The organism is Paenibacillus sp. FSL P2-0089, assembly GCF_038595095.1.
Classification (GTDB): domain Bacteria; phylum Bacillota; class Bacilli; order Paenibacillales; family Paenibacillaceae; genus Paenibacillus_AQ; species Paenibacillus_AQ silagei.
In genome coordinates, this window is record NZ_CP152006.1 from 4,208,095 (window position 1) to 4,438,780 (window position 230,686).

228 protein-coding genes, 1 tRNA gene and 2 pseudogenes (2 of these 231 running past the window's edge) are annotated in these 230,686 nt (G+C 51.0%); 46 read left to right on the top strand and 185 right to left on the bottom strand.

Annotated elements, in window-relative coordinates; genetic code table 11:
* From NST69_RS17470 to NST69_RS17670, 41 genes are all read right to left on the bottom strand, one after another.
* On the bottom strand, nt 1-79 hold the beginning of the coding sequence (locus NST69_RS17470; protein WP_036724703.1) for a FliA/WhiG family RNA polymerase sigma factor. It extends 710 nt beyond the left edge of the window; 79 of the gene's 789 nt are visible here — the first part of the coding sequence; the start codon lies at nt 77-79; the stop codon falls past the left edge of the window.
* 78 nt (nt 80-157) lie between these two features.
* A complete protein-coding gene (locus NST69_RS17475; protein ID WP_209879044.1) occupies nt 158-568 on the bottom strand; it encodes a hypothetical protein in 411 nt (136 codons plus the stop codon).
* A gap of 2 nt (nt 569-570) precedes the next feature.
* Entirely contained in the window at nt 571-1,068 is a 498-nt protein-coding gene (locus NST69_RS17480) for a chemotaxis protein CheD (protein ID WP_036724701.1), read from the bottom strand.
* Nucleotides 1,061-1,687, bottom strand: coding sequence for a chemotaxis protein CheC (locus tag NST69_RS17485; RefSeq protein ID WP_036724698.1), 627 nt, complete (start codon nt 1,685-1,687; stop codon nt 1,061-1,063). Before NST69_RS17485 ends, NST69_RS17480 begins: the two co-directional genes overlap by 8 nt.
* 3 nt (nt 1,688-1,690) lie before the next feature.
* Complete coding sequence (locus tag NST69_RS17490) at nt 1,691-2,152, bottom strand: chemotaxis protein CheW (protein ID WP_036692546.1); 462 nt, start codon at nt 2,150-2,152, stop codon at nt 1,691-1,693.
* Nucleotides 2,153-2,179: 27 nt separating this feature from the next.
* On the bottom strand, nt 2,180-4,270 hold the full coding sequence (locus NST69_RS17495; RefSeq protein ID WP_076078627.1) for a chemotaxis protein CheA: 2,091 nt from the start codon (nt 4,268-4,270) through the stop codon (nt 2,180-2,182).
* A 34-nt stretch (nt 4,271-4,304) separates the two neighbouring features.
* Nucleotides 4,305-5,696, bottom strand: a complete 1,392-nt coding sequence (locus NST69_RS17500) for a chemotaxis response regulator protein-glutamate methylesterase (protein ID WP_342546548.1) — start codon at nt 5,694-5,696, stop codon at nt 4,305-4,307.
* Nucleotides 5,697-5,731: 35 nt separating this feature from the next.
* Nucleotides 5,732-6,613 carry a MinD/ParA family protein gene (locus NST69_RS17505; RefSeq protein ID WP_036724690.1) on the bottom strand — a complete coding sequence of 294 codons (882 nt, stop codon included), beginning with the start codon at nt 6,611-6,613 and terminating at the stop codon, nt 5,732-5,734.
* The gene (flhF, locus tag NST69_RS17510) at nt 6,610-8,028 is read right to left on the bottom strand and encodes a flagellar biosynthesis protein FlhF (RefSeq protein WP_342546550.1); all 1,419 of its coding nucleotides are present in this window, start codon (nt 8,026-8,028) and stop codon (nt 6,610-6,612) included. The genes NST69_RS17505 and flhF overlap by 4 nt, the downstream gene beginning before the upstream one ends.
* Nucleotides 8,025-10,058 carry a flagellar biosynthesis protein FlhA gene (gene flhA / locus NST69_RS17515; RefSeq protein ID WP_036724686.1) on the bottom strand — a complete coding sequence of 678 codons (2,034 nt, stop codon included), beginning with the start codon at nt 10,056-10,058 and terminating at the stop codon, nt 8,025-8,027. Before flhA ends, flhF begins: the two co-directional genes overlap by 4 nt.
* Nucleotides 10,059-10,078: 20 nt before the next feature.
* On the bottom strand, nt 10,079-11,173 hold the full coding sequence (gene flhB / locus NST69_RS17520) for a flagellar biosynthesis protein FlhB (RefSeq protein ID WP_083684915.1): 1,095 nt from the start codon (nt 11,171-11,173) through the stop codon (nt 10,079-10,081).
* Between the two features lie 22 nt (nt 11,174-11,195).
* On the bottom strand, nt 11,196-11,987 hold the full coding sequence (gene fliR, locus NST69_RS17525; RefSeq protein WP_036724682.1) for a flagellar biosynthetic protein FliR: 792 nt from the start codon (nt 11,985-11,987) through the stop codon (nt 11,196-11,198).
* Between the two features lie 4 nt (nt 11,988-11,991).
* Nucleotides 11,992-12,261 (bottom strand): flagellar biosynthesis protein FliQ, encoded by a 270-nt coding sequence (gene fliQ / locus NST69_RS17530; RefSeq protein WP_036692523.1) that lies wholly within the window; start codon nt 12,259-12,261, stop codon nt 11,992-11,994.
* A 22-nt stretch (nt 12,262-12,283) separates the two neighbouring features.
* Nucleotides 12,284-13,048, bottom strand: a complete 765-nt coding sequence (gene fliP / locus NST69_RS17535; RefSeq protein ID WP_076078620.1) for a flagellar type III secretion system pore protein FliP — start codon at nt 13,046-13,048, stop codon at nt 12,284-12,286.
* Nucleotides 13,045-13,575: a flagellar biosynthetic protein FliO gene (locus NST69_RS17540; RefSeq protein WP_036724678.1), complete on the bottom strand. Its 531-nt coding sequence runs from the start codon at nt 13,573-13,575 to the stop codon at nt 13,045-13,047. Before NST69_RS17540 ends, fliP begins: the two co-directional genes overlap by 4 nt.
* 9 nt (nt 13,576-13,584) lie before the next feature.
* Nucleotides 13,585-13,950, bottom strand: coding sequence for a response regulator (locus NST69_RS17545; protein ID WP_036692515.1), 366 nt, complete (start codon nt 13,948-13,950; stop codon nt 13,585-13,587).
* Between the two features lie 26 nt (nt 13,951-13,976).
* On the bottom strand, nt 13,977-15,311 hold the full coding sequence (fliY, locus tag NST69_RS17550; RefSeq protein WP_036724675.1) for a flagellar motor switch phosphatase FliY: 1,335 nt from the start codon (nt 15,309-15,311) through the stop codon (nt 13,977-13,979).
* A complete protein-coding gene (fliM, locus tag NST69_RS17555) occupies nt 15,301-16,299 on the bottom strand; it encodes a flagellar motor switch protein FliM (RefSeq protein ID WP_036692509.1) in 999 nt (332 codons plus the stop codon). Before fliM ends, fliY begins: the two co-directional genes overlap by 11 nt.
* 39 nt (nt 16,300-16,338) lie before the next feature.
* A complete protein-coding gene (locus tag NST69_RS17560) occupies nt 16,339-16,806 on the bottom strand; it encodes a flagellar basal body-associated FliL family protein (RefSeq protein WP_076078616.1) in 468 nt (155 codons plus the stop codon).
* A complete protein-coding gene (locus NST69_RS17565) occupies nt 16,803-17,027 on the bottom strand; it encodes a flagellar FlbD family protein (protein ID WP_036724671.1) in 225 nt (74 codons plus the stop codon). The genes NST69_RS17560 and NST69_RS17565 overlap by 4 nt, the downstream gene beginning before the upstream one ends.
* A 112-nt stretch (nt 17,028-17,139) precedes the next feature.
* Complete coding sequence (gene flgG, locus NST69_RS17570; protein ID WP_036724668.1) at nt 17,140-17,958, bottom strand: flagellar basal body rod protein FlgG; 819 nt, start codon at nt 17,956-17,958, stop codon at nt 17,140-17,142.
* 123 nt (nt 17,959-18,081) lie between these two features.
* Complete coding sequence (locus NST69_RS17575; RefSeq protein ID WP_076158282.1) at nt 18,082-18,465, bottom strand: TIGR02530 family flagellar biosynthesis protein; 384 nt, start codon at nt 18,463-18,465, stop codon at nt 18,082-18,084.
* Complete coding sequence (gene flgD, locus NST69_RS17580) at nt 18,462-18,998, bottom strand: flagellar hook assembly protein FlgD (protein ID WP_340979560.1); 537 nt, start codon at nt 18,996-18,998, stop codon at nt 18,462-18,464. The genes NST69_RS17575 and flgD overlap by 4 nt, the downstream gene beginning before the upstream one ends.
* Nucleotides 18,999-19,025: 27 nt before the next feature.
* Nucleotides 19,026-20,498, bottom strand: coding sequence for a flagellar hook-length control protein FliK (locus NST69_RS17585; RefSeq protein ID WP_342546558.1), 1,473 nt, complete (start codon nt 20,496-20,498; stop codon nt 19,026-19,028).
* Between the two features lie 22 nt (nt 20,499-20,520).
* Nucleotides 20,521-21,468: a kinesin gene (locus NST69_RS17590; protein WP_235191853.1), complete on the bottom strand. Its 948-nt coding sequence runs from the start codon at nt 21,466-21,468 to the stop codon at nt 20,521-20,523.
* Nucleotides 21,469-21,486: 18 nt separating this feature from the next.
* The gene (fliJ, locus tag NST69_RS17595; RefSeq protein ID WP_036724661.1) at nt 21,487-21,930 is read right to left on the bottom strand and encodes a flagellar export protein FliJ; all 444 of its coding nucleotides are present in this window, start codon (nt 21,928-21,930) and stop codon (nt 21,487-21,489) included.
* A 6-nt stretch (nt 21,931-21,936) separates the two neighbouring features.
* Nucleotides 21,937-23,262: a flagellar protein export ATPase FliI gene (gene fliI / locus NST69_RS17600; protein WP_342546561.1), complete on the bottom strand. Its 1,326-nt coding sequence runs from the start codon at nt 23,260-23,262 to the stop codon at nt 21,937-21,939.
* The gene (locus NST69_RS17605) at nt 23,243-24,091 is read right to left on the bottom strand and encodes a FliH/SctL family protein (protein WP_076078608.1); all 849 of its coding nucleotides are present in this window, start codon (nt 24,089-24,091) and stop codon (nt 23,243-23,245) included. Before NST69_RS17605 ends, fliI begins: the two co-directional genes overlap by 20 nt.
* Nucleotides 24,084-25,100, bottom strand: a complete 1,017-nt coding sequence (fliG, locus tag NST69_RS17610; protein ID WP_036692485.1) for a flagellar motor switch protein FliG — start codon at nt 25,098-25,100, stop codon at nt 24,084-24,086. The genes NST69_RS17605 and fliG overlap by 8 nt, the downstream gene beginning before the upstream one ends.
* Nucleotides 25,101-25,104: 4 nt before the next feature.
* On the bottom strand, nt 25,105-26,694 hold the full coding sequence (gene fliF, locus NST69_RS17615) for a flagellar basal-body MS-ring/collar protein FliF (RefSeq protein WP_342546563.1): 1,590 nt from the start codon (nt 26,692-26,694) through the stop codon (nt 25,105-25,107).
* Between the two features lie 34 nt (nt 26,695-26,728).
* The gene (gene fliE, locus NST69_RS17620; protein WP_036724654.1) at nt 26,729-27,037 is read right to left on the bottom strand and encodes a flagellar hook-basal body complex protein FliE; all 309 of its coding nucleotides are present in this window, start codon (nt 27,035-27,037) and stop codon (nt 26,729-26,731) included.
* A gap of 29 nt (nt 27,038-27,066) precedes the next feature.
* Nucleotides 27,067-27,513, bottom strand: coding sequence for a flagellar basal body rod protein FlgC (gene flgC / locus NST69_RS17625; protein ID WP_036692480.1), 447 nt, complete (start codon nt 27,511-27,513; stop codon nt 27,067-27,069).
* A gap of 6 nt (nt 27,514-27,519) precedes the next feature.
* Nucleotides 27,520-27,927: a flagellar basal body rod protein FlgB gene (flgB, locus tag NST69_RS17630; RefSeq protein ID WP_036724652.1), complete on the bottom strand. Its 408-nt coding sequence runs from the start codon at nt 27,925-27,927 to the stop codon at nt 27,520-27,522.
* Between the two features lie 376 nt (nt 27,928-28,303).
* Nucleotides 28,304-29,704 (bottom strand): ATP-dependent protease ATPase subunit HslU, encoded by a 1,401-nt coding sequence (gene hslU, locus NST69_RS17635; protein WP_342546565.1) that lies wholly within the window; start codon nt 29,702-29,704, stop codon nt 28,304-28,306.
* 33 nt (nt 29,705-29,737) lie between these two features.
* A complete protein-coding gene (gene hslV / locus NST69_RS17640; RefSeq protein WP_036724650.1) occupies nt 29,738-30,280 on the bottom strand; it encodes an ATP-dependent protease subunit HslV in 543 nt (180 codons plus the stop codon).
* Between the two features lie 40 nt (nt 30,281-30,320).
* The gene (gene trmFO, locus NST69_RS17645; protein ID WP_342546568.1) at nt 30,321-31,709 is read right to left on the bottom strand and encodes an FADH(2)-oxidizing methylenetetrahydrofolate--tRNA-(uracil(54)-C(5))-methyltransferase TrmFO; all 1,389 of its coding nucleotides are present in this window, start codon (nt 31,707-31,709) and stop codon (nt 30,321-30,323) included.
* 23 nt (nt 31,710-31,732) lie between these two features.
* A complete protein-coding gene (gene topA / locus NST69_RS17650) occupies nt 31,733-33,829 on the bottom strand; it encodes a type I DNA topoisomerase (RefSeq protein WP_340952133.1) in 2,097 nt (698 codons plus the stop codon).
* A gap of 99 nt (nt 33,830-33,928) precedes the next feature.
* Nucleotides 33,929-35,047, bottom strand: a complete 1,119-nt coding sequence (gene dprA / locus NST69_RS17655; protein ID WP_342546569.1) for a DNA-processing protein DprA — start codon at nt 35,045-35,047, stop codon at nt 33,929-33,931.
* A 251-nt stretch (nt 35,048-35,298) separates the two neighbouring features.
* Nucleotides 35,299-36,228: a succinate--CoA ligase subunit alpha gene (gene sucD / locus NST69_RS17660; RefSeq protein WP_036692470.1), complete on the bottom strand. Its 930-nt coding sequence runs from the start codon at nt 36,226-36,228 to the stop codon at nt 35,299-35,301.
* Nucleotides 36,229-36,263: 35 nt separating this feature from the next.
* Nucleotides 36,264-37,421 (bottom strand): ADP-forming succinate--CoA ligase subunit beta, encoded by a 1,158-nt coding sequence (sucC, locus tag NST69_RS17665; RefSeq protein WP_036724647.1) that lies wholly within the window; start codon nt 37,419-37,421, stop codon nt 36,264-36,266.
* A gap of 414 nt (nt 37,422-37,835) precedes the next feature.
* On the bottom strand, nt 37,836-38,306 hold the full coding sequence (locus NST69_RS17670) for a MarR family transcriptional regulator (RefSeq protein WP_209879061.1): 471 nt from the start codon (nt 38,304-38,306) through the stop codon (nt 37,836-37,838).
* 148 nt (nt 38,307-38,454) lie between these two features.
* Here NST69_RS17670 and NST69_RS17675 point away from each other — a divergent pair, with 148 nt between their 5' ends.
* Nucleotides 38,455-38,883, top strand: a complete 429-nt coding sequence (locus NST69_RS17675) for an organic hydroperoxide resistance protein (RefSeq protein ID WP_209879063.1) — start codon at nt 38,455-38,457, stop codon at nt 38,881-38,883.
* A 104-nt stretch (nt 38,884-38,987) separates the two neighbouring features.
* Here NST69_RS17675 and NST69_RS17680 read toward each other — a convergent pair whose 3' ends face one another.
* The 11 genes from NST69_RS17680 to NST69_RS17730 all read right to left on the bottom strand — a co-directional run bounded on the left by NST69_RS17680 (nt 38,988) and on the right by NST69_RS17730 (nt 48,771).
* A complete protein-coding gene (locus tag NST69_RS17680; protein WP_342546572.1) occupies nt 38,988-40,679 on the bottom strand; it encodes a YifB family Mg chelatase-like AAA ATPase in 1,692 nt (563 codons plus the stop codon).
* 210 nt (nt 40,680-40,889) lie between these two features.
* Nucleotides 40,890-41,399, bottom strand: coding sequence for a phosphoesterase (locus tag NST69_RS17685; RefSeq protein WP_342546575.1), 510 nt, complete (start codon nt 41,397-41,399; stop codon nt 40,890-40,892).
* A gap of 34 nt (nt 41,400-41,433) precedes the next feature.
* Nucleotides 41,434-41,715, bottom strand: coding sequence for a hypothetical protein (locus NST69_RS17690; protein WP_083677976.1), 282 nt, complete (start codon nt 41,713-41,715; stop codon nt 41,434-41,436).
* Between the two features lie 268 nt (nt 41,716-41,983).
* The gene (locus NST69_RS17695) at nt 41,984-42,370 is read right to left on the bottom strand and encodes a YraN family protein (RefSeq protein ID WP_342546579.1); all 387 of its coding nucleotides are present in this window, start codon (nt 42,368-42,370) and stop codon (nt 41,984-41,986) included.
* On the bottom strand, nt 42,367-42,669 hold the full coding sequence (locus NST69_RS17700) for an EscU/YscU/HrcU family type III secretion system export apparatus switch protein (RefSeq protein ID WP_036724639.1): 303 nt from the start codon (nt 42,667-42,669) through the stop codon (nt 42,367-42,369). Before NST69_RS17700 ends, NST69_RS17695 begins: the two co-directional genes overlap by 4 nt.
* Nucleotides 42,666-44,966, bottom strand: coding sequence for a hypothetical protein (locus tag NST69_RS17705; RefSeq protein ID WP_342546580.1), 2,301 nt, complete (start codon nt 44,964-44,966; stop codon nt 42,666-42,668). Before NST69_RS17705 ends, NST69_RS17700 begins: the two co-directional genes overlap by 4 nt.
* 167 nt (nt 44,967-45,133) lie before the next feature.
* Nucleotides 45,134-45,751, bottom strand: coding sequence for a ribonuclease HII (locus NST69_RS17710; RefSeq protein WP_342550192.1), 618 nt, complete (start codon nt 45,749-45,751; stop codon nt 45,134-45,136).
* A gap of 366 nt (nt 45,752-46,117) precedes the next feature.
* Nucleotides 46,118-46,981: a ribosome biogenesis GTPase YlqF gene (ylqF, locus tag NST69_RS17715; protein ID WP_036733575.1), complete on the bottom strand. Its 864-nt coding sequence runs from the start codon at nt 46,979-46,981 to the stop codon at nt 46,118-46,120.
* A 38-nt stretch (nt 46,982-47,019) separates the two neighbouring features.
* Nucleotides 47,020-47,640 (bottom strand): signal peptidase I, encoded by a 621-nt coding sequence (lepB, locus tag NST69_RS17720; protein WP_036733573.1) that lies wholly within the window; start codon nt 47,638-47,640, stop codon nt 47,020-47,022.
* Between the two features lie 256 nt (nt 47,641-47,896).
* Nucleotides 47,897-48,241, bottom strand: coding sequence for a 50S ribosomal protein L19 (gene rplS / locus NST69_RS17725; RefSeq protein WP_036701215.1), 345 nt, complete (start codon nt 48,239-48,241; stop codon nt 47,897-47,899).
* A gap of 146 nt (nt 48,242-48,387) precedes the next feature.
* Nucleotides 48,388-48,771 (bottom strand): hypothetical protein, encoded by a 384-nt coding sequence (locus tag NST69_RS17730; RefSeq protein WP_155991706.1) that lies wholly within the window; start codon nt 48,769-48,771, stop codon nt 48,388-48,390.
* A 189-nt stretch (nt 48,772-48,960) separates the two neighbouring features.
* Between NST69_RS17730 and NST69_RS17735 the strand changes: the two genes are divergently transcribed.
* Complete coding sequence (locus tag NST69_RS17735) at nt 48,961-49,908, top strand: hypothetical protein (protein WP_051478765.1); 948 nt, start codon at nt 48,961-48,963, stop codon at nt 49,906-49,908.
* Nucleotides 49,909-49,983: 75 nt separating this feature from the next.
* Here NST69_RS17735 and NST69_RS17740 read toward each other — a convergent pair whose 3' ends face one another.
* On the bottom strand, nt 49,984-50,241 hold the full coding sequence (locus NST69_RS17740) for a hypothetical protein (protein WP_036733567.1): 258 nt from the start codon (nt 50,239-50,241) through the stop codon (nt 49,984-49,986).
* Nucleotides 50,242-50,469: 228 nt separating this feature from the next.
* On the opposite strand from NST69_RS17740, the gene NST69_RS17745 reads away from it, so the two are divergent.
* Entirely contained in the window at nt 50,470-50,664 is a 195-nt protein-coding gene (locus NST69_RS17745; protein ID WP_036733564.1) for a hypothetical protein, read from the top strand.
* 100 nt (nt 50,665-50,764) lie between these two features.
* On the opposite strand, the gene NST69_RS17750 is transcribed toward NST69_RS17745, so the two are convergent.
* The 9 genes from NST69_RS17750 to NST69_RS17790 all read right to left on the bottom strand — a co-directional run bounded on the left by NST69_RS17750 (nt 50,765) and on the right by NST69_RS17790 (nt 58,343).
* A tRNA-Pro gene (locus NST69_RS17750) sits at nt 50,765-50,838 on the bottom strand.
* Nucleotides 50,839-51,766: 928 nt separating this feature from the next.
* Nucleotides 51,767-52,555, bottom strand: a complete 789-nt coding sequence (gene trmD / locus NST69_RS17755) for a tRNA (guanosine(37)-N1)-methyltransferase TrmD (protein WP_339257520.1) — start codon at nt 52,553-52,555, stop codon at nt 51,767-51,769.
* Nucleotides 52,555-53,079, bottom strand: a complete 525-nt coding sequence (gene rimM / locus NST69_RS17760; RefSeq protein ID WP_036733560.1) for a ribosome maturation factor RimM — start codon at nt 53,077-53,079, stop codon at nt 52,555-52,557. Before rimM ends, trmD begins: the two co-directional genes overlap by 1 nt.
* Nucleotides 53,080-53,183: 104 nt before the next feature.
* Nucleotides 53,184-53,414, bottom strand: coding sequence for a KH domain-containing protein (locus NST69_RS17765; RefSeq protein WP_020432321.1), 231 nt, complete (start codon nt 53,412-53,414; stop codon nt 53,184-53,186).
* 22 nt (nt 53,415-53,436) lie between these two features.
* The gene (gene rpsP / locus NST69_RS17770; protein ID WP_036701203.1) at nt 53,437-53,709 is read right to left on the bottom strand and encodes a 30S ribosomal protein S16; all 273 of its coding nucleotides are present in this window, start codon (nt 53,707-53,709) and stop codon (nt 53,437-53,439) included.
* 386 nt (nt 53,710-54,095) lie between these two features.
* Nucleotides 54,096-55,487 (bottom strand): signal recognition particle protein, encoded by a 1,392-nt coding sequence (gene ffh, locus NST69_RS17775; protein WP_036701200.1) that lies wholly within the window; start codon nt 55,485-55,487, stop codon nt 54,096-54,098.
* Between the two features lie 21 nt (nt 55,488-55,508).
* A complete protein-coding gene (locus NST69_RS17780; protein ID WP_036733556.1) occupies nt 55,509-55,865 on the bottom strand; it encodes a putative DNA-binding protein in 357 nt (118 codons plus the stop codon).
* 170 nt (nt 55,866-56,035) lie between these two features.
* Nucleotides 56,036-56,683, bottom strand: coding sequence for a hemolysin III family protein (locus tag NST69_RS17785; protein WP_036733553.1), 648 nt, complete (start codon nt 56,681-56,683; stop codon nt 56,036-56,038).
* Between the two features lie 142 nt (nt 56,684-56,825).
* Nucleotides 56,826-58,343, bottom strand: coding sequence for a carboxypeptidase M32 (locus tag NST69_RS17790; RefSeq protein ID WP_342546613.1), 1,518 nt, complete (start codon nt 58,341-58,343; stop codon nt 56,826-56,828).
* Nucleotides 58,344-58,574: 231 nt separating this feature from the next.
* Between NST69_RS17790 and NST69_RS17795 the strand changes: the two genes are divergently transcribed.
* The 3 genes from NST69_RS17795 to NST69_RS17805 all read left to right on the top strand — a co-directional run bounded on the left by NST69_RS17795 (nt 58,575) and on the right by NST69_RS17805 (nt 60,073).
* On the top strand, nt 58,575-59,138 hold the full coding sequence (locus NST69_RS17795) for a carbonic anhydrase (RefSeq protein WP_036733547.1): 564 nt from the start codon (nt 58,575-58,577) through the stop codon (nt 59,136-59,138).
* Nucleotides 59,139-59,351: 213 nt separating this feature from the next.
* Nucleotides 59,352-59,786 carry a hypothetical protein gene (locus NST69_RS17800; protein WP_200869617.1) on the top strand — a complete coding sequence of 145 codons (435 nt, stop codon included), beginning with the start codon at nt 59,352-59,354 and terminating at the stop codon, nt 59,784-59,786.
* Nucleotides 59,786-60,073, top strand: coding sequence for a YxcD family protein (locus NST69_RS17805; RefSeq protein WP_036701193.1), 288 nt, complete (start codon nt 59,786-59,788; stop codon nt 60,071-60,073). The genes NST69_RS17800 and NST69_RS17805 overlap by 1 nt, the downstream gene beginning before the upstream one ends.
* Nucleotides 60,074-60,203: 130 nt before the next feature.
* Here the strand turns inward: NST69_RS17805 and NST69_RS17810 are convergent, their stop codons facing one another.
* The 3 genes from NST69_RS17810 to NST69_RS17820 are packed head-to-tail and all read right to left on the bottom strand — an operon-like array spanning nt 60,204 to nt 63,718.
* Nucleotides 60,204-61,160 (bottom strand): pectinesterase family protein, encoded by a 957-nt coding sequence (locus NST69_RS17810; RefSeq protein WP_342546617.1) that lies wholly within the window; start codon nt 61,158-61,160, stop codon nt 60,204-60,206.
* Between the two features lie 55 nt (nt 61,161-61,215).
* Nucleotides 61,216-62,718 (bottom strand): extracellular solute-binding protein, encoded by a 1,503-nt coding sequence (locus NST69_RS17815; protein ID WP_036733540.1) that lies wholly within the window; start codon nt 62,716-62,718, stop codon nt 61,216-61,218.
* A 40-nt stretch (nt 62,719-62,758) separates the two neighbouring features.
* Nucleotides 62,759-63,718 carry a sugar ABC transporter permease gene (locus NST69_RS17820; RefSeq protein ID WP_342546620.1) on the bottom strand — a complete coding sequence of 320 codons (960 nt, stop codon included), beginning with the start codon at nt 63,716-63,718 and terminating at the stop codon, nt 62,759-62,761.
* Nucleotides 63,719-63,996: 278 nt separating this feature from the next.
* On the opposite strand from NST69_RS17820, the gene NST69_RS17825 reads away from it, so the two are divergent.
* Entirely contained in the window at nt 63,997-64,881 is an 885-nt protein-coding gene (locus NST69_RS17825; protein ID WP_339249071.1) for a carbohydrate ABC transporter permease, read from the top strand.
* A gap of 141 nt (nt 64,882-65,022) precedes the next feature.
* Here NST69_RS17825 and NST69_RS17830 read toward each other — a convergent pair whose 3' ends face one another.
* The 3 genes from NST69_RS17830 to NST69_RS17840 form a co-directional block, all read right to left on the bottom strand.
* Complete coding sequence (locus NST69_RS17830) at nt 65,023-67,278, bottom strand: helix-turn-helix domain-containing protein (protein WP_342546624.1); 2,256 nt, start codon at nt 67,276-67,278, stop codon at nt 65,023-65,025.
* 200 nt (nt 67,279-67,478) lie between these two features.
* Nucleotides 67,479-67,847 (bottom strand): hypothetical protein, encoded by a 369-nt coding sequence (locus tag NST69_RS17835; RefSeq protein WP_036733528.1) that lies wholly within the window; start codon nt 67,845-67,847, stop codon nt 67,479-67,481.
* Nucleotides 67,848-68,024: 177 nt separating this feature from the next.
* The gene (locus NST69_RS17840) at nt 68,025-68,864 is read right to left on the bottom strand and encodes a DegV family protein (RefSeq protein ID WP_339310183.1); all 840 of its coding nucleotides are present in this window, start codon (nt 68,862-68,864) and stop codon (nt 68,025-68,027) included.
* Nucleotides 68,865-69,015: 151 nt separating this feature from the next.
* Between NST69_RS17840 and NST69_RS17845 the strand changes: the two genes are divergently transcribed.
* On the top strand, nt 69,016-69,243 hold the full coding sequence (locus tag NST69_RS17845) for a hypothetical protein (RefSeq protein ID WP_209869398.1): 228 nt from the start codon (nt 69,016-69,018) through the stop codon (nt 69,241-69,243).
* A 200-nt stretch (nt 69,244-69,443) separates the two neighbouring features.
* Here NST69_RS17845 and NST69_RS17850 read toward each other — a convergent pair whose 3' ends face one another.
* Entirely contained in the window at nt 69,444-70,313 is an 870-nt protein-coding gene (locus tag NST69_RS17850) for an aminoglycoside phosphotransferase family protein (protein ID WP_342546632.1), read from the bottom strand.
* 143 nt (nt 70,314-70,456) lie between these two features.
* Here NST69_RS17850 and NST69_RS17855 point away from each other — a divergent pair, with 143 nt between their 5' ends.
* Nucleotides 70,457-71,266 carry an alpha/beta hydrolase gene (locus NST69_RS17855; protein ID WP_342546635.1) on the top strand — a complete coding sequence of 270 codons (810 nt, stop codon included), beginning with the start codon at nt 70,457-70,459 and terminating at the stop codon, nt 71,264-71,266.
* Between the two features lie 101 nt (nt 71,267-71,367).
* Here NST69_RS17855 and NST69_RS17860 read toward each other — a convergent pair whose 3' ends face one another.
* Nucleotides 71,368-72,057 (bottom strand): metal-dependent hydrolase, encoded by a 690-nt coding sequence (locus NST69_RS17860; RefSeq protein ID WP_342546638.1) that lies wholly within the window; start codon nt 72,055-72,057, stop codon nt 71,368-71,370.
* A gap of 196 nt (nt 72,058-72,253) precedes the next feature.
* Here NST69_RS17860 and NST69_RS17865 point away from each other — a divergent pair, with 196 nt between their 5' ends.
* Nucleotides 72,254-73,051, top strand: a complete 798-nt coding sequence (locus NST69_RS17865) for a PaaX family transcriptional regulator C-terminal domain-containing protein (protein WP_342546641.1) — start codon at nt 72,254-72,256, stop codon at nt 73,049-73,051.
* A 48-nt stretch (nt 73,052-73,099) separates the two neighbouring features.
* Here the strand turns inward: NST69_RS17865 and NST69_RS17870 are convergent, their stop codons facing one another.
* The 9 genes and pseudogenes from NST69_RS17870 to NST69_RS17910 all read right to left on the bottom strand — a co-directional run bounded on the left by NST69_RS17870 (nt 73,100) and on the right by NST69_RS17910 (nt 81,670).
* Nucleotides 73,100-75,202 carry a thioredoxin domain-containing protein gene (locus tag NST69_RS17870; RefSeq protein WP_342546643.1) on the bottom strand — a complete coding sequence of 701 codons (2,103 nt, stop codon included), beginning with the start codon at nt 75,200-75,202 and terminating at the stop codon, nt 73,100-73,102.
* A 92-nt stretch (nt 75,203-75,294) separates the two neighbouring features.
* Nucleotides 75,295-75,582, bottom strand: a complete 288-nt coding sequence (locus tag NST69_RS17875) for a hypothetical protein (protein WP_342546646.1) — start codon at nt 75,580-75,582, stop codon at nt 75,295-75,297.
* Between the two features lie 99 nt (nt 75,583-75,681).
* The gene (locus tag NST69_RS17880) at nt 75,682-77,406 is read right to left on the bottom strand and encodes a hypothetical protein (RefSeq protein ID WP_342546647.1); all 1,725 of its coding nucleotides are present in this window, start codon (nt 77,404-77,406) and stop codon (nt 75,682-75,684) included.
* Nucleotides 77,407-77,635: 229 nt separating this feature from the next.
* Nucleotides 77,636-77,815 (bottom strand): annotated as a pseudogene (locus tag NST69_RS17885) (DUF255 domain-containing protein); the annotation flags it as partial.
* An 89-nt stretch (nt 77,816-77,904) separates the two neighbouring features.
* Nucleotides 77,905-78,507, bottom strand: a complete 603-nt coding sequence (locus NST69_RS17890) for a hypothetical protein (RefSeq protein WP_342546649.1) — start codon at nt 78,505-78,507, stop codon at nt 77,905-77,907.
* Between the two features lie 60 nt (nt 78,508-78,567).
* Complete coding sequence (locus NST69_RS17895; protein WP_342546652.1) at nt 78,568-79,458, bottom strand: hypothetical protein; 891 nt, start codon at nt 79,456-79,458, stop codon at nt 78,568-78,570.
* Between the two features lie 198 nt (nt 79,459-79,656).
* The gene (locus tag NST69_RS17900; RefSeq protein ID WP_342546655.1) at nt 79,657-79,827 is read right to left on the bottom strand and encodes a DUF4062 domain-containing protein; all 171 of its coding nucleotides are present in this window, start codon (nt 79,825-79,827) and stop codon (nt 79,657-79,659) included.
* Nucleotides 79,828-79,850: 23 nt separating this feature from the next.
* Nucleotides 79,851-80,462 (bottom strand): hypothetical protein, encoded by a 612-nt coding sequence (locus tag NST69_RS17905; protein ID WP_342546657.1) that lies wholly within the window; start codon nt 80,460-80,462, stop codon nt 79,851-79,853.
* Between the two features lie 875 nt (nt 80,463-81,337).
* Nucleotides 81,338-81,670: a DUF6809 family protein gene (locus tag NST69_RS17910; RefSeq protein ID WP_342546660.1), complete on the bottom strand. Its 333-nt coding sequence runs from the start codon at nt 81,668-81,670 to the stop codon at nt 81,338-81,340.
* A 105-nt stretch (nt 81,671-81,775) separates the two neighbouring features.
* On the opposite strand from NST69_RS17910, the gene NST69_RS17915 reads away from it, so the two are divergent.
* The gene (locus tag NST69_RS17915) at nt 81,776-81,994 is read left to right on the top strand and encodes a helix-turn-helix transcriptional regulator (protein ID WP_076160374.1); all 219 of its coding nucleotides are present in this window, start codon (nt 81,776-81,778) and stop codon (nt 81,992-81,994) included.
* 68 nt (nt 81,995-82,062) lie between these two features.
* Nucleotides 82,063-82,380, top strand: coding sequence for a hypothetical protein (locus NST69_RS17920; RefSeq protein ID WP_342546663.1), 318 nt, complete (start codon nt 82,063-82,065; stop codon nt 82,378-82,380).
* Nucleotides 82,381-82,403: 23 nt separating this feature from the next.
* Here the strand turns inward: NST69_RS17920 and NST69_RS17925 are convergent, their stop codons facing one another.
* The 7 genes from NST69_RS17925 to NST69_RS17955 all read right to left on the bottom strand — a co-directional run bounded on the left by NST69_RS17925 (nt 82,404) and on the right by NST69_RS17955 (nt 87,693).
* The gene (locus tag NST69_RS17925; protein WP_342546665.1) at nt 82,404-83,003 is read right to left on the bottom strand and encodes a DUF4304 domain-containing protein; all 600 of its coding nucleotides are present in this window, start codon (nt 83,001-83,003) and stop codon (nt 82,404-82,406) included.
* A gap of 19 nt (nt 83,004-83,022) precedes the next feature.
* Nucleotides 83,023-84,417 (bottom strand): ADP-ribosylglycohydrolase family protein, encoded by a 1,395-nt coding sequence (locus NST69_RS17930; protein ID WP_342546667.1) that lies wholly within the window; start codon nt 84,415-84,417, stop codon nt 83,023-83,025.
* Nucleotides 84,402-84,998 (bottom strand): hypothetical protein, encoded by a 597-nt coding sequence (locus NST69_RS17935; protein ID WP_342546669.1) that lies wholly within the window; start codon nt 84,996-84,998, stop codon nt 84,402-84,404. Before NST69_RS17935 ends, NST69_RS17930 begins: the two co-directional genes overlap by 16 nt.
* Nucleotides 84,999-85,015: 17 nt before the next feature.
* Nucleotides 85,016-85,567: a hypothetical protein gene (locus NST69_RS17940; protein ID WP_342546671.1), complete on the bottom strand. Its 552-nt coding sequence runs from the start codon at nt 85,565-85,567 to the stop codon at nt 85,016-85,018.
* Between the two features lie 3 nt (nt 85,568-85,570).
* Nucleotides 85,571-85,984 (bottom strand): hypothetical protein, encoded by a 414-nt coding sequence (locus tag NST69_RS17945; protein WP_342546674.1) that lies wholly within the window; start codon nt 85,982-85,984, stop codon nt 85,571-85,573.
* Between the two features lie 47 nt (nt 85,985-86,031).
* Nucleotides 86,032-86,697 (bottom strand): hypothetical protein, encoded by a 666-nt coding sequence (locus NST69_RS17950; protein WP_342546676.1) that lies wholly within the window; start codon nt 86,695-86,697, stop codon nt 86,032-86,034.
* A 75-nt stretch (nt 86,698-86,772) separates the two neighbouring features.
* Nucleotides 86,773-87,693: a YafY family protein gene (locus NST69_RS17955; RefSeq protein WP_342546678.1), complete on the bottom strand. Its 921-nt coding sequence runs from the start codon at nt 87,691-87,693 to the stop codon at nt 86,773-86,775.
* A 105-nt stretch (nt 87,694-87,798) separates the two neighbouring features.
* Here NST69_RS17955 and NST69_RS17960 point away from each other — a divergent pair, with 105 nt between their 5' ends.
* Nucleotides 87,799-88,281 (top strand): effector binding domain-containing protein, encoded by a 483-nt coding sequence (locus tag NST69_RS17960; RefSeq protein ID WP_342546679.1) that lies wholly within the window; start codon nt 87,799-87,801, stop codon nt 88,279-88,281.
* Nucleotides 88,282-88,417: 136 nt separating this feature from the next.
* Here the strand turns inward: NST69_RS17960 and NST69_RS17965 are convergent, their stop codons facing one another.
* The 7 genes from NST69_RS17965 to NST69_RS17995 all read right to left on the bottom strand — a co-directional run bounded on the left by NST69_RS17965 (nt 88,418) and on the right by NST69_RS17995 (nt 94,143).
* Complete coding sequence (locus tag NST69_RS17965) at nt 88,418-89,272, bottom strand: DUF1648 domain-containing protein (RefSeq protein WP_342546680.1); 855 nt, start codon at nt 89,270-89,272, stop codon at nt 88,418-88,420.
* A 188-nt stretch (nt 89,273-89,460) separates the two neighbouring features.
* Nucleotides 89,461-90,009 carry a putative immunity protein gene (locus NST69_RS17970; RefSeq protein WP_342546681.1) on the bottom strand — a complete coding sequence of 183 codons (549 nt, stop codon included), beginning with the start codon at nt 90,007-90,009 and terminating at the stop codon, nt 89,461-89,463.
* 96 nt (nt 90,010-90,105) lie between these two features.
* Nucleotides 90,106-91,032, bottom strand: a complete 927-nt coding sequence (locus NST69_RS17975; protein WP_340952063.1) for a hypothetical protein — start codon at nt 91,030-91,032, stop codon at nt 90,106-90,108.
* 172 nt (nt 91,033-91,204) lie between these two features.
* On the bottom strand, nt 91,205-91,897 hold the full coding sequence (locus NST69_RS17980; protein WP_342546684.1) for an SAM-dependent methyltransferase: 693 nt from the start codon (nt 91,895-91,897) through the stop codon (nt 91,205-91,207).
* A 17-nt stretch (nt 91,898-91,914) separates the two neighbouring features.
* On the bottom strand, nt 91,915-92,196 hold the full coding sequence (locus NST69_RS17985) for a hypothetical protein (RefSeq protein WP_342546685.1): 282 nt from the start codon (nt 92,194-92,196) through the stop codon (nt 91,915-91,917).
* A 9-nt stretch (nt 92,197-92,205) separates the two neighbouring features.
* Entirely contained in the window at nt 92,206-92,610 is a 405-nt protein-coding gene (locus tag NST69_RS17990) for a metallophosphoesterase family protein (protein WP_342546686.1), read from the bottom strand.
* Between the two features lie 54 nt (nt 92,611-92,664).
* Nucleotides 92,665-94,143, bottom strand: a complete 1,479-nt coding sequence (locus tag NST69_RS17995; protein WP_342546687.1) for a serine hydrolase domain-containing protein — start codon at nt 94,141-94,143, stop codon at nt 92,665-92,667.
* Nucleotides 94,144-94,343: 200 nt separating this feature from the next.
* Here NST69_RS17995 and NST69_RS18000 point away from each other — a divergent pair, with 200 nt between their 5' ends.
* The 3 genes from NST69_RS18000 (at nt 94,344) to NST69_RS18010 (ending at nt 97,004) form a co-directional block, all read left to right on the top strand.
* Nucleotides 94,344-96,194, top strand: coding sequence for a M28 family peptidase (locus tag NST69_RS18000; RefSeq protein WP_342546691.1), 1,851 nt, complete (start codon nt 94,344-94,346; stop codon nt 96,192-96,194).
* A gap of 106 nt (nt 96,195-96,300) precedes the next feature.
* Entirely contained in the window at nt 96,301-96,621 is a 321-nt protein-coding gene (locus tag NST69_RS18005) for a MazG-like family protein (RefSeq protein ID WP_036733455.1), read from the top strand.
* 32 nt (nt 96,622-96,653) lie between these two features.
* On the top strand, nt 96,654-97,004 hold the full coding sequence (locus NST69_RS18010) for a VOC family protein (protein ID WP_051478756.1): 351 nt from the start codon (nt 96,654-96,656) through the stop codon (nt 97,002-97,004).
* Here the strand turns inward: NST69_RS18010 and NST69_RS18015 are convergent.
* The 4 genes from NST69_RS18015 to NST69_RS18030 all read right to left on the bottom strand — a co-directional run bounded on the left by NST69_RS18015 (nt 96,979) and on the right by NST69_RS18030 (nt 99,633).
* The gene (locus tag NST69_RS18015; RefSeq protein ID WP_036733452.1) at nt 96,979-97,386 is read right to left on the bottom strand and encodes a VOC family protein; all 408 of its coding nucleotides are present in this window, start codon (nt 97,384-97,386) and stop codon (nt 96,979-96,981) included. The genes NST69_RS18010 and NST69_RS18015 overlap by 26 nt on opposite strands.
* A gap of 19 nt (nt 97,387-97,405) precedes the next feature.
* On the bottom strand, nt 97,406-97,582 hold the full coding sequence (locus NST69_RS18020) for a hypothetical protein (protein WP_155991703.1): 177 nt from the start codon (nt 97,580-97,582) through the stop codon (nt 97,406-97,408).
* Nucleotides 97,583-97,800: 218 nt separating this feature from the next.
* Nucleotides 97,801-98,070, bottom strand: coding sequence for a DUF6809 family protein (locus tag NST69_RS18025; RefSeq protein WP_036733449.1), 270 nt, complete (start codon nt 98,068-98,070; stop codon nt 97,801-97,803).
* Between the two features lie 276 nt (nt 98,071-98,346).
* Nucleotides 98,347-99,633 (bottom strand): amidohydrolase, encoded by a 1,287-nt coding sequence (locus NST69_RS18030; RefSeq protein WP_036733446.1) that lies wholly within the window; start codon nt 99,631-99,633, stop codon nt 98,347-98,349.
* 78 nt (nt 99,634-99,711) lie between these two features.
* On the opposite strand from NST69_RS18030, the gene NST69_RS18035 reads away from it, so the two are divergent.
* Complete coding sequence (locus NST69_RS18035) at nt 99,712-100,707, top strand: MerR family transcriptional regulator (protein ID WP_036733443.1); 996 nt, start codon at nt 99,712-99,714, stop codon at nt 100,705-100,707.
* A gap of 28 nt (nt 100,708-100,735) precedes the next feature.
* On the opposite strand, the gene NST69_RS18040 is transcribed toward NST69_RS18035, so the two are convergent.
* Together NST69_RS18040 and NST69_RS18045 are read right to left on the bottom strand one after the other, a co-directional pair.
* Complete coding sequence (locus tag NST69_RS18040) at nt 100,736-101,464, bottom strand: SDR family oxidoreductase (RefSeq protein ID WP_342546697.1); 729 nt, start codon at nt 101,462-101,464, stop codon at nt 100,736-100,738.
* Nucleotides 101,465-101,595: 131 nt separating this feature from the next.
* Entirely contained in the window at nt 101,596-102,498 is a 903-nt protein-coding gene (locus NST69_RS18045; RefSeq protein WP_036733438.1) for an AraC family transcriptional regulator, read from the bottom strand.
* A 269-nt stretch (nt 102,499-102,767) separates the two neighbouring features.
* Here NST69_RS18045 and NST69_RS18050 point away from each other — a divergent pair, with 269 nt between their 5' ends.
* Entirely contained in the window at nt 102,768-103,121 is a 354-nt protein-coding gene (locus tag NST69_RS18050; protein ID WP_036733435.1) for a hypothetical protein, read from the top strand.
* A 303-nt stretch (nt 103,122-103,424) separates the two neighbouring features.
* On the opposite strand, the gene NST69_RS18055 is transcribed toward NST69_RS18050, so the two are convergent.
* Nucleotides 103,425-103,919, bottom strand: a complete 495-nt coding sequence (locus NST69_RS18055) for an ATP-binding protein (RefSeq protein WP_340952027.1) — start codon at nt 103,917-103,919, stop codon at nt 103,425-103,427.
* 392 nt (nt 103,920-104,311) lie between these two features.
* Here NST69_RS18055 and NST69_RS18060 point away from each other — a divergent pair, with 392 nt between their 5' ends.
* Nucleotides 104,312-105,322, top strand: a complete 1,011-nt coding sequence (locus NST69_RS18060; RefSeq protein ID WP_155991607.1) for a matrixin family metalloprotease — start codon at nt 104,312-104,314, stop codon at nt 105,320-105,322.
* A gap of 102 nt (nt 105,323-105,424) precedes the next feature.
* Nucleotides 105,425-105,793 (top strand): hypothetical protein, encoded by a 369-nt coding sequence (locus tag NST69_RS18065; RefSeq protein ID WP_036728370.1) that lies wholly within the window; start codon nt 105,425-105,427, stop codon nt 105,791-105,793.
* A 112-nt stretch (nt 105,794-105,905) separates the two neighbouring features.
* Here the strand turns inward: NST69_RS18065 and NST69_RS18070 are convergent, their stop codons facing one another.
* Together NST69_RS18070 and NST69_RS18075 are read right to left on the bottom strand one after the other, a co-directional pair.
* Nucleotides 105,906-107,231 carry a HAMP domain-containing sensor histidine kinase gene (locus tag NST69_RS18070; protein WP_342546703.1) on the bottom strand — a complete coding sequence of 442 codons (1,326 nt, stop codon included), beginning with the start codon at nt 107,229-107,231 and terminating at the stop codon, nt 105,906-105,908.
* 2 nt (nt 107,232-107,233) lie between these two features.
* Nucleotides 107,234-107,947: pseudogene (locus NST69_RS18075) on the bottom strand (response regulator transcription factor).
* Between the two features lie 196 nt (nt 107,948-108,143).
* Here NST69_RS18075 and NST69_RS18080 point away from each other — a divergent pair.
* Nucleotides 108,144-109,049: a serine protease gene (locus NST69_RS18080; protein WP_036733430.1), complete on the top strand. Its 906-nt coding sequence runs from the start codon at nt 108,144-108,146 to the stop codon at nt 109,047-109,049.
* Nucleotides 109,050-109,136: 87 nt separating this feature from the next.
* Here NST69_RS18080 and NST69_RS18085 read toward each other — a convergent pair whose 3' ends face one another.
* Nucleotides 109,137-109,613: a hypothetical protein gene (locus NST69_RS18085; RefSeq protein WP_036733428.1), complete on the bottom strand. Its 477-nt coding sequence runs from the start codon at nt 109,611-109,613 to the stop codon at nt 109,137-109,139.
* Between the two features lie 111 nt (nt 109,614-109,724).
* The gene (locus tag NST69_RS18090) at nt 109,725-110,303 is read right to left on the bottom strand and encodes a TetR/AcrR family transcriptional regulator (protein WP_036733426.1); all 579 of its coding nucleotides are present in this window, start codon (nt 110,301-110,303) and stop codon (nt 109,725-109,727) included.
* Nucleotides 110,304-110,473: 170 nt separating this feature from the next.
* On the opposite strand from NST69_RS18090, the gene NST69_RS18095 reads away from it, so the two are divergent.
* On the top strand, nt 110,474-111,460 hold the full coding sequence (locus NST69_RS18095) for an NADP-dependent oxidoreductase (RefSeq protein WP_036733423.1): 987 nt from the start codon (nt 110,474-110,476) through the stop codon (nt 111,458-111,460).
* Between the two features lie 625 nt (nt 111,461-112,085).
* On the opposite strand, the gene NST69_RS18100 is transcribed toward NST69_RS18095, so the two are convergent.
* Together NST69_RS18100 and NST69_RS18105 are read right to left on the bottom strand one after the other, a co-directional pair.
* The gene (locus tag NST69_RS18100) at nt 112,086-112,562 is read right to left on the bottom strand and encodes a GyrI-like domain-containing protein (protein WP_342546707.1); all 477 of its coding nucleotides are present in this window, start codon (nt 112,560-112,562) and stop codon (nt 112,086-112,088) included.
* Between the two features lie 3 nt (nt 112,563-112,565).
* Nucleotides 112,566-113,183: a CPBP family intramembrane glutamic endopeptidase gene (locus NST69_RS18105; RefSeq protein ID WP_342546710.1), complete on the bottom strand. Its 618-nt coding sequence runs from the start codon at nt 113,181-113,183 to the stop codon at nt 112,566-112,568.
* A gap of 315 nt (nt 113,184-113,498) precedes the next feature.
* Between NST69_RS18105 and NST69_RS18110 the strand changes: the two genes are divergently transcribed.
* Together NST69_RS18110 and NST69_RS18115 are read left to right on the top strand one after the other, a co-directional pair.
* On the top strand, nt 113,499-113,927 hold the full coding sequence (locus NST69_RS18110) for a MarR family transcriptional regulator (protein WP_036733420.1): 429 nt from the start codon (nt 113,499-113,501) through the stop codon (nt 113,925-113,927).
* A gap of 22 nt (nt 113,928-113,949) precedes the next feature.
* Nucleotides 113,950-114,588 (top strand): nitroreductase family protein, encoded by a 639-nt coding sequence (locus NST69_RS18115; protein WP_340952002.1) that lies wholly within the window; start codon nt 113,950-113,952, stop codon nt 114,586-114,588.
* Between the two features lie 83 nt (nt 114,589-114,671).
* Here NST69_RS18115 and NST69_RS18120 read toward each other — a convergent pair whose 3' ends face one another.
* The 5 genes from NST69_RS18120 to NST69_RS18140 all read right to left on the bottom strand — a co-directional run bounded on the left by NST69_RS18120 (nt 114,672) and on the right by NST69_RS18140 (nt 121,589).
* Nucleotides 114,672-115,898, bottom strand: coding sequence for a glycoside hydrolase family 5 protein (locus NST69_RS18120; RefSeq protein ID WP_342546712.1), 1,227 nt, complete (start codon nt 115,896-115,898; stop codon nt 114,672-114,674).
* A gap of 54 nt (nt 115,899-115,952) precedes the next feature.
* Nucleotides 115,953-116,441 (bottom strand): hypothetical protein, encoded by a 489-nt coding sequence (locus NST69_RS18125; protein WP_340951996.1) that lies wholly within the window; start codon nt 116,439-116,441, stop codon nt 115,953-115,955.
* A gap of 89 nt (nt 116,442-116,530) precedes the next feature.
* Entirely contained in the window at nt 116,531-119,113 is a 2,583-nt protein-coding gene (locus NST69_RS18130) for a glycosyl hydrolase (protein WP_342546713.1), read from the bottom strand.
* Between the two features lie 476 nt (nt 119,114-119,589).
* Nucleotides 119,590-120,237, bottom strand: coding sequence for a hypothetical protein (locus NST69_RS18135; RefSeq protein ID WP_342546715.1), 648 nt, complete (start codon nt 120,235-120,237; stop codon nt 119,590-119,592).
* Nucleotides 120,238-120,413: 176 nt separating this feature from the next.
* The gene (locus tag NST69_RS18140; RefSeq protein ID WP_342546716.1) at nt 120,414-121,589 is read right to left on the bottom strand and encodes an MFS transporter; all 1,176 of its coding nucleotides are present in this window, start codon (nt 121,587-121,589) and stop codon (nt 120,414-120,416) included.
* A 130-nt stretch (nt 121,590-121,719) separates the two neighbouring features.
* On the opposite strand from NST69_RS18140, the gene NST69_RS18145 reads away from it, so the two are divergent.
* The gene (locus NST69_RS18145; RefSeq protein WP_339249157.1) at nt 121,720-122,616 is read left to right on the top strand and encodes a LysR family transcriptional regulator; all 897 of its coding nucleotides are present in this window, start codon (nt 121,720-121,722) and stop codon (nt 122,614-122,616) included.
* Between the two features lie 194 nt (nt 122,617-122,810).
* On the opposite strand, the gene NST69_RS18150 is transcribed toward NST69_RS18145, so the two are convergent.
* From NST69_RS18150 to NST69_RS18170, 5 genes are all read right to left on the bottom strand, one after another.
* Nucleotides 122,811-123,662, bottom strand: a complete 852-nt coding sequence (locus NST69_RS18150) for a MurR/RpiR family transcriptional regulator (RefSeq protein ID WP_342546720.1) — start codon at nt 123,660-123,662, stop codon at nt 122,811-122,813.
* Nucleotides 123,663-123,723: 61 nt separating this feature from the next.
* The gene (locus NST69_RS18155; RefSeq protein ID WP_342546721.1) at nt 123,724-124,785 is read right to left on the bottom strand and encodes a MupG family TIM beta-alpha barrel fold protein; all 1,062 of its coding nucleotides are present in this window, start codon (nt 124,783-124,785) and stop codon (nt 123,724-123,726) included.
* Nucleotides 124,786-124,804: 19 nt separating this feature from the next.
* Nucleotides 124,805-126,223, bottom strand: a complete 1,419-nt coding sequence (locus NST69_RS18160) for a PTS transporter subunit EIIC (RefSeq protein WP_339249161.1) — start codon at nt 126,221-126,223, stop codon at nt 124,805-124,807.
* 26 nt (nt 126,224-126,249) lie between these two features.
* On the bottom strand, nt 126,250-127,137 hold the full coding sequence (gene murQ, locus NST69_RS18165; protein WP_036733394.1) for an N-acetylmuramic acid 6-phosphate etherase: 888 nt from the start codon (nt 127,135-127,137) through the stop codon (nt 126,250-126,252).
* Between the two features lie 231 nt (nt 127,138-127,368).
* Nucleotides 127,369-127,854, bottom strand: coding sequence for a copper amine oxidase N-terminal domain-containing protein (locus tag NST69_RS18170; RefSeq protein WP_342546723.1), 486 nt, complete (start codon nt 127,852-127,854; stop codon nt 127,369-127,371).
* A 145-nt stretch (nt 127,855-127,999) separates the two neighbouring features.
* On the opposite strand from NST69_RS18170, the gene NST69_RS18175 reads away from it, so the two are divergent.
* Nucleotides 128,000-128,971: a YafY family protein gene (locus NST69_RS18175; protein ID WP_036733387.1), complete on the top strand. Its 972-nt coding sequence runs from the start codon at nt 128,000-128,002 to the stop codon at nt 128,969-128,971.
* Nucleotides 128,972-129,092: 121 nt separating this feature from the next.
* Here NST69_RS18175 and NST69_RS18180 read toward each other — a convergent pair whose 3' ends face one another.
* The 25 genes from NST69_RS18180 to NST69_RS18300 all read right to left on the bottom strand — a co-directional run bounded on the left by NST69_RS18180 (nt 129,093) and on the right by NST69_RS18300 (nt 168,444).
* Entirely contained in the window at nt 129,093-135,077 is a 5,985-nt protein-coding gene (locus NST69_RS18180) for a tail fiber domain-containing protein (RefSeq protein WP_342546724.1), read from the bottom strand.
* A gap of 38 nt (nt 135,078-135,115) precedes the next feature.
* Nucleotides 135,116-135,298: a hypothetical protein gene (locus NST69_RS18185; protein ID WP_036733381.1), complete on the bottom strand. Its 183-nt coding sequence runs from the start codon at nt 135,296-135,298 to the stop codon at nt 135,116-135,118.
* 19 nt (nt 135,299-135,317) lie between these two features.
* Entirely contained in the window at nt 135,318-138,158 is a 2,841-nt protein-coding gene (locus NST69_RS18190) for a tail fiber domain-containing protein (RefSeq protein WP_340951957.1), read from the bottom strand.
* A gap of 28 nt (nt 138,159-138,186) precedes the next feature.
* Nucleotides 138,187-138,936 (bottom strand): phage tail protein, encoded by a 750-nt coding sequence (locus tag NST69_RS18195; protein WP_342546728.1) that lies wholly within the window; start codon nt 138,934-138,936, stop codon nt 138,187-138,189.
* Entirely contained in the window at nt 138,933-139,805 is an 873-nt protein-coding gene (locus NST69_RS18200) for a hypothetical protein (protein WP_340951953.1), read from the bottom strand. Before NST69_RS18200 ends, NST69_RS18195 begins: the two co-directional genes overlap by 4 nt.
* A 22-nt stretch (nt 139,806-139,827) precedes the next feature.
* On the bottom strand, nt 139,828-143,481 hold the full coding sequence (locus NST69_RS18205) for a putative baseplate assembly protein (protein WP_342546729.1): 3,654 nt from the start codon (nt 143,479-143,481) through the stop codon (nt 139,828-139,830).
* Nucleotides 143,481-143,876 carry a GPW/gp25 family protein gene (locus tag NST69_RS18210; protein ID WP_036733369.1) on the bottom strand — a complete coding sequence of 132 codons (396 nt, stop codon included), beginning with the start codon at nt 143,874-143,876 and terminating at the stop codon, nt 143,481-143,483. The genes NST69_RS18205 and NST69_RS18210 overlap by 1 nt, the downstream gene beginning before the upstream one ends.
* A gap of 3 nt (nt 143,877-143,879) precedes the next feature.
* Complete coding sequence (locus tag NST69_RS18215) at nt 143,880-144,275, bottom strand: PAAR domain-containing protein (RefSeq protein ID WP_036733366.1); 396 nt, start codon at nt 144,273-144,275, stop codon at nt 143,880-143,882.
* A 16-nt stretch (nt 144,276-144,291) separates the two neighbouring features.
* Nucleotides 144,292-145,011 (bottom strand): phage baseplate assembly protein V, encoded by a 720-nt coding sequence (locus tag NST69_RS18220; protein WP_209992563.1) that lies wholly within the window; start codon nt 145,009-145,011, stop codon nt 144,292-144,294.
* Nucleotides 145,008-146,051 carry a hypothetical protein gene (locus tag NST69_RS18225; protein WP_342546735.1) on the bottom strand — a complete coding sequence of 348 codons (1,044 nt, stop codon included), beginning with the start codon at nt 146,049-146,051 and terminating at the stop codon, nt 145,008-145,010. Before NST69_RS18225 ends, NST69_RS18220 begins: the two co-directional genes overlap by 4 nt.
* Before the next feature lie 12 nt (nt 146,052-146,063).
* Nucleotides 146,064-146,675 (bottom strand): LysM peptidoglycan-binding domain-containing protein, encoded by a 612-nt coding sequence (locus NST69_RS18230; RefSeq protein WP_036733360.1) that lies wholly within the window; start codon nt 146,673-146,675, stop codon nt 146,064-146,066.
* Nucleotides 146,675-148,228 (bottom strand): hypothetical protein, encoded by a 1,554-nt coding sequence (locus tag NST69_RS18235; RefSeq protein ID WP_342546737.1) that lies wholly within the window; start codon nt 148,226-148,228, stop codon nt 146,675-146,677. Before NST69_RS18235 ends, NST69_RS18230 begins: the two co-directional genes overlap by 1 nt.
* Nucleotides 148,228-148,704, bottom strand: a complete 477-nt coding sequence (locus NST69_RS18240; RefSeq protein WP_036733355.1) for a phage tail protein — start codon at nt 148,702-148,704, stop codon at nt 148,228-148,230. Before NST69_RS18240 ends, NST69_RS18235 begins: the two co-directional genes overlap by 1 nt.
* A gap of 11 nt (nt 148,705-148,715) precedes the next feature.
* On the bottom strand, nt 148,716-148,901 hold the full coding sequence (locus NST69_RS18245) for a DUF6760 family protein (RefSeq protein ID WP_076083189.1): 186 nt from the start codon (nt 148,899-148,901) through the stop codon (nt 148,716-148,718).
* On the bottom strand, nt 148,898-149,266 hold the full coding sequence (locus NST69_RS18250; protein ID WP_036701224.1) for a hypothetical protein: 369 nt from the start codon (nt 149,264-149,266) through the stop codon (nt 148,898-148,900). The genes NST69_RS18245 and NST69_RS18250 overlap by 4 nt, the downstream gene beginning before the upstream one ends.
* Nucleotides 149,267-149,411: 145 nt before the next feature.
* Nucleotides 149,412-149,855, bottom strand: a complete 444-nt coding sequence (locus NST69_RS18255; protein ID WP_019910188.1) for a phage tail protein — start codon at nt 149,853-149,855, stop codon at nt 149,412-149,414.
* A 23-nt stretch (nt 149,856-149,878) separates the two neighbouring features.
* Nucleotides 149,879-151,417 (bottom strand): phage tail sheath C-terminal domain-containing protein, encoded by a 1,539-nt coding sequence (locus NST69_RS18260; protein WP_342546742.1) that lies wholly within the window; start codon nt 151,415-151,417, stop codon nt 149,879-149,881.
* A 217-nt stretch (nt 151,418-151,634) separates the two neighbouring features.
* Complete coding sequence (locus tag NST69_RS18265; protein ID WP_036733350.1) at nt 151,635-152,207, bottom strand: DUF4255 domain-containing protein; 573 nt, start codon at nt 152,205-152,207, stop codon at nt 151,635-151,637.
* Between the two features lie 2 nt (nt 152,208-152,209).
* Nucleotides 152,210-154,570 carry an ATP-binding protein gene (locus NST69_RS18270; RefSeq protein ID WP_342546743.1) on the bottom strand — a complete coding sequence of 787 codons (2,361 nt, stop codon included), beginning with the start codon at nt 154,568-154,570 and terminating at the stop codon, nt 152,210-152,212.
* A gap of 324 nt (nt 154,571-154,894) precedes the next feature.
* The gene (locus tag NST69_RS18275; RefSeq protein ID WP_342546744.1) at nt 154,895-155,191 is read right to left on the bottom strand and encodes a hypothetical protein; all 297 of its coding nucleotides are present in this window, start codon (nt 155,189-155,191) and stop codon (nt 154,895-154,897) included.
* 80 nt (nt 155,192-155,271) lie between these two features.
* Nucleotides 155,272-159,330: an HNH endonuclease gene (locus tag NST69_RS18280; protein ID WP_342546746.1), complete on the bottom strand. Its 4,059-nt coding sequence runs from the start codon at nt 159,328-159,330 to the stop codon at nt 155,272-155,274.
* Nucleotides 159,331-159,489: 159 nt separating this feature from the next.
* Nucleotides 159,490-160,287 (bottom strand): DUF1906 domain-containing protein, encoded by a 798-nt coding sequence (locus NST69_RS18285; RefSeq protein ID WP_340753060.1) that lies wholly within the window; start codon nt 160,285-160,287, stop codon nt 159,490-159,492.
* A gap of 25 nt (nt 160,288-160,312) precedes the next feature.
* Nucleotides 160,313-160,579, bottom strand: coding sequence for a hypothetical protein (locus NST69_RS18290; protein WP_036700963.1), 267 nt, complete (start codon nt 160,577-160,579; stop codon nt 160,313-160,315).
* A gap of 109 nt (nt 160,580-160,688) precedes the next feature.
* Entirely contained in the window at nt 160,689-167,948 is a 7,260-nt protein-coding gene (locus tag NST69_RS18295) for an HYR domain-containing protein (RefSeq protein WP_342546752.1), read from the bottom strand.
* 91 nt (nt 167,949-168,039) lie between these two features.
* Nucleotides 168,040-168,444: a hypothetical protein gene (locus NST69_RS18300; RefSeq protein ID WP_340951925.1), complete on the bottom strand. Its 405-nt coding sequence runs from the start codon at nt 168,442-168,444 to the stop codon at nt 168,040-168,042.
* A 258-nt stretch (nt 168,445-168,702) separates the two neighbouring features.
* Here NST69_RS18300 and NST69_RS18305 point away from each other — a divergent pair, with 258 nt between their 5' ends.
* The 4 genes from NST69_RS18305 (at nt 168,703) to cysC (ending at nt 170,731) form a co-directional block, all read left to right on the top strand.
* Nucleotides 168,703-169,062, top strand: a complete 360-nt coding sequence (locus NST69_RS18305) for a sigma-70 family RNA polymerase sigma factor (protein ID WP_340951923.1) — start codon at nt 168,703-168,705, stop codon at nt 169,060-169,062.
* A gap of 29 nt (nt 169,063-169,091) precedes the next feature.
* Complete coding sequence (locus NST69_RS18310) at nt 169,092-169,220, top strand: hypothetical protein (RefSeq protein WP_235192101.1); 129 nt, start codon at nt 169,092-169,094, stop codon at nt 169,218-169,220.
* A 184-nt stretch (nt 169,221-169,404) separates the two neighbouring features.
* Nucleotides 169,405-170,169, top strand: a complete 765-nt coding sequence (locus tag NST69_RS18315; protein WP_340951918.1) for a sulfotransferase domain-containing protein — start codon at nt 169,405-169,407, stop codon at nt 170,167-170,169.
* A 34-nt stretch (nt 170,170-170,203) separates the two neighbouring features.
* Complete coding sequence (cysC, locus tag NST69_RS18320; RefSeq protein WP_340951915.1) at nt 170,204-170,731, top strand: adenylyl-sulfate kinase; 528 nt, start codon at nt 170,204-170,206, stop codon at nt 170,729-170,731.
* Nucleotides 170,732-170,802: 71 nt separating this feature from the next.
* Here the strand turns inward: cysC and NST69_RS18325 are convergent, their stop codons facing one another.
* Both NST69_RS18325 and NST69_RS18330 read right to left on the bottom strand, forming a co-directional pair.
* A complete protein-coding gene (locus tag NST69_RS18325; protein WP_155991701.1) occupies nt 170,803-171,162 on the bottom strand; it encodes a hypothetical protein in 360 nt (119 codons plus the stop codon).
* A 217-nt stretch (nt 171,163-171,379) separates the two neighbouring features.
* Nucleotides 171,380-172,294, bottom strand: a complete 915-nt coding sequence (locus tag NST69_RS18330) for a hypothetical protein (RefSeq protein WP_342546757.1) — start codon at nt 172,292-172,294, stop codon at nt 171,380-171,382.
* Between the two features lie 139 nt (nt 172,295-172,433).
* On the opposite strand from NST69_RS18330, the gene NST69_RS18335 reads away from it, so the two are divergent.
* Complete coding sequence (locus tag NST69_RS18335; protein ID WP_342546759.1) at nt 172,434-172,964, top strand: GNAT family N-acetyltransferase; 531 nt, start codon at nt 172,434-172,436, stop codon at nt 172,962-172,964.
* A 4-nt stretch (nt 172,965-172,968) separates the two neighbouring features.
* Here NST69_RS18335 and NST69_RS18340 read toward each other — a convergent pair whose 3' ends face one another.
* Entirely contained in the window at nt 172,969-174,558 is a 1,590-nt protein-coding gene (locus NST69_RS18340) for a helix-turn-helix domain-containing protein (protein ID WP_342546760.1), read from the bottom strand.
* A 132-nt stretch (nt 174,559-174,690) separates the two neighbouring features.
* On the opposite strand from NST69_RS18340, the gene NST69_RS18345 reads away from it, so the two are divergent.
* Nucleotides 174,691-175,476 (top strand): acetoacetate decarboxylase family protein, encoded by a 786-nt coding sequence (locus tag NST69_RS18345; protein WP_342546762.1) that lies wholly within the window; start codon nt 174,691-174,693, stop codon nt 175,474-175,476.
* Nucleotides 175,477-175,489: 13 nt separating this feature from the next.
* On the top strand, nt 175,490-176,254 hold the full coding sequence (locus tag NST69_RS18350) for a glucose 1-dehydrogenase (RefSeq protein WP_342546763.1): 765 nt from the start codon (nt 175,490-175,492) through the stop codon (nt 176,252-176,254).
* Nucleotides 176,255-176,400: 146 nt separating this feature from the next.
* Here the strand turns inward: NST69_RS18350 and NST69_RS18355 are convergent, their stop codons facing one another.
* The 5 genes from NST69_RS18355 to NST69_RS18375 all read right to left on the bottom strand — a co-directional run bounded on the left by NST69_RS18355 (nt 176,401) and on the right by NST69_RS18375 (nt 179,245).
* On the bottom strand, nt 176,401-177,018 hold the full coding sequence (locus tag NST69_RS18355) for an HAD family hydrolase (RefSeq protein ID WP_342546764.1): 618 nt from the start codon (nt 177,016-177,018) through the stop codon (nt 176,401-176,403).
* A gap of 98 nt (nt 177,019-177,116) precedes the next feature.
* Complete coding sequence (locus NST69_RS18360) at nt 177,117-177,656, bottom strand: class I SAM-dependent methyltransferase (RefSeq protein ID WP_342546766.1); 540 nt, start codon at nt 177,654-177,656, stop codon at nt 177,117-177,119.
* Nucleotides 177,657-177,677: 21 nt separating this feature from the next.
* A complete protein-coding gene (locus NST69_RS18365; protein ID WP_036733234.1) occupies nt 177,678-178,310 on the bottom strand; it encodes a pyridoxamine 5'-phosphate oxidase family protein in 633 nt (210 codons plus the stop codon).
* A gap of 42 nt (nt 178,311-178,352) precedes the next feature.
* Nucleotides 178,353-178,745 (bottom strand): VOC family protein, encoded by a 393-nt coding sequence (locus tag NST69_RS18370; protein WP_342546768.1) that lies wholly within the window; start codon nt 178,743-178,745, stop codon nt 178,353-178,355.
* A 35-nt stretch (nt 178,746-178,780) separates the two neighbouring features.
* Nucleotides 178,781-179,245 (bottom strand): hypothetical protein, encoded by a 465-nt coding sequence (locus NST69_RS18375; protein ID WP_342546771.1) that lies wholly within the window; start codon nt 179,243-179,245, stop codon nt 178,781-178,783.
* Between the two features lie 214 nt (nt 179,246-179,459).
* Between NST69_RS18375 and NST69_RS18380 the strand changes: the two genes are divergently transcribed.
* Nucleotides 179,460-179,831, top strand: coding sequence for an iron chaperone (locus NST69_RS18380; RefSeq protein ID WP_209869636.1), 372 nt, complete (start codon nt 179,460-179,462; stop codon nt 179,829-179,831).
* A 67-nt stretch (nt 179,832-179,898) separates the two neighbouring features.
* Here the strand turns inward: NST69_RS18380 and NST69_RS18385 are convergent, their stop codons facing one another.
* The 5 genes from NST69_RS18385 to NST69_RS18405 all read right to left on the bottom strand — a co-directional run bounded on the left by NST69_RS18385 (nt 179,899) and on the right by NST69_RS18405 (nt 184,767).
* Nucleotides 179,899-180,396, bottom strand: coding sequence for a YcxB family protein (locus NST69_RS18385; RefSeq protein WP_173132894.1), 498 nt, complete (start codon nt 180,394-180,396; stop codon nt 179,899-179,901).
* Between the two features lie 74 nt (nt 180,397-180,470).
* Nucleotides 180,471-181,394: a hypothetical protein gene (locus NST69_RS18390; RefSeq protein WP_342546776.1), complete on the bottom strand. Its 924-nt coding sequence runs from the start codon at nt 181,392-181,394 to the stop codon at nt 180,471-180,473.
* Nucleotides 181,395-181,410: 16 nt separating this feature from the next.
* A complete protein-coding gene (locus NST69_RS18395) occupies nt 181,411-182,535 on the bottom strand; it encodes a PTS transporter subunit EIIC (protein WP_342546778.1) in 1,125 nt (374 codons plus the stop codon).
* 112 nt (nt 182,536-182,647) lie between these two features.
* Nucleotides 182,648-184,204, bottom strand: coding sequence for an ABC-F family ATP-binding cassette domain-containing protein (locus tag NST69_RS18400; protein ID WP_036733209.1), 1,557 nt, complete (start codon nt 184,202-184,204; stop codon nt 182,648-182,650).
* A 23-nt stretch (nt 184,205-184,227) separates the two neighbouring features.
* Nucleotides 184,228-184,767: a DUF3888 domain-containing protein gene (locus NST69_RS18405; protein WP_342546779.1), complete on the bottom strand. Its 540-nt coding sequence runs from the start codon at nt 184,765-184,767 to the stop codon at nt 184,228-184,230.
* 166 nt (nt 184,768-184,933) lie between these two features.
* On the opposite strand from NST69_RS18405, the gene NST69_RS18410 reads away from it, so the two are divergent.
* A complete protein-coding gene (locus tag NST69_RS18410) occupies nt 184,934-185,452 on the top strand; it encodes a hypothetical protein (protein ID WP_342546781.1) in 519 nt (172 codons plus the stop codon).
* Nucleotides 185,453-185,538: 86 nt separating this feature from the next.
* Nucleotides 185,539-186,063: a GNAT family protein gene (locus NST69_RS18415; protein WP_342550193.1), complete on the top strand. Its 525-nt coding sequence runs from the start codon at nt 185,539-185,541 to the stop codon at nt 186,061-186,063.
* A 92-nt stretch (nt 186,064-186,155) separates the two neighbouring features.
* Here the strand turns inward: NST69_RS18415 and NST69_RS18420 are convergent, their stop codons facing one another.
* From NST69_RS18420 to NST69_RS18445, 6 genes are all read right to left on the bottom strand, one after another.
* A complete protein-coding gene (locus NST69_RS18420; RefSeq protein WP_036733200.1) occupies nt 186,156-186,968 on the bottom strand; it encodes an ABC transporter permease in 813 nt (270 codons plus the stop codon).
* Complete coding sequence (locus tag NST69_RS18425; protein WP_051478741.1) at nt 186,965-187,987, bottom strand: ATP-binding cassette domain-containing protein; 1,023 nt, start codon at nt 187,985-187,987, stop codon at nt 186,965-186,967. The genes NST69_RS18420 and NST69_RS18425 overlap by 4 nt, the downstream gene beginning before the upstream one ends.
* Nucleotides 187,988-188,168: 181 nt before the next feature.
* Nucleotides 188,169-188,600 (bottom strand): hypothetical protein, encoded by a 432-nt coding sequence (locus tag NST69_RS18430; protein WP_342546784.1) that lies wholly within the window; start codon nt 188,598-188,600, stop codon nt 188,169-188,171.
* 153 nt (nt 188,601-188,753) lie between these two features.
* Complete coding sequence (locus NST69_RS18435) at nt 188,754-189,596, bottom strand: GNAT family N-acetyltransferase (RefSeq protein WP_342546785.1); 843 nt, start codon at nt 189,594-189,596, stop codon at nt 188,754-188,756.
* 115 nt (nt 189,597-189,711) lie between these two features.
* On the bottom strand, nt 189,712-190,332 hold the full coding sequence (locus tag NST69_RS18440; RefSeq protein WP_339249183.1) for a DUF2185 domain-containing protein: 621 nt from the start codon (nt 190,330-190,332) through the stop codon (nt 189,712-189,714).
* A 107-nt stretch (nt 190,333-190,439) separates the two neighbouring features.
* Nucleotides 190,440-191,321, bottom strand: a complete 882-nt coding sequence (locus NST69_RS18445; protein WP_342546786.1) for an AraC family transcriptional regulator — start codon at nt 191,319-191,321, stop codon at nt 190,440-190,442.
* A gap of 191 nt (nt 191,322-191,512) precedes the next feature.
* On the opposite strand from NST69_RS18445, the gene NST69_RS18450 reads away from it, so the two are divergent.
* The gene (locus NST69_RS18450; protein WP_342546787.1) at nt 191,513-192,046 is read left to right on the top strand and encodes a CDP-alcohol phosphatidyltransferase family protein; all 534 of its coding nucleotides are present in this window, start codon (nt 191,513-191,515) and stop codon (nt 192,044-192,046) included.
* Here the strand turns inward: NST69_RS18450 and NST69_RS18455 are convergent, their stop codons facing one another.
* The 7 genes from NST69_RS18455 to NST69_RS18485 all read right to left on the bottom strand — a co-directional run bounded on the left by NST69_RS18455 (nt 192,047) and on the right by NST69_RS18485 (nt 196,164).
* Nucleotides 192,047-192,559, bottom strand: a complete 513-nt coding sequence (locus NST69_RS18455) for a DNA topology modulation protein (RefSeq protein ID WP_036733314.1) — start codon at nt 192,557-192,559, stop codon at nt 192,047-192,049. It abuts the gene before it with no gap.
* A gap of 38 nt (nt 192,560-192,597) precedes the next feature.
* Nucleotides 192,598-193,341 (bottom strand): N-acetylmuramoyl-L-alanine amidase, encoded by a 744-nt coding sequence (locus NST69_RS18460; RefSeq protein ID WP_036733192.1) that lies wholly within the window; start codon nt 193,339-193,341, stop codon nt 192,598-192,600.
* Between the two features lie 78 nt (nt 193,342-193,419).
* On the bottom strand, nt 193,420-193,776 hold the full coding sequence (locus NST69_RS18465; protein ID WP_036733189.1) for a multidrug efflux SMR transporter: 357 nt from the start codon (nt 193,774-193,776) through the stop codon (nt 193,420-193,422).
* A 2-nt stretch (nt 193,777-193,778) separates the two neighbouring features.
* On the bottom strand, nt 193,779-194,102 hold the full coding sequence (locus NST69_RS18470) for a multidrug efflux SMR transporter (protein ID WP_036733186.1): 324 nt from the start codon (nt 194,100-194,102) through the stop codon (nt 193,779-193,781).
* A 13-nt stretch (nt 194,103-194,115) separates the two neighbouring features.
* Nucleotides 194,116-194,649, bottom strand: a complete 534-nt coding sequence (locus tag NST69_RS18475) for a TetR/AcrR family transcriptional regulator (RefSeq protein WP_342546790.1) — start codon at nt 194,647-194,649, stop codon at nt 194,116-194,118.
* Between the two features lie 127 nt (nt 194,650-194,776).
* Nucleotides 194,777-195,913 carry an SGNH/GDSL hydrolase family protein gene (locus tag NST69_RS18480; protein ID WP_342546791.1) on the bottom strand — a complete coding sequence of 379 codons (1,137 nt, stop codon included), beginning with the start codon at nt 195,911-195,913 and terminating at the stop codon, nt 194,777-194,779.
* Nucleotides 195,910-196,164, bottom strand: coding sequence for a hypothetical protein (locus NST69_RS18485; RefSeq protein WP_036733179.1), 255 nt, complete (start codon nt 196,162-196,164; stop codon nt 195,910-195,912). The genes NST69_RS18480 and NST69_RS18485 overlap by 4 nt, the downstream gene beginning before the upstream one ends.
* Before the next feature lie 181 nt (nt 196,165-196,345).
* Here NST69_RS18485 and NST69_RS18490 point away from each other — a divergent pair, with 181 nt between their 5' ends.
* Nucleotides 196,346-198,226, top strand: a complete 1,881-nt coding sequence (locus NST69_RS18490; protein ID WP_342546794.1) for an LTA synthase family protein — start codon at nt 196,346-196,348, stop codon at nt 198,224-198,226.
* 88 nt (nt 198,227-198,314) lie between these two features.
* Here NST69_RS18490 and NST69_RS18495 read toward each other — a convergent pair whose 3' ends face one another.
* Entirely contained in the window at nt 198,315-199,190 is an 876-nt protein-coding gene (locus NST69_RS18495) for an alpha/beta hydrolase (protein WP_342546795.1), read from the bottom strand.
* 100 nt (nt 199,191-199,290) lie between these two features.
* Nucleotides 199,291-199,665 (bottom strand): MerR family transcriptional regulator, encoded by a 375-nt coding sequence (locus NST69_RS18500; protein WP_340951852.1) that lies wholly within the window; start codon nt 199,663-199,665, stop codon nt 199,291-199,293.
* Between the two features lie 137 nt (nt 199,666-199,802).
* On the opposite strand from NST69_RS18500, the gene NST69_RS18505 reads away from it, so the two are divergent.
* Together NST69_RS18505 and NST69_RS18510 are read left to right on the top strand one after the other, a co-directional pair.
* A complete protein-coding gene (locus NST69_RS18505) occupies nt 199,803-200,744 on the top strand; it encodes an SDR family oxidoreductase (protein WP_342546798.1) in 942 nt (313 codons plus the stop codon).
* Between the two features lie 88 nt (nt 200,745-200,832).
* Nucleotides 200,833-201,630, top strand: coding sequence for a lipase family protein (locus NST69_RS18510; protein WP_342546800.1), 798 nt, complete (start codon nt 200,833-200,835; stop codon nt 201,628-201,630).
* Here the strand turns inward: NST69_RS18510 and NST69_RS18515 are convergent.
* The 15 genes from NST69_RS18515 to NST69_RS18585 form a co-directional block, all read right to left on the bottom strand.
* Nucleotides 201,627-202,889: an extracellular solute-binding protein gene (locus NST69_RS18515; protein WP_342546802.1), complete on the bottom strand. Its 1,263-nt coding sequence runs from the start codon at nt 202,887-202,889 to the stop codon at nt 201,627-201,629. The two genes, NST69_RS18510 and NST69_RS18515, sit on opposite strands and share 4 nt — an antisense overlap.
* Nucleotides 202,890-203,139: 250 nt before the next feature.
* Complete coding sequence (locus tag NST69_RS18520; RefSeq protein ID WP_342546803.1) at nt 203,140-204,801, bottom strand: response regulator; 1,662 nt, start codon at nt 204,799-204,801, stop codon at nt 203,140-203,142.
* A 1-nt stretch (nt 204,802) separates the two neighbouring features.
* Nucleotides 204,803-206,602 (bottom strand): sensor histidine kinase, encoded by a 1,800-nt coding sequence (locus NST69_RS18525; protein ID WP_342546804.1) that lies wholly within the window; start codon nt 206,600-206,602, stop codon nt 204,803-204,805.
* 103 nt (nt 206,603-206,705) lie between these two features.
* On the bottom strand, nt 206,706-207,518 hold the full coding sequence (locus tag NST69_RS18530) for a carbohydrate ABC transporter permease (protein WP_342546806.1): 813 nt from the start codon (nt 207,516-207,518) through the stop codon (nt 206,706-206,708).
* Between the two features lie 15 nt (nt 207,519-207,533).
* The gene (locus NST69_RS18535; RefSeq protein ID WP_342546808.1) at nt 207,534-208,460 is read right to left on the bottom strand and encodes a sugar ABC transporter permease; all 927 of its coding nucleotides are present in this window, start codon (nt 208,458-208,460) and stop codon (nt 207,534-207,536) included.
* Between the two features lie 90 nt (nt 208,461-208,550).
* A complete protein-coding gene (locus NST69_RS18540) occupies nt 208,551-209,861 on the bottom strand; it encodes an ABC transporter substrate-binding protein (RefSeq protein ID WP_342546810.1) in 1,311 nt (436 codons plus the stop codon).
* A gap of 265 nt (nt 209,862-210,126) precedes the next feature.
* Entirely contained in the window at nt 210,127-211,770 is a 1,644-nt protein-coding gene (locus tag NST69_RS18545; RefSeq protein ID WP_342546811.1) for a family 16 glycoside hydrolase, read from the bottom strand.
* Between the two features lie 139 nt (nt 211,771-211,909).
* Nucleotides 211,910-213,679, bottom strand: a complete 1,770-nt coding sequence (locus tag NST69_RS18550) for a sugar-binding domain-containing protein (RefSeq protein ID WP_342546812.1) — start codon at nt 213,677-213,679, stop codon at nt 211,910-211,912.
* Between the two features lie 168 nt (nt 213,680-213,847).
* Nucleotides 213,848-214,786 carry a helix-turn-helix domain-containing protein gene (locus NST69_RS18555; protein ID WP_209869708.1) on the bottom strand — a complete coding sequence of 313 codons (939 nt, stop codon included), beginning with the start codon at nt 214,784-214,786 and terminating at the stop codon, nt 213,848-213,850.
* A 20-nt stretch (nt 214,787-214,806) separates the two neighbouring features.
* On the bottom strand, nt 214,807-215,532 hold the full coding sequence (locus NST69_RS18560; RefSeq protein WP_342546814.1) for an MOSC domain-containing protein: 726 nt from the start codon (nt 215,530-215,532) through the stop codon (nt 214,807-214,809).
* Nucleotides 215,533-215,700: 168 nt separating this feature from the next.
* The gene (locus NST69_RS18565; protein WP_342546815.1) at nt 215,701-217,644 is read right to left on the bottom strand and encodes an ABC transporter permease; all 1,944 of its coding nucleotides are present in this window, start codon (nt 217,642-217,644) and stop codon (nt 215,701-215,703) included.
* Entirely contained in the window at nt 217,641-218,396 is a 756-nt protein-coding gene (locus NST69_RS18570) for an ABC transporter ATP-binding protein (RefSeq protein ID WP_036733135.1), read from the bottom strand. The genes NST69_RS18565 and NST69_RS18570 overlap by 4 nt, the downstream gene beginning before the upstream one ends.
* 98 nt (nt 218,397-218,494) lie before the next feature.
* On the bottom strand, nt 218,495-219,499 hold the full coding sequence (locus NST69_RS18575; protein ID WP_342546816.1) for a sensor histidine kinase: 1,005 nt from the start codon (nt 219,497-219,499) through the stop codon (nt 218,495-218,497).
* Nucleotides 219,496-220,185 (bottom strand): response regulator, encoded by a 690-nt coding sequence (locus tag NST69_RS18580; protein ID WP_342546817.1) that lies wholly within the window; start codon nt 220,183-220,185, stop codon nt 219,496-219,498. Before NST69_RS18580 ends, NST69_RS18575 begins: the two co-directional genes overlap by 4 nt.
* A gap of 174 nt (nt 220,186-220,359) precedes the next feature.
* Complete coding sequence (locus NST69_RS18585) at nt 220,360-221,454, bottom strand: isochorismatase family protein (protein WP_342546818.1); 1,095 nt, start codon at nt 221,452-221,454, stop codon at nt 220,360-220,362.
* A 135-nt stretch (nt 221,455-221,589) separates the two neighbouring features.
* Between NST69_RS18585 and NST69_RS18590 the strand changes: the two genes are divergently transcribed.
* From NST69_RS18590 to NST69_RS18615, 6 genes are all read left to right on the top strand, one after another.
* Nucleotides 221,590-221,826: a DUF6199 family natural product biosynthesis protein gene (locus tag NST69_RS18590; protein WP_342546819.1), complete on the top strand. Its 237-nt coding sequence runs from the start codon at nt 221,590-221,592 to the stop codon at nt 221,824-221,826.
* A 78-nt stretch (nt 221,827-221,904) separates the two neighbouring features.
* Nucleotides 221,905-222,417 (top strand): AraC family transcriptional regulator, encoded by a 513-nt coding sequence (locus tag NST69_RS18595; RefSeq protein ID WP_341167844.1) that lies wholly within the window; start codon nt 221,905-221,907, stop codon nt 222,415-222,417.
* Nucleotides 222,418-222,694: 277 nt separating this feature from the next.
* The gene (locus tag NST69_RS18600; protein ID WP_341167843.1) at nt 222,695-223,801 is read left to right on the top strand and encodes an ArsR family transcriptional regulator; all 1,107 of its coding nucleotides are present in this window, start codon (nt 222,695-222,697) and stop codon (nt 223,799-223,801) included.
* Nucleotides 223,802-223,830: 29 nt separating this feature from the next.
* Nucleotides 223,831-225,672: an ABC transporter ATP-binding protein gene (locus tag NST69_RS18605; RefSeq protein WP_342546823.1), complete on the top strand. Its 1,842-nt coding sequence runs from the start codon at nt 223,831-223,833 to the stop codon at nt 225,670-225,672.
* A complete protein-coding gene (locus NST69_RS18610; protein WP_342546824.1) occupies nt 225,669-227,510 on the top strand; it encodes an ABC transporter ATP-binding protein in 1,842 nt (613 codons plus the stop codon). Before NST69_RS18605 ends, NST69_RS18610 begins: the two co-directional genes overlap by 4 nt.
* Nucleotides 227,511-227,592: 82 nt before the next feature.
* Nucleotides 227,593-227,928, top strand: coding sequence for a hypothetical protein (locus NST69_RS18615; RefSeq protein WP_342546827.1), 336 nt, complete (start codon nt 227,593-227,595; stop codon nt 227,926-227,928).
* A 58-nt stretch (nt 227,929-227,986) separates the two neighbouring features.
* On the opposite strand, the gene NST69_RS18620 is transcribed toward NST69_RS18615, so the two are convergent.
* Nucleotides 227,987-230,686: the 3' portion of an S-layer homology domain-containing protein gene (locus NST69_RS18620; protein WP_342546828.1), read on the bottom strand. Its footprint extends 3,147 nt past the window's final position; the window shows 2,700 of its 5,847 coding nt (coding positions 3,148-5,847); its start codon lies beyond the right edge, outside the window; its stop codon occupies nt 227,987-227,989.

Below are 230,686 nucleotides of genomic sequence, written 5' to 3' on the forward strand. Positions count from 1 at the left end.
TAGCTTCAGGATCGCCGTGCTCTTTCCACTGCTCCCAAAGCAGGTCTGTTTCCGACTGAGCTGCTTTACGCTCGTTCAACGGCTTTCACCCTTCCCAAAGTTTAGTCAGCGGGCAAACATGCGGCGCAAGATGACGGACTTTCGCCGCAGTACTCGCTTATTCTTCTTTCAGGTGACGAACGGCCTTGGCCAATTCTTCAGGATCTTTCATAGAGACTAGCTTCGGAGGCTGCAAAGGCGTGAACCCCCCGGGCTCTTCACTGACCGCCTCCCGTTTTGGGGTTAACAAGTCTTTGAGCTCCTGATCCTCTTCAGGTGTACTAATATCAAGCTTCCCGCCAAGAGACTCTCCGTTATCGAACAAACCGGCTTCCGGGTCTGAGGCTTCTTTTCCGATAATAAAACCCAATACCCATCTCAGGAAGAAAGCAAGCACAAACCAGATAATAAATCCGTACATGCCCCGGATCAGGCTGGTACCCAGCAGGTTCTGTCCGTTGTTCGCAAGGAAGGTTAGTACAAATCCGATCAGTCCGGCCACAATATTCAGCAATAGTTTCCTGCTCATGGCTAAATTTCCTTCGGGCCTTTTTGAACGCTGCGGATAAAAATCACTCCGGTATTGCAGGAGATTTCTATCGTGCGCCCATAATTGCCGCCCGTGTCCTCCGCGATAAGCGGAATATGAAGGCTCTCAAGAGCAAGCTTGCAGGATTCCACATTCCGAGGCCCGATCCTCATGGTGTCACTCCCTCCGGCAAAAGCAAACATCTGCGAGCCTCCGGCCATCTTGGCCACAATCCGGCTTCTAACCGCCCCCAGCCCCAGAAGGCGGGCCAATAGCTCAGGCACAGCAGTATCTGCGAACTTGGCGATATTCAGCTGTCCCTCCCTGGCAATCTCTGAAGAGGGCAGCATGACATGAGCCATCCCCGCCAGCTTTTTACCGGGATCAAACAGAGTCAGACCTACGCAGGAGCCAAGACCGGTCGTACGAATAAGGCTGTCCTGGCTGCCTACGTTCAGATCCGCCATACCTACTTTAATGATGCTCTGCTCTTCAATCATTGTCGAACGGTACTCCTAAAGCCTTGAAGATTTTGGGGAACGATTCCGGATCGGGAATAAGGAAGAATTGTCCTTCAATTTCATTTTGGCCTTCTAAAAAAGTCGTATCGATCAGCAGCGCATCATCGCCCATCTGACCGAACTGCAGCAGCCCGTAGCCAAGAATGGCTCCGGCCATATCCATTGCAAGCGCCGGCACTGTCGGATACATGGTCAGGGAGGTGAAGTCCGCCAGGGAAGAGAGATAAGAGCCGGCCAGAATATTGCCGATCTCGCTTAGTGCGGATAACTCCATCTCACTCAGCTCATCGCCGCCGGAGACTTCAATACCGGCAATCCGGCTGAGCAGGTTGCTTGCCGCCTCCGGGGTAAGAATGAAGAACAGGTTGCCCGGGGCTTCACCTTCCACACGCAGGAATACCGCATATACCAGTTCCTCCGCTCCGCCCACCTTATCAGTGATCTCCTCGAAGCTAAGCAGCTGTACCTTCGGAACCGCCATATCAATCGGCTTATTAAGCAATTGAGATAAGGCGGTGGCAGCATTGCCGGCCCCGATATTTCCGACTTCCTTAAGCACATCCATTTTGAAGTCTTTGAAGTTCTTGAATAGCTCCATAGGCTAGCCCTCCAGGCTTTCCAGCTGCACGATTTCACTCTTGTTCAGCACTTCAGACAGGTTAAGCATAATCAGCAGGCGGTCATCACCAATTTTGGCCACCCCGTCCAGATACTTCGCCTTGATTCCGCCCACGACATCCGGCGGTACATCAATAATGTCACGGTTCAGATCAATGACATCGTTGGCTGAATCAACAATGAAGCCCACTTCCATCTCATTCACATTGACGATGATGATCCGGGTCTGGTCGGTGTGCTCCGCTTCCTCGATGCCGAACCGTCCGCGCAGATCGATAACCGGAATCACGACACCGCGCAGATTGATCACACCTTTGATAAAGGAATAGGTCTTCGGTACGCGGGTAATCGGCATCATACGTTCAATCGTCTGGACCTTCTCTACTTCAATGCCGTATTCTTCAGTGCCAAGCTTGAATACAATTACTTTGATATCTTCAGCCATGGAATGACCCTCCCTGTTCTAACCTGATTATTTGATAAAAGCATTCGGATCGATAATAAGCGCTACCTGTCCGTCTCCAAGAATCGTGGCTCCGGAAATTCCCTGCACCTCTGGGAGATACTTGCCTAGGTTCTTGATTACAATTTCGTTCTGGCCAATGAAATCCTGCACAGCCAAGGCAACCAGCCGTTCTCCCTTGCGGACAACCACGATCTCCGTCTCCTCTTCCGTGCTTTCATCATAGTCCGGAATGGAGAAGATCTTGCTCAGGGAGACCAGCGGAATATGGCTGCCCCGGAACTCCAGCATCCGGTTGCCGTGAATGGTGCGGATCTGGGATTGCTTCACAATTCCAGTCTCCACGATGGAAGAGAGCGGAATGGCATATTTCTCTGAGCCAAGCCGAACCAGCATCGCTGCAATGATCGACAGGGTCAGCGGAAGCTGAACGGAGAAATTCGTGCCCTTGCCTGGTGTAGAGTAGATGGTAACGTTACCGCCCAGGGAAGAGATTTTGGATTTGACCACATCGAGACCCACGCCCCGGCCCGATACGTCAGAGATGACCTCAGCTGTACTGAATCCAGGCGCGAAGAGCAGCTGGTACGCTTCGTCATCTGTCATCGTGCCCGCCTGCTCTTGGGTAATCACACCCTTTTTGACAGCAGAGGCTAAGACATTCTTCGGATAGATGCCCTTGCCATCCTCTTCAATCTCGATGAACACATGATTGCCGCTATGGAAGGCCCGGAGCTGGACGGTCCCGGTCTCCGGCTTTCCAGCCGCAATCCGGTCTGCAATAGATTCAATCCCGTGGTCAACCGCATTGCGCAGCAGATGGACCAGCGGATCGCCAATCTCATCAATCACGGTACGGTCAAGCTCTGTATCTGCTCCAGTGATGATTAAATCCACCTTCTTGTCCAGCGATTTCGCCAGATCGCGAATCATCCGCGGGAACCGGTTAAATACGGTGTCTACCGGAACCATGCGGAGCTTCATGACGATATTCTGCAAATCTCCGCTCACCCGGCCCATATGCTCAACCGTTTCGGTAAGATCCCCGTTCTGGACCTCGGAGGCCAGCTGCTCCAGCCGGACACGGTCAATCAGCAGCTCGCTGAACAGATTCATCAGCACATCCAGCCGCTCAATATCCACACGGATGGTCCGGGAAGGCGACGGCGACCCTCCTGCCCGGGCCGGGGCTGCTTTGCCGTTCTCTTCCTTGGGATGCAGAGAAGCCGCAGGGGAAGCATTACCGGCAGCAACGGGAGCAGCTTCCTGCACCGGAGCCGGAGCGGGCGCTTCGGCTGTAGCTGCTGCAGTGTCTTGCCCCATTTGGCGAAGTGACTCCTGATCAAGCGCCACAGCGGTAACCGCTTCGATCTCTGACAGATTCAGAATCATCTTCTGAATCTCGCTGGCATCCTTTTGGGTTATGTAGTAGAGGGAGAATCCGTAATCGAATTTCTCCTGCTCTATGTCCTGAACCGAAGGGAAGGATTTCACGACTTCTCCTGAACGCTCCAGAAGGTCGAAGACCATGTAGGCACGTACAGCCTTGAGCTGACAGTCCTTGCGGATCGCCACATCCACATACAACACCTGATGGCCTTCCTGAAGGGATTGCTCCAGCACTGAGTACTGGAACTCATCCAGGAACACCTGGGCCGCGCTGGCATTGCCGGACGCAGCAGCAGTGACTTCAGCAGAAGCATTGCCGGCAGAAGGAACCTCTCCGCGTACGATGGCCTGCAGGGAAGAGACAATCTCTGTTACATCAGCCTTGCCCGCTCCCCCGCCGGTGATATCCTCCACCATAGATTCCAGAGCGTCAATACTTTTGAACAGGGTATCAAAAATGAAGTCCTGCATCCGCAGTTTGTTATTGCGCACCAGATCGAGCACATTCTCCATTTGGTGCGTAAGCGAAGCCAAATCTTCAAACCCCATTGTAGCCGCCATACCTTTCAAGGTATGGGCGGAGCGGAAAATCACCTGAACAATACTCAGATCCTCCGGATTCGCTTCCAGCCCCATCATGCTCTCGTTCAAAGACTGCAGATGATCATTTGACTCATCAATAAACATGGATAAGTATTGGTTCATGTCCATGAGCGGGTACCTCCCCTTCGAGTTCGCTATTCCATTATTTAACGGCTTGTACCAGCCTTGGAGCAATTTCTTGCAAAGGCAGGATGTGTCTTACACACTTCAACTCTACTGCAGACCTCGGCATTCCGTATACCACACAGGTTTCTTCACTCTCTGCAAAGGTTGATGTCACCCCCGAATCATAGAGTGCTTTCATCATACGGGCCCCGTCGCTGCCCATCCCCGTCATAATGACGGCATGACGTTCCAGCGAGGTAAGCTGCAATACCGATTCAAACAGTGTATCTACAGAAGGACGATGTCCATTACGGACCTCTTCCTTAGTAAGCTCTATCATGTATTGGCCGCCAGGCACAGGAACCACTGTCAGGTGATAACCCCCGGGGGCAATATACGCCGCACCCTGCCGGAGAATCATACCGTGCTCCGCTTCCGCGACCTCCAGCGCGCTGAAGGTATTCAGACGCTGGGCCAGCGATTTGGTGAAGTTAGGCGGCATATGCTGGACAATGACAATCGGTGCCGGGAAGTCACCGGGGATGTTCTCCAGGAATGCCTTCAGCGCTCTCGGACCTCCGGTTGAGCAGCCTACAGCAACCAGCTTACGCACGCTCCGGCTTCCGCTTGCCTGGCCTCCTGTTGCTGCGGGAGGTTCAACGAACGAGCTTGCAGCAATTTCAGCAGCCGCACGTTGTACAGCCCTTCCGGAGCCCAGCGCCTCCTGGGAGCGGCCTTTCAACCTGTCGGGAGCCGGTTTAGGCACTGCCGGCGCAGGCTTGGCTACCCGCTTCGCAGCCGCCGGCTCAGTGCCGGTCTCCGGCTTCCGTTTGTCAGCGGGAGGTTCAAGCGGCGCCCTGACCCTTGGCTTCTCCGTGCCCTGAAGCGGCGCTTTATCCGCTTCTTTCTTGGACGGCTCCAGCTTCCTTCTTACCGGTTCCACAACAGCCCGCGGAGCAGGCGGTTCAGCAGCGGGAGGAGGAGGCTCAGGCGATTTGACGGCGGAAGCGCGGGCTTCACGGCGCTCGCGCGCCAGCATCGCTTCCTTCATTTGCTCCCGGAGGGACTCTCCGACAGCGATGATATCCTGGGAGTTTGAAATGGACGGCTTTCGGATGAAATCGAAAGCCCCCCACTCCAAGGCCAGAATCGTCTCCTTCATACCCTCTTCATTAATACCGGACAGCATAATCACCGGGAGCGGACGCTGGGCCATGATACTTTTGAGCGCCTCCAGGCCATTCATCTCAGGCATCTCCACATCCATGGTTACGAGATCCGGACGAAGCTCGTTAACCTTCTCAATCGCCTCGCGTCCGTTGGCAGCTGTCGCTGTGACTTGAAAGTCGGCATCATTCTCTATTAAATCGGAAATAATCTTGCGCATGAATGCTGAATCATCAACAACCAGAACTTTATATGGCCTCATAGCTTTTCCACCTCTGTCCCTCAAATTCAGAACAATTATCTGTTTCGTTTCAACCACTTGCTGATGAATCCCTTGATGCCTTGAACTTTAGCGGTTTCTACTGAATCCACAGCCAGATAGCTCTGCGCAAGCCTCTGCACATCCCTGGCTGCAATACTGTTCGGAAAAGCCACTGAGAATGGAATTTGTTTCTTAACGGCCTGTACTACATGCGGATCACTGCTGATGTAACCGAGAAAGGGAAGCTCAAGCTGCAGGAACCGGCTGGCCGCCATCCGGATTTTGTCACTGGTGGCCCGTGCCTCCCGTTCATCCCCTGCCTGATTGACAATCAGCCTGAACGAAACCTCAGGATGCGAATTATGAACAACCTTCATCAGCGCATATGCATCTGTAATTGCGGTAGGCTCAGGCGTGGTCACCACCAGGCAGTCATCAGCAGAAGTGATGAATTTCATCGTTTCCTTGGACAGCCCCGCCCCTGTGTCGAACAGGATGAAATCCATGGTATCGGCAATGCTGGCAATCTGTGTGGTAAAGTAATTCAGATCCGCCTCCGAGAGTGTGAACAGCTCGTCCATCCCGGAGCCCCCTGCAATGAAGGGCAGCGCCTCCGGTCCGAGCTGAATGATCTGTCCGATATCCGCTTCCCGCTTGAGCAGATGGTACAGATTGTATCTGGAGGAGACACCCATAAGGACATCAATATTGGCCATGCCGATATCGGCATCGAACAGAAGAACTCTCCGTCCCATGGCCTTCAGTGCAAGCGCGAAGTTAAGGGTGAAATTCGACTTTCCGACTCCCCCCTTACCGCTGCATACCGTGATGATCCGGGCGGAGGCACCGCTTCCGGGAGCCTGCCTTGTATCCTGGCTGGAGACCAGCCGTCTTAATGCCTGCGCCTGGTCCATCACCCGCCCCCTGTTCCCAGCAGCATGCCGCCAATCTGCTCCCCTGTGGCCATAAGAAGATCATCAGGAACATTCTGTCCGTTGGTAATATAAGAGAGCTTCAGCGGATAATCATTCAGGACATTGAACAGCGGGCCGTAGCTCCCCGTTTCATCCAGCTTCGTGAATACAACCTTATCCAACTGGTATCTGCCGAAGTGCTCCGCGATTTTTTTCATATCACGGCTCTTCGAGGTGAGGCTCAGCACCAGCAGGGTCTCGCTCTTAAGCTCCTTGGCCAGCAGGCTCTGCAGTTCAGCCACCAGCATTTCATTGCGGTAATTCCGTCCGGCGGTATCCATTAGCACCAGATCACAGCTCTCCAGCCGGAACATCGCCCGCTGCAGGTCTCCCGGCGACTGGACCACCTCCAGCGGCATGTTGAGAATGGAAGCGTAGGTTCTGAGCTGTTCAACGGCAGATATCCGGTAAGTATCCGAGGTAATCAGCCCAACCTTACGGCCCTGCTTGAACAGCTGCTCCGCTGCCAGCTTGGCAATCGTTGTCGTCTTGCCGACCCCAGTCGGCCCGGCAATATATACAATCCGGGTATCCGGGGCAATACCGCCGGCAATGCGTCCTGACAGAAATTCATCAATCTGCTCTCTGAGCACAGCCTCGAATTGTTCCGGCCCCCAGCTGCTTCCTTCCTCACGGTAACGCTCCAGAACATGTCCGATCCATTCCTCTACGAGAACAGCGTCAGTCTCCTGGTCAATCAGGCGGCTGCGTAAGGATTCCAGCGCATCAGGCAGCTCGGCTGCCCCTGAGGAATAACGTGCGATACGTTCCATCCATTGCTTCATATCCCGGATCTCCCGCAGGACATCACTCTCAGTTGCAGCGGCAGTATCAGGTTCAGGCTGTTCTGCAGCAAGCGATTCATAGATGGCAGCAAGTTTCTTTCGGCTCTCCTCCGGCTGCGGTACAGCCGGCTGGCCTGCTGCAATATCCTCAGTGCGGATATCCGGCGGCTCCGTCTTGACTAAAGGCGGCATCACAGCGACACCCCCACCCTGCTCCAGCGGATCAGCCAGCGCTGCGGCAATCTCGGCAAACGACTTGGCTGCTGCCGCATCTCTTACCGTCACAGGCGGCGGGAGAGGAGGAGCAGCGGCTGAGGCAGCCTTTTGATAGGCCTCGGGCACTACATTTCGTGGTACATTCATTGGCGGTGCAGGAATCTTCTCCTGCGCGGCTGCCTTTGCACCGTTCTCCACAGCAGCCACAACCTCAATCTTCTTTTTAGAGAACATGCCCATGAATCCGCCAACCTTTATTTCTTTGGTGCTTAAAATAACGGCATCGCTTCCAAGCTCGCTGCGGATCGAATGCATGGCGTCAGGCATCGTATCGACCACATAACGCTTCACTCTCATAAGTTCACCACCCCGACGCTTTGAATTTCAATGTTTGGCTCCAGCTCGCTGTAGGAGAGCACCGGGATATCCTGCATGGTTCGCTCAATCACCTGGCGCAAATACATGCGAATCGTTGGAGAGGTTAGTACAATCGGCTGCTGGCCGGATTGCAGGAGACGGTTGATCTGCTCCGTAAGCCGCTGATAGACGGTTTGGGTAGACACCGGATCAAGCGCCAAGTAGCTGCCCTGCTCCGTCTGCTGCACGCTCTCGGAAATTTTCTTCTCAAGTCCGGGGCCTACGGTAATGACACGCAGGGTCTCCCCCGTCTGAGAGAACTGTTGGGTAATCTGTCTGGATAGGGATTGCCGCACATATTCAGTCAGAATGTCAGGGTCCTTGGTATACGTGCCGTAATCGGCAAGCGTTTCGAAGATGGTGACCAGATCGCGGATGGATATTTTCTCCCGCAGCAGCTTGCCAAGCACCTTCTGAATATCCCCAACTGCAAGAATGGAAGGGATCAGCTCGTCCACCAGCACAGGATAATTCTCCCTGAGGTTGTCGACCAGTTGCTTCGTCTCCTGACGGCCCAGCAATTCGTGTCCATACCGTTTGATCAGCTCGGTCAGATGTGTCGCTACAACGGAAGGCGGGTCAACCACGGTATAACCGGATAATTCAGCCCGCTCCTTCACCGACTCATCAATCCATAGGGCAGGCAGCCCAAAGGATGGTTCAATAGTCTCAATCCCGCTAATCGACTCATCATCATAACCGGGGCTCATGGCGAGATAGTGATTAAGTAATAATTCACCGCCGCCAACGTTATTTCCTTTAATTTTGATGACATATTCATTCGGTTTTAGTTGAATATTGTCGCGTATGCGAATAACCGGCACGACAAGACCCATCTCCAGCGCACATTGCCGTCGAATCATGATGATGCGGTCGAGCAGATCGCCGCCCTGTCCCGTATCCGCCAAAGGAATCAGACCATAACCAAATTCGAATTCGATCGGATCCACCGTAAGCAGATTGATGACACTTTCGGGACTTCGCACCTCTTCGATCTGCTTCTCCTCGACCAGTTGTTCATCAGCAATCTGCTGCCTGCTGGCCTTTTGCCCCATACTGTAAGCCGCGTAAGCCATCAGCCCTGCCAAAGGAAGCGTGGACATAATCGTAATCGGGGTGAAGAAACCCAGAAACGCAATAGTCGCAGCCACTATGTATAAAAGCTTCGGATAAGACAGCAATTGTCCGGTCAGATCCTCGGCCAGATTGCCTTCCGAAGCCGCCCGGGTAACGATCAGACCGGAAGCCGTGGAGATCAGCAGGGCCGGAATCTGGCTGACCAGACCGTCACCGATGGTCAGTACAGAGTAGGTGGAGAGTGCTGTCTGGAACGACATACCGTGAACGGTCATACCGATAATGAAGCCGCCGATCAGGTTGATAATGAGGATGATGATACTGGCAATGGCGTCACCTTTGACGAACTTACTCGCACCATCCATGGCTCCGAAGAAATCCGCCTCGCGTTCGACATTACGGCGGCGTTCCCGTGCCTGCTGCTCATTGATCATCCCCGCATTCAGATCCGCATCAATACTCATCTGCTTACCGGGCATCGCATCCAGGGTGAAGCGGGCGCCTACCTCGGCCACGCGCTCAGAACCCTTGGTGATAACAATGAACTGAACCACCACCAGGATCAGGAAGACAATGAACCCGATCGCGATCTGTCCCCTGGCAATCCAGCTTCCGAAGGTCGCTACGACCTCCCCGGCATGGCCATCAGCCAGAATCAGCTTAGTTGTTGACAGGTTCAGCGCTAAGCGGAACAGCGTTGTGATCAGGAGCAGTGAAGGAAATATTGAGAACTGCAGCGGATCTCTGGTATTCATAGCGACCAATATAATGGTCAGGGCTATCGAGATATTGACAATTAACAGTACATCCAAAAGCCAGACAGGGATGGGCAGAATCATCATCAGCACGATACCGATAATGCCCAGTAGAACTGTTAGATCTTTAGCTTTCAATGTCCTTAACCTCCCCCGGCTTATCTCCTCTTGCCTTTAAGCTTGTATACATAGGCCAGCACTTCGGCAACTGCCTGGAACAGATCGGCCGGCACTACATCACCGATCTCCGCTCTCTGGAACAATGCCCGTGCCAGCGGCTTATTCTCCATCGTTACAACACCATGCTCCTTGGCCAGTTCCCTGATGCGGAGTGCCACATAATCCTGACCCTTGGCTATAATCTGAGGAGCCTCCATTGTGGAACCGTCATACTTCAGGGCGACTGCAAAATGGGTCGGGTTCGTGATGATAACATCGGCCTTGGGGACCTCCTGCATCATCCGCTGCATCGCCATTCTGCGCTGACGTTCCCTGATCTTGCCTTTGATGATGGGGTCGCCCTCCATCTTTTTGTACTCATCCTTAATGTCCTGCTTGGACATCTTGAGACTCTTCTCATGCTCGTATTTCTGATAGATATAGTCCAGTACAGCCATTATAAAAAGAGCCGCTGCAATCTTGATGCCCAGGCTCATGGTCAGCTTCGCAACGAAGCTGTATGTCCCTTCCGCATCGACATGCGAGAGGCGTGCAAAGCTCTCCTTCTGTCCCCAAAGCGTACTGTAGACCAGATAGGCAATCAGGATGAGCTTGAAGACAGATTTGAGGAACTCTACTACGGAACGCATGGAAAAAATATTTTTGAAGCCTTTGATGGGGTTGATCTTGCTGAACTTAGGCGTAATTCCTTCGCCTGAAGCCATAAAGCCTACCTGTGCGAAGTTGGCCACAAGCGCCAGCAAGAAGGTGATGCCCAGCAGCGGAGCGAGCAGAATGAGGATCTGCAGCCCGTACTGGTTGAACAGCGCCGAGATATTCTCTGGTGTTACCTCAAGCATCATCCGGTTCTGGAACACATCTGTATACAGCTTGATAAACCGTTCTTTCATGAAGCCGCCGAAGACGCTCAGTGACAGCAGCGCCGAGAAGAGGACCACTGCACCTGACATTTCAGCACTTTTGGCAACCTGCCCCTTCTTGCGGGCATCCTGCCGTTTCTTCGGAGTGGCCTTCTCTGTCTTATCTCCCCCGAACAGCTGAAGGTTCAGTTTGTATCTTGCCTGTTTTGCCAAGACAATCTCTCCTTACCGTAGCCTAAGGACTCTTCCCAATGAGGCCAAGCAGATTGTGCATGGACTCGAACATAATCTCGAAGAGATTCTGGAACAGCGCAGCCAGCCCCGGCATCAGTATAAGAAGCAGCGCCAGACCGATAATGATTTTGAGCGGAACACCGATGACAAACACATTATATTGCGGAGCCGTTCTCGCCAGGAAGGCCAGGCCTACATCCGTCAGGAACAGTGCAGCGACCAGCGGAGCCGACATTTGGAAGGCCAGCATAAAGGACTGTGCAAAGGTGCGGATCAGAAACTCAGACAAGCTTCCGCCGATCATTTTGAGGAACAGATCATTATCTATCGGCACCCATTTATAGCTGTATACGATAGCATCCAGCAGGTAGTGGTGGCCATTCATGCTCAGGAACAGCAGCAGTGCAATCATATACTTGAAGTTACCGATAATCGGCGCCGAGGCCCCGGTCATCGGGTCAATGACGTTCGCAATCCCGAACCCGATCTGAATATCGATAAAAGAGCCCGCAGTCTGAATCGTCATAAACATCAGGTAGGCGATAAACCCAAGCAACAGCCCGATTAATGCCTCCCTGATAATCAGGAGGATAAACCCCAGATCCTGCGGAACGGTAATATTCATACTGCCTGAGCTGAAGATGACCATGGACACAAAAAAAGACAAACCAATTTTGAACGTTGTCGGCACGCTTTGCGACGAAAAGACAGGAACGACAACAAAAAAGGCGGTAATTCGACAAAAAATCAACAGAAAGACAGGAAAACTTTGCAGCAGGGTCTCTATATTCATAGTCTCAACCGATATACATATAGAGACTGCCCAGAATTTGGCTGGTGAAATCCACCAGCTTCGTTATAATCCACGGACCGAACAGCAGTAAAGCAAGCAGTACGGCAACGATTTTGGGAACAAACGCCAGGGTCTGCTCCTGAATCTGGGTTGTGGCTTGAAAAATACTGACGATCAGTCCTACCACCAGACCAAGAATCAGCATGGGGGCGCTGGTCTCCAGCACTAAATATACGGCTTGGCCGGCCAGACCGATAATAAACTCCGCATTCATCCCATGTGCCTCCTCTTACAAGTCAGGTGTTAAAACTCAGCAGCAGTGATTTGACTACTAGGTACCAGCCGTCCACCAGCACAAAGAGCATAATTTTGAAAGGCAAAGATATCATTACCGGCGGCAGCATCATCATCCCCATGGCCATCAGGGTGCTGGACACCACAATATCAATAATAAGAAAAGGAATAAAAATCATAAAGCCCATGGTAAAAGCCTTCTTCATCTCGCCGATTGCAAAAGCAGGTACCATTACTGTTAAAGGAATATCATTATAGCTGGCTGGCTTTACTGTAGCGTTATTGCCTGTATAGTTCATGAACAGCAGCAGGTCCTTCGTGTTCGTCTGCTTGAACATAAACTCCTTAATCGGCTCCTGCGCTTTGTTCAGTGCTTCACTCTGGGTCAGAGTCCCCTTCATATAGGGCTGTAAGGCCGTCTCGTTCACGGTTGCCAGCGTCGGCGACATAATGAACAGGGTTAAGAATAGAGCCAGTCCTACAAGCACCTGATTCGGAGGCATCTGCTGTGTACCCAGTGAGGTTCTTACGAACCCAAGTACGATCACGATCCGCGTGAAGCTGGTCATCAGCACCAGGAATGAAGGAGCAATGCTAAGCACCGTTACCAGCAGCAGGATGGAGATGGAGCTTGTCCCCCCGCTTGAAGCATCGTTGTCCCCCACCGAGATATTGATATTAGGAATCGGATCGGCATGAACCGGATGCAGGAGCAGCACACTGAAAATACCAAGCAGCATAAAAGAAAGAATCAGCTTTTTTTTCATAAATCCTCCGACTCTTTCCTGAGATCCTCATCCCTGCGCAGTTCCTCCAGCTTCTCTTTGCGCTCTGGCGCCAGGGCAAGCTTGGATTGCAGCGTCTCATAGAAAGACGAAGTCTCATGAATCTCAATTTCCTGGGACGGCACCTCACCGCGCAGCTTGGACTTGATTTTGGCGATAAGCGGTGCAATGAAGTTGTCCGTTCCTGGGGCCTGGTCTTCAAAAGCGGATATAATCAGCGCCACCTCTGCCGGATCGGTGATCTTATCCATCATAGTGATGTCCTCGCCCACTCCGATCAGATAGAGGCTGCCGCCCAGCTCAATGACCTGAATCGACTTATTCGGACCCAGCCCCAGCGCACCCAGCGTACGGATGGAACGGCCGCTCATCAGAGTCTGATTGCGGCGTCCCAGAAAACGGATCAGCAGCACGATAAGAATAACAATGACTGCCAGAAAAAAGACAACCTTCAATAAATTCAGCAGGGCATTACTACTGTCTCCGAGCGTGCCGGAAGCAAATAACATACCTCGTTCCTATATACCCAGCGTTTTATTGATGGCTTCAATGACACGGTCTGCCTGGAAAGGCTTCACAATAAAGTCCTTGGCACCGGCCTGTATTGCATCAATAACCATAGCCTGCTGACCCATGGCTGAACACATAATGACTTTGGCATTGGCATCTACTTTTTTGATCTCCTTAAGGGCGGCGATCCCGTCCATTTCAGGCATGGTGATATCCATCGTGATCAGATCCGGGCGCAGTTCCTTAAATTTCTCTATAGCCTGTGAACCGTCCTGGGCTTCACCCACTACCTCAAATCCGTTCTTCGACAAAATGTCCCGGATCATCATTCTCATAAATGCTGCATCGTCCACGATTAGAATTCGGTTAGCCATTTTTACAAAATCCTCCCTAAGTATGCTTATTGTAATTTTTGTATACGGTCCCACTGGCTGACGATATCCGTAACGCGGACACCGAAGTTCTCGTCGATAACTACGACTTCCCCCTTGGCAATGAGCTTGTTGTTAACCAGAATGTCAACAGGCTCACCTGCCAGCTTGTCCAGTTCAATAATTGAACCTTGCGACATTTCCAGAATATCTTTGATCTGCTTCTGGGTCCTTCCTAATTCTACGGTTACCTTCAGTGGTATGTCCATTAATAAATTTAAATTATTTTCGTCAATATTGCCAAAAGCCCCTGCACTCAGATTCGCAAATTGCACAGGCTGTACATTCACATTACGGCCCTGTGCCGGATTCTGCGGCTGAGCCTGCGGATAGGGCGTGCCCTGAGGCGGCATTCCGTAAGGCGGCATGCCCTGCATCCCATACGCCGGCATCCCTGCCGGAGGATAATAATATCCCCCTTCCGGCATTCCCGGATAAGGCGGCATGCCCTGACCCTGCGGCGGATATTGCGGCGGGTAACCTCCCGCCTCCGGCGCAGGCATCTGCTGCTGAGCTGTAGGCGGCGCCTGCGCTGGTTCCGGTGCTGGCGCTGGTGCGGCTGCAGCAGCCGGAGGCGGTGTGGCTTCTGCCGAGGAGACTGCCGCTTCCTGGTCAGCCTGGCTGACATCGCCTAGCAGCATGGTCACCATATCCTTGGCGAATTGTACAGGTAGCAGCTGCATGATGGTGGAATCAATCAGATCGCCGATCTTGAGGCGGAAGGAAATCTGGATCAGAGTCTCATCATCCGGCAGGCTACCTACACCTTCTCCGCTGGACATGTTAAGAATATCAATGCCAGGCGGAGAAATGTTGACGAATCTGTTGAAGATCGTTGACATTGAGGTAGCGGACGAGCCCATCATCTGGTTCATCGCTTCCTGCACGGCACTGATATGAATCTCGTTCAGTTCCTCGTCTTTGGGATCTCCTTCCCCGCCGAGCATCAAGTCGGCAATAACCTGTGCATCCCTGATCTTGATCACCAGAGAATTGATTCCCTGGAAACCGTCGACATACTGTACGTGAACAGCTACATGAGGTTTGGGAAAGGCTTCCTCGAACTCTCCGCGTGTAATAATGGATACCTTAGGGGTAGTAATGTCTACCTTCTTACCCAGCAAGGTGGAGAGTGCGGTTGCCGCACTTCCGAAGGTGATATTGCCGATCTCTCCCAATGCATCCTGTTCAAAAGGTGTTAAGTAATCATCCACGGTCTTCGGTGAAGGAGCCAAATTGCCTTCCGCAGACTGTCTAAGAAGAGCATCTATCTCTTCCTGGGACAAATAATCTTTACTCGTCAAACTCTTCAACCCCTTCGCTGACAATCTCGTCTATTTGCACAGCCACACGTTCTTTGATCATCCCCGGACTTCCAATGAATTTCAGCTTGTCCCCCACCTTAATCGACAGACCGGAATCCACCGTCTTGTTAAGAGAAATCACGTCGCCGATGCTGAGCCCGAGAAATTCAGCAATGGATAAATTCGATTCGCCCAGCTCAGCCACGATGGGAAGCTGCGCCCGGTGCACTCTTGCCCGGATGGCTTCGAGCTCTACCTCATCCCGCACCTTTTTCTCAGAGACAAACCACTGGTGCACCGAGAGTCTTGACATAATCGGCTCCAGCACAACGTGTGGGATACAGAGATTGATCATCCCCGTTGTGTCTCCTATTTTGGTACTGAGGGAGATCAGGGCAATCGTTTCATTAGGCGATACAATTTGCATAAACTGCGGATTCGTTTCCAGCGCCTCCATCCGGGGATGGATATCAAGCACCGTCTTCCAGGCTTCCTGCAGACTTTCAAAGCATCTGCTGAAAATCCTCTCCATAATGGTCGTTTCGATTTCAGTCAACGCGTTGATTTTGGAGGGTGCCGTTCCGAAGCCGCCAAGCAGACGGTCCAGCATGGCAAAAGCAATATTCGGATGCACCTCCATCACCATCCGGCCCTCCAGCGGCTCGGCCTCAAAAATATTCAATATCGTCATTTTGGGAATGGAGCGGATAAACTCGTCATAAGGGAGCTGCTCTACTTGAACGACATTGATCTGCACGAAGGTGCGCAATTGAGCCGAAAAGTACGTTGTAAGGTAGCGGGCAAAGTTATCATGAATCCGGGTTAAGCTGCGGATATGATCTTTGGAGAAGCGTACGGCCCGTTTGAAATCATAAGAGCGGATCTTTTTAGTAGTTTCCTCTTTTTTAAGTTCGTCGGCATCCATTTCACCGGATGAAAGTGCAGCAAGCAGAGCATCAATTTCGTTTTGTGATAGTACATCAACCAATTCAATCACCCCCCCATCAAAGAATTGACCCGCCTGCAGCTACATTGGTGCCATTATGAATTTGGTGAATTCAATCTGGGTAATCGAACCTTCTGTCAGGTTTTTGTTGATAATGTTCACCAGTTTGCTGCTGAACTGATCTTTGCCGCTGGCCCCATTCAGCTCCTCGGGTTTGGCATCGGCAATCGCTTTGATAATCAGCGGTGTTATTTTAATCGATTTTATCTTTTCGAATTCTTCCTTGGACGCCGCTGAATCTAATTGAAGCGCGATGTCAACTGAAAGGATGTAATCGGGATCGGCGAGATTAGTTTTGATATCCTGGATTTCGGCCGTCATCTTAACAATTTCATCAGCAGTCATCTTCTTCGTCTCCACGTTCTGGACAGCCTTGTTCACTTCATTCCCGTCACCCGGGAAAAATCTGTCCATCAGCAAGAATGCAGCGACTACGATAAGGGTAACGGCCAGCAATATCGTGATGAGCCATGGCAGCATCTTTTTCATGAAAGCTCCTCCATTGACTGGACTTTAATGGTGGCAGCGTGTGTGCCTATGTCCCTGTTATATTCCTTGATCTTGCTAATGACTTCATCGGCCTTCTCAAGCACGATCAGCCTTTTGCCGGTTACCAGCGTAATATACGTGTCCGGTGATTCTTCAACCATTTCAACCAGCAGGGCATTCAGCCACATCCCCGCCCCGTTCAATCTTGTTACCGAAATCATGACAGGCCTCCTAACCTAAATAGGGGGAGGAGATCCTCCCCCACGACTGCAATAACATTTCCGCTGCAGGCAAAACGTTATTATTCAGCAAGTTACATATTACGGTTCAGGCTTAACGCTTCAGATTAACTACTTCCTGCAATACTTCATCGGAAGTGGTGATAATCCGTGAATTCGCCTGGAATCCACGCTGGGTAACAATCATTTCTGTAAACTCGCCGGTCAGATCCACATTGGACATTTCCAGCTGGCCGGTAACGATGGTACCTGTCCCGGCTTCTGGATCATTGGCAGTTGTCGGCTCCAGTGCACCTCCATCGTTTGCATTTAAGGTCACCCGGTACAGATTTCCGCCGATTTTCTCAAGCCCCTGCGGATTGCTGACTTTAGCCATGCCAATCTGTACACCAGCCTCAGTAGTGCCGTCTGCCATTGTCTGCACAATCGTTCCGTCACTGGAGATGGAGAATGCCGTAACATCGTCAGCGATCTGAATGGGTCCGCCTCCGGAGTCAACGACATGCAGGCCATCCGATGTAATCAGATTGCGGCCCGCATCCACATGAAAATCTCCGGCACGGGTCAGGAATGGAACCTCCTGATCACCCGAAAGCTTCACCAGAAAGAATCCGTCTCCATCGATTCGCAGATCTGTAGGGTTATTCGTTGTCATCGCACTACCAGCTGTGTGCAAAGTGTCAATGGAACCAATGGATACCCCAAGACCGATTTGCTTGGCATTGACACCGCCTTGTCCCTCTTCTCCGGGTGCTGTAACCCCAGAGACGGTCTGGCTCATGATATCCTTGAACATCACGCGCCCTGACTTGAAGCCGATGGTATTGACATTCGCAATATTGTTACCAATGACATCGAGCTTAGTCTGGAATCCGCGCATACCTGAAACCCCTGAGTACATAGATCTTAACATTATTAATCGTCCTCCCGGTTATAGAGTCTTCTGACTCTTAAGAATTGAAAGATGAAGCTGGAGCGGTGGCCGCGTCAGTCGGTCGGCAGCCACTTTCGGCTCTCCAGTAAGGACCAGCCGAGGTCAAGATATAATTACTGCACTGTCAATCTGCGTGAATACATTGTCTTTCATTGAATTGCCGTCCATCGCTGTAACCACTGTCCGGTTCTTTACACTTACAATCAATGCCATGTCCTTCATAAGAATCAGGGATTCTTTGCTTCCCTTAGCGGCTGCTTTGTCTACCGCAGAGGAGATCTGATCCAGCTGGCGGCTGCCAAGCTCGATTCCCCGCTGCTCCAGACGCTTTGCTGCATGATTGCTGAACTTCAGCATATTCTTCTGCAGCACACTCTCGAACGACGCTTCAGGACTTGATGAGCCCTTAACAGATTGCTGACGCTGCAAGGCGGAAGGATGTACAGCTGCCGGATATAATTGTCCGATAGTTATTCTGTCACTCATGATGTCTCCCCGCTCTCCCCGCCACTTGTTTCAGTCTCGCTGGCTGCCGGAGTCTCACTGGCCGCTGGTGTCTCGCTACCCGCTGGAGTCTCGCTGCCCGCTGCAGGTGTAGTGCCGGCATTCTGAATTTGCGTAATATCCGTCAGAGCAATCCGCTCCTTGCCTACCACTGCGTATTGCACACCGCTGCTGACCACAATTGATTCGACATTGCCTGATTTCGGCAATTTCGTCTCGGCATCCGTCCAGGTGATATCCTTCCCGATCAATCCGGACACAGAGCCAAGGGACTGATTCAGTGCTGTAAGCTGGGTGGATATATTCATAAGCTGCTCTACAGATGAGAACTGAGCCATTTGAGCGATGAATTCCTTATCCTCCATTGGCTGCATCGGGTCCTGGTTCTGCAGCTGGGTAATCAGTATTTTCAAGAACTGATCCTTGCCCAGTGTAGAGTTGCCTGTGGTCTTGGGTGTCTTATCATTCGCTACATAATTCCACTCGTTGCTGTTAGACACGGGATTCGTTGCCATATCATTTCACCTCGCTTATCCTGTAGATCAAATCTTGGTTGAGAATCCGCCGCTCTGGTTACTGTCCTGCTGAGCTGCTGATACCCAGTCCTTCCATTCTCCATTAAGCTCTGCGGCAAGCACGGCATCTGCCGATTCTTCCTGGCGTTCCCGTGAACGTCTGCCTTGCTGCTGTCCGCCCGCGCCTGTCTGCTGACCCTGACCTCCGGTCCACTGTGACTGAGGGGAGCTGTTGTTCTGCGTAACTTCCAAGCGCTCTACTTGAAGTCCCTGGGACTGCAAGGCCAATCGAAGCTGACTCATCTGCTGCTCAAGCATATCCTTGGTTCCGGCATGCTGGGTCATGAACTGTGCCACCAGATTACCGTTTTGCATGGAAATCTTCACATCCACTTGTCCCAGATTCTCCGGGAATAAGGTAATCGTGGCTTCAGCCACTCCACCCTTCTTGACAATCTCAAGCTTGCCGCTGATGAAGGTGTTCATCTCCTGGGCGAATTGCTGAACCGGCACTGGCGCGGCTTCCGCCTTGAGCGGTGCAGTAATTCCGTGCCGCAGGGATAATTGGCCGGCCGTTACAACCTCCGGCTCCGCGGTCACTGCTTCGCCAGCGGGCAAAGCCTCCTCGGCTGATACGGTCTTCTTCATCGAAGCTGCCATTCCTGCAAGAACAGGAGTGGAGCCCTCATCTGCAATTACAGCTTCGGCGGTACCGGCTGCTGCTGCATCCAACATGGAACGAGTGCTGGCTGAAGCCCCCAATAACCTACGGACATCCGTTGCCAAATCTGCTTTGCTATACATTTCCACCTTGGGCTCGCTTCCTGTTGCCTGCTTAAGCGACACCGCTGGAGCATCCACAACTGCTGGAGCCTTGTTAGCCATGGACTTGTGATTAACAGGCGCACTCTCCGCCATAATAGCCGAGAATTGATTCAGAAGCGCCGCTCCTTTGGCAGCAGTCTCCTGATCCCCGCTGACAGCTGCCGTCTGAACCTGTTGAAGCAGGCTGTTCAGTTCATCTTGAACGGCAAAGCGCAGGGTTTCAGGGTTCTTGGCAAGCGGCGACAAGCTGATGGATGTATCAGCAGCAGTAGCCAAGGCATCCTGTGAACCTGTAGAGGGATTGCCGGACACAAGAGCAGATACTTGAAGCAGCCAGCCTTGAAGCGCTGCAATCAGCGCCGGATCAGCCGCAAGGCTGGTGTCCAGCTTCTCTATATCCTGCACAAGACCTTCCAGCAGTTTCGTTTGCTTGACATCTGCGCTACCTGCCTCTTCTCCCTTAGCCTGAACAGCACTCAGGAGTCCCTGCAATAATGAAGCCAAATTACCGGCTGCAGGAGTCTCAGTGCCTTTGACAGCGGTAACTCCCACCATGCTCTGCACAAGCGTCTGGGCAAATGGCGTCGCCGGATTAACCGTTCCGGTTGTTCCCTGCGTTGTTCCGCCGGAAGCAGCCAGATTGCCTGCGGTTAAGGTTTGTAGAATAATACTCATCTTTTTCACCTCCCTTCAAAAGTTATTTCCCGCCCATCAGACGGTTGACAATTTTGGCTGTCTGTTTGCTGTCTTTCTTGGTCATCTCCCCCAGAATCGAGGAGCGGACCGAGTCACTGACCGTATTCAGCACCGTGATGACCTTATCCGGACTAAGGCTGTACATGGAGCCAAGCAGCACTGCCGCATCCGCAGCGGGCATGCTGGTGAAAGTCTGGCCTAGCTTCTCCTGATCCAGATTAGCTGAAGGCTTGGGAGTAGTGGTACCCGCCTCCTGCTTCAGCCGGGATTGCAGGGCTGCAATAGCCATATCGGTTGAATTTGTGGTTTCTTTTAGCTTTATGGAGACATCTGCCGCTTTTTTGGCATCCATTTTTTCCAGGATGGCCGATTTTGCCGCATTGCTCATCACACTGAAGATTTGAACCATCTCATCGGTAGTCAAATTCTCCATGATCGGTGCCGCTTTGGAGGCCTTCATGCCGGCGTAGAGTTTGGCCAGATCCGTCACTTTCTTCAGATAAGGATCTTCCTCTTCCTCGGTGGCTGCGGCCGTTTCAGCGGCAGTCTTTAACTCTTCAACCTGCTTTTGAAGCGCTTCGGCCTTGGTGGTCTCCGCCGCCTTGTCTTCCTCAGCCTTCTTCAGCTTCTCCTCCTGAGCGGTAAGCTGTGCTTTGAGTTCTTTGATCGTGCTCGCGGAGCTGGCGGCTTGCTCCTTGCTCTCAGCCGGCGGATTCTCTGCGGCTTCACCTGGCGCTGCCGGGTCCGGCGGGGGATCAGGCACCCATTTCTCTATAACAGGAATTTTGTTGGCAATCGCCAGCACGTTGTTACGGATATCCATATTAAATAGGGTGAGCAGTACCCCAAGCAGTACAAGCGTGAAAATGATTGGAATCATCAAGAACAAAAAACGCTCTAATTTGCCTGCCGACCCTTCATCTTCAAGTTCCATCTGATTATTTGCCACTAGCGGAAACCTCCCGGGTTAGAGGGATTTCATCGCGAAGCGGACGGTAGCCATCTCATCCAGTTCGTTTTGTTCCCGTAAACTCATATTCTGCAGAAATGCGGTTTGTGCTTTGTCTTTGGCCTTAAGCCATACCTTCTCATCCAGAACCTTAGTACTCAGGTGATCCTGCTTATTCTGAACCTCAACATGTGCAAGGCTGATATCGGAATGCTTGCGGGCAATGCATTTGTCGAGATAATCTACGTAATCCTGCATTTCGCGAAGCTTAGCCATCGGTGTCTTCTGCTGTGCTGCACTTTGCAGGGACAACATCAGCGTACTGCGCTGGCCGATTAATTCATCAAGGCTTTTTTCCTGTGCCTGCAGTTCTCCGAGCGCGCTTGAGAGCATCCACTCTGCCTGTGTTTTTTCGTTACCCTTCAAGTCCACCACTTTTTGAAAAGTATAATGGAATCTCATGATCAATCAACTCCTCGAGAACTGTGAAATTAAAGTCAGCTGCACTTCGCTAAGGGTTACCTTCTCGTTCACTTTTTGCTTGGTGAAATCCCAGATGCTGTCGATGTAATGCATCGACTCATCGATTTGCGCGTTAGAGCCCCTCTGGTAGGCTCCGATGTTAATCAGATCCTCGGAATCCTTATACACCGCCATCAGGCGCTTCACATTCTCGGCTGCTGCAATCTGCTCCTCCGGGGCGATATCCTTCATCACCCGGCTGATGCTTGCGAGAACATCGATCGCCGGAAAATGTCCTTTGTTGGCTATATTCCGGTTCAGAACAATATGCCCGTCCAAAATACCGCGTACAGCGTCTGCTATCGGCTCGTTCATATCGTCACCGTCAACCAGCACCGTGTAGAACGCAGTGATTGAGCCTGTAGGACCCGTTCCGGCCCGTTCCAGCAGCTTAGGCAGACTGGCGAATACAGAAGGTGTATACCCTCTCATCGCCGGAGGCTCGCCGACTGCCAGCCCTACCTCACGCTGCGCCATCGCATAACGTGTTACCGAGTCCATCATCAGCATGACATTCAGACCACGGTCGCGGAAGTACTCGGCAATCGTAGTAGCGATCAGTGCCCCCTTAATCCGGATCAGCGCAGGCTGATCGGAAGTGGCCACAATGACTACCGAACGCTGAAGGCCTTCCGGCCCCAGATCACGCTCAATAAAATCAAGCACCTCTCTGCCACGTTCACCGATCAGCGCAATCACATTGACATCTGCCGAGGTGTTGCGGGCAATCATCCCCATCAGGGTACTCTTCCCCACACCCGAGCCGGCAAAAATCCCTACGCGCTGCCCCTTGCCGATCGTCAAAAGTCCATCGATAGCCCGGACTCCAATGCTGATCGGCTCGGCGACCCGCGGGCGGTTAAGCGGATTGGACGGAATGTTGAAGGTAGAGCTATGCGGCATTCTGGCCGGTATCAGTGAACCATCCAGCGGCTGTCCCAGACCGTCGAGAACCTTCCCGAGCAGCTCCGAGCCGACTTGAACGCTCAGCGGCTTGCCGGTGCCCACCACATCACAGCCAGGCCCGATGGCCTGCAGTTCGCCAAGCGGCATTAACAGCACCTTGTTATCACGAAACCCGACAACCTCTGCCTGAAGCGGCTTACTTCCTTTGGCAGGATAGATATAGCACACATCACCGATGCTGGCGTCAGGCCCTTCCGACTCCACCATCAGCCCGATAACCTGCGTAACCTTGCCATTAATCCTTACCGGATCGAAGTTACGCAGCTGATCTTTGTATCTTCTGCTGTCAAGCATCGTCGTCCCCATTTCTGTGTTCATCCGAGTCCAGAGCGATTCTTAGCAGTTCTTTTTTAATTTCGGCAAGCTGGGTATCGACACGGGCATCGATGCTGCCGAAGGAAGACCGGATTACACACCCCAGATCTCTGACCGTTGAATCCGGCAGAATCTGCAGCTCAGCCTGTGAGTCCACAGCAAGCGAGAGCTCTTCCCGGGCCGCATTGACAAAAGCAAACTGTGCAGGAGACACACAGAGTGAGATCAGCCCCTGCTCGCGTTTTCGGGCCAGGTTTTTACGGATCAGATCCATCGCAAATTTCGGTTCAACGGTCAGCTGCTTGTCCACGATTTTCTCAGCAATATCGCAGCTTAGCTCTACAAGAAACGGTTCCGCCTCCTGTATAATTACATCTCTTGCCCGGTATGCTTCCTGAAGCACGGTCCGCGCTTCTTCCATCATCTCGGCAAGACGCAGGGACATCTCCTGCTCTGCTTGAGCCAGACCTTCCTGATACCCCTGCTGGTACCCCTCGGATTTGACGGCTTCGATCAGCAGCTCATCCTGTTCCCTCCGCTCGCGCCACCATTCTTCAGCTTCAGTCCGTGCTGATTCCACAATATTCTCCGCTTCCTCGGAGGCGCTGCGGACCTGACTCTCCGCGAACTCCTGAGCATCCTTCAGCATTTGCTTGCGGGACTGCTCCGCTGCCTCCCTGGCGGGGTCCTGGTAGTGGACTTCACCCGGAGGCTCTTCTGGAGCCGGCTCTTCAGTCAGGCCTGCATGATGTCTGGCCTGTTCAAGACGCTTCAGCACATCTACCGGAATATATTGAGAATGCTTGATCAGCTTAGACAATAATGTCATCTCCTCCGCCACGGGCGATGATAATTTCACCAGACTCTTCGAGTCTGCGGATCGTGCCTACGATGCGGGTCTGTGCTTCTTCCACATCACGCAGCCGCACAGGTCCCATGTACTCCATTTCCTCGCGGAAGGTCTCGGCCATACGCTTGGACATATTGCGGAAGATCACATCCCGCACTTCCTCGCTGGCCACCTTGAGCGCAAGCTGCAAGTCCGCGTTGTCGATATCCTTGATAATCCGCTGAATCGAGCGGTTGTCGACATTGACGATATCCTCGAAGACGAACATCCGCTTCTTGATTTCCTCGGCCAGCTCCGGGTCCTGAATTTCCAGGGAATCCAGAATGGTCCGTTCTGTACCGCGGTCTACGCCGTTCAGAATCTGTACAATCGATTCGATACCGCCTGCATTCGTATAATCCTGTGTTACTGTAGCAGACAGCTTCTGTTCCAGGACACGTTCGATTTGGGTGACCACCTCTGGAGAGGTGCTGTCCATAATCGCTATTCTTCTGGCTACCTCCGCCTGCTTCTCCTGAGGCAGGGAAGACAGAATGGAGGCCGCCTGTTCAAATTGCAGATAAGAGAGTACAAGTGCAATGGTCTGTACATTCTCGTTCTGGATGAAGTTGAGAATCTGGTTCGGATCTGCCTTGCGGGCAAAATCGAAAGGTCTTACCTGCAGCGTTGCTGTCAGGCGGTTGATGACTTCGAGCGCCTTGGCTGAGCCGAGAGCTTTCTCAAGAATCTCCTTGGCGTAATTGATACCGCCCTGCGAGATATATTCCTGTGCGAGACAGATCTGATGGAATTCGGACATGATCGACTCTTTTTCCCCGCTGTCCACTTTGCGTACATTCGCAATTTCCAGCGTCAGCTGTTCGATTTCCTCATCCCGCAGATGCTTAAATATTTGTGCCGATACTTCAGGCCCTAGTGTGATAAGCAGGATCGCCGCCTTTTGACGGCCGCTGAGTCCCTGCTGGCTAGCTTTTGCCATCTCTTCACCTCTGTTCTTCAGCAAGCCAGGTGCGGAGCAGATTTACGAATTCATCCGGCTTCTTCTTTGCCAGACTTTCCAGCTGCTTGCGGACCTGACTTTCATTCGTCACGCTATCCATATTAATTGAAGGGAACTCGGTAGGAACCTGCAGCGGAATATCTTCTTCGACCTCTTCCTCCTGCTTGTTCTTGCGGCTGCGGTAGATCAGATAACCTCCGCCTGCACCGACCAGCAGAGCAGCCGCACCGATGGCCCAGATCATCCAGGTTGCCATTCCGCCGGATGCGTTCTCGGCAGTAGCACCTCCAAATTGTTGCGAGAATACCGAAACTTTTTTGGTCAGGTCTGCGTCTGTATAAGTGATACCTGAATCTGCCAGGGACGCACGGACAATGTTGACCAGAATGTTCTGTATCGCTCCTGAAGTAGCCTCGTCCAAAGTTGTTTGTCCTGCAGGTGGTTCAACCGCGACATTTATGGTTAAATCTTTTACAGTATATGGACTTGCGATGATATCTTTAGTGATTCTAGTAACTTCATAGTTCCTTGTCTCCGATGATTCCTCAGAAGAAGAAGCACCTGTGTCAGCCCCCGCAGGATAACCTGCAACATCTTCAGATCCTGTACCTGCGACTCCTCCGGAAGTGTTCCCTTGGCCCGAGAATGTTTTGCTGATAATCTGCGAGCTGATCTCAATCCCCTTCATATTCTCAGCATCCACCGGTACTACAACATCTTCCTTTCTGTTCTCCTTATCGAAATTAAGCTTGGAGAACACCAGGACATCAACCTTATCGGGACCTGTGAGGGTAGTCAGGAATTGCTTGACATCTTTCTTGACATCGTCTTCGAATTTCTTCTTGAGTGCGAAGTTCTCTTCAACCTGGCTGGAGATTCCCGCCTGGCCGCCCTTGGCCGTCGGTTTCAGCTCCACCTCGTTGTTGGTGATTGTAATGTTGTCGATGGGAAGATTCGGGACAGCGGTCTTCACGAGATTGAAGTAGCCGTCAATATTTTCCTGGGAAGGTCTGAATCCCGGATTGAAGCTCATCACCACGGAAGCCTGCGCTTTCTCCTGATCCTCCTGTGAGGCGAATACCGTCTCCTTCGGCAGGGTAATGAGAACCTTGGCGTCTTTAATCCCCTGCATCCTTCTCATCAGCTGTTCAACTTCACCATTAAGCGCATTGTTGTATTTAACATTGAATTCACTGTCTGTAGTACCGATCATGGACGAGGATTCATTGAATACCTTGTACCCGATCGAGCCTTGCTGAACGATTCCCTGAGAACCAACAGCTATCTTGATACGTGCAGCGTCCGTACTGGGAACGGAGATACTTTTACCATCCGGGCTTAAACGGTAAGACACCCCTGATGTATCCAAATAACTCATAACTCCCGCTGAATCGGTACTGTCCAGGTCCTGAAAAGCAACCTCGTATTCCACCTTCGATAACTGCATGGTCGTAACTACGATTATTATAATGATAATAAACAGAGTGGAGAAAAACATTATCTTCTGTTTACCGCTGAATCTGTTCCAATACTGGGTTATCTTCTCCCGGTACTGGGCCAATCTTTCATTCACAGTGTCACCCCATCCGAAACGTAGCTAGGATTATTTAGATTTGAGTTCTCATAATTTCCTGATAGGCTTCAATCACTTTGTTCCGGACTTGTGTAGTCAGCTGCAAACTCAGCAATGCCTGTTGGGACGAAATCATAGCCTCATCAATGTTGACCTCTCCCAGTACAAATTTGTTACTCATGTCCTTCGCCTGCTGTTCCTGATCTGCTACCTGGTTAAGCGCATTCTCCAGGTATGAACCGAAGCTCTGTCCCGGCTCTTGCACGGCTGAGGATTCTGCAGCTACGGACTTCATAGCCAGCGGCTGAACCGCCTGGTTCCCGATCAATAAATTCTGTATCAATTCTTCTCCTCCTAGACAGTCAATTCATTCTACCGGCCGATTTCAAGCGCCTTGGTCACCATGGATTTGGATGCGTTCAGCATCGTTACATTCGCTTCGTAAGAACGCGAGGCAGACAGCATGTCCACCATTTCCTTGGTCACATCCACATTCGGCATATATACATAACCGTCAGCGTCCGCATCAGGATGGCTCGGATTATACACCGGCTTGAGCGGAGAAGAATCCTCGATAATCGATTTCACCTTGACGCCATCATTGCCGCCGCTCATCTTGGAGCCTAGTATATTCGCGAAGCTGTCAGCCTGGGTAGTTTCCAGAACTGTGAGCTTACGGCGGTAAGGTACGGCTTTGCCGTCCACCACGGAGGCTCTTGTGGTCTCGGCGTTGGCGATATTGGAGGAGATCACATCCATCCGCAGACGCTGGGCGGTTAAAGCTGATGCGCTAATACCAAAGCTGCTGCCAAAGTTCATTATTGATTACCCTCCCTGTACAACAGTACGCATCATTGTGATCTGACTGTTCAGCTGTTCAACATAAGAGTTGTATCTCAGCTGGTTCTCGGCGCTCAGCGCCTGTTCTCGATCCATATCCACATTATTGCCGTTGTTATTCATAGATGTAGTCTCATCGGTACTGACCACAGCGGCCGGCATGCCGGTCACTGTCCCGAAGCGGAAATGACGGGAGTCTGATACTTTCGCACCCAGTGTGGCTTTAAGTCCGCTCTCCTGATCTCTCAGGAAGCTCTCAAAGCTAACATCTGAACGTTTAAAATTTGGTGTATCATTATTTGCTACATTATTAGCCAGAACACTTTGTCGTTTGGTGGCGGCATCTAGGCCTCCTTGTAATCTTTGAAAACTGACACTGTTCAGCAAACCCATAGTAATCCCCCTTCCAAACCTATCATAATGAAAAGAATTCCACAACTTTGTTCAAATCCCTGCTTATTTTCGACAAATAAAGTCATTTTTTTCACAACATATTCGTCTTAAAGTCGAACCATGTCGATGAATGATTCTTATGTCAATCTCACATACATTGATTCTCTTAGAATTTGTATATTATTACAATAAGAAATAAGCCCTATCTTTTCAGAAAAGAGAGGGCTTAAAGCATGTTTTTACAATTATTTTCCTTTTATATTACATTTTCTGCTTTATTATAGAATTTTTTAACTTTTTATGCATGAATTTAGAATCAAATTTGTATAACCATAATTCGAATTACCTATATTGATGATTTTATAGCTCTGCCTTCTCACAGAATATATTGGCTTAAGTCGCGGTCCTGCGCGATTCCTGCCAGTTTTTCGCGAACATACTCCGGAGTGATGACCATAGTGTCGAGCGTCAGCTCAGGTGCCTCGAACGATAGATCCTCCAGCAGCTTTTCCAGGATCGTATGCAGACGCCGTGCCCCGATGTTCTCCATATTCTGATTCACGGAGGCCGCGATCTTGGCAATTTCCTGAATGGCTTCCTTCTGGAACTGGATTTCAATGTTCTCCGTCTGCAGCAAATGCACATATTGTTTCGTAAGTGCGTTCTCAGGCTCCGTAAGAATAGATACAAAGTCCTCAAGTGTGAGACTGCTCAGCTCTACACGGATCGGGAAGCGCCCCTGAAGCTCAGGGATCAGATCTGAAGGCTTGGCAATATGAAAAGCGCCTGCGGCGATGAACAGCACGTAGTCTGTCTTCACAGGCCCGTATTTGGTCATGACTGTCGATCCCTCGACGATAGGCAGAATGTCACGCTGCACGCCTTCGCGGGATACATCGGGACCGGAGCCCTTGCCCTGGCTGGCCACCTTGTCGATCTCATCGATGAAAATAATCCCCGATTGCTCTGCACGGGCTACCGACTCCTGAATCATGTCGTCTGTGTCAATCAGCTTGGCCGCTTCATCCTGAATCAGCACCTTGCGGGCTTCACGGATCGGCAGCTTGCGCTTCTTCGTACGCTTCGGCAGCAGGTTCCCGAACATCTCCTGCATGTTCATGCCCATCTGGTCATTGCCCTGCCCAGCGAACATATCCATCATCGAAGGCGTCGTGTCCTCGACATCAATCTCAATGACGTCATCCTCTAACTGGCCTGCAAGCAGCTTGAACTTGATCCCTCTGCGGCGTTCGCTCAGACTTCCATCCTCCGGCTCTTCCTTGGATTCCTCCGCCCCGCCGGTGTTTCCGCCAAAAATCATCTCAAACGGATTGCGCTGCGATTTCCCCTTCGAGGAGGAAGGGACCAGAATTGCCACAATCCGGTCATTCGCCAGCTCTTCTGCGCGGTCCTTCACCTTTTCGGTGCACTCCAGCTTCACCATACGGATAGAGGTCTCTACCAGATCCCGGACCATCGACTCCACATCACGCCCCACGTAGCCGACTTCCGTAAATTTGGTCGCTTCGACTTTGATAAACGGGGCATTAACAAGCTTAGCCAGACGCCGGGCGATCTCTGTTTTACCTACACCGGTAGGGCCGATCATCAGGATATTCTTCGGCACAACCTCATCCCGCAGCTCCTCGGACAACAGACTGCGCCGATACCGGTTGCGGAGGGCAACGGCCACTGATTTCTTGGCCTGCTTTTGACCTACGATATATTTGTCAAGCTCTGTTACGATCTGGCGTGGCGTAAGCGATTGATTCACCATTGTGACTTCCTCCCTTTATATATGGCACCTTGCCTATAACTCTTCGACAATAATATTGGAATTGGTATACACACAGATCTCGGAGGCAATTTGCAGCGCTTCTCTGGCAATGTCACCGGCACCCAGATGGGAGGCATGGCGCTTGAGCGCCCGCCCGGAAGCCAGCGCAAAGTTACCGCCGGAGCCGATCGCCAGTACATCATCATCCGGCTCGATAATTTCACCATTGCCGGAGATCAGCAGCATGCCTTCCTTATCCATTACGATCATGAGCGCTTCCAGCTTGCGCAGAATGCGGTCCTGGCGCCAATCCTTGGCCAGCTCCACCGCTGCCCGCTGCAGATTGCCGTGGTGCTCCTCAAGCTTCCCCTCGAACTTCTCGAACAGCGTAATCGCATCAGCTACAGAGCCTGCAAACCCGGCAATGACCTGACCTCTGTACAGGCGGCGGACCTTCTTGGCCGTCGTCTTCATAATGACACTCTCTCCGAAAGTAACCTGGCCGTCACCGGCAATCGCCGCATGGCCGTTATGTCTTACCGCACAAATCGTAGTTGCATGAAAGCTGGGTAACATGATGAGCACCCTCCTCAGATTAGGTAATACAGGTCTGAACCTATTGTGCCGGTTGTGCAGGACTATCCGCTTCTGCCCGATCAGCATCCATCGGCTCCGGCTCAGCATACTTCAATTCATGGGCTGCAGCATAAGCAGCAAGGCTGTCAAGCGCCCGGTAAGCCAGACGTTCGTTCTTTTCTTTTTTGCTGCGGAACCGTGTCTCAAGCTTCGGCAACAGGCCAAAGTTGGCATTCATCGGCTGGAAGTGTTCAGGATCTGCCGAAGTAATATAGGCGGGCATGCTGCCCAGCACCGTGTCCTCGGGGAAGATCAGGCTCTCTTCGCCAAGCGCTGCTCTCGCTGCATTCATACCGGCGATCATACCGGAAGCCGCAGATTCTACATACCCTTCCACCCCGGTCATCTGGCCGGCAAAATACAATCTCTCCCGGCCCTTCATCTGGTAAGTGGGCTGCAGCAGCTTAGGGGAATTAATAAAGGTATTGCGATGCATGACCCCATAACGAACATATTCCGCCTGCTCCAGGCCAGGAATGAGTGAGAATACCCGTTTTTGCTCGCCCCACTTCAGATGGGTCTGGAAGCCGACCAGATTATACAGCGTACCGGCAGCATTGTCCTGGCGCAGTTGCACAACCGCGTAAGGGAGCTTGCCCGTGTGAGGATTGAGCAGTCCTACAGGCTTCATAGGGCCGAACAATGCCGTCTGCTTGCCGCGTCTCATCATAATTTCAATCGGCATACAGCCTTCAAAGTAAATCTCTTTCTCAAAATCTTTGAGTGCAGCCGTCTCAGCCGAGATCAGCGCATCATAAAAAATATCGAATTCCTCTTCCGTCATCGGACAGTTCAGATAGGCGGCTTCGCCTTTATCATAGCGGGAGGCCAAATAGACCTTGCTCATATCGATGCTGTCTTTCTCTACGATCGGAGCCGCTGCATCATAGAAATAAAAATACTCTTCGCCAAGCAGTCCCTTGATCTCCGAGGACAAGGAGGGTGAAGTCAGCGGCCCGGTGGCAATAACAACAATCCCTTCCTCCGGTATATGCGTAAGTTCTTCGTTTATGACTTCCACCAAAGGGTGGTTATGCAGCATGGACGTGATTTCACCGGAGAATCCGTCCCGGTCAACAGCAAGAGCGCCTCCCGCCGGAACGGCATGCCTGTCGGCTGCACCCAGTACCAGAGAGCCCAGACGCCGCATTTCTTCCTTAAGTACACCCACTGCATTTCCGAGGCCATTCGCCCGCAGTGAGTTGCTGCAGACCAGCTCGGCGAACTGATCTGTATGATGCGCCGGTGTCTTTACGACCGGACGCATCTCATACAATCTGACCGGAACTCCGCGCGAAGCGATCTGCCAGGCGGCTTCACTTCCGGCCAGACCTGCTCCGATAACGGTTACTTGTGCTTTTTCTGTCAATTTCCGTTCCTCCTGTAACCCTATTATTCTGCTAACTCATCGCTTTCGATTACAGCCTCTGTATGGTCGCATGAGGTGCACTGCAGCTTGGTTCCCTGCTTGTTGCGCTTCTCGATCATCCAGGAGCCGCAAGCCGGACATGGCTTCACTGACGGCTTATCCCAGGAAACAAAGTCACAGCCCGGATATTGGTCGCAGCCGTAGAAGACACGCCCCTTCTTGCTGCGCCGCTCCACTACCTTGCCTTCATGGCATTTCGGACAGCTTACACCGATATCCTTAATGATCGGCTTGGTGTTGCGGCATTCCGGAAATCCGGAGCAGGCCAGGAATTTGCCGAACCGGCCCAGCTTATAGACCATCGGCTTACCGCATTTCTCACACAGCTCATCAGAGACCTCATCTTCAATCTCGATTTCCTTCATTTCTTCTTCCGCATATAGGAGTCTTTTCTCAAAGGATTCATAGAACTCGGCCAGCACCTTCACCCAATCCTCTGCACCTTCCTCCACATGGTCAAGGTCCCCTTCCATATGGGCGGTGAATTCCACATTGAGAATTTCCGGGAAGAACTCTTCCATTTGCTCTATGATTAGTTCTCCAAGCTCAGTCGGCATGAACTTCTTCTCTTCAATCGCCACATACCCGCGCTTCTGGATCGTCTCCAGGGTCGGCGCATACGTACTTGGACGGCCTATGCCCAGTTCCTCAAGCGTCTTGACGAGACGGGCTTCTGTATATCTTGGCGGCGGCTGGGTGAAATGCTGCTTCGGCTCAATCTCGCGCTTCTCCAGCTCATCGCCCGCCTTCAGCTGCGGCAGGAACTTCTCTTCGTCTGTTGTGCCGTCGTCATTGCCTTCCACATACACCTTCATGAAGCCCGGGAACGAGACCTTGGACCCTACCGCTCTGAATATCGCTGTACCGGCTGTAATATCTACCGACAACGTATCCAGCAACGCGGAAGACATCTGACTGGACACAAAACGCTCCCATACGAGCTTATACAGCCGGAATTGATCACGGCTCATGAATTCCTTGACCGTATCCGGCTCACGCAGCGCAGAGGTCGGACGGATCGCTTCATGCGCGTCCTGGGCGCCCGCAGCCTTCTTGGAATATTGACGCGGCGTCTCGGGAATGAACTTCTCACCGTATTTGGATTGGATCAGCTCCTTGGCTTCATCCTGGGCCGTAGTGGATATACGCGTGGAATCTGTACGCATATAAGTGATTAACCCGACAGTGCCTTCCTTGCCCAGCTCCACTCCCTCATAGAGCTGCTGTGCAACAGACATCGTCTTGGACGCGCGGAAGCCCAGCTTACGGGCAGCCTCCTGCTGCAGTGAGCTTGTCGTGAACGGAGCGGATGGATGCCGCTGTCTCTCCTTCTCTTTCACTTCTTTGACCTGGAAGGCCGCGTTCTTAATCGCTTCCAGCACTTCCTGCACATCGCTCTCTTGACCCAGTTCCTTCTTCTCGCCGTTCAGGCGGTGGAACTTGGCTTCGAATTCAGAATCCCGAATCGCTAGCCGAGCAGTAATGCTCCAGTATTCTGTAGGAATGAATTCAGAAATTTCATTCTCCCGGTCCATAACAATCTTAACCGCTACCGATTGTACCCGTCCGGCGGAGAGGCCTTTTTTGACTTTCTTCCATAATAGAGGGCTAATCTTGTAACCGACAAGCCGGTCCAGAATCCGCCGCGCCTGCTGGGCGTTCACCAGATCCATATTAATCTTGCGCGGTGTCTTGAAGGCATCCTTCACCGCCTGCTTGGTAATTTCATTGAAGACCACGCGGCATTCCTGTGTGTTGTCCAAATTCAGCGCATTTGCCAAATGCCAGGCAATAGCTTCCCCTTCGCGGTCCGGGTCAGCTGCGAGATAGACTTTTTTCACTTTTTTGCTGGCATCCTTAAGTTCCTTCAAGATAGAGCCCTTGCCGCGGATCGTTATATATTTGGGATTGAACTGATTCTCCACATCCACACCGATCTGGCTTTTTGGCAAATCTATGATATGCCCCATTGATGCCTTAACAATATATTTGCTGCCCAGATATTTACCAATCGTTTTCGCTTTTGATGGTGATTCTACAATAACCAACGCATCTGCCATAGGTTTTCCTCCCAAAAGTTCGTAAGCAGATCACCTCCTGAACCAGTCATCGGACCCGGCTGTACCAGGAAGTCTATGCTTACCACAGTTACTTCTATATTAAATTACCTTATAAATTGCACCCGGTAATTGTGTTACCGCTTTTTTTATGATTAAAGATAACAGAACTGAATGCAAATGTCCAAAATCCCACCTCGTTGACGCGAGCAGCTCATCGAGTGTAAACGGGCCTTGATGCAGTATATGGTAAAGGTGCAGCTCCTCACTTGTCAATTTCTTTTCCATCAGATCGGCTGGACTCTCCCGCTCTACAGCGCCTGCTGAAGCTGATGCAGCCCCCTTGGAAGGCAGGCTGGAGACGTATTCTTCCACAATATCTGAGGCACAGGTTACCAGCTTCGCACCTTGCTTAATCAGCTCCAGTGCCCCTCTGCTCTTGGGAGAGGTCAACGGCCCCGGCACGGCAAACACATCCCGGCCTGCTTCAAGCGCAGCATCGGCGGTGATCAGGGACCCGCTGCGGCTGTCTGCCTCCACCACCAGTGTTCCCAGCGACAAGCCAGCGATAATCCGGTTGCGCTGCGGGAATAATCCGGGATGACTCGGAGTTCCGATAGGATATTCGCTAAGAACCAGCCCTTCCCGAGAAATCTGCCGCTCCAGCTCACGGTTATCCGGAGGATAGACCTTGTCCAAGCCGGTTGCCACCACCGCAATGGTCCCTCCTGCTCCGCCTAACGCCGCTTCATGACAGACACTGTCAATCCCCCTCGCCAGGCCGCTTACAACCGTGAGACCGGCTGCACTTAGCTGTCCCGCCAGCATCTCCCCCACCCTGCGCCCATAAGCGGTAGGCACCCGGGTCCCCACCATAGCAACAGAGGGACGGGAAGCCAAATCCAGACGGCCACGATAGTACAATACCCAAGGCGGCTGAGGGGTTTCCCTCAGTTGTACTGGGTAGTGATCATCCAGAATAGTGACCATCGCTACACCGCTTTCTTCCATTAAAAAGCGGCGCTTCAGCACCCATGCTTCATTGAAGTCTGCCGCCAGCCGGGCGGATATTACACCGCTGATTCCAGCCCGTTCCCACTCCTCGGCAGAACAGGAGAAGACAGCATTCGTCAAAAGACCTGCCCGGCGGATCTTGTCGATACTTTTCCAGCCAATCCCTTCCATCTCATGCAGACCGAACAACAGCTCCCGAATTTCCAAATGTATTCTCTCCCCGTGCGGAAGGGCCAGCCTTCCTTATTGTCTTAAACCAAATTGACTTAAACCAAAAAAAGCAACCTTTCATCCGCGTAATCCGGGACAAAAGGTTGCTTACCTTCAACATTCATTATACCTGCTTCGGCAGGAAAAGCTGTGACAAAACAACCCCACAAAGTGGAGATTTAGCTTCGATGATAACTCAGGTACTTTGCGGGGACCCCAAAACATTTCGAACTAGCGTAAGAAGCGCCCTAGTGGGTGGTGAAGGCATTCAGGATGCCGCGTTCCTCAAGCACACTGACGAGGGTAGAGCCCATTTCAGCAGGCGTTGGCGCTACCTTAATGCCGCAGGACTCCAGCACAGCGATCTTCTCGCTCGCCGTTCCTTTACCGCCTGAAATAATTGCCCCGGCGTGACCCATCCGTTTGCCCGGAGGTGCCGTAACCCCGCCGATGAAGCCCACTACAGGCTTGGTCATGTTCTCTTTGATCCACAGTGCAGCTTCTTCCTCTGCCGTCCCGCCGATCTCACCGATCATAATGACAGCCTTGGTACCCGGATCTTCATTGAAAAGCTTCAGGATGTCGATGAACTCCGAGCCCTTCACCGGGTCGCCCCCGATGCCTACCGCTGAGGATTGGCCGATTCCGCGCTCCGTCAGCTGATGCACAGCTTCGTAGGTCAAGGTCCCGCTCCGGGAGACTACACCGACATATCCCGGCTTATGAATATAACCCGGCATAATGCCGATTTTGCATTCTCCAGGCGTGATGACACCCGGACAGTTGGGACCGATCAGCACTGTGGAGCGGCCCTCCATGTATCTGGACACTTTGACCATATCCAGCACCGGAATGCCTTCTGTGATACAAATGACCAGGTCCATCTCCGCATCCACCGCTTCCATAATCGAATCTGCGGCAAAAGCAGGCGGAACGTAAATGACACTTGCAGTTGCACCAGTGGCTGCTTTGGCGGCAACAACCGTGTCGAAGACAGGCAGACTCTTCTCGGTACCGTTGTCCAGGGTAATCTGAACCGTAGTGCCCCCCTTGCCCGGTGTTACACCGCCAACCATCTGAGTACCGTAGTCCAGCGCGCCTTTTGTATGAAATAAACCCGTAGCACCGGTAATTCCCTGGGTAATGACTTTCGTATTTTTATCTACAAGAATGCTCATGCGATAGGTCACATCCTCACTTTTATTGTCGAATATTACACAAGAGCAACGATTTTGCGGGCACCGTCCGCCATGGAATCAGCAGCAACGATATTCAGTCCGGAGCCGGCGAGAATCTCCTTGCCCAGTGCCACATTCGTGCCCTCAAGACGTACGACCAGCGGCTTGGTTAAGCCAAGCTGTCTTGCCGCTTCGACTACACCGGTAGCGATGACATCACAACGCATAATGCCGCCAAAAATATTAACAAAGATACCGTTCACCTTGTCGTCGGACAGGATGATTTTGAAAGCTTCTGTTACCTTCTCAGTCGTCGCACCGCCCCCTACATCGAGGAAGTTGGCCGGTTCGCCGCCATAATATTTAATGATATCCATAGTCGCCATCGCCAGACCCGCACCGTTCACCATACAGCCGATGTTGCCGTCAAGTGCGATGTAGCTGAGGTCGAACTTGGACGCTTCGATTTCTTTGGCATCCTCTTCGTCCAGATCACGCAGCTCCAGGATATCCTTGTGGCGGAACAAACTGTTGGAATCGAAGTTAAGCTTGGCATCAAGCGCCATCACATTACCGTCTGCTGTAACGACCAGCGGATTGATCTCTGCAATTGAGCAATCTTTATCCACAAAAGCCAGATATAGCGCTTGCATGAACTTGACCGCTTTGTTCACCAATTCGGGAGGAATAGCAATGCTGTAAGCCAGTTTACGCGCCTGGAAGGTCTGAAGCCCAACCGCCGGATCAACGATTTCCTTGAAGATCTTCTCGGGATGTGTAGCTGCCACCTCTTCAATCTCCGTACCGCCCTCCTCGGATGCCATCATGACGACCCGTCCGGAAGCGCGGTCCACAACCAGACCGATATAATATTCTTTGACAATCTGACAACCCTCTTCAATCAGCAGCCGCTTCACTACCTTGCCTTCGGGTCCCGTCTGATGGGTCACCAGTGTCTTGCCGAGGATCTCGGACGCATACGCGCGAACCTCATCACTGTTCTTCGCCACCTTGACGCCGCCGGCTTTGCCGCGTCCGCCAGCATGAATCTGCGCTTTGACTACAACCACAGGTGTACCCAGCGCTGCGGCAGCTTCTACGGCTTCGTCCACTGTATAAGCAACTTTTCCGTTCGGTACGGCTACGCCATACTTCTTAAGTACTTCTTTTCCCTGATACTCGTGGATATTCATTCCGGAAGCCTCCTAAAGTGTTGCGGTGACCTGTGCAGGCAGCCTGCGGTCATTCCGCATTCCGTTTTGATTGTCCAAAGCCGGGGCCAGACCGGTTGTTAACCGGCAATATCCCGGTACAAGCAGAGAACCTGCGCCTGATCTATATAGCTGCAAACGATACAGTTCTCTGCAAGTAGCATATAGAACCTATCACAATAGTGATATCTATAATTACCTATATGCCAGAATGTGAAACCCAGAATATTGTAACATGTTTTATAAGCGCTTTCCTTAAAAACTTTCACTATTTATACATACATTTTCGCTCGGTTTCATGCCGGAATGCGAACGATTGCATTGACATCCATGCTGGAACGGCTTTACCGCCCTTATTCAGGACGGTGAAACCTATACTCTTATATGGGAGCGAGACTACGATTTCGAATTGCTAACGTTAGCTTCATGCACCCGGTTCAGGAGATTTTTGAACTGTCCCAGCAAATCTATGAACTCTACCGGAGAGAGCATCGTGCCTTCTGCCATTTTGCCGGGAATGCCCATAGCATCATGCCGCAGCGCCAAGCCTTGGGGTGTTAATGAAATCAGCACCTTCCGCTCATCCTGCAAAGAACGTTCACGCAAAATTAGTCCTGCAGCCTGCAGCCGCTTTAGCAGCGGAGTCAGCGTGCCTGAATCGAGGAACAAAGCTTCACCCAGCTCCTTGACTGTACATTGCTGTCTCTCCCAAAGGACGAGCATAACCAGATACTGCGAATACGTTAATCCGATCTTATCCAGATGAGGCTGGTATAGCTTCGTAAATTCACGCGAACAGGCATAAATCGTAAAGCAGAGCTGGTTCTCCAGCATAAGCTCAGGGGTTGTAGTGGATTCTTTTTGCATTTCTTCTTCACCTGCCTTTGTGACATTAGTTTATCACAATTCATCCACAATATCATGTTAATAGCGGAAAATAGATTGACTTTTATTTTAATTGTGTTAAATTAAGTTGTGTACAATACAATTTGAAAACGAACGGGAGCGATTTAATATGATGACCATCCAACAGAAAATGTACGAAACAACAGTAAAAGCCGTAGGCGGCAGACAGGGTTCTATCGAATCCGACAGCCCTAAATTGAATCTTGCGATCAGCACACCACGCGAAATGGGCGGCGCCGGCGGTGAAGGCACGAACCCTGAGCAGCTGTTCGCAGCCGGATATTCCGCTTGCTTCGACAGCGCTCTAAATATGGTTGCACGTATGGGCAAGGTAAAGATCGAAGGCTCTGAAGTAACGGCTACTGTCAGCTTCGGCAAAGTGGAAGACGGCGGCTTCGGCATTGCCGTGAAGATGGATGTTCTGGTCAAGGGTGTTGACCGTGAGACCGCTGAACGGCTGGTAGAAGAAGCTCATGGCGCATGTCCTTACTCCCGCGCTACCCGTGGTAACATCGAAGTAGAATTGAACGTGCTGTAAGAATAGCTTCACAAGTGGAAACGGCATTGCCGTCCTTTTAAAGGACGATACCGTTTCAGCATGCCCTCCCCTGCCCGGCGGCCCCGGACGGGGGTTTTGGCGTGTCAGGCTTCTTCCTCCACCATGACCTGCCTGTCCAGATTGCGGTATTGGACCGCTTCGGCCAGATGCGCAGCGCCAATCTCCTCCGCCGCTTCCAGATCGGCAATCGTGCGGGCCAGCTTAATAATCCGGTCATGCGCCCGCATGCTGAGCCCGAGACTCTCGAGAATACTGTCCAGCAGCATTTCCTCTTCCGGCCGCAGCGCAGCATAACGGCGAAGCGCCGCCCCGGACAGCTCGCTGTTCCAGGAGATCGGCAGGATTCTATACCGCTCCGCCTGAATCGCCTGAGCCCGCAGAACCTGAGAGCGCATCTGTGCCGTTGAGACCGGAGGTACACTCCTGTCGCCTTCTCTTGGATGCGGCACATCAACCTGCATATCCATCCGGTCCAGCAGCGGGCCCGAGATTTTGCGCCGGTACTGGGCGATTTTGGCCGGACTGCAGCTGCACCGCTGATGCGTGTTGCCACTACCAAGAAATCCGCACATGCATGGATTCATGGAGCAAGCGAGCAGGAACTGGGCAGGGAAGGTGAAGGATGCCCGAGCCCGGCTGATGGTGACAACCCCATCCTCCAGCGGCTGGCGGAGCACTTCAAGCACAGTCCGGGAGAACTCGGGCAGCTCGTCCAGGAAGAGAATACCGCGGTGTGCGAGACTAACCTCACCCGGCTTCGGAATCCCGCCCCCGCCGATCAATCCGGCTGCCGAGATGGTATGATGCGGTGAACGAAACGGGCGGTCACGCAGCAACCCGCTCCCTCCGTCCCTAAGCTTCCCGGCAGCACTGAATATCTTCATCACCTCAAGCGATTCTTGATCGTTAAGATCGGGAAGAATTCCGGGTAACCGCTTAATCAGCATAGTCTTCCCCGTACCTGGAGGGCCGATCAGAATAATATTGTGCATTCCCGCTGCCGCAATCGTAAGGGCACGCTTCACATGATTCTGGCCGATAACATCGCTGTAATCTTCATTCATTGGCTGCTTCACCGCAAGCAGGGAGGGAATATTCTCCGCTGGCTCAGAATGGTATCTCAAATGGTCCAGGGACAGCGCCAGAACGGGCGGACGCTTCCTGGAGGTGGCATCAGCGCTTACAGATACCGATACCGGAAACGGTAAATCAGCCTGCGGCAGTTCAGGCTCGGCCACTTCGGATTGTTCCACCGGATTCGGCGGAGGAAGCTGACCAGGCTGGGGCAGCTCCCGCAAATGCCCGGCAGTGTACACCTTCATTCCCGCGATCAACGCAGCTTCAGCCGCATTGCCGGGCGGTACCAGAACAGCATGAATCCCGGCTTGCCGCGCAGCCTGGGCCATGGATAATACCCCATTTACCGGCCGCAGACTTCCGTCGAGCGCAAGCTCACCAATCAGCAGCATCTGCCCGGCTTCCGGCATAACAAGCTGGCCGCTGGTCGTCAGTATCCCCAGGGCAATCGCCAGATCAAACGCCGAGCCCTCCTTGCGCAGGTCCGCCGGGGCCAGATTAATCGTCACCCGCTGTTGGGGATAGCTGTAACCGCAATTCTTGACGGCGGACCGTACTCGCTCCACCGCTTCCCTGACTGCCGAATCCGGCAGGCCGATAATATGGGTCTGCGGCAAGCCGTTAGCCAGATCCACCTCCACTCCGATCATTACACCTTCAATGCCATACAGGCATGCGCTATGCATTTTTCCGTACACAAATAAGCACCTCTTCTCCAGAAATACACCCGCAACGGGCGTTCGTTTCCAGGAAAAAAGGTGCTTCCTCTTTTTCCGTAAGCTCAATTACACTCAGTATAACTAAAACCCTACACAACATGCAAGGTTATTGCGCATATAGTGCTGCACAAAAATCAGCTTTTAATCGTCTTGCATAAATATGCAACTATGACCAAAGAATCATTTTATTCAGCCTTCTTCGCTGGCTACCACCGAATCCCTTATCTGTTCAAAGGACAGCGGGGTGTAATTCCAGTGCTCCACACAAATATTAAAGTGATGATTGCCCTCATATTTCTGTCCATGAATATGACCATGCACATTCACGTAAGGCATATGCTTGTTCATATACATCGGCTCATGCGAGAGCAGAAAAAACTCCTTGTATATCAGCGGATACTCACTGACCTCATCAAATCCGGCTTCCAGCCACCAGCCTCGTCCGCGTCCACGGTCATGATTGCCAAGAATCAGTATTTTGTACCCGTTCAGGGCAGACACAATGCTACGGGTATCCTCTTGATTCCTGAAAGAAAAGTCACCCAGATGAAAAATCGTGTTCTCCTCTCTTACGACTGCATTCCAGTTCGCTACCATCACCTTGTCCATCTCTTCCACACTGGCAAAAGGCCGCGATTCAAAATCAATGATCAGCTTGTGGCCAAAATGATGATCTGAGGTAAAAAATACGTTGGACAAGATCGCTCCCCGCTTTCGCTAAGTGCTGGATTGCTTATTCATTCCACTTCCGTTTGGCTCCGCGCCGGTTCACATCCATTTGTATTAATTCCGCCACCGGCGGAGCTTCCTCGTGTTCGATCAGCCATTTGCGCATTTCCTTAATGGCCTCCACTTGCCCGTTACCCTTGTCACGCCAGGTCAGCAGCTCAATCACATTGATGACCAGTGACAAGAGGCTGCTGTTGCTGTCTTGGGTTTTCTCAGCACGCATCTTGTGGAATAACGCTTCATTCTCCCAGTCAATCAATATCTCTTCCGCTATTGCAGGCCGCATAACGGTAAATGTCTTATTACAATTACTGCAGCATACAACGGATAAGGGCTCTGCGCCAAGTTCCGCTACTATATTATGCTCACAATTTTGGCAAGTAAAGCTTACCTGTATATTCATTGATTGATTCCTCATTCCGGCAGCCCTCCTCATGGTGGCATTAAAAGTTACACTAATGTTTACCCACTTCTTTTGAGAAATGACCCATGAAGTCCGGCATCTGTCAAGGATAATTGTTAAATTTAACACGGTTTTTGCAAAACAGAGACAGCTAAAAGACTTCCCGGAGATGCCGCAGGGAGGCGATGCTTAAATCCGGCTGAAGCTGTACAGCAATCACATCGAAAGCAATTGCAGCCGGCTGCAGTCCCTTCATGTGCAGGTAGACCCGGGCTGTCTCTCTCACCTGACGGATTTTGCGTGCATCGACCGATTCCTCCGCAGTGCCCTGCACAGCTGAGCCGCTCCGGCTGCGCACCTCAATGAAGACCAGCGCGCCTTCATACTCCGCGATAATATCCAGCTCTCCGCTACGGCAGCGCCAGTTATAATCCCGGATGAGGTAGCCCCGCGAAGTCAGATACATTCGGGCTGCCTGCTCGGCAGCAGCGCCTTTCTCCTGACGGGTGTAGGTTCTGCCGTCTCCGTTATGGCTCACTTCTGTCTCCGTTCACCAGCTGTCCGGTCACTCTGGTATACATAGCTGAGAATCTCAGCCACCAGCTGATAGAGCTGAGGCGGAATCTGCTGGTCCAGATCGAGCTTCGACAGCACCTCTACCAGCGCCGCATCCTCCTGCACCGCTACTCCGTTTTCCTTTGCCTTTTGCAGGATGATGTCCGCTACCGAGCCTTGCCCCTTAGCGACAACCACCGGCGCATCGCTCTGGCCCGGAATATATTTGAGCGCCACTGCCTTCTTGAGATTCTGCGGAACCTTCTGCTCAGACTCACTCATATGCGGTAATCTACTCCTTTGTACTCCTGCGGAGCATAATCGGACGGCTTCACCGCAGCAGCGGCCACGCTCCGTTCCGGCAATGCTTCCGTACGCAGGCTGGACAATTGATAGCCTATGCCTTCGACCGCCGCCTTCATCTCCTCGCGGCGGCCCTCCAGCAGCTCCAGTACCCAAGGTTCATCGTTATGCAGCTTCAGGCTGACGATGCGGTCGACCACCTGCACATCGACCATCGTCTGGCCGAGCTGCTTCATGTCCAGATCGAACCACAAGCGGCAATTCGCCGCGTCGAGCTCCCCTTTGCTGCCGCGCCGCGACTGGATCTGGACAGAGGCCGTCTCCCGGCCATCCGGACCGTGCAGCGGCAGGAACATCGTCACCTGCGCGAACGGCGCGGTGCGGTCTGTATTCAGCAGCAGCTGCTGGCCTGTAAGCTGCTGCACCAGCTGGCCCGCGGCTTCCTTCACCGCGGGCGGGGCCTCGCTGCTGCCCAGTACCTGCAGCAGCACGCCCTTGAGCGTACCGGCGGCATCTTCTGCGCCGCCGGACGCTGCCTGCGCGGTGTGCGCCCCGCCGCCGCGCAGGATCTGCTGCTCGTGCTCCGCACCGAGCAGCTTCAAGATCCGCCCCACCCAGGGGTCTGTCCCCTGGGTGGCGGCGGGTTCCCCCTGCGGCGGCGCAGCCGCAGGGGTTGCACTGCCGCCCGCCGCGCCGGAGGCGGGCGGCGCTTCGGCGAGCTGCGGCAGAGTGCCGCGCAGCTCGGAGAGCACGCCCTGCAGCTTCGCGAGCAGGGCCGGCCCCGCAGCGCTCTGCGCCTGCGCGGCAACGCCCGCGCCCTCACGCACTCTAGCTGCAATTCCCGCACCTTCACGCGTTCCTGCCGCGTTCCCCGCGCTTTCTCGCACTCCAGCTGCGTTCCCTGCACCCTCACGCGCTCCTACCGCGTTCCCCGCGCTTTCTCGCACTCCAGCTGTGTTCCCCGCTACTTCACGCACCGCTGCCGCGTTCCCTGCGCTTTCTCGCACTCCAGCTGCGTTCCCTGCACCCTCACGCGCTCCTGCCGCGTTCCCCGCGCTTTCTCGCACTCCAGCTGCAATTCCCGCACCTTCACGCGTTCCTGCCGCGTTCCCCGCGCTTTCTCGCACTCCAGCTGCGTTCCCTGCATCTTCACGCGTTCCTGCCGCGTTCCCTGCGCTTTCTCGCACTCCAGCTGCGTTCCCCGCACCTTCACGCGTTCCTGCTGCGTTCCCCGCGCTGTCTCGCGCTCCTGCTGCGTTCCCCACACCATCACGCGCTCCTGCCGCAATTCCCGCACCATCACGCGTTCCCGCTGTGTTCCCCACACCTTCTCGCGCTCCCGCTGCGTTCCCCGCGATTTCTCGCGCTCCTGCTGCGTTCCCCGCTCCTTCGCCACGCGTTCCCGCTACAGCACCCGATCCAGCCGTATTCCCGCTTCCTGCCGGCTCCGCATCTCCCGTCGGTACTAACGCAGCTTGTCCGTTGGCACTGCCAGCAGCCTGCGAAGTCCCCGCATTACCGGTTACTCCTGCCTGAGTATTCACCCCGGCAGCTCCTCCCGGAAGAGCACCGGCTGCTGGAGTATTACCAGCCAGACCGGCATTGGCTCCGCCTGCCAGCAGCCCACCCGCAGGTCTGCTATTCCCCGCAGCTTGACCTGATCCGTCGCCGTCTTCCCCTTGCTGCACCCAGACATTCAGCGCAGTCTCCAGCTTCGCCAGCAGATCATGCAGCTTCGGTCCGAATACAGCCTGCTGCAGCCCCTTCACCGTCTCAGCCGTTACAGGCAAACCACGCTTCACTGATATTACAGCCGCCTCCAGCCACTCTGAGGCAGGGACACCGGGAGGTTTGGCATTCATGACTGCGTCCAGCTTCGCTGCAGTCTCCTTGGTGAAGGCCAGCCCTCCGGCCTGCATCGCTTGAACAATCTCCCGTCCCGCCTTGGAATTGGCAAGTCCAAGCGACTCCAGTGCCTCGCCCATACTCTGCGGCGAGACCATAGCAGCCTCCCCCAGAGAGACCGGCTTAAGCACCGGCAAGCCGCCTTCTCCTGGTGCACCCACCTGCAGGTTCAGCGTCTGACCGGCTGCCAGCGGTGTTTCCAGTTCAGCCCGTACCGGCGTTCCCTGAATCTGCACCACCGCTTCTTTTCCGGAATCGGATACGCTTAGCACAACGCCGCGAACAACCTGACCTTCCTTAAGCTCTACAGATTTGGCCTCCCCCGCCTTGCTGTCGCCAAGCAAACCGCGAACCAGTGATCCGATGTTCATGTTGTCCGCCTCCCTTCTTTCTATTTATATCGGTATTTCGCCTTCATTTGTGATTATCGGGATGATACGCCAAGTGGAAACTGCTATGCCATCCTTTTAGAGGACGGCACCGTTTCAGCGAGAAATAGAAGGATAATGTAGACGTGAAACCATACATTCTTATATTTTTAGAATAAAGACAACTGTTCCTGCTCGGCAAGAATATTGCCGATGAAGCTGCGCCGGTGCATCGGAGTTACACCCAGTGCCTTGATCTGTTCACGGTGCAGCTTGGTAGCATATCCTTTATGTACTTTGATCCCGTAATCCGGGTATAATTCCTCCCACAAGCCCTCACAGAGCCGGTCACGTGTCACCTTGGCTACAATGGAGGCGGCAGCAATCGACTGGCTGTTGGCATCCCCTTTAATGATGGCACGCTGCGGCAAGGGCAGGTCCACCTTCTCCGCATCAATCAGCATATAGTCCGGCTGCTGGCTTAATCCTTCTACCGCCAGGCGCATCGCCAGACGCGAAGCCTGCTTAATATTAATTTCATCAATCACCGCCGCCTCCACATGCCCTAAGCTTACTGCCAGCGCCTGCTCCATAATGGTCTCATACAGAGCATCCCGCTTTTTGGCCGTCAGCTTCTTGGAATCATCCACACCCTCAATAATCAGCCCCATTGGCAAAATTACCGCTGCAGCCACCACATCTCCGAACAAACAGCCCCGCCCCACTTCATCCACACCTGCGATGTGACGGAAGGATTGTTCCCAGCCTTCTTTTTCATACCCAAGCATATCGATCTCACTCACTGTCTCTCCACCTGCCCATTAAAATTAAAGTAAGCCACATCTATGATCTTCCTACGAATATATGACAGAATTCGAATCCCATAAGAACTTCGAACTTGCACTCATTTCCATCCAATCCCAGTCTCAGAATCTTAAAATTCTGCACTGAATACAACAATCCCTTCATTAATACTGCGCAAATCCAAAAAAGTTGTATGAATAACAGCATTTCTCTTCCCTCAAGCTGACTAAACGAGGACATTCCTGCATTTCATACAACACATCTGCTACGCCGCCCTATTCCCCATCTATACGCAAAAAAAGAGCCACCCCACATTCACGGATGGCTCTTCCATTCCACATTACATTCTACTATTCAGGTGTCTCCAGCGTGAAACGTCCAAGCTTCCCTGCACGAAGCTCATGCAGCAGCGCGCGTGAAGCCTTCTCCAGATCTACTCGGCCACCGCTCATCAGACAACCGCGCTTACGCCCGACTGCTTCCATAACAGCCACGATTTCGTCCGGGTTCTCTAAGTCCTCCGGCAGCTTACTGATATCGAAGCGTTCCTGGAACCGGCTTCCGTAATCCTTCACCAGATACTTCACCGCATAATAAGCAATATCCTCAATATTCAGGATCTCTTCCTTAATGGCCCCGGTTACTGCCAGCTTATAGCCTACCGTCTGGTCCTCGAATTTCGGCCAGAGAATCCCCGGCGTATCCAGCAGTTCCAGACTGCCGCCGGTTTTAATCCATTGCTGGCCCTTGGTAACCCCCGGACGGTCACCGGTAATCGCAATATTTTTTCCAGCCATCCGGTTAATGAGAGTCGATTTGCCTACGTTGGGAATGCCCACAATCAGTGCCCGCATCGCACGCGGATTCATGCCCTTGGCAATTTGCCGGTCGATCTTGTCCTTCAGCAGCAGCTTCACCTGCTCCGGAATTTCTTTAATCCCGGTGCCAGTAGAAGCATCTACCGGATAGGCAACATGACCCTGCGCCTTGAAGTAAGCCAGCCACTTGCGTGTAGCTTCCGGATCGGCCAGATCCGCTTTGTTCAGAATAATCAGCCTTGGCTTGTCCCGCAAAATATCGTCAATCATCGGATTGCGGCTCGAGATCGGCAGACGGGAATCAAGCAGTTCTATTGCAACATCAATTAGCTTCAGCTTATCCTCGATTTGCCGTCTAGCCCTCGTCATATGACCAGGAAACCATTGAATGGCCAATGCCGTCACCTCCTTTGACTTCTGTCAGCTTAAAATAATTAATGATTTATCAATGAGATATTCTTCACCGGCCAGAAAATAAGGTCTGCACGGCCGACAATATCCCCCAGCGGCACATAACCGATCATCCGGCTGTCCGTACTGTCAGAGCGGTTATCCCCCATTACGAACACATGGCCTTCCGGCACCTTGTTGTCCGTAAACTGCTCATTCGGGAAGTTCTTATTGTTGTACAAGATGTTGTTATTATGCGCATCATCAATCGCGCTCTGGATATACGTCTCGTTCACAGGCTCTCCGTTAACTGTAACGACATCCCCTTCAACTGTGACTGTGTCGCCTGCCACACCAATGACACGTTTAATGAAATCCCGGCCCTCAGAGGGCACATGGAACACAATGACTTCCCCGCGCTCCGGCTTGCGGATATCGTAGAGAATTTCATTAACAATCACTCGTTCGCCGGTATGGAAGTTAGGCTTCATGGAAGGGCCGTCTACGATAAACGGTTTGAACAAAAGCCAGCGTATTAGAATAACCAGAACCAATGCAATCGCTATCGCTTTAATCCATTCCAGGACTTCATTCTTTGGCTTCCGGGGGCTCTGGCCGTTAGAATCAATCACTTCGCCTTGCCCTTGCTGCAAATCCTGCTGCATAGTTCACCGTCCTCTCCATCAGTTGTTATCTCCACTATACAATACAAAAAAGCTCCTGCCAAAAACTCCCCCGCGATTACTCCTTCAGGAGGCCTTTTCGGAGAAGCTGTTCCTAAGGCACATATGTCTAAAAACCCCACAAAGTGATGCTTTAACTTCGTGCTTACTCAGGTACTTTGCGGGGATCCAAAATTCTTTAATCACAAGAAATAAACGAAAGGGGCTTGAATTCAAGCCCCTTTCCTTTGTCACTATTCTAGCGACGAATTTCTTTAATTCTTGCAGCTTTACCGCGCAGGTCACGAAGATAATACAGCTTCGCACGACGCACTTTACCACGGCGAGCCACTTCGATTTTCTCGAGTTTAGGGGAGTTGACTGGGAATGTTCTTTCCACACCAACACCATAAGAGATTTTACGAACCGTAAAAGTCTCACCGATACCGCCGCCGCGACGTTTGATTACAACGCCTTCGAACAGCTGGATACGCTCACGAGTTCCTTCGATAACTTTTACATGCACCTTCAAAGTGTCACCCGGGCGAAAACTCGGGATATCTTTACGAAGTTGCTCTTGTGTAATTGCTTGTAGGATATTCATTAAGGACTTCCTCCTTCCGTACAGGTGTTCTTGCCTCTTCCGGAGAGCCATTGCTCTCCCTCATTATCCGCAGAGGACCACCGTATTCCACACAACAGAAGTAATTTTATCATAAAAGACAGGCTCATGCAACATATATTTATTATTTAAAGCGGCAGCATATCCCGTTTCTTCGCCTTCACCTTGCAGTCCTTGCAGAGTCCGACCACACTTCCGTCATCCTGGGCATAAAAAATCAGCTTGCCGTTCTTCTTCTTACAGGAGGAGCACTGCTGATCCGCAGCATTCTGCTTGGCCCTACGGTGCCCTTCCATAGAAATCACATTACTGGCCTTCCCTTGCTTCGGCGCTTCAGACTGTTCTTGGCTTATCCGGCTGCGGTACACGGTATAGACAACTGCACCCACCAACACAACGATCAGGAATGCTGCATACTGCATTTGGCTCATCCGCCCCTCTGACTTGTTCAGTCCAAATAGTAAACAGACCGTCTCCCGGGTCTGCTTCCGTGCCGGCCCTCCAGCTGTCACATTTCATTCTTCCGGTCCTTCATCTAACGACAGTGTACCATAATGCCTCTCTAAAATGTAGTAGCTAAGCTTACTGGACTATAGTCCAGTAGAACAACCCGCCGCCAGGCTGTTATCCAGTGTTTTCCCATAATATATAATACTGAGTATACATAAGCAAATAATCATGCCTTTAGGAGGGCCTATATAATGAAGAAACATCACAGTACAGCAATTATTGCAGCCATGGCCGTGTTTTCTATTGCACTTACCGGCTGCCGGGAGCTTCCCGGCAAGGAAGCGGCAGATAACCAAATGGAGCAGACGATCTCCGGCAGCTTCAAGCAGGAGGCGGCAGAAGCCGTGAAGCAGAGTCTCAGCGATGCCAGTGCTGCTGTCGGTGACGCCATCCAGAACACAGCAGGTATGATTAAAGAGCAAATGAACACCAATGGAATCAGCCGGGAGTTCTCCACCTCCCTGCCTATTGCTTCGGCTTCCGTTCTTAAGCTGGATAATGCAGTGGGGGAAGTCGCAGTAGTGCCCGCTTCAGGTGACGAGATTACTGTCCAGGCCACCGTCATTGTCCATGAGCAGACTGGCCACAAGCTGGTATCCGGTGTGCTGGATCATACTGAAATTTCTATTGAACATAAAGGAGACGCTCTAATCGTCTCTGCTCATGGTGAAGGCAATTCGAAGAGGGATCTCTGGGAATGGGCGCAGCATGAGTATGGGGATTCCAACTTCAGCATTAATTATGTAATCGGGATTCCAGAGACCGTTGACCGGTTTGAGATTGATAATAATGTAGGCACCGTCCAGCTCCGCGGGCTTGAGGGAACTTTTGAGATTAACAGCAATGTCGGCAGCATCATCCTTCAAGACACCATATTCACAGGCAAGTCCAGTGTGGAGTCAAATACGGGAAGTATTGAGCTTGGGGTATCCGGCATGACAAAGGGCAGCAGTCTCAAGGCCAAGAGCGATATTGGAAGAATCTCCGCCGATCTGTCAGCATCAACCGCATGTACGGTCAAAGCCCGCAGTGAGCTCGGCCACATCTCCGGCGCCGACAACGGTACACCCAAGGATTATAACGGCGGCGGTCCGCTGGTATCGTTAACCACGCAGATCGGAGCCATATCTGTTAATTAGATCATCCTATAGTGACGCAAAAAGTGGGCCTTCCTGACTTCCAGGAGCCCACTTTTTGTGTTGTTCAGGCTATCGTCAGATTAACGCAATTGCCAGAAGCGTGAACAGGCTTAAGGTAAGGATCTGGCTGCCGTAGCCATAGTATCCGCCATAGTAGTTCCCTGCACCGCCCGGGTAGAAGGCCGAAGTTTGCATTCTGCCATTGCCTTTTGTTTTCAGATACACATTATTCCGGTCCACATCCACAATAATTCCTTCATGGCGTTTGCCGTCAGTAGTCATAATGCGTACACGCTTATTCTTGCAATGAAGACAATTATAATAAGCTTCCATCTGCTGTTTCCTCCTTAATCGTGGTTCTGTATCTTATGAGGGGAGGGATAAGCCGGTAACGGCTATCGTCACGCAGCAATTGTCTATATGTAAAATAGTTGTGAATTGAAGAACTTGTGAACATTGTGTATCAATTTTGTGTAAAAAGGGGTAATATTAAAGTAACAAAATCAATGAACCGCTTACGGTTGTGAACAATCTTCTACAATCCATAAGGAGGCAGGAATCATGAGTACAGCAGGCAGACGTTTTATTAATGAAGGAGTACTGCGGATCGCCTGGTTTATCATCTTCGCTTCGCTCACCTACACGGTGCGCAATTATACTTGGGCCATTGTATTGCTCATGGTTGTTGGCTTGTATTCACTGGTCACGGGAGTCATCATGCTTACCCGCCGGGATGGTGACAGGGGCAGGTTCTAGCTTAACAGCACATGAATCTTATCATCTAAATAAAAACACTTCCTACAGAGCGTGATGCGCTGACGGAAGTGTTTTTTGTTTTTAGCGAAAACCGGAATAATCGGAGTAACAGGATTTGAACCTGCGACCTCACCCACCCCAAGGGTGCGCGCTACCAGGCTGCGCTATACCCCGACATTGCAAATAAATCCATTACTTCATACTTACGTTTGCCGCATCCCTACGATTAACATACGTTAATCTAATGCATAATATGCCGGTAAGCGGTTACTTACTGTTATACTATAAATATACCTCACTAGTTCAGCAGTTTCAAATAGAGTTCAGTATTTTTATGGTGTTCAATATTTTTTCACATCTCATTAAAATTTAATGGATTTTCCGTAAAGGCTGTGCTATACTCTTGGCACAAGGAAAGGAGGTGCGTTCACATCAAGCATGACATGCTGAACGTATCCCTTACCCGGACCAACGGCTGAATAATTAAGTCTTGGTGGCGCGGGATACGGATCAAAGTTACAAACTAGCGCCTCGGGTAGAGAGACCGTCTTCGGACGGTCTTTTTTTTGTTTGCCCGCACTCTTCGCACCCAGCAAACAAATAACCGCCGAAGCCAGCGAACCTGGGGTTCGTCTGTCTTCAGCGGCTATTTGTGGAATTTGCTGTATTACTGAGCCTATTGAACCTGCTTCCAGGTCTAATTCATTTCTTCAATTATAAGATTACGATTTACGATTCTTATAAAAATCAATTATATCACTTACCGTGCGGAGCGGCTCCGCCTCCTTGTGGACAGTGTCCACGGCTGGCTTGAATGATTCATGCGTATTCGTAGTCACTTCAGTCATTCCTTTCGATAATTAAGCTAGCTGCGTCTATAGCTGCATGTCTACTTGCGGCACCTCTATTCATTACCCTAGAAAAAGGGTATTGACGCACATCTGCTCGTATTTATTTCGCTGGCAAAACTTCTTCTATGCGTATCCGTTCTAGTTCGTAATTCCCGTTCCCGGTTCTCAGAACACAGCAAAAAACGCCTCCCTTACGTAATATACGTTAGAAAGACGCCAGCTATGACTCTATTTAAGCCCAATTTTATCATTTATTTCTGCTCCAGGCTTGCCTGCTCCTGCAGCCGCTTCAGCGTCTGCTTGTCCTTCGCTGTCAGCTCAGCGGTCTCCAGCAGATCCGGTCTGCGTTCGAGAGTACGCTGCAGCGCCTGCTCACGCCGCCATACCTCGATATTGGCATGATGTCCGCTGAGCAGCATGTCCGGCACCTTCCAGCCCCGGAACTCAGCCGGGCGGGTATAATGCGGGTACTCCAGCAGCCCGGTGCTGAAGGAGTCGGAGATTGCAGAGGTCTCATTGCCCAGCGCCCCCGGCTGCAGCCGCACTACCGAATCAATGACGGTCAAGGCCGGGAGCTCACCGCCGGTCAGTACATAGTCGCCAATCGACAGCTCGTCCGTCACCAGATGCTCACGGATTCGCTCGTCATAGCCCTCATAATGACCGCAGATGAAGATCAGATGCTGTTCCTGTGCCAGCTCTTCGGCGATCTGCTGATTATACGTCCGGCCCTGGGGGCACATCAGAATAATACGCGGCTTCACCGCCTCTGTATTGCCATGTTCCCCTTGCTCCCCTCCAGCACTACTCTGAGCCAGCACATGCTCCACCGCTGCGAAGATAGGGTCAGGCTTCAGCACCATGCCTCCCCCTCCGCCGTAAGGTGTATCATCCACGCTGTTATGCTTGTTGCCCGAGAAGTCGCGGAAGTTCACTGTGTTCAGTGAAGCAATGCCTTTCTCACGGGCCTTACCGAGAATGCTGGTGCCGAAGACGCCTTCACACATATCAGGGAACAGCGTCAGCACGTCGATACGGATCATGGGAGCAGCCCTTCCATAAGGTGCACAGTGATTTTTTTGGCTGTAATATCGACGTCCAGCACTACATCGTTAATAACCGGAATCAGAATATCCTGGCCCTTCTTCGGCTTCACTACCCAGACATCATTGGCCCCGGGCTGCAGAATCTCTGTAATCGTCCCCAGCGGCTGGCTGGCATCTTCATCCGTGTAAACCTCGCAGCCTACAATCTGGTGGAAATAATACTCGTTCTCCGGCAACTCAACCAGATTATCACTAGGCACCTTGAGCAGGCTGCCTTTGTATTTCTCGATCTCATTAATGTTCGTATACCCCTTAAGCTTGGCGATATACATCCCTTTGTGCTCTCTCGCCGATTCGATCGTAACCTCGAATTTCGGGCTTCCGTCTGCGGGAATCAGCAGCAGCTTGTTGCCGGGTGCGAAACGCACTTCCGGGAAATCGGTATGCGACAGGATTTTGATCTCCCCGCGAATGCCGTGCGTGTTCACCAGCCTGCCTACGGTTAACTCTTCTGTCATGTGTTCATCTCCTTCACGTTGATTGCGTACAGTCTATAAATTCTTATATTTTCAACAAAAAGGAGCCGGGATATACTATCCCTAGCCCCTTCTTGTGCGCATCCTTAAGATAAAATATCCACGGTAACGCGTTTATCACTTTTGACTGCTGCAGATGTGACTACGGTACGAAGCGCTTTGGCGATCCGCCCCTGCTTACCGATGACCTTACCGACATCATCAGGATGCACGGAGAGCTCATAGACAATCAGGTGATCCTTCTCCACGGTCCGTACGGCCACATCCTCCGGATGATCCACTAAAGCCTTAGCAATAACACCAACTAATTCTTCCATAGAGGACCCTCGCAATCAGTCATTATTTCTGAAGCTTTGACTCATGGAACTTCTTCATCACGCCAGCTTTGGAAAGCAGGTTGCGGACGGTATCAGATGCTTGTGCACCTGTCTGAAGCCATTTAAGAGCCTTCTCTTCGTCAATCTTAACGACTGCCGGTACTTCGATCGGATTATAATAACCGATTTCCTCGATAAAACGGCCGTCACGAGGAGACCGGGAATCGGAAACCACTACACGGTAGAAAGGCGCTTTATGTGCTCCCATTCTTTTCAAACGAATACGTACTGCCACGAAATTCACCTCCTTAAAAGAATATCGTTTTCGATCCCTCCCAAACCCTCCCTTCCCGAAGGGAGGGCCCCAAGGGCTCTGCCCTCTGGACACCCGCTAAGTGCAACTAGCGTAGGCGTTCAGACTGGCGGGACTTGGGTGAGTTCGGGGAAAGACCGCTTTTCCTCCCTGCGGGATACGCTTGACTGGCGGCGTTCCCTGGTAACGAGGGGAAGAGATTTAAACATTAAGATCAAGGTCAAAAGATTAAGGTCAAAAGATTAAGGTCAAAAGATTACTCGATCTTCTGATGTTGTACTATATCAGATCTAGGGGGAAACCTAAAACTTAAAGCTAAACCTTAAACCTAAACCTTAAACCTAAACATTAAACCGTAAAGATTAAGGTCAACGGAATGGGAACTTCATTCCGCCTTTACCGGCAAGGCCCTTGAGCTGCTTCATGGCGTTCTTCTTACCGCCCTTGCCGCCTCCGCCGCCCATCATACCGGAGAACTGCTTCATCATCTTACGCATTTCATCGAATTGCTTGATGAGCCGGTTCACCTCAGCGACGTTGGTACCGCTGCCTGCTGCAATACGCTTGCGGCGGTTGTGGTTGATAATCTCAGGCTGGGCTTTCTCGGCCTTGGTCATGGAATGAACAATGGCTTCAACGCGGCCCATCTGCTTATCGTCCACCTTCAGGTCCTTCATGCCCTTGGCCTTGTTCATGCCGGGCAGCATATCAAGAATCTGGTCGATCGGGCCAAGCTTCTTCACTTGATCCATCTGCTCCAGGAAATCATCGAACGTGAACTCTGCATTACGCATCTTACGTTCCATTTCCTTGGCTTTCTCGGTATCGATGTTAGCCTGAGCCTTCTCGATCAGCGACAGCATGTCGCCCATGCCGAGGATCCGCGAAGCCATCCGCTCGGGATGGAAAGGCTCCAGCGCATCAATCTTCTCGCCGAGAGCGGCGAATTTGATCGGGCAGCCGGTGACCGCCTTGACGGATAATGCAGCACCACCACGGGTGTCGCCGTCAAGCTTCGTAAGCACTACGCCGGTAAGCTCCAGCTGCTTGTTGAAGCTGTCGGCCACATTCACGGCATCCTGACCGGTCATCGCATCGACTACCAGGAGCACTTCATCCGGAGTTACAACGTTATGGATCTGCTTCAGCTCTTCCATCAGCTCTTCATCAATATGCAGGCGGCCTGCCGTATCAATAATCACATAATCCAGGTTATTGTCCTTCGCATGCTGAACACCTTGTCTGGCAATCTCTACCGGACTCGTCTGATCACCCAGCGAGAAGACAGGAACCTTAATCTGTTCTCCGAGCACCTGCAGCTGCTTGATCGCAGCCGGGCGGTAGATATCGGCGGCTACGAGCAGCGGGCGGTGGTTGCCCTTCTGCAGCAGCTTCGCCAGCTTACCGGAAGTGGTCGTCTTCCCTGCGCCCTGCAGACCCGTCATCATGATGACCGTCGGCGGCTTGTTCGACTTAGCCAGCTTCGCCTGGCTTCCGCCCATCAGCTCCGTCAGTTCCTTGTTAACAATATCGATGATGACCATGCCTGGCGTGAAGCTGTCCATCACTTCCGTACCAACAGACTTCTCTTTCACCTTGGACACGAAGTCCTTGACGACCTTGAAGTTAACATCGGCTTCCAGAAGGGCCAGCCGCACTTCACGCATCGCTTCGTTTACGTCATCTTCGGATACTTTCCCTTTGCCGCGCAGTTTGCTGAACACATTCTGCAATCTTCCGGTTAATCCTTCAAATGCCATAGGCGGCTCGCTCCCTTCTTCCTACTCTAACCTCTGCAGCCGGTCCATGATTTCCATGAATTGCTGCTTATATTGCTCCGGCAGCATTCCACTGTCAGGGAATCTGCGCAGTTCTTCTAAGTACTTATTGCGGTCTTCATGCTTGGACAGGAGTCCAAGCTTCTCTTCATAATTCTCAAGCACCTGCTCCGCCCGCTTGATATGCTCGTACACAGCCTGGCGGCTAATTTCAAATTCCGCTGCGATCTCCCCCAGGGAGAAATCATCATGGAAATAATATTTGAGAAACGTCTGTTGCTTGTCAGTAAGCAGCCGTTCATAGAAAGCAAATAACAGGTTGATCCGGTTGGTTTTCTCGAGCCTATTCTCCTGACTCATCAAGGGCACTCCCTTCGTCAAGGAAAAACACTTTACAGCTTCACAACGTCCCTTATGATACCGAAAACAAAGAAAGATGTCAAGTCTTTTTACTTGTCATCTTTTTCTTTGCCCAAAACCGGCATTCCCGCCCTGAAATCCTGCAGCAGTACGGCACTATACCTCCCGCATTAATGAATAGGGAGAATGTATAACAATACAACGAAGAAGTGCAGAACGGTTCCCGCAAGCACGAATAAATGCCAGATCGCATGATGGTACGGGAAGCCGCGCCATACATAAAACACGGTGCCCAGAGTGTACAGCAGTCCGCCAATCATCAGCAGAGTCATCCCGCCGCTGGCGACGGCCTGGGACAGAGGGCTCCAGGCGATTACGATCATCCAGCCCATCGCAATGTAGAAGACGGTGGACATGAACAGGAATTTTTTGACGAAAAAAGCCTTAAAGAAAACACCGAATACCGCCACTCCCCAAGCGATACCGAATAACGTCCAGCCTAGCGGTCCGCGAATCGCCACCAGCATAAACGGGGTGTAAGTTCCGGCAATGAATAAGTAGATCGAAGCGTGGTCAAGGAATTCAAAGAAGTCCTTCGCCTTGCCGTCTCTGAGACTATGCACCATCGTTGAATTAAAATACAGGATCAGCATAGTAGCGCCGTAAATGGAGAAACTGACTACATGCCAGGCTGTGCCGTTCTGAACAGCATATACGATCAGCAGGACCAGCGCAGCAATACTTAATAGAGCGCCGATCCCGTGTGTAACCGCATTTGCTACTTCTTCCTTGCGGCTGTAAGTGTGAGTATTTGCCATACCACGATTCCTTCCGTTTGCGGTTTCCTTCTATTATAGCCATTTCTCCGAAGTCCTTCCAGCTTACGGACGCCTCAGGGCAGGCTTCTGCAACAATCAATCGCTTAAGAAGTCATCATTTGCTGTTACAGCAATTCAAGTCCTATAGCTTGTAGAGTTCGGTATACTTCGCTTCCAGATAATCCGCCAGATAATCGGGATTCAGCGGTTCGCCTGTGACTTGCTCGATAATTTGCGAAGGGGTCAGGCTCTGGCCGAAGCGGTATACCTTTTCAGTAAGCCATTCTTTGATCGGCAGCAGGTTACCAGTGGCAATCAGCTCCTCGAATTCCGGCAGTTCCTTACGCAGGGTGTTCAGCATTTGGGCCGCATACATGTTACCCAGGGAATAGGAAGCGAAATAGCCGAAGTCTCCACCGGACCAATGAACGTCCTGCAGTACGCCAAGCGCATCCGTAGGCGGTGTAATCCCTAAGTATTCCTGATACTTCGCGTTCCAGGTCTCAGGCAGATCCTTGACTTCAAGCCCTTCGTTGAAAATCAGCTTCTCAATCTCATAGCGTACAATAATATGCAGGTTATACGTCAGCTCATCAGCTTCGATCCGGATGAAGGAATTGCCTACACTGTTGATTGCCCGGTAAAAGTCTTCCATCTCCACGTTCGCAAGCTGCTCCGGGAAATGCTGCTGCAGATCGCCGTAATAACGCTGCCAGAAGGCCCGGCTGCGGCCGATCATATTCTCCCACAGTCTGGACTGGGATTCATGGATTCCCATGGAGGCCCCCTGTGCCAGAGGTGTACCGATCAGCTCTTCACCGAAATTCTGCTCGTACAGGGCATGTCCGCCCTCATGCAGCGAGCTGAAGATGGAGCTGGTCACATTGTCCAGCAGATAGTTCGTGGTTATGCGGACATCGCCGGGGTTCAGCCCTGTAGCGAACGGATGTACACTTTCATCCAGACGTCCTGCCTCGAAATCATAGCCCATCTGTTCGAGTAAGAAGAGGCCGAATTTCTCCTGCTGCTCCTTAGGGAAGATCTGGCTCAGGAATTCGGTGTCCGGCTTGTTCGGCGAAGCATTGATCGCTTCGGCCAGCGGCACAAGACGGCTGCGCAGACGGGTGAAGATCGCATCCACCTTCTCAACGGTCAAATCCGGCTCGTACATATCCAGCAAAGTGTCATAACGCGAGCCTTGCACACCCCAATAATCAATGAACTCTTGTTTGAAGGCCACAATCTTGGTCAGATAAGGCTCGAAGGAGGCGAAATCATTATCATCCTTAGCCTCTTCCCAGATCGTCTGCGCATGGGCGGTGAGCACCGAATATTCCTCGAAGGTCTTGGAGGGAATGCTTTTGCTGCGCTGGTACTCCTTGCGGGTATCCTTCACAATCTTATTCTGATTGCTGTCCAGCTGCTCCGCTACTTCCGGGCGGCTGAAATATGCTGTGAACGCTCCGACCTCCTCCGATACCTGGAGTCTGAATGCTTCTGCACTCAGCATACCCAGCGTGGCGGAACGGATCTCTACACCTTTGCGGGGCGCGCCTGTACGCAGATCCCAGCCCAGAAGTCCAATTGCTTCATAATAGCCTTTGATTTTAGATAATAGCTCACTGAATTTATCCCATTCTTCCTGGATCTGCTTTTCCATGTTTTGAGCACCTGCCTTGTTTTTTTATCTACTCCTATTGATGATACTTTTTTAAATAGTTATAATCAAATTCGGGCTGTATCTCTTCAAATTTGAAGTAGTTAACAGCTCACAGGCGCGGAGACAGACTCCGCTTAGATTTTGCAATATTTGATTGCAGGAAGCCCTTTATGTTCGCGGCAAGACGCAGTACAATGAATTACAGTTTAATCTTAAGGAGGCACATGGCTTATGAGTCAGGTTACAGACATTTTAGAGTTCAACAAGCATTTTGTAGAGGAAAAAGCATATGAGAGCTATCTGACCAGCCGCTTCCCGGATAAAAAAATGCTGATCATCACCTGTATGGACACACGGCTTGTTGAGCTTCTGCCCAAAGCAATGAATTTCAAGAACGGTGATGTCAAAATCATCAAAAATGCCGGAGCCATCATCTCCCAGCCGTTCGGGAGCGTCATGCGCAGCGTAATGGTTGCGCTATACGAACTGGACGCGGACGAAGTGATTGTCGTCGGCCATTATGAATGCGGCATGGCTTCCCTGAATGCTGACCATATGATTAACTCCATCAAGGAACGCGGCGTGTCCGAGGAAGTACTCAGTACCCTGGAGAATTCAGGGATTAAGCTGACCAAATGGCTGCGCGGGTTTGACAACGTCGAGGAAGGGGTAATTCAGACTGTGGAGCTGATTAAGCGCCATCCCTTACTCCCCCCAAACGTACCTATTCACGGCATGATCATCGATCCGGCTACCGGAGCGCTTGAGCTTGTCTCGGACGGATACGCGGACTAAGGCAACTCTCTAATACTGCTGTTTGCGCGGGTCCCGGACCCGCGCTTTTTTTGTGTCCGGGTATCCGGGCCAATGCCGGGTGAAAGTTATCGTATGAAACATATAAATTCTTATATTTTAAAAATTGAAACCTTAGCCTCCGCCTTGCGTATTACCGGGCAACAGCCAGGTAAACTGGGTGTTACCAATACTTCTAGGAGGTTCTCGTACTCAATGAAACCAATGAAACGTGTAATGATGATCGTCATGGCCTTCACACTGTTCTTCGCAGTCACTGTTCCTGACTTCGCAGATGCCCGCCGCGGCGGGGGCTTTAAATCAGGAAGCCGGGGATTCACAACGACCCCGAAGAAATCGACTACCGATAATGTGAAAAAAAGCGATAGCACTAAAAGCAACACCAACGGAACTGCAGCGAATGCGAACCGCGGCTTCTTCAGCGGCGGCAGCCTGATGAAAGGCCTGATGATCGGTGGGATCGCCGGGTTCCTCTTCGGCGGAATGTTCGCCGGTATGGGCGCTTTTGGAAATATCATCGGATTCCTGATTAACATGCTGGCCATCTACTTCGTGATTACGCTGATTATGTCCTTCTTCAAGCGCAGACAGGAACGACGCCGGCTGGAAGAAAGGGACGGACGCTACTAATGGGTGTTACCGTTCTCAGCATGGACGAGATTATCAATGCGATCTGCCTGCATATGGCGGAACGCAAGGCTGTACGGGTGGAGGAAGTCCAGGTGGAACTTAGCTGGGACGAGGACACCGGCTACACAGCAGAGGTCTGGATACAGGGAAGAAGCCAGTATCTGGTGGAGTCCAACATGATTGAGTCCATTCTTCGCTACGTACACAGCGAATACGGAATCCGTGCCTACCGTGAAGATGTACGGCTGGAGCTGGATGAAGAGATTACAGCGGTTGTGAATACGTAAGCAGCCTGCTGACAGGCTGCGGTGAACGAAGTTTCAATTACAATTGCACCAAACTAAGGGAGGACCCGTCAGCCGGGTCCTCCCTTTATTGTGCCTATAGCCGGCAGATTAGCTCCTACAGCGCCTTGTCCTATCCCGGAAACTGGAATCCGGCCAGTACATCGTCCCTGCCCGCCCGCGCAGTGCCGCTTCCGTGCAGCTCAGCCCAAGGCGCACGCTGCTTCCGCAGAATCGCCGCAGTTCCTTCAGAAGTGTACTCCGCATACCTGACCGTCTGCTCATTAGCAGGCTCGCCCCAATGAGCCCAGCCTTGGGGGTGGATATGCTGGCCCATCCGGCAATCCACAAAGGCAGTCTTGGCATGCTCCCGCCATGGGCGGCCCAGGAATACCGGCGCTGTTCCCGGCTCAGCACTCAGATAACATTGATTGAACACGTAGCCGTAGGCCTGCCCTTCAGGAGTGGAGGCAGCCGTGATGTAGCCTGCATGGCCTCCGCTATTCCGCAGGCTGTGCAGCGTACAATGCTCGAAGTAGGCCGTTGCTCCGCCAAAGATATAATCTACCGTTCCCTCAATGTAACAGTGCTGGTACAACTGGCGGTACTGCGCATGATGCTCCCGCAGCGGAACGCCGCCGAACAACAGGCGCTCTCTGGGGGCTGGCGGCAGCGGACCGGTGAACAGCGTGTCCTGATGACCCTTGAATGTACAATTTCGGAATACCGCCTCATCACAATGGGCGTACACCGCCACTGCCTGCCCCACCTCGCTGCCTTGTCCGGCTGTATTGGAGACGGTCAGATTCTCCAGCACCAGCTTCCTGCCGCCCAGGAACAGGGTGGGAGTGGCAAAGGTCCCGATCTCTTCCCCCTGCTCATCCTGCTCCCGGGCATAGCGGTTCATCGTGATCTCCACTTGTCCGATGCCGATGATACGGAGACAGGAGCGGTAGACCCGCACCTCCTCCTTGTACACTCCCGGCATAATGTAGAGCGTTGCCTCTGTGTCCGGGTCCAGCCGTTCCAGGGCATCGACTGCCGCCTGAATGGTAGAGTAATCGCAAAAGCCCTCCTTGCCCACCAGCATCCCTTTTCCCATCCCCTCTCAGACTCTGGCCTTCACTTAAAGCTTGCCTGCTTGCTTACTTCTGTGTCAATTTGTATGCAGCTTCATATTCTTCCGTGATCTTGGTTCCGCCCGAATCCTTCCAGGTCTGTACGGCTTTCTTGAAGGCCGCCTCATCCGATTGGCCCATGATATATTTGAAGGTAGCATCTGTGATGATCTTTTGCAATTCCGTTCCCTGCTCATTATTGGTAGCCGAATCCAGCGGAACGGTGGGGTCAAGCACAGCGAACTTGTCATTCTCGCGGATCAGCTCATTGGCCAGCTGCTTCTCAGGGTTCGCGTCCTTAAGTGTATAGGCAATCTCACTAGGTCTGCTGGAGGAGAAAGGCTGCACATCCGCCTGCCACAGCTCGGTGTTCAGAATCTTGAAGGCGCCGTTCTCATCATATTCATAATGGGTGCCTTCAATCCCGCCGGTCATCAGCATGAACGCCTTCTCATCGATCAGGTCATTGACGAACTTCAGCAGCCGCTTGAGCTCTGCTTCGGTCTTCACCTCGGATTTCGGAAAAGCCATCAACCCGCCGATCCCGCTGCCCTCGGACCAGATATGATACTGCCCGTCTCCATTAGAGATCTTGTTCACCGGCACCAGCTCCATGCCAGGCTGAAGATCCTGTGCCAGGGTTCTCAGACTGGAGATGTCGACCATACCGGTATAGATCCCGGTTTTACCCTGCGCGAATTGCTGCTGCTGGTCTGTTTTGGCTGTAACTGCGAAATCCTGCGCCAGGTATCCGTTCTCGTAGAGCTTTCTGGAGAAATTCATCGTGTCGATATACTCTTGAGTATCGAATTCAGGGATAAACTTGCCGCTATCCTCCACCTTCCAGCCATTGGGCGTGCCAAAATAGGAGCTTAGTGTTTTAAAGCTGCTGTATTTCAGCTCTGATCTGTCCCCGAAGCCTGTCGTGTCCTTCACACCGTTGCCATCCGGGTCATCCTCTGTGAAGGCTCTGGCCACTTCATACACCTCATCCAGCGTCTTCGGAACCGGCAGACCCAGCTTATCCAGCCAGTCCTTGCGGAAGATCAGCCCGGAACGCGCCAGATTCTTCTGGAAGGGAACGCCGTAGAGGACGCCTTCAATCGAAGCCGCTTCCTTCAGCTCAGGAGCAATCTTCGCCAGATTACTGAACTCTGAGAGATAAGGGCCCACATCCCAGAACAGCCCTGATTTCAGTGAGCTTCTAACCGATGAATTCGTCATCATGGTCAGGGTGACAATGTCTGCAAGCTCCCCCGAGGCCAGCGCCGTAGTGATCCGCTCTTCCTTGGAAGCATCAGGTACCCAGTTGAAGGTGATTTTACTGTTGGTATATTCCTCAAGCAGCGATTTGATCGTATCGGTCGGCGGCGAAGCTGTGTGCAGAATATTCAGCCAGCTTACTTCCAGCTTCGAGTTCAGATCCTCTGGTGCGGCATTCTTCTTCTCTTCCTTGTCTCCGCCGCATGCCGAGAGCATAGTGGTAGCCATTGTAGCGATTGCAATTAGAGTGACCCATCTTTTGTTCATAACACTTCTCCTTTGGTAGATGAAATAGGTAGCCTTAGCCTTAATACACGCCGTCTTCGCCCATCTTCTTGGCCAGCTTATTGGAGAGCATCACGAGAATTAACCCGACAACGCCCTTGAACAAGCCTATCGTGGTGCTGAAGCTTAATTGCCCGTTCTTGAGGCCCGCCGTATAGATATAGGTATCGAAAATCTCGGCGACACTGCGGTTCAGCGAATTCAGCAGCAGATACATATGTTCGAAGCCGAGATCCAGCGTGCTGCCGATTTTGAGAATCAGCAGGGTAATAATCACGGGACGGATCGCCGGCAGTGTAACATGCCAGGTCTTGCGCAGACGGCTGGCCCCGTCCATCTCGGAGGCTTCATAGAGCTGCGGGTCCACTACAGTAATAGCTGCCAGATAGATAATGGTCGACCACCCCAGCTCCTTCCAGATAATCTGCAGGATATAGATCATCCGCAGCCACTCCGAAGAGGTGAGGAAGCTGATTTTGTTGCCGCCGAGACTTGCGATCAGCTCATTGATGACCCCGCCATCCACCGTCAGGAACACATACGTAATAGAGACAATAATAACCCAGGACATGAAGTGCGGGATGTAGATAATTGTCTGAATCCAGTTCTTGAGATAGCGTCCCTTCAACTCGTTCAGCATCAAGGCTACAATAATCGGCAGCGGGAAGAAGATCACAATGTTCATGGCAAACAGAATCAGGGTGTTGCGCAGCAGCTGCATGAACGTAGGCTCCGTAAATAGACGGATGAAATGCTTCAGGCCGACCCACTCACTCCCGGTAATTCCCTGGAACGGCTGATAATTCTGGAACGCAATGATCAGCCCGCCCATGGGCAGATATTTGAAGATGATGAAATACAGCAGCCCGGGCAGGATCATCAGATACAGCAGCTTGTATTTGTTCAGAGCCGTAAGTGCGCGTGCGCCTTTCCCCTTTTCGATAGTCAGATTTGGTGTTGCGGTGATGCTTGTTGCTTTCACATGTCAGCCTCCTTTGCTCGTTCCTGTTACGGTCTCAGCGTAAGAAATTTCTTACATTACGTATATAATCATTATGTGATAGCGTTTACAGAACCTGCGTGGCTGCGGGGTTAAGGACGATCAGATCTCCTCTGAGGATTACCTGCCTAGGCTCATGATTATCTCCGGAGAGGGGGCTGCACAAGGCAAGTCTGCGAACACCTCATGCCCGGATTATATACGTAATTTCTGCTCCTTGTTACAGTGAAGAGGTACTGAAAACCGAGGAGGATCACAGAATGAACCATAGCTCACGTAGAAAAGAATCGGTCGGCGGAAGGATCTTCACCTTCGTTAATACAGCCATACTCGTTCTGATTGCGCTTGTCTGCTTATTGCCCTTCATCAATATCATTGCCAGCTCCTTCGCTACCACCCAGGAGGTCATGGCCAAGCGGTTCATCTTATTCCCGACTACCTTCTCCCTGGATGCGTACCGCTACATTCTCTCAACGCCTACCATCTTCCGGGGACTCGGGGTATCCGTTGGTGTCACCGTAGCAGGAACCGTAGTCAGTATGCTGCTTACCGCGCTGATGGCCTACGGCTTGTCCAGGAGATACCTGCCTGCCCGCAATACCATTAACTTCATCGTCGTCTTCTCCATGCTGTTCAGCGGCGGAATGATCCCTACCTTCCTGGTCGTCAAAAGCGTCGGCCTCATCAACTCGTACGGTTCCCTGATCTTCCCGGTTGCCGTCAATGCCTTCAACATGATTATCATGCGCAACTTCTTCCAGGCGCTGCCTGACAGTCTGGAGGAGTCGGCCAAGATCGACGGAAGCAATGACTTCGGGATCTTCATGCGGATCATGCTGCCGCTGGCCCTGCCTTCCATCGCCACCATCTCCCTGTTCTATGCGGTTGCTTACTGGAATACGTACATGAACGCGATCCTCTATATGAATGATTCGGCAAAATGGCCGATCCAGGTGCTGCTGCGCCAGATCGTCATTGTCTCCAGCGGGATGCAGGCCGAGGGAACCTCGGTCGATATTGTGCCGCCGGCCCAGACGATCAAAATGGCGGTCATTGTCATCGCCACTGTACCGATGCTGGCCGCTTATCCTTTTGTCCAAAAGCATTTCACCAAGGGCGCCCTGCTCGGAGCAGTCAAAGGCTGACGGCCCGCTGTTCAGCATCCATCCGAAACTACCGGAACTTTAGAACATATACAGAAACGGTACCGCCTTGAAGCAAGGACGGTACCGTTTGTGCATGAACCCCTGATCCAAGCTCTCCCCTGAACCAAGCCCCTATTCCTGCTAAAATATCTGCTGCTCGCCCTGCTTCAGCTTCCGGTAAGCACCAGGTGTGACCTGCTCCTTCTTGCGGAAGGAGCGGATGAAATTCTGCGGATTATGATACTGCAGCCGCTTCGCAATCTCCTTGATCGTCATATCCGTCTCCGTCAGCCACCGTTTGGCTATCTCCAGGCGGTAGTTCATGAGGTATTCGCTGAAGGCGGTGCCGTACTCTTTTTTGAAGATGCTGCTTAGATAATTCGGATTGTAATGAAGCCGCTCGCCGATCCCCTCCAGCGTAAGCTCACGGTCATATTCCGCATGCACAATGTCGGTGATCTTATCCGAGAGACAGCGGAACTGCTGGCTGGTCTTGTCCTTCATGCTGTACATCATGGGGTAAATAACCTCCTGCACCAGCATCCGCTCCATCTCTTCGGGATTGCGGATATCCAGCAGGCGGTGATACAGCTTATTGTTATCCTGAGTCAACAGGACACTAACTCCCAAATGCTGCTCCAGCTGGATCAGATTATTCACGAGCCGCACCAGCATGACCTCGAATTTCAGGGTGCTCTTATTCTTGCCCATCAGCTCCGCCAGGAACGGATAGAGCGCAGCCGTAACCTGCTCCCTGTCCCCCAGCCGGATGGCATTGAACAATTGCGTCTCCAGCTCTGCCGGATAATGCAGCGACACCGGACCGGAGACGACCATGGAGATATCCTCATAGAAGATAATCGATTCCTTACCCAGATTCAGCCGCTGATGCAGTGCCTGCTTGCTCATCTCCCCGGCTTCCTTACTCTCTAACAGATTGCTGTAAAAGTTGCTGATGCCGATGCTGATCGACACCTTCAGATAATCGCGCACCGCCTTCAGCAGAGCTGCCGCATAATCCGTCACTTCCTTATTCATCCCGGCATCACTGGTCCCGGCGAAGGTCAGGATCGTAGCCTGGGTATCATCGTTCAGGATAATCGGCTGCAGCCGCTGACCTGCGGGGATCAGCTCCTCCACCATCTTATTGACGGCAAGCAGCAGGACATCCTTGTCCGAGGCCTCCCGGCCGCCCAGACTGTCCAGCTGAATCAGCATCGCAGCATAACGGTGCTTCTCTGACAGGTTATACCCGAACCGGAGCAGACTCTGCTCCAGCTCCTCCGCCGAGACGCGGCTGCGGAACAGATTAAGGATCAGCTGCGTCTCCAGCCGGGGCATTTCCGATTCGATCAGACTTTCAAGCGAAGCCTTCTCCGAGATAATCGTATCAATTGAATGCCGGATATATTCCAGCTCATTCCTGGAGTTCACCTGCGGAATAACGGGCAGACTGCGCTTAAGCTGCTCAATCGGCTTGGTGAAATATTGGGAGATCATATACGCCACCACCCAGATCAGGAGAATCAACAGCAGCCCCATCGCGGAGATTCCGAACTTGGTCATCTCCAGAGAGCGGGTAATCTCCGCCTGATCCAGCACGGTCAGATAGATCCAGTTATTATACGAGGACTTGGCATAGATAAGCTTGAGACTGTCGCGGCCGGAGATCTCCTGCTGGACCGTCCCCTTGTCCTCCATGGAATTGATTGTCCCGGCAAGCTGGCCGAACTGCTTCGGGGCTAACAGCACATTACCAGGATCAGATTCATACATCAGTTCACCATGCTTGTTCAAAATGTAGACGGCTGCGTCTTCCCCGCTGCTTATTGTGGCATTAAGGGTATGTAATGAAATGTCGGATAAGGCAATCGCCTGCTTCTTAGTGGAGAACACCGGAAGTGTATTCACGAACCGGATTCCCTTGTCCGTCTTCATCCAGAAGAGGCTCTGCTCCTGATTCTCAATATACTGCTCCCGGAGCTGCCGGACCTCCTCGCTGCTGAGATTGCTGAGCTTCTCATTCAGGATCTGCCAGTTCTGCACCAGACTGATCAGCGAATATTCCGTCCCTTCAGCCGCCATGGAGGCGATATAATTCAGCTGTGAGTTCACATTCCGGTAGGCGATGAAGTCTTGCTCGGTAATGGGATGGGTCACGACCTCCTGAAAAGAGCTGGTGGTGCTATAGGTATTGAACGCGTATTCTATCGTTTGGATTTTGTGCTCCAGATTGTTCTTGATCTGCTCGATATAGCTCTGCTTGCTGCTGGAGAACCGCCCGACCACTGAATCGATGGTACTGATGTAGATATAGCTTCCGAAGCCGACCACCAGTCCCACGCCAAGGATTAATATAGGAATAAAGATGCCGTAGAACATTCTTCCTTTGCTCATTGTGTTTCCCCTTTGATTTGATAGACTCTATTAAATTATAGCGCTTTCATGAATACGGTTCCATGATTATTTTCACGTGTGCAATTGGTCCAAGGTCTCGTTGAAGCCGTTCAGCCCTCTCCTTGAGCGCAGTAGATCATACAAAACAACCCCACAACGTGGGGCTGTAGCTCGATGATGACCCAGGCTATGAGCCTTGCTTAGAGTAACGCAATCGTCAGCAGCTCGAACAAGACCAGCGGCATAATCACATTGCTGTTCACCGTACCGGGATACGGGTAGCCCGGGCCCGGATATCCCGGACCTGGATAAGGCTTGTAGTACGGATTGTAATATCCGCGGCCCATATCTGTGGCTATGGTTACAGCCAGATACATATGCTTACTGTCCATACCGGCAATCGTACCCTCATGCATCTGACCGTCAAGGGTCTGCACCTGCACTTTATGATTCAGATACGGCTTACAGGACTGGTGAAGCGAATCGCGGACCCCGTTCAGATGCTGGACCACCGCAGGGTCTGCCTGATAGATCACCGGCGATTGCGTGCCGGAAGAAGTTGTCGACATAAGTGCATGACCTCCGTGTAATTGGATTTGCTTCATACTATGCACCTGCCCAGTCCGGTGTGCCTAGCCTGCTCCCCCCGTTCATTCGATCCACATACGCAAAGCAAACAGCCGTTCACCGGAAAGTCCGGTATACGGCTGTTATCAATACTTTAAAGTGCTGTGCGTTCAGAACGCTCAAAAAGCCACTCCGATTCCGCCCTGCCCGGCATAGGTTCCCATCACGGGTCCCATTGTTGACAGCAGAACCTCCTTGAAGGGATGCTTTTCCAGAATACGCCGCTTGATCTCCAGCGCCAGCGTCTCACAATTGCTATGCACAATTGCGATTACCGCCTGCTCATAATCATGCTGCTTCTGATCCAGCTTGGCCAGCAGATGAGTCAGCGCCTTGGGCAGTCCGCGCGTCTTCTCGACCACTTCAACAATACCCTCGTCGCTAATCTTCAGCAGCAGCTTGATGTTCAGCACGGAAGCCACAGCGCCGGAGATCCGGCTCAGCCGTCCGCCCTTGATCACATTCTCGAGGGTGTCCAGCGTGAAGTACGCAGTCGTCTCTTCGACCTTCTTCAACACTCTGTCCTTCAACTCAGCCAGACTTGCTGCAGTGAGTGACCATTTGGCCGCCATGGCGACAATCAGGGTCAAGCCGCCGGAGAACAGCTTGGAATCTATAATTTCAATCGCATTCGGATGTCCTTCTTCCTCGTACATCTCCTTGGCGATCATTGCGGTCTGATAAGTACTGCTAATATTAGAAGACATGCAAATGACCAGAATGTCAGTGCCTGCTTCCACTTGCTTGAAGCTGTCCAGGAAGGTCTGCGGACTCGGGCTTGCAGTCGTCGGCAATTCCTTCGATTGATGCATTTTGTCATAGAAATCCTTCGCATTCATATCATCCGGCATCAGTTCATGGCCGAAATGGACCGGCAAATGAACAATGGAGATGTCATACTGCTTCGTGTATTCAGGGGGTAGATCCGAACCGCTATCCGTAATTATCTTGATGGGCATCAGAATGCTCTCCTTTCAATTCTATACCATTATAGTTACCCTTTCCGGAGATCAATAGTACAATTTATAACTTGTCAAAATCGGACTTTTATGCTTAGTCCTACTTATGTTATGGTTGAAGCATAAGCATACAGAAATGGAGTGTACCAGGATGAGCAAGAATAGAGTATGGAACCGGGGAAAGCATAATGGTGCCGGCCTGTCCAAGAAAGCCCCGGCTGCTGTTGAATCCGAGGGTGTTGCCGAGACCGCTGCGTCAGAGGACCACAGTGCCGAGGTAATTAACGAGCGGATTGATACCGTCAAGCCGATGAACCGCAGCAACTGGGTCACCCGGCCCGCCCGCGTGAAGCCGCAAAACCCGGAACGTAAGAATTAAGCAGCTTAACAACTGACATGCTTCGTATTCTATGGAAGCACAATTCCCCCAGCTAGCGGGCTTCCCGCAACCTTTGTTATCATGCAGACACAAACGGCTACGCCGTCCTTAAGAGGATGGCGTAGCCGTTTCTGCTTGCAATAGCCGGCTGGAGAACGGTGAGCTTGTTAGGGCTGGTAATATCCAAGCGGGGTATCCCGCTACAAGGATTCAGTCAGACTATCCGGCACATAACGGTTCTCCCGCATTAGCGCCCGGATTGCCTTCAGAGTATTCCGCTGAATCGGGACACCCGTAGTCCGGTGCAGCTGAAGCCAGCGTAGGGCAGCCAATGCCTCGAACAGCTCCAGCTCTGCCGGGCTATACCTGCTGTTGGCGGCAAAGGCTGACTGGTACAGGCTGGCATTCCGCTCCGACAAATATACTCTAAAGAGCAGAATAGACCACGCTATATCATACCTTGGATCGCCAAGCTGAACATTCGTCCAGTCTATGATGGTAAATACCCCTGCGGCCTCCAAAATATTGCCCAGATGATAATCACCATGAATGAGCTGGTGTGCGGTAAGCTTGCCCCGCTCCGCCAGCTCCTGCGCCAGCGTTCGGATCTCCGGCTGCTCCGCCCAGGCAGGGAAGAAGTAATCTGCGAAATCATAAGCTGGTACCTTCAAGCCGCTGGCTGAATCAATGTGCAGCTTATGTACATCAAGCAGATTGGCTGCTATAGCTGTAAGGCTGGCGGCATTTACCTTCTTGACAGGCATACCATCGAAGCTGGTTAACAGCACCTGATGGTCCTTAGCGTCTAGACCCCAGGCATACGGCTGTGAGACCGCGCAGCCCTGCCGGAACAGCTGCTCCAGCACTTGATACTGGATCGAGATATCCGGCCGGGACTGGCGGTTCCATATTTTCAGTACAAGCTTCGTATCCGGCAGTGTAATTCTGCACACCTCAGCTTCCAGTCCCCCCTTCATCGGGGTAACGGCCGCCTCTTCCAGCCTTGTCAGCAGCCGTTCACTATCTGCCCCCTGCTCTTGCCAGCGGATATCGCTTAGAACATTATTCATAGTTATAATTCCCCTCTCCAAGGAACGATCTGCTGCTCATTAAGCTGCTCCGAATCCCTCAGACCATATTCTAGGCATTTTCCCTATTCCAATGAATAACATATTTCAACTATACCAATCAACAGTGAATTGAGGGATGCGAAATGGAACATTGGATTAGAGTAGAACCGAATGTGAAGGTGTATGTGAATGATCTTAACCCGCTAGGCACCAAAACGATACTCTTCATTCACGGCTGGCCAGCAAATCACCAGATGTTCGAATACCAGTACAATCAGCTGGTGCCCATGGGTTACCGCTGCATTGGAATGGATATGAGAGGCTTCGGCCGGTCTGACAAACCGCTTGGCGGTTACGACTACAACCGTCTCGCAGATGATATCCGCTGTGTGATCGGCGCCTTGGGACTGCACAATATTACACTCGGCGGGCACTCTACCGGCGGAGCTGTAGCGATCCGGTATATGGCCCGGCACAAGGGATATGGTGTCTCCAAGCTGGCCTTATTCGCTTCGGCAGCCCCCAGTCTGATTCAGCGGCCGGGCTTCCCTTATGGCACGACCAGAGAAGCTATAGAGCAGATTATCCAGTCCACCTACAAGGACCGCCCCAAGATGCTGAAGGATTTCGGTGATATTTTCTTCTATCAGCCGGTATCACAGCCGTTCTCGGACTGGTTCTTCCTGTTAGGGCTGGAGGCGGCTAGCTGGTCCACCATCGCAGTCTCCGAGGCTTGGCTGACCGAAGAGCTGTTCAACGATCTCCCCCGGATCCAGGTGCCTACCCTTATTCTGCACGGGGTTCATGATCAGGTGTGCTTCTTCCCGCTCGCAGAGGCGCAGCATCAAGGGATTAGGAATTCGGTCCTTATTCCCTTTGAGAACAGCGGCCACGGATTATTCTATGACGAGCGGGAACGGTTCAACCGGGAGCTGGCGGGGTTCGCCGTGTAGATTTTCCGCACAGCCAGAACAGGACTGCCCGAGAAGAAATAGCTTCATGGGGCAGTCCTGTGTTGATTCGCAGGCGTAGGTGCGTGTGCGAATGAGAAGCTCTACAGCTCCAGCGTCTCTCCATAAGCAAGCGCCGAGCCTCTGATCCCCGCCTCCTCCAGCGCCTGAACGAAGGCCCCGGCATCCTGCTTGATCGGCGGGAAGGTATTATAGTGAACCGGAAGCACCTGTCTTGCGCCCAGCCACTTCGCCGCGATAAGCGCATGCTCCGGTCCCATGGTGAAATGTCCGCCGATTGGAAGGATCGCGAGGTCGATCTCATACAGCTCCCCGAACATTTTCAAGTCACCGAACAGCCCTGTATCCCCTGCATGCAGCACCGTGTGTCCGTCCGCCTCAATAATGAAGCCCGCCGGAGTTCCGCCATAGATCCTCTGTCCGTCCTCCAGCGTGATGCTTGAGGTGTGGAAGGCATGAATCATCGTCGCCTTGGCAAAACCAAGGTCCACCGTCCCTCCAATGTTCATCCCGATGGTCTTTTTCGCTCCCTGCCCCCCCAGATGGCCCGCCAGTTCCACGTTGGCTACAACCACCGCCTGATTCTGCTCGGCAATCGGCAGAGCGTCCAGGATATGATCCATATGGGCATGAGTCAGCAGAACAGCATCTGTCTTAATATCCTCTACCTTCGTCACCGCCGCAGAGTTACCGCTAATGAATGGGTCGATGATCAGCGATTTGCCGTTCACCTCAATTTGAACACAGGAATGGCCGTGGTAGGTAATTTCCATAGAATTCCTCTCCTCTTCTTGATTAGATTTCAATAGGTCCTAAGGAATGCATCGTGCAAAAACCCAAGGTTTACGATACAATGACAGCAAGTTGCTCTAAATCCAAATCCAGCAGTGCGATTGACGAATATAACATAAATAATTACGTTCGTTGGTTTTTATGATATATCTATTCCTGCCAGCTGTCAAGAGAGGTGTGAAGAAGTTGCTGTCCGTTGAGAAAACAATGCTGTTTCTGTTATCTAAGGTGAAGCAGATGGGCGCCCAGCAGATTGTCGAGATCTATGAACAAAGGGGGTACACCTCCACCTATATCCGCAATGCCCTGTCCCGCTTGAAAAAAGAGGGCTATATCGCATCCCCGGCACGCTCCTGGTATAACGTCACTGCCGAGGGGCTCGCCTACATTAAGGCGATTAACAGCAAGCCGGCCCGTTATCAGGAGCAGTGGGACCATACCTGGGATGTGGTGATGCTGGAGGTTCCCGAATCCGAACGCAAGAAGCGCGACCTGTTCCGCTCAGCACTCGGGCAGCTGGGTTACGGGCTTTTATATAACAGTGTGTACATCTCACCGTGGAACTATCAGGACGAAGTCGCAGCCCAGATTCAGAAGCTGGAGCTGGATGGCAAGGTGTCCATCCTGCAAGGCCAATTTCAGGAAGGTATGATTACACCGCTCAAAGCACAGGACATCTGGCACCTGAACGACATCGAAGCCTTATACCGGAAGAAAGCAGTCTGGCTGAAGGAAGAATTCGCTCCGCGATTAGCGGATACCCTTCAGGCGGGGCAACCGTTACAGCTGTTCCTGCTATATTTGCTAATGGGCGAGGAGTTAAGCGGACTGTTCATGGCTGACCCCTATCTCCCGGATGAGCTGCTGCCGGACCACTGGCCAGGCAAACAGGTCCTCTCAGACATGAGAGAATACATGGTTAAAGCCGCGCAGGCGATACCTGCGGATTCGTTCTATGCACCCTTCGTCCAATAAAGTATGGCAAAGAGCAGCCCGGACTCCGGGCTGCTCTTCGTATATAAACTACTCCGAATGGCTGCCGGAAGCCAGCAGCTCCCGGACCGCTTCCTTATTCGTAAGCGGGGCCCGGCAGGCAAAGTTGCGGCAGACATAGGCCGTCGCTTCACCGCGGATCGCCGGTTTGTCCGCCAGATGCGGCAGCAGGCGGAGCATCTCTCCGCTGTCCCCTTCCCAGTTGACGATGAGTGCTGCGTCCGGCAGATAGGTCTGCTGAACCTGGGAGAGCATGGCGTGCAGCGCGGGATCTTCTTTTTTGCCGGAGAGGACCCATTCTCTGCCGCCGGAGACCATCCCCAGATGGGCCTGCAAATACATCGCATACCCCGGCGGATACTCTGAAGCAGCGGAAGCAAGCACCGCAGCGGTGCGCTCCGCGATCTCTTTTAACTCCATATCCTGGGTAATAACCGACAGCTTCCACAAAAGCTTCGCCGCCACCGAATTCCCGGACGGAATCGCCCCGTCATACAATTCCTTCGAGCGGACCGGCAGCTTCTCCCCGTCATGCCCGGTGAAGAAGAACCCGCCTCCTTCGGTATCTAGGAACAGCTCCAGCACCCCATCCTTAAGCGTCAGCGCCCGCTCCAGATAGACCGCTTGACCTGTAGCTTCATATAATTCGCTGAGCCCCCAGATCAGGAAGGCATAATCATCCACATACGCCGGGATCGCCGACTCCCCGTCACGGTAACGGGCCAGCAGCCGTCCATCTTCACGCCGCAGCTTGTCCCAGATGAAGTCCGCTGCACGTTCGGCGGCCTTGGCGTATTCCGGCTTCTGGAGGGCTTTGGCTCCCAGGGCCAGCGCAGCAATCATCAGCCCGTTCCATGAGGTCAGCACCTTATCATCCTTAAGCGGGTGAATGCGCTGCTCCCGGTACTCGAACAGCTTCGTACGCCATTCCTCCATCCGGGTCCGCAGACCAAGCGGATTCATGCCCATACGCTCCGCAATCTCTTCCGGCAGACCGTGAAGGAGATTCGGAATATTTTCCCCTTCGAAATTGCCCTCCGGCGTAATCCCGTACACATTACAGTAGGAATGCATATCTTCCAGCCCAAGCGCTTCCTCAATCTCCTCACGGGAGAAGACATAGAACTTGCCTTCCACGCCTTCGGAATCGGCATCCTCCGCAGAGTAGAAAGCGCCTTCCGGTGAAGTCATATCACGCAGCACATACATGAAGATCTGCTCGGCAATCTCCGCATACAGCGGCTTTCCCGTAAGCTGGAACGCTTCCAGATAGACATTCGCCAGGAGAGCGTTATCGTAGAGCATTTTCTCAAAATGCGGCACCAGCCACTCCCGGTCTGTCGAATACCGGGCGAAGCCGAAGCCCACATGGTCGTACATGCCGCCCTTGTACATCGACTCCAGCGTATGCTCCACCATCCGCAGCGCATCCGGCTGATCATGCAGCTGGCTGTACGCCAGCAGGAAAGACAAATTATGCGGCGAAGGGAACTTCGGCGCATTACCGAACCCGCCGTACTCCTCATCGAACTGCCGACGATACAGCTCATACGCCTCATGCAGCAGCTCCGCTCCGGGAATACCGCCCGCAGTTTCAGGGTTGTACGCATTCTTGCGGTCCAGCGTATGCAGCTCTGCCAGCAGATCATCGCCCAGCTTATCCAGTGCCACTCCATCCTGCTCCCACTTCGCATGGATCTGCTCCAGCACATCCATTAGCCCGATCCGCCCGAACATCTGCCGCTTCGGAAAATATGTCCCGGCATAGAACGGCTTCTTCTCCGGCGTCAGCAGCACCGTCAGCGGCCACCCCCCACTCCCCGTCAGCGCCTGACACACCGACATATACAGCGCATCAATATCCGGCCGCTCCTCGCGGTCTACTTTGATCGCTACGTAGTGATTGTTGAGGAGCTGGGCAACCTCGGCGTCCTCGAAGGATTCGCGCTCCATTACGTGGCACCAGTGGCAGGTGGAATAGCCGACAGATAAGAAGATCGGCTTGTTCTCCGCTTGCGCCTTGGCAAAAGCCTCCTCTCCCCATGGATACCAATCCACGGGGTTGTGGGCGTGTTGGAGCAGGTAAGGCGATTTTTCGTTTGCTAATCTATTGGATGATTTGTGAGTTGTCACGGGGCATCACCTCTTTTCGTGTTTAATTTGGGTAAAGTATTGCTTAGGATTAGTTTACCCAAATTAAACATGAATGCAGTACAAACCATAATTCAGTTTAGAAAACCCTGAAAATCGCGCTCCAATTTATCGGATATTTCCAACTGAATCTCGTCATGTATTTTAACATCTAATTTTGTTCTATGATGTTTTGGGAAGCTTTCAAAGTCAGATTTATAGATTATTGCTGCCTTTTTCACCAGTGAATCAAACTTTTTTTGTTTGGACAACGACATTTTTTGATAAGTATCAAATTCATCATCAAGATTATCTTGATCCTCCCAGTCTAATTCCAAATGCTTTGCCAGAACAATATTAAAAACCGATGTAACATTGAACATACTCTCCACTCCCTTATTGTAATATTAACTGATCACCAGTTAACTTGCCTTTACTATAAATCAATTGGGAGTGAAAATATGTGAGTAACCCGTAAAAAATTAAGCGCTGCCTTTTACAAATTGTTCTAAACCTAATTCAATAATTTTCTTAACTTCATCATCTTCTATAACTTCGTAGAATTGTTGCAACCTAACAACTTTACTAACACAGTCAATCCTAAATTTTAGGACAAATCGCTTTTCAAAAGTATTATTATAATTTAATGAAAAATTATGAATTACTTCTTTTATAATAAAGTTTACGTTCGGTAGATTTCGATATCCTTGACAGAATTTCATTACTTCTTCTGCAATATATTTTGTTAAATCTTCAATTAAAACCTCACTAATTAAAAATTCACGAAACATATCGAAAATATTGATGTCCTCAATTTCCGTTTTATAACCACAATATGAAAACAACAGTTCACTAAAGTTCTCGCACAGCTCTTCAGCTAAACTCCGACTGATTAAACAACGTGATATAAAACCTGTAATAAAATTGTATGCAAGTTGAATGTCCTCTAAATTTTGATATTCCAAAATTCTAGATGTTATTTTATATAAATTAGTATCTATTCTTCTTTTAACTTTAAGCATTTCAATAGCACCAATATTTACAGCATATCGGTTTTCAATTCTTGATATCCAAGCAAACTTTTCAATTGACCTTAATCTATCAGGATTTTTCAAAGCAGAAATCAAAGATGGATTTTGATATTTGTTACCATAATATTCATTTTTAATATTATCTTTGTTTCTTTTCAAAAAAATTATTTCTTGAATTGATGTTATTAGTACACTAAGAGGATATCCATTTGTAAAATCATATGGCTTAAAATCCTTAATCCATTCCATTAAAGTTTCTATATAATTTAATGCGGATTTCAAATCCTTTTTATCTTTAGGATCAATTTCATTTTTATCAAAGATCATAAAAATGAATAGTTTTCCTAAATCATTCGTATTATCATTAATAATTCTATATATCAAATTTATATCTTTAAATAAATAATTTTCATATTTAATGAATGTTTGTATATTTTCCTCTGAAGGTACATTATCAATTGAAATCTGTTTGTTTATATTAATCAAATCTGATCTAGTACATAAGTGATGGTGACAAATAAGAAGATTATAGAAAACATTAAATAGACTTTCACGATAAGGTAACTTTAACATTCTTATATCGGGAATTTTATTAAGTATTTTCAATTCCAGAAATTTTTCTATACGATTAAGCTCAAACAAAGATTGGCCAGGATTAGCTAAAGCCTCATCAGACATAATAAACTTAAAACATAAATTTTGAAGTGAATTCCATCTATCATTCATTTCTTTTATTTTTCCCAACTTATCTAGTCTGACCTCATCTTTGATTTCCACCCCTATATCTTCTTGAATCTTAGTTAGAACATCTCCATACTCACTATTGCTCTGATTTTCAATAACAATATTATCCATGCTGGGTTTATTGAGTATATCGATGATTCTAATACGCTTTAGCTTCCTCCCTCTATTCAGTCCTTTTTTTTCTATATTATATAGATACTTCAACAACTTCAATTTTTCATAAGCTTCATTAAACTCCTCTATTCTAAAATTTATTTTTTCATTTAGTTTATCAATCAGTCCACTTTTATCCGAATTTTTAAATTTATTACGTAATGTATCTGTAGAGTTATTATCCATTTCCTGGTTTTCCAATGCAATCTCATTGCATAACTCTGTAATCGAAAGTTTAAAAGAACCATCATATTTCATTCCTAAATTGAAATTTGCCAACTCTATTACCCCCATTTAATATAAACCGTAATCTTTTAGGAATTAAATTAAATTATTTATGACAACTGGTATAAAAACCAAATTCATAAAGAGATTCTGCCTACCCTTAATATAACTTTCGCATATTTTTTTACTTACGAACATGGTAAAAGTATGGCGAATCAAAAAAAGCCGCCTCAAGGCAGCATTTTTATGTATTATTTTATTAATTCACAGGAACATCTCATCAATGACAAGTACTATAGCCGACACATAAGAAGATCGGCTTGTTCTCCGCCTGCGCCTTGGCAAAAGCCTCCCCCCCATGGATACCAATCCACAAGGTTATAAGCGTGTTGCAGCAGGTAGGCGATTTTCCATTCGGTAATCTATTAGGTGTTTTATGAGTCGTCACCAGGCATCCCCTCATTTCGATGATTTGGGTAAAGTGTTGTCTAGGAATAGTTTACCCAATTTGGTGGGGGAGAGCTCTGGGGAATATAAATTTCCATAGAATGTTTATTTAATAATAGGTCCTAGAAGAAAATCTAATCCTAATTTAGCAACTGAGCCAGTTATCCAGCTATGTTTCTGCATTATACCAGAGAATCTAGAAAGTGAACCCTTTTTAACTTTCTCTGAATCTTCAAACATTTCTTTAATCTCGTTTATCATACTTCTTAATTCTTCTTTATCCTCGTCACCTTTTTGTTCGATTTCTCTCTCAAGTTCCACAACATTAAAAATATTTACGAGAGAAGCATTGCTTTGATTACCAATTACTGAATTCTGGGCACTTCCAATATTGAAAGAAGTAACATTATGCTGTACCTTATTTTGCAATCGTTCATTATCATATTTGTTTGTATAGTAGGCTTTCTTCTGAAAAATTGCTCCTTTATGTAATCCCTCACTTTGAATATCTTCGACACAAATTTCTTCTTTAGTAAATTGACTAACTAAAATGTCACCAGGTTGGATATCACTATTAGTGTTACATACAATATATGATCTTCCAGTGGATAATTCATTATATTTTATACCTTCTAATGTACCTATATCTTTATTCTTTCTATAAACATTAAAAATTTCTTGCTTAGTCTTCATAGAATTTTCAAACATAATTTTACTCCTTATCTCAAATCAATAATTCGACGACCATTTTGTTGTATTAAAAGTCTTTCACTTATACATCAACCATTTAATTACTAATTCAGAAATATACTCCCTTAATTCTTGTTCATCTTCTAAAAACTGTGAATATTCTTGCAGATCACCTTTACTAATTTTATTTTTGCTTTCCAATAACTCTTCTACTATTTCCAATATCATAGAATTATGATATCCTTCAATATTTTCTGTATAAGCATTTTTGAAGGCTAAATCATTAATTGTAGCACTTTGTTGATTCCCTACGATGGAATTAAGTGCATATTTAACATTATAGGCTATATTAGTGTATTTCTTGTCTTTTTTATCAAGATCCAATTTAGCATTTTCTACAAATAGTCGGATTCTAGTTGCCTCTTTTTCGATAAATTTTAATTCTTCTTGGAATTGTCTTGTGTTTATTTGGATGCTATACTTGAACACTTCAATCTCATGATGGGGATTTAACAAATCGTTTACTGTCAATCTTATAAAAGGACAAGCTACTTCATTATTTTTATCATCATGCCCTTGATTAATTAATACTTCTACATTTTTAATATCTGTTAAACTGTATAAAAAATCCTCTCTTTCTTTTCTATAAAAAAGAGCGATTTTTTGATTTATTTCATTAATTAATAAAATTTTTTCATTATTGAAATTGGTAATGTAATAATCGGTCTTAAAATCATATATTTCTGTAGGTTTGCCGTTTTTTATATCTGCTACTTTATCTTCATCATTATTGATTACAAGCAAAGTATCTTTATATCTAATTTTAAATAAAGCAGGAAAATATAATTCTTTTAAACTGATTTCAAAGAAATTATTTATTTCCTTCTTTCTTTTGTACCATGCTAAAAACTTTATTGCAAAAAGAATAAATATGATTGCACCAAATAAAATTGGTGATAGACTTTCCATAGCCCGACTCCTTGAATCAAGAATTATATCAGCTTAAAAATAATAATATCAATACTTAATTTCAAATTCACTTGTTGCTTGGAACTAATGATCTATCCAACAAAACCCAATACATTTTCAAAAATGCTAATACGGGTATATTTTTTTCTAAAGCATATTCATATTCTTGCTCCGTATAACTTTTCTGGGTGCTTGGATTTATCCGATAATTTTTTTAATGTACTTAAACTGCTCATCATTGGAAGCAGAGAATGATTCCATCCCTGCAGGTATGTGTTTTGAATTCAGGATAGCTTCAATTATCGCTTTTCTTTCTTCTTTCAAATCCACATATGTAGAACTAATAAAAATTTGATATTGTTTATTCAATCGATATCACCTCATTCTTATACTTAAGATATTTTATATTTTTTCACCTTGCTATGGTTACCTACAACTTCATTCAAAAATTTGTTATCTACTATCTCTAGAATTCGATCAAATAGCCCATTTTCAAACTCATGTAATGTCAATGCTCTAGAGAAATCCTTAATATTCACATTTCTTTTTGCTATATCAAAAATTGTTTCAAATAGCTCTCCTATTTTTTTGATATCTGCTCCTTCATTGTCAAGCTCAATTATTATTTTTTTAGCTTTTTTAAAATTCCCACGCTCATATTCTATTAAAATCAATCTGGGATTATACGTATATTCAAGATCAAAATCAATTTCAAGCTTGTCTAAAAACATCATGTATTTCTCATCATGGAAATAGTATTTCTTATCTTTAATTTTAATAATTTGCTGAAAATCATAGATATCTTCTTCAAAATAGCCAGGCAAATAGAAGTTGATATATTTACCAGACTTGTAGTTAAATCTGTCTATGTAATTTAGAATATAATCTCTGTTCAACTGTTGACGATAATCAGCAATAAGTAAACCAAAAGTAATAGGGATTTCGGAATTTTCTCGCCTTTTAATTTCATGTACTAATCTTTCATACTCTCCTAAAGGCCACATGGCATCTCATCTCCATATTTCTGATAAATAACTGTAGGAATATTGTACCATAGAAAAAGAGACTTCTGGAATAATTTTCACAAGCCTGTATATAACATCCTAACTAAATTCATTTATAACAAACCGTCAATCCCACCCGATTCCCTGCCCGATTATAAAAAATCCGCTCCACCAGCTTCTTCAACGCCCGATTCTTCTCATCATTAGTCACCGCTTCACTCCACAACTCCCTAAACTGCCCAATCCGATTAACAATCTGCTCCATCGTAGGATAATTACTTTCATCTACTATCAGCTTCCGTAAATCCTCCAGTTCTTTCTCCAGTTGCTGAATCTGTCTTGTCCTAAAAGACTTTCGTTTTAAAAACACTTATTTCGTAATAATGTCCTCTTCATAGGATTGTTGTAGTTTATCTAATACCAGATTATACTTTTGCAACTCCTGTTTTTTCACGGCAATCATGGCCTTCGTATGGTTATAACTACGACTTTGCAACATGTTCGGGTCAATGATCCGCTCATATAAAGTTATATTGCTTAGGTATCATGTTATCAGTTAACCATATAGCAATATGCCCAAAATTAAAACACAAACCCTTAAACATAATAAAAAGAAGCCAATACGTTAAATGGATATACGCATAGGCTTCTTTTACCTCAGACTATTCCGAATAAATTCCTGCTCCGCTTTTTTCAACTGCTTTAAAGAATTCTCAAATGAATACGGAAACCTACCTCTAAGCTCAATAAGCTTATCAACCTCTCCTACGGCAATAGCTTCCTTAATAGCAGGAATCCATTTCTCTTGAACAGTGCCCCAACTTTCTGCCTGAAGAAGCTCATCGATCAGCATAGGCTACTTAGAATTAAAAGTATCATAACTGTCTCCAATCCGACTTTATTTGTTCAAAGGTCAACTTCTTCTTAGTCTGTATAAGTTCTGCCTTATGTTCCAATACTTCTACGAGCATCGCAGCTCCCGTTCTGAAGCCAAGAGTATAGGCAGAAGCGGATGAGATAGAGATCAGGAGACTATTCAGATCCATCACTTCTTCTAGCATTGTGAAGTCTTCTGGAGACAGCTTTGCTTGCAGGATGTGTATACGCTCCGAGATTAGCTTAGAGTTATGTACATACTCGGGATCATTTAAACAGATTTGTTCATTTGGGCAGATTTTTCCGTAATATAGATCTTCTAAAAAACTCACTTTTAACCCCTCCCAAATCATCTTCCTGATCATTTTAGCGAATTTTTCGCTAAAAATCAATAGCGAATAATTCGCTAAGATATGCTTGCGTTGGAGGTGTTCGATATGTATCAACGTATCCGGGATTTACGCGAAGATAAGGATTTGACGCAAACTCAAATGGCGGAGTATTTGCAATGCAGCCAGCGAATTTATAGTAATTATGAACGCGGTGATGTTGATATCCCCACGGCGATTCTGATCAAGCTGGCAGACTTTCATATGACGAGTACTGACTATTTACTTAACCGAACAAACCAAAAGAAACCTTATCCCAAAAGTTAAACTAATCTTCGTAAGCGCCATAAACTAAGTTTATAGCGCTTACGAAAAACTCCGGAGGACTTAATTAAATGAAGAAACTTGTGTTTATTATATTTGTTTTCTTTCTTTTATTAGGATGCTCAAATGACAAGGTTACAAGCAACAATAATATGTCTAATAGCGATCCCGTGACTTGGCTCACAATTGACGGAAATAAATACTACTATACCACTACTTATGACAGTATGGATGAGACCACACTAGTTGATACAGGAGACGTAACTGATAGTGAAGACGGAATTCAACTTGGCCTTAAAATCTACAGAAGCAATGTCTTCGAAGACCGTTACTTTATAAAAAGCCAAGATTATGAAACCGCATGGCGAGAATATAAATTACGCGATTAACACTGTTCATATCAACACATGGTTTACACTTCCAACCCTAACCACAAAGCCAATCCAGCGGTGAATTCTTTTTGAGACTCCAGCTTCAATTCGTTATACACTTTAGTCATACGTGCCTGTGCTTGTTCCATATCACCTGTTAAGCGATAGAGTACAGTTAAGTGATGCGGGTTCTCATATATTCCAGCTTTCTCCCTTTGCTCCATTACCCGAATGACATCTTCAACCTCTTCAAACTGCTGCAGGTGAGGAAGTATAAACTCTGAAATGTCATTCGTTATTCTTCGTTTAAGTTCTTCAACGTTCGAATCAGGGGTCAATTTGTACCAATTATCGTTGTTCGTTAGCTCAGTACCGCGAATCTGCAGAACTGAACTCACGACTGTTGGAAAAGCTGGTTTCGGGTATAGATAAACTGTTCCGAATAATTCCTCCATATAGATTCCAGTATTGAAACAGAATTCTACCTCACCTTGCGTGTTCCACTTGGATGCCTGAATGTTCGCCGTCACCGAGAAGTTAGGCGATACACGGGCAAAGTTATTGCCCCGCCTCATAAATCCTGCTCCTTTTAACAAGGGAGCAATGGTCTCCTTGATAACATCCTTAAGTACTTGCTGCATTCCCATCCTCCAAAACCTTTCAAATCCCCAAATTCTCATTCACATACAGCTCGCTAGGTTGAATACAATGCTGGCCGGTGTGCAATAGCTCTGGCAAACGCCCTATGCGCTCAGCCAAGCGGGAGAGTTGTTGCTCATGAAAATAAGCTAAGCCCGTATGAATCCGGTCCTGGAAAGGCTCAAGCCATCTCGCATCCAAGCTGTCCGGTCCGAAATACACTCCGAGCAGCGAGCCGGCAGTTGCTCCGAAGCTGTCGGTGTCGTTGCCTTGCATGACCTGTTTACATATTCCGTCTCCGGCATTCTCAGCAAAGCGAAAGGTATTGATCAATGTTCCAATTTCTTGATACACCTGACAGTGGCAATAATTCGCGTACTTCTGATGAATGCCATAATACGCTTCCAGCCAGTTATCTGCATTCGCTACGATCTGAAGACAATCCGCAGTAATCTCATAGAACCGGCTCCTTCTAGGGACGAATTGCAGTGCAGTTCTTATGATTTCAAGCCGATCGCTCAGCACATGTGCGGCAGCAATTGCAGCGGCAATGAACATCGTGGCATAGATTCCCGTCCGCCGATGTGTAAAACTGGCATCACGCCAAGCCAGCTCGGCCGCAAGCGCAGGTTGACCAGGGCAGGCATAGCCGTAAGCATCTGCACGAATCGCCGCCCCGCATAATTCTGTATCTTGCACCAGGAAGTCGGGCCAAGCCTCTATTTCCGAATGATTGAATAATTCCCGGTCATGCTCCAAATAGCTAATCCCCGACCGAACCAGGATGGCCCTCTCCGGCCCCCAAGTTGTACTTATCGGAAGATGATTTATCCATAAATCTCTTAGGTTTCTTTTCGTAAAACCCTTACCGAATTGCTCTAACGCCATCATTCCCATTAAGGTGTAATTGATATCATCATCAGGCGCCACATAGCGAATCCGCCCCCGCGCCGTCTCGAACCAGGACCAATGACGACGATCCAACGCATGGAGAGCTTCTTCCGAAATATAATCATTCAGCGGCCATTCCCCTACAGCGGTTAACGCTTGACGTAATTCCGACAAGGTGGGATTGACCTCGATCGGCTTGCCCAGCATTGAACCACAGACTGAAGCGAGGAAGCCTGCCTCCACACGCTTGGAGCTGTCTTTCAGATTCAACACTCCGATCTGGCCTAGAGGTCTACCCGGGTCGCATTCCCGCCATATCTCCTCCAATTCGTCCGGCTCATAGTAAGGCCAGTTGTCCCGCATTGGAATGTCAGCCAAGCTATGGGCGAATTCCAGATAAGCATCATAGCTTGCCGGAAGCTGTTCCAACCGGGCCAAAAAACCGGAGGTTTGATGCCCCTGTGCAAATTTATTACGCAGAATTCCCTCTAATTGATGTTTTAGAAACGTTAGTGATGGTAGCATGTTGTATCTCCTTTATTTTGATTATCACAAAACCCCAACAACTTAGAAAAATAAACAGATTTCAAAAGTTCACTGTTTATCGCTTGAATCTCCTTAATAAATTCAATAATTTTAGTTCTTATCTCATTTATAAATTCACTTTTGTGTACTCTAATATTTGAGAATGACCCGTATGGTGCATCTATCATTAGGAACTTATCCGTTTGAAGTAAATATCTATAGGGTATTTCATGATTTAACTCGCTTAAGATTAGAACCTCATCATCCACTTGTATTTCTAACCAGGTCCAGCAATTTTCAACATACTTCAAGGCTAAGTATTTATGCGAATTTAAGTAGTAGCAGGCATCAACAAGCAGATCTAAATTGGTTAGAATGAGTTCAGAATACAGATCTTTTGCTGATAAAGGCATGTCTGGAGGCGGATATGGAATGAATTCATGTCCGTCAACAATCACGGTAAATGGCCCATAGATCTGATGCCACTCTTTATCAAATGTCGCTGTATCCACCGCCCTCAGTTCCTCTACCTGATCTTCAAGCAACTCATACTTGATCTCAAATACTGGGTGCTTAGACACTATTACTTTCACCTCTTCTAGGATTTCTCCCAATACTCTATCGTCACATCTGAATATTCATCCTCGCTCAGAACAAATCCAAAGCCCAATTCCTCCGATACCACAATCAAGTCATTGTGCATTTCAGACATTAACTTCATAATCATTTCTCTACAATCCCGCAGTGGAACTGCTACAGCAAGCGGAAAATTTAAATAGAGCTGATCGCCAGTCCTTAGATTTGAACCAACCGTAAAGATAGACGGGTAAAAAAGTATTGTTGTATCCTCGTATTTCATAAAGTAATTGAATATAAAATCAATCTTCGACGGAAGCACTTCTTGATCGTACGGGAATTTCAAAATTTGCACCTTATCTGCTCTAATACGCTCATACACTTTCCTACGGACTTCCTCAGATTGTTGATAATCAACGTAGTCCTTTTCTGCAAGGTCAATGTCATGGTGCTTTTTCAAGTCACGCGTGAGCTGTCGTTTCGCTTGCTTTATTTTGTTGTCCTTAATTAACTGCTCTAGTTTTCTTCTTCCATCATCAGTGATGCTGTCCCCTCTCCTTTCTTCGAAACTCAAACATCATAACAATAGCTCATTCTTATATTTCAATTTTACTGGATCTGGCAACTGATTATAAATATGCATTGGTAATCCACAATCTTTTTTTAACTCTTTTTCCTGCCCATCCAGATACACGCTAAGGAACTTCCAGTAAGCAATAAATTGACCATCTTCGTGTATAAACTCCATCCACCCATCGGCAACTAATTCTTCTTTGGCATTAAAAATCATGATGTCAGAGAAGTTTTCTACTTCACCATCTAAGTACTTAGTCCGATGCCCTTCTATACAACAATCAGACCAATCAAATCTATAATCAGCCTGGATGATTCCATACCACTTCAAATCCTCAATTAATTGCCTCTCTACTTCCGCTTTTAATTGAATACCCATACAGTCAGCAAAGCTGAACTGGGAATGCTCTGATACCATCTGAGTCCCTCCCAACTATAAATCTGATCTACATGCCCCTCCGCACCTCACAAAACAAACACAACCGCAATCACCACATACGAATACCGCACATTCTTTCTCAACATTATGTATATCGTTCCGTAAAGTAGTGACATGAAGAACGCATAAATCCCCCTCGGTCCGCCCTGGAGCAGAATGTGGATCAGGCCCCAAGTGAGTGCGAGGAACATCCCGCCGTAGGGCAGACCGTCTCTTTTAAAAAGCACTTCACCGAACTTTTGACCAAACGCAATCGTCAGCAGAATCAAGCCCGCTTCAAACAAGTAATAGATATTCTGAAATACGAATCTCACCACGTCCTTGTACTCCTGAACCGGCTTAAAGCCCTCCCATACGACAGTTGTCGTTGCAATGGCGATCACCGAAACCACCACCGCGAGCAACCATCCCCTGGAATCTGGCTCAGCGTTCAACCTCATGATGTCAAAATCGTGTTTCCGCTTGGAGAGCCTGATCAGAAATACGGCCATACTCCCCCACAACAAGCAGGTAATTCCCCAGTGAATACATTGATGAAGCAGCGTATAATCAGAACTTTTCACCCCCAAGACGGATGGTAATATCATCAACAATACCACTTCAAGACCAAACCCTGCAAACGCATACAATGCTAAAGACAGATAATCGCTCGCTCCAACCTTCTTCTCCACCATCCCGGCATCCCCCATCATCCGCATCCTCCAGTTCAACTTAATTCACCTTCATTTGGAAAAATCTCATCCCGCCACGCTCACCAATCTACACCGCTAATCCCCCTCATACTTCCTCATAATCCCCCGCACATATGCCTTGAACCCATTCCGTATCTCTGGCGGCCCCAGCACTTCACACTTATCTCCAAAAGCAAGCAGCCGGTCGTAGCCATAGTCATTCGCAATAATAGGATACTTGGCCCAGCAGTGGTGTTCATCCACCTGCAGAATATGGTCAGCGCCGAACCGTTCGATCACCCGATCCATGACGGAGCGGTCCAGCCGGATCGTAACCTCTACCCAGCCCTGGCTTAGCCAATCGCCGCCATCCATAGGAAGGGGTGTGAATGCTCTTGGGGCGAAATGCTCCTTCAGAACCTGGAGACCGCTCATTCTGGCCAGCTTGAAGATCCGATAGTCCTCTTTGCCGAGACAATAACCTTGCAAATACCAGCTACTCTCCTTAAAAACCACCTGATACGGCTCCACCCGCCGTTCACTGCTCTGTCCCCGCGCATCCGTATACGCAAAAGCCAGCACAGCGTGCTCATTCATCGCCGTCTCGATCATCCCGAACAGGCTGCGCAGCGACTCGTTTCCTTCATTCAAGGACAGATCCATGACGAACGGCGCATTCGGCCTGCCCTCCGCATTGTCCGGGTAGAGAGCGTTCAGCTTCTCCGCTGCATACACCATTTCCCTTCTTCCAAAAAGCTGCTTGTAGCTGTGCAATCCATTCTGCAGGTTCTGAATTTCTTGCGGGGTGAACAGGGTTTTGCCCACTTTGTAGGATTTCATCAAGCCGACACCGCCCCACGCTCCCATAAGCGTATAGATGGGCAGGCCGGCTCTATTCAGCGTTTCAATATCCCGGTAAATCGTTCGTCTGCTGACTTCGAGACGCTCTGCTAACTCGCGCGCACTAATCTGCTCATGCTCCAGCAGGATCATAATGAGCGCAATTAAGCGATCCATTTTCATGATGACCACCTCTAATCAAGTATGCCATACAGGTGTCACAGTTGGTAGATTATGCTTGCTTGGAATACACCAATCCCACTATCCAGGAGGTACATTGTCATGATTTCGACCAGAATTGAAACGAAGGAAGCATTCCGCATCATTGGGTTCAAGACGGCTATAAGTGAAGGTGGGGCGGTCCACGATCCTGCGTATTCACAGCTCAAAACGGCTTTTTTCAAAAGCACGCTGGAGAACGGCTCTATGGCCTCCCTGCGTCCCTTATCTGAGAGTCCCTACGGCTTCGCCGCGATTGCCCAGGAAGATGGAAAGATCCTGTATGTTGCAGGCGTTCAGTCGCCCAGGCCCCAGCCGGAGGCTGCGGGTGAAGTGCTTTTTCCGGGAGGAGAGTATTTGGTGTTGTCGGGTCAGGGCGGCTTGTCGCGTCTCGCGTTTGACCGGCTGGAGGATGAGGCATTCGATGCCATCCTGAACGATAATTATGAGTATGTGTATACCGGACACCCGATCGCGGAGGTACTAACCAATGGCAATCCTATGGATGCCGAAGTTGAAGTATGGGTGCCGGTGAAGAAGCGGTAGGCAAATTGAGGATTAAGCTTGAGGAAATAACCTTGGGCTGTAGGTAGAAGCAACTTCGTTGCGTTGGAGCGTGTTGGATCAGCGGTACTCAGAATTTGAGGTGTGGCTGATCCAGCGCTCAACCATCTGCTCATGTCTAGCGGCTTTCGCGCTGACCAGCCCAGTACGTTAAGGTGTAGGCGTATAGGATGATAAAGGCAATTATGCTTAGGACAACGGGGATAACAAAATTAATATTAAGCAGAGACGTCATATTTAGCTGCACTACGGATAACAGGATAACGAACAAGAAGCTTGCTGTAATCATAAAATTCGACCAGGCACGGCGGTAAGTTAAGTCTTCCCTAACCTGCTGCTTCCCTCTGCGCATTCTCCAATATTCATATATGAACAGAAGGATTCCTAACACCTGCATGATCGTAGGTATAAACACGATACTATAAGATTTATCTATATAGCGGTCTACGGTCCAACTGCCGTTGAAATGGACCGGAAGCTGGTCAGGAATCAGATCGTAGTTGCGCAGCACTGTTACAATATTAACCACAATAATAACAGCATGAATGAGGAACCAATGACTGGGCAGGCCAACATTTCCTTTCCGCAAACCTGGTTCCATGATCGATGATTCCGGAGCAGCAGGTAGCATAGGCAGTACGCTTTTCATTTTCAAATGATACCTAAAGTTAATAACCAGGGAGATTACGAGGATGGCGAGTGCATAGGAGATAATGACCCAACTGATTTGCCTCGAATGTTCATCGCTGTAGAGTAGGCATAAGATGCCAACAATGAATAGGATGGTATGTAAAATTGCACTAATCCTAGCATACGACTTCCGCATCTGACGCATCGGCTCACTGTGGAATTGGACAGCGCTGACGGTGACTCCGAAACTAATCGTCTCTTTTGTTAAATACGGCATACTCACGATGAGTACAATGGAAGGTACAAATACCAGGATAAATATTATAACAGGCAGTATCGTCATATCGTTCACCTCATTCTACATACGTATTATTTTACATAGTCCTCGAAAGCGATCTTATACTTAATAGAAGTTGAAGCCCTCAATTTCCGCACAATGCAATAACCCTACCATATTATGGTGTACGTATCACATGCTAAGAAAGTTTCATCCGAGGCCTATCGGCAGCATACCTTCTTCGGTGTAATGCTTCAAGCTTGAAGTTCTGGAGGCGTTAGAATTACTTCATGTATTAAATTCAATTGTCTTTCCCTCTCCTTTGTTGAAGAATCTGTGGAGTTATCAGTTAATACATTTGTTGCCCTTATTGCGTAATCACTGCTAACTAAAGCATGTCCTCTCATATGTCCTGTTGCAATGGCTTGGGCAAATGAACGTGCAGAATACTTGCTAATGTCTGATTTGGATTCTTTCGCCAATTCATTAACTACAAATCCAACTTTCCGTAAATCGGAGGCTCTAATGCTTCCGTCTATTCGTTTTTGTAAAGTTTCTATCCCTAAATGTATTCGTGAGTCATTTTTTAAATGGTCATCTAAGTAATCCAAGTACGGAGTTGCTACTTTTAAAGTCCATTGAGCAACTAACTTCTGCGGTATTTTTTCAAGAGCCTCTTCAATTTCATTGCGCAATTCGGTGTTATCTATAATTTTTATTTTAGGGTTACTATGCTTGAATTCTGTTTGTTCTTCTTTTAATTTTTGCTCATGTTTATTCCATGCGTAATCTTCTAATCTCACTGAATTCACTCCTATTAAACTACAAAAGATTTGATTAGAAAACGAAACCATAGCCTCAATTCCTTATTGTATTACAATCATAAGGTACCCGCAGCATCACAGCAATTCTTTAACCGAAACCTGATACAACATATCATCTGCACAGAACAGCACGAGATCTTCCCGAAAATCTTGCGTGACTGGCACAAGAGGCTCAGATTTTTCATTCAGAAACTGTATCTTATGCCCTTTGGTCAAGCTTGCTTTTTCATGTTTTTTGATAACATATTCTCCGTGTTTGCCGTAACCGCCATCGAACAAGAAGTGACAACCATCCGTGCAGAACCCGGCCGAACCTGAAATCTCAGGATTGATAAACGTAACCTTGGGCTGACTGGGTCCGCCTGAGATGCAGCCGAGCAAAAAGTCCGTATAATAATAAAACCAGACCTGCTCTTCACGGACAACATTTAAAGCGTAACAATCGGCAATATCCGACACATGATCTTCGTATAATTTGTTGCCATGCTCATCCCAGGCCACCAGGCCGTGTTCACCGACAGGCTGATCCCAACCGTTATTCCCGAATACACCTTCGTCAAAATAACTGGTCCAGATGGTACCTTTCTCCGTCACTTGAACATTCTGAATCCCGTCTCCAAGCAGGAACTCACGAACGGTACGTCCTGTATAATCACACACTTTGGCGTTCAGATCATATTTACCTGCACCATAATACGTACTGCGTGCACCAACCAGCAGCAGATGTCTGCGAAGCGGCTGAACATAATGATAATTGAAATGCTGATCTGGAAATATAATTTCATCGATATAATCTTTACTTTCTACCATCAGGACCTTGTAGGTATGTGGTTGCTTCAAAGCCGGTTGGACGAACATTCCTCGTTTCCGTTCCGGGATCTGGTTAATCAGCAGGACATATACGCAGCCATCTCCACCTAATTGAGCCGAGACGATCTTGAACCCTTCAGTATACTCCGAAATATCTGCAAAAGGCTGCAGCGTCACTGTTTTATGAAACATGCCAATTCCTCCTTAAGAGCTGGTGTAAAACCATCCTCTGTTCTATTACCGTATTATGTCAGAGTAGATGGAACCAGAACATGGCGGAAGTATGGCGAAGCTTAGGAATAAATGAAAAGACACTAACATGGAGTTAGCGCCTTTATCGATTTAACTCAGTTTATACCATAATCTAAAGAGTGATCTTCAACATGCTGTTTGCTCCCTTTTGAAACTCGTATCCGACCGTTATTTCTTCAGTTGAACAACCTTGTTGATGTAAGAAGGTGAGCAGCTCATCCAATTGACGATATCTCTCTCCTGAAAGGCTGACTAAAGGAAAAATCCGGATTTCCTGTTTGGTTACCCGAAGTAACTCTTGGATTGCTTGCCTATGGAAATCAAAATCTAGCCGATCTGAATACATAAACAAAAAGTGTGCAGACAGTGTCATATCAAATTGCTTATCCTTGAATGGGAGCGAGGGCAATGCGGATGCAATGTAACGCTCGGGATAGTTCTTCATATCCTCTGCACAATCAGTTAAGGCGCGGGATCGATGTTGTTTCAGTTCGTCAACGGATTGGAAATAATCCCATACGTAGTTCGTTTGGGCACTTTCCATTTTGGTCATGGCGTGTTCCAAGTCGTTCATGCCTTTTGTGTGAAGATCCTCATAATCATGAAAATAAGCGATATCCGTTGCCGTTACGTCGGCACCTAGTTTATTCGCATAGGCCGTGAACGAACATGCTCCAGCGGGGCAATCCAGAATGGACCGTCCCTTCAATTCCCTCTGTGTTAAATTAAACATGGACATATACTCTTCAAATGTACGTCCAATAAACACGATACGGCTTAAATCCAATTTAATCTCTCTGCTCATCTCAGCTCACCTTTCCTCTACTCATCTAATCTTACCCGATCTTCATACAACAACACCTGTTCATCCGGCAGTTCTGCATTATGATGAAAATGCCCAAAGAACCATTTCCCATAGTCCAGTCTGAACTTAATTTCGTTGAAATACGTGTGCATGGGGTCAACTTCCACATTCGTATGATAGCGCCCTTTGATCCACTGAAGCGCATCATAGGAGCAAGTGTGCGTCAACACATAGTCCACTCTCCACTGGTTCTTTTCCAGATTGCGGATGCCTTCCTGGTATTCTTCCGGGCTTGGCATTTCGCGCTCCTACCAGGATACGCCAACCTTCCTGTACTCCTTATCATGTGAAGCCGCCCCGCCAAAGGCGAAAAAGCTTTTCCCTTCGAGCTCAAAGACTTGGCCGCGCATTAAATGAATGATACTAGGGGTAATGTGATGCACCCGACCGCCGTTCCATTCGGAGACGGGATACGATTCGAGCAGATCAAAGTTCTCGTGATTCCCGTCAATAAACAGGGTGGTCCACGGTTTCTCAGTCAGCCATTTTAGCCAAAAGCGATCCTCCGCATCATCTGCCCACAACAAGCCAAAGTCCCCGACGATAATAACATAATCCTGCTTCGTCAGCGTCCTGCCTTCAGGGAAGTTCCTTGAATTAAAACGGCTGGCCACACTGATGGAACCGTGAATGTCGCCGGTTATGTAGATCATGGGATTTGCTCCTTTCATAATAATCAATGTTCGCTAGACTGCTGGAGACTCCAGTCACCGCCAATTCCTGCCCGCCAGAACCATAGACAACACGCAGCTAAACGATGCCAGCCCCATCCACAGCAATATCGAATAGGACATCCATACACTAATCATAGTGTAATTGTAGTTTACCAAAAAAGGCCAGCCTAGCACCAATACTAACAACAGCGCTCTGATGAGCAGGGTAACACGGGCCTTGAGCTTTTGACGGCGGATTCCCTTCTCTGTGGCAAAATCGCTTCTCCCTCCTGCCAGCCGGATGAGCTTAAACGCAATCCCAATCACAGTTAACACTACTAAAAGCGAACCTATCCCGTCCATTAGGATATAGGTGTCGTCATACTTGAAGGTCTTCATCGGCTGCCCTTGCATCTGGTCATAAATATTCTGGGCAATCAGCGTAGGTGCGGTAGAGTTCAGATTAGCCAGTACGAACACCCCCTCCTTACGTTCTGGATCGATGATCGCCTGGGAAGAATAATTCGGATTGCTTCCACTATGACGGATCACCTTCGTCTCCCGGTCTTGGCTCCAGCCGAAGGCATAGAATTGGTTCTCAGCTTCATGCCCCGTTGTACGAAGGTCAGGCTCATGGGATTGTTGAATGGCCTTTCTTAGATTATCCGGCACCTCACCGCTTCCCATCTGAGCGTTGACCCAGTGCTGCAAATCCTTCAGATTGGTCACCAGATACCCTGCGGCTATATTTCCGTAGTATCTGGGAGCATCGTAGGCCATGCTTTTGCCAAAAAACACCCGATAACCCTGTGCAAGCTTCTCCGGCTTCCATTCCTGTCCTGTCGAGAAATAGCTGTCGTTCATCCCCAGCGGCTTAAGGATCTGCTGCGTCACATAATCCTGATAACTCCGCCCTGTAACCCGCTCAATGATCGCTGCCAGGATATCGTAATTCACTGTTGCGTACTGATAGGCACTGCCTGGATTAGTATCCAGCGCAAGGCTGGACATCTTATGTATGGTCGCTGCAAGCTGCTCCTTACCTGAACCTTCAGGGATCAGGCGAATGCTCCAGGATGGTATTCCGCTGGTATGTGAGAGTAGCTGGTTAATGGTGATCTTAATCTTCTCCCCCTTATAGGTCGGAGCGAACTCTGGCAGATATTGCGAGACGTCATCGGTATAAGCCAAAGCCCCCTGATTCTGTAGCATAATCACAGCAAGCGCCGTAAACGCCTTAGTCGTTGAGCCTAGCTCAAAAAGCGAATCCGCTGTGACCTCCTTACCCTGCGCCTTATCAGCGTAGCCGTAGGTTTTGAATTCTGTTTTGCCGCCTGTGGCGGATAGAATTGCTACCCCTGGAGTCGCTGTCTTGTCCATGATGCTCTGTACCATAGCGGACTCACTGTCAACCTTCCCTGAGGTCAAAAGCGTTCCAATCTCATGCCGGCATGCAGCCGCAGCAAGGATTAGGATTAGCAGCATCGCAATGCCTTTCAGCAGCATTTCTTTTCTTCGCGTTGTCTTCTTCATGATTAAGCTCCTTCAAGATCTGTCGTCTGGTTCAAGATGTACTTAACTAGTAAGACGTATTGATGCAGCCGTTCCCTGCAACGAGGGTAAATCCAAAAGCTTGCCTTGACCTTGAAGTATACTTCAACCCTTATAGTGAAATATAGTTAATGGTACACTTAAAAAACGGGCAAATATGCTTATAACGAGAGAGGTAAACTATGAGAAGTCAATTAAATCGAGAATTGTCGGGGATTGTATTCCTGATTCTAGCGCTTGGTACTTCTGTATTGATCGGGAAAGAAATGTCGTTCGCTGTACTAGCAATAATCGTACTTTTGGCACAATTAGGTATTTATACTTTTCACTTCAAAAAAAGAGGTAAACTGTTTTGGCTCTATGCTGTTGCCCTGGTAACCGAGATTTTATTCTTGGCCACTAAGGAGTTTTGGATATTCGCATTTGCTATTCTACTGCTAATCGTAGCAGGGATATGGAATGTGTTTTTTGCAGGTGATGTGCATAAGAGCCGGAAGGTCTTTCTAGTGGTTCGGAGAGTGTTGTTCGGAATTGTAGCTTTAGTTGCCAGTGTGGTTTGGATCGTTAACCTATATGTTCAGCCTATTACGGGGTCTGTTACTCTGCCAGCTGAATTAACTGTAGAAATCAACAATGACCAGCTTGATTCTTCAACCACCATGTTGGACAATATTGAAAAAATGAATTCCTTTGGCAGCCGTACAACGGGATCTGAAGGTCACAATCAGTTCATTGCATGGATACAGCAGCAGGTGACGGGTATGGGTCTTACTGTGTACCGTGATAAGTATACTTTTGATCGCTGGGAAGAGAAGAACAGCTCTGTAATCATTGATAACCAGGAAATTCATGTATCCTCTGCGTTTCCTTACTCAGGCAAGACCGATACAAATGGAGTTACCGGAGAGTTTGTCTACACCAAACCTGGTAAATATGAGGAAGCCAAGGGCAAAATAGCCGTCGTTGAAATCAAGAACTTTAAGAATTTCCCCATGGCACTGGTGATGAATATACGCGAAAAATTTGGGGCGCCGGGCGGTATTCCTTCAGATGAAGGCGATCTGGTCCTTACCACAGCTTTGAAGCATGCTAAATTGGACGAAGCCAAGGAACAGGGCGTCAAAGCAGTCATTATCGTCTGGGATGGTGTTTCAGATGAAAAGGCTGAGAAGCAATACCTCCCCTTCACCGAGCATTATTTAGGAATTCCAGCCGTTTGGGTCAATAAAACAGCTGGGCAGAAGGTAATCAACGCAGCTAAGGAACATAAGGCGGGCACAGTGATTTTAGAGGCAGAAAAACAGGAACATGCGCCGACCGAATCTTTTTATGTGAAACTTGAAGGAAAGAACAAAAAGGAATCGATCATTGTAAATACGCATACCGATGGTGTGAATGTGGTAGAAGAAGACGGTGCGATTGGCATGCTCTCCATGATTCGTTACCTGCAGCAGCAGGAGCAGCCAGAACGGACTATGATCTTCACCTTCGTAACAGGACATTTCAGATTGCCCGAATTCAAAGGTACCTCGCAGGCAACCTCAACCTGGATGCAGGCTCATCCTGAGCTGTGGGATGGTAAAGATGGACATCTGAAAGCCGTGGCAGGACTCACTGTAGAGCATCTGGGCAGCTTAGAATGGAAGGACAATGCTTCCGGACAATATGCACCGACTGGTAAAATAAGTACAGAATTCACCTACGCAGGGAATGAAAGGATGGAAGCCATTTGGATGAAAGCTGTTGAAGATAGAAATAACACCCGGACCGTTATCCTGCGCGGACATAATAAGTTTCAATTCGGTGAGAGTCAGCCCCTGTTCAATGCCGGGATTCCAATGATTGGACTGATCCCCATGCCAGATTATCTCCTGGTAGATAGCGCAGACAGAGAAATGGATAAATTCGATGTGAACCTGATGCACGAACAAGTCGGGTCTCTATTGAAGGCATTACAGCTTATGGATCTTACAGAGACTACGGAGTTGGGGACGGCAGATAAATATTCGTTTTTCTTTGGGCGGACGAAGTAGTTGAATGGTAACAGCTAACACCGAAAGCAAATTACAATGAGCGTAGTTATGGTATTATTATATTCGAGTTTTTGAGTCTAACAATTTTCTTATACCGGAGGGAAACATGGATATCACTGAATTTCAACAATGGGTTAGGGAATATTACAAGAATCGTAACTGGTCGGACTTAGATATATTTGTTCGTATTGGATTTCTTGCTGAAGAAACTGGGGAAGTCGCCCGCGCAATTCGTGCATTAGAGATTGGCAGGGATCGTCCAGACGAGGTTGCAGGCACATTTCAAGAGAATAAAGCTGAATTAACAGAAGAACTTGGAGATGTTCTAGGAAATCTCATTGTCATCGCCAATAAATATGATATATCGCTTGAAGATATCTTGATATCGCATAAGCAAAAGCTTCAGGCACGCTATTCAGAAAATTAAAATAAATGCAAAAATAGGAAGAAGGTATACACATGAAGCTTTGCGGAGTTTGTATTCTGACTGACAATGCGCCGCGCCTGGCTGCTTTTTATGAAATCGTGCTCAAGGAGTCTCCGGTTGTTGAAGGGCAGCATTATGGATTCGACAGCGCCCAGCTTGCGGTCTACAATCCAGGCCAAGTGAATGTGGTCAATGACAAGAATATGTCACTAATGTTCTATGCCCATGATGTCTTGGCTGAATATGACCGTCTCATGCAAGCCATCCCCGGCATCGGGATTACCTCTCCACCTGAGCGCAGACCGTGGGGCGCCTACTCCTTCTGGTTCCTTGACCCCGACGGCAATACGGTGAGCTTCATTGAGAAGAAGGATCTACCGTGATATACCAGTACACACCGTACTTATCGACGACTTCAGCACAGCAGGAGCTCCAGGGAAGGGCGCCTAACGGAAATAACACCGTGCCGCCCTTCGCTAGCATTTCATATGCCTTGTTCACTTCTTCTTCACGCTCAAAGTTAATCCCATAACTCATAGTTGGACGTGATCCCTCTAGTGATGATGAGCGCATGATATCCACAAAGCTATCATTATGTGATTCACTGACTGCAAATATCTCTTGTCCATCTCTAAGTAATGATGCGTGCATAAATGTGCCATCCGGGAATCTCTCATGATAGCCCAGGGTAAGTCCAAAGGCTTCTGAATAAAATGCTACAGCTTCAGTGGTATTCTTAATGTATAAGGTTGCTCCTAGTTTCATGGTGTGGACTCCTTATAAATCATTTCTTTCTTGCAATCTCAAAAACTTGGCCGCGAATTAAGCAGTTCGAAAACTCTTCTGTCCAAGATACATGTTCAGGATTATTTCGATCTAATACAATCTTCCCGCCTTTTCTAGGTAATCTTTTAGCAGTTTTAAGGAAAGACATACTAATACCTTCAGGTGTTTTATTCATTTAAGTCGACCTCCACTAAAAATCTATCACTATGATTAAGTTTACTTATAATTGTTCAGTATTATAACACGTAAGACTATGAAATACCATAAATTCCCACATGCTATTGGTATGTCCATTTAGGAATGAATAATGAAATTTTAACTTGATATTTCGCAATAAAAAACCGAAGATCCCCTACGCCCCGGTTCCTTCACTGCTAATTTATGCCTTAGTGATTACTCCCTCTCTCCGCTAAACACCTCAATCATCATTAACGCACCTATTTTGTACCCTTGGATAAAAGATAATGCCGAATGCAGCGAACAGGATTCACTATGTAGCTCCAGCAGTTCCTCGACCTGATCAAAATCTTCTTTTGGTAGTCTCTCTTTAAGCATCTCTAATGAATCAATAATCCGCTGATTAATCCTTCGAGATTCCGGATCGTTTGGCTTCATCCGCTCATTGGGACGCAAACTCCCATAATACAAATCCTCCAAAATCATGATTATCAGGCCTCCCTTTGAATGTGATCCGTATACTTGTGGACAATAGTGATCCCTACCAAATCAAGTTTAACTGATAAAGTGGGTATATATTGTTTTTTATGCAGTATTCGCATAGAATCACAACCTCAACAAAAACAAGACCATATGCCGATGTTTAAAGGAAATTAAATATATAGCTAGTGCGGCGCTTCATTAAGCTAACGGGCAGTTTAACGCAAAATTAATCAATGAAAAACGCGGACATGATCTGCCCGCGCTTTAAATATTCAGGAATTAGATGCCTTCAACGATACGCTTAGAGCGCAGTGATACTTGCTCTAATAACTCGTCTTCATCGATGGTGAGCAGCTGACGGCCCTGCATTAACACTTTTCCGTTAACGATGGTGGTGTCCACGTCCGCACCGTTGGCGCTGTATGCGAGCAGTGAATGGATGTTGTGTATCGGCTGCAAGTGGGGTTTTTTCATATCTACTAAGATGATATCTGCCTTCTTCCCGATTTCGAGCGTGCCCACCTCATGGGCGATGCGGAGCAACTGCGCACTTCCAGCCGTCGCCATGCGAAGAGCATCCATTGCGGGAAGCTTCGTGGGGTCCCCGTAATCCAACTTTTGCAGCCATGTTGCTGCCCGGATCTCCTCGAACATGTCTAACGTGGTGGCGCTGCCCGCCCCATCCGTGCCTAAACCAATTGTAATCCCTTGGTCAGCCATATCCTGAATCGGTGCTATGCCGCAGCCAAGCTTGAGATTGCTCACTGGATTATGGGACACTCCGCCCCGCATACTCTTCAGATAACCGATATCACGGCGATTTAGATGCACGCTATGTGCGAGGAGCACATGCGCCTGTTCAAACAGACCGAGGTGATACAAATATTCGGTTGGGGTCTGATTATGCTTTTCCCGAATCTGAATGACTTCCTCTTTCGTTTCGGCTAAATGAGTATGTAACGGTATGTCCTCCTGCTCCGCTAATTCGATAAGCTCTCTAAATGGCTGCGGAGGAACAGTGTAAGGGGAATGCGGACCTAGCATGGTCGTGATTCTGCCTTCCGCTGCACCGCTCCAGTGACGAACGAGATCAAGCGCCTCGGACATTCGCGGCCCTCCGTCATTTTCGAGGAAGGTGAGCCCCCGTGTTAAAGAAGCCCGCATACCGGCCTCTTCTACCGCTGCCGCGATTTCATTCATGTGAATGTACATGTCGGCGAAGGTTGTCGTACCCGATTTAATCATTTCCGCCATCGCGAGCTTTGCTCCCCAATAAATATCCTCTGGAGTCATGCGTGCTTCAGCAGGGAGCATTTTCTGGTTCAACCAATCCATAAGCTTCAAATCGTCGGAAAATCCCCGCAATAAGCTCATAGACGAGTGTTGGTGGGCGTTGATCAGCCCGGGCATTGCAGCCATCCCCCCGCCATGAATGATCACATCTGCCCCAGTAGATATAATGGACTGAATGTCCGCTATGCGGTCCCCGTCAATGAGAATATCCCCGATGTAGGGTTCCTCGTTTCCCATGGTTAAGATGGTCGAGCCTTTGATTAACGTCTTCATCGTGACAGCCTCCTTTTCTAGGGTTTATACTAAACCTTGACGTTAAGTGAGGGTCAAGAACATAAAGGGGTCTAGCTCATGAAAATAAAAGAAGTCGCTGATATGCTGAAAATATCGCAACGCGCGATTCGGTTTTACGAAGCCAAAGGTCTCATTGCTCCTTCCAAACAAGCTGACAATCAGTATCGGAGGTTTGACGAAGAAGATATTTGGCGCTTGCAGACGATCATTGCACTCAGGGAATCAGGAATGCCGGTTAGTGAGATTCGGACTGCATTGCTAGATATCGAAGACCAAGGAAACAGTCAATTACGATATTTGTTGGAGCTCCAGCGGTCCGTCATGTTCTCCAAGTGGGTGGAAATGCAGCAGATTATCGAGACAACAGACCAAATGATTGAAACTCTCAAGAATGACCAAGCACTTCCGCTTGACGACATTTACATTCTGGCGGAGGGTTCGAGAAGACTGAGGGAACAACGGACATGGAAGGATAAATGGGGGTATGACCGCTTAGCCGGCGTTCACGATCAGTTGGTTCAAGAGGACACACGGAAATATGGGGACTATGATGAGGCGCTGCGGCTCGTTGTGAAGTGGGTCTCGCCCATCCTTGGTGATAGGGGTTTGGACATTGGAACGGGTACGGGAAATTTAGCCGGCCGACTGATCCATGAAGGTGCGGTGATGGCTGGAGTGGATCAGTCCAACGAAATGTTAAAGAAGTGCCAGCGCAAATTTCCAGAGATGGAGACCAAGCTTGGTAATTTCCTGGCACTTCCGTACCTTGACGGGAAATTTGATTTTATTGTTTCGAGCTTTGCCCTGCATCATCTGACAAGTGACCAAATGCTGCTCTCTATTCAGGAGATGCGCAGGGTATTAAAACCTCACGGACGGATCTGCATCGCCGATTTGATGATTGACGGGGAAGGCAGCACAGCGCATGAAGGTGATGAGGATTCTGTTCTGCTCCCCAAGCTCATTGATTTATTAGAGGATAGCGGATGCATCACGAAGCACGTTAAAGTAAATAAACTGTTGCATGTTGTTTTAGCAGTACCTATCCGGTAAGCCAAAAAGCTTACCCCTGCGTCAAGGTTCACCAAGCCACAACTCCCTGCTCATCAAAAAAGCCGCCAGTTGGACCATCACTAGTTATTGTGGCAAGCTCCACTACAACGGAAGCTGCTTGTTCGACTGAACGATAGCCAGTATTACCATTTAAATCGGTAGCTGTAAATCCAGGGCAAACGGAGTTGATTTTAATAGGAGAATCGCTTAATTCTTTGGCTAAGGAAACGGTTAAAGCATTTACAGCCGTTTTAGAACTATTGTAGGCGAGCGAATTCGCATTATAAAATTCCGACGTTGAGTCTGAATTCAAGGTTAAGGAGCCTAAGGCGCTGGAAAGATTAACGATTCTTCCGGCAGAAGAATTTCTGAGCTGTGGAAGCATTGCTTTAGTGACAGAAAATACACCGAAAACGTTTGTCTCATACGTACTCTTGAGAACAGACAATTCCAGTTCAATTGGAGTGATATTTTCTTCGAAAAACACGCCTGCATTATTAATCAAGATATCAAGCAATCCATACTCTTGCTCAATCCATTCTGCTGCGGAGAGAACGGAGCTGGGGTCCGTGACATCAAGAACCACTGTTTTAGCTGTAATTTTCTCCTTTTCCAATAACGTTACGGCCTCATGTCCTTTATTTTCGCTTCTTGCTCCTATTAAAATCTCATACCCCATAGTTCCCAATTGCCTTGCTGTCTCAAAACCGATACCTTTGTTTCCACCTGTAATTAATACGATCTTAGATTTATTCATAAAATTGCCTCCCTATTCTTGTTTTAATACGGCTGCGTTTACCGCATGAGATAAGAATATCAAGGAGACGAATACATTTCTTTGCCTACAAGCTCATTCTATTTGTTTATTTAGCTCATTTCCAAGCCCCTTTAGGCATCCTTCTCCAACCTCAGCTGCCGTCTAAACTCTGACGGTGGAAGTCCGAATCTTTCTTTGAATACTTTGGAAAAGTGAGCGATATTTTCGAATCCGGTCGAAAAACAGATATCCGTAACAGATAACGCTGTTTCCGCTAACAGTGCCTTGGCTTTATCTAGCCTTCGATTGCGAACCCATTTGAGCGGGGAGGTGTTGTATATTGCTTGAAAATCCCTTTTGAACGCCGCCAGGCTTCTGCCAGACAAATAGGCCAAGTCGTTAAGGGAAACGGGATTCATGAAGTTCTCCTCCATGATCTTTGTGATGCTGCCTCTGTCCTTGCTTATGGGTTGCATCATTTGATGCAACAAACGATCATTCGAATCTGCTATATGAAACAGCAATTCCATCAGTTTCACACGAACCAGTCCTTCTTTGACGTCGTCAGGGTTCTCGAAATAGGGTTTTAACGACTCGATATAGCTTCCAATGCGGTCATTGATCGGAAAGACTGTTATCGGAACAACATCATTCACGGGATAAAGCGGGTTTAAACCGGCGAATTTGAGAAATTCATCTACGATCTTCTCGTTCAGGAAAAACATCATATAGTCGAGGATGTATTCGGAATCGGGTTCACCCGCTTTCTCGTACTCGACTCCCATTGATTTATGAATAAACATCATTTCGTTGCTCCGCATCGTATATTCTTGATCACCGAAGCGAACTGTATAGACACCCGACTTGACAATTAGCAGAAGATGATCCTGCAAAAAAAAGGTTCCTTTTATGCCTTGCGTGTAAAAGCAGATTTCGATAACGGACATCCCATCCAGCTTTAAGCTCCCTTTTTTATTCGGAAACTTTACCAGTTCATTAGGCACCTTGACCATTTTGCTTGATCTCATAGTCATGGACGTCCCGCCCTACTTGTACCTGCGATTGCTCTAGTTTCCATTTCTTAATCATCCTTTCGGTTATGCCAGTCTGCGCTTACGTTTCAACACTTATCCTTTTAGTATAACTGGAACCCGGCGAGAATACTTTGCTGAAAAGCTCAAACGACTTGTTCATTTAGCTCCAAACGAGCAAGTGCTATAATAGAATGAAAATAAAGGATTAGACTGTGCAAATGTGGGTATGTATTGTTATCACTAACCAGCACAAAAGGGGAGAATAAAACATGGGAGTTTCTGTCTATTACACTTGTACGAGAAATCATAACCTTACGGGCAGTGAGGAGCAGGAGATCAGGGCCATCATTGATAAATACAATGCGGGTTTTGAAATGAAGGATATTGGAGAAACATTTTATGTTTATGACTATGATCAGGATGAACCAACGGTGATCTTTGCAGGTTCGACAAAGCTACCCCTTTCAGACAATTTTGAAGATACATTGAATGCGCTGTATTATTGGTTGGCCTGTTTGACGGATATTAGAAGAAGTATTTCTAGTGGGGATTGGCATGTGCATCTAGATGATACGGATGCTGTTTGGGATGAGGAAACAGGTTGGAAAATGCCGGAAGGTTAGTATTCTAAGGTGGAATATGGTGTTATTCCATTTACATTGTTTTCCTTTGATGATATTAGAAGACACTAAGAAATTTTTCTCTGATTTTGTTTATTTTATAGCTCCAACCTTTTCAAATCTTTTACAGGATACTATTCAAAATCTTGAAGACCATTGGTATGAAGAATGCCGATGAAAAACAAAAAACGTAAGTTGAACGAAAACAGCAGCAGTCTAAGACTTATCCAGTCTTATTCTGCTGCTGTTCCTTTTGATGACTTGTTTTGGGTTAAACTACCGCCCCGCGTCTACACACATAGCACCTCATTCCCCAACCTTCTTCCTAAAACTAAACCGAGCCCCGCCCAGCTCCGAGCGGGAATAGGTCAGCTCTCCGTTCAATCGTGCCGCAATCTGGCGGCAGATAGCTAGCCCGAGACCTGTTACTCCGTTCGCTCCGGTATAGAAACGCTCGAAGACCGCTTCCCGCTCCTCCTCGGCCAGCCCCGGACCGTTATCTTCAATATGGATCGCCCACGCCGCTCCCGGAGCCTCCGGGTCCACCCGGATGACCACTTGATCCGTGGTATGTCTAACCGCATTCTGTAACAGATTGACCAGGATACGGAATAGCTGCTCGCCGGGAATCGTAGCTTGCAGGCTCTCGCCTTCCACGATGAGCTTCAGGTCCCGCCGGTTGGCCTCGGGCATGAGCAGCATGGCGGCTTCTTCGGCCATGGTCCGCAGGTCAACGGTGGCGGCGGGCCAATGCTCATCAACGGCTTCCAGCCGGGAGAGCTGGAGCAGCTTGTCTACCATATCGATTAAGCGCTTGACTGGATGGCTATCGCCTCAAGCCCCTCTTCGTGTCTGGATAGTGAACGTCCAGTAATTCCTGAATTTGAAGTGCCCCATCGACTTTTGTCCATCTTTCGCAAACCTGAAAATGACGTCATCCCGCTAACGGTTCCGTAAAACAAGCTTCCCTTTCGCACGTACTAAAGTCCAGACTGTCAAAGAAAAAATCCCGCGTTTCCTTGGTCAAGGTACTAGTATTCTTAATTGTTTTTTATTGACAATTTTTGTCGAAAATAACCTTTTATTTTTTTGGTGAGTTATGATTATTATGTAAAAACCAAAAAAAACATATCGAAAGAGGAGGTGGTCCTTCATTTAATATATTCACATTTACTAATTTGAGGAGGATAAAAATGAAAAGAAACTTTCTGGTTGGTATAATTACTTTGTTCATAAGTACTTCATTCTTAGTAAGTAATGTGAACGCAGTTCCGGGAACTAATGGGAAATGGCCCAGTAGATTTAACACATTATATATTAATAGTAATAGCATAAACTCTCCTTGGGCTACAGGTGCTGCAAAATGGTATAACAACACAAATTTTAAAGTATCAACTTCTGTAGGTGTCAGTTCAACTTATTATGCCGTCAACGTATTTAATTCTTCTGTAACTTGGGATGGGTTGACTTCTAAGGCTGTAAATAATGGTATACTTCAAAGCGCTATATTAAATTTAAATACCTACTATACATCAAGTAGCATGTTTACAAACAGTATATTAGCTGGAGTGACAGGCCATGAAGTGGGACATTCTCTGGGCTTAACACATACATCAGTTGTAGAAAGCAGTTCAATTATGCATCCATATACTTTTAATAGTGATGGTAGTTTAGCCAGAGCACTTTCACCTTCGTCATCGGATATAGATTTTGTGAATGGACTTTATCCTGCTCTTGCTATTTCTTCTGAAGAGGCTGAATCAGAACTTGAAGATACTAGATATGATTCTTTAGAGGATGGAGTTTATATCCATCCTTCGTGGGCAGTGTATTATGAAGATAAAGAAGCTTTAACAAAAGCTGCTGATCTAGTAGTTAAAGGAAAAGTGATTGGAGAAGCAAAAAGTGACTTTACTAAGGGTGATTACCTCAATTACTCTACCAAAGTCAATATAGAAATTATTGATACTCTAAAAGGAGATGATAGTCCTGGGCAAATCATCACAATCTCTCAGATGGGAGGCACAGATGGTCAAGTAACTGTTTTTTCTGAGTCTTCAACTCACTTAAAGGATAATCAGGAGGCCATTTTATTTTTACGTAAAATAAATGAAAATACATTCATACCGCTTAATGAAGATGATGGTATTTTTATTTATGAATTAGGACAATTTAGAAATATAAAATCTAATAAAGAGTTATAAAATAATCTTGTAAATAATACTTTCTGAGTGACTTCAGAAAGTATTTTTGATTAAGGAAACATTTTCCCCAGAAGTTACGTCATGAAAGAGAGGTGATGATCAATGAAGAAAGTAATAATCTTGTTTTTAATAATCCTTACGGCATGCTCCAATGCTAATAATGCTGGAGATTTAAAAAACAATCCTGCCAATGTAGATGTAAATGTTGAGTCTTCCTTCCCCTACCCTTTAGTAATATGGGACAATCAAAAGTATAAGGTTACAACTGATGAAAAAATCAATATCAACAAAGTTATTGGAGAAATTCTAAACTATTCTACAGATGAAGCCCAAATTAAAGAAGATACTGATAACTTTTCAAACTATTACCCGAAGGGTACTCAAATTTGGTCAATTCAAGGAGTCGATACCAAACAAGCTGTTGCGATTGAATATGAGAAAAACATGTATGTTAAAGCTGTAGTAGAATAGGCGAGAACAGTCTAATTCGGTATGAGGTCAGCTGAATGACAACAGCAGCAGTCTAAGACTTATTTAGTCTTGTTCTGCTGCTGTTACTTTTAATGCGTCTGTCTGTAACACCTCATTCCCCAACCTTCTTCCTAAAACTAAACCGAGCCCCGCCCAGCTCCGAGCGGGAATAGGTCAGCTCTCCGTTCAATCGTGCCGCAATCTGGCGGCAGATAGCTAGCCCGAGACCTGTTACTCCGTTCGCTCCGGTATAGAAACGCTCGAAGACCGCTTCCCGCTCCTCCTCGGCCAGCCCCGGACCGTTATCTTCAATATGGATCGCCCATGCAGCTCCCGGAACCTCCGGGTCCACCCGGATGACCACCTGATCTGTGGTATGTCTAACCGAATTCTGTAACAGATTGACCAGGATACGGAACAGCTGCTCACCGGGAATCGTAGCTTGCAGGCTCTCGCCTTCCACGCTGAGCTTCAGGTCCCGCCGGGTGGCCTCGGGCATGAGAAGCATGGCGGCTTCTTCGGCCATGGTCCGCAGGTCAACGGCTGCGGCGGGCCAATGCTCGTCTACGGCTTCCAGCCGAGAGAGCTGGAGCAGCTTGTCTACCATATCTATCAAGCGCTGCGATTGGTTGGTGATCACCTCCAGGCCTTCCTCCTGCGTAACCACCTGATCCTGAATGGCGAACACGAAGCCGTGGATGGACATCAGGGGTGTTTTGAGCTCATGGGAGATATTCTGCAGGAATTCAATCTGGTTCCGCTGATGCTGCTGGATGCGCCCCGACATGGACTGGAAGGTGGTCATCAGCTCCCCGATCTCCGTCCGGTCCCCCTGCGGAAAAGGATTGCCCTGTGCATAGGAAGGCTCATATCGCCCAACGGCTTCCTTCAACCGGTTCAGCGGCCGCACCACCCGCGACACGGCGAACAGCCCGATCGCAAGAATCACAATAAAGCTGGCACCTATGGACAGCAAAGTGGTTCGCATCAGAGAGCCGTATAAGGCTCTCAGCGAGGACAGCGGCGAATAAATGAAGATTTCATCGGACAGCCCTCTCAGCTTTTCTTGCGCATATAATACCTTCCTGCCGTGCAGGAGGGCAATTCCCTTTTTCCCCGTAGGCGTGTAGTGCAGCTGCTTGCCTTCCTCCTTCTCATCGCTGGCGTCTATGATCTTCTGATCCGCATCCAGAATCATATAATCTGCGTTCATCATCAGTCCCTTGACGACATACTTGAACTGTGTGCTGCTGAGATTGTTAAGGTCACCATCGCTGAGCAGCTTCTGCGCCTTCCCCACCTGTCCGTGCAGCTCAGCCTTCACCTGATTCATCAGGATATCGTCGATCAGACGCACGAATAGCTTCATCGTGATTGCAACAGTGACGAGCATGGCAATGCAGAGCGAAAACAGCATTTTACCGCGAATGGTCCGCATGGCTACACCTTCCGCACGGATGCCCGGTATCCGAAGCCCCACACCGTATCAATCAGGAGCGTGGAGTGGTGCTCGGCGAGCTTTTTGCGGATTCTTTTGACCACATCATCTACCACCCGGACATCCCCGAAAAAATCATATTCTCACACCTGCTGGAGCAGATGCTCACGCCCGAAGGGCCGTTCCAGGTGAGAGGCCAGGAAGAGCAGCAGATCGAATTCCCGTGAGGTCAAACTCACTTCCTCTGTATTCACCTTCACTGTCCGGTAATCCGCGTCAATCTCCACATTCCCGGACTTACAGACTTCCTTCGCCATTACCACCTGGGAGGTCTCCTTCGCAGCGGCATTACCCGCTCTAGCCAGACGCAGCATCGACTTCACCCGGCCCACCAGCTCACGCGGATTGAACGGCTTACTCAGAAAGTCACTGCAGCCCAGCTCCAGCCCCTGAATCCGGTCACTCTCCTCGCCCCGTGCAGAGATCATAATAATAGGAAGCTTGGTGAAGGTGCGCAGTTCGGTGAGCAGTGCCAGACCGTCAATGCCGGGCATCATAATGTCGAGGATCAGGCAATCCGGGTGCTCTGTACGCACATACTCAACCAGCGCGCGGCCATTCGAGAACGAAGTCACCTCGTACCCTTCCTTGCGCAAATATTCTGAGAGCAGCTGTAAAATGAACAGATCGTCGTCTACGACTACTATTTTCGCCATCACTTAATCCCCTCTACCGTCCTTAATCTAGCTCTATCATACAGGGTTATCTATGTAGATAAAAGACAGGACTCGTCATAAACCCCGTCTTCCTCTTCTTCGAAAAAGATGTAGAGCTCTGTTCTTACATATCCGCAGACTGACCGTCACAACATGTCTCACTCTTCAATAGTATAAAACTAAAGGAGGAGTGATTATGACTCGATGGGTTAGCAGATTCCTCTCATGCTTACTGGCTGCTGCAGTTCTAACACTGGGCATCCATATCGCCGCAGCTTCTGCTGTCAGCAAAGTGTCCATTACATCCACGACGGTCACCAAATCCGTTATCAAGGTCCGGCCTTACACCAGTAACCCGGCATTATCCAAGGAGCAGCAAGAGAAAGCGTATCGTAATTACAAAAATTTGACACGTGTCGTGATGATAGAAAAGTATGTACTGTCCGGTCAAGGGACCAAAACAAAGATTGGCATTGGTGCAGGCTTCATGTTACCTGGCGGATACATTGTCACTAATAATCACGTTGCCCCCGCCAGCTATAATGGGAAGAAATTACGCTTCCAAATTACTTTTTATGCGCAAAAATCGGACGGGTATCTGCTTGGCTCACTAGTGGCAACAGATCTCAAGGAAGACCTCTCCCTGCTGAAAATTGACGCTACAAAAATCCCCAAGACCTATCAAGACAGCTATTTCAAGGAGTTCAATCTTCAGCCTGCGGCAGGCGAAAAGGTGACGGTTATCGGGCACCCTACCAAGCCAACAGGAAATTTAGACACTGTGACTACCAAGAGGTCCCCCTGGACACCACTCTACGGAACATTCATCGCCGATGATGTGGCCGTTATCCGGAAATCGAAAAATACATCAACACCCGATGTGTACACCCACTCCATGGAATTCAAGGTGCAGACCTGGCCCGGAAATAGCGGCAGTGCTGTCATAGATTCGAGCGATAAAATAGTAGGCGTAATCTCCTCCACGATCCTTGGTGAACCCCGGTCCTTTGCCACCAGTTCGAAGCTTATCTTGCAGTTCATAGAGAACAACCATTTGTCTGAAGCCATTTTTGGACACGCCGCTGAAGGAGGTAAGAGTTAGTTAGATGTATAGATCAAAAGCGGGACTCTTCATGAGCCCCGCCTTCGTGGTTATACGTATGTGGCTGCGGAAGAATCTATTGAGTGCTTATTTCTTTTTGGTGATCACCGTTGTCTTGTTGCCGGATTTAGCGGGGGCAGCAGTTTTAGCTACAGTTTTGTGCTTGGTGAGCGCTGCTGTTTTTACTCCGGCTTTGTGCTTGGCATGTGCGGCTACTGTCTTTACTGTTGCTTTGTGTTTAGCGGTTACGGTTGTTTTGGCTGCAACTTTGTGCTTGGTATCTGCAGCTGTCTTTACTGCTGCTTTGTGCTTGGCTGGGGTTGTAGCCTTGACCGGACTCTTAGTAGCTGCTGTACTTTTCACAGAGGTTACTGCTTTGGCAGGAGTGGAAGCTTTTACAGGAGTTACCTTGACTGGGGTGGAAGATTTCACCACTGGTGCAGTCACCTTCACCTCTTTCACTGATTTTACAACAGGGGCCGTTGCTGCGAATGCGCTCGTTGAGCCGCCCACTACACTCACTACTGCCAACACTGCGATTACTCTTCTTGTCCATTTGATCATGTCAATCACCTCTTCTTTGAAAGTATCTTCATCTTAGCAGGCGATTGCGGGAATTCTGTGGAACAAGTATGAGTAAAGTATATGAAAATGCTTGTGCGTGTCTAATGTCATTCATGGGGTTGCCAGCCCCAGACCGTTCATTACATAGGAACGAGCAACGTCTACGAGCACATCAGGCCGATTATTCTCCTCGGCATTTAACCAATAATGTGCAGCGCCATAGATGGCTGAACCGGTCATGGCCGCCATGATTTTGATATGATGAATGTCCGCCCCATGGCAGGTATCCCCCTTCATAAAAATGCTTTCTATGGTTTGCTGCAGCATTTTCTTTATTTTGTCATCGACCAGTTTAGCCATCGGATTGGAATCTATTCTGCAGATCCGGTAAAAATCTATGATGTATTGGTGCGTCATTATGATCAGCTGGTCACATATATCGTTCGTAAACTCCTGTGCATTCACCACTTGCTCTGGAATCCTCTCATGAAAAGCCTGTTCTGTGACTTCGTCCAGCAAAGCATATTTATCTTCAAAATGGGCATAAAAGGTGGCGCGGTTAATGGTTGCCTCCTGAGCGATGTCCTTGATGGTGATTGCATCAAATCCTTTTCTCTGCAGCAAATCTCTGAACGCTGTTCGAATTAACTGTCGTGTGCGCAATACCCTCGGATCTTCCTGATTTACCATCCCTATATCTCCTTGTTAAACATCAATGTTCGCAATGTGTTGCCTATGCAACGTTCCTCTAACTCTGGCGGTTGAACTCTCAAGCACGCAATATTATCATCTTATCAAACAGGTGTTGCTTAAACAATCTGTGAATAATACTTATTGTTAAATTTATGAGGAGGATCATCATGAAAGCTATTGCTTTGACAAGCTTTGGAATTCCCGAAGTGCTAGAGGAACTGGAAGTACCCGTCCCCGCACTCACCGGCACACAGGTTCTCGTCGAAATGCGCGCCTCATCCATCAATCCCGCAGATGTTCTATTTCGCAGCGGTGCAATTCTTGAGAGTCCGGTGGCCGATAAATTCTCGGATCAATTTCAATTGCCGCTTGTTCTTGGTAATGAAGTAGCCGGCATTGTTAAAGAGGTTGGCGGGAAAGTCCGGCATTTCAAGCCGGGGGATCGTGTCATGGGCATGATTCCGCGAGGTTCCTACATGGACTATGTTGCCGTGGAGGAGGATCTCCTGGCCGTTATTCCTGAGAGTCTCTCCTTCGAAGAGGCTGGCGCCGCGCCTGCCGTTGCCCTACCGGCCTGGCAAGCGTTGTTTGAACATGGCCGGCTTCAACCGGGGCAACGCATCCTTATTCAAGCTGGTGCCGGAGGAGTCGGACATGCAGCAGTCCAGTTGGCTAAGCAGCATGGAGCATATGTTATCGCAACTGCGAGGGACTATAATCATGATTTCGTCAAAGGACTCGGTGCTGACGAGGTGATCGATTATACGAAATCCGACTTCGCCACCCAAATCACAGAGCCTGTTGATTTCGTGTTGGATGCCGCTATGGACCGCGCCACCTTCGGTACCGGGTTACCGGGAGACATCGGAAGGAAGAACTACTCGGTCATCAAGGATGGCGGGACCTATATTTCAGTGGTGGCCTTCGCGCTCAATGAATACCCGAAGGTCCGCGGCATTAACGCCTATTTCTTCCAGGCAAGAGCTAACCGTGCTGATTTCGAATCCATTGTCCGCCAGATGCAAGAGAATAAATTGAAAATCTATATCCATGAGGCCTATCCCTTCACTGCCCAAGGCCTTCTTCAGGCGTATCGCAAAAGTGAAGAGCCGACCAAACGGGGGAAAATCATCATATCAAAAAATCTTGGATAAATGCCATGCCTGCCGGGATGGGAATTTGTAATCTGCATGAAGGGGCTGTCCCAGAAGCCATGAAGCGGTTGCTTGGGATAGCTCTTTATGCTGGAGTAGATTCGGCGTGAGCACTTGGGGGAGGGGGACGCTCCGATTCGGGCCTCAGGCCTACGTGTGTGCAAATGTATGCTGTTTTCAACATACATTTAGCCCATGCGCCTTCAGCGAGTCCATTGTATGCTGTTTTCCACATACATTTGGCCCATGCGCCTTCAGCGAGTCCATAGTATACTGTTTTCCACATACATTTGGCCCACGCGCCTTCAGCGAGCCCATTGTATGCTGTTTTTGGCATACATAATTCCTGCAATAAAAAGGGCTATCACTTTTGGGACAGCCCTTCATACCTCATCCACCGTTCAATAATTGGCTGTCCGCTCAGGTGGGGCATGTCATCGTGATCTTCGCAGAGGAGCCATTGAACTTTTTTGGAGATATCATAACAGTCCTCGGTAATGAACCAGATGGATTCATCTTGGATAATGTCTCTTAGTTTGGCATAGTCTTTGTCTGCGAAGCTGGCGCTATGCCGGGGTTCCTGAAGCCGGTTCCAAACTTCTCCAGTTCGCCTCGAGCGGGAACATTATTTTAGCGCAATAAACATCTCAATCTCATTGTCCAGGCTATCCGGGCTGTACCGTTCATCCCATACCTCAAAATCATAATCCTTCGGCTCATTCCCCGTCGCACTCATCCACTCTCCATACAAATAATCATAGGAGCGGCTAAGCTCGGATTCGAGGCCCGTATGGGTGTACGTCACATATCTGCTCTCAGGAACTGTATGACTCACCATATCCAGCGGAATCTCGTCGGGATGAGAGACGGTATAACACAGCATATGAACGAAACGGTCCACCTGAGGGTCAAACTCCGGGGTCAGCGGATACAATTGCATCAGGATCACATGGTCATTAATCTTGTTCAGTACCTGGTCCCTGCCTGCTGTTAGTGAATGATAGGTCCGCTTACCCAGACCTGACTCGAATGCTGCAACATCTGCTTCTACTTGATAACCTACGACATAGAAAGCGGGTAATGTTATCACTTTGGCTTCCATCCGTTATCTTTTCTCCCCTCTCATAGCAATCACCTTATATTTGAACAACAGCGTAATCCCCAGATTCATCAGAAAATGAACAAGGATCGGAACCAGCAAATTATGCGTCTGCACATACACCCACCCGAAGACCAGACTTGGAATGGTGATGTTTAGCAGCATGAGCGGCTTGCTGTAGTACTGGACATGCATTCCCACAAACAGCACCGTGGTGATTGCGATAGCGATCCAGGGGTTGGGAAGGTAGAGAGTAAGTACATTTTGTATAATTCCTCGGAATAGCAGCTCCTCGAATAAGGCTCCAGCGAACGTGAAGGCCAAAATCGCTGGCAGCGAGTAGTTCTGATAGCTCTTGTTGGTCTCGTCAATGTAGCTGGCGGGCGTAAGCAGGGTTAGGATAATTCCGAACAACAGCAGGCTGATTGTTGGAAGGACAACGTATATTGCCAATTGCAGCGGATTTTCAAAGGATAACAGGTCCTGAAGGGTCAGGACATCGTATACGACAAGGGCAAAGATAACGGCTGCGCTGATTAGCGCGAAGGCGAGGAAAACCAGTACAGCGTCTTTAGGATAGAATTCTTTTTTGCCTGGTGGCGGGGTCATAGCAGCACGATTCATAGTATAGCTTCTCTCCTTATCTTCCAGTTTCTTATTTCTGCACGGACAACAGATGTATCTAAGTACTCAACAGCCTACTCATATTATCTATGTATAAGACGGTCTTCCGCAAGTTGCTGGTCACGACAATCATAGGTCAGCATCTGCCGGGTAGCCGCTGAGGGTTCATCCAGACGCCTGGGCGCAATACCGCACAAAACTACAGTAATCCAACGCTTGAGTAATCCAACGCTTGCTTTTTTGCAGCCCATCCCTTATATTATTTGATGTATCAATGATTGATATGTCAATTAATAAGTTGAGGGGAGGGAATAGATGATCACGGGGACCGATGAGAAGAAGTGTATCCTACAAAAAATGCAATTATTGAATACCCGGATCAGCAGCGCTTTTTCCGGGTGTACCGGCCTTAGCGCCTCCCGCTTCCGACTGATGCAGGAGCTGCTTGTCCATGAAGAAGTAAGTCAGAGCGCCCTGCAGAAATCCCTTGGCATTGACGGCGCCGCTGTGACCCGTCATCTCAAGCAGCTTGAACTATTGGCATTTGTCAGCCGGCGCAACTGTCCGGACGATAACCGCATTACCCTCGTAAGTCTCAATGAGAATGGCCGGCAGCATGTTAATCATTTTTTGCAGGCTAATTCAGAAGTCGTGGAAGGACTGTTTGCCGGCTTCGCTACCGCAGAGCGCCAAGCGCTGGCAGATATGCTGGAGCGGATGTACCGTAATGCCCAGAATCTCTAATCTCTCAAAGGAGCTGTCTAATATGAGCAGTATACAAAAAGTACAAGATTTCATGGAAGTGGTTAAAAGCCGCCGGTCGGTCAAGCTTTATGATTCCTCCTTCAAAATTAGCCGTGAGGAAATGACGCAAATGCTGGAAGAAGCTTCACTGGCCCCCTCCTCTGTCAACTTACAGCCTTGGCGTTTTGCCGTGATTGAAAGTCCTGAAGCGAAAGCCAAATTGCTCCCGCTGGCCAGCTCCAACAGCAACCAGGTGGAGACTTCCTCCGCTGTAGTAGCCGTATTCGGTGACCTCAATTTCCCCGAGTTTATGGACGAAATCTTCAGCGACACGGTTGCCTCAGGCTATATGCCACAAGAGGTGAAAGAGCAGTTCATGTCTGCCTACTTGCCCCTCCTGCAAAACTTGTCCTTGGAACAAAAACGCGATACCGTCTTAATTGACGCCGGTCTGGTGTCCATGCAGTTCATGCTGGTTGCCCGTGCGCACGGCTACGACACCAATCCCATAGGCGGATACGATAAAAACCAAATTGCCGCTGCCTTCGGACTTGATGCACAGCGTTATGTGCCGGTCATGTTAATCTCCATTGGCAAAGCTGCGGCCGCCGGTCACCCTTCCACCCGTCTGGCGGTTGAGCGCACGACAGTATGGCACTAAGCCGTACACAGCAGCGGCACCAAAGCAAGAAGCGCTTGGGATCATCCCAAGCGCTTCTTGCTTGTATACCGGCGGAATCCTCTTTATTGCATCCCCTGCATAATGGCATTGATAATGCCTTGCTGGGTGACAGTGTTGTTATAACGGTTGAACAGGGCGAAGCCGTTCTGGCCGTTATAGCCATTGTCCCAATAGACGGGCACGGCCTTGTACTTCTTGGCGGTTGCGGTTACGGCTTTGGCATAGGCGGCGCGGTAGATATTATTGCTTGAATCGTAGGATGATTTGTCAATGGAACCGAATTCTCCGATCACCACCGGGTAGCCTTGGGTCGTGAATTTGTTGTACATGGATTGGAGCTGCGAGTTCAGGTAATCCTCCTGTCCCCAGGTGGATTTCTTGGCAGGGTTCGTCGCCGACGCTCCCCACTGCGTGATATTCCCTGATTCCTCACCGGCAAAATCCCAAGGGGAATAGTAGTGGGCGGAGATCATGATTCTTTTTTCTGAGCTGGGGATGGTGGAGGATCTGTAGGTGTCGGTTGGGAGTACGAATCCGTAATTGCCGGCCGTGTAGTCGATATTCGTGTTCCAGCCCGGAATCAGCAGCCATCTGGCGCTATTGTTGCCGCCTGTCTGTCTGACCGTATCCACGAAGACCTGATTGTAGGCGTTCAGGTTGGCGTAGTACGCCAGATTCGGATTGCCATAGTTGCCGTCAAACACCTCGTTCATCGACTCCAAAATAAGCCGCTCCCCATAACCAGCGAACTTATTCGCAATCTGCTGCCAGACCTTCTGGTACTTCTGCTTAATGGCCGTCTGGTTGCCGCTGTTCACCAGGAGCCAGCTTCCCTGAACGGAATTGAAGCCATCCCCATGAATATTAATGACGACATACAAGCCTTCATTGTAAGCGTAATCCACGACTGCCTTAACGCGGTCCAGCCATGCCGAGTTGATCGTATAGCCGGGAGCGCTCCCGATATAATTCAGGTAGGAGACCGGGATACGGATGGTTTTGAAGCCTGCTGCCTTGACCTTCTGGATCAACTGCGGCGTAATGGTCGGGTTATTCCAGGCGGTCTCACTGGGGATCCCGTTCACCGAAGCTTCGAGCGAGTTGCCCAGATTCCATCCGGCCCCCATCTCGCTGACGATCTGCGAAGCCTGCAACGATCTGAAGTCCGAGGTCAGCGCAGCTGACGCCTCTGCCGCAGATGCGCGGGAACCCGTGCTGCCGAGCAAGGTGGAAGCTAGTAATACTAATGCTAGGCTGTAGACTCCGCATTTTTTGATTTTGGTTAACATATTAGTACCTCCTCTTATAGTAATTGCGTCACACGAAAACGGTTACAAGTTTATTCATTGACGATGAAGTGGCTTGGATTGCATTCTAACGATCAGGCAAGACAGAAGCATCGCTATGGAAATCCCGAACATCAAAATGTATCCATTATAAAACAGAGTATTTGTATATTGATTAATCCAGCCGAAACGAAAAACTATGGAATCCTTATCATTTGTGAAACCGTTTAAGTTTTGTTTTAAGGCACTGATTTTGTTTAGTTCGCCAAAAATAGTAACCCCTAAAGTGACTATTGCAAGAGCTGGAATGACTATCCCCGTGATTGCCTGTGGCTGCTTTCTTAGAGATTCAACAGATTTCAAACCTAAGTTTACGAGGAAAATCGCAAGCAATATCAGGCTAAAAATCAAAACTACTATTCCGGGATTCCCGTTACCTGATGTCCCTTTCCCAAGTCTATACTTAATAGTCGAAATATCGACCGCAAAAATACAAAGTACATTTAACGCCAGCAGTATTATTGTTGACCTATACCTTCTTATCAAAAGAACACCTCCGGTATAATGAATTCCCCGCTAAATACATAATTTTATTACTTAGCGGAGAATGGGTCAACAACTACGGTTGAGGGCGTTTAAGGCTCCATCCCCCACACCAGCTGCCCGTTCACATATCCCGTAACCTGCTCATGATCGGTGAACTGGGTACCGGCGGCGCGGAAGGAATAGTCGTTGGCCTGATTGTAATTAGACCAGTCTTGTTTGGAGAAGCGGGTCTGCAGCTCTGCGCTCTGGCCAGGGTTCAGGGTTCCCGCAGCGCTGGTGAAGCCAATCTCCAGAGCATAATCGGCACCGGCGGCCGGGGTGTCCAGCTTCACAAATGTACCAGTTACGTTAGCGCCTCCGATGCTGGCCCAGTCGGTCCAGAAGCTCTGCTGCTGCTCGCCGTCAATGGTGTAGTAATACCGGAGCTTCACATCGCTGAGCTGGACCGGTTCATTCCCGGTGTTGATTACTTTGAACTTGGGTGCGATTCCATTGGTCGAAGCACCGGTGCTGCCGTTGTAGGCCTGGATGGTCAAGTCACCCGAAGGCAGCGGAACGCTGCTATCCTCTACGTTCACAGTAAGCACAACCTCTGCTCCGCCGCTAAAATGAAAAGCGATCGCATGCTGACCGAGCGGCAGCGTGGAGAGATAAGCTTTTTTCAGAACAACCGCAGTGTCAGTGGCCGTGTAATCCTGGCCGGATACAAGGCTGTAACTGCCTTGCTTCAGGCTTGTCAGCTGATGCCCCTGTAAGGTAAGCCCTACAGAAATATCCTGTGCAAGATTCGCCGCCCGGTCAAACACCGCATGGTCTGGTGAGATGGAAGCACCTGGCGTTGTATCGATGACTTTTACTTTTAACACGGGATCTTGGCCCTGATTGAAATCCAGGATGATCGAATGCTCGCCAACCGGCAGCGTTGCAAGGAACGCCTTAGTGAGCAGCAGTGTGTTCCCGCTTACGGTATAATCCTCGTTCTCAGTCAAAATGGCGGTACCAGAACGAAGGGCCGTTAACATGTTGCCGTTCAGGTTCATGGTGACGGTCTGGTCGGTCTGATGAGCCGGAGCTTTGTCAAATTCGACCATGGATGGTGTAATGGTTGCGCTCGGATGAGGATTATTCCCCTTCAGATCAGGCAGCTCGTCCAGCGTAATGACATAATCACTCTGATACAGAGTGGTCAACGTAGCCGGATAATTGAACGCCGTACTCATCAGATGCTCACCATACCATGGCAGGAAGTAGAGCCAGCCCGCTTTTTCATCGATAAGATTCTGCACACTGGGAACGGTGTCGTTCTCGGTCATGGCTACCATCTTCTTGCCGCCAGTCAGATCCACCAGCTGATAAAAGGTCGAGCTAATCGCGTCCTCATTCGGCACGCCGGACAGTCCGTCATAGCGGTTGTAGATGGTGTTGTATTTATCGTAGCCGACAATATCCACCTGATCATCCCCTGGATACCAGGCCGGAGAAGTGCTGTACACATAACTGTTATAGGTCCAGATCAGATTGTGCAGGCCGTAGGTCTCCGTAAGCTCGGTATAGAGCTGATCCCAGAGCTGCTTGTACACCTCCGCACCTGCCGAAGCCCACCAGAACCACGCGCCTTCCCCGTTCAACCCGCCGTTGCCTTCTGCCTCATGGTAAGGACGGAAGATTACGGGAACATTGTTGTCCTGCAGAATCTGCAGTTGCTCTGCCAGATCCTGAATGGCCAGTTGCAAGTATTGGTACTCTTTGGTCCCTGGAATCACAGCATTAGCGGTATTGAAATTGGTCTCGGTCGGCTTGTAGGTGGCTTCCTTCCAATCGACAAACTCCCCAAGCTGATAGGCGGTGAAGTCACGGGGAACCGTAAGATGCCAGCTATTGGTCGCAATCCCGCCCTTGTTATTCACCCAGTCGATCATGCGGGCGGTAGTGCCGTCTTCCCAGCCATACAGCGGATTATAGTTCATGAGGTCGAACCCGCGGACTGCCGGATATTTGCCGGTCAGGTTGTGAATCCAGTCGAATTCCAGCTCGGAGTTACCGTCATTCCCTCCGCCGTAGATCTCCTGCTGGCCCGAGAGCATGTGCTTCCCGTACACCTCCGTCAAATAATTCATCAGGAGCTGCGTTTCGGGCGTGGCCTGAGCGTCAGAGAGTACGGGCTGCACAATCAGGGGGTCCAGGTTCGCATGATCCACCGTTAAGGCGTCGAAATAAGCGAATCCCCAGGCTGCTTTTACCTGAATGGTATTGCTGCCTTGATTCAGCTTGTGATAGCCGAAGTTGAAATCCTTCCACGTAGTGGTGTAGGGCAGCATATACGAACCCTTCGCAGCACCGTTAACGATTAATGCCTGCTGTCTGCCATCCGGGCTCAGCTCCTGCATATACCGGGTCGAGATCGTATACATGCCGGTTGCCGGGACAGTTACGGTGTAGGTTAGCGTACCGGAGTTCTGCATCCAGACAAAACCGCTTCCCGAATAGCCGGGCTTCGGCGTTCCGTAAATCTGGGTCGTCACTTGCAGATCCGGGGTGAGCTGGGCATCCTCGCTTTCGATGGTGATCAGTGCGGGGTCAGCGTGGGCGGTACGCGGCGGTGCCGTCAAGCCTCCAAGCAGCAGTGTGCAAGCGAGCAGCATGGTTCCTGTTCTTTTGAGCCATTTCTTCATTTTCTTCCTTCCTCCCCATGAACAAAATGGTAAAACCTTGGTTAACCTATCAGATCATGGTTGCGCTTTCATAGCAAAGATAGCATGTATCCCATAATTTGTAAATACAAATTAGCAAGTGTACTCAACGGGATGAATTGCAGGAGGAATGGAAGGTTAAGTTCATCGTGCGGTGAGAGAATGGGGAGGGAATCTAGTGGAAAAAGTACAACTATTCGAGCGCCCATGGCGTACTTGGGGGTAGCAGTTGGATAAACTACACTTAATTTGTGCAAATCCAGCCGATTTCATAGAATCGGCTGAAAGAAGTGCCTTTTTTCCAACTGCTTCTTGAAAAGGGAGCGATTCGGCCGAAACAAGTGCTCTTTATCCAACTGCTATGTTCTCTAGTGTGTCGGTTGCAGGAAGGGCAGCTCTCCGGCAGCTCTCCGCGATTCTAACGAAAGCTTGTCCTACCAGAATCAGCCCTCCCCTGCTCATGGTGCAAAAACCTCCGGGTTATCGCTCCGCCAAGCGCCGATGCAGCCGATTAGGCAGGCGATATAGGTTCGTAGCACTCTACCTTCCCTGCTATACTCGTATTCTAATGCGATGTTTATGCCCTCGCCCCGCCAGGCTATAATGCGGCCGGAAAATCCGGGCCATTCGCATTCTTCATCCAGCTGCGGAGGGCCATAGGCCGCGATCGCTTCCTCAGGCGAAGAGTTCATCGTAATGTCCTCAGGTAAAATGACGGGATAAGGCACTTCGTTCTGGTTGCCCGAACCAGGGGGAAGGAAGTGAATAGCGCCGATGATCCAATCATCGGGCTTCGTATACTGTAGTCCGGTCAGCTCATTGATTTTGGGTATACGGTAGAGATCCATCCTTAGAGATGCTTTGGCGCACGGGATCATGGTATCGTTGAAATAGCTCTTCGGAGCCGGCATGCGCTTAACGCCATAGGGCTTAAGCACGGCTTGGACCCTCTTGGGATCATACGGCTGGCCCAGCATGCCGATAAGCTGAACGGGCGGCTCTTCAACCCTATCCACATCCGTATCCATATCCATATTCATATTCATATTCATATTCATATTCATATTCATATTCATATTCATATTCATATTCATATTCATATTCATATTCATGTCCTCCCCTTCACCTGACTTGTACTCTGGTCACCCGTTCCCATTATAACAAATAACGCACTCCAGGGCATATCTCAAGGAGCGCGTTAACGTGTCATTATCTTCTCTTTAACGCCACAGCCATCCCGTCAAGGGTTACTTGGCATTCTGGAACTTCAGGCCGTCGGCATTCAGCTCGAAGCCGTACTCTTCCTTAGAGCGTTGCCCTCGCGGGAGCTTCTGCCTATCATCAGTTGTACCGCGATCATAAGTAGAGTGATCACAGCCATGCCGATCAGCGCGGGCTGGAATGAACCCGAGGCATCGTAGATACGTCCAACCGCGAGCGGTCCCAAAGCTCCGAGAAAATACCCGCCCCCCTGATTAAGCGACGACCAGGAGCTGGCCTCTTCCGCCCGCTCCGTCATTAAGAGCGGCAGCATTAGAGCCAGCGGGAATAATCCGCCAGCGCCAATGCCGAGCAGCACTGCGCTCAGCAGCGGTGAGGCTGAGCCCAGAAGGAGCAGCAGTCCGCTTAGCTCGAACAGACTGCACAGCACAAGCCATAACGTGCGCCGCTGGAATCTGGCCACCAGGATGGGCACGAGGATGCTTACCGGAATCTGTATCAAGGTGAAAAGTGTGAGTAGATTGCCCGCTTCATGCTTGCTATACCCCATGGATGCTGCCATCGGCGCCAGCCAGGCCGTCAGCGAATAGAAGATGCTCGCCATAAGACCGAAGAATATGGTCAGCAGCCAGGCTCTGCCGTTAGCCAAGGGCAGCCGGGCATGTGCAGTCTGCTGCTTCAGCGGCTTGGACCGCGCGGCAATCCTCCACCAGACCGGGAGAGCGGCGAGCGACAAGAATGCCCATACCGCCAGGGACAGCTGCCAGGAATTGTCCAGCCAGGTATAGACCGGAACAGCCAGCCCGGCAGCCAGTGAAGCACCCACCACCATTGAGGCGGAATACACACTGACCATAGCCGAGCGGCCGGGAAAATGACGCTTAATGAAGCCGGACAGCAGCGGTCCGGCAATTCCGATCCCTACGCCTGCTGCCAGCGCCGTCAGAATGAGACCGGAGGATGAAGACAAGAACCCGCGTGCGGCTGTCGCCGCCCCGATCAGCACCATAGCTCCGAAGATCGTGCGCTCCAGACCGAAGCGCCGGCTGATGCTCACGGCAAGGGGTGCAAATATCCCCATACACAGGACAGGCAGTGTTGTCATCAGACTGGCCTGCAGGCTGTTCATCCCCAGATCACTCTGAATGTTACCCAGCAGCGGTGAGACCGAAGTGATTACCGGACGCATATTTAATGAGGCTGCCAGCAAGGCAACGAATAATAGTAAGAAAGGCATTTCCATCACTCCATATCAGTATTTTGTATTTAGCCTGAGTATACGGCGATGTCATATATTGATCAATACTATTGTTTATATTATTATAATAGTAATTGACTATGATCTTATCCTGAAAGAAGTGAATTTCATGGAAACCCGCCACCTGCACTATTTCATGGCCGTCTGCGAAGAACTGCATTTCACACGCGCCGCTGAGGGACTGGGTATCAGCCAACCGACACTAAGCCAGCAGATTAAAGTACTGGAAGGTGAAATAGGCATGCCCCTGTTCGACCGGATCGGCAAAAAGATTGCCCTAACCGAAGCTGGTGTCCTCCTTAAGGACTACGCAGCCCGGATGATTCAGAATGAGCAGAATGCCAAGGCAGCGATTAATGAGCTGCGCTCCGACAACCGCGGCATGATCCGGCTTGGGGTGCTGCCCTCTGACCTGGACTACCGTCTAACGCCGATGCTGGTTAAATTCCATTCCGATTTTCCGAATATCCGGCTCCAGGTCTTCGCTTCAACGCTTATTCAGCAGGAGGTGCTGGAGAACAAGCTGGACATCGGCATCTGCCTTCCGGGTCCGCGTGATTCCATGCTGACTCAAGTGGACCTGGGCTGGGAGCCTTATCATCTGATTGTCCGCGAGGATCATCCTTATGCCGCCATGAGCCACATTGAGCTGTCATCACTTCAGCAGATCCAGCTTGTAATGTACCCGCGCACCTACATCGGCAGAGAGCTGGTGGAGAATACCTGCCGGGAGGCAGGCTTCGGACTGGAGCCGATCATGGAGACCGGATCAGCCACCTCGCTGCTTCAGCTGGTCAAGGCCGGGATTGGCGGCACCATACAACCGCGCGGACTGCTTGAGGGCATGGAGAACAGCGGACTTTGCTCCATTCCGATCCTGAATACTGCCCCCTGCCGCAACCTCAGACTGATCTACCGGGCCGACCGCTACATCAGCCATGCCACTCATACCTTCATCAGCAGCCTGCGCCGGTTCCTGATCGACAATCTTCGGCTTGAGGAATGAGCCGGGATTAGAGAAGGCGATGGACACCCTGCAATATCTGAGTCAGGATTCAGAGGCCAGACGATTGTATGAATTTTTTGAGAAAGTAAAGAATCTGGGAGCATCCTATGGGCGGGTGCCCCAAAATAAAGAGCTGTCCCAAGCAGCCATTGCCTGGCCTTTAGGACAGCCCCTTTTTATGCAGAGGTTCAACATTAATCATTCAAAACTTCAATCATCTGCCTTGTCTTCGCCAGCTGCTCCACAGTTAAATCATGCTGGGCAGAAGCATATACGCTAAAGACAATATCAAGCACAAATAATTGGGCGAATCTTGAGCTGGTTGCCGCACTGCGAAGTGTGGCTTCCGGGGCACGTGATGTAAATAAAGAAACATCCGCCAGCTGGGAAAGCTTATTATTTCCAGGTCGGGTAAGGCTGATTGTTCTGATCCCATGCTCCTTGGCCCGTCTGGTTAATTGAATGACCTCGCCCGTTTCCCCGCTATACGAAATCCCCCAGAAGACAGCATTCTCTGATTTCGTAGCCATAGCTGCCGCCAATAAATGACGGTCAGAAATAGCATATACATTTTTGCCGAGCCGCAGCCATTTCTGTGCCGCATCCTCTGCAATAATGAAAGACGCCCCTATCCCATACACATAAATAACCTCTGCCTGCTGTAACAGGCTCACGGCCTGCTCAATCGAATGCGCGTCCAGTTGACTGGCCGTATTCTGAAAGGTCAATATGGTATTGGACAACATTTTATCAATGATAGAATGCACCGTCTCATTGGATTCAACATCAAAGTAGCCGACATAATTCGTGTTCTCTACTTCAGCGGATAAGCGGATTTTGAGCGCGGGGAAGCCCTCGATGCCCAGCGACCGGCAAAAACGGACAACCGCCGCACTGCTCGCCTCCGCTTTAGCCGCTAACTCATGTATGCTCATATGCATCACTTCTTTAGCATTGGCAAGAATGTACTCCGCTACTTTTTTTTCCGATTCCGGCAGTTCATTTAAGACCAGTTCAATTTGAGAAATCATGCTTCCTGCTGCCAAGTTCTAAACTCCTCTCCTCAGTCTATTCTCCTTATTGTAACAAAATAGAGGGGAGTAATCATTAAGTAGCAGCTGTGAAACTAAAGCGTCTTCCGCCTTGTCTGACGTAGTCTAATAGAGGAAGGTCCTCTTCTATCACATGACCAATCACATTAACCGCTTCATGTGCCGGCAGATCTCTTAGTGTGATCTGTAGCTCATGTTCATAGCGGCCATATAAATTATTATCGACGGTAATCGTCCCTCTAGGCCGCTTGTTCGTATGCATAGGCGCAATACTTCGGCTCCTTTCAAAACGTTCCTGATCTGACCGTGCACTCTCAGAGCGAATCACATCACGGGCAGCGTCCAAGCGGTTCCGGTGGACCTTATCCCATAAGGCATAAGGTAATTCTTGGGTTACCCGCAAAGGAATAACCCCTTCCTCATACCGCTGAAATTGAATCTGAGACCCTCCTGAGAGGGTTAAATCGCCAACGAAAATTTTGTCCACGGCACAATCTTGCTCTAATTCCAGGTAGGCCAGAAAAGAAGATTGATTCCGGTGCTTCTCTAAGGTAGGCAGACTTTGAAATAACGGTTTTCTCTTCAGCCCGTCTCCCGGAATAAAGGCCATCGTCGTAATCCCTTCGGCTTGCAGCCACCTGTTCTTCGCTATGAACGATTCTTTATCCAGACCTGTCTCCGGGCGGGGATAATAATTATGCCAGGCTTCAATGTTCTCAAGACAAATATGATGCTCTTTTAAGTCAGCCAAGAACTCTGGGGTTAAGGTGCTGGCATTTAAGGCAATTTTCAGTTGTTGTGAGTAGGCTGCAATTTCATCGGCGCTAAATCCAAAATCCATCCGCAAACCTGTAACACCAGCCTCCAACAGGAAGGGTAACGAAAAGTTCTCCAATGCCTTACCGGAAATATCCGCCATCAGGTCCATTCCTAACCGCCGGGCAGCCTTTGCGATCTCCAGCAGCTTCTCCTTCAATGCTCCGAACTCATCCTCCGGCATATGAAGAGAGGTGAATATTTCGGTACAGCCTGCAGCCTTCATGTGTTCCATATACTTCACGTTGTCTTCTAACGTGCGGTCCGCCGCAAAAATTGAAATTCCGAGCACTGGAATCACCTCAATATCTCAGGGTCGCTTAATCCTGTTCTGCCATAGCCTCTTTGGGTGTACCGAAGAGATAAGTCGCGATAAATCCGCCAGCGTAAGCTGCAATTAAGCCTATTACGTATTTCAGCCATAATCCACCCGCAATCAAGGGAATTAACGCAACTCCGGAAGGACCAATAGCAATGGCTCCAACGTTGCCGAATAATCCAATGACCGCACCACCAATCCCGCCGCCAATACAAGCTGTAACAAACGGACGGCCCAGTGGTAAAGTAACCCCGTAAATCAATGGCTCGCCGATTCCCAGAATACCGACCGGAAGAGCGCCTTTAATCATGTTCGTCAATGATTTATTCTTCTTGCAGCGAATCCATAAGGCGATGGAAGCCCCAACCTGACCTGCCCCGGCCATAGCCAGCATCGGAAGCAGCAGCGTCATCCCTGAATCATTGATCATCTCAATGTGAATCGGCGTCAATACCTGATGCAGCCCTAACATCACAAGCGGCAGGAACGCTGTTCCTAATACAAAGCCTGAGAATGCTCCGCCCACTTCTAACGTCCAGTTAATCGCTCCGATTAGATTACTGGAGATGAATCCGGCGAACGGCATGATGAAAAAGATTGTAATCAGTCCTACGGCCAGCAAGGCAATTGTAGGGGTAACGATAATATCAACCGCATCAGGAATCACTTTACGCAAATATCTCTCCACGATGGACAGAATCCATACAGCGATGAGAACGCCAATAACCCCGCCTTGACCCGGTGTCAGAGGTGTACCCGTAAATATATTAGTAATGGTCAGGTCCGCTGTTACTCCTGTTAACAGCGTTACCCCGCCGATTACTCCCCCGAGAGCAGGCGTAGCTCCGAATTCTTTGGCAGCATTAATACCGACATAAATCACCAGGTAACTGAAAATCGCATTTTTGATGACATTTAAGATCGTCACATATTGCTGCCAGGTTGCTGTGTCTAAATTACCCGCTGTCATATTGTTCGTCAGAATCGAGCCAATACCGGCAATTAATCCGGCTCCAACGAATGCAGGGATAAGCGGGATGAATATATTTCCGATCTTCCGCAAAAAGTTTTTGAACGGCGTATCATTCTTCTTTTTTAGCTGCGCTTTCATTTGTGCGCCTTTGGCCTGTAATTGTTCAGCCGAAGTTGACGGATCGCCCTCAGGACTGCTTGCTTCCAACACTTTACCGAATTCTTCAGCGACTTTGGTTACGATTCCCGGTCCGAGAATGACTTGATAGGTTTCATCATCCACTACTCCCAGAACCCCGTCGATTTGCTTCAAGTCCGCTTCAGCGATCCGGCTGCGGTCCACAACGGTTACACGAAGACGAGTCATGCAATGGGTGTACTCGGATACATTTGCACGGCCGCCGATGGCCCCTAATATGTTGACCGCTAAATCATGATATTTACTCATGTTGTAGCCCCCTTCTTCTTATCGTATTATTGAATCGCCTGACGGACGAAGCCTTGTGATGCTTCCAGCCGCTGCACAGCTTCTTCCTTAGTTAGCCCCGCAAGGATCATCACAATGGCAATCTTCGGCTTCTGATCTGCCTGCTTCAGAACACGCTCTGCCGTTTCAGCGTCACACTCAGTCGCATCCATCACAATCCGTTTGGCACGTTCTACAAGCTTTTCATTGGTCAGCTGTACATCCACCATTAAATTTCCATATACTTTGCCCGTACGAATCATCGAAGCGGTGGAAAGCATGTTGCAGATTAATTTCTGCGAACTCCCCGCCTTCAAACGTGTTGACCCGGTTAACACTTCCGGTCCGTTTACGACTTCAATCGCAATCCCGGCAATTCTGCCAATCGCTGAATCTTTGTTACAGCTCACAGCTACAGTGGGTGTTCCAATAGAATTCGCATATTCTAATCCGCCGATCACATAGGGTGTGCGTCCGCTGGCAGCAATGCCGACGACAACATCTTTGGCTGTCAGCTTAATATCCTGTAGATCCTGCACCCCTAATTGTTCATTGTCCTCCGCACCTTCGACGGCTTTGATAAACGCTCTCTCTCCCCCGGCAATTAACCCGATGACCTCCTCAGGTGCTGTTCCAAAGGTTGGCGGACATTCAACAGCATCCAGCAGGCCGATACGTCCGCTTGTTCCAGCCCCCATATAAATTAAGCGTCCACCTTGTCTGATCGCCATTGTAATCACTTCCACAGCTTCGGCAATCTGCGGAATGACTTGTTTCACAGCTTGTGCGACCTTGTGATCTTCTTCATTCATCACTTCCAAAAGCTCAAGCGGTGTTAACTCATCCAGGTTCATGGTCTTCTTATTGCGGGTCTCCGTTGTCAAATGCTCTAACATGATTTCCATCATCCTTTTCCGTTTATGAAATCGCTCTCTAAATGCAGAATACCATTACTGAAATATTATTTCAACATAATTATTATTTTATTAAAATTAAATATCAATAAGAAATTGAACACATACAAAAACAAACCCCTGCGATGCACACAGGAGCTTGTTCATGTATCCTTCTTCTATATTTTCCCCTTTACGCCTCCAGCAAACCCCGCCTAACCGATATCCAACGGATCAATTCCGAATTCCTTGTAGAGGATAGCTGATGAACGCTTCACGTTTATTGGCATTCCAGTCCATTGTGCCGCCAATGGCATCATTAACGAACCGCAAAGGTATGTATAGCTGCATATTCACTTGCTGGAAGGCAGCGGAATAGGTGACCTGCTTCCCGTTCACAGTGGCAATCCGGCTGCCGATCTTCATGCTGCCTGTCGTGAGCAGGTTGTTAATGGTGATCATCCTCGTATGTTCATCATAACTAATTGTAGCCCCGCTGACATATAGCTTGTCCAGTGAGAGCATCACGGTACCATTCATCAGTGTGGCTCCCCCTGCGGAGGTATTGATCGGCGAGTTATTAAGATAGATATGAATAGCGGGTAATTGGGCGGATTGGGTGGAACCGGAAGCTGCGGCAGCCGGGGCCGGGGAATGAGCAACACCCGTGACCAGAACGCTAAGACCAATAATCTGCATGATTTTTTTAAAAGTGATCATAATGTGCCCCTCCTCTCTCAGAAAATACCATATTCCACATCATAGCATAAAGCGGATGGAACAGCAGAATATTACATGGTAGACTGAGAAAAAAATGCCCGCATTCATCAGTTGGATGAAAAGCGGACCTGGGAGAGAGCTTCAAATGGCAAAATGGGATAATATGCTGGCTATGCTATGGATGCTGCGGTCCGGCAAAAAACTCACTGCCGCACAGATTGCGGACAGTCTGGAGATCAGCATCCGTACCGTGTACCGGTATATCGACGCGCTTGGCGCCAGCGGCGTCCCGGTGGTTGCCGAATCTGGACATGACGGCGGAGTCCATATTCTGGAGAGCTTCAGTGAGACGCCCCTGTTCTTCAACGCGCTAGAGCTGAAGGCACTGGTAGATGCTTATAAATTCGCGGTAGGCGCAGGTTATCCTTATGCGAGGGAGCTGGAGAGCGCCCTCAAGAAGGTGGAGAATGGATTGCACGAAGAACAGCGCCATGACTTGTCGCTGCTAACCAGCGGCCTCGATGTCATTGCCCCGTCCCGTCCGCCGTCTGTCGTCCCTTTGCTGCGGGAGCTGGAGCTGGCTGTGAAGGCGGGACAGACCATTCACCTCACCTACCGGAAAGAGAATGCTGCACAGGATGAAGAGCGCGAAGTCGATCCGTATGGTCTGGCTTACGACCGTTCGGAATGGTATATGGTTGGATTCTGTCACCGGGCACAGGCCATACGGACCTATCGTGTGGACCGTATTGTCAATCTTGCATTAACGGATGCCTGCTTCCCTAAGCCGGCCCCCTTCTCGGTATCTGCCTATTTCCGCAGCCAGCTGGAGCCGGAACATGAGGAAAACGCCCTTCTAGTCGTGATCCGTATCGAAGGGGAGCCGGATACGCTAAACAAGCTGTGCAGCAATTGGCATCTGCGTCACTACTTGACGGAACGGACCGACCGGGAAGCGCGGTTCCTGCTTGATGTTCCGTCCATGAACAAGTACCTGCCCAAGTATCTGTTAAGCTTCGGTACTTCCATTCGTATTCTGGAGCCGGTGGAGCTGAAGGAGCAGATCCAGGAATTGGCCTGTGCGATTAGCAGACATTACATGAACGATGCGGATTGAACTTCACTGACAGCCCTAATCCAAGGTCCCCCTTAGAAGACCCTGCCAAATGAAGCAGCTCCTGCGGCATATTCGCTGCAGGAGCTGCTTTTTCACCTTGTACACTGAGGATTTATTGCAATTAAGCGCCTGCCAAGGCCGTGACCTGAACCTTAAGTTCATTGACCTGCTTGCGCATGTCTTGAGCTTCCTTCTGCTGCTTCTGGACTACCGTGGTCAGTACGCCGATGATGTCCATCAGCACTACAGACTTATGATCGGCAGTGGAGAAAATCTGCGGCACATCCTCGGCAATGAAGCCGATATTCTGCTTTTTTCCGTTCTCTGTCTTGTAGTTGAAGGTCACCGGCTTCAGCTTGTTCAGCAGCTCCAGCGCCTTCTTCACCGGCAGGCTGGCGATGTTCTCCTTGTAGGTCCGGGAGGAGGTCTGCGCGAAGTTCGTTGCCCTCACATTGCCGTCCACATCCAGCTTGTAATCATCGGCCGGAGCTTTGCCAATTCCGATATTGCTGCTGGAATCTACCGTTAATGCACCTGCAACCTGGACAAGCTCATCATAGACTGAATCCTGGGTGACCAGATTCAGCATACTCCCCTCAATGCCCGCCTGCCATACATTAGCCGCAGTATCCCAGAGAATCCGTGCGTTCTTATCCTTGCCACGGGCAACCTCGATCCCCTGGGTGACCATCAGGCTTCCGCTGATTATGGCATCCTTCACGTTTAGTGTATCGCTGAGAGTCAGGTCCTTCGCTGACAGCGCGCCGCTGACTGTGACGTCCTTAGCAGTGAACGATCCAGTCACTTCGGCATCTGCAGCCGTTAATAAGGTGTTGATTACAGCTTTCTTTGCATTCAACGTTCCGCTGACCGTAGCCTCCTTCACCTCGGCTGTGCCACTCAGCATTGCGTCCTTAGCGGTTAACGAACCGTTCACAACGGCGTCAGTGACCGTTAACTTCCCGGATACTAGGGCATTGCCGTTCACATCGAGCTTGGCGGCTGGTGCGGCGGTGCCTATCCCGATATTACCGGAAGCCACCTTCACCACAGCGTTCAGATCCGTAAGCTCCTGATGCGTATGACCGCTGTAAGCGAGCTGCTTCAGGCTGCCCGCAAGTCCCAGCTGCCATTCAGCCAGTGCTTCGTTCCATACGATCTGCGCCTTGGCGCCTGTGCCCCTGCCCACATCGATCCCCTGGCTAAGAGTCAGGCTGCCCGTAACTGCAGCGTCCTTCGCGGAGAACGTTCCGCTTACCTCGGCATCCGTAGCCGTTAATACGCCGCTGACGTTGGCGCGCTTAGACGTTAACGTTCCGCTGACTGTCGCGTCAGCAACGGTTATACGGCCGGACACAGCCGCATTGCCGATCACCTCAAGCTTGGATGTTGGCGCTGCGGTGCCGATTCCGACATTTCCGGAGGCGATCTTCAGCACTCCGGTCAGCTCCGACAGCTCCTCGTGCGTATGGCCGCTGTAGGAGAGCTGCTTCATGCTTCCTGCAATACCCGCCGTCCAGACATCCTGGGCTTCATCCCAGAGCAGCTGTGCCTTCTGATCCGTTCCCCTGTCCACTGTAATCCCATGGCCTAGCGTAAGACTTCCGGTGACGGTGGCGTCCTGTGCAGTGAAGTCTCCGCTGACGGTGGCGTCCTGTGCAGTGAAGCCTCCGCTGACCGTGGCATCCTGTGCGGTGAAAGCTCCGCTGACCGTGACATCCTGTGCGGTGAAAGCTCCGCTGACCGTGACATCCTTAAGTGCAGCCAGGCCGCTGATCTTTGCACTTGCTGCTGCCAAGCCGCCGCTTAGCGAAGCCTCTGTAACCGTCAATGATCCGCTGACAACGGCATTCCCTTTGACCTCCAGCTTAGCAGCCCGGGCATCCGTGCCAATCCCGACATTGCCTTCGTCAACAGTGATCGCTCCCGACAGTGAAGCATACTCGGGGTGGGTATGGCCCTTGAACTCAATAGCCTTCAGGGTATTCGAGACTCCGGCCAGCCACTCATCGGCGGTCTCATCCCATAGAAGCTGGGCTGGAAGAGCGGTCCCGCCGCGGAATACCTCCAGACCGGCATTTTGGACAATGTGATCAATCTTAGGATCATATTTGTTAACTCTTATAATGTTGTCCTCAACCTCAAGCGTAGCCGCATTGATCGTCACAATGTCGCCATTCACCGTCAGATTGCCGTTCACGGTCAGATCTTTGGATATGGCGGCGCTGACTGCGCTAAGCTCCCCGCGGATTACTGTATTCCCTTGAACATCAAGCTTGGACTTAGGGTCAGGGCTTAAGGTTCCGATGCCGACCTCTCCGTTTTTGGTTACACTGAACAAGCTGTCTCCGCCAGTTGCTCTAACATCCAGCAGCGCCAGCGGAACCGTGGTTCCGATGCCGACATACCCCTTCGCATCCGAGAACAGGGCGATCGTGTTACCGAGCGAATTGAACAGCTTGTTCTGGCCGCCCTTCCCTGTTCCGAATTCAGAGAAGGTGACCCCATCACCATAGAACCAGGCATTCTGCTCATTATTCCAGTAGATCCGGGCATTCGGCTGAAGAATTCCGTCTTTGTTCAAACCGCGCGGAGCTTCAAACCCTCCGGCAGTAACATTCCCGGAGATAACTGCATCCTTACTAATCACAGCACCAGCTGCATCAATCCCTTTGTTAAAAGAAGCTGACCCTTCAAATACAGCATCACTATGAGCTGTCAGCTTACCTGAGAAGGAAGCCGCTCCAGAGACCTCTGTCTCTGTCCGGAAGACCGCCTTGCCTGCCACATCCAGCACCTCGGTAGGATTATCCGTACCCACTCCCATCTTGCCGCTGCGTGTCAGGCTGAGTACCGTTCTACCGGCAGTACCCAGCTTCCAGCGGTCCTTGGCCCACTTGATCTGCGCGTTGGTCTCGGTTCCCTGCTGCACCTCGATGCCGTCTCCAACCGTCACTGTTCCGGCAATTGCCGCGCTAGCGGCAGTCACTGCTCCTGTAATCGCGGCACCCGCAGCCTTCACTGCGCCGGAGGCCTGGACATTGCCTGATGTATCCACTACCAATGCCGCGCTATCTGTAGGTGTTGCAAGCTGCCACTGGGACTTGACCTCATCCCAGGCAAGCTTAGCCGGATTCTCATCCGCGCCGCGATAGACCTCAAGTCCGCCACCTGCAAGCGACTTGACCGTACCGGCATCCTTGTTGACAGTAATCCAGGGACTGCCGATGTCCAGCTGATCTGAGGCGATTCTGGCGGAGGCTCCCCGGATTTCCAGATCTCCGGCTACCGTCAGATGACCGCCCACCGTCAGGTCATGGTGAACATTCACATCCCCTTCGGCGCTGGCGCTGAGTGCCAGGATGTCGCTCTTCGGGTTGTACAGCTGACTATGGAGATGCAGAGCATCTGCACTCGCCATCTGTGTCAGCTTGTCCCAGGAGCTGCCGCTGGCGACATTCTCCAGAGAATTCCCGATACCCACCTTCCACTTCCGCTCGCTTTCGTTCCAGAACATTCTGGCAGGCGGCTGCGCTTCTCCCCGGAACACTTCAATACCGCTCTCAGTGGCTGGCGGGGTATCCCCTGCGAATTTGTTGATCTCAATGACGTTATTAGTGACGACCAGATCTTCACGGTTAAGCGTTGTCGTGGTGCCTTTGACGATTAGGTTGCCATCTACCTTAACCAGGCCCTGAACCGCCAGACCTCCGCTGACCTCCGCCCCGTTATTGACGGTCAGGGAGCCCTGCACCTCAGCATCATTGATCATTTCAATATCACCATCTGCAGTAACCTGGACAGCCGTGTTGCCCGCGCTATCGCTCAGGGAATTGTGCCGGTGCAGGCCATCGGCATCCGAGCTGACCCCTCCGGTCAATGCGTCCCAATTGCTCCCGTAGGCAATATTGGACAGCTCGTCGCCCAGTCCCAGCTTCCATCTGCCATCCGTCTCGTCCCAGAGCAGCTTGGCGCTCGGGTTCAGCTTGCCCCGGTAGACCTCAATGCTGCTTTGCTTCAGGGAGGAGCTGTTCCCCTCGAATTTATTGAGCTCAATCCGGTTGCTGACTACCACCAGATCTTCCTTTTTGACGAAGGTAGTGGTGCCCTTGACCGTCAAATTGCCTTCAATCGTGGCCGAGCCTCCGACACTCAGATCGGACTTCAGCGTTGTACTGCCCTTGGCTAGCAAGGTACCGCCGAGCTCCAGATTCCCGGATGCCGACAGCTTTCCCTGCCCGTCAGCCGACAGAATCGTTCCGCCGGATGGTGTGCTCAGTGTGCTGTGCTTGTGGGAAGCATCCGCCACAGACCCGCTGGTCAGCGAGTCCCATTTGTTCCCGTAGGGAATGTCGGACATACTGCCTTCATGCCCGATTTTCCACTTGCGTTCTGCTTCGTTCCACTCCATGCGCGCTGCCGGAAGCTGGCTGCCCCGGTAGACATCAAGCCCTCCCTTGTTGCCCAGAGCTGTGTGATCTTCCGCCTTATTGACCGTCAGGAAGCTGTCCGCCACCTCCTGCTCGACCTTCCGGATCACCACCTCTTCTTCCCGGACGATCAGCTTGTTCACGGTCAGGGTCTCGCCGACCATCAGCTCATGGGGGATATTCACATTGCCGTCGGCACCAATCTCCAGCGCAAGCAGGCTCTTGTCTTCGTTATGGAACTGCCTGTGGGTATGCAGAGCATCTGCGTTCCGGTTGCCGCCGGTCAGCTCTTCCCACTGCTTCCCGTCAGGAATATTGGTCATATCCCCATTGGCAGTGCCGGTCTGCCAGGATTTCGCGGCTTCATTCCAGGCAATCTTGGCATTGGGCAGCGTGGCTCCCCGGAAGACCTCCAAGCCATCCTGCCGGGATACAAGTGTACCGGATACACTCATCCCCCGGTCAACCAGGACCGTACCTGAATCGTCCGTACGTAGTGCCGGCTTGCCGTCCGCAGCATTCAGCTGGCTGTGGCTATGCAAGCTGTCCGCATTCGCGCCGTGATGCAGCTGCTCCCAGTCTGCGCCGTAAGCAACCTTGAACATGCCGCTGGCCTTGTCACCCTCCAGCGCTTCGGTTCCGATCATCCAGCTCTCATTCTTCTCATCCCATTGCAGCTTGGCACTGGAATGATCCTTGCGCAGGATCTCAAGGCCCATCCGGTCTTCTTCAGCGGCATTCTGATTCAGGGTAACCTTGCTTCCGCCGATGATAACCTGCGGAACGTCCAGCACCGCCATTCCTCCGCTGACTTCAATCCCTTGCTTCGCGGAGAGGGGCCCCTCCATAGTGGACGCGCCGGAGACCTCCAGATCGCCGGACTCATTCACCTTGAACACCGCTGCGCTGCCCGAGGTTACTGATAGCGTGCCGTCTATATCCACCGCTCCATAAGTGCTGATGGCTCCCGCCTTGATATCGCCAGTGAACTCAGTCAGCACAGCGTGAACATTGAGCCGGCTCCCTGCCTCACCGTCCAGTTCCTCCGAATTGCTAAGGAAGGGCGTCTCAGGCTTCTTCTCTTTGCCGATGATGATCTGATCTGCCTTAAGCACCGTCCCGCCTGCCGCCCTGGTCACCAGCTGAGACCCGTCTACATCCGTCTCATAGATCCCGCCGATCGTTAAGGACCCGTCCTGGGAATGCTTCAGATTCACACGGGCCAGCAGGATATTCTGGTGTACATCTGCGGGCTTCCGGGAGCTTATATCAATGTTCGCCTGCTCCAGCACATGGATGGGGTTGCCTCCGCCCTTGAGCAGATCTGTATCCGTCAGCTTTTCCTTATAGCTGATAGAAATATAGATCTGATCCGAAGTGCTGTACCCGGAGAGATTAATCACCCGATCCGGGTGAGCGTCACTGACCATAATTTCCTGGCTGATCTCCTCATTGTGCTCCGGGTCGGTGACACGGTTGAGGGCAAAGCCCGGAGCGATCTCAACGGTTATCCCGTCCCGCATGGTGACCTTAAGACCATCCACGACTCCCCAATCATGAAAATGACGGTTGTGCAGCTGCCGCACACGCTTATGGTAATTCTGATCCAGCGTCAGATCCTCTTCCTTCAGCAGCAGCCCGTTGAAATAATTCATGCGTTTCATATCCTTTGGCACAATCCCACTCCTCCCGGCTCTTCATAGTTACAGCTTGCTTAGGCCTGAACGGACTCCTCTTCTGCGGCAGCCAGCTCCTCCAGCACCTGAATGGCCCCGCTGATGCGTGTTAAGGTATATCCCAGATTGGTACGCTTCTCGTCCAGCTCCTGGATCATCTGCCGCCCGGTTTCAAGCTCTGCCTTCAGTTCGTTCATGCGTGCTTCTAATTGTTCTTTCATGAGTTCATCCTCCTAAGGTTTAGGCACCCTGCAGGGTGTCGATTTGTTTTTGCATTCTTGTGATCGCTTTCTGCTGATCCTTCATCACGCTGGTCAGCACAGCAATGATATCCATCCCGCTGATCGCCCGCTGCTCCGGATCGGCCAGAACGGCCGGTACTTCCTCCGCAATGAAGCCGAGGGTCTTCGGCTTGGTGCCTCCTTTGTATTTAAAAGAGACCGGGTTCAGCCCGTCCAGCAGTTGCTTCGCTTCCTTGACCGGAATGTCGGCAATATTGTCCTTCAGCTCGCGCGAAGACCACCAGTACATGCTGCCGTTGGCATAGACCCCGCCGCTGGCATGAAGATAGATGCGGTCGCCGGCATCATTTGAAACTCCGATGTCCAGCACGCAGTTCTCCCCGCTGGTCGGATAGTACTTGATCCAGGCCGAGTCGCCGCTGCCGCCGCCGGGATCGGACGGGAAGATAATCCCGTTGTTGCCGCTGCCTGCGCTGGGGATCAGGGCATTTCTCACTTCCAGGCTGCTGTGGACAGAAGCATAGGACCAGTCGTTGCCGTAGTTGAGCACCAGATGGCTGCCATTGTCGACCAGCGCCCGGCCGGGAGCCCCACGGCGTCCGGGATAACCGATGTAGAAATCAGCGCAGCGTACAACGGCGGCGAATTCCTCAGCCACATCCAGCTTTTTGAATTTGCCGGCGAAGTTGAATACCTCTGTCTTGATACTGCCTTTGATCTCAAGGTCGCCGCCAATATAGGCGCCCCCCTTCACCTGCAAGGAGCCATTCACATCCAGGTTATCCCAGATAGAGACTCTGCGGACTCCTGATTTCCCGTTTCCCGCGATCATCAATGAATTGTAGTTCGTAGTATCGTTACTGATCTCGGCATGGTTGGGCGATTGACCTGTGAAGCCTGTCCAGCCAGAGGTGAAGCGGACCGGATTCTGGCCGCTCAGGATACGCAGCTCCCCGGCCACATCCAGCTTATCGGCTGGCTCCAGCGTTCCGATGCCCACATTGCCGGAGGCGATCAGGGAGATATGATCACTCCTGTCATTGGAGGTGCCGATCTCCAGCGTGCAATCCTCACCTGTACGGGGATAGTACTTAATCCACGCCTGATCCGACCCGCCTCCGCCCGGATTGGCCGGGAATATAATACCGCTGTGCGCCCCGTTCCCCGTGCTTGGAATAATCTCCTGGGAGGCCTGCATTGTCCCGTTCACATACAGAAATCCGTTCACATCCAGCCGGTCCCAGATGGCGACCTTTCGCTTCTGCCCGGCAGAGTTGTTGCCGACAATCATCAGCGCCTTGTAATCTGTAGTATCGTTACAGATCTCCGCACCGTTCATCTGCTTGTCGGGAAAGCCCGTCCAGGCGGAGGTGAAGCGGAGCGGGTTCCGGCCGCTGAGCAGGCGTACGCTGCCCTCGACATCCAGCGAATCCTCCAGTACCTTCTGCGGGCCGATGCCGACATAGCCGTTCTTATTCCAGGAGAGCGCCTGCTTGTCTGTGCGGGAGCCGTCGGCGTTAACCGTCCGGGTTCCGAGGGCCCCGCCGCTGCCGCCGAATACTACCGGACCATCCACCTCTGCCGCAGCGAAGGGTTTCCCGGCTCCGAACCAGCCCAGACCATGCGAATGGTCAACCGTGTCCGGGTTCGTTCCTTTCAGCAGCAGGATTCTGTCGTCCTGCAGGGCAAGATCAGCATCACTGTACAGCTTGCCCGCCCCGGTGAAGCCGAAGCTTTGGCCTGCTGATGAAGACAGCTTACTGTGCCGATGCAGCAGATCAGCGAATTCAGATTTGATCAGGCTGTCCCACTCATTGCCGTAGGCAATGGTCTTAAGATCGTTGCCGAGCCCGGCCTTGAAGCATTTATCCTCCTCCACCCAGACAATCCGTGCATCATGCTTGCCCCCGTCGCCCCGGTATACTTCCAGGCCGCCATCACGCGCACCGGGGAATACATAGTTCGGATCATCCGTGTTGGGGCTGTTCACCTCAACGAAGCTGTTCATAATCCGCATCTCGCTCTGGGCCTTGTCCTTGCTCTTCAGAATCAGCTCGCCCTCAATTGTCAGCGCTCCGGCCACACTCATAGCCCCGGTGAAGCGGGTCTCGGGAGCTCTGATCTCCAGCACTTTACCGGCCTGAAGTGTAGTCATAGACGGCATCGCTGCCAGAACGGCTTCACTCAGCCCCGCGCTGTCCATGCTGTCTTCACTCTGAACCGGGATCACCAGCTTCTCCGTGACCAGCTTCTTGCCAGCGGCACCGGCATAGGTTCTTAAGGGCGTCCGGGCCGCATCACTGTCGTAATCGTAAATACATGTACTGTCGATGGTAATGCCTGCCCCTTCTGTGCGGGGAACCACCCGGGCCAGAAGGATCGTATCGGTACCCTCAGGCTTAGTGGTTCCGTGACTGATTTTTCCCCGTTCCCAGATATGGATCTGTTCCCCTTGACCACGCTCAATGCTGCGTTCGGCCCCCACCTCTTCGTAGCTGACCCAGATGTAGATATTCTCATTGGCGTTATACTCGGAGAGGTTGACCGGATTATCCGGATGCCCTTCATAGATCAGGATTTCCTGGCTGATGCTCTCATACTTGTCACCGTTCTTGACCAGCACCAGATTCAGGGCAAGCCCCTCCGCAATACTCACTTTCATGGATTCCCCCGGCTTCGCCGAGGGCAGTACCTTGAGCCCGCAGACAATTCCCCAGGTATGCAGATAACGGTTATGCAGACGCTGCAGGCGCAGGTGAAACTCCTGATCGAGCTTATAATCCTCAGCGTTCAGGAAGAGCCCGTCAAAGTAGCTCATTCTTCTTAATTCTTTTCCCATGATTCGCTTGCCTCCCGGTCTATAATCTCTATTGCTCTGTCATACCCCCGACTAAGGTCTCCATCCCCACACGCCCATAGACCCCCAGACGCATAGACGGGACTTCAATATTCAAGCTGGAATTGGTGTAAAAGGGCCGCTCCTTCCGGATCACCTCCTGCAGATTCCGCACCTTCTGCTGCAGCAGGCTCCGGCTGTACGCCGGGAGGATGATATGGACGGAGAAGTAGCTCGGCTCGGCCGCCCCAACCATCGTATTGATGCCTATACGCCGGGCATTACCGAGACGGACAGGCTCCTCGTAGCTATAGATACGGATGGCCGCCTCTTCACCGGCGTGAACCTGCAAATATTCGGCCAGACCGCCCAGGGTTCCGCGTTTCTTGTAGAGCTGGACGATGCTGCTGATCAGCTTGCGGTTAACGGTGCTGCGTGTGTCCGCAAGCGGAAGAATCTGCGTAGGGGCAAGCGTGCGCTCCAGGTTATCCTCCTCACCGTCATACTCTACGCCTCCGGCCAACTGGAGGCCCACCCAGCCTGCAAGCCAGGGCAGAAACTGTGAGGGAGCCGTCTGCGGATCGAAGTATTGATGCAATCCGTCCAGCAAGGCCTCCATTCCCACAGATTCCGCGCCTTCCGTCCCCGTATTGCCGGAGAGCATGGCTTCGAAGGCCTTCAGGAACCGTCCCAGAAAAAACTGTTCATCGGACTCCCCCGATTTCTGCTGGAACACCCGGGGGAGATACTCCACATAACTGTACCCGTCTGTATTGCTCATGCTTCCACCTCAATCTTCAGGTCCTTCAGCTTAAATAACTGGAATGGCAGCAGGTCGGGCGAGTCCAGAGTCACGCTGGTGACATGATCAATGCCGGCGATTCCCTCTACCAGATGATACAGATCCGAGGCGTACAGCTTCCTCCCCGGAAGCCAGCCCTGTCCGTGCTCTCCCCCGTTAACCGGGTCCAGGAACTGTACAATACTATCGTTCACGATACTCCCGATGCTCTGATTCCCGGCGGCAACCGTCATTTCGATCACAACGTCCCGGTAATCAGGCTCAACGACATGGACACGGGTCGTCAGCAGCTTGCTCTTCTCCAGGAAGGCCTTAACCTGCTGCTTGATCTCCGTCATGTCCCTGCGCAGATCCTGCTGATTCGCAGTCTGGAGCACCAGAACCACCGACACATGCCCGAAGGCTTCTTTATTCCGCCCGGTGCCGTTCTCCATATCCGTATTAATCAGACAGAGCGTTCGGACCGCAAGGTCGGGATACGTGCTCCGAATCCCCGGGATATCCAGCAGGCTCTGCCTCGCCAGCAGCTGGTAATCTTCTGCCGTCACAGCCCTATAACATTCGGAGAACTGCTTCGCTCCGCGGGATATTCCGCTGGCCAATGCCTCTCCGTCCTCCAGGGTGATACCCAGCAGCTTGAGGAATTGCTGCTTGCTCTCATCGGTCACCTGGTCAAGCCTGTAGAGGACCATCTCCGTGAAATAGGCGAACAGCTCCACCAGCGTAATGCCGGGATCGGAGGGATTATAGTTCGTCCATTCCGGATCGTAGAGCGGAATCAGCGCAGTGGCGTCAGCCACAAGCTGGTCAAAGCCAAGATCATCCAGCTTCAATACTGGAAGCGGCATAGGTTCTTCCTCCTTTCTGTAGTTACGGCTCCAAGGCATTACAATACGGACACCGCGCCACTGTGTCCGGTATACCGGACAGCCCCGTCAGATACCTCCGCTCTTCCATGCGGATATCCTCCAGCCCGCACGCTGCCGTAGTTGCGGTCAGATCATGCAGCAGGCCAGCACGCTTATCCACAAGATATGGAAAAAGATGCTCCTGAGGCTTGTTCACCAGATGCAGCCCGCCGCAGATCAGCTCGTCCTCTTCCAGATGAATATTGCCGCTGCCGATGGTGCGGATCTTGAGCGGCGTGGTATTGATGTATTCATCCGTCCGGCTCAGGAAGACAATATCCTTCTCCTCGAATACCGCGGTCTTCACCACAAAGGTTACCAATCCCGATTCCAGCCTATTGAGGATATACGTCCGGACCGTCAGATCATCCGTGAGTCCAAATTCCAGATCGCTGCCCTCGGGATAGCTCTCTGCAAGCGGTTCTTCATCAAGGGTCTGGCATTCGAGCATGTCACCGTCGATGGAGAGGACTATCAGCTCTACCGGCTTCCGGGATCTGTAGCGGAGCGTGATGATTCCGTTCTCCTTGAATCCTCTGATCACCAGCGATTTCACTTCATCCCCGGCCTCCACCGGCTCAGCAAGGGCAAATTGAAGCGCGTTGTCCTCAGAGCGCACCAGGCTGTATTTCGGATAGGCGGCCTGGGGCTTATACGGCCCGTTCTCAAGCGGCTCCAGCTTCAGCGTGAAGCATTGCACGGAAGCCTTGACGAGCACATCCGATACATAGTCAACACCCGGCGTCTGCTTAATCACGGCATAGACCTCGGAGACATACAGGTTCTGTCCCAGCTCCCAGCCCGTGTTCCCGTCTGCGCCTTTAAGCGGATGAAAGAACTGCTTCAGGTTATCGATGATCCGGCCCTCAGCTACCTTCCGCTGGTCCGGAGAGGTAAAGACTACGGTTGCCTCCACAGCAGTGCGGACATAGTCCGGGCCAATGACCTCAATCCCCGGCTCGGCGGTGTTCAGGGGGGCTGAGATCCGTTCACACAGATAGGCTTCAATCTCACTGCGCAATTCCTGGCTCGGGACCGGTCTCGGATCATCTGTCTCAGGTACCACGATCAGGGTAGCCCTACCCGGGGTAAATTCCAGCTCCCGGTTCATAGCACTGAGACATTTCACCTTGGCAATCTGGGGCATCGCTTCACGCACCAGCCATTCCATGTCCTCAGCGGTTACGCCCCTGTTCCAGCTCTTCAGCGTATGCGGCCCGCGAAGCTCGGCCTTCTCCGCTTCCTCCTGATCGAAGCCGCCATCCGCCGCCACCGGATTCGTTACGGAATCCAGCCAGCTGTAGCTGTCCCATATGCGCGATACCGAGCCTGCAGCAACATTCCCGGACGCCCCGCCGCCATGCTTGTAGTCACATAGGATGTTGTCAGTGCCCATAGGCGGAATCATGCCGCTCCGTCCATCCCCGAACATGATCATTCCGGTGCTTCTGTCCAGCATATAGTGCCTTGAATCTGAAGAGGATACGGAGAATGTATCTACTTCCTCCCACGGTATCCATGCCCCCTGACCGGTGGCTTCCCGGACCTTAAGAAGCTGGCCGGGCAGCACGGGTATCTTGGACAACTGAACGATCTGATTCTCCTCACCATTGCTGGAGCCCAGAAGCTCTCCCGCAGCGGTATTGGAATTGCGGGCCCAGACCGCATTAGCGAGAATGGCATCCACCTGCGGGACAATCTCGAACCGGCCTTCATCCAGCCGGGCACGTATCCAGTACTGCTCCGTACCGAACAGCGGCCGCTTCGCAATATCTCCCGGCACGGCAAACTGCAGAATCTCCCTGCGGGTGAAGCCTCTGATCTCATCATTCACGCTGAGCGTCAGCCATCTTCTGCCGTCCCAATACTCCCACGCAACCACCGGACGCCCCAGCTGTTCACCGGTTAGCGGAAAGAAGAGCGACACGGGCAGATCGCTGATATCACGGTCAAAGCCCAGATAGAAGGTCGGCTCCGTCTCAGCGCACGGATAGAAGGGCTTGAAATACTCGCCTTCGTTCCGGCAGGCCGCCGACCTGTCGGCGAAGCTGAAGTTATTCTCTGTGAGTACGGTCTGCGGGTGCGCCTCCAGCGTGTAGCTGTAGGCAATACTGAGCTTACGGATGGAGGGCGGCGCGTAAGTCGCCTGGGTCACCTTGAGCTTGGCTACATTGATGCTTCCCTCCCCAAGCTTGACCTCTTCATCCTGATATTCGTAATTCGCATCCTCGCCGTAATTCCCTCCGGTGATGCGGGCCCGGACCCAGTACTGCTCTTCACCGCCCAGCGTCAGCTTCTGGATACCCGGACAGACGAAGCTCAGCGTTCCGCTGGCAGTAAGACTGCTGACCGCACGGAGGGCAGCGCCGCCATCAGCTGCACCTCCTTCGTCCGTTCTCTCCTCAAGACCGGTGATCGCAAGCCATTCCTGCCCGTTCCAATATTCCCAGCCAAGTCTCACATACGGTGTGTCCGGCAGCTTGCTGATCTCCGGCTCTGACAGCTCCACCCTCAGCGTAATCCGGGCACCCGGCTTCGAGAAGGCCTCGCCGCAGGCGATATAGAACGTATCGTTGATTCTGGGCTTGTCCCCCAGCGGATAATAATCCTTGCCCATATCCAGCAGGTTCCCGTTATTCACCGTCACATCCGGCGGGAGCGGCTGCGGACTCACCACGTTAAGCTCCAGGCGGATATCTTCGATATCTGGCATGAGCACTCCGGCGGTTATAGGCTTCTTCAGCTCGGCGAAGATCCATTTGCCCGGCCATTCCCGTAGCGTCCCGGACGATCCGTACCCCGCCAGCGTCTTCGTATGCACGCCAGTCAGCCGGTCGAACCGGACCACTGCCCTCCACAGAGCATTCTCTTCCTCTTCCGCTTCGGCTATCGAGGAAGGATACAGCTGCACAGAATTCCCTTCTTCATCGAAACAAAACCAGTCCATATGGTTCAGCAGATTCCCGGTTCTGTCCTGCCCTGGCGCGGCCTTGCTCAGCGCAGCTGCATCAGGCTTGTTGAAATAGACCGATAAGCTGCTGCCCGCTTCCTGGAATCCTAACAGCTCTGTATGCCCCAGATACAATCTGTGGACTACTGTAGAATCGCCCCTGAATAGCCGGGCAGGTCTGCCGGCAGGTCCCCCGGCAAGCAGCTCATCCTGATTGCTCCACTGGTCCTCCTCCGGATCGAGACTCGCCGCCCGGACCGGCTGCGCCATAATGACGGTCAGATCCTTGTCTGTCTCAAAAACCACCTCCGCCCCCTGCTCCGGCTGGGCGGATACCCGGGTTCCGGCCGGAACCGTGTTATAGCTGCCCGAATCCGGCTTCAGCCGGAAGAGCAGCGGAACTTTGGCAGCACGGGGCGGAGTAGGATGAATGCCGATCAGATTCAGGAAGGAGGTGAAGTTCTTCGCAGGCGCCTGATTCAGCCGGCTGATCACTTTGCCCATCATCCCGGTGAAGATATGGACCAGCGCATCTGCCTTCTTGTCTGCCTCAAGCTCCGGCACATCCGTCCATTCCCGGCTGCAGTATTGGTAGATTAAACGTCGTAGCTCGGGAACCAGCTGTTCCTGATCCCGTTTATCAATAATAGGCATTTGGTTTGGCATTATTTCCCCACGCTTTCAAGGAAGAATGGATAGACCAGATTATATTTGCTGTTGCTGGCCCTGATCGAATAGTCAATGGACACCTCAAGCTCGGAGCGGTCCGAGCGCGGGGTAACCGTAATGTCGTCCACTTCAATGCGCGGCTCCCAGTTCTGCAAGGCTTCTTCAATGAAGCTTCGCAGCAAGGTTGCGGTGCTCATGGTATTGGGCGAGAACACCAGCTCATTCAGTCTGCAGCCGAAATCGGGCCGCATGACCCGCTCGCCGCGGGCCGTTGACAGAATCAGAATGATCGATTCCCGGATGGAGTCTTCTCCACCGGAGGATCGGAGACTGCCCCGCTGGACAGCGAGCGGATACGTCCAGCCCCGTCCCAAAAAATCTACAACTTCCATCTCTCAGCCTCCTATTAAGACCGTTCCCGCCGCAGACACTTTCCCTACCGGAAGGTCGGCCGGATCATTACAGACAAGCGCCGGATCACCGTTTCTAGCAGCCTTTTTCCCGTTGATAAATACCGTCGTGCTTCCGGCGCTGATAGTCCCCTTATTGGTTGGAGGCTTCTGAAACGGGCCTCCCTGCGGAACATGGGCCGGCGTATTCGTGGCCGTAGAATCCATGGTGGCTGCCGGCTGCCCCATAATCTTGACATTCGTGCTCAGCGCACCGTCCAGAATTCCCGTGAAGGGATGGGGCAAGGGTGTCGGAACGAGAGCCGATCCGGCTGGAAGCATCACGATATGTGTATCCGTCGCCAGAATCCGGTCGCCTTTTTTCGCTGCAGGTTGTCCCATGAATGAAGCCCCCTCTCTAATTAATGTTGACCGTAGCCCCTTTGATCGTCATACTTGCGGCGGCTTTGACCTCCATCCCGGCCGAGGCTTCGATGGCGGTGCCCGCCGATGATTTCATTTCAATGGATTTGGCGGACAGGGCCAGCTTGCCTCCCGCCGAGATTTCAATATCCGCACCGGCGGATACCGACACCTTATTCGCCTTGGTATCCAGGATGATCCGGTTCTTGCCTGATTTGTCGCTAATCCGGATCTGCTCCGCGCCGCCCTTGTCATCCAGCTTAATTACGTGGCCCTTGGCGGAGGTAAGCGTGATGCTCTCTTCCCCCTTGGTGTCGGCGAACTGCAGAACATGCCCGCTGCGGGATTTGAACAGGCGGATATTATTCTTGCCGTCCTTGTTGGTCTCCGGCGGCAGGTCTTGTCCATTCCACAAGGAGCCAATGATATAAGGGCGGTTGACATCCCCGTTCTCAAAGGCTACCAGTACCTCATCCTCCACCTCCGGCAGGCAAAAGGCTCCCCGCTCCTTTCCGGCCATCCAGGACGCCATACGCGCCCAGTTGGATTCCGGCATCCCCATCAGCGGGATCTTCACCTTCACCCGTCCGGGCCCAGGCTTATCCGCATGGTTCGCCGAGTCATTATTGATGACAATCCCCACCATTACACCGAAAATCCGTCCCTCATTCATGATGCTGTCCATAAAATTGCTAATTCCGGGTCCTTCACTCATAGGCCAGTCCTCTTCACCTTGAACGTCGTGGTATAGCCCTTGCTGTCGATCTTGTGAACTGTAGCTACAATGTAATAAATGCCGCTGAAGCGCTCGCCCAGACCCATCAGCTTCACAGTCTGCCCCGCCCGGAGCTTAGGGTTCCCCCAGCACATGCCTTCCCCGGCAATGAACTCTCGCAGGCGGCTGTTGTAAGCGGCGGCGGCCAGCACCTTAGCTTCGTTCATATCCAGCAGATTCTCGGCCATAATCGTAATCGGTGATTCCCCGACCGCTGCGGTGCTGATCGAGAAGCCGCCTTCCTTCCCGCCCATTCTGGTCGTCTCTTCCCCGCTCTTAGCGATGGCCTCAAGCTCCTTCTTCTCCTTCACATCCCAGCCCTTAAGCGTCACTTTACTACCCCGGGTAAGAGCCCTAAGTTCCAGATTCAGCCGTTCAAAATCCTTCTTGAAGCTCATCTCCGGCAGCACCGGGGCCTTCACAGACCGCGACTTGACGAAATGCAGCTTCTTGTCTGCCGTGAACAGCTCATAATCGAGCAGGGCTGCCCGCTCCAGCAGAAATTCGTAGTTGCTCTGATTATTCTGGAAGAGGTAGGGATACACCGTTCCGGTATCCTCTACCACAGGGGTCAGTCCATGCTCCTTGGCGATTTCCGCAGCAATGTCACTATCCTTCTTCTTCAGAAAAGCTTTGCTCCTCGTCCCCATACGCAGCCTGTGCAGCAGATCATATCCGCGGATATCCAGCACCGAATGCTCCGCGAAGTTCAGATCCAGCGAGGTAATCTCCCCGCTGATCATTGGCTCCGGCTGGTCGAGTCCAAGGGAGAGCTTCAGCTGATCGCCCGGCTTAAGGCTCGTCAGATCCGTTCCCCGCCACATGCCGCTTCCGGCATTCACCATATTCATCTGGATGGAAAATACCGCCGGCAGATTAAGCTCATCCTCCAGCGTGACGCCTTCCACCGCCGCTGTCAGTTCAGCGGACAGCTTGCTTCCGTTCAGCTCAATTTTGTAATTCGCTACACTGGTGCCCATGCAATCCCCGCCTTAATCCGGGATAACCAGAGTTCTCCCGATATCGTTTTTGCCAGGAAAGCCAACCGGATTGACGATCCTGTTCAGCTCGGCAATTCTGCGCCAGGCCAGCGGCTCCTTCAGCGCCTCATTCGCAATGAGATCGAGCCGGTCCCCGCTTTTGACCACCCACAGCTTCCGGCAGGCATTCAGGCCCTGGCTGTCCTCCACCGACTTGTCCGGCTCATCCGTAATAAAGGTCACATCCAGCAGCGAGCGGACAGGCGTGCCGTTATCCATGAACATCGTGAACTTCTGCTCAATCTTGCTCAGCAGGCCGCGGTAGGTGAAGCCGCCCCAGACGAACATGCAGACCGGCGGTTTTTTCGTGCTTTTGCCGCTGACCTTGGGATCAAGCAGCGAGGTCAGCTGCCGGGTCTTCTTGCGGACATCCTTGCGCTGCTCATAGGTATCGTAGAACAAGGAGACCTTGAACTCCGGTGTCTCTGTAATCTGGAACTGCTTATTGTTCTTCTCCCCGGTATATTTGCCTTCAAAAGAAACGGTGTACTCATTGGGGTTAAACATCACCTCAATGGCACCCACGGGCAAATCCAGAGGAATGATCTTCGCTTTCTCCGCCATTATCTTAGCCCCCTCCGATCCTTGCGTATTGCCATTCTCTTCTCCAGCACCTGATATACCCGCTCAGCCAGCTGATTCAGCTCTGCTGCATTCATGGCCGGCGGCGGAACGGCCTTGGTGAAGGTCTGCGCCGGAGCCTGGGCCGCCTGTTCCTGCAGCACCCGCTCCAGCTGCTGCTGCATGGGCTCCGGCAGAGCCGCGCGGGGCGCTTCAGGCTTCCGCAGCACCAGGCGGCTATGGCTGGCGGCAGGCTGAAGGTCCGGTTCATAAGCATGGCCATCCCCCCTAAGCGGACTGCCCGGCCTTCTTCGCTGCGGGGCAGACGGAAGCTCCGTCCGGTCCGCAGCGTAGATCAGGCTGGCCTCCACCGGCGCCCCAGGCCCCGGCCCTCTTGGAGCTGTCCGGCCTCCGACTGCGGCCATTCGCGCGGAAGCCGTCCGCTTGGCCGCATCTGGTACACCTGACGTGTCCCCAAGCGGCAGTAAGATATGCGGCTGCGCCAGCTGCAATGACTTCATCGGCTGCCTCAGATGAACCGTACCAACGGCAGCGAGCAGCGGGCTCAGAAGCTCCTGCCTGCTCTCCAGCTGTTCAAGCGTTGCCGTCAGCTGCTGACCTAAGCCGAGCTGAAGACTGGTATTTACGCTGGAATGCGGAAGCAGCAGATTATCGGGCTTGAAGCTGAGGGTGGGAGTCTTAAGCTGTGCTTCCACAGCGGTCCCGGCTGAGCCTGAGACGGCCTCCCGTATATGCTTCAATGCTTGTGCCGGTACCGGATGCCTTGCCTGCTGCCCTAAGGGCTGCGTATCGGCTCCAGTCTCCCCTTCTTGCTTAAGGCCATAGGTCCGCAGCAGCTGCATCACCTGCACCAGCTGCTCATGACGATGGACTGCATGGGCTGGTCTGCCTGTCATCCTGTCCTGCTGCCCTGGAAGGACAGAAGCAGTCGGCAGATCGCCTCTGTTCTGCCTGTCTCCCTGGCTTCTTTCGGTTGTAACGCCTGGAGGCTGCGTCTTCAGAACAGACGACCCGGACGGCGCAGAGACTTGTACCTGTCTTGCTCCGGCTGGATGAGCAGCTACAGGTTCAGCCGGATGAAGCGCTGTATTTTGAATGCGATACTCCGTTGTTAGCTGATGTTGATTGCTTCTATGCTGCGAGACTCTCTCTTGCAGCACCTGTACGGAGTTAAGTCGTCCTGCTGCTGAATGAAGTCCGCTCCGTAATTCCTCAGCTTGACCAGGAGAAGCAGATGGAGCGCTAAGTCCAGCCGTGCTCCTGCTTTGAGTAATGAGCAGGATGCGGCTTGCCGGTCCGGGATTGTTCTTCCCCGTTACTGCCGGATAATAGAATGACTGATGGATATGGTTGGTCACCATGTCCGTACGCTGCAATGTCTCCGGTTCCGCAGCATATAGCGTTTTGTGCCGCAGGATCAGGCTCTTCAGCTTGCTCCGCCAACGGGTCAGGCCGTATTTTGCCAGAATCGACTGAATGAACTCGGTCTGCTTCTGATTCGCAGGAGCCGCCGTGCTCCGAATGCTCCGGCTCATTACCGGTACCTGTACAGACCGTTATGAGTCAGAACCAGACTCTCGACGGCTACCGCGCTGCTGCTGGCGTTGAACGCCGGCCCTTCCCATTTGATGGGGCAGGCTTCGATGAAGTTCCACCACACCTTGGGTGTGCCGGAATGATCCAAGAGACAGATGGACCCGCTACGCCGCCGGATGACCCCATTGACCACATTCTGATACCAGTTCCACAGATATTCATCATTCGTGACCCCGTTTTTCAGCGTCAAATCCGAGTATTTGGTCGGTCCCAGGAATACAAATTCCTTATGATTCTCACCGCCGAAGGTTTTGCGCTCCACCTGTGTCTCCACGCTGAGGCCTGAGACCTCAGAGAATCCGGCCACGGAGATCCCGTCAATTTCCACGATGAAGTTATAAGCAAGAAAGGGATCTTCCCGGTACCCGGGTACCCAGCTACTTTTCGCGCCGATATTTAGCATATTTGCCTTCATGTTATCCTCTCCTAAGCCTCAAAGAAGTTCTTCTTCTCTTCCCCGCCACTCAGCTTCTGGTTGATCCGGCTGACTTCACTGCACCAGCGGTCCCGTTCAGCATGCTCCAGGTTCAGCACCGCCGTATAGTCCCAGTGCAGATAGTAGGTCAGAAAGGCTACCTCCTCGTAGAGGCGGTCAAGGGGGTAGCCGACTATTCCCCCGGCGGTTCCAGTTCAAGCTCGAAGCGCTGCTCGCATTTGGGGCACTGCGCATGAACCGCATTACTTCCGTTCTGGTTAATCCGGTTATACAGATCCTGCAGATAAGCGAAATCCGAGGTATACAATTCTTCGATGACTCTCGGTGTAATCATGCCCAGCCCGCCCAGTCCGGTGACCACTCTGGAGAGCAGAATGACTGTCAGATACGCAGGGTTCTGCTGAACCCTGGAATCCCGTAGCGGTGTAATCTCATCGGCTGCGGTAGCCAGACGCATGGTCCCCTGCTTATGCAGCGTGCCCGCTTCATCCACGTACCCTTTGGGCAGGGTGAAGCTGAATTCAGTTTGTAATAATTCCATGATCTCCCTCACTTCCTCCTCTAGACCATCCTCATGTCTTCGCTTCCTTCCGGCATCCCAGCCATGAATATGATGTCCATACCGTCCATCTTATGTTTTGGCGTATCGCATCACATCCACAGTGACGATGACGAAGGGCGGGAAGCTATTTCACTCTGCGTACCCCTTCATGCACCAGCTCCATCGACTCGACAGAGACCTCGTTGCCTTTGGCGCTAAGGGCGCTGACATCATACTTGATCGGCCAGGCTTCGAGGATATCCCACTGCGCCTTGTCATTGCCTTCTTCATCCACCAGGATGATCGACAAGCTCTTGCGGTTCTTCAGCGCGCCTTTATCCTCAATCGACTTGCGCCAGTTGTAGAGCTCCAGGGAGTCGGTCAGACCTTTTTTCAAAGTGATATTCCCGAATTTGGTCAAGCCCGACAGCTTGCGTGCATGCGGGGCATCGATGCCCTCCCGGTAGTCCACAGCCTCTGTGGATGTATCCGGTATCGTTGCGTCTGCGAAGGCTGCGGTCTGAATGCCGTCAATTACAACGCGGAAGCGGTAATTGCGGTAAGGGTCTAATCTTTTGCCGGTTGCCATAGGATAAATCTCCTCTCAATCTCTTATTTGGATAAGGTCTTCTGGCTGACCCGGATGACTACGAATTCAGCCGGTTTGACCGGGGCTACACCCACTTCGATAATCAGCTGGCCGGCATCCCGCACGGCAGGCGGGTTGTTCTCCTCGTCCACTTTGACGAAGAAGGCCTCTTCCTGCGTAGTTCCGTAGAGCGCACCGTCTCTCCATACACGGGTCAGGAAGGCGGTGAGATTGCGTTTGACTTTGCCCCACAGGCTCGGATCATTCGGTTCAAACACGACCCACTGGCTGCCCTCATCCAGCGATTCTTCAATGTACATCATCAGCCGCCGGACGTTGACGTAGCTCCATTCCGAATCCGCGGACAGCGTTCTGGCTCCCCAGACACAGATGCCTTCCGGCAAGGAGCGGATCACGTTGATGCCGCCTGGATTCAGCAGCTCCTGCTCCGCCTTGGTAATGATCTTCTCAATACCGACTACGGAGTCCAGATAGCCGTCGTTGGTGCCTGCCGGTGCTTTGTGGACACCGCGTACGGCATCGACATAGGCATACGTACCGGCAATTGCCCCGGACGGCGGCACAAGCTTCTGCTTCCCGGTCAGCGGATCGTTAATATAGACCCAAGGATAGTACAGGGCGCCGTAGGACGTATTGAATGAATTGCCCGAATAATCGCCCGCCCCCTCCTTGAAATCCTTGACCTCCAGCGGACTTAAGCCATGCGGAGGATCTACGATGAAGATGCAGTCTTTTCTCAGCTTGCAATAATTCAGCATATCCAGGATGGTGCCCCGGCTGTACGCCATATCTGCAAGGTCTGGAGCCGCTACAATGTTGATGCCGTCAATCGTATCGAACGCGTGGATACCGGCCCGCTTGACCGCATCCCCCAGGAAATCAATCGGGGACATCCCGTTCACACCGCCGCTGAGGGACAGGGCTGTTTCATTGAACGCCGGCGTTTTCTCCATATTCTCCAGAATGGTCAGGTCCACCAGCGGCTTCACACTGACGAAGGCGGATACCTGATTCACCTTTTCTTCAAAATTGATCAAGAGCATGTTGTCGAAGATTTCGACGATTTTGCCCTCTTCGTCTTCTCCGCTGTATTCATCATTGAAATCACTGTCCAGCAGATACTGCACAATCATCTTGAAGCCAAATTGCTGCTTGTTAGAGGACGGGCTGATCTTGACCGAAATCCGGTTGCCCCACTCCCCTTCCGAACGTGCAACTACTTTGAATAAATCCAGATTATCGGTATCGCGAACCACAAGCGAAGCCGGCCGGATATCGGTGGATGCCGCTCTCACTACGTAGCAGGAGGTGCCTCCTTCCGCAAAAAAGTTATACACGGCATAAGCCAGATAGCCATTTGGAATAAACTGGCCGAACTCATTGACGAACTGGCTCCAGTTGGTAACCAGTACCGCTTTGCCGATGACCCCTTTTTCTGCGATCCCGACGAAGGCCCCGACTGAGGTGCCCACACCGGCAATCGGCTTGACCCCGCTTGAGACTTCCTCCACATACACGCCTGGCGATAAATAATTTGCCATCTCTTACCCTCCTAAAAAAGTTGAATTAGCTTCTGCTTCTGAAAGAAACCTTCGGCGAAACTGGCTCCGTGTGCATAAACTGCAGTGTAAACAGTGTTTATACAATCCGGTTAGGCACAGCTGCCTTTGTCTGCGGAATATCCGCTTGTACGGGTGCCTTGCATGTCATTCCCTCCATGAATCACTCCCTTCACAGAAGCAGTCTCTGCCAGCCTGACTACAGGGGATGAACGCCCAGCTCTTTCACCTCAACCCGTGGGATCAGGATCGTCTTATCCGCAGGCAGCCGTACCGGCGACACCAGATAGGACAGGCTCACCTTAGCCGGCTTCCCGGGGAATACTTCCCACAGCTGCTTGATATCCTGAATCGTCAGGTTGTTATAGGAGATCCGGATTTTCTCATTGCCGCATTCGGCCAGGTTCCCCCGCAGATCGCTGCCGCTAAGCACCGGATGCTCATGGAACAGCTGAAAGATCCGGCCCAGGATCAGCTGCTCAGTCTCCCTGTCCTTGGCATAAGGTGTGAGCAGATAGTACAAATCCAGATAAGCCGGCGGATACATGAACTCATTCTTGCCGCCAGTCTCTTCCTTCTCACTGTTGCGCATACTTGGGCTATGGCTCAAATAATACAAACACATTGAGAGCTTCATCGTTGAGCTGTCAATGTCACTCGGAGAGCCGAAGCTGATGAAGCTGTCATCGTTCAGCTCAGGCACATGCGCCTTCAGTAGCGCCTTCAGGCTGGTGCTGACATCTCTTATTACCGTACCTGTATCCACGGCCATGCTTATTTCACCTCGATCAGTGTGTGATAGGGCGCATAATCCGATTGCAAAAAGGTTCTGCCCAGCTTCAGATACTCCCGCTTGGCCGCCAACATGATCTGCTTCATCCCGATCGAACAGCCCTCATGAGCCGCATAAAAGGCTGCATTCAAGGCAATGTTCTTGATGTTGCCTCCGGCCAGAATAAACTTCTCTGCCATGAAATCGTAATCCAGGCCGGCATCAAGCGGCGCTCCCGCCGGGAACATTCCCTGCCAGATCCGGCCGCGCTGCTGCTCCTCCGGGAACGGGAATTCCAGCTTGAAGTGCAGCCTGCGGGCAAAAGCATCGTCCAGATTCTGATTCAGGTTGGTCGCCAGAATCACAATTCCCGTGTACTCCTCCATCTTCTGCAGCAGGTAGCTGATCTCCACATTCGCGTACCGGTCATGCGCATCCTTGACCTCAGAACGCTTGCCGAACAAGGCATCCGCTTCGTCGAAGAAGAGAATGGCGTTCGAGGTCTCCGCTTCATCAAAAATCCGCGACAGATTCTTCTCGGTCTCTCCGATATACTTGCTCACAATCTGCGAGACATCGATCTTGTAGATTTCCAGACTCAGCTCAGTCGCAATCACCTCAGCGGCCATTGTCTTCCCGGAGCCCGGCGGCCCCGAGAACAGGATGTTCAGCCCTCTTCCGAGCGACAGCCGTCCCGCAAAGCCCCACTCCCCATAGACGAGCGCGCGGTATTTCACCTGGCGGCAGATTTCCTTCAGCTGATTCAACTGCTCTTCGGGAAGCACCAGCATGTCCCAGGTATACATGGCCTGGACCTTCGAGGCCAGTGCCTGAATTCTGCGGCTGGACTGGAAGTAACAGGCTTGATAGAGATCCTTCGTGCTAATCCCCTTCTCCCTGGAGCCATTCCAGACGGCGATGTTCTCACTCCCGTTCAGCGCGGCCCGGATCTGGCTTGAAGTGAAGCGGAAGCTGCCGCTGACTTCATCCAGTTCCATCTGCGGAGACAGCTTATACTTCTGGCCGAAGGCTGTCCACGCCGCCTTGCGGGCCGCTGCATCCGGAAAGGGCAAGTTGATCTGCATGAAGTTCAGCGGAATTCCGGTGAAGCTGATTCCCCACTGCGCTTCTCCAAGGATGAACGTCAGCGGTGCACAGTCTGCCAGCATCTCCATGAGGAGCCGGATCTGCAGGCTGTAGCGGTCATCCTCTGTCACCAGGCTGTCGAAGCCGGTGAAGCAGAGGGCCGTCTTCATCAGCAGCGCATGCCGTCCAAGCAATCTCAGCATTTCGCTGAAATCAGCCTCAGGGCGCAGCAGCTTCTCCAGATCGGCAACCAGCACAGAGAGTCCCAGGGTGCCGCAGACCTCGCGGATACCTCCGAGCTTCACGGCCTCGTCCGGCCCGCTGACGTATAGCAGGCTGCGAGAGCTGCCAGCACCGCTGCTGCTGTAATGCCTCACGAACCGCAACAGCTTCTGCTCCAGCTCAGCCGGGAAACGGGACTGCTGCGGAAGGGGCACAGTGCTAAGCTTCGCCGCCTTCGTCAGACGTTCATCCAGCACCTCATAGCCGAGCAGCAGATTCACCGCCCAATCCTCCAGCTTCAGCGGCCGGGCGATTAACGGAATGCGGCTGTCACCGTACTCCCCTCTTCGCTCCAGCAGCAGCTTCATCAGCGGCGCATTCGCATCGAACAGCAGACGGGCCGCCTGCCGCTCATCCTCTGCCCCGGCGAATACTTCCAGGACCAAAGCAACCAAAGGGCGCTTGTCCGACATATCATTCTGCAGGTAGGCATAGATTCGCCCATACTTGCTGTCCAGCTCAGGCGCCAGACAAGCGACCAGAATGCTTACCTCCAACCCCGACAGGTTAAGTGCTGAAGCCACCTCCGGGAGCATGAGCCTGGGTGCGGGACTGGATGCCTGCCCTGCGGACGGGTAGAAGCTTGCCTTCAATCTGGCAGCAATCTGCCGTTCCAAATGAGCAATTTCCGCTGTTAATAGATTGATGTAACGCTCATCTTCTGGCTGGACATCCAGCAGACTGCGGATCTCCTCGTCCACCAGCTCCAGCTCTGCGTGCGGCTTCGGTCCCGCAAGGTACCTGAGCTTAAGCCGGAGCTCCAGCAGTTGCAGCTCTTCTGCGAGATGTTCTTGGTTGGAGCTGTAGGGCGGAGCGGGTTCGCTGCTCTCCTGTCGGGAAACTGGTGCTCTGGATATTTCTTCAGAAGCTGCTGCTTCATATGCGGAAGCAGCAGCAGCGCCTGCGCCAAGCTCGGCTGCTTCGACCCGTTCCACACGGTCAGCAGCCTCCGCTGTTTCCTTTCGATAGCCTCTAGCCAATTTTTTGAATTTCATCGGCAGTTCTGTCCTCACTCTATATTTTCTTGTTCATATATAAAGTAAGTTTTGGGAGGGGGATTACAACTGGGGGCGAGGGGGAATGATGATTTTTTTGTAATAAGATTACTTAAAAATAAAAGAATAGCATATATTTCTATTACTTTCATTTTATCAGATTGGATTTTTCGTGAATGTTAAAAAAAGAAATAAAATAAATATAATAAAAAAAGGTCAATAATGGTAGTTTTTGACCATAATTGACCTTTTTGATTTAACGGAATAGCATTATTGAGTTTATTAATAAACACTTAAAAACATTTCCATAAATAGATTATATTATTAAACTTCATCGTCCTCTTTTAGCAATATTGCATCCAATCGTTCTCTCTCCTGTGCAATTTGGCGTGATAGTTCAAAGCTATTCATGAACATTTCAAGTGGTAACTCTTCTACCCCGTCTTCAGTTTGTTTAAGAATCCTAAATTTTGATTGATGTGTTGATAATACCTGGACTAAATTTTTCATTACCTCCAGTTCCTCTTTGTTTCTACGATTTACAATCATTATCGGTATATGATTCATGCTGTTAAATTTAATTTCATGAAGGGATAAGTTCACATGTTTTTTGGTTGTCATTAACAATTTACCGCTTATATTTGAATCCAGTAATAAAGAATATGTGGACAAAATACCTCACCTCAAATATATATTTTATTCTAAAATTCCTCTGGGAATTGCGGATTCATTGGTTTACCAGGTAAACTCTTACGATATGAATTTCCATGCCAACGTTTTAAATGTTCTTTAAACGTTGCCGGATATATAATCTCTCCTTTGTCTGCTAGATGGGGATTCTTAGAAACTGAATAAGCATGATGTCCTGTAATAGTTTTCCCATTAAAAGTGGGTGCTTTATCATTTAAAATATCATTTATTTGTTCTTGCGACCATTCACGAGTTGTTTGCTCACCATTCCTAATTCTTGCTCTTTCCTGATCCCAGAATTTTTGCACCCCTTCATCCCTTCTTGAATCGAGTCTTTTATTCCATTGAAGTCTTTTCCACTCTTCTTTAGTTATTGTTCTATTATCAACCTTTTTATTGAATTTTTTCTTTGTCCTATATCCCAATTGCTTATAGGGGCTAGACTTCGGTGATAAATCAAGTCCTGCTTTCTTCGCCCTTTGGTTAATAACATCACTCGGGTCCTCAAAGCTATCAAAATCAATCTTATCTTTATCCCCATCTGCATTCATAGAGATTTTTTTTAGCTCTGTATCTTCTAGCTTACTGAGTTTGCTATATTCTGCATCACTAAGCTTAATCGGCTTCTTACCATCGAGTTCCAGCTCTTTTAATCGCTTCTCAAGTTGCTTCTCATCGATCTCCTGCATAGTCCCATCAATCAGCAACACCCAAGGATTAACCTCGCCATACAGACGGATATGCTTGCCCTTGCGCACCAGCTTAAACTTCTTGAACTTGAACTTTTGCAGAATCCGGTCCAGCAGGCCCCGGAGATTTTTGGCCCCCTTCATAAGCCCTTTTTGCAGGCTCTTGATCACGATTTTACCATTACGTATGATCATGCTGCCGCTCCTGGAGGCCAGCTTGGCTCCGGATTTCAGCAGGCTCTTGATGCCTTTGGCTCCTGCGCCTACAACGTTCTTCACCCCGCTGGCTGCCGCTCCGACGCCCTTCTTGACAGCTTGTCCGGCTTTCTTGAGGTTGGCTCCGACAGCTTTGAAGCCACCCGCCATCGCCAGCTCAACCAGTCCCATCGCCAGTGCAGTAGCGAGCGCAATCGCGGCAGGTTCGATCATCTTCTGCCAGCCCTGGCTCAGGTAGGTGCCGATGTAGCCGGCAGCTTGCGCTAAGGCTTGCGCAATAGAAACAATTGCCTGAGCCTGCATCACAACCGTGATAATATTAATGATCGGGGGAATCAGCACCGTAATAGCCCCGCCCGTGACGACAAAAGCAGCGCTAACAGCCACTAATGCTCCCGCTATACCCGCAAGCAGCTGTAATCCATGGGCCTTCATCCATTTTATTACAAATGATTTAATTTGGTCAAACAACATTTTCGCATTGCCTGCGCGCAGCTTCACACCGTCTGCGATCTTGCCGCCAAGGCTCTGATTGGCTGCTCCGGTGTCGAATTCCGCCATAATGCTGTCCATTGTAGCCGGGTCGCGGCTGCCGGATATCTCCTTCGTTTCTCCATCCTTCAGGTTCGCCTCCTGCACCAGTGCAGGGTCCATTTCACCCTGCTCCACCGATTCCATCTCAATATCTTCGGCGGTCAGCTTTTCATCCGCTGCCGGTCCTGCGCCGTCCGTCTGCTCTACAGCTCCGCCTTCTGCTGCTCCAGCCCCCATTGGCTTGGAAATATCTACTCCTAGCAGATACTCCCACATCTTCCCTTCCAGATGGCTGAATGAACGCTTCGCCGCCTTCCCGAGCGCCCCTATACGGACGAGCACATCCAGGAAAGTCGCAATCAGCAGATTGCCGAGCGTTGAGATCAGCTTGGAATAGAAGTTCTGCACTGCTGCCAGCGCCTGATCCACTTTAGCGGCCAGGAAGTCCATCACCTGAGTGACCTTGGTCTTGAGCTTCTGGGCCAGCTGGTTGACCGCTTTAATGGCCTTATTGACAACTCCGTCAATCTTGCTGCATATCTTGGCTGCAATGCCGGGGAACTTGGCAAATACAACGGACACCAGCTTTTTGAGCAGCACACCCAGTCCCTTGATCAGGGTTGTAATCAGCTTGCGGCCCAGTTCAATGATGCCCAGTACAGCCTGCTTCGCTTTGTCAAAAATAAACTTAACCGCTTTGCGGAGACCCTCAAAAATGAAGTTGACTGCTTTCTTGACGAGTTCGACCACAGCTTCCAGCTTGCCCTTCACCCAGCCGAGGAAGCCGCCCTTCTTCTCTTCCTTGGCCTTCTCCTGTTCATGCTTGCCGTCTGCTTCCTTCTTAGCTTTACTGTAGGCCTGCGTCGCTTCCCGCTCTGCTTCAGACTGCTTCTTCTGGGCTTCCCGCTCTTTGTCGGTGCGGACGCTGTTGATCTCCTGCTTCTTCTGCTGGGCGGCTGATCCGGCCTGCTTGGTATAGTCCGTCTCGGCAGCATCCAGCTCCTTTTTCCACTCGCCCTGCAATTGGGTGACTTCTGCTTTGGCTCCGGCCTGCTGGCTGATCTGCTTGTTCTTCGCCTCGGTCTCGGCCTGCCGGATTTGCGCCTGACTGTCGGCTTTGGAGCCCAGCACTTTACTGTCGAATTTCGCTTGTTCCTTCTTATATTCCGCCTGCTTGGCACCGAGCTGCTTCTTCATCTCCGGAGCCAGACTGCGGTTCAGTCCGGCAGTCATATCCGCAGGCAGTGCCAGTGCGGGCATTTTTTTGCCCCCGGGTGCCTGCCCGCCTTTCAGCCCTGCAGCAGCCTTCACCACGGTGCCATCCGGCTCGGGATAGATCTCATTCTCCCCGAACGGCTGCTTGATCTGGCTCACCTCCGCCTGCTTAGCTGCGCTCACCTGCTGGGTGGCCTCCTGATGAAAACCCTCCATCTGGGAGGGATCTGCCTCCCCGGTCATACTGATTCCCGGCGGCTGGGCGGCTGCGGAGCGGATTTCGCTGAGCATCGCCTCTGGATTGCTCCCGGAACCGGATGCACTAATGTTCATTTTATCCAGCTTCCCTGTACTAACAGCCCCGCCAGTACGCTCGCTTTTGAAGCCTTCCTTCACCGTGTGCTTCAGCGCAGCCGGTTTCTTCCGTGCCTGCAGGACCTTCCCTTTCAAGCCGGTCGGCACTGGAACAGCAGGCAGCCCTTGCTTAGTCTTCTGCGTCTGCTTCGTGAAGGCACCAGAGGATACACTCACAGCCTGGGCATAGGCGTCCCCCAGCTCTGTGGGCTGAACCTGTGTCAGCTGATCCAGAATCTGCCCCGGATCTTCACCGCTGATCTTCACCGCCTTGCCCTTCGCCGGCTTCTCCTTCCCATCTCCCGCCAAGGCACCTAGTGCTGCTCCGAGCGATGGCTCCTTCGCTGCTTTCTTCGGTGCATCAGCACCTTTGGAGGCGGCGGACTTCTTGGCTGGCTCCGGCGCATCCCCTCCCTGAGCTGCTGCGGGCTCCTCCGCCTTCCCGGCATGTACCGGTCCCGCAGACGGCTCTTCCCGGGCCTCTTCTGCAGCCGGAGCAGCGGAATCTGGTTCCGCCGCTACAGCGGCCTCCACTCTCCCCTTTGAAGGGGCGGGCGCTGCCGTCTTCTTGACAGTCCCTGGGCCGGAAGAACTGCCCCCACTAGCAGGCTTAGTTTGTGTGACAGACGCAGCAGCGCTTGCTGCCTGCCCCTCGGGCTCCTCCTTGCTCTGCATCTTGGCTTCAGCCGGAGGGCTTGCTTGCTCTGCTTCTGCTTGCACCGGTTCCGGTGAATCCGTATGCTCTTCCATCTGGGCTTCTGCGGCCGCGCTCTTACTTGGTCCAGCCGCCTGGGTTCCATGATCTGCCTGCTCTTTCTTCTTCCCATCCTCCTTCAGACTCGATAACAATTGAACCACGGCCCGGTTGCCGAGTGTGCGCTGGAGCGCCAGCTTGTCTTCACGGCTTAAGGAAGCCGGATTCTGGCGGACACGCCGGATAATCTCTACCGGGTCCGGTTGTTTCGCGGCTGCCGGATGAATGAATACCTGAGGATTGCTGTATGGTTTATGGCCGCCGGATGCTTTATCTTTCTCCTTACTTACGGTTGCTTGGGTCTGCAATGGAGTCCCCCCTCTGTAAAAAATCGATCCTATAGATAAAGTAAAATCCATAGCGCTTTTTACAGCCGGAGTTATAAATAAATCCATTTATTCTAATAATTATGTATAATCGCATGTCAAAAAGTCCGCCCTAAGGCAGCCTATAATCCTTCTTGCGGATTAACGGTTATTCGGGTCTGCCGCTTGGCCCGAGGCTTTGCGCAGCTCATTAGCCAGACGGTGAAATTCTTTTCCAGACTCTGCATTACCTGCAGCCATATAAGCCGCTTGAAGAAAAGCAATGATCTTGCCCGCATCCTCTTTCTTCATCATATAGTCTTTTCCCTCCCCGTTTACATTGCCTGGTGCAGGAACCGCAGCAGACTGTGTGCTCCACCAGCCCGCCTCTCCACTCGACTGATTGAGGTCCACATTCACCCCGTGAACCGGCTGACCCAATCCCTTGGGGCCGTTGTCGTATTGATAAATGTGGATACCCTCCGCTTTTCGGCCTTTACTCCAGGCATACGTCTGCCAAAAGCCGGTGCAGGCCTTAGCGGCCATTGCAGCTTCAATAACGGTCACGCTCCCGTAAACACCCGACTGGTAATTCCGGGCGGCTTCTCCTGCTGCCGTAATATACTCTATCACCGTATCCATCTGTTTTGCAGAGGCATCGAAATCAACGGCGAAGTAGATCCGGCTCCCGGCAGGTTGTCCAACCGCAAGGGCCGTCTGTGCGGCAATCGCCCCGTCTGTCAGACCGGCTGCACGGCCTCCCAGCGCACGGCTGGCGGTCGTTTCATACACAGAGACAATTTGCAGCCCCGCAGCGCTGATGGCAACCGCCTCCGCCTGGGTTAACCTTTTCCAGCCGGAGGGCACGAGGTAACGGCATACGAATTCGTGACCATCCTCCTTGAATTTTTTAGCCAGTGTACGTGTTAGCGGTGCTGCGCAATCAAAGCCTTTGGCCATTCTCCCATCTCCTTCTTCCTGTCTGCTACCCGATTAATATTTTCATCAAAAGTCCCGCTGCGGCAATACACATCCCCACGCTGCTAATGATCGTGCCCACCAGCCAGCGCTGATTCTCCCCTTGCCTGAGCTTCAATCTGGACAGCTCATCCCGCATCTCATCCATCCGTAAATGCGCCGATTTGCTGCTCTGCATGGCCTCAAGCGCAATATCCCTTGCACTGTTCATGATGTCGAGCTTGGTCTCTACCCGGGTCAACCGTTGAAGGATTTCATTCATGTCGTCTGGCATATCGTACCCCCGCTAATGGAGCTGGTTGATCTCCCGTTAATGAATAGCTCCAAGCTGCAGCCACTGATCCGGCAACAGCCTGGAAGCCGTGCAATGCTTACTTAGCCGCTTACGGTTCCATCCCTGCAATCAGATTGCCGGAGGAGTAGGCCGTAATTTTGCTGGTATCTGTAAAGCCCGTTGCCTGTCCATTGAAGGAATAATCATTGGTCTGATAATAATTTGAGAAATCCGATTTCCAGAATCTGCACTGAATTTCTACAGTTTCTCCCGGCTTCAGACTTCCGGCACCATTGGTGAAGCCGATTTCCAGATAATAATCACTGCCGGTTTTGCCTACTGTCTTCTGGAAGCTTCCCGTAACATAGGACTGAATCACCCTGGTATTCGAGCCTGATACTCTGGCATAATCCGTATAGAAGCTCTGGAATCTCTCTCCATCGACGGTGTAGTAATATCTGAGCTTGATGCTGGAGAGCTGCAAGGTAGACTTACTGGTATTCTCAAAGGATATTCGCGGAAAAATCGTATTCGTCACGCTGCTTCTGCTCGCATTATACGATTGAACCTTGAACGTCTGAGTAACGGTTACATTCTGCACCGCCGTCGATACATTACCGTTAACATCCGTGGCCGTCCAGGTGACCACTGTTATTCCTAACGGGAAGCCGTCAGCCGGAGCATCATTCTTCAGCACAACTCCGAAGATGTCGCTCGCTGTCGCTTGGCCCAGGTTCACAAGCGTCTTGGTTCCGGTTGCCGGAGCAGCAACATCTGCCGGAGCTTTCAGCACAGGCTTCGTCGTATCCACCACCGTAATCTTCTGCACACCAGTGCTGACATTGCCGTTCGCATCTGTAGCCGTCCAAGTCACCTCAGTGGTTCCTAGCGCATAGCTCTCAGGAGCATTACTGGTTATTGTGACTTTGAAAATATCTGTCCCTGTTGCCACGCCGATCTCCACCGGGGTTTTCAGGGCTGATGCTTCTACCGTCTTGTCAGCCGGAAGCTTCAGCACAGGCTTCGTCGTATCCACCACCGTAATCTTCTGTACACCAGTGCTGACATTGCCATTCGCATCTGTAGCCGTCCAAGTCACCTCAGTGGTTCCTAGCGCGTAGTTCTCAGGCGCGTTGCTGGTTATTGTTACCTTGAAAATGTCCGTCCCTGTTGCTACGCCGATCTCCACCGGAGTTTTCAGGGCTGATGCTTCTACCGTCTTGTCAGCCGGAAGCTTCAACATCGGCTTCGTGGTATCCACCACCGTGATTTTCTGCACGCCAGTGCTGATATTGCCGTTCGCATCCGTAGCGGTCCAAGTCACCTCAGTGGTTCCTAGCGCATAGCTCTCAGGCGCATTGCTGGTTATTGTGACTTTGAAAATATCCGTCCCCGTGGCCACGCCGATCTCCACCGGAGTTTTCAGCGCCGTTGCTTCTACCGTCTTGTCAGCCGGAAGCTTCAGCACAGGCTTCGTCGTATCCACCACCGTAATCTTCTGTACACCAGTGCTGACATTGCCGTTCGCATCTGTAGCCGTCCAATTGACTTCGGTTGTTCCCAGTTCATAGCTCTCTGGCGCATTACTGGTTATTGTTACTTTGAAAATATCTGTCCCTGTTGCTACGCCGATCTCCACCGGAGTTTTTAGGGCCGTTGCTTCCACCGTCTTGTCAGCGGGAAGCTTCAGCACAGGCTTCGTCGTATCCACCACCGTAATCTTCTGTACACCAGTGCTGACATTACCGTTGGCATCCGCAGCGGTCCAAGTGACCTCGGTGATTCCCAGCGCAAAGGCCTCTGGCGCGTTGCTGGTTATTGTTACCTTGAAAATGTCCGTCCCTGTTGCTACGCCGATCTCCACCGGAGTTTTCAGGGCTGATGCTTCTACCGTCTTGTCAGCCGGAAGCTTCAACACCGGCTTCGTGGTATCCACCACCGTAATCTTCTGCACGCCAGTGCTGACATTGCCATTCGCATCTGTAGCCGTCCAAGTCACCTCAGTGGTTCCTAGCGCATAGCTCTCAGGCGCATTGCTGGTTATTGTGACTTTGAAAATATCCGTCCCCGTGGCCACGCCGATCTCCACCGGCGTCTTTAGGGCGGATGCTTCTAGAGTAATATCAGCCGGAAGCTTAAGAGCAGGTTTGGCCGTATCGACAATCGTCACCTTCACGATGCCCACTGCGGAATTTCCGCTGCTATCTATAGCTGTCCATTTTACAATCGTAGTACCGATAGGGAAATTTGCGGTTAGGGTCTTCTCAGAAGTGATCGCGCCATGCTCTCCCGGAGCATCTGTAGTTAGAGTGACCGGGAAGAAATCCAGCGCCGCTGGCACTTCCAGTTCTACCGGGGTTTCCAGAGCCGTTGCTTCCTTGGTCAGCTGCAGTGGTCCTTCGAATTTCAGCAAAGGCTGTGTCGTATCCACTACGGAAATCCGCTGTACCCCGGTTACCTCGTTACCATTGATATCTTTGGCCTTCCAGGTAACTGTCGTTGTTCCCAGCGGATAAGCAGCCGGAGCATCCGATGTCACCGTCACCTTGAAAATATCCGTGGCCGCTGCTTGACCGATCTGCACCGGAGTCTCTACAGCTGTTGCTTCTACCGTCAGATCTTCCGGTACAGTTAGTGTCGGCTTCGTCGTATCCACGACCTTAATCTTCTGTACCTTCGTAGTCACGTTGCCGTTCGCATCGGTTGCCGTCCAGACCACTTCTGTTACGCCCAGCGGGTACGCTTCCGGGGCATTATTCTTCACCGTCACCTTGAAAATATCCGTGGCTGTGGCCACGCCGATCTCCACCGGAGTCTCTACCGCTGTTGCTTCTACCGTCAGACCTTCCGGTACAGTAAGTGCCGGTTTCGTCGTGTCCACGACCTTGATCTTCTGCACCTTCGTTGTCACGTTGCCGTTCGCATCGGTTGCCGTCCAGATCACTTCTGTTACGCCCAGCGCATATGTTTCCGGGGCATTATTCTTCACCGTCACCTTGAAGATATCCGTGGCAGACGCTTGACCGATCTCCACTGGAGTCTCAACAGCTGTTGCTTCTACCGTCAGATCCTCTGGCACAGTTACTGCCGGCTTCGTGGTGTCCACAACCTTAATCTTTTGCACCTTCGTAGTCACGTTGCCGTTCGCATCGGTTGCCGTCCAGACCACTTCTGTTACGCCCAGCGCATATGTTTCCGGGGCATTATTCTTCACCGTCACTTTGAAGATATCCGTGGCAGACGCTTGACCGATTTCTACTGGAGTCTCAACAGCTGTTGCTTCCACTGTCTGATCCTCCGGCACGGTAAGCGCCGGTTTCGTCGTGTCCATGACCTTGATCTTCTGCACCTTCGTTGTCACGTTGCCGTTCGCATCGGTTGCCGTCCAGACCACTTCTGTTACGCCCAGCGGATACGCTTCTGGGGCATTGTTCTTCACCGTCACCTTGAAGATATCCGTGGCAGACGCTTGACCGATCTCCACCGGAGTCTCTACCGCCGCCGCTTCTACCGTCAGATCTTCCGGTACAGTAAGCACAGGCTTCGTGGTGTCCAAGATAGTAACCTTTTGCTTACGCGTGGATACGTTGCCGTTCACATCCTTCGCTGTCCAGGTGACTTCAGTCACGCCAAGCGGATAGGAAGCCGGAGCATTGCTGCTCACTGCGGCAATCCCGAAGATATCGGTGACCGCAGGCACCGGCAGCTTAATCTGCATCGTCTGTCCGGTGGCTTCTGCAATGTAGTCCGGAATTTCAGCGATGGCTGGTGCTGTGGTATCTGTTACTGTAATCGTCTGCGTTCCGGTACTGAAATTGCCGTTCGCATCAGTCGCCTTCCAGGTGACAATGGTCTTGCCGAGCGGGTAGCTGGCCGGAGCATTGCTGACCACCGTGACCGGGAACAGATCCGTCGCCGTAGCCTTGCCGATTTGAACCGGAGTATTTACTGCGGTAGCCTCCACACTGATATCCTGCGGAACCGTCAGGATAGGCAGCGTGGTATCTACTACGGTCACCCTTTGCTTGCCGGTGGTTACCAGACCGTTGGCATCCTTAGCCGTCCAGATTACCTCAGTAATGCCTACTGCATAATTCTCGGGAGCATTGCTGGTTACAGTGACCGGGAAAATATCCGTGGCTGTGGCCTCTCCAGTCATTACTGGAGTTCTAATCCCCGTAGCCTCAACCTTAACATCTGCCGGGATAGACAGCTTAGGCGCAGTCGTATCCACTACCGTCACCTTCTGCTTCGCGATTGCCACATTGCCGCTTGGATCACTGGCCATCCAGGTAACCAGTGTGGTGCCGACCGGGAAATCAACCGGAGCATCGTTAATGATCCCGGTCTCGAACAGATCGAAGACTACCGGCTCGCCCAGAGCAACCTTGGATCTGACCGCCGTGGCTTCCACCGTAAGATCCTCAGGCGCTGTAATGACTGGTTTGGTCGTATCTACGATCTTGACCTCTTGCGTTCCCTTAGTTGCATTGCCATGCTCGTCCGTTATTGTCCATGTTACTTTGGTGGTTCCAAGCGGGAATTCCGCCGGAGCATCATTCTTGACTGTCACGGCAAAAATTTCTGTAACCACCGGCTGGCCGATGTCTACCTTTGTGCTTGCTCCCGTAGCTTCTGCCGTTATGCCCCCTGGCAGTGTGACCAGCGGCTTCGTCGTGTCTACGATCTTCACCGTCTGTGTTGTCTTGGTGGTGTTGCCGTTCTCATCTGTAGCCGTCCAGGTAACGACTGTTGTCCCGAAGATGAAGCGTTCCGGGGCGTTGTTGGTTACAGTAACACTGAAAATATCCTTGGCAGACGCTTCCCCCAGCTCCACGGGAGTCTTAATGGCGGTTGCCTCGGCGGTGATGTTTTCAGGCACGGTTAATTGTGGAGGCGTTGTATCTGTAACTGTAATCTTCTGCACTTTCTCGGTAACATTTCCATGCTCATCTGTGGCGGTCCAGGTAACCTTGGTCACGCCCACCGGATAATCCGCCGGGGCATCCTTAGTTAGAAGCACATCGAACAGATCGCTGGCTTCGGCTTGTCCAATATTCACCTTCGTCCGTCTAGCCGTAGCTTCTACGGTAATATCCTTCGGTATTGTCAGTACAGGCTTGGTGGTATCCGTAACATGTATCGTCTGATCTGCTGTAGAGATATTGCCATTCTCATCCTTGGCCGTCCAGCTCACCTTGGTTATGCCCACCGGGTAATCCTCAGGCGCATTATTCGTAATATTCACCTTGAAAATATCTGTGGCGGCGGCCTTCCCCGGATCTACCACAGTTCTTCGGCCTACAGCTTCTTTTGTAATGTCGGCCGGAACCGTCAATAACGGCTTTGTTCTGTCTACAATGGTGACCTTCTGTGTTGCTGTAGTTACATTGCTGTTGGCATCGGTTGCCGTCCAGGTGACGGTAGTCGGACCAATGGGGAATTCCTTTGGCGCGTCATTCACCACAATGACCGGGAAAATATCCGTAGCCGACGCTCCGGTGACCACAAGCGGCGTTTTAACCGCTGTAGCTTCCACAACCATATCTCCCTGCACGGTTAATACCGGCTTTGTCGTGTCTTTTACAGTAATTCTCTGCACCTGTGAGGAGGTGAGTCCTACCGGGTCCACCGCTGTCCATTTCACGGTAGTTGTCCCGATCGGATAGTCTGCAGGTGCATCATTCGTCAGGAGAACATCCGGGACCGAGATATCCTGAACGGAGGCTTGTCCAATATCGGCAGGGGTACGGACCGCCTTCGCTTCCATTGTAATATTCGCCGGAACAGTAATGACCGGGATCGTCTTGTCAATCTTTACTTCAGTCTTCTGTGCAGCCGTCAGATTGCCCGCATGGTCTACGGCCCAGAACTCCAGAGGAATAATTCCCTCCACCGGGACGTCAAAAGCAGCCGTGCTGCCTGCCACAATCTGTTCTTCGCCGTCCGCTCCGAGTCTATAATGAATCTCCTTCACTCCGGAGTGGGCATCTGATGCGGTAAGAGAGACCGTAACATCCGTGCTGTTCCAGCCCTTCTCATTCGCTTCCGGACTTAGAATACTGGCGATAAGCGGACCACTCTTGTCAATTTGCACTACTACCGTGCGGGGAGCTTCAGCATTCCCGGTTCTGTCCACTGCCCAGTAGCTGACGGTAGTCGCTCCTTCCTGTTCCAGCTCCAGCGCCGCGCTTGGGCCGGCAGTTCTCACGGTATCGCTCCCGCCCAGCTTGTAATAGATCGCTTCCACACCTGAATATGGATCTTCAGCGGTAAAATGCAGCGCAACCTTCCCCCGGCTCCAGCTGCCGGATTCGGCACCTGTTACAGCTACTTCTGTAACCGGAGCGCTTTTATCAATATGGATGGGACCGAAGGTTGCGATGGAATAATGGTTCTTATCCTCATCACTGGTAGCCGCACTGTCAACAGCCTTGCCCGTTGCCGTCTGGCCTGCTCCTTCAGCGGTGAATTTCTGATCCGGGGTCAGGGATTTGATCGCTGACAACGTATCCTCTGCCGTATAATGTACCGTCACGGAATGACTGGTCCAGGTCCCGGCAATGTAAGGAGCACCGTTATCCGTTACCGCCGTTGCCTTGATGGAAGGCGGCGTCGTATCGATCAGGTTAGAGCCTACGGCACCGACCTCTACCTTGAAGGTAACCGGCTGAAGACCGGGAACGGTAGCTTTTACCTCCATGGTCTTAATGACCCCGGTTCCCTTCGAATAGACCTGATAGCCTTCTCCTATATATCCTGTGTAGTTGTTAGCCGCAGATGCATATCCGTTCGCATCCGACACAACTGTAATTCCAGTACTATTAAGCCCGCGCATGACCGCAGTAATTGTACTGTCCTCCGAGACGGTGAACGTGACGGGAATACCCGGCAGCGGATTACCCGCCGGATCCTTGACAGCCACCACCTGCGGAAGCATGAAGCCGCGCCCCCCTGGAATCACCCCCGAGGCCTGCGACAACCGGATCTGCTGCAGCAGCGGCGACACCGGGCTCATCGACCCCTCGACATTACTTACAGCCATCAGGTTCATCTGATAGACTCCGTGGTTCAGAATTACTCCCAGGGTAGGGTCTATCTCATACACCGATTGATAGACGGAGCCATAGACCGAATTCTTAACCGTTGCCGCCTGATGAAGCTGTGGTATTGGCGGCTCATCCTCGTACACTGCCGCGGTGACAGTGTCCGCCTCAGGGCCCGGAAGAATGTTGTGGACTATTTTCCCCGACCCGAATACAGCGCCTGGCGCCAGCATCAGAATTAGAAGCGAGAGACACAGCCATCTGCTGATTATGCCTAACCGTCCTTGCTGCACAAGCTTGCATTTCCTTTTTGAATGTTTCATCATACATCCCCTAACTTTTTAGTAATGAGCATAGTGATCATGGTGAAGCCTGGACCTCCTTTACTAATCAAAGGGAAACCCGGATGGGTTTTTACAACTGTTTATTCCGGTTCACACAAACTTCGATTTTCGTCTCGAGCCATGCTTCGAGGTCGCCGATCACAAGACTCAGCTCCTTCCGTGCGGTTTCTCCCAGGATCGCTATCGCCTTCTCTTTAGCCAGCAGAAAAGATTTCCTCATCGCCTCCGTGTCGAAACTGCCTTGTTGCTTGAGCGTCTCCACGAACGTCTGATTGACGGCAATTACAGCGGATTCAACAGCATCCCCCGCCCGCTGAAGCAGGCTGTTCACTGCCTCATTCTCGATTCTCTGCTCAAGCCCGGCAATTTCCCGCCTGATATAAGCAATTAGAGACCTCGCCAGCAGCCCGAGCAGCGGAATAATCAGTACGGTCATCAGGGTGCTCATCATCTCAGGTGTTACATAGTCACTCATCGTCATCGCCTCCTAAATGGGAATTTCGACAATCTATTGTCTTGTATTCTCGTAATACTAGGTAATCCAGAAATAATTATTACAACTTTCGCAAGAAAAATAGTATTCTTGTAAATTTTTGTTTTTGTCAGTTGTGGAATCTATGGAATATTTTACTTGTTATATGAGAGGATCAGCGATTGATTAGGTCAGGCCTGGGGGAACGGGCTCCGCTGAACCCTGGAATGAAGGTACTACTGAACATGGGGAGGAAAATTCATGGTTACCTGTGATGACGAATTAGTTGAAACCTGCAGGAAATTATTAAAACGCTCAGCATGGAGAATCCAGTACAAGACTCGCATTCAGCTGATACGGGAAAGTAATCCGCTCTACGATAATGAATGCTACGACAACAGCTTTGAAAGTATGGTCGTTTCTGAGCTGTTCGTCGATGAGCTTCTGGATATGCTACCATGGGCAAAATGCAGGTATATTATCAAAAAAACAGTCATAGAAGGAATGGCCGAACAAGAAGTAGCAGCCGAGCTGCAAATGACTCAACAGGGGGTTAGCAAATGGAAACGCAAGGGACTGGAAGTCCTGAAGGAAAATCTTATCCATTCATCGAGACCGTAAAAAAAGCACAAAGCGGAGATAAAGCGTCCATGGAGGATATCCTAAGCCTGTTCTCGGTGGACATCGAATATTTATCCCGGTTCATTATGCTGCCGCGGGAAGAAGCCATTCAGACCTTAAAGATTGAACTCATAAATATTGTTTATCAGGATTTGTAAATTCAGCAGGAGCACCCCTTGAACATACATATTTTTCAGCAATAGCTAAATCAAGTGATTATTCAATGCAGATAGATTCCCTTACTTTTTATGTACAATGTCTAGTCAGCAATAGTCAGAGCTTCATATTATAAATAGAGAAGTATGACTAGCAGCTATTCAAGAGAAAGGAACACTGGAGAGTATGAATACATTCGATCCTTCGAGTGAATATCCTATAGTATTTTTGAACTCGGTCCCCAAGAGCGGTACTCATCTGATGAAGCAGATCTTAGAAGGCATTCCGGGGATGACGCAGAACCCTTATGAATTCTATGAAGGCTATCCGGAAGACTCCGGCCTCCACTATCAGCGGCTGCAGCTCGTCCGTAGCGGACATTTCACAGCAGGGCATGTGTACTATTCACCCCGGTGGTCTGGCATGCTTCGGGAGCTGAAGATCAAGCCGTTATTTCTTAACCGTGACTTAAGAGATATCGTCATCTCGTATACGTATTTCATAACAGACAAATACCCTAATCATCCGCTGCGCCCCTATCTGCTCTCTCTACCGGACCGCAATCAGCAATTTCTGGCTTTAATCCAGGGAATACCAGAGCTCCATTACCCGAGTATAGCCGCGTGGTATGGACAATTCGCCGGATGGAGCGGGGAAGCAGACTGTTTGCAGATCGCTTTTGAACACTTGGTAGACAGCCACAGCTCACGCCGCCGGACCATGGAGCAGCTGATTCGTTATCTCTGGGCTGACAAGCCGCTGCCATTACCGATGCACACAATCCTTGACGCCATGGAGCAGAACATTAATCCTAAGGCCTCCTATACCTTCCGCACCGGCACAACCGGGAACTGGCGGACCGAGTTCAATGAAGAGGTGAAGACTTGCTTCAAAGAGGTGGCGGGCCACCTGCTCTTCCCGGCAGGCTATGAGACAGATTACAACTGGTAACCTAATCGTTTGAAATGGAAGGTGGTGCTGCACATTGCATACGGGGGTAACACTGTGGTTCACCGGCCTGTCCGGCTCTGGAAAAACCACGCTCTGCCGCTGCCTGAATCAGAGATTGCAGCATATGAACGTGAGGACCGAACTGCTCGACGGTGATGTCTTGAGGAATCAACTGTTCCAGGGGTTAGGCTTCTCCAAAGAAGACCGGTCTCTGAATGTAAGAACCGCAGCTTATCTGGCGCAGTTCCTGACCCGGAATGATATCGTCGTCCTGGCTTCCTTCATCTCCCCATACCGGGACATGAGGGCGCAAATCCGGCAGAGCATCCAACCTTTCGTAGAAATCTACGTCAAATGCTCCTTCGAGGAATGTGCAAGAAGGGATGTCAAAGGCTTATACCGCAAAGCGCTTTCCGGAGAGATTCCGCATTTTACCGGCCTGACTGCCCCCTATGAGGAACCTCTCCAGCCCGAGCTTATTGTGGATAATGAGCTTCATAGCGAGGATCAATCCACGGAGCTCATTCTTGCCTACTTGATAGAGCATGGTTATATCTATTAATTCCATTGGTTGTTACATGAAGAACCCCCTATCCTTGGTTAAGGACAGAGGGTTCTTCATGTACAGCTGGCTTACACCTTGAACAGAATCACAATCTCAGTAAGCAGAATCAGTCCAGCCGCTGACACGCCTAGCGAATTAATAATGGTCAGCGCATCCGGGTAGTTCTCCTTACGGAACTGGGAGCAGAGTGACACCGTCCATAACACGCTGAAAAAAAGTCCGGTGCTTCCGCAGCCCCTCTCGTTCAGAAGCCGCCTTCTGCGCCGAAAGAATCTGCCGAGCCCGGCAAAGGTAAGCACCATATAAAGGATAAGCTCAGCGGATGAAATCACAATCACCTCACCTGCAGATAAGAGATGCATCAATGCATACTGAAGGCTAAAACCGATAAAGACAAGCATGTTAAAGGAAATCTTATGGGTACTCAAGCCGTCTTCCTCCCTTTGCGTATAAATGAACACGATCATTAGATAACGCTTACATTATAATTGTAATCGTTTTCCTTTTCTGTGATTTATGACGCTTTCGGCCTATAGGAAGATATGCCTTGCGGGTCTTCCCGCCCCTAATATGCACGCAAAAGAACCGGGCTGCTTCGAGATTAGCCCGGTTTCTTCGCTGTTTACACTCATCCCTACTTCAGACTCATAAAGCATTCAGATAATCAATAACGGCCTGCGTCCGCTTATCCCCGTTCTTCTCTACAAGCAGCAGGAAATCATCCAGCTGAGTCAGCAGTCTGCTGCCCTCGATTCTCTCGGGGCCTGCCTCCGACAGTGTATTCTCATAAGCGATGGCTGCCTTTTCAAGAATGACCTGTGTCTTCTTGTCGAACAGCGGTGTCTTGGTTGTGCCGTTGAACACAATCCGCTTGGCCCGTTCCAGCACTTCTGTCATCGCTGCAGCACGGTTAGAGGTCTTATACGTCTGCACAAAATCCTCGTATTGCACAGCCCGCTCTATGATCTGGTACCAGTCCACCATCAACCTTTCGCCTGCCGCCATCGGCTGCTCCGACTCTGTCGCCATTAAGTCAATATAGACCTGCAGATCCTTACTGACATAAGGTTTGAAAACTTTGAAGCTCTTATAAGGAAGGCCGGGCATGAATCCGCCATCCTGCACCAGCTTGTAGCCCATCCCCTCCAGGTCTTGGAGGACCACACGGACCTCGGCCTGTCTCACCTTGGAGCGTGCCAGCGCCATTGGCATCCCGGGCGTATAGATGTTCTTGATATTCAGTTGAACGACAGGCGCATTCATACGTTTGGTTGCCGTAGGCAGGTAAGCCTTCAGTGCATTCTCCAGATGCAGCACAGCCAGATTCGCTTCGAGCTGCGTCATCTGGCCGATCCGGTTGACCAGCGTGGCTTGGGCCAGGCCAAGGGACGAAGGCTTTTGCAACCTCTGTTCAAATAAAGCGAAAGCTGTTGTAGGCTTCACCGCCGCTGCCTCGATCTTCTGCGGGAAAGCGCTAAGAACGGTAATTCCGGTGCTAGTCAATAACAGTGCGGAGGCAAGCGCGGCTGCCAGGTTTTTGGTTAATCTCTTCGGCTTCATAGGCACACCCCTTCAATAAATAGACGTAGTGCTTATATTTTACCATACATTAACAACCGGGTTCACGGTTATAGACAACCCGATTATATGATCGCATAATAATAGTATGAAATATTGCCCATGAATAGGAGAATCATCAATGAACTTATCCGAACCTTTTACAACGGGCCGTCTGCATTTCCGTCTGCTGAATCAGAACGACACCGATGCCGTCTACAAGCAATTCTCGGACCCGGACATGTGCAGATACTTCAGTGAGCCGCCCTGCGATTATAACGAAGCTGTGGAGATTATTGAGCATTACGCCCAACCTGAAGGCAAAGGCCATCACCGCTATGGGATGTTTGACCGGGAGACCGGTTCCTTCATTGGCACCTGCGGATATCATTATTGGGACGCTGAGCGGAAGCAGGTGGAGATCGGTTATGACATCTGGAAGGACTATTGGGGGCAAGGTTATATGTCGGAGGCCCTGCCCGTACTTCTCGACACGTGCTTCACACAGCTTGATGTGGACTCTATCTATATCCTGACTCATCCGCATAACGCTGCTTCGATGGCAACTGTCCGAAAGTTTGGGTTTGAGGTGTGTGCGCCTTGCAGGGAAGTGGAGGAAGAGCCTCAGGTGTGTATGAAGCTAATGCGGGAGAACGCAGCTGCTGCCAAATAACAAATCAAGAGCAACAAGGGCTCCCTCCCCCATTGAGCTTTTCCAGATAATCTGTCATTTGATAGGACATATATAGCCTCAGTACCTGATCGATCTGGCGCAAATCAAGCTGAATCAGTTCGTCGATCTGGCGTAAGCGGTACCGCAGGGTGTTGCGGTGGACGAATAGTTCGTCGGCGGTTTTTTGCAGCTGCTGGTTGTTCTTCAAATAGCAATAGAGGGTATGATACAAGTCGGCATGATGCTTCTCATCGAATACACGCAGGACCGTAAGCGCCGGATGGGTGACATCCCGGGAATCATGCTGCGCATGCGGGGACAACAGATCATACAGCTGCACATCAGCATACAAGATGCGCGGTTCCGCAGGCCAGACGATCCGCCCGATCTCCAGTGCCTTGAGCGCCTGCAGATAATATTTGCGGCAGTCTGTAAGGTCGGTGAATTCCCGGCTGATTCCCAGACGGATCTGATGGCTGACGAGAAATTCCCGCAAGCTTGGATCATACTCTCTTGACCTGGACGATGCAGTATCACCCTCACTGACCCCCACCATATACTCATGGTAAAAGATCAGCCGCTCCTCCCCGAAATGCAAGTGCAGCTGATCCCTTAAATAACCAGTCTGTTTGCCGGAAGCAGAGGCATCGTACCCCGCAAGCTCCAGCACCAGAATAGACAATCTGCCCTTAGGCAGATGCACTCCGCTCCGCAGGCTCTCCTGAATTAGTTGTGAACCGTTCTCCCCATTCTCCAGCAATTCATAGATCAGCTCTTCATATTCCGCCTGGCTTGAATTCCTGTAAAAGCTGTTCTTCGCCAGCTCCGCCGCCACCAGCCCGGCCGTAAAACCCGCCACCTCATGATCCCTCCGCTCAATCGGGCGTGTGTCGCCCAGCACAATCACATTCCCGACAGGCTTGCTGCCGATCCTAATCTTGGCGACCAGCTTGGTCACCTGGCTTCCGCTGCATTCCACTTCGTAAGCCTCCAGCGACTCTATGCCGGTCTGCACACTCTTCAGTTGGTGGACGGCAGCTATGAAATCATAGGAACAGTAGCCTTTGCGCAGATTATCGCTCCAGATGGGATCGGTAACCCCGCTATAATCCGAAGCAGCCAGAACCTTATAGCTTACATCAATGATAATTACCGGATTGCCCATCAGCTCTGCCGCCGCACAGACGATTGCATCCAGTCCTTTGCCGGCGACACAGGCCTCAAGCATTCGCCCCTTAGCCTGCTCCCGTTCAACCTCTTCCAGGAACAGCCCCCGGGTCTGATTATAGAGCTCGAATACATCTTCCCCTGCCCCGAATTCCATACGGTTCTGTCTGCTATATATCTGCTGATGCTGGCCTGAAGCTGGCTCCACAGTATCATTAATCAGCATCAGGCTGGCCTGCTCCAACCCTTCTGCGTGATCCGGTAATCCGGACCGGTAGCCTACATAGATAAATTCAGGGGCAAAATGCGTCAGGCTCTTCGTAATCAGCATCGTATCTGAATATGCTGTCGTTATTGCTTTGTTCCACTGGATATGTAGGGCCTGCTTACTAAATTGTCTGCTAATCTGTTCAAAGGTTACATTCATCGCTCTCCCCCCATGATTATTATAGTGCGCCGCGCACAATTTTCCCATTTATTTTTATATTTTCCATATATATAATCACTGGAATAGTCATGTTACATTATTCGTGACCCTATAACACAGGAGGAGATTCAGATGAGCAGCTTCGTAAAAGATGTGAATGAGATTACCAAAAGAATCAATACACCTACGACCTTCTATAATGCCGAGACACTTACAGTCTATTGGGAGACCTCGCCCGAAGTGATCCGCAGCATTCTGCCCGCGCCGCTTACGCCGGGTCCAAGACCGCTTGTGCACGCTTTTGTTGCTAACTATCCCCGAACCAGCTTCTGCGAGCCTTACCGTGAAGCCGCGGTCTTCGTCCTGGCAGCCTACAACGGGCAACCGGGCACCTACTGCCTGTCCATGCCGATCAGCGATGATATCGCTATGGGCCTGGGGCGTGAGATTTATGGCTTCCCGAAGAAGATGGCCGACATCAGTCTCCAGAAGGAGGATCACCATATAGCAGGCAGCGTATCCCGGCGGGGTACAGAATTCTTCCATGTAGAGGCTGCGCTTAGCGGGAAAATGAATGCCGGGAACGGACAGCGCATCATCTCCGAGCATTACGGCGATGGGCTGCCTGTCTTCAATATGAAGTATTCCAAGTCTCCGGATGGCCGCGGATTCGATCTTGGACCGCTGCTGATCCGGCAGACAGCCTCGATGGATATCAGTGTGCGCACGGCGGCAGAAGTAGAGATTCACCTGCATGACTCTCCGCATGACCCTTGGGCCGAGCTGGAAGTCGTCCGTATGCTGGGCGGCATCTACACGGTCAGCAATACCGTCCTTGAACGCGGTGAGGTCCTGACGGCTGTAGATCCTGAACAGTTCCTTCCCTACTCCAACTTGCGCTGGGATTGGTGGAATTAATGGAGGTGCGCCGGTGAGAAATCCATTTGATTTGAGCGGAAAAGTGACGGTGGTGACGGGCGCAGCCGGGGGAATAGGGGGGGAATTGGCTCAAGCTCTGGCCGGGCAAGGGGCGGATGTAGCCCTGTTAGATGTAAGAGTGGACGAGCTGGAACCGGCGCGGCAACAGATTGAAGCCCAGGGCTGCCGGGCGCTTCCGCTCCAATGTGACGTAACCCGAGGCGCGGAGATTGAAGCGGCGGTAGCAAGCATTCTGGAGCATTTCGGACGGATAGATATCCTGGTGAATAATGCCGGAGTTGCATCCACAGGCTCTGTCGAGGAACTGGCGGAAGCGGAATGGGACCGGGTGATGGATACCAATGTGAAGAGTATTTATCTCATGTCCAAAGCTGTGATCCCGGCCATGAAGGAGCGCAAGGCGGGCCGCATTATCAACCTTGCTTCCATCTGCGGTGTGAAGGGCAGCAAGCTGGCCGCCCTGCATGCCTATAATGCCTCCAAAGGCGCAGTCGTGAATCTGACCCGGGGCATGGGCGCGACCCTTGCTCCTTACGGAATCACGGTGAATGCGATCGGACCCAGCCTGTTCCCCAGCCGGATGACCCGCGCGCTCTACCAGGACCAATTTCTGGAGCAGTATAATACGCTATGCCCCATGGGCCGGCCCGGCAACCCCGATGAATTGAACGGCGCTGTCCTCTACTTCGCCTCGGATGCTTCCAGCTACACGACAGGCCAGACGCTATATGTGGACGGGGGCTGGACAGCCGTCTGAGCCAACCGTACCCCTGGTACGCTATCCCCTGCGTATCCGCCGCATTATCGCCGGAATTGAATAAGGAGTTGTCTTCAAAGCCATGAAATGGCTGTAAGACAACTCCAGCTTTTGCAGGAAGAGATCCACCTTTATCCAAGGCCGCTTCAGAACAATTCCAGCAGCCCGTCCAGCCGGTCGATCACATAATCATAACTGCTCACTTCGCCGAATCCATAACTCGCGTACACAAAAGGAATCCCCGCGAACCCTGCCGCCTTCCTATCCCCTTCGATATCGCCCACATAGACAGGACTCATCAGATGATTGCGGTCCATGACCAGCCTGATGTTCTCTCCCTTAGATAGTCCGGTTCTCCCCGGATTCTCGTAGTCTGTGAAATACTTCTGCAATTGATGATATTCATAAAAAGCCTCGATGTACCCCGCCTGGCAGTTGCTTACGATGAACAGCTTGTATTTAGCCGATAATGCCTGAAGCACCTCTTCCACCCGAGCATACAACCTTCCGCCTTGCTGCGACAGAACGAGACACTCCATATCACAACATTCATCCATAATCTTCTGCCGAGTATCCTCATCTGCATCAGGAAACAGCCTTCGGCCAACCTCCGGCACCGGCAGCCCCATAATGCCTTGTAAATTGTCTATCGTTACCTCTTTGGCTGCTCCCGTATAGCTGCTAATCACTTGATTCCATCCACCCACTACAGTCTCCGTCGGGTCCCATAACGTACCGTCCAGATCAAAAATAATACTATCCATTTCGCATTCCCCTCACCTTCAGATCATAGTTGTTGTTCCTCAGGTCCCGCCCAGATCAAATGCACCATATTCAGCGAATAGCTCTCCACTCTAGTGATCTACATCCCCGACTCCCGGACCAGTCCGAGAATATCCCGGGTCTGATGGCATCCATAGATGCGGTACAGGAGCGGATTCAGCGCCCGTTGCAGTGTAGTGACCAAGAGGTTAGAACCAATTCCATGCTCCAGGAGCAGGATGGTGCCGTCCGGCTTACACCAGCGGTTCAGCTTCACCAGCAGGTTCAGCGGGTTCTTATAGCTGCATAAGGACAGCGTGGAGACAATCGTATCGAACGAATGCGCGGCAAAGCTCATGTCTTCGATATCTGCACATATACAATCGGCTTCCAGTCTGTACTGTCCGGCGGCCCGTCTGGCCTTCTCAACCATGGCTCCGCTGAAGTCCACAGCCGTGATCTTGACGCCTTTAGGATAGAACGGGAAGTTCGCCCCGGCTCCGACGGCAAGCTCCAGCACCTCACCCTTCGCAGAACCGATTAGCTTCTGGCGCCAGCGCCGCTGCTTCGGATCATCTCTTTTACGGTCATAATCCGTGGCCTGCCTGTCAAAAATCCGTATCAGCCTCTCTGTATCCATCCCCGTTATTCACTCCCCTACTTAATACAGCCGCTTCACGTAGCTCTCCTCTATACCTCGCCGCACCACTTCCTCCGTGAACTCCGCTGCATTCACATGAGCGGCGATGATGGCCGGAGCAGACGGGAGCAAGGCTTCAGCAGGCCAGGTGCCGGAGTCCCAGACCTGCGATCTTTTGAAGGCCTTGGCACAATGCATATAACATTCCTCCACCTTCACCCCGATCCCCAGCGCAGGCCGCTTGCCTCGGGCTCGCATCCGATCCAGGATAGGCTCGTCCTTAATGATATAGGCTTGCCCGTTAACCCGCAGTGTCTCTTCAAGCCCCGGGATAATAAAAATCAGACCGATATGTGGATTAGCCAGGATATTCAGCAAAGAGTCCAATCTGCGGTTCCCCGGACGTTCAGGAATGACCAGATGCCCTTCATCCAGCACCAGCACCGAACCGGGCGCATCCCCGCGCGGAGAGACATCGCATGAGCCGTGTTCATCTGCCGTAGACAGGAATAATAGAGGGGACATCGCTATATAATCACGGCAGTGATGATCCAGCTGATGGATCGATTTGCGCTTCACCACTTCACTCGGATAGCCCAGAAGCTCTCTGAGCTCATTTTCTGACGTCAGCATTTCATGAAAAGGTTTATTCATCCCGCATCCCCGCTTCTGATTATTATATGGACCCCACTCCGCCTAACGCCAGACCTGCATCCGTTCATCCAGAGTGGAAGTATGCAGCTCCAGCTGAATTCCATCCGGGTCCAGGAAATTCACCGACCAGCCGGTTCCCCGCTGAACAGGTCCTCTGACGATCTCAACGTGATGCTTCTGCAAGATGCCGACAGCTTCATTGAAATCATCCTCTGCGATATAAAAAGCAACATGATCCATTCCGGCAAATTCGTCTAAGGGCTCCTTGGTAACCATTCGTTCAAGCAGACAGATCCAAGCGCTGCCCCACTCCAAATAGGCATCTATTCGGCCACGATGTCTAACGTTCATCCCCAGAATACCCTGATAGAATTCCAATGAAGCCTGAAGGTCGCGTACCTGGAGTGTGATGTGACTGAATCCGGAGACTTTCATTGATTAGTTCCTCCTATTCTCCATCCCTTAGTTAACTACAGCCATCTCACAAACTTCTTATGTACCACTTCGATCTGGTGCCGCTCCGCCCATTCCGTTAGCAACTTTATCCCTTGATCTTCCTGCTCGGGGAATCGAAAACAGTATTTATAAGTAACCAGCAGATTGGCTCTGGGCTTTACTGCGATCACGGGCAGCAAGTAGCCTTTGATGAAAATACACTTGATAGTAGAGGCTTCAATCTCTATATTCTTGATCTGCAGGGCTTCCGGCTTAATCTCTATGTTGAACGCCCTGCTAAAGGTAAACAAACGATATACCATAATCCCTGCAACGGCTATTGCAATTCCGATGACGAGATAGGTCACAATCTGCTCCAACAGAGTCGTTTTATCGACCCGAAGGAAAAAGCGTATCCAGAATAACATAAGGGCAACCACGCTTATAGTAGCCGGCAACTCAGCAGGACGTTTGCCTTTGAACCCGATCCTCTCCTCCATCCCATAACCCCATTCTCATTTATTTTGAAGAACAACAAGCTTCTTCTATCATACAGGGAAATGCTGGAATGAGGAAGGGAGCCCTACTCCTTCACTATTCAACACCTCCCATTGTGACGGTTAATCCAATTTATTCATTAAAATTTTTGACTCTCCTGCGGCTACAAGATATTATGGAGGGCATTAGGGCTGACATAGATCAGGAGGACGAACCATGGATGTGTTTGCAGAGTATCTAGCGAAGATCGATAATCCGGTCCATCAGGCAACGGTGGAGGAAGTACTCGCCTGGGTGTTGCAGGAGTTCCCGCAGCTCGAACCGAGAATTGGCTGGAACCAGCCGATGTTCACCGATCACGGAACATACATTATCGGCTTCAGTGTAGCCAAAGGGCATATGGCTGTTGCCCCGGAAAAAGCAGGCATGGATCATTTCGAGGAAGTCCTGAAGCAAGGCGGAATAGATCACACCAAGCTGCTGATCCGCATGAAATGGACGAATCCGGTGGATTACGGCCTGCTGAGACAGTTAATCGAGTACAATATTGCCGACAAGGCAGATTGCACAAGCTTTTGGCGGGTGTAGCTGCGGCTAATCATCCGCTCCCGGATACAGAAAAGGACATGCGCGGGTAGCATGTCCTTCTTTTTTGTCACCAAATCACGCCACTGACAATCTTGCGGTGATCTGACACATACGCTCTGAATTTATGCTCCTGTGCGGCATCCTCGAACGATTGCTTCGCAACGAACCAATACTCCTGTGGCCCATGGAACAGCAGATAGTAGCTCTGGTTCTCCCATACCCGGGTGAAAGAGCCCCAGGTCATGACGGACGCGTCCTTCTCCGGACTGAAATTGATCCCCTCTGCATCGAAAAGATATTCAAATTCCTTATTGTACCTTGTATCTGCCGACAATATCTTCGGTAAAAGCAAGGTGCGCATCACGATTGACATTCCCATGGTCAGAACCAGCGTAATCGATATGCCGAGCAAAATGACCGACTGGTTCTGAGTATACAGAATCATGCACACCGCTATAAATACCGCTTGAACGCCAATCGATAGTATAGATTTCCACGAGTGGAAATATAATGCCCGCGCCACCTTGGAAATATGCCGTCCATAATGAAAGCTGATTGTCTCCATCCTGCCACCCTCTATCTCTTCACTTCATCACTTATAGTAGTATAGCATCCAACGCGTAGAAAATCCTGCCCCGTTCACACTTCGCGTGTCTCTTCGGGATGATACAGGATTCGCTGGTAATCCCAATCCTTCGTATCCATATCGCCCAGATACATCCGTTCATGCTCCGGCACAAGCTCATATTTGATTCGAAGCTGCTCCCGGTAGTATTCACCCGGATTCTCCAGATAAGCATAATAGGCAGCCCGGCACGCTTCATGCGCCGTTTGCTCGCCGTTCAGCTGCTTGTGGAGGTTATGCAGCTCTTTGAGCTTCTCCTGTGCATCGGCAGAGTATAGGGCTTCGCCTAATGTAACCTCGCCCAATTGCAGAATATGTACCGTTACAGGAGTATCCATTGTCGTGAAGAAGGTCTTATCTGCAACAAGAGCGTCCAGCTCTTCCAGCGTATATTCTGCGTCAGCAGGCAGGTTATAGACCGCTACCTTTCCGTCCTTGTATATCACAACATCGACCAGGTATACTGCGCCGCTATTCTTCATGAACAGATGAACACTTTTGCCCTCCGTCGTCTGGTAGAACATTTCGCTGTTGACATAGAATTCCGTAGAGGAAGGTGAATGCGCAATCCGGCGCGCTTCACTCTGCTCCTGCTCCCGGTCCGAAATCTCATAGATATTCGTATGGTCCGGGTTCAGCAGGCTCACTGTTTCCTGAATATGCTGGTAATAGCTTGCAGCGTTGTAAGTCCACTTTGCCGACTCTACCGTATACGCACCCAGTCCATGAATGGACAGCTGCTTCCCGGAGGGGACGGCCGGCGTTAACCAGCCTGAATTTATTTTGCCGGATAAGCCCTTAAGATCTGTAAGCTCCCAGCAGTTGACCATGCCGTCTTCGTACACATCTACATTAATATAGAAGTAACTTCCTCCGTTATGGATGATTCCGGGAATGGAAGTCCCTTCCACCGTCTTGGTTCTTCTAATCGCTCTCAAGTGTAATCCCCCTTAGCTAGGATTTGGCAAGTGGTTCGACGACTGGCTCCGGTCCAAGCTTCACGCACAGCGTTGCAATCAGGGCAATCAGGAACCCGGTGGTACATGCGATCAGGAAGCCGCCGAAACCGTCCCCCAGATAAGCAGGCAGCGTCGCCAGCCCCGGAAAAGCAAACGAAATCGCAGACGAGCCGAACATCCCGACCATCCCGCCGCCAATCGAGCCTGCGCAGCAGACAATAATCATCGGCTTACGCAGCGGCAGATTGACCCCGAACATTGCAGGCTCCGTCACACCAAACAAGGCCGATATCGATGCCGACAGGCTTAAGGTGCGGAACTGCTTGTCTTTAGCTTTGATGAATACTGCCAGCGCTGCTCCCGCTTGGGCAAAGGCGGCGGGACCCATCAGCGCGAGGATCGTGTCTGATCCACCCGTGCTGATGTTGTTGATCGCCAGCGGCACCAGACTCCAGTGCAGGCCGAAGATGACCATCGGCTGAATGATCGCCCCCAGCACCATTCCAGCGCCGACTGAACTGAGATTATACACTGTACGGTACCCGTCTGCCAGGGCGTCACCGGCCAGCGCCCCCATCGGTCCGAATACCAGCAGCGTCACCGACGATACCACGATCACGGAGATCAGCGGAGTGAAGAAGCCGCGGATGACCTCAGGTAGTATTTTGACACAGAATCGCTCGACATAGACCAGCAGACCTACCGCCAGGATGATAGGAATAGCGCTTGCAGGATAATTCACCGGCTTGATGCTCATGCCCATAAACTCAATGACTTCGTTGTTCGCAAATAGTGTAGTCAGACTGGGATATAGCATAACCCCGCCTATAACGACCGCCGTAAAAGGATTGGCCCCAAATTTACGGGCTGCCGTAAACGCCAGCAGCAGCGGAAGGTAATGGAACAGGCTGTCCGCCATGGCATTCAGCACCGTATAGGTGCCTTCGGTCTTGCTGATGAGCTCCAGCGCAACCGCACCTGCGAGCAGACCCTTCATGATTCCTGCCGCGCTCAATATATTAACTATAGGAAGAAAAATACCAGAAATGCCGTCAATAATGATATTGACCAGACTGCGTTTGGATGGCTTCACGACTGTCTCCTCATTCACAACGTTCATAGGTTCCCCCTGCATTCTTACTCACTCTTATGTAAATGACCCGTAAGAGTCACTTTTCGCAAAGTTCCCCTCCTACGGGTCAAACCTCAGACCGGCATCAGTGCCGGCTGTCCTAGAATACTTTGGTTGTCCATGATTCGCAGTTCCAGGTATCGGTCACGATATCGCGGTAAAATTCAGGCTCATGCGAGATTAGCAGAATGCTGCCTTTATAGGCTTTGAGCGCACGCTGCAGCTCTTCCTTCGCATCGACGTCGAGATGGTTGGTCGGCTCATCGAGTACGAGCAGATTGCTCTCACGGTTAATCAGCTTGCAGAGACGCACCTTGGCTTTCTCGCCGCCGCTTAAGACGGCAATTTTACTCTCAATATGCTTGGTGGTCAGGCCGCACTTCGCCAGTGCTGCACGAATCTCGAATTGGGAGTAGGACGGGAATTCGTTCCAGATCTCCTCGATACAGGTGTTGTAATTCGATTCCTTCATTTCCTGCTCGAAATACCCGATCTCCAGCAGATCGCCAAGGCGGGCTGTGCCCGAGATAGGCTGGATCTGGCCGAGAATGCTGCGCAGCAGCGTGGTTTTACCGATCCCGTTCGCACCGACGAGGGCAATCTTCTGCCCACGTTCCATGCTGAGGTCCAGCGGACGCGACAATGGGGAATCATACCCGATCACCAGATCCTTGGTCTCAAAAACCATTTTGCCGGAGGTCCGCCCCTGCTTGAAGTTGAACTGCGGCTTCGGCTTCTCCTTGGCAATCTCAATGACCTCCATCTTATCCAGCTTCTTCTGCCGGGACATTGCCATGTTGCGGGTAGCTACGCTAGCCTTGTTGCGGGCCACGAAGTCCTTCAGATCGGCAATCTCCTGCTGCTGGCGCTTGAACGCGGATTCCAGCTGCGACTTCTTCGCTTCGTATACCTGCTGGAAATACTCATAATCGCCCACATAACGCGACAGTGACTGATTCTCCATATGGTAGATCAGGTTGATGACGCTGTTAAGGAACGGAATGTCATGCGAGATCAGAATGAAGGCATTCTCATAATCCAGCAGATAACGCTTCAGCCAGTTGATATGCTGTTCATCCAGATAGTTCGTAGGCTCATCGAGCAGCAGAATGTCGGGCTTCTCCAGCAGCAGCTTTGCCAGCAAGACCTTGGTCCGCTGACCGCCGCTGAGATCGTTAACATCCTTGTCCAGACCGATGTCGGTCAGACCGAGTCCACGCGCGGTTTCATCGATTTTGGCATCAATCATATAGAAGTCCTGGCTGGTCAGCATGTCCTGAATCGTTCCGACATCCTCCAGCAGCTGCTCCAGCTCCTCAGGGGTCACATCCCCCATCTTGCCGTACATGTCGTTCATCTCTTGTTCCATATCGAACAGATATTGGAAGGCCCCGCGCAGCACATCCCGGATGGATTGCCCCTGCTGAAGCACCGCATGCTGATCCAGATACCCGGCGCGCATCCGTTTCGCCCACTCCACCTTGCCTTCGTCCGGTTGAAGCTTACCAGTAATGATGTTCATGAAGGTCGATTTCCCCTCACCGTTAGCGCCGATCAGACCGATATGCTCACCCTTCAGCAGGCGGAAGGAGACATCCGTGAAGATGGCCCGGTCGCCGAAGCCGTGACTAAGCTTTTCTACATTTAATATGCTCATGAAGTTACACCTTTTCCTTTATTCTATATTCTCGTCATATTATAAAGGCTAACGCGCCACAACTCCAGAAGGTTTGTAAAAAAAGCCGCTTCATTTGTATCTTTTCTCAACATATCCAGGTAATTTGGCGGAAAACCGTGTACCTCCGGTCCCTTTATATGCTTATACTCTACAAGCTCAACTTGCGAAGATGAGATTCTATAAGTGAACAAATCCTCTCCCACACTGATATGTGGTCCGACTGTAGGGAAAGCCCTCAGTGTAATCCGAAAGCCAAAGCTGCGGAAACCGTTCACCCGCTCTATGTGTTCCACTTGAACCAAATACGGATAAAGTTGAGGACTTGTGATCAAAAGACTGAAATAAGCTGTCTTCAACCGATCATTCATATAGGGCAGCAATTGCAGCACAAGCATGTCTTGCAGTTGCAGCTCTCTGGAGTCAGCCTGCGGATTCTGTAAATGTGATGGCGGTTCTGCTGCGGTACATGGAGCCGGTGCAAGCCCGTCTGTTATAAGCGCGATAATTAGCAGTATGGTAATGACTCGTAGTGTTCTTTTCACCAGATTCTCCCCTTGGTCAATAGGTATAGTATTAATTTGTCTAAAGGGGGATGAAGTATGTAAAAGCATATATTATATTGGTTAGAGGGTATTCAAATAATATAGCTCATAACAAAAAAGTGACAATAGCACAACGGGAGAATCACATCATTATGTGGAGGTAAGGATGCGGGAGATTACAGGAATAGGAATTAGTGCCGTTAAATACGCAGTCCTAAATTTTGTTCTGGTCCTAACAAATTTATTGTTATATGCTTCAGGACCGGATGGGGGCGGAACCGGGGACCGTGAGGAAGGGATGATGTTCTATCAGATGTACTTCATCTGCCTGCTTGCGGGATTTGTCATCTATGGAGTATGGTCCGTTACAGCAGGCAGATATGAGAAAAAGACAAGAGGTCTAACTGCTATTCCTGTGTTATTATCCTCCGTTTGTATCACCAGTGTATTAATTTATGCTAACCGCAGGTACAAGAACCTGTATGATGGCGAGTTTGTGAATGACGCAGGGTCCAAGGTCCTGGCACTCTACGCCGATACTTCCCTGTACCTCGTATACTTCCTTCTGCTGTTCGCTGTTTGCATCAGCGTGCTTGGAATTGTTAAGCGGAACAAATTATCTATACTGGGGCTTTTGCTGAATCTATCGCTGCTAGTACTCTTAAACCTAATACAATTTGTATAAAACAATACTCTCCATTCTCGCGGAAATCATGGCATGCTACGATGAAGCTACGCTCATTTGGAATCATGGAGGTGTAGAGATTGTATATGCAACAAGGTAACTTGGTCATCCGGGATGCAACTGTAGCCGATGCAGAGCTGTTATGCAGCTGGTGGAACGACGGAGCAGTCATGGCACATGCCGGATTTCCTAAGGGCTTAGGAATTACTGAACAAGAGGTGTTAACCCAATTGCAGACCGGGAGAGACTCTGAACGGAAAGGCCGTTTGATTCTGGAAATCGATGGTGCTCCTGCAGGAGAAATGAGCTACAGTGCGGTTTCTGGACATGTGGCGGAGATGGGGATTAAAATCTGTGATTTCAATCAACAAAACAAAGGGGCAGGCACACAGTGTTTAGAAATGCTGATCCGTTATCTATTTGAAGCCCAGGGATTTCATAAGATTATACTGGATACAAACCTAAAGAACACCAGAGCACAGCATGTGTATGAGAAACTCGGCTTCCGTAAAATAGCGGTACGAAAGAATACCTGGGCAGATCAGGATGGGGAATTACAGACTTTTGTTGACTATGAGCTATCCCTAACGGAATGGACTCAAAATTCCTGAACGTGACTGGTCACATTGTGTTCGGTTTTTCGCATACAAAAAAACGCCAACAGATGCATCCCTGCATTCGTTGACGTCTTTCTGAACCAGACTTACGTCCGGCGCATATACGCACGCACGGTAATCGGAGCGAAGACCGCTACAATCACAGCGGCTCCGATCAGGGAGTAGACCAGATCACTACCTACCGTTCCATGGTTCACCAGTTCACGGACAGCAGTGACCAGATGTGAGATCGGATTGTTATTCACGAACCACTGAAGCCATTTCGGCATCGTATCAACCGGCACGAAGGCATTCGAGAGGAAGGTTAGCGGGAATAACACGATCATTGAGATCCCCTGAACACTGGATGCTGTGCGGGCGATCACACCGAAAAAGGCAAAGATCCAGCTGATGGCCCAGGAGCATCCGATGACCAGAACCGCCGCCAGGGCAACCCCGCCGATGCCGCCTTCCGGCCGCAAGCCCATGATGTAGCCCATTACGAAGGTGAGTACCGTAGCAATCGTGTAACGTATAGTATCTGCTAACAGTGCCCCTGCGAGAGGGGCAATCCGGGCAATCGGCAGCGATTTGAAGCGGTCGAACACCCCTTTTTCCATATCCTCCCGTAGCTGGACACCGGTAACGACGGAGGTCGTGATTACGGTCTGTACCAAGATTCCTGGAATAATTACCGGCAGATAACTTGCCACATCCCCGGCAATCGCCCCGCCGAAAATATACGTGAACATCAAGGTGAAAATAATCGGCTGAAATGTGACGTCAAACAATTGCTCCGGTGTACGCCGGATCTTGAGCAGTCCTCTGTAAGCCATCGTAAAGGAATTACGTACCACTTGGCCGAAGCTGGTATGGTTTTTCAAATTACGGTCTACACCCGGCTTAATTAAAGTACTCATGCTAATACTCCCTCCTTCTTCTGCGTACTATCCGGGACAAGCCCCGCATCTTCCTTGACGCCATGACCGGTTAGGGTCAGGAATACTTCATCCAGCGTTGGCTTCTGCACACTCATCTCAAGCAGCGGTATACTTGCTTCACGAAGTGCGATCAGCAGATCGGTTACCCGGTCCACGTTCCCCATCGGTGCGATAATTTTGGCTGCTTCTGCCGACAGGTTAGAGCGTACCTGAAGCACCTGCTCCACAATCTGCCGCGCCTTCAGCAACTGCTGTGGATGGACCACCTTCAGGTGAAGCGAGGAGTTGCCAACCGAGCTCTTGAGTTCATCAACTGTTCCCTCTGCGACCACCTTACCGGTATCAATCACGGCAATCCGGTCCGCCAGTTGATCCGCTTCTTCAAGATATTGGGTCGTCAGCAGGACCGTTGATCCCGTATTCACCAGCTTGCGGATCGTCTCCCACATCTGATTGCGCGTCCGGGGATCGAGCCCCGTTGTCGGCTCATCCAGGAAAATGAGCGGAGGCTGCGCAATTAGACTAGCCGCCAGATCCAGCCGCCGGCGCATCCCGCCGGAGAAATTCTTCAAGGGGCGCTTGGCGGCTTCCGTCAAGCCGAATTCCTCCAGCAGGTCAGAGGCCTTGCTGCGAGACTCCGCACGCCCCAGGCCATGCAGCCTGGAGAAGATGATCAGATTCTCAGTCGCGCTAAGCGACTCATCCACTGACGCATATTGACCCGTCACTCCGATTAACTGACGCACGATCTGCGGTTCTTTTGCCACATCATGTCCGAAGATACGCGCCGAACCTGCGTCAGGCCGAAGTAGGGTCGCCAGCATGCGAATTACGGTTGTCTTCCCGGCACCATTGGGACCCAGCACCCCATAGATCATTCCTGTGCCTACTTTGAGATCTACACCATCCACGGCCCGGTTGCTCCCGTAGATTTTGACCAATCCTTGCGCCTCAATGGCATAGCTGCCGCCCTGCCCTGCTGATTGTGTCTGCTTCATGCTTTATTCCTCCTTGATTGCTGATTCTATAAGGATAGTAACCGACATATTTAAACTGAATTTAAACCTCCTTCTACTCTGTCCGGTTGCTGTTTCCCTATCCCATTAAACCAAAAATCCGATCCTTTGGGATCGGACTTGCGGAGTACGCTTGCAGTCGTACCTCTATATGCAGTTCTCCTTAGTCATAGCCGCCTTCAGCTTCGGGCAATGCCTGGTACTCTTCTTTACCGGCTACGATGTCCGCAATGAAGGTCCGTAGCTCCAGCAGTTGCTCTGCATCTTCCGTGAGCTCACAATTCTCGCCGGACCAGGACCAGTTCCGTGTGAACCCGTTTACGGTGATCCTCCAGCTGTCTTCCTGGTAAGGGACCACCGCGCAGCCCTGTTTGAGGGACACAAGCTCCAGCTTCCCCATGATTCGGATGCCTCTCATCCGCTCATAGATGCTGCGCATTTCATCTTCGGTCAACGTAATATCCGCTGTGGCTGTTCCGTTCATGATCAGATCTTTTACCACGGTATCCTGATACGTATTGATCTCATTCTTGGTGACCTCCCCATACCCGTACCGGACGAGAAAATCGAAATCAGCAGGCATGTCTTCAGGCATCTCTCCCAATACCTCCGGCCGCTCAGGGGTAAGTTGTGTCTCCTTATTCGTGTTACAGCCAGCTATGAGCAGTACGACCAGCAGTAAGTAATATATGTGCTTCAGGTCGGTCCCCTCCACAAGTGAATTTTACAAAAAGTACAGCATCCATTCTTAGGTATTATAGTTGTAGGCGGCTAAATATTTCGCAATGACTTCCTTACTCTCATGCCACCACAGAATAGGAACTTCGCCAACCTTCACTAGACCTAACTTAGCGGCCAGATGATTGGAGCCAGTATTGCCGTTATCACAATCCCAATATATTGTTAGCTGCCGCTGACGGCTAAGCGCTATGAATTCTTGACACAGTCTGAACGCCAACCCTTGATTACGGTATTCCTTGTGCGTGATGATATCCGGTTCAATATAGCCGCCACCCACATAAAAAGTATTACAAGCGCTTACAAATCCGCTCTCATTCAAATAACAATAACCAAATGCCCTGTCGAGATAGGTCTCAGCCGAAGTCCACAGTAATCGGTAACTATCGTCCATCTCCTGAATGTAGCGTCCAAACAACTGCTCATCGATGCTAGTTAAAACAAATTCTCCAGAATCCTCCTGAATGTCAGCAGGAGCTTTAGCGTTACTGTTCATCTTATAATGTGTTCTACTGAGCTCCACTGTGTTGTCTTTCAAAGGTTCTTTCAGCACCGCAAGCCATTGACTGGAGGAGAAGTACAAATCATAGAAATTCGCGTGATTGGCCGGATTGGCTAAGAAATCAAGTATGCTTCGATTGAACTGCTCATCATCTTCCTGCCCGAACAGATAGTATTTTCCGCCTCGGCTTGCGACAAGCCCTGCAGTCGGCTGATCTAACTTATTCACAAATATTCTGCCTGGCTGATTAAGATCTATAACCCCATGAACAAATACAAAGATGAATTCTCCTTCTCTATGCGCTAAAAGATGCTTGATTCTACTATACTCACTAGACTGTAATTCAATCATTCTATTCCTTCCTCTCAGTTAATTACCTGTTATGTATATCTGCCCTTCCGCCCTTCTCCTAGTAAAAAAGGCCGGGGCCACAGTCACCTGTGTCCGCCAGCCTAGTATATCATGCCTACCGCCAATTCTTCACTTCTACCCACGCGGCACCCGGTCCGCTCCGTTCAAACGCTGTACCCACAGCTCCTTTAAAAGGCTCCAGCAAGCTCGGGTCCCGGTCGATCAGATCATACACATTCATGATGGCCGTATTCTTCGGGTCGCTCAGATAAGCGTTATCTTCTTCTCCGGTGAACAGCCGCCAGCCGCTGTCCTCCTCACGGGTAGGGGCCTCCCGGTACATCCAGCGCACACCGCTTCCTGGCGTCAGGCATTGCCTGGTGACCATACCCGCCTTCTCCCCGGCTTCGACCCATGCCGGATCTCCTTCTCTAAGAATCGTCTGGGCGATATGTCTGGGTTCGAACTCTACCGGATCTCCGAGCTGGAGCGACTGGATAACCCCCGGTGTATTGGTCAACAGCCCCGTGTACCGCCCGGTAACCGGATCTCTCCCGGTGATCTCGACCCACATCCGTTCAGCCCGTGGCTGCCCTTCAGCCGGTTGGGTCAACATGAAGTGCAGCCGCACCATTCTCCCCGTCCCCTGTGTCTCCCGTTCCTGTCTTGCAGGAATAAAGAACGACTCAGGATGTAGCCTGCTCGTCTCTTCCACATCTTCCAAAGTCCACTCCATGAAGTATGCCTCCTAGTTAGTTATACTAGACTACCATTACCCGATTGTAGGAGGCGCTATTCATTCTGACTGGAAGCCCCGTCCGCTCTGGATGAATACCTGCACCGTTAACGGCGCACTGCTTCCCGCACAGGAATCCATATTTCACTTTTAAAAGTTGGTGAGTGGGTATCCTTGCTTTCGTTCCACAGAAGCTCCGGCCCTTCGACCTGCTCGTAATTGGAAGAGGGGAACCATTCGGAGTAGATCCGGCCCCAGACATTCTGGAGCGTGCCCGGAAAGGGACCCACCACTTCGAACACGGCCCATGCAGACGCTGGAACCTCCAGCTTGGCGTAGGACGGCGGGCATTCCTGCGTGGTAGCCACTCCAATATAATGATCCAGCTCCCCCCGTTCCTCCATCCGGCCTTCGGAGAAATTCACCGACGAGCTGATTAGCCCTGACGGAACCATATCCGACAGCCCCTTCAGCTCCCCTATCATCTCCATGCTCAGACTCTGCCACATGGCCGCGATCTCCGGGTTCACCCCGCTGAACTGGATAGCTACCCTTTTCTTGAGTCCAACGATCCGAAAAGCCTCTTTCTCCTCAATGCGGTAATTCATTTCACTGCCTCCTCTAATGGTTAACTGAAAAGTCATTCGAGGAAAGGCCTTCAGGGGTGTCCCTGCCGTTCTTGCTTCTGAAGGCGTTACGCCATGAAGCTGCTGAAAGGCTTTTGTGAATGCATCCGGCGAAGTGTACCCGTACTCCAGGGCAACATCAATAATCCGGTGCTGGCTTCCCTGCAGCTTGAAGGCAGCCAGCGTAAGACGTCTGCGGCGGATATATTCCGAGAGCGGGATACCGGCCAGGAAGGAGAACATCCGTGTAAAATGATACTCCGAGCATAACGCGAAGCCCGCAGCCACTTTTATATCGATCTCGTCGTCCAGGTGCTCTTCAATGTAGAAGAGTGCAGCATTCATATCTTCCAGCAGGTTCATCGTGTCCCTCCCTTTCCTCCCCATCAGAGTAACAGCTACGCAGGAAATGCATCCGACAGTTCCTGCACCATATTAACGGGTACTTTCTTATTCAAGACAATCGGCAAATTTAGAGGCATAATGAAGCATAGAATATATACGAATAAGCTAGACAGGAAATCCCCATTACACGGTTAAAAAGGGAGGTTGCCATGAAGCTTGTCCCCAACTGCATCACGCTCAGCCGAATCGGGCTGGCTCTTCTGCTGCTGTACCTGGCGCCGCTGGGCACGGGCTTCACTTTAGTCTACCTCCTGTGCGGAATTACCGATATGCTGGATGGCCTTATTGCCCGAATGACCGGTACGGTTAGCAGCTTCGGTGCCAAGCTCGATTCCGTGGCCGATATGACGCTGGCAGGCACTGCACTCTATACCTTATATCCGTTCCTTGGTCTGACCCTCGGCCTCATCCTGTGGATCGCGCTGATTGCCGTCATCCGGGGAGCCTCCATCCTGACCGCTCTGCGCAAATTCAGCACCTACGGCAGCATTCATACCTACGGCAACAAGCTGGCCGGACTGCTGCTATTCCTTACACCTTTGCTGCTTCCCTATGTGAATCAGGCAATCTGGACAATAGTTGTATGCTTAGTAGCCACTCTATCAGCAATCGAGGAACTGATCCTGCTTCTGATCTCAAGTGAGCTGCAGTTGGACCTTAAGGGACTGTATGTGCGGCGCTGATTAGCATTCTGCAAAGCGATGAAGCAACTCCTTGACCTGCCGCCTTGTATTTACGATCAGCACTTGCTGGTGAGCTCCGGTCTGCTTGAGTCTCTCCAGGGTGACAGCACGGCTTCGTGCCTTATAGTTCCAGACCCATTTCACAAATGCCCAATCGAGCTTCTCCGGGCAGCCTTCGTTCATATCCGGTCTAGTCTGGTTATGGTACATAAGACGACGCTTCACAATCCGGTACATACACAATATCCGGGGTAAATCCAGAAAAATAATGACATCCGCACGCTTAATCCTTAGCTCCATGGTCCTTGAATAATTACCATCTATAATCCATTGCTCCTGGTCGGTGTATTGCCGCACCAGTTCGTCCCACTCTTCTTTTGGCTTAGGAACCCAGTCCGGGTTCCAGAAATGGGCATCCAGATGTACGACCGGCAGATGAAGAAGGCCGCCAAGCTGACGGGCCAGGGTAGACTTGCCTGATCCTCCTGATCCGAGAATTAAGATCCGGTTCATAAGCTTCTCCTTGTGCATTTTGACATCGTGGTGATCCATCACTCCAGCCCTAAATACTCTCTTATCCCATCTACAACAGCGGAGGACACGCTCTCTTGGAACCCGGAGGTCCACATCTTCGCCTCGTCACCGGGATTCGTTAAATAGCCCAGTTCCAGCAGCACCGACGGCATTACCGTATCGCGCAGAACGAAGTAATTCCCTTTCTTCACGCCGCGGTCTTTGAGACCGGTAGCTTGAATGACATGCTTATGTATAGTCTCGGCCCAAGCCAAGGATTCTTCATGATAATAAAAGGTTTCTGTACCCGATGCTGATGCCTCCTCATAGGTATTGCCATGAATGGAGATGAACAGGTCTGCGGCCAGGTTGTTGGCGAACTGGGGCCGGAACAGCTCTTGTGAGGAGATAAAAGCATCCCCGGTCCGGGTAAGCAGAATCTCAAGCTGCGGGTCCTGCTCCACCCGGGCTGCGATTTGCTCTGACAGGCTAAGATTGAAATCCTTCTCCAGGCGTCCACTGACGGAGACTGCCCCGGGATCTTCACCGCCGTGACCCGGATCTACCACAACCTTATAGACCTTGCCCAGGTAGGGCTGGCTGCTGCTCTGCGGTTGATCCGATCTGGCAGCATGCACATGGAGCGCTGCATCCTCAGCCGGACCTGCACTTAGGCTGGTATCGGCAATCCTCCCGCCAGAACCGCTGCCGGTGCCATCGCTACATGCCGCCAGCAGTAATAGGCTGAGCCATATGGCAGCTATCAGGTACATTTTCCTCATTCCGGTTGCTCCTTCTCGCTCACTTCCTACACGTTGCCTACTTCCATTTCAGCATACCGAAGGCTTGTTAAGCAAGACCTAATTCTCCGTAGCTTCAGGGGCGTTTTCCCCGCCAGCCTTATCCGGTGAATTCAGCAGCACCAGACCCCCGATAATAATCAGCAGACTAATGCCGGTGAGCAGATTGAACGGATCATTCCAGATCAGGATGCCGATCAGTGCTGTCAGCGCTGTCCCCACGCCAGACCAGATGGCATAAGCCAGGCTCAGAGGTATGGTGCGAAGACTGATCGATAAGCAGTAAAAAGCCAGGCCCATTCCAAGCACTACTCCGATCGACGGCAGCACACTGCTGAATCCATCGGAGAGCTTAAGCATAGTCGTACCGAAGATTTCTGAAATAATAGCGATGCTTAGCGCTAAGTAACCTCTCATCTCTACACCCCCGTTGACAGCTTCAGCAGAACCACACCGCCAATGATGAGGATTAAGCCTGCTATTTTTCGCACATTCAGACGTTCCTTATAGACCAGCACGCCAACCAATGCGGTTAACGCCGTTCCCACGCCAGACCAGATGGCATAAGCTGTCCCGAGAGGGATTTCTTTCAGCGCCAGTGACAGATTGAAGAACGCCAGGCCCATGCCAGCGACCACCGCAATGGAGGGAAGGAGCTTTTTGAACCCGTTGGATGCCTTAAGCATAGAGCTGCCGAAGACCTCACTCACAATGGCTAAGGATAGTAAAACATAAGCATTCAATGGGACTACCTCCTTAATGGATCATTTCATATAATTTCCGGATGACCTTATCACGCATATCATCGCTGATCTCGCCGATCCCGAATACCTCCGATAACCACAGGCCGTCTACAGCCAGCCGGACAATGGAGCCAATTACCGGGTCCAGCCCGTCATTCTCGATGTTCTCTTGCCAGACGGTATAATGCTTCCTTAATTCATCCAGCAATTCACCGTTTGTAAAAAGCGCTGCGTTAAGCGCAACATTCATGTCCTGCCCATCCTGATCGGCTTCTACGGTAGACTGCAAATAAGCACGGCTCCACTTCCCTTGCTCCCGTGTATCCTGGGCCGCCCTCTTCTGGACATCCGCAACAAAATCATTGGTGATGCCCGAAACCATACTGTAGATTAATGAGTCTTTATTCGGAAAATGGTGCAGCAAACCGCCCTTGCTCACTCCTGCTTCAGCAGCCACCGCTTCAAGTGTAAGCTTCTCAATTCCGCTATTCTTAACAATCGTTGAAGCTGCAGCCAGAATCAGACTGCGTTTGGAATTACTGTTCACAATCATCACCTCGTCATTTACGATACCGTCCAGACGGTTTGTTTGTCAAACAGATTGCAGCACAAAGCGCCCATCAGCTGATGAGCGCTCCCGCAACTTATACTGTTCAATGGATATGCCGTTACAGTTAAGACCCTGACAAAAGCCCCCGGATATAGCCGCTTAACTCCCCGGCAGTCTGCTCGTGCGCCGGCAGGCCCGGATGGGTTCGCGCTCCCATCGTTTCATTCGTCACATTCGGCAGCTGGAACACCGACACGTTCTTATCGCCTGTAGACCTCATGTATCCATCCACCGCGCGGTAGATCGCCGGCATCAGGGAGAGGCCAAGCATTCCATACACCCAGAGAAGATGCGCCCCGGGGTTATAGCCTCTCAGCTTCGCCAGGAACCTCGTAACCGCGGCCTCGAAGGCGGCCAGATCCTCCTCATGATAGCTTCCGTCTTCATTCAGCCGCTGCTTATAGATACGTCCGGTACTCTCATCCAGCCATTCGGGGGAGTTGAACGCACCGTCATCATTAGTACCCAGGTTAACTACCACCACATCCGGCTGCCAGGCCGCAAAATCATTCATCTTATGCGCACCAAGCGCTTCATTATGCGGGCCGGTCAGCAGACCGCAGACCTGCTCATAGATGTCAGGAATATTGCCCCCCGGGTTATTATCCCAACTGGAGAGCACGCCCCATCCGCTCTGTGAGATCACCCGGAATTCGGCCTGCACGGCCTCGGCAGTGATCGCTGTGTAGTTATGCACGCCACTGAACCAGGCGGGAATCCAGTCCTCTTCGCTCTTGGCACCAACGACGCCCTCACCTGAGGTGATACTGTCACCGATGAACTCCAGCCGGTACGGCTTCGCTTCAACAGGCAGGAAGCTGCCGTCTGTGCGGACCGCGTGGAACTGAAGATAGGCGCCGGGGTCGCCGCTCATCGCCTGGACCTCTTTTACAATCCGGATATTCTTCACCCGCTCAGGGTTCATCCCTCTGAATACGCAGATCCAGTGCCTTCCGGCATTCACCATCTGTCTGCTGACAGGAACGGAGTTGATCAGCACACTGATCCAGGATTCGTGATGATCGTAACCGGACTCTACTTCAAGCCACAGCTCGGAGGCCCGGAGGTTCACTTCTATCGCACTGCCCGTCCAGAATAACGTCAGGGGGTTAAGCGCTCCGGTCGTTCTGCCATGAATCTTCAGATGCTTGATCTCTGTCAAAGGCTGCACCTGTAACTGCAAATGGGAATTGCTGCTCATTCTGAACCCTCCTGTTTGCTGGCAATCGAGAAGCTGCGGACCTTCATCCACTTCCCGCCTACCCATTCGTCAACGGTGCCTTTCCGCGTTCTGACACAGAACTTATGCGAGGTACCGCGGTCAAAGCCCGTTGCTTCATATAACAGGTCCTCGCCCTGCTGTCCCTTGAAATACACCTGCTTCAGGCCGAGTCTGTTCAATAGTTCCTGCTTCACACTGTCTGTATATTGGCGCGAGAATTCTTTGGTCATTATTGTTCCTCCTGCTTCGTTTATCAACGGTTCAACTTCCCGGATGCTTCTTAGAGAATAACGTATATGCGGCGAACTTTCACCTTTATTTTTCACCAAACTGCCCTTAAATACCGGTTGATTTTGAACTCGGCCCTGTAATAGAATTAATGGATTATATAGAAAAGGATGCGCATACGCAATGCCTTACAAGGAATCACGTTCGCTTCGAAAAAGGTCGATTCTGTTCTTCTCGCTGATCATGCTGGTGAAGAGTTATTTCGCCTGGTATTACTTATTCGAGGACGGTCCAACCTGGACCACCTGGCTGAAGGAAATCCCGTTCGTGCTGCTGCTGTTCTGCCTCATCGAATGGTTCGCCACCAAGCACAAGGTCGCCATCTATCTGATCGTCAATCTGCTCATTACTGTACTGTTCTTCTCTCTCATCGTCTATCATAATCATTTTGGTATGATTGCTACGTCTCAGGTCTTCGGACAGGTCAAACAGGTAGGCGCCGTCAAAAAAAGTATATTCGCCGTCGTGCATCCGCAATATATGCTTATCTTCGTAGACATCATTATTATCAGCCTGATCATGCTCAGACGCAAAAAAGCGCTCGCCTGGAAGCATTCCATGTCCCGGCCCAGCAACCGCAAGGCAGTGGCTATCCTGTTCTGCATCTCGCTTACGCTGTGCATGATGAATATCTTCCCCAATAAAGCCAGTATGAATGAGAATGTCAAGGCAGAGCAAATGGGCATTCTCAATTATGAAGCCTACGCCCTGCTGCGTGAACCCGCAGAGGAGCCTATGGACCCTGCGCAAATCTCCCAGGCCGGCATCGACATGACAAAGGGCATTCAGCAGAAGGCTAATCCGGTCTTGTTCGGGGCTGCCAAGGGTAAGAATCTGATCATCCTGCAGATGGAGTCGCTCCAGAACTTCCTGATCAATCTGTCCGTGGACGGAACCGAAATCACACCGAACCTGAATAAGCTGGCCGGCGGGAGCTACTATTTCCCCCGGTTCTTTCAGCAGGTAGGCCAGGGCAATACCTCGGATGCCGAATTCATCGTCAACACTTCCTTTTATGTGCCGCCGGACGGTCCGGCCACAGATAAGTATGCTCCGAAGGAGCTGCCGAGCCTGCCGAAGCTGCTGGAGGCACAGGGGTACGATACCGCGACTTTTCATACCAATAATGTAGAGTTCTGGAACCGCGGGGAGCTGTACAAGGCGCTGGGCTTCAATCAATATTACGACAAAACCTACTTCGGCGAAGAGGATGCCGTCTTCTATGGCTCCTCGGATGAAGTCCTGTACAGAAAGACCTCTGCGGAGCTTGCGCAGATGGATCAGCGTGAACAGCCCTTCTATGCCCATGTCATCTCGATGTCGTCGCATAATCCGTTCTCGATCCCGGAGAGCAAATACAAGATGACCTTGCCGGAACGGTACGAAGGGACGCTGGTCGGTGACTATATCCGGGCTGAGAACTATGCGGATTATGCGCTGGGCCAATTCATAGAAGAGCTTAAGAGCAGCGGTGTGTGGGATAACAGCATAGTGGTCCTTTACGGCGATCACCGGGGTCTTCCTATATTCTCGCTAAAAGAGGCAGACAAGGTCCTGCTGGAGGAGATTCTGGACCATGAATATAATGAGCGTGATCTGATTAATATACCGCTGATCATCTCAGCCACAGGCATTACCACACCGGCACTGAAGGAGCAGTTAGGCGGCCAGGTGGATATTTTGCCGACCGTTGCCAATCTGCTCGGGGTTCCGCTGGACTATCATATCCACTTCGGACAGGATCTGCTTAACCAGACCGCGTACAACCTGCTGCCGCAGCGCTATTATCTGCCTACGGGTTCCTTCGTTAATAATGAAGAGCTGTTCCTGTCAGGCAGCGGGTTCGAGGACGGCCAGCATTACACCCTGTCCGGTGACGGCACGGATCTGCTTCAATCGACAGAGGATGAATTCACCCGGGCGCTGGAGCTGCTCCGCATGTCCGACAGTTATGTGACTCAGCTGCCTGACCGGGTAGTTGAAGATCCGCCGGAGGGCGAATAAGAACTGAAAATAGGCACCATCCTGCACACAGCAAAGCCCGGTTCGGAGTCCTGTCTCTGAACCGGGCTTCTTTATATGCTTGGTAGGGTTAGAACTGCTTGTCCAGAAAATCCCGCACAGCCTGACCCGCCTGAAGCGGAAGCTGCATCCAGACATACGCATGAAGCGAATCCGGGATCAGCGCAATTTCATAGCTGTCCAGCAGCTCTGCGAAGGCATTCAGACTGCTGCGGACCCGTTCATCGTTCCATTCCGCTTCGCTGGGCAGGAATAGGACCGGGCATTGTATTGTCTGATAATAGTGTTCAAAAGACAGCTCCCAATACTTCACTATGTATTCGATTCTGACACGGTTCGGATAACAATAGATATACTTGCCGTCTGGATGCTGCTCCAGACTATGCGTATAGAACGCACAGAAATATTCATTCCACAGGCCCTCCGCAGTCAGCTCAGCCCGCTGCTGGGCTACATACGATTCAACGCTGTCATAGCACGGTTCCTTCCATTCCTCCAGTTCTGCCCGAAGCTGCACTTTCCTCTGCTCCACCGCTTCCGCCGTGCCGTCAAATATACCATATTCGCCAAATTCGTTATTCAGCGCACCTTCGCACACCAGAGATAATACAAGCTCCGGATAGGCTGCTGCCAGACTGACCGCTACCTGCGCCCCCATGGAGCTTCCTACTACGTGGCACTTGTCCACCTGCAAATGCCTCAGTAACTGATACATATCCTCTGCCATCTCGTCAATATGATAGCCAGTCTCCGGCTTGTCCGACCGGCCATGCCCCCGGAGATCCGGTGCAAGGATGCTGTAGTCCTGCTCCAGTTGCGGGAGAACTCCATCCCACATATGCAGGTTTCCGCCGCTGAAATGAAGCAACAGGATGACAGGCTTGTCTTTTAAAGAATACTTAGCATTAATGCTTATCTCCCCAAGCAGGATACGTTCCTCGACCATTTCGATTGCTCCTTTGATTCCAACACACACTTTCGTTGCGTCATATTCTGAATTACATACATTGGTTAATCGGTTAGAGATAACTCTAACTGTCCAGCCCCTAAATCTCCCGCAGCAAGTCCATATTATGGGTCTCGTACATAGCCACCTTCAGATCAATAATATTCAGACTTTTCTTCAGTTCCTCCATCTGCCGCAGCACTTCCTTCCGGTGTGCAATCATCATCCCGCGCCGCGTTTCCCTGGTGCTGTCGCCTTCTATTACCAGATCAATATACCTTTTGATCTCTTTAATGGGCATACCGGTGTTTTTCAGGCAGCAGATGACTTTAACCAAAAGCAGATCCCCCTCCGAGAAGGTCCGGTTCCCCGCCTCATTGCGTCCGACAAAGGGCATCAGCCCTTCCTTATCATAAAAGCGGAGCGTATGTGCTGTTACCTCACAAATCGCCGCTACCTCATTAATACTGTACATCAGCTTTTCACCTCACCATGGGTTTTTGAAAGTGGCTTGACTTCGATAAATCTCTAAGTATTAGCATGGAGTATAACAAACCGCGGGTCAACTATGTATTAATGCACCTGGCGGACAAACAAAGGAGAGAGCATAAAATGGACAAATTCCCCAGATGGACAGCTGCCCAGATTCCTTCCCAGCAGGGGCGTTCGGCCGTTGTTACCGGTACAGGCGGACTCGGCTACGAAACCGCGCTTGAACTGGCGCGGCACGGGGCAGAGGTTATCCTGGCGGGCCGGAATGCAGCGAAGGGAGCTGAAGCGGTTAAAAGGATCTCCGCAAGCGTTCCTTCAGCCAACATACGTTTTGAGGTGCTGGATCTTGCCAGTCTGGCTTCTGTGCAGGCATTCGGCACAAGAATGAATACTCAGCGGCGCAGTCTTGATCTCCTGATTAACAATGCTGGCGTCATGACTCCACCTGTACGCCAAGTCACCGCAGACGGGTTCGAGCTGCAATTCGGTACGAATTACCTTGGACACTTCGCGCTCACTGCGTACCTGATGCCCTTGCTGCGCCAAGCAAAGGAGCCCCGGGTGGTCAGTCTAAGCAGTATTGCCCACCGGAGTGGCTCCATTCATTTTGACGACCTGCAATTTGAACGCCGTTATCATGCCGGGCAGTCTTACGCCCAATCCAAAATAGCGATGATTATGTTCGCTCTTGAGCTGCAGCGCCGCAGTGACCTGGGCGGATGGAACCTGCTGAGCCTACCGGTTCACCCGGGGATATCACGTACGGACCTGCTGCTGAATGGGGCAGGACCAAACAGCGCTCCCGGCATTCTCCGCAGACTGCTTGGGCCAATCTTGTTCCAGCCGGCGGCCCAAGGCGCACTTCCTGCACTGTTTGCCGCCACATCACCGGAGGCCAAGGCGGGAATCTATTACGGTCCCGGCAGATTCTCTGAAACCAGAGGCTTACCAAAGCCTGGCAAGATGGCTCCGCAAGCACTGGACCGGGCTGCCGCATCCAGGCTGTGGGAGGTCTCACGACAGCTGACACAGGTGGATTTCGAGGCCATTGTGAGTGGCTGACGTTTCTCTTAAGCCAGGTCTCGCTGCCCGCTAGGCACCAATCCCGCCTTCCCATCATACACAGATATAAAGAAAGGCGGGATGCAGAATGAGTACCATGACAGGTGAGGCGGAATGGGCGATTTTTCTGGCGGCTGTCTGCGGACAGACCTATACCCAATTTGCCAATGCGGAGGGTGCGTTCGTGGTACCGGCGGACTTCTCGGCCGTGCATAGCTTCCAGGCGAAATCGATGGGGAATGTGTGGGAGCTGTTCGGCTTCATTCTGGAATCACCGCAGGAGATCATTATTGCCTGGCGCGGAAGCATCTCCACCAATGACTGGCTCTCGAACATGAATGCCGCGCAAAAGAAATTTAAATACATCCAGGAACCCTGCATGACCCATCGGGGGTTCACCGATATCTATGCATCCGCTCGGGATGCCATTCTCTCCGTGCTTGGCACTCTGTCTCCGGAGAAGACGCTATATGTAACAGGCCATAGCCTTGGCGGGGCACTGGCTACTCTATGTGCGCTGGATGTTGCTGCCAACTCCGCCTTCACCACCCCCCGGCTGTATACTTACGGGTCTCCGCGTGTAGGCGACCCGGATTTTGCCAACGCCTTCAGCCGGTATGTGCGCAGCAGCTACCGCTATGCCAATCTTTTTGACGTCACTACGTATGTTCCGCCAACCGTCTACAAGCTGCCTAAGCAGAAGACCAAATACTATTACACCCATGTCCAGACCCTTAAGTCCCTATCCTTCCAGAATGGCAGCCCTGAGCTGAATCATGTCATCCGTAGTTATTTCGCTGTGCTGAGGAAGACACGGCCCGACTTCACCACAGCTCTGTGCACCGCGAACCCTGGGTTCTGTCCGGTCCCGGAGCTGGTCACCTAGTTTGCCAGAATCTGATTCAGACTCTCCTCCAGCCGCTTAAGTCCCGCTTCGGGCTGTATCCGGTTGCGCACGATATGCTGCAGTTCCTCGGACATTGCAGTGAACAGAGCTGCATATTTATCCGTCTGCGGGGCGAATTTGACCTGATCTTTTGCTTGAATAAACCGCTCCCGGTAAGGCAGCTCCCGGTACATCCGGCTCTGTTCAACAGTAGAGTTCGCCGGAACATGCCCCGCCTCGCCCCAGATCATTCCGCCCACCTCCGAGAAGTATTTCATGAAGTCCAGGGCACCTGCCTGCTTCTCCACGGTGGTATAGGCCGGAATCACCAGGGTGTGGGAGCTTCCCCAATGGTCTGCGCTGCCGAAGATCGGCGGAAGAGGCATAATCCCGATATCCAGCGCCTTATTGTCCAGATGATGGCCTGCTTCCCATACTCCGCCGAACCATAGGCCCGCCTGCCCTTTGTCAAAAGAATCCCAAGGCGTATTATCGCTTAAATCGCTTAATCCCTCGTCAAACAGCCGCTGATAGAAGCTAAGCACCTCTACGGACTTCTCATTATAGATGGCTGCCCGCTTGCCGTCCCGGCTGAGCAGCTCTCCACCCGCCTGATAATACAGATCGAGGAAGGATTCCTGGAAATAGGGGGTGTTCACCGCCATAGGCTGTACAGCCGGTACCCGCGCAGCAATCTGCCGCAGCAGGCGGATGAATCCCTCCGGTGTAGTCTCTTCCAGCAGCGGTGTTCCGTCAGCAGATAATACACCGGCCTTGGCCAGGATTGCTTTGTTATAGTAGAGCATATGGAAATGGGTATCCAGAGGCACTGCATAGTATTGCCCGGCATAGCTGACGCTCTGAAGGTTCTGCTCCCCGATCTGATTGAACTGGAATCCGCCCTGCTGTGCAAGAGCATTGAGCGGAATGATTTGCTGCGCTTTGATGAACGGAGACAGCCGGTCAGCATGGATGACCGCCACATCCGGCCCCTTGCCGAAGGACAGAGCAGTGCGGAGTCTCGCATAATATTCGTTCGATTCCAGTCTGAACTGCTTGACGAACACTTCACTCTGGGAAGCATTATAGTCATGGATGATCCGCTCTACGAATTCGCCCTCTCCCCCTCCGAACGGATTCCAGAAGGAGATCGTCACAGCCGTGCTGCGCTCCGGCGGCTCCGTATGCCTGGAAGAGAAATCCGCGCAGCCCGTGAACAGCAGCAGACACAGCAGCAGAACAGGCAGGATCAGCTTCATCTTTCTCCTCCTCCTTGAAACATAAATCAATCTAACGGACGAATAATGCAAGAGTTATGCTCCTTAATTGTTCGTTCGGGCATCATTCTGCGAATTCAGGTGTACTTGTGCTCTTCACCAACATTACTTAGCACCACCAGAGGGACAAATCCCTTTCACTTCACTTAACTGGCTCACCCTGACTCTACTTTCCTGTACATGCTACCTAAATATTGTAAGCGTTTGCAATAAGTTCCGCCTCGAGGCTCCCTTACCGCTCCTTGCGGACCAGCGCGCGGTACTCGGAGGGAGATACGCCTGTGATTTTCTTGAATACCTTGGAGAAATACTTCGGGTCCTGGATGCCGACCAGACTGCCTATGTCGCCAGCCTTCAATTCGCCGGTCAGCAAGGTCTTCGCCTTCTCAATGCGGATGCGGGTCAGATACTCCAGGAAGCTCTCCCCGACTTCTTTGCGGAACAGATTGGCGAAGTAGTTCTTGCTCAGATGGACCAGCCCGCTGATCGACTGCAGGGTAATCTCCTGGTGATAATACTGCCGGATATACTGAGTCGCCTTAATAATACTGTTACGGTCGCTATTATACATCTCTTTCATATGTGCAACAAGCGCCTGGAAGGCCTGCAGGAACCACTCGCGGCTCTCTTCCAGCGTCTCCAGCTTGGACAGCTCGTCAAAGTACTGCTTCTTCAGCTCAAGCACCTGCTCTGCATCCTTCGACACATCCGGCCACAGAGTGGTTAGAATCATCAACAGCTCCAGTGAAATAATCTGCACCAGCTCCGCATCCCTGCGCACAGCCAGCTGACCAAACAGCTGCTCCAGATATTCTTCCAGCTCCCGCGACTGAAAAGCATAGACCATCGACTGAATCTGATGGCTGCTAATCTGGAGCGATGGCGCTAGTGTAGTCCCTGACTGTGTCATTTGATGCTGCGCTGTGTCAGGCTGTGCAGCGTCAGACTGCGGCCCTTGTGCCAGCAGTTCACCGCTACCGTGAACCAGCACACGCCCCGTTCCCATGAACAGCTTCATCCTTGCAGCGCCTGCGGCCTGGACATACGCATTTTTCAAATCCGCCCACTCCCTGACTTCTCCGCTAATGCCAATCGTTACAGTCCAGCCGTATTGTCTGGATAGCCGGAGAATCAACTGTTCACTGGAGCTGAGTAAGCGGTCCATAATCGCAGCCTTACCGGTCCGTACCATTACCTCTGAGGTTACAATTACATGCAGTACACCTTGTCTGTCACGAACCAGCTCATAGCCGAGAAAAGGATCGTTAAGACCTATCTCTTCTAGCAGGCTGCGGATTACCGCTGCTCCCTGCCCATACTCCGGCTCTGCTCTGCCCCCCGGCAGAATTTGCAGCACATAAAGCGGCCGCTTCTCCGCAAGCCCTGCCCGCGCAAGTGTATCGTGTTCGATTCTGCCTTGAACCGCCCGAAGCTCCAGCAGCTCGATCAGGAGTTTCTCCTTATGCACCGGCGCAATTTGAGCTGGCGCAGACTTTTGCTCCCAAGGCTTCTGCGCCCCTTCGAGGCTGTCCTTCAGCTTAAGCAGTACCTGCTCGAAGTCGCGCGGCATCATATCCGACTTGATGATATAGTCGGAGACATTTTGCTTAATCGCTTCCTTGGCATACTGGAAGTCCTCCAGATTGCTGAGGATAACAATCTTTAGGTCCAGAGAAAGCTTGCGCACCTCGGCAATCAGCTCAATGCCGTCCATGACGGGCATTTTGATATCCGTAATCAGGATGTCGGGCAGTCCGGTTGCCATCAGCTCCAGCGCCTCCCGGCCGTTCCCGGCCTCCCCGGTGACCTCCATCCCGATGGCTTCCCATTCAATCATCGACCGGATGCCATATCTCACGATAAATTCATCTTCTACGATAATGACCCGGTACATATCAGTGGTTCCCCCTTGTGTCGTCTGTGATAAGCGGCAGCTTGATCCGGATAGACGTCCCTTTTCCCGGTTCACTGCGCAGGTCCAGCCCGTACATTTTGCCGCAAATGAGCTTGATCCGCTCGTCCACATTCGCCAGCCCGATGCCTCCCGGCTTCTCCTCCTCCCGCGCCTGCCCATCCAGCAGACTACTGGCCTGCACAGGGTCCATGCCCTTGCCGTTGTCAGTGACCTCGAACCACAGCAGGTTGCCCGGTGCCTTGGTGCAGGAGATACGGAGCATACCGCCGGACTCCATCTCCCCAAAAGCATGGATGATCGCATTCTCGACAATGGGCTGGAGAATCAACTTCGGCGTACGCAGGCGGCGGACGTCTTCATCCATCTCAATGATAGTGTCAATCTTGAAGTTGAACCGGAACTTCTGTATGCCCAGATAACACTGTACATGCTCGATCTCTTCCTCCACCGTCACCGTCTCTTCCCCCCGGCCCAGGCTGATCCGCAAGAGACGCGATAATAAGCTGACCATCTCCGCCGCGTTATTGGCCTTCTGAATGAGCGCCGTCCATTTAATAATATCCAGCGTGTTGTATAGAAAATGCGGGTTAATCTGCGCCTGCAGCGCCTTGAGTTCAGCCATCCGTTTCCGGTCCTGCTCCAGATATACCGCTTTCAGGAGTCCGTCGATCTGCACGACCATTGCGTTGAAGTTGTCGCCGAGAATATCGATTTCATCATGCCGGCTTTTGGCCTTGTAGCGGACGCTGAGCTCGCCGGACATCACCTGCCGCATCAGCCGGATCATTTTCAGAATCGGGTTCGTAATCGAGTTCGCCAGCACCAGCGCGGCAATGACCGAGAAGATGATGCAGAGCAGCCCGACGAAGATGAAAATCTGCAGCAGGCGGTTGGAATCCTGATACAGCGCCGCCTTGGAGATCACATTGACGACCACCCAGTCATTCGTATGCAGCTTCTTGGCATTCACGATCAGGCTGTCTCCCTTGTAGCCAAGCGGGAACCTCGTTTCCTCCTGTCCGGTACGCATGAGCTGCTCATACCCTGCCTGTCCCAGGACCTCGCTCACACTCCGGCCGATCAGCCCGCTGTCCGGGTACGAGACGAGCCTGCCTCCGCCGTCTATCACGAAGCTTTGCAGGTCACGGTTATTGCTGACCGCCTTCGAGACCAGCTCCTTAATCACATCCTCTCGGATATCCAGCACGGCAACAATCTTCAGGGGACTGTCATCGGATATTTTGTAGAGCTGCTTGGCGACTGAGAAAACATGGGTGCTCTGGGAATTGAGGCTGTCCACATAAGTGCCGTAGCGGGTCGGATACCAGCGGAAATTGCTGCCGCCCTTAAGAGTCGCAAGGAACGGCTCCACCTCGGCGGGCGTGCGCGTGCTCCAGCGGTAGATCCCTTTGATATAGTGCTTATCCGAGACGAAGGAGATGGACTGTACATCCTGATTAATTGCCACAATCGTGGACAGCTTCGTCGTCAGAGACAGACTATCCACATCATAGCTGGCCGGAGTGGTCCCATCAAGAGCCCGCAGCATTCCCACAATCTCATGATTGTTCAGCACCTGCATCAGCATATCCTTGTAGATGCCCAGGCGCGTATCGAGATTATCAGCGGTCTGATTGAGCAGATGCTCCGAATACTCGGTAGCCTTGTCGTTAAGGGTTGATTTCGAGATGGAAAAAGAAATAATCCCCATGACCACCAGCGGTGTCAAGGAGAAGAGAACAAGCAGCAGCATCCACTTATAGCGCATGCTGCTCTTCATTTGTATGATCCAGGATAGCAAGCGCAGCCGCAAGGACCTGGCAGAACTCTCAGGAGATGTACGCATGCTCTATATCCTTTCCCGTTATATGATCTGGTTCAGGCTAACCCTTGACCCCCGACATGGCTACGCCCTGAACAATCTGACGCTGGAGCAGAATGAAGACAATGATCGTCGGAATCGCCGCCAGGGCGCTGGCTGTCATAATGAGATTGAGCGACATATTATTATTCGACAAAAAGGTGGGCAGCCCTGCCGACAGGATCATATTCTCCTCCGAGGTAATCGCCAGATAAGGCCAGAGGAAATTGTTCCACGAGAGGATGAAAAAGAAGATCCCGACAGACACCATCGCCGAGCGCGTCAGCGGCAGGCAGATACTCCACCAGAGCCGGAAGCTGCGGCTGCCGTCGATTTGCGCGGCTTCAATATAATCCTTAGGCACGCCGTCCATGAACTGCTTCAGCAGCAGAATACCGATCGGGTTGGTCAGTCCCGGGAGGATAATGGCCCAGATATTATCGATCAGCTCCAGATGCAGCGCAGTCTCATAGAGCGGAATCAGAATAGCTTCTGTCGGAATCAGCAGGCCTGAGACAATGAGCACATAGAAGATGCCCCTTGTGCGGAACGGCAGCTTGGAGAACGAGAAGGCTGCCAGCGAGCTAAGCAGAATGGAGATCAGGGTAGTGAGTACGCCGATCAACAGACTGTTCCAGGTCCAGAGCAGAATCTGCGAATCTCTAATGACCTTGACATAGTTACCGGTATTCAGATCCGACCAATCCACCCAATCGGCCAGCGTATAGACATTCACTCCATCGGGCTTCAGGGAGGTGAGAAACATCCAGATCAGCGGAAAAACAAACAGCAGGGCAAGCACAATAGCCACAGTATTTAAAGCAAGCTTCTTCATGAATCTTCTCCTCTCCTATCCGTCCTTGCGGTCTGTAATTTTGAATTGAATCACGGCGATCAGCAGCATGATGAAGCAGAACACCATGGACTGCGCCGCAGCCATGCCGAACATATCCTTTTTGAACCCCGTGACATAGATATAGCGGATCATCGTATTCGTGGAATCGCCCGGACCGCCGCCGGTCATAATCTGTACCTGCCCGAACAGCTTGAGACAGTTAATAATCTGGTAAAAGATCTGGATCTTCATCACACTGGACAGTCCCGGCAGAGTAATGCTCCAGAACCGCTGCCACGCGTTCGCACCGTCAATCTTCGCCGCTTCATAATGGTCGGCCGGAATCTCCTGCAGACCTGCCAGGAACAGCACCATAACGAATCCGACGCTCCACCAGTCAGTCGCTATTGTAATTGCCCACCACACGAACCTGTGATCCGTAAGCCAGTTAATGTCCGCATTAATGCCAAGCATATGTAAGGCTGCATTGACCGGGCCGTTCTTCGCATCCAGCAGCCGCAGCCAGATGAAGCTGACTACAGAGACCGACAGGACATACGGCAGGAAGAACACTGAGCGGATCAGGGTTCGCAGCCAGATTCTCTGATTAATAATAAGGGCCAGCAGCAGGCCCAGGATGATGACCGTGGGCGCGCACAGCAGCACGAAATAGAATGAGTTCCACAGGTAAGCATAGAAATCTGAATTCTGCAGTATTTTTGCATAGTTCGCCAAAGCCACATACTTCTGCATCCCTTGAATGCCCCACACATGCAGACTCATCCAGGCTCCGCGGATCACCGGCCACAGATAGAACACCGTGAACGGGATCAGGAACGGGATCAGGTACAGAATAGCCTTCAGTTCAGTCAGCAGGTGTACAGGCTCTGCTCTGCGAAGAGCCGCAGCCGGCCTTTTCTCACTCAAGCTCCGCTCCATCATTATCTCTCTCCTTCAGTTGAAATGAATCATGAGCCGGATTGGGACTGACCTGCCTCTGGCAGTAGTTCATCCCAATCCAGTCAGATAAGGCTAGTTCTCCAGCACTTCGTTAATCTGTTTCTCCAGCTTAGCCAGGCCATCCTCCGGCGTCTCGCTGCCAAAAATTATGTTCTGCAGTCCTTCGGAAACGGTGGTGATAATCGTCGTATATTTATCGGTTGGCGGCGCGAACTTCACCGTCTTCTGCGCCTCGATGAATTCGCTGCGGTAAGGCAGACTTTTGTAGGCTTCACTCTCTGTAATCTTGCTGTTCGCCGGCACATGACCCGCCTGTCCCCAGATCTCCCCGCCCACTTCGGAGAAGTACTTCATGAACTTGGCTGCGGCTTCCTGCTTCTCCGGCGTCACGTAGGACGGGATGACCAGCGTATGGGAGCTGCCCCAGTGCGTCTGGCTGCCGAAGATCGGGGGCAGCGGCATAGCGCCGATGTGCAGCGATTCATCCCCCAGCAGCAGCCCTGCTTCCCATACCCCGCCGAACCAGAAGGCGGCTTTGCCGTTATGGAAGGTATCCCACGGCGTCTTGTCATTGAGATCGGCATATTTTTTATTGAAGACATCCATATAGAAGTTCAGCACATCCAGTGCCTGCGGGTTGTTAATGCTCGCCTTGGTCATTTCCGGGTTCAGCAGCTCGCCGCCCGCTTCATAATAGAGATTGAGGAACGGCTCCTGGAAATACGGGGTATTCACCGCCATCGCCTGGACATCCGGCACCTTGGCCTGAATCTCAGAGAGCGTCTTCTCGAAGCCTGCCGGGGTCATATCATCCAGCTTGGGCGTACCGTCCTCGTTCAGCAGATTGGCCTGCTTCAGAATGTCCTTGTTGTAGTAGAACATGTGGAAATGGGTATCCAGCGGAACCGCGTAAGGCTTACCGTCATAGGATACACTCTTGATATTGGAATCCGAAATCTGCTTCAGATCAAAGCCTGCCTTGGAGGCCAGCTCATCCACCGGCACAATCTGCTGGGCCTTCACGAACGGCGAGATCCGCTCCACGTGGGCTACCGCAACATCCGGGCCTTTGGAGGACGACAACGCTGTGCCGAGCTTCGCGTAATACTCGTTGGATTCAAGACGGAGCTGTTTGACCTTAACCTCCTGCTGCGAGTCATTGTAGCCCTTGATGATCTGGTCCACGAATTCCCCTTCCCCGCCGCCGAACATATTCCAGAAGGAGATCTCCACCGGACTGCCGCCTGCGCTCTCTGTTGCTGCGGGCCCGTTCGATGCCTTGGCCGCTCCGTTCTCTGTATTTCCGGAAGAGCATCCCTGCAGGACCAGCGCCAGTGTCAGCCCCGCCGTTACCATACTTGTTAAGCCTTGTTTCATCTTCATCTGTACAACCCTCTTCTCCGTAAAGTTTGTGCGAGGAAAGCCGTCACACTTTGATGTAAGGGCTTTCTTATCTATAACTCTACAGCGAACACCGCCGTGCTTGAACCGACAAACCGCCGTTCCTTGGTGAACAAACGACAGATGTAACCCGGCCGGAAGCCCTGGCAGGTAGACGATCTTACGCAGGGTGGAGAATCGACAGATCATGAACAGTCGTCTGCGCACGCAAAAAGGGACCTCTTGAGAGGCCCCCGTGAAATTCCAGTCAATTCACTGTAAAATTGTCAAAGCTGACACTGTTGCCGAAGCCGCCGCGAACACCTACTGTGCCTGAAGTAAAGACGGCATCATTCTTGTCAATCTTGGGCACCGTCATATCTCCCACATAAACCTTGATGTTTCCGTTATTGACCACAACTTTCATGTGGTACCAGGTGTTCACGGCAATAGGAGTATTTACGGTCTGGAGAGAGGTCCAGTTATTATTGAACCGTCCAAGCCACACCTCACCGGCAGAGTCAATCCCTGCTGCGTAACCCTTTTGCAGATCAGCCCCGGTCCCCGGCCTGGTCACATTGAAGAGAAGACTGGCCTGACCTGCATTATTCAGCCGGATGTCTCCCTCCAGCGTATAATTCATTTTGGAAGGATAAGGGGTTAACAGCGATTTGTCGGCATTCACTGAATTCAGGTTGTAGGTTCCGCCGCTTACCGCCCAAGTCCCAGCATAGCGGGCCCACCCGTTGTCATTTGCTGCAAAATCATTGCTGTACGTGCCGCTGAGCGTCCCGAACCGCACCTGGACATTATGCCCGCCGACACTCCGGTCCACCGAATTCACGAAGGCAATCTCATTCGCTCCCGTCTGGTACATCGCCGTCCACCATGAATTTCCGAATGCCGGAATATCATTGTCCACCCAGGTGTTCCCGTAATCGTTGCTCAGGGACAGCACGTTGGAATTGGAGCTGAGCAGGAGACGCCCGTCCGCCAAGGACAAGATGTATGGTCCGCCTTGCTGGTTCGTGGAGACCTGGGTGCCGATGCCGCTGGACCAGGTTTTGCCGTCAGCACTTTTTTTGGTGAAAATTCTGCAGCTCTGCGTCCCGCACACCTCAAAGGCTACAATATACTGCCCGTTCGCCATCTTGGTCCAGACCGGCATCCCCGGACGCGCGCCTGAATTGGAGGGGTCCCAGGCGACATAGATTTCATTCCCCCAGCTGGCTCCCCCGTTGGTAGAGATCTTCTGGGAGATGATCTGGCTGTACGACGGATTCTCCGTCACATGCTTCTCGCTTGCATACATTACGGCGACTGAGCCGTCATTCAGGAGCTGCATATGCGGCTCGTACACGCCTTTGTCGGGATTCCCGAGCGCGCCGGGAGCTCCGTTGTTCTCGTCGATGGTGCTGAGGAAGCTCCAGTTCGCGCCTCCATTCACGCTTTTATACACTCTGAGCTTGTACGATTCCTGCCAGCGAACAGACCGCATCGCCAGCAGAATCTCGCCATTCGCCAGCTGGATGAGCTGCCCGTTGTCCAGGTCACGCCCATCCTCCCATAGGGTGGACATCAGCGACCAGGTGCGGCAGTTGTCGGTGCTGCGGAAGACCTGCAGCCGGGTCCCGCCCCAGGAGACCTTGGTATAGCCGTTGTTGTCGTAGATGGCGGCGACGGCCAGCCAGTCTCCGTTCGCCAGCTTGATCATCCGCGCATATTCCGCGCCGAAGGTTCCGGGTCTTAAGCCCCGGGCATCGGGACCGGCATCGGTGAACGTGTTGATATTGGTAATGGTGGAGGAACTCCCCCACACCACCGGTCCATTCGCGGCAAACACCGGGATAGCGGCAAAAATCAGCAGCAGACACAGGGAAGCAGACAGCGAGGTAAACACTTTTTTTAACACATAAGCCCCTCCTCTTAATCTTGAATAGGTGTAGCCTGTTGAACGCACTTATATGTAAGTGCTTTCACCAAAGATTCTAAAGGGCTTCCCGTGGTCGTAGAACCGATAATTCACCGCTATTTAGGTCACAATGTTACGATTATTTCCTCGCCTGCCGGTTGATCTTACGAATCTCGTCCAGCGGAATCTTCGGTGTCCGGTCTGCCGTAAGTAGCCCATTCACTTCCTGCTGCACATCCGTAACCTGAGTATAGCAATAACCGCAGATGTAAGGTGTATCCTTGATCGCCTGCGTGATGCTGCGGAACCGTTCAATGAAGGCTTCCGTGCTGCTGACCTGCTCCCCATAGCCCCACCCCTCGCCGGTGTTGAAGGCAATGCCCCCGAATTCACTGACTATGACAGGCTGACCCCGGTATTCGTAGCCCTTGGCCATCGCGTATTTCCAGTTATTAAATGAGGAGCTGCCGCCAAGCACACTGTCGGAGTCTGCATACCGCGCAAACAGCGTTGCACCGCTCTCTTCATAATCATGCAGGGTAATAATATCGCTGATCGTATGCTCCCAGCCGTCATTGACAATCACCGGACGATCCGGGTCCATCGCCTTAGTAAGATGATAGATGCCCTCAGTGAACTGCTGCTGCCGCTTGTTCGTGTAGACCTGCGGAATACCCCAGGATTCGTTAAAAGGCACCCAGGTAATAACCGAGGGATGATTATACTGCTGCCGGACAATCTCTGTCCACTCCTTCGTGAACTGCTCCACAGCCTCATCATTGAACTCATAGGTGGCCGCCATCTCCGACCAGACCAGCAGTCCCTTCACATCACACCAGTACAGAAAGCGTGCATCCTCAATCTTCATATGCTTGCGTACCCCGTTGTAGCCCATCGCGAGAATCGCATCAATGTCAGCAATCAGCGCCTCCTCCGAAGGCGGGGTCAAATGGCTGTCCGGCCAATAGCCCTGGTCCAGAATCAGCTTCTGGTACACTGGCGTATTGTTGAGCAGCACCTTGCCTTGTTCGATGGAGATTTTGCGGAGTCCGAAGTAGGAGTAGACCTGGTCGATCATGTTGTCCCCTTCGTACAGAACGAACTCCACCTCATACAGCACCGGCGAAGCGGGCGACCAGGACTGGAGCTTCCACGGGCCATTCGCTTCATGGGTCAGCTCTACATCCAGCTGCTGCCAAGACCGGTCGATATGCAGCGAGACCTGCTTGAAGGTCTTCTCCTGCATGCTGATCCGGGTCTCCAGCCGGAGATTCGGGGCTGCCACCTGAGCCTCGTATTCAAAGCGGACCGAGCGGTTATCGAGATCCGGAGTGATTTTGACAGACTTAAGATACGAAGGGGATACATACTCCAGCCACACACTCTGCCAGATTCCCGTGGTCTGCACATAGAAGCACTCGAAATTCTCATCCACCCAACGCTGCTTGCCCCGTGGTTGTGTACAGCTCTGGCTATCCTCTGCCTTGACGGTCAGACGGTTCAGCGCTCCGGCACCTGTGTTCAGATAATCTGTGATATCCAGTGTAAAAGCCGCGTACCCGCCTTGGTGCCCCCCGGCATAGCTGCCGTTCACCCACACCTTCGCGATATGATCCACCGCCTGGAAATTCAGCAGCACCCGCTTGTTGCCCAAGGTGTCAGGTAGTTGTACCTCCCGCTCATACCATACATACGGATGGAACGTGGTCTCGCCGATTCCACTCGCCACCGTCTCATACGTGAACGGAACCTGAATCTTCAGATCGCCGTGCAGCTCCTCATGCCATCTCTCCCGCTCCCCCATGTTGTCATCGTCATACCGGAAATCCCATTCCCCGTTCAGGCTCTGCCAGGCGTCACGGACGAACTGCGGCCGCGGATAATCCTTGATATAGTGCCGGGTTGTCATTATAATGCGCACACTCCTTAATAACAATATTTTTGTTTTAATACAATAAATATGTATCAATTATTGCAGAATCCGCTGAAATGTCAATGGTGACGCCAAAAAGAACCTTCGCCGTAAGCAGCAGGTTCTTTTCCGAAAATAAAATCTTACATTCACCTTACTTCTAGACTAAGGCTCCACACTATAAAAAATCTTCATCACCAGATCCTGCTCATAATCGCCGAATTTTTTGCCGAACAGGTTCATACCGCCCTTGAAGACCGCATTCTCCTTCACGCCCAGCCGCAGATCCACGTGGTTCTGGCCGGTGAGGTTCAGCTGCTCCAGATTAACAGCAGATAGCTCCTGATGGTCGATAGTGCTGCGGGTATTATCTACGCTCCAGGTCTTGAGTGCGCCGAACTGGGTTCCCGTATCAATCCACCACGAGGGATTCAGCTTCCCGCGTCTGCCGCCGAAGTCGCCGGGCGAGGTCCAGGTTCCCACCTCCACCTGGTTAATCCACAGTGTGATATCCGAAGGCCAGTCATTCTCGTAATTCGGTGCCTCTGAGCAGATCTCCATGGAGAACTGAATCCGGTGAAGCACCGCTCCTTGTGGAATTTCCAGCGGATAGCGGTATTCGAGATACCCTTTGCGCAGCCAGAGCAGTTGGGCTTGTACCCTGTCCGGATGGAAAAATCCCGCCGGTGAATCCTCCGTTATAATCGGACCGTTCTCACTGACCATCCCGCAGGTAGGCGCCACTTCACAGGCTGTAAAATTGCCGATCGGCATGGAGATCTCATAGCAATATTCGCCTTGACCGGCTTGCAGGCGGCGCTGCGGGGCATTGATCGTGATCTTGATATCATCATAGATCCGGCTGCATACCTTCATCGCCCCGCGTGAAGCAGGCAGCAGCTCGGTCTCAATCAGCCCTGCCTGCTCCAGTACCTTCACGTTGGAGGCTGCCGTAGATACCGGAATTTCCAGCGCTTCAGCCAGCTCCGCTACATTCATTCTCCGGGTGTTAAGCAGCGCCAGCATTCTGAGCCTTAGCTCTGTAGAGAGCGCATGTGTCACCTTCACCAGCTCATCCGCATGCTCCATGGACAACTCCAGCATATCGTTCACCCCTGTCCAGCTTAGTTATCCAGCATATGAACCTGATCGCCCAGCCGAACTTCTCCCGTGCGGATTACAGAAGCATAGACGCCGAACTGCTGCTTAAGCTCTTTATATACTTGCTTCAGCAGCGAACTGTCCCGTTCCAGGGTATCCGGGTCTGTCGTAATCATTACGCAGCGCTCGCAATAGCTATCCACTTGCAGCACTGTACTGCCTATCGACAGACGGCGGCCGAGCCACTCTTCCTCCCCGAGCGAGTCCTCACTCACTTCCACGAGAAAGTTGCCGCGGAAGCGGCGCTGGTCAATTGGCTTGCCCCACATCGCCTCCAGCTTCTTCAAGCTCTTATCGGTCACCAGCAGAATACTTGCCCCATCTACCGATAATAGCTCCGGGTACTGCTCCTCCGGGTGTGGTGCCTTGAACGCAGACATCGTAATTTCGGTAGAGGTCAAACTCTGTATTTCGTCCAGCAGCTCCTGGTCCCAGCCGAACACCCGGCCATCCGCAGCCGTTACACGGATATCTTCCCCCGTATACTCCGCCATATAGGACATCATCTTCGGAATCTTCCGGGCAGTGATATACTGGGACCAGTCTTTTTTGGTCATATCATAAAAGGAACAATACCGGTCCCCCTCCACTCCGTAAGATACAACCTTACAGGCCTCCAGTGCCTCACCTGCAAAGGATTTTACCGGATAACGGTTAATCGATTTAATCTCCCCAACTGTAACTGACACGCCCCCACCTCTTCTGTCTATAGTCTGAAATTTCCTCCTTATTATACCATTATCGCTGCCTGTTTTGCGTAAGGCAAGAGCTGAGAACTTTTGGATGAAATCAGCAGTAGTATAATCCTCTAAAAAGAAAAAGGACAGCCCCAAGGCTATCCTCATCAGTACATATCTTTACAGTGACTCCCGGATTACCCGCTTGTAATACAGGACGGACAGGATGCCGAAGATCGAATACAGCACGGTATAGACCCCCATAACGACGAACATTGGAGTCAGCATTTCGGTCCCGAAGAAAAACCAGCCGGATTTCACCGCAAAGTAACTGTGGCACAGCCCGACAATCAGCGGAATACCGAAATTGAACAGCTGCTTGAACTGGATGCCGCGCAGGAGATCCCCTTGGGTGAAGCCCAGCTTGCGCAGGATCGTATATCCCTCCCGCTCCTCCTCGCTCTCATCCATTTGCTTGAAATAAAGAATACAGCCGGAGGTGATCAGGAACGTCAGGCCCAGGAAGCCGACAATGAACATAATGAGGCCCATATTGGTCCGCTGGTTGAACTCAAATTCATATTGCGAGAAGCTTTGCAGCTCCGGCTTCTGCTGCTTATAAATCTCATAAGCCTGCTTGGCCTGCGAGGACCCGGTAAGATTGATACCGTAATAGATTCCTTCGCCGCTCACTCTTTTTTGCTCATCCGGATCTTTATGCTGAAGCAATTCCTGGAAGACTGAATCATCCACCACGAACACCCCCAGAACACCTCCGCCAAAATAATACGGCAGAACAGTCTCCTCTGACAATCCTGCGAGCTGCTGCTTCATAACACCATCCTTGGTGGAGAAGGCGAGTTCCCCCTTGTTCTTGAGCTGATGCATGGTTTGCTTCGTAGTTGTGTATCCCATAATCCGTACCTCGCCCGGCTGCAAATCCATGTTTTTCAGACTGCTCTCACTAATCACGGTAGCCAATAGACTGGTGTCATTGTTGGAGAAATTTTTAGTATCCAGGACCTCCTTAAGATCCACCTCTACCTGCACCGTTGGAATCTCCAGAGTGGTATAACCTATGCCGGCCTTGTCGAGCGCCTCCCGGAATCCGGCCTCATCCGCCTTCTGAAGGAAGCCGTAATCATGCGGCGAGCTCTCGCGCGCGGAGGACTCCACCGAATAATATGAGATATAGCTCAGAGAGAGCAGGCCGATCGCCAGCGCGGATACCGTGGTGATGACCGTCAGCAGCAGGGCATTCGATTTCATCCGGAACATAATAGAAGAGAGCGATAATACCTCCCGAATGGACAGGTAGCCCTTCTTCCTGCGGCGGATGAGATTGAAGAGGAAGCTGACCGAGCCTTTGTAGAACAGATAAGTCCCGATAATCACCAGTGCGAGGATAGCAATCATCGCATACATCAATCCGCCCATGCCCGTGAATTTGCCGCTGAACAGCTCCCCGGAGATATAGTATCCTCCACAGATACTGATCATCCCGAGCACGCCGATCACAACCTCCCACAGCGACATTCTCTGAATGCGCGTCTGGGAAGTGGCCGTAGCCTTGAATAGCGACAGAATGCTCTGGGCCCGGATGAAGGTGTAATTCATAATCATAATCAGCACGTACACGGCGGCAAAAACCAGCACCGTCCGCTGCAAAGCCTCGGGGGAAAAGCGCAAGGCCGCCAGCTGTTCGACCTCCAGGATTTTGAACAGAATCATCAGGATCAGCCGCGACATCACGAACCCTGCACCGATCCCCGCGAACATCGATCCGAAATATAGAATCAGATTCTCGGCGCTCAGCAGCACGAAGATTCTGCTCTTGGTCAGCCCGATCAGCTGAAACAGCCCGATCTCCTTACTGCGGCGCTTGATGAAGATAGTGTTCGCATACAGCAGGAAGATGGCCACAATCGCAACCAGCAGCACTGAGGACGCGCCAATGGCTGCCCCGCCTTTGATTGAACCGCTGACCTCGTGCATGGCCGGGTCGAACTGCAGCGTCACGAAAGAGAAATACAGGGCCACACTGAAAATAAGAGCAAAAACGTAAAGATAATAGTTCTTAATGTTCTTTTTGAGGTTCCGCAGGATAATATAATTCAGGCTCATTGTGTGACACCGCCAAGTACGCCCTGGGTGCTGATAATATCACCCAAGAAGGATTGCCGCGATTCCTCCCCCTTGTTCAGCTGGGTGTAGATTTGCCCGTCCCGGATGAACACCACGCGGCTGCAGTAGCTGGCGGCCACGGCATCATGCGTAACCATGACAATGGTAGCTTCACGCTTGCTGTTCATGGCAGCCAGCTTGTTCAGCAGATCGGACGCAGATTTGGAATCCAAGGCTCCCGTCGGCTCATCGGCAAAAATAATACTCGGATCATGCACGAACGCCCGTGCCGCAGACGTACGCTGCTTCTGCCCGCCTGAGATTTCCGCCGGATATTTATCCTTCAGCTCATAGATTCCCAGCTCGCCCGCTACCTGGTCGAATTTCTGGTGCGCCTCCTTCTTGGACATGCCTGTAATCGATAGCGGCAGCATGATATTCTCCTTGACGGTCAGCGTGTCGAGCAGATTATAATCCTGGAAGATGAACCCGAGGTGATGCTTGCGGAACTCGGCGAGCTGCTTCTCCTTCATCCCGGTGAATTCCTTGCCCTCAATTTCGATCGTGCCCTTGCTTACCCGGTCAATGGAGGACAATACGTTCAGAAGCGTCGTTTTGCCGGACCCGGACGGACCCATGATTCCTACGAACTCACCCTTGTCCACCTGAAGATCAATACCGCTCAGGACTTCCTGTTTATTGAATTTGTTGCCATAGGTTTTATAGATTTTGTTAGCTTGCATGATAAGCATCTGTTCCCCACTCCTTTTCTATAGCTCTATCATAAGCGGGTGGATGATCATTTTCCTGCGCTTCGCCGAACAAATGGAACAGGCATGTGACACTATTGTCACATGCCTGTTAGCCGCTGAAAGTCATTCTCCCTTGGAAAAGTTAACGTAAACACACTCCCCTGCCCAAGCACGGAAGCAGCGTGAAGTCTGATCTGCAGCGGCTCCGCAACCTGCCGGGTCAGATACAGCCCCATGCCGGTGGCTGCCCCCTCCTGGCGGAAGCGCGATGAGGTGAAGCCCTTATCATAGATGCGCGGCAGATCCCTGGGATCTATCCCCTGTCCGCTGTCTTCAATGACAAGCACGACATGGCCGCCCTCTTCTCGGCTCCGGATGAGGATATCGGAGGCTTCGCTGTATTTCACGGCATTGGTCAGGAGCTGTCTGAGCATGAAGGCCAGCCATTTGCCGTCTGTCAGCACGGTCTCGGCCTCAAGCTCTACGTCGAACCCGATGCGTTTGGAGATGCACCAGGATTTCAGTGCCCGTATCTCCTTATTAAGGATAGGGGCAAGACTGACCTTTTCAATGAACAGATCATTACGGATGAAGGGAATCCGCTTCTGATGCAGCTGCTGGTCGAGCAGATGGTGAATGCGCAGCCATTCGTACATCATCTGTCTTTGCAGGGTCTCGTCCGGCAGGCGCTCTATCATGAGCTGCATGGCAGTAAGCGGGGTCTTGACCTCATGGATCCAGGCCAGCAGCTCGTCCTTCTCCGATTCCAGCAGCTGGACATTCATGAAGGATTCGCGCTTGTAGCGGTCTGTCTGGGCGCTTACCGCCTCATGGACCAGCCGCTCCATCGGACTACCGGGATCGAGGACCGCCTGCAGCTCATAGATCTGATCCCAGGAGGCAAGGCTCTTATAGAACCGGGTCTCCCGGGAATAGCGCAGGAAGACGAAGGCCAGACAGAGCAGCGTATTCAGCAGTACAATGTATAGGACTGGCAGCAGCGGTATGGCAGAGTCAATAAAGGCCACGAAAATAATAATCAGCTGGAGGGCGGCCAGCAGGAGCAGCCAGCTCCGCTTCTCGGTGATGTATTTCCTTATCATTCTGCCGCCTCTTCAGTCGCTATATACCCTTGCCCCACCTTAGTCTCTATGTAGGCATCCAGACCGAGCGGCTCCAGCTTCTTGCGCAGCCGGTTCACGTTCACAGTCAGCGTATTATCGCTGACAAAATGCTCGTTGTCCCACAGGCTGGTGATGATCTCCTCACGTTCCACAATACTGTTCTTGCGCTCCAGCAGGATTTTGAGAATCATCATCTCATTCTTGGTCAGCAGGGCCGCTCCCCCGCTGCCCGTGACCGTATTCTTCACGAACTCAATCGCCGCTCCGCGCCAGGTCTTCAGCTCCGTGCCTTCCTTGGCGTAATTATAGACCCGGCGGAGGATGGCCTGAATCTTGGCAATCAGCACCTCGAAATGGAACGGCTTCTGAATGAAATCATCGGCCCCAAGCTGCATCGACATCACCATATCGCTAGGATGGTCCCTGGAGGAGAGGAAAATAATCGGCACCTTGGAGTGGCTGCGCAGAATCCGGCACCAGTGGAAGCCGTCGAACTGCGGCAGCTGGATATCAATCACTACCAGGTCGGGCTTTACCTCCGAGAACTCCTGCAGTACCTTACCGAAATTTGTAATCCCGTACACCTCATAGGACCATTGGGCAAGCCTCTCCCTGATCTCCCCGAACAGGGTGATATCATCTTCGATTAGCATTATTTTGAACACAAAGGACTCTCCTTCAGAAGAAATACTATCGCACTATTATACTTCACATCGCTGAATTGACAAAGGTTGGGACATGTCCCGTCTTTCCTGGTCCAGAACCGCAGGGAGCTTCGATTTATCTTAAGTGTACCTCAAACCGCCGCAATCCGTTAAGTTGAAGATGTACCTTATGGCTTATTTCAGTCCTGCTGCGATTTCTTCGCTAGTCCGGATACGTCCTATTCGCGGGAAGATCGTCCGGCAGACATAATCATGCTCTTCCCTTGTGCCTGCTGTCATCGCGTCCTCTGCGAATACTTGCTGATAGCCCAGCTGATAGGCTTCTCTGGCTGTAGTATCCACGCCAATGCTGGTGGAGATGCCGCAGAGTACCAGGCTCTGAATGCCGCGGAGTCTCAGCTGCAGGTCCAGATCGGTGCCGAAGAAGGCTCCCCATTGCCGTTTCGTAACCGTGTACGTATTCTTGAATCCGGCAAGATCCGGTACAATCTGATCCCAGCCTTCAGGATAATTCACCGGTGCTGCTACGGAATCGGTCACAACTCTGACCATATCCCTGCCATCCAGGCTGGATACCCTGACAAGCACCACAAAGGCGCCTTTCTGTGTAAAAGCATCCACCAGCTTTACCGCATTCCCTATCACCTGATCAGCTGTATAAGGAGCAGCCTGACGGCCGCTTGCGGCGATGCACAGCTGTACCAGCCCGGCCAGCTCCGGCAAGGTTACAGTAGTGCAGACATGCTCCTGCATGTACCCGATGAGCTTCTCAACCTTCAGGGAGGTGGAGAAATTCTGATGACTCCGCTTGTTGTTCTGGTAAATGGCAATCAGGAGCTGCTGCAGTGCTGTCTTCGCGGCAAATTCATATCCGGGCAGCTTGGCATTCCAGCCTTCAACCAGTCTGCTGAAGCTCTCTTCAATCTGATAATAATCCTTCAGATCCTGCGCGGTGTGCAGCGGGAGCGTCTCCGGCTGTTCTCCCAGTGACCACTGTCCCTCCATCAGCTGGACCTGTGCATAACTGAAATGTACAGCCAAGAAGTAGATCGGGTCCTCCAGATCGAACTCTATCGAATGAAATACACCGGGGCGGATATAGAACAGCATTCCTGCCCTGAACGGATGCTTCTTATGGTCCACCATCACACTGCCCCGTCCCCCAGTGACCAGGATCAGCTCATGATGATCAAGGGTCCGGGCAATCCGCTTCGAATAGGTCCGTGTATCCTTGAATCTTCTGAAGTATTTGTCCCTCCGTATGTCCAAGTTCAATCTATATAGTATAACAATGCGCTTCACTCGCTAGTTCAGTGCATTCATTTTTGCTTATTATAAAACTTTCCTAAGCCAAGTGACGTATTAGTTATTAACGGCTGAAATTTTGAACATACAGGGGAGCTGATGATCATCGGAACTTTTGATGGAATTATCATATTGCTGTTAGGAATCGGAATCAATGCGTTTGGACTATATGTCCGCCGGAATCCCACCTTCACCTGGCAGGCGAGTGAGAGCTGGAAAACGAAGGGCGACGGGGAGCCCAGTGACGCCTATATCAGCTCCATGCGCTTCAGAGGAGCAGTTGCCCTATGGATCGGATCCTTCGTTATGGTAATGGGGATATTGAACCTGTTGTAGCACTCCCTTATAACGAAGCAGCTTCCTTCATCTTCGTCATAGTCATTACGGTGATCGGTTTCCGGCATTGACTATATCATGCTGTATATCAAGCCTGCCCGGATGGCAGAAATTCTGGGCAAACAGGAATTGCGTTTCACCGCTCCTATCGTATATGACAGGGAGCTGGCGCAGAGTATCTGTACTCTCAGTCACGCTGTCCAGAGCGGGGCCGACGAGTCACTGGGCAGCGAAATGCTTATTCAGCTGGTTAGCCTCTTGTCCCATACGGAAATACAGACCGCGCAGCGGATTGACAATGCTTTTGTCGCCAAAGCCAAAGAAATGATGTACTTCAGCCTGGACCACGTACTGAAGCTCGGCGACCTTGCGCGGGAGTTCAACCGGTCCAAATACCAGTTCATCCGCGAGTTCAAAGCCCATACCGGAACCTCACCCTATCAATTCTTCCTGAACTGCAAGGTCGAGCATGCCGGACAGTTCATCGAGAAGAATAAGGATATCTATGCCGCTGTGGCCGAATTCGGCTTCACGGACCTGACCCATCTGAACCGGCATTTTAAAAGCGTCTTCCGCAATTACAGCTTATGAGTATATGTCGCAGTTGACATAACTGTTCCCTGTCTCCTCATTAAAACTCTTCCAAAGCCGCAACTCGGCGGTCGAACTGACTCATCCAAGTCCTGTGTAGGACTTCCGGTGAGGCAGTTTTTTGGCGTTCCACCCGTTAGCTGAATGAAACTCATCTAATTCCTACTTTACAAACTCCAGTTTTTAGCTTATTTTAACATTAAGTAAAAATTGAATGTTACTTATAAATAATTAATATTCAATTTTTTTAAAAATAAAATATAATCGGGAGGAACAAATGAACTATTCTTTGCAAGAGACACTACTGAAAAATATCCGTTTTGCGTACAACGAGGCGATTGAGTTTATTGTTTCCATGGGAATGTTGGCCTGTGAGGATCAGCTGGCAGATCTGGCAGCGGAATATAAAATCGAAATTGATGAGCTGCTGGGGACTTATTTTGAAGATGCCCGAAAGTTATTGTCACCTCATTTCACTCGTGAGCTGATGTTTTTTTTCCGTCACAACTTTTTTCATAATGCTCTGGATTTCCCGCTATATGAATCCGCCTGTTCCTATCCAGAAGCGCAGACTGCCGAAGAATGGATCAACCGACTGGAGGATAGCCCCGCTGAGCATATCGTTTCAGAGATGGTATATGGCGTCTACCACGATAATTTGGAGGCATTGCTGAAGGGCAACGATTGGGAGGTGGTCAAAAAGGATCTCAATAAACTCTTAGAACTTGCTTCGGACACGCAACCTCAGCCTGAGGTGGTAGAAGCCCATGGTCCGCTGCTTGAATGCCTTGCGCGTCCGCAAGAAACCAAGCTGCGTTACATACAGCTCCTGCGTCAGTTCCATCAGGATGTTTTCATTCAATGGAAAGACCGGATTCAAGCAATTTCTGAACAGGCCTCACTCCGTTATGAGACACAGTTCCGTAGTAACCCGGAGGTTTTTATTCGTGAACTTCATAAGAATGAGCCTGCAATCTTTGACTTTCCTGCCACCTTCCATGTCAGCTTTGTTTCACAGGTGAACAACAGCTTCTACAATTTCCATACGGAAACCGGGCAGATAGGCTGGGTCATCTTCGGCGTACACAATGACCGCGTATACGGACCCGTTGCCGACCGGGAGAAGACCGAGCTGTTCCTCAAGGCCTTCTCGGATAAACGACGCCTGGATCTCCTTCTTCTGCTCAAACAGCGGCCGCACTATGGTAAGGAAATCGCAACTGCGCTTGGCATCACACCTGCAGCTGTGAATTATCATGCCAACTTCCTGTTTTTCCTGGATCTTTTGGACATCGAACGGGTAGATCACCGCCTGTATTATGTGCTCAGAACCGATACTTTGCGCAATCTGCTTGCCTTAACAACAAAAGTCATGCTGGATTAAGACCCAATTATTAACTGGAGGGGTTCCCCTTGGATCGGACCACTAATACCGGAGCAGTACCACTAGATAAACAGCCCGCCGCTGCCCAAAATATCTTTATCCGTTTGCTGAAGCTAGGCAAGCCTTATACTGGCTGGTATATCATCCTTTGTTTTTTTGCAGCCATCATCTCACTTACAAACATAGGTTTTGCTGAAACTCTACGGCGTATTATTAATGCGGCTACACACCATGACACTTCCGGTCTTGCAGCCGCGATGACTCTTGCCGTTGTCATTATAGTTATTGATGCTGGAGTCCACTTTCTGAATACATATCTCTCAGGACTGCTGGAGATCAAATCCACCTCCAGGCTTCAGGTCTCACTGCTGACAAGATTGATGAACGTTCAGATGAAAGAGCTAGACCGTTATCATTCCGCCGATCTGATCAGCCGGATGAACGATTCTGTACCAGCCGCCCAGCAAGGAATTAACAGGAAGACCATCGAACTGATCAGCAATCTATTGCAAATCGCATTTCTGCTGACTTATCTTCTGTCTCTGCAGTTTGTTCTAACCTTGGGTACTATACTCATCTGTTCGCTGGTCCCGCTGGTCATGCTTCCCTTTACCTTCCGGCTTCGCAAGATGAATGAGCAGCGCCAGAGTATCGAGAGCGAACAACAGGCATTCGTTCAGGATTCGATACAGGGCGCTGAGGTCGTGCGTGCCTTCTCCCTTGCTTCCCGCCTGCTAGGGCAGTTCAACCATAGAGTCCGACAATTTAACACCGTTCACTTGTCAGTATCACGAGTTGAAGCCGTAGGCTACAATATGCCTCTGGCTGTTACCCTCGGCGGATTGCTCTATGTCCTCTCTTATGGTGGCTACCTGGTAGTCGGAGGCCGGCTTGATGTAGGGGCCGTTGCCGCTTTTCTTATCTGTTTTGAGCAAATTTCTAACCCGATATCCAAGCTTGCCAATCTATGGACTGAATTACAAGCTTCACTGGCACAAGGTAAACGTTTATTTGAGATTATGGATCTGCCCTTAGAAGGCGAGAGGCCGGCTAATACAGACGCTGCAGACCAGCACCCTGAAGCATGGACTGAAGATAATCAGCCTGTAGCCGGTCAGTTGCCCCTTATATTCCGTAATGTCACCTTCGGGTACGGACAACACAATGTATTATCCGGCATCCATCTGCGGATTGAGCCCGGAAAGGTAACTGCCTTTGCAGGTGCCAGCGTCAGCGGCAAGAGCACCATTCTTCAGCTAATGCTTGCAGCTTATGTGCCTGATGGAGGGAGCATTCATCATGGCGGCATGCCTTTACATACGATTCCACCGCATAGCTGGCGCAGACATATCGCCTACGTATCCCAGGAGCCTTATCTATTCTCCGGTACACTATACGAGAATATTGCCTGGGGGCGACCCGAAGCGTCACGTGAAGAGGTTATCTCTGCTGCCAATAATGCGGGTATCCACAAGTTCATTATGGGAACCCCCCTGCAATATGAGACGACTATCGGTGAAAGGGGGCTTACTTTATCAGGGGGTGAACGTCAGCGGCTATCCATTGCCCGGGCCTTCGTCCGTGAACCAGGGCTGTTGCTGCTTGATGAGCCTACCGCTGCCCTTGACAGCCATAATGAGGAGGTTGTTCAGCAGGCTTTGCAGGTGCTGATGATGAACCGGACCACGGTGGTGATTGCCCATCGGCTGTCAACCATCAGGCATGCGGATCATATTTACTTCATGGAAGCAGGAGCGATTGTTGAACAAGGAACCCATGGGGAGCTGATGGCCATGCAAGGCAAGTACCAAGCCATGGCCCAGGCAGGTGTCCAGACAGAGGTGATTGCCGGAGGAGGATTACAAAAATGAATGATAATTCATCTTTAACTAGCCGAATCCGGCTTCGGGAAGCGCTCAAGCGGCTATTCCCTTATGTCAAGCCATACCGGCTCGGATTTCTGACAGCTGTGGTATTGCTCACAGCCAAGCTTGCCCTGGATGTCGGGTTTGCCACGATTCAGCAGGTTTTCATTGATACTATTAACAATACCGATATGCTGTCCTTGACAAGGATAACCGTAATTTGTTCCCTGGCTTGTCTAGTGACTATCATCTGTCTTATGCTGCAGCATTACCTCCGCTTCACCGTTCACAGCCGTATGTCCTGGGATTTCCGGGCAAAGCTTTTTGATACCAGTCATCGGCTGCCTTACAGCCAGCTGGAAGCTATGCACTCCGGCGATCTGACCTCTCGTAATACTAAGGATGTGGGTGCAGCCATGGGAATGATCAGTAGTCTGGTTTACGATCTGGGTTATAATCTATTGCTCTGCTTGGTAGCATTTCTGTACTTAGCCAATATGGATGTATGGCTCGCACTGCTTGCACTTGGCACGGGACCCGTGGTCTTTCTGTCAGGACGTTTCTTTGACCGCAAACTGCGCAAGCTGTTCACGCAGATCTATGCCCAGGAAGCCCTGTTACGGGGAATTCTGCAGGAGACTACCCAAGGGATGAAGGTCGTCCGTTCATTTTCACTGGAGAATATGCTGCTCAGCAGGTATGCCACTGAACGCGGAAAGCTGAACCAGCTTCAAAAGCAAAGAACCCTGCTGAATGCCCTGCTCTGGCATTCTTCCGCTTTCATCAACAACGCTGTAATGATCAGCTGTGCTGTACTTATTGCAAGATCAGCGATGCGGGGAGAGACCACAGCAGGTGAAGTGCTTGCCTTCATCCTCCTGATGGGACGAGTTCAATGGCCGTTCGTCGAAATGTCGCAGACCTGGGGCGGGGTACAAGAATCACTCGGTGCAGCTGATCGTGTATTTGAAATTCTTGATACTACTCTGGAAGGTGAAGTCTCTACATACAGTAACCGCTTCTCTTCCCCTGGAGAAGTTGCCATTGCTGAGGAGAGTGTATTAAGTATACAAGGGCTGTGCTATAGCTTCGCTGGGCCGCAGTCCAAGGAGAGGGCCGGCTTATCAGAGATTAATCTCCAGCTAAAGCATGGCGAGACCGTCGCTATTGTCGGACCAAGCGGCTCGGGTAAAACAACCCTAGTGCGCTTATGCTGCGGACTGTACGAACCGCAAGCCGGCAGTATCAGCGTGTGCGGTAATGCCGTAAACGGTCAGTTGGAAGAGGCCCGCCGGATGATCTCCTATGTACCGCAGAACCCCTACTTATTCGCCGGCAGTATCCGGGAGAATATTGCATTCAGCGTGGCTGAGGCAAGTGACGGGGAGATACGAGAAGCCGCCCGTTTGGCAGGTGCAGATGAATTTATCATGCGTCTGCCGGAAGCCTATGACACGATGATTGGTGAACATGGCTCCTCCTTATCCGGTGGTCAAAGGCAACGTCTGGCCATCGCCAGAGCATTCCTGCGTAATGCACCGCTGCTACTGCTGGATGAAGCCACATCAGCACTTGATAATGAGTCCGAACGGCTGGTGCAGCAATCACTCGAACGGCTAATGACAGACAGGACCACCCTCGTGATAGCCCACAGATTGTCAACGGTACGGGATGCCTCACGGATCATAGTTCTTGACCAGGGGACCATCGCCGAAGAAGGGACACATGATGCACTTCTGGAGCACAACGGACTCTATGCTAGCCTCTACCATAAACAATTCAGCTCTACAAAGGCCGGGACCATGGGTTCGGCACTACTAACAGAATCTCTTACTGCAGAATGACTCGAAGTCTATCAACATTCCTCCTTTGGAAATTTATCTATTTACCCGGGACATAATCGACCCGCTCCTCCGGACATCTGTAATGATCTTAGTAACGGATACTTATGCTAATTCGCTGAACCGAACGAAAAAACTCCCCTTTGAAACGGTCATGCTGATCCTGATCTTCATGGGCGGTAACAGCCTCTATAAGGAACTGCTGGAATCGATTTTCTGGCCATGCAAGAGAACCTATTTTACCCGATTTCCTTTCGGGCAGTTCGTTTCCTCCTGCCCAGTGGCGCTTATGAAACCTTCATTACCAATCTGTTCGCATGAACATTTTTTGAAGTGGATCTTCCATCCGCTTTTTCTTCCTTATACCAAAAACAAAACGGCATGGGGTTTTTCCCCACACCGTTTTGGATTCCGTTTTTAATTCCAAACTTATCTTTAATTATCTTAATGACATTGAGGGCAGCCCTTCCTTTATAAGCTTACTGCTTGATAATCATCTCGCCGCCTTCCGGCCGGCTTGTATAGCTATGATCCTGAGAAGCTTCCTCGATTTGATGGAACGCCCAGTGGCTCGTCGGCACATCCGTCCATACTGGTATGCTCTCACCGTATAGCGGTCCTCTTTCCAAGATACGGTTAAACACAGTAACTCCCTCAGCACGGGTCAAGGCTTTGTTCGGCTGGAAGCTGCCATCCAGCATCCCTTCCATATAACCAGCGTCTTTCGTTTGGCCGATTGCTTGCTCTGCCCAATGACCAAGAGCGTCGTTATAGCTGTGTTTCCCTGTGCCCGTGAGTGATTTCCAGCGTGCAATGACAACTGCCATTTCCGCTCTGGTAATGCTCTGCTCCGGTCTGAAGCTTCCATCGGTCATGCCCTTCATAAGTCCGGCAGCAGTAACCTGACGAATGGCTTCTGCGGCCCAGTGGCTGCCTGCTACATCCGAATAACGGGCTGCTGTCCCTGTACCCTGCAGCTCCAGCACCCGGTACAGAATCATGGCTACCTGCGCCCGGGTCATCGCGTTCTCCGGCTTAAACGTTCCGTCCGGCATGCCCACCATATAAGCTTGGTGGCTTTCGGCACCCCCGTTATCCAGATTAAGAATGGTGAAGGTGCTGAACTTCCCGATGGTGAAGGTCAGGCCCAGCTTGTTGTCTCCATACGTTACAACTGCGGGCTTCACCAATTCCCGTTCTCCGTCACTGTGCTCAATGAACACAGCCAGCTTCGACAGATAAGCTTCCCTTGCACTTGCCTCTGCCGGTACATGACTGCTGTCGAGCGGCAGGGTGATTGTTACCGGGCGGCTGGTCATATTGGTCTCAATCGTAATTGGACGGTCCACCACGTAGACGTTGCCGTTGTTCAGTACCTTCCGGACAATCTCCTCTGTTCTGGCCCGTTCTTCTACCTGCTTGCGCTCGCTTTCCTGTTTGACAGGAACGAGGTGGAAATACAGATTCGGATTCAGTCCGTTAAGCGAGGCATTCGGAATGGTAATGATTCCGTTATCCGTATAGATTTCCAGGTTGAGTCCGGCTTCCTGCACAGCCTTCAGTGCAGCATCCGGCAGCTCCACACGGACATCTTTTACGACATCCTGTTTGTCCGGAATGACAATGCGTACGCTTGGCGAATGGGCAGCCAAGGTCTTTTCAACCGCTTCAAGAGCTTTGGCCGTTGTAAACGTCACTTTATCGCTCTTGCTGCCATCGTTGTTTGTCGTTCTTTCGATTTCTGTTTTGACAACAATTCCATAGCCTATGGCCTCAACATCTACTGTTATTCTCTCTATTACCGGCAGGGCCGGTGTAGGTGTGTTAGAAGGGACATAAGGCGTCTGGGAAGGCTCAGTAGGCTCAAAAGGTGCGGATTGGCGTCTCACGGTAACCGTGTACGTTTTTTCGCTGCCGTCCGTTTCCCGAACTACGATGGTTACGGTATTATCGCCTACATTCAGTGTCACCGCAGCACTTGCTTGCCCTGTCCCGGCAGCCTGGCCGTTAACCGTAATGGCCGCGTCCGGATGAGCGGCTGCCAATGTCAGTTGAAGCTCGGAGACCTTGTACTCCACATTAAGACTGTATTCGTACACACTCGCCGTCACATTGGGTTGAATCACACCTGCAGATGGCGTAATGCTTGCCAGAAAGCTCTTCGGAACCAATGCCCGGTAAGCCGCCTGCAATGCTTCCAGTGCTGCGTCCACTTCGGCCTGCGTGGCAGTAGCACTTGCCAGTACTGCTTGCGCGTCGGTCAGTATGGACTCGTAGCTCGTCCAGCTTGCTGACGTGTAGGTCTCCTTGTCCAGAATAGCGGACAAGTCCACTTCTGCTTGCAGCTTGCTCTTATCCACTACTGGCACCACTGGTTTCAGCACCAGCGCTTCACGCGCTGCGCTTAGCTCTGCCAGTGCCGTGTCCACTTCGGCCTGCGTGGCCGTCGCGTTACCCAGCACCGCTTGCGCAGTCGTCAGCTTGGACGCGTAACTCGTCCAGCTTCCAATGGTGTAGTCTTCCTCATCCAGCTCGGAAGACAAATCCACTTCCGCTTGCAGCTTGCTCTTGTCTGGTTTCAGCACCAGCGCTTCACGCGCTGCGCTTAGCTCTGCCAGTGCCGTGTCCACTTCGGCCTGCGTGGCCGTCGCGTTACCCAGCACCGCTTGCGCAGTCGTCAGCTTGGACGCGTAACTCGTCCAGCTTCCAGGTGTGTAGTCTTCCTCATCCAACGTAGAAGACAAATCCACTTCCGCTTGCAGCTTGCTCTTGTCCACCACTGGCTTCAGCACGAGCGCTTCACGCGCTGCGGTCAGCTCCGCCAGTGCCGTGTCCACTTCGGCCTGCGTGGCCGTCGCACTCACAAGCACCGCTTGCGCGGTGGTCAGCTTGGACTCATAACTCGTCCAGCTTCCAGGTGTGTAGTCTTCCTCATCCAATGTGGAAGACAAATCCACTTCCGCTTGAAGCTTGCTCTTGTCCACCACTGGCTTCAGCACCAGTGCTTCACGCGCTGCGGTCAGCTCCGCCAGTGCCGTGTCCACCTCGGCCTGCGTGGCCGTGGCGTTACCCAGTACCGCTTGCGCGGTGGTCAGCTTGGACTCGTAACTCGTCCAGCTTCCAGGTGTGTAGTCTTCCTCATCCAACGTAGAAGACAAATCCACTTCCGCTTGCAGCTT

What these genes read in the sequence shown, in the direction of transcription:
- NST69_RS17475 (WP_209879044.1), bottom strand. Translation starts at nt 568, where the DNA reads ATGAGCAGGAAACTATTGCTGAATATTGTGGCCGGACTGATCGGATTT.
- NST69_RS17480 (WP_036724701.1), bottom strand. Translation starts at nt 1,068, where the DNA reads ATGATTGAAGAGCAGAGCATCATTAAAGTAGGTATGGCGGATCTGAAC.
- NST69_RS17485 (WP_036724698.1), bottom strand. Translation starts at nt 1,687, where the DNA reads ATGGAGCTATTCAAGAACTTCAAAGACTTCAAAATGGATGTGCTTAAG.
- NST69_RS17490 (WP_036692546.1), bottom strand. Translation starts at nt 2,152, where the DNA reads ATGGCTGAAGATATCAAAGTAATTGTATTCAAGCTTGGCACTGAAGAA.
- NST69_RS17495 (WP_076078627.1), bottom strand. Translation starts at nt 4,270, where the DNA reads ATGGACATGAACCAATACTTATCCATGTTTATTGATGAGTCAAATGAT.
- NST69_RS17500 (WP_342546548.1), bottom strand. Translation starts at nt 5,696, where the DNA reads ATGAGGCCATATAAAGTTCTGGTTGTTGATGATTCAGCATTCATGCGC.
- flhF (WP_342546550.1), bottom strand. Translation starts at nt 8,028, where the DNA reads ATGAGAGTGAAGCGTTATGTGGTCGATACGATGCCTGACGCCATGCAT.
- fliR (WP_036724682.1), bottom strand. Translation starts at nt 11,987, where the DNA reads ATGAATATAGAGACCCTGCTGCAAAGTTTTCCTGTCTTTCTGTTGATT.
- fliQ (WP_036692523.1), bottom strand. Translation starts at nt 12,261, where the DNA reads ATGAATGCGGAGTTTATTATCGGTCTGGCCGGCCAAGCCGTATATTTA.
- fliP (WP_076078620.1), bottom strand. Translation starts at nt 13,048, where the DNA reads ATGAAAAAAAAGCTGATTCTTTCTTTTATGCTGCTTGGTATTTTCAGT.
- NST69_RS17540 (WP_036724678.1), bottom strand. Translation starts at nt 13,575, where the DNA reads ATGTTATTTGCTTCCGGCACGCTCGGAGACAGTAGTAATGCCCTGCTG.
- NST69_RS17545 (WP_036692515.1), bottom strand. Translation starts at nt 13,950, where the DNA reads ATGGCTAACCGAATTCTAATCGTGGACGATGCAGCATTTATGAGAATG.
- NST69_RS17560 (WP_076078616.1), bottom strand. Translation starts at nt 16,806, where the DNA reads ATGAAAAAGATGCTGCCATGGCTCATCACGATATTGCTGGCCGTTACC.
- NST69_RS17565 (WP_036724671.1), bottom strand. Translation starts at nt 17,027, where the DNA reads ATGATTTCGGTAACAAGATTGAACGGGGCGGGGATGTGGCTGAATGCC.
- flgG (WP_036724668.1), bottom strand. Translation starts at nt 17,958, where the DNA reads ATGTTAAGATCTATGTACTCAGGGGTTTCAGGTATGCGCGGATTCCAG.
- NST69_RS17575 (WP_076158282.1), bottom strand. Translation starts at nt 18,465, where the DNA reads ATGAGTGACAGAATAACTATCGGACAATTATATCCGGCAGCTGTACAT.
- flgD (WP_340979560.1), bottom strand. Translation starts at nt 18,998, where the DNA reads ATGGCAACGAATCCCGTGTCTAACAGCAACGAGTGGAATTATGTAGCG.
- NST69_RS17585 (WP_342546558.1), bottom strand. Translation starts at nt 20,498, where the DNA reads ATGAGTATTATTCTACAAACCTTAACCGCAGGCAATCTGGCTGCTTCC.
- fliJ (WP_036724661.1), bottom strand. Translation starts at nt 21,930, where the DNA reads ATGAGATTCCATTATACTTTTCAAAAAGTGGTGGACTTGAAGGGTAAC.
- fliI (WP_342546561.1), bottom strand. Translation starts at nt 23,262, where the DNA reads ATGGGGACGACGATGCTTGACAGCAGAAGATACAAAGATCAGCTGCGT.
- fliG (WP_036692485.1), bottom strand. Translation starts at nt 25,100, where the DNA reads ATGGCAAAAGCTAGCCAGCAGGGACTCAGCGGCCGTCAAAAGGCGGCG.
- flgC (WP_036692480.1), bottom strand. Translation starts at nt 27,513, where the DNA reads ATGAACTTTGGCAGCAGCTTTGGTATTAGCGCATCAGCTTTAACCGCC.
- flgB (WP_036724652.1), bottom strand. Translation starts at nt 27,927, where the DNA reads ATGGGTTTGCTGAACAGTGTCAGTTTTCAAAGATTACAAGGAGGCCTA.
- hslU (WP_342546565.1), bottom strand. Translation starts at nt 29,704, where the DNA reads ATGGTGAATCAATCGCTTACGCCACGCCAGATCGTAACAGAGCTTGAC.
- hslV (WP_036724650.1), bottom strand. Translation starts at nt 30,280, where the DNA reads ATGTTACCCAGCTTTCATGCAACTACGATTTGTGCGGTAAGACATAAC.
- topA (WP_340952133.1), bottom strand. Translation starts at nt 33,829, where the DNA reads ATGGCAGATGCGTTGGTTATTGTAGAATCACCATCAAAAGCGAAAACG.
- sucD (WP_036692470.1), bottom strand. Translation starts at nt 36,228, where the DNA reads ATGAGCATTCTTGTAGATAAAAATACGAAAGTCATTACCCAGGGAATT.
- sucC (WP_036724647.1), bottom strand. Translation starts at nt 37,421, where the DNA reads ATGAATATCCACGAGTATCAGGGAAAAGAAGTACTTAAGAAGTATGGC.
- NST69_RS17670 (WP_209879061.1), bottom strand. Translation starts at nt 38,306, where the DNA reads ATGCAAAAAGAATCCACTACAACCCCTGAGCTTATGCTGGAGAACCAG.
- NST69_RS17675 (WP_209879063.1), top strand. Translation starts at nt 38,455, where the DNA reads ATGATGACCATCCAACAGAAAATGTACGAAACAACAGTAAAAGCCGTA.
- NST69_RS17690 (WP_083677976.1), bottom strand. Translation starts at nt 41,715, where the DNA reads ATGCGGCCTGCAATAGCGGAAGAGATATTGATTGACTGGGAGAATGAA.
- NST69_RS17700 (WP_036724639.1), bottom strand. Translation starts at nt 42,669, where the DNA reads ATGAGTGAGTCTGAGCAGAAGGTTCCGCAGAATCTCAAGAAGGCAGTG.
- NST69_RS17705 (WP_342546580.1), bottom strand. Translation starts at nt 44,966, where the DNA reads ATGAACATCGGATCACTGGTTCGCGGTTTGCTTGGCGACAGCAAGGCG.
- NST69_RS17710 (WP_342550192.1), bottom strand. Translation starts at nt 45,751, where the DNA reads ATGCTTGGGTATGAAAAAGAAGGCTGGGAACAATCCTTCCGTCACATC.
- lepB (WP_036733573.1), bottom strand. Translation starts at nt 47,640, where the DNA reads ATGCAGCAGGATTTGCAGCAAGGGCAAGGCGAAGTGATTGATTCTAAC.
- rplS (WP_036701215.1), bottom strand. Translation starts at nt 48,241, where the DNA reads ATGAATATCCTACAAGCAATTACACAAGAGCAACTTCGTAAAGATATC.
- NST69_RS17735 (WP_051478765.1), top strand. Translation starts at nt 48,961, where the DNA reads ATGAAGAAACATCACAGTACAGCAATTATTGCAGCCATGGCCGTGTTT.
- NST69_RS17740 (WP_036733567.1), bottom strand. Translation starts at nt 50,241, where the DNA reads ATGGAAGCTTATTATAATTGTCTTCATTGCAAGAATAAGCGTGTACGC.
- NST69_RS17745 (WP_036733564.1), top strand. Translation starts at nt 50,470, where the DNA reads ATGAGTACAGCAGGCAGACGTTTTATTAATGAAGGAGTACTGCGGATC.
- rimM (WP_036733560.1), bottom strand. Translation starts at nt 53,079, where the DNA reads ATGACAGAAGAGTTAACCGTAGGCAGGCTGGTGAACACGCACGGCATT.
- NST69_RS17765 (WP_020432321.1), bottom strand. Translation starts at nt 53,414, where the DNA reads ATGGAAGAATTAGTTGGTGTTATTGCTAAGGCTTTAGTGGATCATCCG.
- ffh (WP_036701200.1), bottom strand. Translation starts at nt 55,487, where the DNA reads ATGGCATTTGAAGGATTAACCGGAAGATTGCAGAATGTGTTCAGCAAA.
- NST69_RS17780 (WP_036733556.1), bottom strand. Translation starts at nt 55,865, where the DNA reads ATGAGTCAGGAGAATAGGCTCGAGAAAACCAACCGGATCAACCTGTTA.
- NST69_RS17785 (WP_036733553.1), bottom strand. Translation starts at nt 56,683, where the DNA reads ATGGCAAATACTCACACTTACAGCCGCAAGGAAGAAGTAGCAAATGCG.
- NST69_RS17790 (WP_342546613.1), bottom strand. Translation starts at nt 58,343, where the DNA reads ATGGAAAAGCAGATCCAGGAAGAATGGGATAAATTCAGTGAGCTATTA.
- NST69_RS17795 (WP_036733547.1), top strand. Translation starts at nt 58,575, where the DNA reads ATGAGTCAGGTTACAGACATTTTAGAGTTCAACAAGCATTTTGTAGAG.
- NST69_RS17800 (WP_200869617.1), top strand. Translation starts at nt 59,352, where the DNA reads ATGAAACCAATGAAACGTGTAATGATGATCGTCATGGCCTTCACACTG.
- NST69_RS17805 (WP_036701193.1), top strand. Translation starts at nt 59,786, where the DNA reads ATGGGTGTTACCGTTCTCAGCATGGACGAGATTATCAATGCGATCTGC.
- NST69_RS17810 (WP_342546617.1), bottom strand. Translation starts at nt 61,160, where the DNA reads ATGCTGGTGGGCAAGGAGGGCTTTTGCGATTACTCTACCATTCAGGCG.
- NST69_RS17815 (WP_036733540.1), bottom strand. Translation starts at nt 62,718, where the DNA reads ATGAACAAAAGATGGGTCACTCTAATTGCAATCGCTACAATGGCTACC.
- NST69_RS17825 (WP_339249071.1), top strand. Translation starts at nt 63,997, where the DNA reads ATGAACCATAGCTCACGTAGAAAAGAATCGGTCGGCGGAAGGATCTTC.
- NST69_RS17830 (WP_342546624.1), bottom strand. Translation starts at nt 67,278, where the DNA reads ATGAGCAAAGGAAGAATGTTCTACGGCATCTTTATTCCTATATTAATC.
- NST69_RS17835 (WP_036733528.1), bottom strand. Translation starts at nt 67,847, where the DNA reads ATGTCGACAACTTCTTCCGGCACGCAATCGCCGGTGATCTATCAGGCA.
- NST69_RS17840 (WP_339310183.1), bottom strand. Translation starts at nt 68,864, where the DNA reads ATGCCCATCAAGATAATTACGGATAGCGGTTCGGATCTACCCCCTGAA.
- NST69_RS17845 (WP_209869398.1), top strand. Translation starts at nt 69,016, where the DNA reads ATGAGCAAGAATAGAGTATGGAACCGGGGAAAGCATAATGGTGCCGGC.
- NST69_RS17850 (WP_342546632.1), bottom strand. Translation starts at nt 70,313, where the DNA reads ATGAATAATGTTCTAAGCGATATCCGCTGGCAAGAGCAGGGGGCAGAT.
- NST69_RS17855 (WP_342546635.1), top strand. Translation starts at nt 70,457, where the DNA reads ATGGAACATTGGATTAGAGTAGAACCGAATGTGAAGGTGTATGTGAAT.
- NST69_RS17860 (WP_342546638.1), bottom strand. Translation starts at nt 72,057, where the DNA reads ATGGAAATTACCTACCACGGCCATTCCTGTGTTCAAATTGAGGTGAAC.
- NST69_RS17875 (WP_342546646.1), bottom strand. Translation starts at nt 75,582, where the DNA reads ATGTTCAATGTTACATCGGTTTTTAATATTGTTCTGGCAAAGCATTTG.
- NST69_RS17890 (WP_342546649.1), bottom strand. Translation starts at nt 78,507, where the DNA reads ATGTTTGAAAATTCTATGAAGACTAAGCAAGAAATTTTTAATGTTTAT.
- NST69_RS17895 (WP_342546652.1), bottom strand. Translation starts at nt 79,458, where the DNA reads ATGGAAAGTCTATCACCAATTTTATTTGGTGCAATCATATTTATTCTT.
- NST69_RS17905 (WP_342546657.1), bottom strand. Translation starts at nt 80,462, where the DNA reads ATGTGGCCTTTAGGAGAGTATGAAAGATTAGTACATGAAATTAAAAGG.
- NST69_RS17915 (WP_076160374.1), top strand. Translation starts at nt 81,776, where the DNA reads ATGTATCAACGTATCCGGGATTTACGCGAAGATAAGGATTTGACGCAA.
- NST69_RS17920 (WP_342546663.1), top strand. Translation starts at nt 82,063, where the DNA reads ATGAAGAAACTTGTGTTTATTATATTTGTTTTCTTTCTTTTATTAGGA.
- NST69_RS17925 (WP_342546665.1), bottom strand. Translation starts at nt 83,003, where the DNA reads ATGCAGCAAGTACTTAAGGATGTTATCAAGGAGACCATTGCTCCCTTG.
- NST69_RS17930 (WP_342546667.1), bottom strand. Translation starts at nt 84,417, where the DNA reads ATGCTACCATCACTAACGTTTCTAAAACATCAATTAGAGGGAATTCTG.
- NST69_RS17945 (WP_342546674.1), bottom strand. Translation starts at nt 85,984, where the DNA reads ATGGTATCAGAGCATTCCCAGTTCAGCTTTGCTGACTGTATGGGTATT.
- NST69_RS17950 (WP_342546676.1), bottom strand. Translation starts at nt 86,697, where the DNA reads ATGATGGGGGATGCCGGGATGGTGGAGAAGAAGGTTGGAGCGAGCGAT.
- NST69_RS17955 (WP_342546678.1), bottom strand. Translation starts at nt 87,693, where the DNA reads ATGGATCGCTTAATTGCGCTCATTATGATCCTGCTGGAGCATGAGCAG.
- NST69_RS17960 (WP_342546679.1), top strand. Translation starts at nt 87,799, where the DNA reads ATGATTTCGACCAGAATTGAAACGAAGGAAGCATTCCGCATCATTGGG.
- NST69_RS17965 (WP_342546680.1), bottom strand. Translation starts at nt 89,272, where the DNA reads ATGACGATACTGCCTGTTATAATATTTATCCTGGTATTTGTACCTTCC.
- NST69_RS17975 (WP_340952063.1), bottom strand. Translation starts at nt 91,032, where the DNA reads ATGTTTCATAAAACAGTGACGCTGCAGCCTTTTGCAGATATTTCGGAG.
- NST69_RS17980 (WP_342546684.1), bottom strand. Translation starts at nt 91,897, where the DNA reads ATGAGCAGAGAGATTAAATTGGATTTAAGCCGTATCGTGTTTATTGGA.
- NST69_RS17985 (WP_342546685.1), bottom strand. Translation starts at nt 92,196, where the DNA reads ATGCCAAGCCCGGAAGAATACCAGGAAGGCATCCGCAATCTGGAAAAG.
- NST69_RS17990 (WP_342546686.1), bottom strand. Translation starts at nt 92,610, where the DNA reads ATGATCTACATAACCGGCGACATTCACGGTTCCATCAGTGTGGCCAGC.
- NST69_RS17995 (WP_342546687.1), bottom strand. Translation starts at nt 94,143, where the DNA reads ATGAAGAAGACAACGCGAAGAAAAGAAATGCTGCTGAAAGGCATTGCG.
- NST69_RS18000 (WP_342546691.1), top strand. Translation starts at nt 94,344, where the DNA reads ATGAGAAGTCAATTAAATCGAGAATTGTCGGGGATTGTATTCCTGATT.
- NST69_RS18005 (WP_036733455.1), top strand. Translation starts at nt 96,301, where the DNA reads ATGGATATCACTGAATTTCAACAATGGGTTAGGGAATATTACAAGAAT.
- NST69_RS18010 (WP_051478756.1), top strand. Translation starts at nt 96,654, where the DNA reads ATGAAGCTTTGCGGAGTTTGTATTCTGACTGACAATGCGCCGCGCCTG.
- NST69_RS18015 (WP_036733452.1), bottom strand. Translation starts at nt 97,386, where the DNA reads ATGAAACTAGGAGCAACCTTATACATTAAGAATACCACTGAAGCTGTA.
- NST69_RS18020 (WP_155991703.1), bottom strand. Translation starts at nt 97,582, where the DNA reads ATGAATAAAACACCTGAAGGTATTAGTATGTCTTTCCTTAAAACTGCT.
- NST69_RS18025 (WP_036733449.1), bottom strand. Translation starts at nt 98,070, where the DNA reads ATGATTTTGGAGGATTTGTATTATGGGAGTTTGCGTCCCAATGAGCGG.
- NST69_RS18030 (WP_036733446.1), bottom strand. Translation starts at nt 99,633, where the DNA reads ATGAAGACGTTAATCAAAGGCTCGACCATCTTAACCATGGGAAACGAG.
- NST69_RS18035 (WP_036733443.1), top strand. Translation starts at nt 99,712, where the DNA reads ATGAAAATAAAAGAAGTCGCTGATATGCTGAAAATATCGCAACGCGCG.
- NST69_RS18040 (WP_342546697.1), bottom strand. Translation starts at nt 101,464, where the DNA reads ATGAATAAATCTAAGATCGTATTAATTACAGGTGGAAACAAAGGTATC.
- NST69_RS18045 (WP_036733438.1), bottom strand. Translation starts at nt 102,498, where the DNA reads ATGACTATGAGATCAAGCAAAATGGTCAAGGTGCCTAATGAACTGGTA.
- NST69_RS18050 (WP_036733435.1), top strand. Translation starts at nt 102,768, where the DNA reads ATGGGAGTTTCTGTCTATTACACTTGTACGAGAAATCATAACCTTACG.
- NST69_RS18055 (WP_340952027.1), bottom strand. Translation starts at nt 103,919, where the DNA reads ATGGTAGACAAGCTGCTCCAGCTCTCCCGGCTGGAAGCCGTTGATGAG.
- NST69_RS18060 (WP_155991607.1), top strand. Translation starts at nt 104,312, where the DNA reads ATGAAAAGAAACTTTCTGGTTGGTATAATTACTTTGTTCATAAGTACT.
- NST69_RS18065 (WP_036728370.1), top strand. Translation starts at nt 105,425, where the DNA reads ATGAAGAAAGTAATAATCTTGTTTTTAATAATCCTTACGGCATGCTCC.
- NST69_RS18070 (WP_342546703.1), bottom strand. Translation starts at nt 107,231, where the DNA reads ATGCGGACCATTCGCGGTAAAATGCTGTTTTCGCTCTGCATTGCCATG.
- NST69_RS18080 (WP_036733430.1), top strand. Translation starts at nt 108,144, where the DNA reads ATGACTCGATGGGTTAGCAGATTCCTCTCATGCTTACTGGCTGCTGCA.
- NST69_RS18085 (WP_036733428.1), bottom strand. Translation starts at nt 109,613, where the DNA reads ATGATCAAATGGACAAGAAGAGTAATCGCAGTGTTGGCAGTAGTGAGT.
- NST69_RS18090 (WP_036733426.1), bottom strand. Translation starts at nt 110,303, where the DNA reads ATGGTAAATCAGGAAGATCCGAGGGTATTGCGCACACGACAGTTAATT.
- NST69_RS18095 (WP_036733423.1), top strand. Translation starts at nt 110,474, where the DNA reads ATGAAAGCTATTGCTTTGACAAGCTTTGGAATTCCCGAAGTGCTAGAG.
- NST69_RS18100 (WP_342546707.1), bottom strand. Translation starts at nt 112,562, where the DNA reads ATGGAAGCCAAAGTGATAACATTACCCGCTTTCTATGTCGTAGGTTAT.
- NST69_RS18105 (WP_342546710.1), bottom strand. Translation starts at nt 113,183, where the DNA reads ATGAATCGTGCTGCTATGACCCCGCCACCAGGCAAAAAAGAATTCTAT.
- NST69_RS18110 (WP_036733420.1), top strand. Translation starts at nt 113,499, where the DNA reads ATGATCACGGGGACCGATGAGAAGAAGTGTATCCTACAAAAAATGCAA.
- NST69_RS18115 (WP_340952002.1), top strand. Translation starts at nt 113,950, where the DNA reads ATGAGCAGTATACAAAAAGTACAAGATTTCATGGAAGTGGTTAAAAGC.
- NST69_RS18120 (WP_342546712.1), bottom strand. Translation starts at nt 115,898, where the DNA reads ATGTTAACCAAAATCAAAAAATGCGGAGTCTACAGCCTAGCATTAGTA.
- NST69_RS18130 (WP_342546713.1), bottom strand. Translation starts at nt 119,113, where the DNA reads ATGAAGAAATGGCTCAAAAGAACAGGAACCATGCTGCTCGCTTGCACA.
- NST69_RS18135 (WP_342546715.1), bottom strand. Translation starts at nt 120,237, where the DNA reads ATGAATATGAATATGAATATGAATATGAATATGAATATGAATATGAAT.
- NST69_RS18140 (WP_342546716.1), bottom strand. Translation starts at nt 121,589, where the DNA reads ATGCCTTTCTTACTATTATTCGTTGCCTTGCTGGCAGCCTCATTAAAT.
- NST69_RS18145 (WP_339249157.1), top strand. Translation starts at nt 121,720, where the DNA reads ATGGAAACCCGCCACCTGCACTATTTCATGGCCGTCTGCGAAGAACTG.
- NST69_RS18160 (WP_339249161.1), bottom strand. Translation starts at nt 126,223, where the DNA reads ATGAGTAAATATCATGATTTAGCGGTCAACATATTAGGGGCCATCGGC.
- murQ (WP_036733394.1), bottom strand. Translation starts at nt 127,137, where the DNA reads ATGTTAGAGCATTTGACAACGGAGACCCGCAATAAGAAGACCATGAAC.
- NST69_RS18170 (WP_342546723.1), bottom strand. Translation starts at nt 127,854, where the DNA reads ATGATCACTTTTAAAAAAATCATGCAGATTATTGGTCTTAGCGTTCTG.
- NST69_RS18175 (WP_036733387.1), top strand. Translation starts at nt 128,000, where the DNA reads ATGGCAAAATGGGATAATATGCTGGCTATGCTATGGATGCTGCGGTCC.
- NST69_RS18185 (WP_036733381.1), bottom strand. Translation starts at nt 135,298, where the DNA reads ATGAAAGAACAATTAGAAGCACGCATGAACGAACTGAAGGCAGAGCTT.
- NST69_RS18190 (WP_340951957.1), bottom strand. Translation starts at nt 138,158, where the DNA reads ATGGGAAAAGAATTAAGAAGAATGAGCTACTTTGACGGGCTCTTCCTG.
- NST69_RS18195 (WP_342546728.1), bottom strand. Translation starts at nt 138,936, where the DNA reads ATGAGCAATACAGACGGGTACAGTTATGTGGAGTATCTCCCCCGGGTG.
- NST69_RS18200 (WP_340951953.1), bottom strand. Translation starts at nt 139,805, where the DNA reads ATGCCGCTTCCAGTATTGAAGCTGGATGATCTTGGCTTTGACCAGCTT.
- NST69_RS18205 (WP_342546729.1), bottom strand. Translation starts at nt 143,481, where the DNA reads ATGCCAAACCAAATGCCTATTATTGATAAACGGGATCAGGAACAGCTG.
- NST69_RS18210 (WP_036733369.1), bottom strand. Translation starts at nt 143,876, where the DNA reads ATGGAAGTTGTAGATTTTTTGGGACGGGGCTGGACGTATCCGCTCGCT.
- NST69_RS18215 (WP_036733366.1), bottom strand. Translation starts at nt 144,275, where the DNA reads ATGGGACAACCTGCAGCGAAAAAAGGCGACCGGATTCTGGCGACGGAT.
- NST69_RS18220 (WP_209992563.1), bottom strand. Translation starts at nt 145,011, where the DNA reads ATGAGTGAAGGACCCGGAATTAGCAATTTTATGGACAGCATCATGAAT.
- NST69_RS18225 (WP_342546735.1), bottom strand. Translation starts at nt 146,051, where the DNA reads ATGGGCACCAGTGTAGCGAATTACAAAATTGAGCTGAACGGAAGCAAG.
- NST69_RS18230 (WP_036733360.1), bottom strand. Translation starts at nt 146,675, where the DNA reads ATGGCGGAGAAAGCGAAGATCATTCCTCTGGATTTGCCCGTGGGTGCC.
- NST69_RS18235 (WP_342546737.1), bottom strand. Translation starts at nt 148,228, where the DNA reads ATGAGCCGGAGCATTCGGAGCACGGCGGCTCCTGCGAATCAGAAGCAG.
- NST69_RS18240 (WP_036733355.1), bottom strand. Translation starts at nt 148,704, where the DNA reads ATGAAGGCAAATATGCTAAATATCGGCGCGAAAAGTAGCTGGGTACCC.
- NST69_RS18250 (WP_036701224.1), bottom strand. Translation starts at nt 149,266, where the DNA reads ATGGAATTATTACAAACTGAATTCAGCTTCACCCTGCCCAAAGGGTAC.
- NST69_RS18255 (WP_019910188.1), bottom strand. Translation starts at nt 149,855, where the DNA reads ATGGCAACCGGCAAAAGATTAGACCCTTACCGCAATTACCGCTTCCGC.
- NST69_RS18260 (WP_342546742.1), bottom strand. Translation starts at nt 151,417, where the DNA reads ATGGCAAATTATTTATCGCCAGGCGTGTATGTGGAGGAAGTCTCAAGC.
- NST69_RS18265 (WP_036733350.1), bottom strand. Translation starts at nt 152,207, where the DNA reads ATGGCCGTGGATACAGGTACGGTAATAAGAGATGTCAGCACCAGCCTG.
- NST69_RS18270 (WP_342546743.1), bottom strand. Translation starts at nt 154,570, where the DNA reads ATGAAATTCAAAAAATTGGCTAGAGGCTATCGAAAGGAAACAGCGGAG.
- NST69_RS18275 (WP_342546744.1), bottom strand. Translation starts at nt 155,191, where the DNA reads ATGACAACCAAAAAACATGTGAACTTATCCCTTCATGAAATTAAATTT.
- NST69_RS18285 (WP_340753060.1), bottom strand. Translation starts at nt 160,287, where the DNA reads ATGGCCAAAGGCTTTGATTGCGCAGCACCGCTAACACGTACACTGGCT.
- NST69_RS18290 (WP_036700963.1), bottom strand. Translation starts at nt 160,579, where the DNA reads ATGCCAGACGACATGAATGAAATCCTTCAACGGTTGACCCGGGTAGAG.
- NST69_RS18295 (WP_342546752.1), bottom strand. Translation starts at nt 167,948, where the DNA reads ATGAAACATTCAAAAAGGAAATGCAAGCTTGTGCAGCAAGGACGGTTA.
- NST69_RS18300 (WP_340951925.1), bottom strand. Translation starts at nt 168,444, where the DNA reads ATGAGTGACTATGTAACACCTGAGATGATGAGCACCCTGATGACCGTA.
- NST69_RS18305 (WP_340951923.1), top strand. Translation starts at nt 168,703, where the DNA reads ATGGTTACCTGTGATGACGAATTAGTTGAAACCTGCAGGAAATTATTA.
- NST69_RS18310 (WP_235192101.1), top strand. Translation starts at nt 169,092, where the DNA reads ATGGAGGATATCCTAAGCCTGTTCTCGGTGGACATCGAATATTTATCC.
- NST69_RS18315 (WP_340951918.1), top strand. Translation starts at nt 169,405, where the DNA reads ATGAATACATTCGATCCTTCGAGTGAATATCCTATAGTATTTTTGAAC.
- NST69_RS18330 (WP_342546757.1), bottom strand. Translation starts at nt 172,294, where the DNA reads ATGAAGCCGAAGAGATTAACCAAAAACCTGGCAGCCGCGCTTGCCTCC.
- NST69_RS18335 (WP_342546759.1), top strand. Translation starts at nt 172,434, where the DNA reads ATGAACTTATCCGAACCTTTTACAACGGGCCGTCTGCATTTCCGTCTG.
- NST69_RS18340 (WP_342546760.1), bottom strand. Translation starts at nt 174,558, where the DNA reads ATGAATGTAACCTTTGAACAGATTAGCAGACAATTTAGTAAGCAGGCC.
- NST69_RS18345 (WP_342546762.1), top strand. Translation starts at nt 174,691, where the DNA reads ATGAGCAGCTTCGTAAAAGATGTGAATGAGATTACCAAAAGAATCAAT.
- NST69_RS18355 (WP_342546764.1), bottom strand. Translation starts at nt 177,018, where the DNA reads ATGGATAGTATTATTTTTGATCTGGACGGTACGTTATGGGACCCGACG.
- NST69_RS18360 (WP_342546766.1), bottom strand. Translation starts at nt 177,656, where the DNA reads ATGGATACAGAGAGGCTGATACGGATTTTTGACAGGCAGGCCACGGAT.
- NST69_RS18365 (WP_036733234.1), bottom strand. Translation starts at nt 178,310, where the DNA reads ATGAATAAACCTTTTCATGAAATGCTGACGTCAGAAAATGAGCTCAGA.
- NST69_RS18370 (WP_342546768.1), bottom strand. Translation starts at nt 178,745, where the DNA reads ATGAAAGTCTCCGGATTCAGTCACATCACACTCCAGGTACGCGACCTT.
- NST69_RS18375 (WP_342546771.1), bottom strand. Translation starts at nt 179,245, where the DNA reads ATGGAGGAGAGGATCGGGTTCAAAGGCAAACGTCCTGCTGAGTTGCCG.
- NST69_RS18380 (WP_209869636.1), top strand. Translation starts at nt 179,460, where the DNA reads ATGGATGTGTTTGCAGAGTATCTAGCGAAGATCGATAATCCGGTCCAT.
- NST69_RS18385 (WP_173132894.1), bottom strand. Translation starts at nt 180,396, where the DNA reads ATGGAGACAATCAGCTTTCATTATGGACGGCATATTTCCAAGGTGGCG.
- NST69_RS18395 (WP_342546778.1), bottom strand. Translation starts at nt 182,535, where the DNA reads ATGAACGTTGTGAATGAGGAGACAGTCGTGAAGCCATCCAAACGCAGT.
- NST69_RS18400 (WP_036733209.1), bottom strand. Translation starts at nt 184,204, where the DNA reads ATGAGCATATTAAATGTAGAAAAGCTTAGTCACGGCTTCGGCGACCGG.
- NST69_RS18410 (WP_342546781.1), top strand. Translation starts at nt 184,934, where the DNA reads ATGCGGGAGATTACAGGAATAGGAATTAGTGCCGTTAAATACGCAGTC.
- NST69_RS18415 (WP_342550193.1), top strand. Translation starts at nt 185,539, where the DNA reads ATGCAACAAGGTAACTTGGTCATCCGGGATGCAACTGTAGCCGATGCA.
- NST69_RS18420 (WP_036733200.1), bottom strand. Translation starts at nt 186,968, where the DNA reads ATGAGTACTTTAATTAAGCCGGGTGTAGACCGTAATTTGAAAAACCAT.
- NST69_RS18425 (WP_051478741.1), bottom strand. Translation starts at nt 187,987, where the DNA reads ATGAAGCAGACACAATCAGCAGGGCAGGGCGGCAGCTATGCCATTGAG.
- NST69_RS18430 (WP_342546784.1), bottom strand. Translation starts at nt 188,600, where the DNA reads ATGCCTGAAGACATGCCTGCTGATTTCGATTTTCTCGTCCGGTACGGG.
- NST69_RS18435 (WP_342546785.1), bottom strand. Translation starts at nt 189,596, where the DNA reads ATGATTGAATTACAGTCTAGTGAGTATAGTAGAATCAAGCATCTTTTA.
- NST69_RS18440 (WP_339249183.1), bottom strand. Translation starts at nt 190,332, where the DNA reads ATGGAGTGGACTTTGGAAGATGTGGAAGAGACGAGCAGGCTACATCCT.
- NST69_RS18445 (WP_342546786.1), bottom strand. Translation starts at nt 191,321, where the DNA reads ATGAACCTGCTGGAAGATATGAATGCTGCACTCTTCTACATTGAAGAG.
- NST69_RS18450 (WP_342546787.1), top strand. Translation starts at nt 191,513, where the DNA reads ATGAAGCTTGTCCCCAACTGCATCACGCTCAGCCGAATCGGGCTGGCT.
- NST69_RS18455 (WP_036733314.1), bottom strand. Translation starts at nt 192,559, where the DNA reads ATGAACCGGATCTTAATTCTCGGATCAGGAGGATCAGGCAAGTCTACC.
- NST69_RS18460 (WP_036733192.1), bottom strand. Translation starts at nt 193,341, where the DNA reads ATGAGGAAAATGTACCTGATAGCTGCCATATGGCTCAGCCTATTACTG.
- NST69_RS18465 (WP_036733189.1), bottom strand. Translation starts at nt 193,776, where the DNA reads ATGAGAGGTTACTTAGCGCTAAGCATCGCTATTATTTCAGAAATCTTC.
- NST69_RS18480 (WP_342546791.1), bottom strand. Translation starts at nt 195,913, where the DNA reads ATGAGCAGCAATTCCCATTTGCAGTTACAGGTGCAGCCTTTGACAGAG.
- NST69_RS18485 (WP_036733179.1), bottom strand. Translation starts at nt 196,164, where the DNA reads ATGACCAAAGAATTCTCGCGCCAATATACAGACAGTGTGAAGCAGGAA.
- NST69_RS18490 (WP_342546794.1), top strand. Translation starts at nt 196,346, where the DNA reads ATGCCTTACAAGGAATCACGTTCGCTTCGAAAAAGGTCGATTCTGTTC.
- NST69_RS18495 (WP_342546795.1), bottom strand. Translation starts at nt 199,190, where the DNA reads ATGGTCGAGGAACGTATCCTGCTTGGGGAGATAAGCATTAATGCTAAG.
- NST69_RS18500 (WP_340951852.1), bottom strand. Translation starts at nt 199,665, where the DNA reads ATGTACAGTATTAATGAGGTAGCGGCGATTTGTGAGGTAACAGCACAT.
- NST69_RS18505 (WP_342546798.1), top strand. Translation starts at nt 199,803, where the DNA reads ATGGACAAATTCCCCAGATGGACAGCTGCCCAGATTCCTTCCCAGCAG.
- NST69_RS18510 (WP_342546800.1), top strand. Translation starts at nt 200,833, where the DNA reads ATGAGTACCATGACAGGTGAGGCGGAATGGGCGATTTTTCTGGCGGCT.
- NST69_RS18515 (WP_342546802.1), bottom strand. Translation starts at nt 202,889, where the DNA reads ATGAAGCTGATCCTGCCTGTTCTGCTGCTGTGTCTGCTGCTGTTCACG.
- NST69_RS18520 (WP_342546803.1), bottom strand. Translation starts at nt 204,801, where the DNA reads ATGTACCGGGTCATTATCGTAGAAGATGAATTTATCGTGAGATATGGC.
- NST69_RS18525 (WP_342546804.1), bottom strand. Translation starts at nt 206,602, where the DNA reads ATGAAGAGCAGCATGCGCTATAAGTGGATGCTGCTGCTTGTTCTCTTC.
- NST69_RS18530 (WP_342546806.1), bottom strand. Translation starts at nt 207,518, where the DNA reads ATGAAGAAGCTTGCTTTAAATACTGTGGCTATTGTGCTTGCCCTGCTG.
- NST69_RS18535 (WP_342546808.1), bottom strand. Translation starts at nt 208,460, where the DNA reads ATGATGGAGCGGAGCTTGAGTGAGAAAAGGCCGGCTGCGGCTCTTCGC.
- NST69_RS18540 (WP_342546810.1), bottom strand. Translation starts at nt 209,861, where the DNA reads ATGAAGATGAAACAAGGCTTAACAAGTATGGTAACGGCGGGGCTGACA.
- NST69_RS18550 (WP_342546812.1), bottom strand. Translation starts at nt 213,679, where the DNA reads ATGACAACCCGGCACTATATCAAGGATTATCCGCGGCCGCAGTTCGTC.
- NST69_RS18555 (WP_209869708.1), bottom strand. Translation starts at nt 214,786, where the DNA reads ATGCTGGAGTTGTCCATGGAGCATGCGGATGAGCTGGTGAAGGTGACA.
- NST69_RS18565 (WP_342546815.1), bottom strand. Translation starts at nt 217,644, where the DNA reads ATGAGCCTGAATTATATTATCCTGCGGAACCTCAAAAAGAACATTAAG.
- NST69_RS18570 (WP_036733135.1), bottom strand. Translation starts at nt 218,396, where the DNA reads ATGCTTATCATGCAAGCTAACAAAATCTATAAAACCTATGGCAACAAA.
- NST69_RS18575 (WP_342546816.1), bottom strand. Translation starts at nt 219,499, where the DNA reads ATGATAAGGAAATACATCACCGAGAAGCGGAGCTGGCTGCTCCTGCTG.
- NST69_RS18590 (WP_342546819.1), top strand. Translation starts at nt 221,590, where the DNA reads ATGATCATCGGAACTTTTGATGGAATTATCATATTGCTGTTAGGAATC.
- NST69_RS18595 (WP_341167844.1), top strand. Translation starts at nt 221,905, where the DNA reads ATGCTGTATATCAAGCCTGCCCGGATGGCAGAAATTCTGGGCAAACAG.
- NST69_RS18600 (WP_341167843.1), top strand. Translation starts at nt 222,695, where the DNA reads ATGAACTATTCTTTGCAAGAGACACTACTGAAAAATATCCGTTTTGCG.
- NST69_RS18610 (WP_342546824.1), top strand. Translation starts at nt 225,669, where the DNA reads ATGAATGATAATTCATCTTTAACTAGCCGAATCCGGCTTCGGGAAGCG.
- NST69_RS18615 (WP_342546827.1), top strand. Translation starts at nt 227,593, where the DNA reads ATGATCTTAGTAACGGATACTTATGCTAATTCGCTGAACCGAACGAAA.